The sequence below is a fragment of the Candidatus Blochmanniella camponoti genome, from assembly GCF_023585825.1.
GTDB classification, from domain to species: domain Bacteria; phylum Pseudomonadota; class Gammaproteobacteria; order Enterobacterales; family Enterobacteriaceae; genus Blochmanniella; species Blochmanniella camponoti.
In genome coordinates, this window is sequence record NZ_CP097751.1 from 346,028 (window position 1) to 576,713 (window position 230,686).

Annotated in this window: 172 protein-coding genes, 8 tRNA genes, 1 other RNA gene and 3 pseudogenes (2 of these 184 cut by a window edge); 122 read left to right on the forward strand and 62 right to left on the reverse strand. The window is 29.8% G+C overall.

The features are described from left to right. Nucleotides 1-461, forward strand: partial view of a lipid IV(A) 3-deoxy-D-manno-octulosonic acid transferase gene (gene waaA / locus M9394_RS01460; RefSeq protein WP_250250206.1) — the final stretch only. Its footprint begins 823 nt before the window's first position; 461 of the gene's 1,284 nt are visible here — the last part of the coding sequence; the start codon falls outside the window, past its left edge; the stop codon is at nt 459-461. 690 nt (nt 462-1,151) lie between these two features. Beyond that, nucleotides 1,152-1,667, forward strand: coding sequence for a pantetheine-phosphate adenylyltransferase (gene coaD, locus M9394_RS01465; protein WP_250247166.1), 516 nt, complete (start codon nt 1,152-1,154; stop codon nt 1,665-1,667). Nucleotides 1,668-1,877: 210 nt separating this feature from the next. Here coaD and rpmG read toward each other — a convergent pair whose 3' ends face one another. Together rpmG and rpmB are read right to left on the reverse strand one after the other, a co-directional pair. Beyond that, a complete protein-coding gene (rpmG, locus tag M9394_RS01470; protein WP_250247165.1) occupies nt 1,878-2,042 on the reverse strand; it encodes a 50S ribosomal protein L33 in 165 nt (54 codons plus the stop codon). Between the two features lie 20 nt (nt 2,043-2,062). Continuing rightward, nucleotides 2,063-2,296: a 50S ribosomal protein L28 gene (gene rpmB, locus M9394_RS01475; RefSeq protein WP_250247164.1), complete on the reverse strand. Its 234-nt coding sequence runs from the start codon at nt 2,294-2,296 to the stop codon at nt 2,063-2,065. 480 nt (nt 2,297-2,776) lie between these two features. Here rpmB and coaBC point away from each other — a divergent pair, with 480 nt between their 5' ends. The 8 genes and pseudogenes from coaBC to yihA all read left to right on the forward strand — a co-directional run bounded on the left by coaBC (nt 2,777) and on the right by yihA (nt 11,596). Then, nucleotides 2,777-3,985: a bifunctional phosphopantothenoylcysteine decarboxylase/phosphopantothenate--cysteine ligase CoaBC gene (coaBC, locus tag M9394_RS01480; RefSeq protein ID WP_250250208.1), complete on the forward strand. Its 1,209-nt coding sequence runs from the start codon at nt 2,777-2,779 to the stop codon at nt 3,983-3,985. Further along, on the forward strand, nt 3,969-4,421 hold the full coding sequence (gene dut / locus M9394_RS01485; protein WP_250247596.1) for a dUTP diphosphatase: 453 nt from the start codon (nt 3,969-3,971) through the stop codon (nt 4,419-4,421). The genes coaBC and dut overlap by 17 nt, the downstream gene beginning before the upstream one ends. Before the next feature lie 715 nt (nt 4,422-5,136). After that, nucleotides 5,137-6,018: a YicC/YloC family endoribonuclease gene (locus M9394_RS01490; protein ID WP_250247162.1), complete on the forward strand. Its 882-nt coding sequence runs from the start codon at nt 5,137-5,139 to the stop codon at nt 6,016-6,018. 995 nt (nt 6,019-7,013) lie between these two features. Then, complete coding sequence (locus M9394_RS01495) at nt 7,014-7,454, forward strand: MarR family winged helix-turn-helix transcriptional regulator (protein ID WP_250247161.1); 441 nt, start codon at nt 7,014-7,016, stop codon at nt 7,452-7,454. A gap of 301 nt (nt 7,455-7,755) precedes the next feature. Further along, nucleotides 7,756-8,397, forward strand: coding sequence for a guanylate kinase (gene gmk / locus M9394_RS01500; RefSeq protein ID WP_250250210.1), 642 nt, complete (start codon nt 7,756-7,758; stop codon nt 8,395-8,397). A gap of 83 nt (nt 8,398-8,480) precedes the next feature. Then, nucleotides 8,481-8,669, forward strand: a pseudogene (rpoZ, locus tag M9394_RS01505) (DNA-directed RNA polymerase subunit omega); the annotation flags it as partial. Nucleotides 8,670-9,380: 711 nt separating this feature from the next. Further along, entirely contained in the window at nt 9,381-10,805 is a 1,425-nt protein-coding gene (glnA, locus tag M9394_RS01510; RefSeq protein WP_250247157.1) for a type I glutamate--ammonia ligase, read from the forward strand. Nucleotides 10,806-10,996: 191 nt separating this feature from the next. Beyond that, complete coding sequence (gene yihA / locus M9394_RS01515; protein ID WP_250250212.1) at nt 10,997-11,596, forward strand: ribosome biogenesis GTP-binding protein YihA/YsxC; 600 nt, start codon at nt 10,997-10,999, stop codon at nt 11,594-11,596. Nucleotides 11,597-11,739: 143 nt separating this feature from the next. On the opposite strand, the gene polA is transcribed toward yihA, so the two are convergent. The 10 genes from polA to ftsY all read right to left on the reverse strand — a co-directional run bounded on the left by polA (nt 11,740) and on the right by ftsY (nt 28,592). Next, the gene (polA, locus tag M9394_RS01520) at nt 11,740-14,550 is read right to left on the reverse strand and encodes a DNA polymerase I (RefSeq protein WP_250250214.1); all 2,811 of its coding nucleotides are present in this window, start codon (nt 14,548-14,550) and stop codon (nt 11,740-11,742) included. 196 nt (nt 14,551-14,746) lie between these two features. Continuing rightward, nucleotides 14,747-15,376 (reverse strand): thiol:disulfide interchange protein DsbA, encoded by a 630-nt coding sequence (gene dsbA / locus M9394_RS01525; RefSeq protein WP_250247594.1) that lies wholly within the window; start codon nt 15,374-15,376, stop codon nt 14,747-14,749. A 625-nt stretch (nt 15,377-16,001) separates the two neighbouring features. Further along, nucleotides 16,002-17,465, reverse strand: a complete 1,464-nt coding sequence (gene ubiD / locus M9394_RS01530) for a 4-hydroxy-3-polyprenylbenzoate decarboxylase (RefSeq protein WP_250247153.1) — start codon at nt 17,463-17,465, stop codon at nt 16,002-16,004. Nucleotides 17,466-17,674: 209 nt separating this feature from the next. Beyond that, nucleotides 17,675-19,315, reverse strand: coding sequence for a ubiquinone biosynthesis regulatory protein kinase UbiB (ubiB, locus tag M9394_RS01535; protein WP_250247152.1), 1,641 nt, complete (start codon nt 19,313-19,315; stop codon nt 17,675-17,677). 588 nt (nt 19,316-19,903) lie between these two features. Next, the gene (gene ubiE, locus M9394_RS01540) at nt 19,904-20,668 is read right to left on the reverse strand and encodes a bifunctional demethylmenaquinone methyltransferase/2-methoxy-6-polyprenyl-1,4-benzoquinol methylase UbiE (RefSeq protein ID WP_420022157.1); all 765 of its coding nucleotides are present in this window, start codon (nt 20,666-20,668) and stop codon (nt 19,904-19,906) included. A 101-nt stretch (nt 20,669-20,769) separates the two neighbouring features. Continuing rightward, nucleotides 20,770-22,311 (reverse strand): DNA recombination protein RmuC, encoded by a 1,542-nt coding sequence (rmuC, locus tag M9394_RS01545; protein ID WP_250250216.1) that lies wholly within the window; start codon nt 22,309-22,311, stop codon nt 20,770-20,772. 269 nt (nt 22,312-22,580) lie between these two features. Then, nucleotides 22,581-23,375, reverse strand: coding sequence for a uridine phosphorylase (gene udp / locus M9394_RS01550; RefSeq protein WP_250247150.1), 795 nt, complete (start codon nt 23,373-23,375; stop codon nt 22,581-22,583). 235 nt (nt 23,376-23,610) lie between these two features. Then, nucleotides 23,611-25,905 (reverse strand): 5-methyltetrahydropteroyltriglutamate--homocysteine S-methyltransferase, encoded by a 2,295-nt coding sequence (gene metE, locus M9394_RS01555; RefSeq protein WP_250250218.1) that lies wholly within the window; start codon nt 25,903-25,905, stop codon nt 23,611-23,613. 305 nt (nt 25,906-26,210) lie between these two features. Further along, entirely contained in the window at nt 26,211-27,059 is an 849-nt protein-coding gene (gene rpoH, locus M9394_RS01560; protein WP_250250220.1) for an RNA polymerase sigma factor RpoH, read from the reverse strand. Nucleotides 27,060-27,665: 606 nt separating this feature from the next. Next, the gene (gene ftsY, locus M9394_RS01565; RefSeq protein WP_250250222.1) at nt 27,666-28,592 is read right to left on the reverse strand and encodes a signal recognition particle-docking protein FtsY; all 927 of its coding nucleotides are present in this window, start codon (nt 28,590-28,592) and stop codon (nt 27,666-27,668) included. Between the two features lie 398 nt (nt 28,593-28,990). On the opposite strand from ftsY, the gene rsmD reads away from it, so the two are divergent. Further along, nucleotides 28,991-29,578 carry a 16S rRNA (guanine(966)-N(2))-methyltransferase RsmD gene (gene rsmD, locus M9394_RS01570; protein ID WP_250247144.1) on the forward strand — a complete coding sequence of 196 codons (588 nt, stop codon included), beginning with the start codon at nt 28,991-28,993 and terminating at the stop codon, nt 29,576-29,578. Between the two features lie 91 nt (nt 29,579-29,669). Here the strand turns inward: rsmD and pgi are convergent, their stop codons facing one another. The 3 genes from pgi to M9394_RS01585 form a co-directional block, all read right to left on the reverse strand. Further along, nucleotides 29,670-31,325: a glucose-6-phosphate isomerase gene (gene pgi / locus M9394_RS01575; RefSeq protein ID WP_250248091.1), complete on the reverse strand. Its 1,656-nt coding sequence runs from the start codon at nt 31,323-31,325 to the stop codon at nt 29,670-29,672. A 490-nt stretch (nt 31,326-31,815) separates the two neighbouring features. Then, entirely contained in the window at nt 31,816-32,700 is an 885-nt protein-coding gene (locus M9394_RS01580; RefSeq protein WP_250250223.1) for a homoserine O-succinyltransferase, read from the reverse strand. Nucleotides 32,701-33,032: 332 nt separating this feature from the next. Further along, nucleotides 33,033-33,106 (reverse strand) — tRNA-Ile (locus M9394_RS01585). 609 nt (nt 33,107-33,715) lie between these two features. Between M9394_RS01585 and mnmG the strand changes: the two genes are divergently transcribed. From mnmG to glmU, 10 genes are all read left to right on the forward strand, one after another. Next, nucleotides 33,716-35,614 carry a tRNA uridine-5-carboxymethylaminomethyl(34) synthesis enzyme MnmG gene (gene mnmG, locus M9394_RS01590; protein ID WP_250250225.1) on the forward strand — a complete coding sequence of 633 codons (1,899 nt, stop codon included), beginning with the start codon at nt 33,716-33,718 and terminating at the stop codon, nt 35,612-35,614. Between the two features lie 715 nt (nt 35,615-36,329). After that, nucleotides 36,330-37,142 carry a F0F1 ATP synthase subunit A gene (gene atpB / locus M9394_RS01595; RefSeq protein ID WP_250247136.1) on the forward strand — a complete coding sequence of 271 codons (813 nt, stop codon included), beginning with the start codon at nt 36,330-36,332 and terminating at the stop codon, nt 37,140-37,142. 39 nt (nt 37,143-37,181) lie between these two features. Further along, nucleotides 37,182-37,418, forward strand: coding sequence for a F0F1 ATP synthase subunit C (atpE, locus tag M9394_RS01600; RefSeq protein WP_250247134.1), 237 nt, complete (start codon nt 37,182-37,184; stop codon nt 37,416-37,418). A gap of 59 nt (nt 37,419-37,477) precedes the next feature. Next, a complete protein-coding gene (gene atpF, locus M9394_RS01605) occupies nt 37,478-37,960 on the forward strand; it encodes a F0F1 ATP synthase subunit B (RefSeq protein WP_250247132.1) in 483 nt (160 codons plus the stop codon). Next, nucleotides 37,961-38,506, forward strand: a complete 546-nt coding sequence (locus M9394_RS01610) for a F0F1 ATP synthase subunit delta (RefSeq protein WP_250247130.1) — start codon at nt 37,961-37,963, stop codon at nt 38,504-38,506. It begins immediately after the preceding gene. A gap of 35 nt (nt 38,507-38,541) precedes the next feature. Next, nucleotides 38,542-40,083, forward strand: coding sequence for a F0F1 ATP synthase subunit alpha (gene atpA, locus M9394_RS01615; protein WP_250250227.1), 1,542 nt, complete (start codon nt 38,542-38,544; stop codon nt 40,081-40,083). A gap of 32 nt (nt 40,084-40,115) precedes the next feature. Next, nucleotides 40,116-40,982: a F0F1 ATP synthase subunit gamma gene (gene atpG, locus M9394_RS01620; protein ID WP_250247126.1), complete on the forward strand. Its 867-nt coding sequence runs from the start codon at nt 40,116-40,118 to the stop codon at nt 40,980-40,982. Nucleotides 40,983-41,014: 32 nt separating this feature from the next. After that, on the forward strand, nt 41,015-42,406 hold the full coding sequence (gene atpD, locus M9394_RS01625; protein ID WP_250250229.1) for a F0F1 ATP synthase subunit beta: 1,392 nt from the start codon (nt 41,015-41,017) through the stop codon (nt 42,404-42,406). A gap of 38 nt (nt 42,407-42,444) precedes the next feature. Continuing rightward, nucleotides 42,445-42,879, forward strand: coding sequence for a F0F1 ATP synthase subunit epsilon (locus M9394_RS01630; RefSeq protein WP_250247124.1), 435 nt, complete (start codon nt 42,445-42,447; stop codon nt 42,877-42,879). Nucleotides 42,880-43,004: 125 nt separating this feature from the next. Further along, nucleotides 43,005-44,393: a bifunctional UDP-N-acetylglucosamine diphosphorylase/glucosamine-1-phosphate N-acetyltransferase GlmU gene (glmU, locus tag M9394_RS01635; RefSeq protein ID WP_250250231.1), complete on the forward strand. Its 1,389-nt coding sequence runs from the start codon at nt 43,005-43,007 to the stop codon at nt 44,391-44,393. A gap of 242 nt (nt 44,394-44,635) precedes the next feature. Here glmU and mnmE read toward each other — a convergent pair whose 3' ends face one another. The 4 genes from mnmE to rpmH form a co-directional block, all read right to left on the reverse strand. Beyond that, the gene (mnmE, locus tag M9394_RS01640) at nt 44,636-46,048 is read right to left on the reverse strand and encodes a tRNA uridine-5-carboxymethylaminomethyl(34) synthesis GTPase MnmE (RefSeq protein WP_250250233.1); all 1,413 of its coding nucleotides are present in this window, start codon (nt 46,046-46,048) and stop codon (nt 44,636-44,638) included. Between the two features lie 73 nt (nt 46,049-46,121). Continuing rightward, nucleotides 46,122-48,050 carry a membrane protein insertase YidC gene (gene yidC, locus M9394_RS01645; RefSeq protein WP_250250234.1) on the reverse strand — a complete coding sequence of 643 codons (1,929 nt, stop codon included), beginning with the start codon at nt 48,048-48,050 and terminating at the stop codon, nt 46,122-46,124. Next, the gene (rnpA, locus tag M9394_RS01650) at nt 48,029-48,376 is read right to left on the reverse strand and encodes a ribonuclease P protein component (RefSeq protein ID WP_250247119.1); all 348 of its coding nucleotides are present in this window, start codon (nt 48,374-48,376) and stop codon (nt 48,029-48,031) included. The genes yidC and rnpA overlap by 22 nt, the downstream gene beginning before the upstream one ends. Before the next feature lie 20 nt (nt 48,377-48,396). Then, the gene (rpmH, locus tag M9394_RS01655) at nt 48,397-48,549 is read right to left on the reverse strand and encodes a 50S ribosomal protein L34 (protein WP_250247118.1); all 153 of its coding nucleotides are present in this window, start codon (nt 48,547-48,549) and stop codon (nt 48,397-48,399) included. A gap of 340 nt (nt 48,550-48,889) precedes the next feature. Between rpmH and dnaN the strand changes: the two genes are divergently transcribed. From dnaN to M9394_RS01670, 3 genes are all read left to right on the forward strand, one after another. After that, nucleotides 48,890-49,993 (forward strand): DNA polymerase III subunit beta, encoded by a 1,104-nt coding sequence (dnaN, locus tag M9394_RS01660; RefSeq protein WP_250248093.1) that lies wholly within the window; start codon nt 48,890-48,892, stop codon nt 49,991-49,993. 309 nt (nt 49,994-50,302) lie between these two features. Then, nucleotides 50,303-52,717 carry a DNA topoisomerase (ATP-hydrolyzing) subunit B gene (gyrB, locus tag M9394_RS01665; protein WP_250248094.1) on the forward strand — a complete coding sequence of 805 codons (2,415 nt, stop codon included), beginning with the start codon at nt 50,303-50,305 and terminating at the stop codon, nt 52,715-52,717. Nucleotides 52,718-52,928: 211 nt separating this feature from the next. Beyond that, the gene (locus M9394_RS01670) at nt 52,929-53,339 is read left to right on the forward strand and encodes an Hsp20 family protein (protein WP_011282573.1); all 411 of its coding nucleotides are present in this window, start codon (nt 52,929-52,931) and stop codon (nt 53,337-53,339) included. A gap of 151 nt (nt 53,340-53,490) precedes the next feature. Here M9394_RS01670 and M9394_RS01675 read toward each other — a convergent pair whose 3' ends face one another. Further along, nucleotides 53,491-54,498, reverse strand: coding sequence for an AI-2E family transporter (locus tag M9394_RS01675; protein ID WP_250247112.1), 1,008 nt, complete (start codon nt 54,496-54,498; stop codon nt 53,491-53,493). Nucleotides 54,499-54,942: 444 nt separating this feature from the next. Between M9394_RS01675 and glyQ the strand changes: the two genes are divergently transcribed. Both glyQ and glyS read left to right on the forward strand, forming a co-directional pair. Further along, the gene (gene glyQ / locus M9394_RS01680; protein WP_250249763.1) at nt 54,943-55,857 is read left to right on the forward strand and encodes a glycine--tRNA ligase subunit alpha; all 915 of its coding nucleotides are present in this window, start codon (nt 54,943-54,945) and stop codon (nt 55,855-55,857) included. Between the two features lie 23 nt (nt 55,858-55,880). Next, a complete protein-coding gene (gene glyS, locus M9394_RS01685) occupies nt 55,881-57,968 on the forward strand; it encodes a glycine--tRNA ligase subunit beta (protein WP_250249765.1) in 2,088 nt (695 codons plus the stop codon). 184 nt (nt 57,969-58,152) lie between these two features. On the opposite strand, the gene M9394_RS01690 is transcribed toward glyS, so the two are convergent. Beyond that, nucleotides 58,153-58,770, reverse strand: a complete 618-nt coding sequence (locus M9394_RS01690) for a Fe-Mn family superoxide dismutase (RefSeq protein ID WP_250247106.1) — start codon at nt 58,768-58,770, stop codon at nt 58,153-58,155. A 339-nt stretch (nt 58,771-59,109) separates the two neighbouring features. On the opposite strand from M9394_RS01690, the gene M9394_RS01695 reads away from it, so the two are divergent. Together M9394_RS01695 and M9394_RS01700 are read left to right on the forward strand one after the other, a co-directional pair. Beyond that, nucleotides 59,110-59,183, forward strand: a tRNA-Pro gene (locus M9394_RS01695). Between the two features lie 187 nt (nt 59,184-59,370). After that, nucleotides 59,371-61,443 carry a M3 family metallopeptidase gene (locus M9394_RS01700; protein WP_250249767.1) on the forward strand — a complete coding sequence of 691 codons (2,073 nt, stop codon included), beginning with the start codon at nt 59,371-59,373 and terminating at the stop codon, nt 61,441-61,443. A gap of 435 nt (nt 61,444-61,878) precedes the next feature. Here M9394_RS01700 and M9394_RS01705 read toward each other — a convergent pair whose 3' ends face one another. After that, nucleotides 61,879-63,501 (reverse strand): inorganic phosphate transporter, encoded by a 1,623-nt coding sequence (locus M9394_RS01705; RefSeq protein WP_250247102.1) that lies wholly within the window; start codon nt 63,499-63,501, stop codon nt 61,879-61,881. Nucleotides 63,502-63,853: 352 nt separating this feature from the next. Between M9394_RS01705 and ubiA the strand changes: the two genes are divergently transcribed. Next, the gene (gene ubiA / locus M9394_RS01710) at nt 63,854-64,726 is read left to right on the forward strand and encodes a 4-hydroxybenzoate octaprenyltransferase (protein ID WP_250247101.1); all 873 of its coding nucleotides are present in this window, start codon (nt 63,854-63,856) and stop codon (nt 64,724-64,726) included. A 280-nt stretch (nt 64,727-65,006) separates the two neighbouring features. Here the strand turns inward: ubiA and zur are convergent, their stop codons facing one another. Beyond that, nucleotides 65,007-65,480: a zinc uptake transcriptional repressor Zur gene (zur, locus tag M9394_RS01715; protein WP_250247100.1), complete on the reverse strand. Its 474-nt coding sequence runs from the start codon at nt 65,478-65,480 to the stop codon at nt 65,007-65,009. A 545-nt stretch (nt 65,481-66,025) separates the two neighbouring features. Here zur and dnaB point away from each other — a divergent pair. The 4 genes from dnaB to gltP all read left to right on the forward strand — a co-directional run bounded on the left by dnaB (nt 66,026) and on the right by gltP (nt 72,453). After that, nucleotides 66,026-67,399 (forward strand): replicative DNA helicase, encoded by a 1,374-nt coding sequence (dnaB, locus tag M9394_RS01720; protein ID WP_250247099.1) that lies wholly within the window; start codon nt 66,026-66,028, stop codon nt 67,397-67,399. Between the two features lie 453 nt (nt 67,400-67,852). After that, on the forward strand, nt 67,853-68,329 hold the full coding sequence (gene ssb / locus M9394_RS01725) for a single-stranded DNA-binding protein (RefSeq protein WP_250249769.1): 477 nt from the start codon (nt 67,853-67,855) through the stop codon (nt 68,327-68,329). Nucleotides 68,330-68,825: 496 nt separating this feature from the next. After that, nucleotides 68,826-70,469 carry a Na+/H+ antiporter gene (locus tag M9394_RS01730; protein WP_250249771.1) on the forward strand — a complete coding sequence of 548 codons (1,644 nt, stop codon included), beginning with the start codon at nt 68,826-68,828 and terminating at the stop codon, nt 70,467-70,469. A gap of 691 nt (nt 70,470-71,160) precedes the next feature. Then, entirely contained in the window at nt 71,161-72,453 is a 1,293-nt protein-coding gene (gene gltP / locus M9394_RS01735; protein WP_420022159.1) for a glutamate/aspartate:proton symporter GltP, read from the forward strand. A 236-nt stretch (nt 72,454-72,689) separates the two neighbouring features. On the opposite strand, the gene M9394_RS01740 is transcribed toward gltP, so the two are convergent. From M9394_RS01740 to M9394_RS01760, 5 genes and pseudogenes are all read right to left on the reverse strand, one after another. Further along, nucleotides 72,690-73,091 (reverse strand): Rid family detoxifying hydrolase, encoded by a 402-nt coding sequence (locus M9394_RS01740; protein WP_250249772.1) that lies wholly within the window; start codon nt 73,089-73,091, stop codon nt 72,690-72,692. Between the two features lie 85 nt (nt 73,092-73,176). Next, a complete protein-coding gene (gene argF / locus M9394_RS01745; protein WP_250249774.1) occupies nt 73,177-74,202 on the reverse strand; it encodes an ornithine carbamoyltransferase in 1,026 nt (341 codons plus the stop codon). A 268-nt stretch (nt 74,203-74,470) separates the two neighbouring features. Then, a pseudogene (locus tag M9394_RS01750) lies at nt 74,471-77,326 on the reverse strand (valine--tRNA ligase). Nucleotides 77,327-77,337: 11 nt separating this feature from the next. Further along, a complete protein-coding gene (locus tag M9394_RS01755; protein ID WP_250249776.1) occupies nt 77,338-77,790 on the reverse strand; it encodes a DNA polymerase III subunit chi in 453 nt (150 codons plus the stop codon). Between the two features lie 121 nt (nt 77,791-77,911). Beyond that, complete coding sequence (locus M9394_RS01760) at nt 77,912-79,414, reverse strand: leucyl aminopeptidase (protein ID WP_250249778.1); 1,503 nt, start codon at nt 79,412-79,414, stop codon at nt 77,912-77,914. Between the two features lie 248 nt (nt 79,415-79,662). On the opposite strand from M9394_RS01760, the gene M9394_RS01765 reads away from it, so the two are divergent. Continuing rightward, nucleotides 79,663-80,784 (forward strand): LptF/LptG family permease, encoded by a 1,122-nt coding sequence (locus M9394_RS01765; protein ID WP_250249780.1) that lies wholly within the window; start codon nt 79,663-79,665, stop codon nt 80,782-80,784. A 5-nt stretch (nt 80,785-80,789) separates the two neighbouring features. Continuing rightward, the gene (lptG, locus tag M9394_RS01770; protein WP_250249783.1) at nt 80,790-81,863 is read left to right on the forward strand and encodes an LPS export ABC transporter permease LptG; all 1,074 of its coding nucleotides are present in this window, start codon (nt 80,790-80,792) and stop codon (nt 81,861-81,863) included. 31 nt (nt 81,864-81,894) lie between these two features. On the opposite strand, the gene M9394_RS01775 is transcribed toward lptG, so the two are convergent. Continuing rightward, a complete protein-coding gene (locus M9394_RS01775; RefSeq protein WP_250248098.1) occupies nt 81,895-82,809 on the reverse strand; it encodes a LysR family transcriptional regulator in 915 nt (304 codons plus the stop codon). Between the two features lie 454 nt (nt 82,810-83,263). Between M9394_RS01775 and M9394_RS01780 the strand changes: the two genes are divergently transcribed. The 4 genes from M9394_RS01780 to M9394_RS01795 all read left to right on the forward strand — a co-directional run bounded on the left by M9394_RS01780 (nt 83,264) and on the right by M9394_RS01795 (nt 85,429). Continuing rightward, nucleotides 83,264-83,346: transfer RNA gene (locus M9394_RS01780), tRNA-Leu, on the forward strand. 331 nt (nt 83,347-83,677) lie between these two features. Beyond that, complete coding sequence (locus tag M9394_RS01785; RefSeq protein ID WP_250247088.1) at nt 83,678-83,815, forward strand: hypothetical protein; 138 nt, start codon at nt 83,678-83,680, stop codon at nt 83,813-83,815. Between the two features lie 17 nt (nt 83,816-83,832). Further along, a complete protein-coding gene (locus tag M9394_RS01790; RefSeq protein ID WP_420022156.1) occupies nt 83,833-84,477 on the forward strand; it encodes a metal ABC transporter ATP-binding protein in 645 nt (214 codons plus the stop codon). Nucleotides 84,478-84,568: 91 nt separating this feature from the next. Beyond that, complete coding sequence (locus M9394_RS01795; RefSeq protein WP_250248100.1) at nt 84,569-85,429, forward strand: metal ABC transporter permease; 861 nt, start codon at nt 84,569-84,571, stop codon at nt 85,427-85,429. 683 nt (nt 85,430-86,112) lie between these two features. Here the strand turns inward: M9394_RS01795 and lptB are convergent. Genes lptB through lptC form a run of 3 tightly spaced genes read right to left on the reverse strand, consistent with a single transcriptional unit; the run spans nt 86,113 to nt 87,989 of the window. Then, complete coding sequence (gene lptB, locus M9394_RS01800; RefSeq protein WP_250247085.1) at nt 86,113-86,838, reverse strand: LPS export ABC transporter ATP-binding protein; 726 nt, start codon at nt 86,836-86,838, stop codon at nt 86,113-86,115. Between the two features lie 46 nt (nt 86,839-86,884). After that, entirely contained in the window at nt 86,885-87,394 is a 510-nt protein-coding gene (gene lptA, locus M9394_RS01805) for a lipopolysaccharide transport periplasmic protein LptA (RefSeq protein ID WP_250249787.1), read from the reverse strand. Further along, nucleotides 87,372-87,989 carry an LPS export ABC transporter periplasmic protein LptC gene (gene lptC / locus M9394_RS01810; protein ID WP_320411727.1) on the reverse strand — a complete coding sequence of 206 codons (618 nt, stop codon included), beginning with the start codon at nt 87,987-87,989 and terminating at the stop codon, nt 87,372-87,374. Before lptC ends, lptA begins: the two co-directional genes overlap by 23 nt. Nucleotides 87,990-90,618: 2,629 nt before the next feature. On the opposite strand from lptC, the gene M9394_RS01815 reads away from it, so the two are divergent. Both M9394_RS01815 and murA read left to right on the forward strand, forming a co-directional pair. Continuing rightward, complete coding sequence (locus tag M9394_RS01815) at nt 90,619-90,876, forward strand: BolA family protein (protein ID WP_250247080.1); 258 nt, start codon at nt 90,619-90,621, stop codon at nt 90,874-90,876. Nucleotides 90,877-90,924: 48 nt separating this feature from the next. Next, on the forward strand, nt 90,925-92,190 hold the full coding sequence (gene murA, locus M9394_RS01820; protein WP_420022146.1) for a UDP-N-acetylglucosamine 1-carboxyvinyltransferase: 1,266 nt from the start codon (nt 90,925-90,927) through the stop codon (nt 92,188-92,190). A gap of 293 nt (nt 92,191-92,483) precedes the next feature. Here the strand turns inward: murA and M9394_RS01825 are convergent, their stop codons facing one another. Further along, entirely contained in the window at nt 92,484-93,857 is a 1,374-nt protein-coding gene (locus tag M9394_RS01825) for a Do family serine endopeptidase (RefSeq protein ID WP_250247077.1), read from the reverse strand. 221 nt (nt 93,858-94,078) lie between these two features. Then, nucleotides 94,079-94,477 (reverse strand): Z-ring associated ZapG family protein, encoded by a 399-nt coding sequence (locus M9394_RS01830; RefSeq protein ID WP_250247075.1) that lies wholly within the window; start codon nt 94,475-94,477, stop codon nt 94,079-94,081. Nucleotides 94,478-95,005: 528 nt separating this feature from the next. On the opposite strand from M9394_RS01830, the gene rplM reads away from it, so the two are divergent. Then, nucleotides 95,006-95,434 (forward strand): 50S ribosomal protein L13, encoded by a 429-nt coding sequence (rplM, locus tag M9394_RS01835; RefSeq protein ID WP_250249791.1) that lies wholly within the window; start codon nt 95,006-95,008, stop codon nt 95,432-95,434. A gap of 27 nt (nt 95,435-95,461) precedes the next feature. Further along, on the forward strand, nt 95,462-95,860 hold the full coding sequence (gene rpsI, locus M9394_RS01840) for a 30S ribosomal protein S9 (protein WP_250247071.1): 399 nt from the start codon (nt 95,462-95,464) through the stop codon (nt 95,858-95,860). Nucleotides 95,861-97,350: 1,490 nt separating this feature from the next. Here the strand turns inward: rpsI and dolP are convergent. Next, on the reverse strand, nt 97,351-97,941 hold the full coding sequence (dolP, locus tag M9394_RS01845) for a division/outer membrane stress-associated lipid-binding lipoprotein (protein ID WP_250247069.1): 591 nt from the start codon (nt 97,939-97,941) through the stop codon (nt 97,351-97,353). Between the two features lie 581 nt (nt 97,942-98,522). Here dolP and rsmI point away from each other — a divergent pair. The 3 genes from rsmI to M9394_RS01860 all read left to right on the forward strand — a co-directional run bounded on the left by rsmI (nt 98,523) and on the right by M9394_RS01860 (nt 100,974). After that, entirely contained in the window at nt 98,523-99,419 is an 897-nt protein-coding gene (rsmI, locus tag M9394_RS01850; RefSeq protein WP_250250243.1) for a 16S rRNA (cytidine(1402)-2'-O)-methyltransferase, read from the forward strand. A 23-nt stretch (nt 99,420-99,442) separates the two neighbouring features. Next, an RNA gene (rnpB, locus tag M9394_RS01855) (RNase P RNA component class A) lies at nt 99,443-99,847 on the forward strand. 560 nt (nt 99,848-100,407) lie between these two features. Further along, on the forward strand, nt 100,408-100,974 hold the full coding sequence (locus M9394_RS01860; protein ID WP_250247068.1) for a DedA family protein: 567 nt from the start codon (nt 100,408-100,410) through the stop codon (nt 100,972-100,974). A 168-nt stretch (nt 100,975-101,142) separates the two neighbouring features. Here M9394_RS01860 and M9394_RS01865 read toward each other — a convergent pair. From M9394_RS01865 to rpsU, 4 genes are all read right to left on the reverse strand, one after another. After that, a tRNA-Ile gene (locus M9394_RS01865) sits at nt 101,143-101,217 on the reverse strand. A gap of 328 nt (nt 101,218-101,545) precedes the next feature. After that, nucleotides 101,546-103,381 (reverse strand): RNA polymerase sigma factor RpoD, encoded by a 1,836-nt coding sequence (rpoD, locus tag M9394_RS01870; RefSeq protein WP_250247067.1) that lies wholly within the window; start codon nt 103,379-103,381, stop codon nt 101,546-101,548. A 173-nt stretch (nt 103,382-103,554) separates the two neighbouring features. Next, nucleotides 103,555-105,300 carry a DNA primase gene (dnaG, locus tag M9394_RS01875; protein ID WP_250250245.1) on the reverse strand — a complete coding sequence of 582 codons (1,746 nt, stop codon included), beginning with the start codon at nt 105,298-105,300 and terminating at the stop codon, nt 103,555-103,557. A 160-nt stretch (nt 105,301-105,460) separates the two neighbouring features. Beyond that, entirely contained in the window at nt 105,461-105,676 is a 216-nt protein-coding gene (gene rpsU, locus M9394_RS01880; RefSeq protein WP_011282611.1) for a 30S ribosomal protein S21, read from the reverse strand. 163 nt (nt 105,677-105,839) lie between these two features. Between rpsU and tsaD the strand changes: the two genes are divergently transcribed. Continuing rightward, the gene (tsaD, locus tag M9394_RS01885) at nt 105,840-106,865 is read left to right on the forward strand and encodes a tRNA (adenosine(37)-N6)-threonylcarbamoyltransferase complex transferase subunit TsaD (RefSeq protein WP_250247066.1); all 1,026 of its coding nucleotides are present in this window, start codon (nt 105,840-105,842) and stop codon (nt 106,863-106,865) included. 25 nt (nt 106,866-106,890) lie between these two features. On the opposite strand, the gene plsY is transcribed toward tsaD, so the two are convergent. Further along, on the reverse strand, nt 106,891-107,478 hold the full coding sequence (gene plsY, locus M9394_RS01890) for a glycerol-3-phosphate 1-O-acyltransferase PlsY (RefSeq protein WP_250249793.1): 588 nt from the start codon (nt 107,476-107,478) through the stop codon (nt 106,891-106,893). A 120-nt stretch (nt 107,479-107,598) separates the two neighbouring features. On the opposite strand from plsY, the gene M9394_RS01895 reads away from it, so the two are divergent. Beyond that, nucleotides 107,599-107,982 (forward strand): dihydroneopterin aldolase, encoded by a 384-nt coding sequence (locus M9394_RS01895; RefSeq protein ID WP_250249795.1) that lies wholly within the window; start codon nt 107,599-107,601, stop codon nt 107,980-107,982. Between the two features lie 99 nt (nt 107,983-108,081). Further along, entirely contained in the window at nt 108,082-108,966 is an 885-nt protein-coding gene (uppP, locus tag M9394_RS01900; protein ID WP_250249796.1) for an undecaprenyl-diphosphatase UppP, read from the forward strand. Between the two features lie 269 nt (nt 108,967-109,235). On the opposite strand, the gene M9394_RS01905 is transcribed toward uppP, so the two are convergent. Further along, nucleotides 109,236-110,462: a tRNA CCA-pyrophosphorylase gene (locus M9394_RS01905; protein WP_250247058.1), complete on the reverse strand. Its 1,227-nt coding sequence runs from the start codon at nt 110,460-110,462 to the stop codon at nt 109,236-109,238. Between the two features lie 448 nt (nt 110,463-110,910). On the opposite strand from M9394_RS01905, the gene hldE reads away from it, so the two are divergent. The 3 genes from hldE to M9394_RS01920 all read left to right on the forward strand — a co-directional run bounded on the left by hldE (nt 110,911) and on the right by M9394_RS01920 (nt 114,940). Then, nucleotides 110,911-112,347, forward strand: a complete 1,437-nt coding sequence (gene hldE / locus M9394_RS01910; RefSeq protein ID WP_250247057.1) for a bifunctional D-glycero-beta-D-manno-heptose-7-phosphate kinase/D-glycero-beta-D-manno-heptose 1-phosphate adenylyltransferase HldE — start codon at nt 110,911-110,913, stop codon at nt 112,345-112,347. A gap of 857 nt (nt 112,348-113,204) precedes the next feature. Continuing rightward, nucleotides 113,205-113,852: a 3,4-dihydroxy-2-butanone-4-phosphate synthase gene (gene ribB, locus M9394_RS01915; RefSeq protein WP_250250247.1), complete on the forward strand. Its 648-nt coding sequence runs from the start codon at nt 113,205-113,207 to the stop codon at nt 113,850-113,852. Between the two features lie 329 nt (nt 113,853-114,181). Continuing rightward, a complete protein-coding gene (locus M9394_RS01920; RefSeq protein WP_250247055.1) occupies nt 114,182-114,940 on the forward strand; it encodes a 1-acylglycerol-3-phosphate O-acyltransferase in 759 nt (252 codons plus the stop codon). A 161-nt stretch (nt 114,941-115,101) separates the two neighbouring features. Here the strand turns inward: M9394_RS01920 and metC are convergent, their stop codons facing one another. From metC to cutA, 3 genes are all read right to left on the reverse strand, one after another. Beyond that, on the reverse strand, nt 115,102-116,289 hold the full coding sequence (metC, locus tag M9394_RS01925; RefSeq protein WP_250247054.1) for a cystathionine beta-lyase: 1,188 nt from the start codon (nt 116,287-116,289) through the stop codon (nt 115,102-115,104). A gap of 1,577 nt (nt 116,290-117,866) precedes the next feature. Then, nucleotides 117,867-117,939: transfer RNA gene (locus M9394_RS01930), tRNA-Phe, on the reverse strand. Between the two features lie 364 nt (nt 117,940-118,303). Further along, complete coding sequence (gene cutA / locus M9394_RS01935) at nt 118,304-118,588, reverse strand: divalent-cation tolerance protein CutA (protein ID WP_250247053.1); 285 nt, start codon at nt 118,586-118,588, stop codon at nt 118,304-118,306. A 452-nt stretch (nt 118,589-119,040) separates the two neighbouring features. Here cutA and M9394_RS01940 point away from each other — a divergent pair, with 452 nt between their 5' ends. From M9394_RS01940 to efp, 3 genes are all read left to right on the forward strand, one after another. After that, nucleotides 119,041-119,334, forward strand: a complete 294-nt coding sequence (locus M9394_RS01940; RefSeq protein WP_011282622.1) for a co-chaperone GroES — start codon at nt 119,041-119,043, stop codon at nt 119,332-119,334. A gap of 49 nt (nt 119,335-119,383) precedes the next feature. Further along, entirely contained in the window at nt 119,384-121,021 is a 1,638-nt protein-coding gene (gene groL / locus M9394_RS01945; RefSeq protein ID WP_250247051.1) for a chaperonin GroEL, read from the forward strand. Nucleotides 121,022-121,149: 128 nt separating this feature from the next. Next, the gene (gene efp, locus M9394_RS01950) at nt 121,150-121,716 is read left to right on the forward strand and encodes an elongation factor P (protein WP_250249797.1); all 567 of its coding nucleotides are present in this window, start codon (nt 121,150-121,152) and stop codon (nt 121,714-121,716) included. A gap of 14 nt (nt 121,717-121,730) precedes the next feature. Here efp and mscM read toward each other — a convergent pair whose 3' ends face one another. After that, complete coding sequence (gene mscM / locus M9394_RS01955) at nt 121,731-125,117, reverse strand: miniconductance mechanosensitive channel MscM (RefSeq protein ID WP_250249799.1); 3,387 nt, start codon at nt 125,115-125,117, stop codon at nt 121,731-121,733. 58 nt (nt 125,118-125,175) lie between these two features. Beyond that, complete coding sequence (gene asd / locus M9394_RS01960) at nt 125,176-126,054, reverse strand: archaetidylserine decarboxylase (protein ID WP_250249801.1); 879 nt, start codon at nt 126,052-126,054, stop codon at nt 125,176-125,178. 714 nt (nt 126,055-126,768) lie between these two features. Between asd and orn the strand changes: the two genes are divergently transcribed. The 18 genes and pseudogenes from orn to tamB all read left to right on the forward strand — a co-directional run bounded on the left by orn (nt 126,769) and on the right by tamB (nt 146,042). Further along, entirely contained in the window at nt 126,769-127,308 is a 540-nt protein-coding gene (gene orn / locus M9394_RS01965) for an oligoribonuclease (protein WP_250247043.1), read from the forward strand. 155 nt (nt 127,309-127,463) lie between these two features. Further along, nucleotides 127,464-127,539: transfer RNA gene (locus tag M9394_RS01970), tRNA-Gly, on the forward strand. 580 nt (nt 127,540-128,119) lie between these two features. Beyond that, on the forward strand, nt 128,120-128,608 hold the full coding sequence (gene tsaE, locus M9394_RS01975) for a tRNA (adenosine(37)-N6)-threonylcarbamoyltransferase complex ATPase subunit type 1 TsaE (RefSeq protein WP_250247041.1): 489 nt from the start codon (nt 128,120-128,122) through the stop codon (nt 128,606-128,608). After that, the gene (locus M9394_RS01980; RefSeq protein WP_250249803.1) at nt 128,605-129,873 is read left to right on the forward strand and encodes an N-acetylmuramoyl-L-alanine amidase; all 1,269 of its coding nucleotides are present in this window, start codon (nt 128,605-128,607) and stop codon (nt 129,871-129,873) included. The genes tsaE and M9394_RS01980 overlap by 4 nt, the downstream gene beginning before the upstream one ends. Before the next feature lie 258 nt (nt 129,874-130,131). Then, complete coding sequence (miaA, locus tag M9394_RS01985; RefSeq protein WP_250249805.1) at nt 130,132-131,046, forward strand: tRNA (adenosine(37)-N6)-dimethylallyltransferase MiaA; 915 nt, start codon at nt 130,132-130,134, stop codon at nt 131,044-131,046. Between the two features lie 93 nt (nt 131,047-131,139). After that, a pseudogene (gene hfq / locus M9394_RS01990) lies at nt 131,140-131,379 on the forward strand (RNA chaperone Hfq); the annotation flags it as partial. A gap of 157 nt (nt 131,380-131,536) precedes the next feature. Then, nucleotides 131,537-132,823 carry a ribosome rescue GTPase HflX gene (gene hflX, locus M9394_RS01995; protein WP_250247036.1) on the forward strand — a complete coding sequence of 429 codons (1,287 nt, stop codon included), beginning with the start codon at nt 131,537-131,539 and terminating at the stop codon, nt 132,821-132,823. 55 nt (nt 132,824-132,878) lie between these two features. Further along, nucleotides 132,879-134,174: an FtsH protease activity modulator HflK gene (gene hflK, locus M9394_RS02000; protein ID WP_250249807.1), complete on the forward strand. Its 1,296-nt coding sequence runs from the start codon at nt 132,879-132,881 to the stop codon at nt 134,172-134,174. Next, nucleotides 134,175-135,203 carry a protease modulator HflC gene (gene hflC / locus M9394_RS02005; protein WP_250249808.1) on the forward strand — a complete coding sequence of 343 codons (1,029 nt, stop codon included), beginning with the start codon at nt 134,175-134,177 and terminating at the stop codon, nt 135,201-135,203. It begins immediately after the preceding gene. Between the two features lie 152 nt (nt 135,204-135,355). Then, entirely contained in the window at nt 135,356-136,654 is a 1,299-nt protein-coding gene (locus M9394_RS02010; RefSeq protein WP_250249810.1) for an adenylosuccinate synthase, read from the forward strand. A 231-nt stretch (nt 136,655-136,885) separates the two neighbouring features. Further along, nucleotides 136,886-137,629, forward strand: coding sequence for a 23S rRNA (guanosine(2251)-2'-O)-methyltransferase RlmB (gene rlmB, locus M9394_RS02015; protein ID WP_250247032.1), 744 nt, complete (start codon nt 136,886-136,888; stop codon nt 137,627-137,629). Between the two features lie 173 nt (nt 137,630-137,802). Further along, nucleotides 137,803-138,156, forward strand: a complete 354-nt coding sequence (gene rpsF / locus M9394_RS02020; protein ID WP_250247031.1) for a 30S ribosomal protein S6 — start codon at nt 137,803-137,805, stop codon at nt 138,154-138,156. A 236-nt stretch (nt 138,157-138,392) separates the two neighbouring features. Beyond that, the gene (rpsR, locus tag M9394_RS02025) at nt 138,393-138,620 is read left to right on the forward strand and encodes a 30S ribosomal protein S18 (protein WP_250249812.1); all 228 of its coding nucleotides are present in this window, start codon (nt 138,393-138,395) and stop codon (nt 138,618-138,620) included. Nucleotides 138,621-138,674: 54 nt separating this feature from the next. Beyond that, a complete protein-coding gene (gene rplI / locus M9394_RS02030; protein ID WP_250249814.1) occupies nt 138,675-139,145 on the forward strand; it encodes a 50S ribosomal protein L9 in 471 nt (156 codons plus the stop codon). 285 nt (nt 139,146-139,430) lie between these two features. Beyond that, a complete protein-coding gene (cysQ, locus tag M9394_RS02035; protein WP_250247582.1) occupies nt 139,431-140,186 on the forward strand; it encodes a 3'(2'),5'-bisphosphate nucleotidase CysQ in 756 nt (251 codons plus the stop codon). A gap of 254 nt (nt 140,187-140,440) precedes the next feature. Then, on the forward strand, nt 140,441-140,638 hold the full coding sequence (locus tag M9394_RS02040) for a hypothetical protein (RefSeq protein ID WP_250249815.1): 198 nt from the start codon (nt 140,441-140,443) through the stop codon (nt 140,636-140,638). 74 nt (nt 140,639-140,712) lie between these two features. After that, a complete protein-coding gene (locus M9394_RS02045; protein ID WP_250249817.1) occupies nt 140,713-142,206 on the forward strand; it encodes an autotransporter assembly complex protein TamA in 1,494 nt (497 codons plus the stop codon). Then, nucleotides 142,203-146,042, forward strand: coding sequence for an autotransporter assembly complex protein TamB (gene tamB, locus M9394_RS02050; RefSeq protein ID WP_250249819.1), 3,840 nt, complete (start codon nt 142,203-142,205; stop codon nt 146,040-146,042). Before M9394_RS02045 ends, tamB begins: the two co-directional genes overlap by 4 nt. A gap of 71 nt (nt 146,043-146,113) precedes the next feature. On the opposite strand, the gene ppa is transcribed toward tamB, so the two are convergent. Both ppa and ispB read right to left on the reverse strand, forming a co-directional pair. Beyond that, complete coding sequence (gene ppa / locus M9394_RS02055) at nt 146,114-146,647, reverse strand: inorganic diphosphatase (protein ID WP_250249821.1); 534 nt, start codon at nt 146,645-146,647, stop codon at nt 146,114-146,116. A 227-nt stretch (nt 146,648-146,874) separates the two neighbouring features. Then, entirely contained in the window at nt 146,875-147,846 is a 972-nt protein-coding gene (ispB, locus tag M9394_RS02060) for an octaprenyl diphosphate synthase (RefSeq protein WP_250249823.1), read from the reverse strand. A gap of 195 nt (nt 147,847-148,041) precedes the next feature. Here ispB and rplU point away from each other — a divergent pair, with 195 nt between their 5' ends. From rplU to dnaJ, 24 genes are all read left to right on the forward strand, one after another. Continuing rightward, complete coding sequence (gene rplU, locus M9394_RS02065) at nt 148,042-148,368, forward strand: 50S ribosomal protein L21 (RefSeq protein WP_250247017.1); 327 nt, start codon at nt 148,042-148,044, stop codon at nt 148,366-148,368. A 16-nt stretch (nt 148,369-148,384) separates the two neighbouring features. Further along, entirely contained in the window at nt 148,385-148,645 is a 261-nt protein-coding gene (gene rpmA, locus M9394_RS02070) for a 50S ribosomal protein L27 (RefSeq protein WP_250241859.1), read from the forward strand. Nucleotides 148,646-148,997: 352 nt separating this feature from the next. After that, on the forward strand, nt 148,998-150,053 hold the full coding sequence (gene obgE / locus M9394_RS02075; protein WP_250249825.1) for a GTPase ObgE: 1,056 nt from the start codon (nt 148,998-149,000) through the stop codon (nt 150,051-150,053). A gap of 302 nt (nt 150,054-150,355) precedes the next feature. Beyond that, nucleotides 150,356-150,832 carry a transcription elongation factor GreA gene (gene greA, locus M9394_RS02080; RefSeq protein WP_250247013.1) on the forward strand — a complete coding sequence of 159 codons (477 nt, stop codon included), beginning with the start codon at nt 150,356-150,358 and terminating at the stop codon, nt 150,830-150,832. Nucleotides 150,833-151,212: 380 nt separating this feature from the next. Further along, a complete protein-coding gene (rlmE, locus tag M9394_RS02085) occupies nt 151,213-151,839 on the forward strand; it encodes a 23S rRNA (uridine(2552)-2'-O)-methyltransferase RlmE (RefSeq protein WP_250247012.1) in 627 nt (208 codons plus the stop codon). A gap of 61 nt (nt 151,840-151,900) precedes the next feature. Further along, the gene (ftsH, locus tag M9394_RS02090) at nt 151,901-153,838 is read left to right on the forward strand and encodes an ATP-dependent zinc metalloprotease FtsH (protein WP_284150750.1); all 1,938 of its coding nucleotides are present in this window, start codon (nt 151,901-151,903) and stop codon (nt 153,836-153,838) included. Between the two features lie 122 nt (nt 153,839-153,960). Further along, on the forward strand, nt 153,961-154,800 hold the full coding sequence (folP, locus tag M9394_RS02095; protein ID WP_250247011.1) for a dihydropteroate synthase: 840 nt from the start codon (nt 153,961-153,963) through the stop codon (nt 154,798-154,800). A 14-nt stretch (nt 154,801-154,814) separates the two neighbouring features. Continuing rightward, a complete protein-coding gene (gene glmM / locus M9394_RS02100; RefSeq protein ID WP_250249827.1) occupies nt 154,815-156,173 on the forward strand; it encodes a phosphoglucosamine mutase in 1,359 nt (452 codons plus the stop codon). A gap of 147 nt (nt 156,174-156,320) precedes the next feature. Next, on the forward strand, nt 156,321-156,605 hold the full coding sequence (secG, locus tag M9394_RS02105) for a preprotein translocase subunit SecG (RefSeq protein ID WP_250247009.1): 285 nt from the start codon (nt 156,321-156,323) through the stop codon (nt 156,603-156,605). A 160-nt stretch (nt 156,606-156,765) separates the two neighbouring features. After that, nucleotides 156,766-156,851 (forward strand) — tRNA-Leu (locus M9394_RS02110). A 71-nt stretch (nt 156,852-156,922) separates the two neighbouring features. After that, nucleotides 156,923-156,996 (forward strand) — tRNA-Met (locus M9394_RS02115). A gap of 506 nt (nt 156,997-157,502) precedes the next feature. Further along, nucleotides 157,503-159,020 (forward strand): transcription termination factor NusA, encoded by a 1,518-nt coding sequence (gene nusA / locus M9394_RS02120; protein WP_250247008.1) that lies wholly within the window; start codon nt 157,503-157,505, stop codon nt 159,018-159,020. A gap of 30 nt (nt 159,021-159,050) precedes the next feature. After that, nucleotides 159,051-161,723 (forward strand): translation initiation factor IF-2, encoded by a 2,673-nt coding sequence (infB, locus tag M9394_RS02125; protein ID WP_250249829.1) that lies wholly within the window; start codon nt 159,051-159,053, stop codon nt 161,721-161,723. A gap of 99 nt (nt 161,724-161,822) precedes the next feature. Then, the gene (gene rbfA, locus M9394_RS02130) at nt 161,823-162,182 is read left to right on the forward strand and encodes a 30S ribosome-binding factor RbfA (RefSeq protein WP_250249831.1); all 360 of its coding nucleotides are present in this window, start codon (nt 161,823-161,825) and stop codon (nt 162,180-162,182) included. 37 nt (nt 162,183-162,219) lie between these two features. Beyond that, a complete protein-coding gene (gene truB, locus M9394_RS02135; protein WP_250247004.1) occupies nt 162,220-163,002 on the forward strand; it encodes a tRNA pseudouridine(55) synthase TruB in 783 nt (260 codons plus the stop codon). A 333-nt stretch (nt 163,003-163,335) separates the two neighbouring features. Continuing rightward, nucleotides 163,336-163,605 carry a 30S ribosomal protein S15 gene (rpsO, locus tag M9394_RS02140; RefSeq protein ID WP_250247003.1) on the forward strand — a complete coding sequence of 90 codons (270 nt, stop codon included), beginning with the start codon at nt 163,336-163,338 and terminating at the stop codon, nt 163,603-163,605. Between the two features lie 177 nt (nt 163,606-163,782). Beyond that, on the forward strand, nt 163,783-165,882 hold the full coding sequence (gene pnp, locus M9394_RS02145) for a polyribonucleotide nucleotidyltransferase (protein ID WP_250249833.1): 2,100 nt from the start codon (nt 163,783-163,785) through the stop codon (nt 165,880-165,882). Between the two features lie 583 nt (nt 165,883-166,465). Further along, nucleotides 166,466-168,175, forward strand: a complete 1,710-nt coding sequence (locus M9394_RS02150) for a DEAD/DEAH box helicase (protein WP_250249835.1) — start codon at nt 166,466-166,468, stop codon at nt 168,173-168,175. Between the two features lie 159 nt (nt 168,176-168,334). Beyond that, nucleotides 168,335-168,757 (forward strand): DNA polymerase III subunit psi, encoded by a 423-nt coding sequence (locus M9394_RS02155; protein WP_250247000.1) that lies wholly within the window; start codon nt 168,335-168,337, stop codon nt 168,755-168,757. A 971-nt stretch (nt 168,758-169,728) separates the two neighbouring features. Then, on the forward strand, nt 169,729-172,176 hold the full coding sequence (gene thrA, locus M9394_RS02160) for a bifunctional aspartate kinase/homoserine dehydrogenase I (protein ID WP_250249836.1): 2,448 nt from the start codon (nt 169,729-169,731) through the stop codon (nt 172,174-172,176). A 23-nt stretch (nt 172,177-172,199) separates the two neighbouring features. Continuing rightward, a complete protein-coding gene (gene thrB, locus M9394_RS02165; RefSeq protein WP_250246998.1) occupies nt 172,200-173,138 on the forward strand; it encodes a homoserine kinase in 939 nt (312 codons plus the stop codon). Beyond that, nucleotides 173,138-174,439 carry a threonine synthase gene (gene thrC, locus M9394_RS02170; protein ID WP_250249838.1) on the forward strand — a complete coding sequence of 434 codons (1,302 nt, stop codon included), beginning with the start codon at nt 173,138-173,140 and terminating at the stop codon, nt 174,437-174,439. The genes thrB and thrC overlap by 1 nt, the downstream gene beginning before the upstream one ends. 411 nt (nt 174,440-174,850) lie before the next feature. Then, on the forward strand, nt 174,851-176,764 hold the full coding sequence (gene dnaK, locus M9394_RS02175; RefSeq protein WP_250246996.1) for a molecular chaperone DnaK: 1,914 nt from the start codon (nt 174,851-174,853) through the stop codon (nt 176,762-176,764). 122 nt (nt 176,765-176,886) lie between these two features. Beyond that, nucleotides 176,887-178,014, forward strand: a complete 1,128-nt coding sequence (gene dnaJ / locus M9394_RS02180) for a molecular chaperone DnaJ (protein ID WP_250246995.1) — start codon at nt 176,887-176,889, stop codon at nt 178,012-178,014. A gap of 74 nt (nt 178,015-178,088) precedes the next feature. Here dnaJ and rpsT read toward each other — a convergent pair whose 3' ends face one another. After that, a complete protein-coding gene (gene rpsT, locus M9394_RS02185) occupies nt 178,089-178,355 on the reverse strand; it encodes a 30S ribosomal protein S20 (protein ID WP_250246994.1) in 267 nt (88 codons plus the stop codon). A gap of 253 nt (nt 178,356-178,608) precedes the next feature. Between rpsT and ribF the strand changes: the two genes are divergently transcribed. The 8 genes from ribF to folA all read left to right on the forward strand — a co-directional run bounded on the left by ribF (nt 178,609) and on the right by folA (nt 190,288). After that, the gene (gene ribF, locus M9394_RS02190; RefSeq protein ID WP_250249840.1) at nt 178,609-179,583 is read left to right on the forward strand and encodes a bifunctional riboflavin kinase/FAD synthetase; all 975 of its coding nucleotides are present in this window, start codon (nt 178,609-178,611) and stop codon (nt 179,581-179,583) included. Next, nucleotides 179,580-182,408: an isoleucine--tRNA ligase gene (gene ileS / locus M9394_RS02195; RefSeq protein ID WP_250249842.1), complete on the forward strand. Its 2,829-nt coding sequence runs from the start codon at nt 179,580-179,582 to the stop codon at nt 182,406-182,408. The genes ribF and ileS overlap by 4 nt, the downstream gene beginning before the upstream one ends. Further along, nucleotides 182,408-182,905 (forward strand): signal peptidase II, encoded by a 498-nt coding sequence (gene lspA / locus M9394_RS02200; RefSeq protein WP_250246991.1) that lies wholly within the window; start codon nt 182,408-182,410, stop codon nt 182,903-182,905. Before ileS ends, lspA begins: the two co-directional genes overlap by 1 nt. A 152-nt stretch (nt 182,906-183,057) precedes the next feature. After that, a complete protein-coding gene (gene ispH / locus M9394_RS02205; protein ID WP_250250249.1) occupies nt 183,058-183,993 on the forward strand; it encodes a 4-hydroxy-3-methylbut-2-enyl diphosphate reductase in 936 nt (311 codons plus the stop codon). A 202-nt stretch (nt 183,994-184,195) separates the two neighbouring features. Beyond that, on the forward strand, nt 184,196-185,044 hold the full coding sequence (gene dapB / locus M9394_RS02210) for a 4-hydroxy-tetrahydrodipicolinate reductase (RefSeq protein ID WP_250249844.1): 849 nt from the start codon (nt 184,196-184,198) through the stop codon (nt 185,042-185,044). Nucleotides 185,045-185,298: 254 nt separating this feature from the next. Beyond that, nucleotides 185,299-186,438 (forward strand): glutamine-hydrolyzing carbamoyl-phosphate synthase small subunit, encoded by a 1,140-nt coding sequence (gene carA / locus M9394_RS02215; RefSeq protein WP_250249846.1) that lies wholly within the window; start codon nt 185,299-185,301, stop codon nt 186,436-186,438. 18 nt (nt 186,439-186,456) lie between these two features. Continuing rightward, the gene (carB, locus tag M9394_RS02220) at nt 186,457-189,684 is read left to right on the forward strand and encodes a carbamoyl-phosphate synthase large subunit (RefSeq protein WP_250248122.1); all 3,228 of its coding nucleotides are present in this window, start codon (nt 186,457-186,459) and stop codon (nt 189,682-189,684) included. A 109-nt stretch (nt 189,685-189,793) separates the two neighbouring features. Further along, the gene (gene folA, locus M9394_RS02225) at nt 189,794-190,288 is read left to right on the forward strand and encodes a type 3 dihydrofolate reductase (RefSeq protein WP_250246987.1); all 495 of its coding nucleotides are present in this window, start codon (nt 189,794-189,796) and stop codon (nt 190,286-190,288) included. A 178-nt stretch (nt 190,289-190,466) separates the two neighbouring features. Here folA and M9394_RS02230 read toward each other — a convergent pair whose 3' ends face one another. The 9 genes from M9394_RS02230 to leuA all read right to left on the reverse strand — a co-directional run bounded on the left by M9394_RS02230 (nt 190,467) and on the right by leuA (nt 202,480). Further along, nucleotides 190,467-191,291 carry a symmetrical bis(5'-nucleosyl)-tetraphosphatase gene (locus M9394_RS02230; RefSeq protein ID WP_250249848.1) on the reverse strand — a complete coding sequence of 275 codons (825 nt, stop codon included), beginning with the start codon at nt 191,289-191,291 and terminating at the stop codon, nt 190,467-190,469. 398 nt (nt 191,292-191,689) lie between these two features. Beyond that, nucleotides 191,690-192,493, reverse strand: coding sequence for a 16S rRNA (adenine(1518)-N(6)/adenine(1519)-N(6))-dimethyltransferase RsmA (gene rsmA / locus M9394_RS02235; RefSeq protein WP_250246985.1), 804 nt, complete (start codon nt 192,491-192,493; stop codon nt 191,690-191,692). Then, nucleotides 192,490-193,497: a 4-hydroxythreonine-4-phosphate dehydrogenase PdxA gene (gene pdxA, locus M9394_RS02240; protein WP_250246984.1), complete on the reverse strand. Its 1,008-nt coding sequence runs from the start codon at nt 193,495-193,497 to the stop codon at nt 192,490-192,492. Before pdxA ends, rsmA begins: the two co-directional genes overlap by 4 nt. Before the next feature lies 1 nt (nt 193,498). Continuing rightward, nucleotides 193,499-194,776: a peptidylprolyl isomerase gene (locus M9394_RS02245; protein WP_250249850.1), complete on the reverse strand. Its 1,278-nt coding sequence runs from the start codon at nt 194,774-194,776 to the stop codon at nt 193,499-193,501. 50 nt (nt 194,777-194,826) lie between these two features. Beyond that, on the reverse strand, nt 194,827-197,031 hold the full coding sequence (gene lptD / locus M9394_RS02250; RefSeq protein WP_250249852.1) for an LPS assembly protein LptD: 2,205 nt from the start codon (nt 197,029-197,031) through the stop codon (nt 194,827-194,829). A gap of 739 nt (nt 197,032-197,770) precedes the next feature. Then, nucleotides 197,771-198,379, reverse strand: coding sequence for a 3-isopropylmalate dehydratase small subunit (gene leuD / locus M9394_RS02255; RefSeq protein ID WP_250246981.1), 609 nt, complete (start codon nt 198,377-198,379; stop codon nt 197,771-197,773). A 24-nt stretch (nt 198,380-198,403) separates the two neighbouring features. Next, nucleotides 198,404-199,804: a 3-isopropylmalate dehydratase large subunit gene (leuC, locus tag M9394_RS02260; RefSeq protein WP_250246980.1), complete on the reverse strand. Its 1,401-nt coding sequence runs from the start codon at nt 199,802-199,804 to the stop codon at nt 198,404-198,406. A gap of 1 nt (nt 199,805) precedes the next feature. Then, nucleotides 199,806-200,906: a 3-isopropylmalate dehydrogenase gene (gene leuB / locus M9394_RS02265; protein WP_250246979.1), complete on the reverse strand. Its 1,101-nt coding sequence runs from the start codon at nt 200,904-200,906 to the stop codon at nt 199,806-199,808. A 20-nt stretch (nt 200,907-200,926) separates the two neighbouring features. Continuing rightward, nucleotides 200,927-202,480 (reverse strand): 2-isopropylmalate synthase, encoded by a 1,554-nt coding sequence (gene leuA, locus M9394_RS02270; protein WP_250249854.1) that lies wholly within the window; start codon nt 202,478-202,480, stop codon nt 200,927-200,929. Nucleotides 202,481-202,924: 444 nt separating this feature from the next. On the opposite strand from leuA, the gene rsmH reads away from it, so the two are divergent. From rsmH to secA, 15 genes are all read left to right on the forward strand, one after another. Then, nucleotides 202,925-203,881, forward strand: coding sequence for a 16S rRNA (cytosine(1402)-N(4))-methyltransferase RsmH (rsmH, locus tag M9394_RS02275; protein ID WP_250248125.1), 957 nt, complete (start codon nt 202,925-202,927; stop codon nt 203,879-203,881). A gap of 2 nt (nt 203,882-203,883) precedes the next feature. After that, complete coding sequence (gene ftsL / locus M9394_RS02280) at nt 203,884-204,198, forward strand: cell division protein FtsL (RefSeq protein WP_250246977.1); 315 nt, start codon at nt 203,884-203,886, stop codon at nt 204,196-204,198. An 87-nt stretch (nt 204,199-204,285) separates the two neighbouring features. Further along, nucleotides 204,286-205,980: a peptidoglycan glycosyltransferase FtsI gene (gene ftsI / locus M9394_RS02285; RefSeq protein ID WP_250249856.1), complete on the forward strand. Its 1,695-nt coding sequence runs from the start codon at nt 204,286-204,288 to the stop codon at nt 205,978-205,980. Between the two features lie 35 nt (nt 205,981-206,015). After that, entirely contained in the window at nt 206,016-207,527 is a 1,512-nt protein-coding gene (gene murE / locus M9394_RS02290; RefSeq protein ID WP_250249858.1) for a UDP-N-acetylmuramoyl-L-alanyl-D-glutamate--2,6-diaminopimelate ligase, read from the forward strand. Beyond that, nucleotides 207,524-208,897 carry a UDP-N-acetylmuramoyl-tripeptide--D-alanyl-D-alanine ligase gene (gene murF, locus M9394_RS02295; RefSeq protein ID WP_250249860.1) on the forward strand — a complete coding sequence of 458 codons (1,374 nt, stop codon included), beginning with the start codon at nt 207,524-207,526 and terminating at the stop codon, nt 208,895-208,897. The genes murE and murF overlap by 4 nt, the downstream gene beginning before the upstream one ends. After that, nucleotides 208,882-209,970: a phospho-N-acetylmuramoyl-pentapeptide-transferase gene (gene mraY, locus M9394_RS02300; protein WP_250249862.1), complete on the forward strand. Its 1,089-nt coding sequence runs from the start codon at nt 208,882-208,884 to the stop codon at nt 209,968-209,970. The genes murF and mraY overlap by 16 nt, the downstream gene beginning before the upstream one ends. 4 nt (nt 209,971-209,974) lie before the next feature. Next, a complete protein-coding gene (gene murD / locus M9394_RS02305) occupies nt 209,975-211,297 on the forward strand; it encodes a UDP-N-acetylmuramoyl-L-alanine--D-glutamate ligase (protein WP_250249864.1) in 1,323 nt (440 codons plus the stop codon). Then, nucleotides 211,297-212,493, forward strand: coding sequence for a cell division protein FtsW (gene ftsW, locus M9394_RS02310; protein WP_250249865.1), 1,197 nt, complete (start codon nt 211,297-211,299; stop codon nt 212,491-212,493). The genes murD and ftsW overlap by 1 nt, the downstream gene beginning before the upstream one ends. After that, nucleotides 212,490-213,557 (forward strand): undecaprenyldiphospho-muramoylpentapeptide beta-N-acetylglucosaminyltransferase, encoded by a 1,068-nt coding sequence (gene murG / locus M9394_RS02315; RefSeq protein ID WP_250249866.1) that lies wholly within the window; start codon nt 212,490-212,492, stop codon nt 213,555-213,557. The genes ftsW and murG overlap by 4 nt, the downstream gene beginning before the upstream one ends. Nucleotides 213,558-213,616: 59 nt before the next feature. Beyond that, nucleotides 213,617-215,059: a UDP-N-acetylmuramate--L-alanine ligase gene (murC, locus tag M9394_RS02320; protein ID WP_250249868.1), complete on the forward strand. Its 1,443-nt coding sequence runs from the start codon at nt 213,617-213,619 to the stop codon at nt 215,057-215,059. 153 nt (nt 215,060-215,212) lie between these two features. Beyond that, the gene (locus tag M9394_RS02325) at nt 215,213-215,995 is read left to right on the forward strand and encodes a cell division protein FtsQ/DivIB (protein ID WP_250249870.1); all 783 of its coding nucleotides are present in this window, start codon (nt 215,213-215,215) and stop codon (nt 215,993-215,995) included. Nucleotides 215,996-216,029: 34 nt separating this feature from the next. Continuing rightward, nucleotides 216,030-217,286, forward strand: coding sequence for a cell division protein FtsA (gene ftsA / locus M9394_RS02330; protein ID WP_250249871.1), 1,257 nt, complete (start codon nt 216,030-216,032; stop codon nt 217,284-217,286). Between the two features lie 75 nt (nt 217,287-217,361). Continuing rightward, nucleotides 217,362-218,528, forward strand: coding sequence for a cell division protein FtsZ (gene ftsZ / locus M9394_RS02335; protein ID WP_250246966.1), 1,167 nt, complete (start codon nt 217,362-217,364; stop codon nt 218,526-218,528). Nucleotides 218,529-218,629: 101 nt separating this feature from the next. Continuing rightward, nucleotides 218,630-219,523 carry a UDP-3-O-acyl-N-acetylglucosamine deacetylase gene (gene lpxC, locus M9394_RS02340; RefSeq protein ID WP_250241997.1) on the forward strand — a complete coding sequence of 298 codons (894 nt, stop codon included), beginning with the start codon at nt 218,630-218,632 and terminating at the stop codon, nt 219,521-219,523. Between the two features lie 810 nt (nt 219,524-220,333). Then, nucleotides 220,334-223,066, forward strand: a complete 2,733-nt coding sequence (gene secA, locus M9394_RS02345) for a preprotein translocase subunit SecA (protein WP_250249872.1) — start codon at nt 220,334-220,336, stop codon at nt 223,064-223,066. A 284-nt stretch (nt 223,067-223,350) separates the two neighbouring features. Here secA and coaE read toward each other — a convergent pair whose 3' ends face one another. Continuing rightward, complete coding sequence (gene coaE, locus M9394_RS02350; protein WP_250249874.1) at nt 223,351-223,959, reverse strand: dephospho-CoA kinase; 609 nt, start codon at nt 223,957-223,959, stop codon at nt 223,351-223,353. Between the two features lie 544 nt (nt 223,960-224,503). Between coaE and dksA the strand changes: the two genes are divergently transcribed. Next, nucleotides 224,504-224,968, forward strand: coding sequence for an RNA polymerase-binding protein DksA (gene dksA / locus M9394_RS02355; RefSeq protein WP_250246962.1), 465 nt, complete (start codon nt 224,504-224,506; stop codon nt 224,966-224,968). Nucleotides 224,969-225,216: 248 nt separating this feature from the next. After that, nucleotides 225,217-225,711 (forward strand): 2-amino-4-hydroxy-6-hydroxymethyldihydropteridine diphosphokinase, encoded by a 495-nt coding sequence (folK, locus tag M9394_RS02360; RefSeq protein WP_250246961.1) that lies wholly within the window; start codon nt 225,217-225,219, stop codon nt 225,709-225,711. Between the two features lie 1,772 nt (nt 225,712-227,483). On the opposite strand, the gene lpdA is transcribed toward folK, so the two are convergent. The 3 genes from lpdA to aceE form a co-directional block, all read right to left on the reverse strand. Then, nucleotides 227,484-228,902 (reverse strand): dihydrolipoyl dehydrogenase, encoded by a 1,419-nt coding sequence (lpdA, locus tag M9394_RS02365; protein ID WP_250247578.1) that lies wholly within the window; start codon nt 228,900-228,902, stop codon nt 227,484-227,486. A 208-nt stretch (nt 228,903-229,110) separates the two neighbouring features. Further along, nucleotides 229,111-230,382 carry a dihydrolipoyllysine-residue acetyltransferase gene (gene aceF, locus M9394_RS02370; RefSeq protein WP_250246960.1) on the reverse strand — a complete coding sequence of 424 codons (1,272 nt, stop codon included), beginning with the start codon at nt 230,380-230,382 and terminating at the stop codon, nt 229,111-229,113. An 11-nt stretch (nt 230,383-230,393) separates the two neighbouring features. Beyond that, nucleotides 230,394-230,686, reverse strand: partial view of a pyruvate dehydrogenase (acetyl-transferring), homodimeric type gene (gene aceE, locus M9394_RS02375; RefSeq protein ID WP_250246959.1) — the 3' portion only. The gene runs 2,374 nt beyond the window's last position; the window shows 293 of its 2,667 coding nt (coding positions 2,375-2,667); its start codon lies beyond the right edge, outside the window — the gene reads right to left on this strand; its stop codon occupies nt 230,394-230,396.

Below are 230,686 nucleotides of genomic sequence, written 5' to 3' on the forward strand. Positions count from 1 at the left end.
AACGTTTTGTTAATGTTAAAAACATTACTGAACAAGCTGGATTTTCTTATATCATGAGAAGTAACGGGGTTGCTCCATCTAAAGAAACGCAAGTAATTATTAATGATACTATAGGAGAATTAATGTTACTATATGGTGTTTCAGATATAGCATTTGTTGGGGGTAGTTTAGTAAAACATGGAGGACATAATCCGTTAGAGCCAGCTGCACATTCTATTCCATTGATTATGGGGCCGTATACTTTTAATTTTAATGATATTTGCGTTAAATTATGTAAGTCAAATGGATTAATTACAGTAACTGATACGGAATCCTTAGTAAAGGCTATTGCTATGTTGCTGGTAAATCAACAATGTCGTGTAAACTATGGCCATAGAGCCATCAAAGTGCTGCGGCATAATCAAGGAGCGCTAAAGCAATTATTGGGTTTGTTAGATAATTATTTATTAGTTCAAAAATAACTTGTCATACGACGTTTTGTAATAGTTATGAATTAATATAATAGTTATTATTAAGTATTAATAACATTTACAAATTATTTTTTATCAAATTAACTATAACCTAAAATTAGACTAAAACTGCAATATCTAAAAGTATATTATTATAACATGTTGCATGAGGCGTGGCTGTTATCAACGAATGATTTTAATGAAAATATAATTTTTTTTCATATAATCAAAACGATGTTTATCGTGATTTTTATGAATTTATATATAAACAAATATTTAATATTAAGGTTATTTATATTTTTAGGGAGAGATGTATAATTAATATAGAAGATAGCCGAAATGCTTAAAAATTTTTATTTTGATATTGCAGATATAGGTGTTACTGGAAATGATTATTTAACTTACTCAGTATTATTGCAACAAATAATCGTCGTATTTTTTATTAAAATAAACATTTTATTAAATGTTAACAAAAAATATTTTTATGTATGAAAATATAAGTATGAAACAATTTAATTTATAAAAACGTTTTGATAATTTATTTATGTTCGCATCAAGCTTTCTAATACAGTTATTTAATAAGTTGGGCATTCTATATTTTCACTGAAAAATATAAATAAAATGTAGTTTAACATATTTGAAATATATATATGTTATAGTCTTTTTATTTTCACAAAAAACATAAATTTTATTAAATATATTATGACAATTCAGGCTATGTATCCAGGGACTTTTGATCCATTAACTTATGGGCATTTAGATATAATTATTAGAGCACATAAAATTTTTGATAAAATATTTTTAGCGGTAGCTGAAAATTCGCAAAAACATCCTTTGTTTAGTCTTGAAGAACGTGTAATATTTGCAAAGCAAGCAACTGCAACGTTAGATCATGTAACAGTGTTTGGGTTTAATGACCTCACTATAAACGTGATGAAAAAAAAACAAGTGAATATTTTAATTCGTGGCCTCAGAACTAGATCAGACTTTGAATATGAAATACAACTTGCAAAAATTAATAATTACTTCTCGCATGAAGTAGAGACTATATTTATGATATCTACAGATATATGGGCATGTCTTTCTTCTAAATTAGTGAAAGAAATTGCTCAATATGGGGGGAGAATAGATCGTTTTATACCTAATTTTATCGCTGAGAAGGTTATTGAAAAACTGCGCAATACTGAGAAAAAACGCAAAAACATTTCGTTTCTCTAAAAAAGCAAAAACGCGAAAATAGAAAGTGCTATACATGTAGACTTAATATTTTTATGTTGACACTATATAAAAATATATGAACACAAACTGCTAATGTAGACTTGGCAGCATAGTGTTTTAAATATTTAAAATAAATAAACCACACAGCTCAATGCATATTGAGCTGTGTGGTTTTGTAGTATACTGTTGAATTTGCAGTTTTTTATTTAACTAATTCTTACTTTCTATATATATTACATGTTTTCGTGCAAAAGGATCAAATTTTTTTAATGTCATTTTTTCAGAGCTAGTACGTTTGTTTTTTGTAGTGCTATAGAAATGTCCATTCTTAGAAGAAGAAAATAAACGGATTGTTTCTCGTTTTTCTTTAGCCATTACATTATTCCCGATGAGTATTATTTATTTTTTTTAGGATATATTTTAGTGAAAAAATATTCAATTCCAAACTTATCAATTAATTTTATTCCCTTAGTAGATAATCGTAACGCAACGAAACGTTTCTTACTTGCCACCCAAAAACGATGAGAATGAATATTAGGTGCAAACCAACGCTTCGTTGCGTTCATTGCGTGAGAGCGTTTGTTTCCGTTCATAGGACGTTTCCCGGTAACTTGACACACTCGTGCCATATGTTCTGTTCTCCTCTAATTTTTGTTTGAATAATTATTTATAACTAAAACAATAAAAAACAATTTTTTATTTATTCCGATTTTTAATCTACAGATTTGACATTATTTAAAGCACCTAATATAAGATTCCAAACATATTATAATCGTTGTTTGTTGCTTTATTTTTCACTATTAAGTGCAAGAAAAGTAAACAATTTCAAACATTCGCATAGCATTAAATATGTCTAAATATAGTAGATTTAAGTCATGAAATTTTTGTTTTTATTATTATTTATATATGTCCCATACATTTGTACTCTATACTTAATGGGCCATTATATATATTATATGAGATTTTCATGCTGCGCACAATGTAATTGCAGATTTTCTGAAATTCAATGATATTGAAGATGATTTAATTTTATTTATACTAACAAAAACTGTTAGTTTTTGTTAGTATAAATAAAATTAAATCATCTTCAATATCATGTGAAATATAATATGACGGGATTAATTAATAAACATATCATATTAGGAGTAAGCGGTGGTATCGCAGCATATAAAACTATAGATCTTGTACGATTTTTAAAAGAACAAGGTTCAGAAGTGAGAGTGATCATGACAAAATCTGCAAAAAAATTCGTTACCCCTTTAAGTTTGCAAACAATATCATGTCATCCAGTTTTGGACAATTTCCTTACCCCTCAAATAGAAACCACAATGCCTCACATAAAGTTAGCTAAATGGGCTGATTTAGTTTTACTTGCTCCGGCTACAGCAAATTTATTAGCTAGATTATCTGTGGGATTAGCTAATGATTTATTATGTAGTTTATGTTTAGCTACAACGGCTCCTATTGCTGTAGCTCCATCCATGAATCAACAAATGTATAAAGCTATTGCAACGCAAACAAATTTAGATATTCTACGAAAAAGAGGGGTTTTAATATGGGGCCCAGATTATGGATGTCAAGCTTGTAATGATATTGGTTATGGACGCATGACGGATCCCAAGGTACTTGCTGAATACGTAAAACATTACTTTTCTCATGATAGCTCTTTAAGTCACCTTAATATCATGATTACTGCTGGTCCAACTCACGAAGCCTTAGATCCCGTTCGTTTTTTTACTAATTATAGTTCAGGAAAAATGGGATTTGCTATCGCTCAAGCCGCTGCAGATAAAGGAGCAAAAGTTACATTAATTGCAGGTCCAGTAAATTTACGTACTCCTATTCGAGTGCAACGTATTAATGTTATTTCCGCGTTAGACATGCAAGAAGCAGTTATGCGAGACATTAGTAATCAACAAATCTTTATCGGTTGCGCAGCAGTGTCAGATTATCGTATTTGTCATGTTTCTCTTGAAAAGATTAAAAAGAATAAAAATACTTTAAAAATAATTATGATTAAAAACCCCGATATTGTAGCAGAAGTAGGGTCGTTAATTGAAAACCGTCCTTATGTCGTTGGATTTGCCGCTGAAACCAATAATATAAAAAAATATGCTCAAGACAAACGCATTAGTAAACATTTAGATTTAATTTGTGCTAATAATATTTCTCGTATGAACCAAGGATTCAATAGTGATAATAATGCTTTATATCTATTTTGGAATAAAGGAAGTGTTATATTGCCTTTAAGAAAAAAAAAATTGTTAGCACAACAACTTATTAATGAAATTATTAATCGTTATAATGAAAATAATTAATGTTAAAATTATTGATAATCGGATTTATAAGCATTTTTATTTGCCAAAATACGCTACGTTAGGATCTGCTGGATTAGATTTATCAGCTTGTTTGGATAAACCTTTGACCATTTATCCTGGGAAAACTCATTTAATTTCTACCGGTATTGCGATACATATTTCCGATACAAAGATAGCAGGTATTATTTTGCCTCGATCAGGTTTGGGACACAAATATGGCATTGTTTTGGGAAATTTAGTGGGGCTAATTGATTCAGATTACCAAGGAGAACTGATAGTGTCTTTATGGAATCGTGGTCCAAAAAAGTACATTGTATACCCTGGGAAACGAATAGCACAATTAGTTTTTATGCCAATAATTCAAGTTAGGTTTTCTGTAGTTAAATCATTTATACCTACTGAACGTGGGTCGCATGGTTTTGGGCATTCGATGTAAAATATTGTTAATTACACACAATAATATTTGTATATTTTCAAAATATCAATGCGTATAATTTTATTATATATATCTTATTAAAGTAATAAGATTAAATTAAATATATTAATGTTTGTATATATATTAATAATATTAATCGCTATATGGTAACGACCATTGGTTTTATATATTTTATTGATATAAATTTCAAGTGATTATTTATTTTTAAAATAATTTTTTAATATTTTATTATATTTAATTATTAAAAAAAGGAGTCATATAAGATATGTATGAGGAATATAAATCTACTATAAATTCATAAATTATTTTATATAAAAAATTATTTTAAAATAAATACAATAAAAATTATTTAACATTTATATATGCCATATACAAAACTTTTTTTATATACTTTAAACATATTATGTTTAGTATATTTTATTATGTTATTTCACTAAATAATAACAAATTAGTTGTTTTATAGATAAAATTAAGCGTGTTATTGTAGTAATTGTATTTTTTAATATAAAAAATAATTTTGATAAATTATTTATAGTACATACTACTATTTATTTAAAAAATAAAATTGTATGGACATTAAAAAAGTCTAAAATTTTTTTAAAAATTATATTGATGTATATAAATACAATTTTAATTAAAGAATGCATGATAGAATAGAATTATTGCAACTTTAAAGTTTATTTTTGTACATATTTACAAAATTTAGGTGATTGTTATGATTCATAGCATGACCGCTTTCTCAAGGCATGAAGTAAAATATACATGGGGTAATGTTACCTGGGAAATTTGTTCTTTAAATCAACGTTATTTAGATATTCATATCAATTTACCTAAATATCTTTGTAATTTGTCATGGGTAATTCGTAAAAATATTAAAGATTCTATTATTAGAGGGAGGATAGAATGCACTTTACATATCAAAACAAATAACAATTGCGACAATAATACAGAGTCACTTACTGTTAATAAACAATTGGTGCATGATCTTGTGTTATACGCAAAATGGGTAAAAACATTAACTAATGAAGGTGAAATTAATCCGATAGATATTTTATCTTGGCCAGGAGTAATAACGCATAAACAAAATAATTTAAATAATATGAACAATGTTCATTCCGAATTATTAATATGTTTTAAAGAAACATTACGTAATTTAATACAAGATAGAGAAAGAGAAGGTATTTTTTTAAAAAATAACATTATAGAACGATTACATCTAATGTACGCTGAAGTGAACAAAATTCATCAACATATCCCTAATGTATTAGAGCACAAACGCAAAACACTCTTGGAACAAATGAAAGATGTTTGCATTTATTCTAACCCAATACGATTGGAACAAGAATTATTAATAGTAGCTCAAAAAATTGATATTTCAGAAGAAGTAGATCGTCTAATTATTCACATCAAAGAGATGCATCGTATTCTCGATGGAAACGGAGCTGTTGGTAGGAAATTAGATTTTGTAATACAAGAACTACATAGAGAAGCTAACACATTAACTTCTAAATCTATAAATTCTTATATTACTCAATTAGCAATCTCCTTAAAAATACTTATTGAACAGATACGCGAGCAAACTCAAAACATTGAGTAACATAATCAAAGTACCTACCTATAGAATCTTTTTATATTTAAAATCTGTGTTTGTCATATAACCTGCTCATTTTTATAATTCTTAATTATATTGTGATCTTACCAAATAATGTTTCAGTTTAATCAACTAATCTAATTAAGCATAATATTGAACACTGCAATTTAATGTACTTCAACTTTAATTGCAGAGACATATGCATATATAAATAATTAACTATTATATACATGCATATATATGCAGTAGATTCATTTATTAAAAAATAGGTTTTAATATTATTATTTTTAATAAAAAATTTTTTAATATAATTTTTTGTACTCAAATCCGTTTTATTTGAGTGCTATATAAATTTATATAGTTAATATTTTACTATAAATTAACTGATATATATCCTTTAATATTATTATTTTTTATAAATACATGTGAATTTAAACGAGAATATATGATTCAATAAAAAATATTATTTTTATATAAATAAATAATTTTTATTTTTATTTTTATAAAAATATAAAATATTATTTTATATTTTATTATAAAATTGTTGTATTTCTTGTTTAGATCTGTTTACTTGCAGATATATAGAATTTTCAGATTAAAAATAAATCATAAAATATAAAAAAATTATTTTTTAACAAATCTATAAGAAGTTTTATTTTTCCGATAGTCATATTTCAAATTTAAAAAAACTCCGATAAAATATAAATAGTAAAACTACATAAATTAAATATTAGAATATATATTCTGAATTAATAATGTCTGCTATTTTTTAATAAAACCAAAATATTAATTTAGTAAAATTACAATAAATTAGGAGGTATACGCTGCAATAGTTAATTAAAAAGATAATTGATTATCAGATATGAACAATTGTCTGAAAAATTATTATTCTCAATAAACAATACTTCAAAAATAATAATTTATTTTTTAGACAATTATTAACTGACACTGCCAAATACAGTCCTATTATCGTTATTGATTCAATATAGAGACAAATAATTATGAATAGATTAACAGATATTTCAAACATGGTAGAATCCTTATCTCGTATTTATCATCGTTTACGTAAAGAAATAAATGGTCAATTAATTAACGAAGGTCTTTCAATGTCTAAAATGAAAATCTTACATCTTATTACGACCGGAAAAACCAGCGCAACAGACATTAAAAATTATATGGGGTTTTCATCAAGAACTGTCGTAACAGTTCTTGATGCATTAGAAAAAGATGAAATGTTACGTCGACAACAAAGTCTGACAGATCGTAGAGTAAAATACGTTTATATTACAGAAAAAGGACGCAATAAATTACGTGTTGCTGAAGATACACATAACATCATTTTAGATCGCATATTTTCCCTTTTGTCTGATGTACAACTTAAAAGCTTTAGAGAAGTATGCAATTTACTTGAAATACAACAAAAAAATAATATGGTAAGATAACAATACGACATACACGCATACTACATTATAGATTTTCATTTACATAAATAAGGTCCTCGGTGAAACTAATAATTTTAGTAATTTGGTAGTAACAATGTACACTTTAGTGTAATCAAATTACAAAATGTTTTATTGAGGATCTTCTATTAAAACAATCTTAATATATCTATGCAAATAATAATGTTTAACATGAATTAGAACCAAATATATAGTTATTCGCAACATATGTACTATGTACGAATGCAACTTATTTTTATAAATCTTAGTTATTTGTGCAATCAAATATGTATATAATCATTTTATGATGAAAAATTCAGGAATATTGTGTATTATATCCGCTCCTAGTGGGACAGGAAAATCTACGTTAATTCAAACTGTAATGCAATATGATCGTTTTGTTTATCAAACTAAACTATCTATTTCTTATACCACACGTATTAAAAGACCCGGAGAAATACACGGAAAAGATTATTATTTTATTTCAAAAAAAGCATTTAAACATATGATCGATAAAAATATGTTTTTTGAATATGCTATGATTTTTAATCATTATTATGGTACCGCAAAAAGTAATATTGAAATGATGTTAAATGCTGGTATACATATTGTACTGAATATTGACTGGAAAGGAGCACAACAAATTCGTAGTAAAATATCAAAAAACATCTATACTATTTTTATTTTACCTCCATCAAAGAAAGAATTAGCACATCGATTGTATCTGAGAGGAGAAGACACAGAAAAAGTGATCGCCGCACGCATGGACCAAGCAATGGATGAAATTAGCCATTTTAAAGAATATGATTATGTTATCATAAATGATAATTTAACCATTGCTGTGACACATTTACAGTCAATTATGTTATCTGAGCAATTGCGAATAGCGCATCAAAAAATACGCTACGCAACATTAATCGATCATTTGTTATTACCAGATATATAAATAATAAATTAATATAAATACATAAATATATATGTGTGTTTGCAATCAATATAAATTTAAACTAATAACACGGTAAATGGAAAATGGCACGTATAACTGTACAGGATGCTGTAGAAAAAGTTGGTAATATATTTGACTTAATATTAGTTGCCGCGCGACGTGCGCGGCAAATGCAAATTGGCGGAAAAGAAACGTTGATTACAAGAAATAATAATGATAAATATACCGTACTTGCTCTCAGAGAAATCGAAGAAGACTTAATTACTAAAAAATAAATACCAAAACTATATATGCAATCAAAAAAATTTATATTACTTGAGCCATGAAATTGATGTTCGGGAGAAACAGTCTCTTTAGCATAATAGAAATTAAAAAATTTATTAAAATTGAAGATTGTTGCATTGTTCTAATGTAAATTTGTAGTATTAATATAATGTGTATAATTTCTTATCTATAGAGTAACAGCCTACCACAAATAGTATATTGTATAAGTCCTAAAACTGTTTTTAATGTTACTAACAACATTTACAATGTAGTTCATTGTAAATGAAATACATCAACAAAATAACAACTCGTATAAAATTATTAATTTTTTAAATTCATATAAAAATATGTATGTACGATTACACTTCATGGTATTCATGATATATACAATACAAAGATATAGCACGATTAACTTTCTGATATTTTTTCTATGTTAAATTAAAAGTAATTAAAAAATGATTAGTAGTGGTTATACATACAAGTATTTTTTGTTTTTATTACATTAGATTATTTATTAAAATAATAGTAATATAAGATATGAGTGTTATATTTAAAAAATTGAATTTTAATAAAGAACCAACAGATCTGATTTAGTGCAAATATGTTGATTAAATAAAGTTTTGAAAAATATTGATCACAAAAGCCTTATAGGTAGTATTTGTAGTGCATTATTTAGTGATATTATCATTATATGATATATAATAGCTGAGAGAATAAATATGACAAATATTGAAAAAATTTTTTCTATTATAAACGAAAATCAAATAAAATTTGTTGATTTACGTTTTACTGATACAAAAGGAAAAGAACAACACATTACTATCCCTAAAACACAGGTTAATGATCATTTATTTAATCATGGAAAAATTTTTGATGGATCTTCCATCAAAGGATGGAAAGATGTTAGCAAATCAGACATGATATTAATGCCTGATCTTACTAGCTTTGTGATAGATCCATTTTATGAAGACGCTACAATAATTATTCGTTGCGATATCATTGATCCTAGTACTATGAAAAATTATGATAGGGATCCACGGTCTATAGCTAAACGAGCAGAAATGTTTTTGTATAATTCTGGCATTGCCGATATTGTTATGTTTGGTCCTGAACCAGAATTTTTTTTATTTGACAGTATTCATTTTGCAACAACAATATCAGGATCTTATGTAATCGTTGATGATCGAGAATCATCATGGAACAGTGGTAAAATTTATAGAGACGGAAATAAAGGTCATCGTCCTAGAATAAAGAGTGGATATGCCCCAGTGCCCCCAATAGATTCTTCTCAGGACTTGCGATCTACCATGTCTTTAATAATGGAAAAAATGGGACTGATCGTAGAGGCTCATCATCATGAAGTTGCAACATCGGGTCAAAATGAAATAGCAACTCGATTTAATACTCTTACTAAAAAAGCTGATGAAATACAAATATATAAATATGTAGTACACAATGTCGCTCATAATTCCGGGAAAACTGCAACTTTTATGCCTAAACCCATTATAAATGATAATGGGTCGGGCATGCATTGCCATATATCCTTACATAAAAAAGATACTAATTTATTTTCAGGTCTTCAATATGGCAACCTTTCTGATATCGCTTTATTTTATATTGGAGGTATTTTGCGTCACGCTAAAGCACTAAATGCTATAACCAATCCAACTACCAATTCGTATAAACGTTTAGTTCCAAATTATGAAGCTCCAGTAATGTTGACTTATTCTGCTTGTAATCGTTCTAGTGCGATTCGCATTCCATCATCTTTAGAAAAATCACAAAACGCCGCAGCATGTCGCGTTGAAATTCGTTTTCCTGATCCTTCTGCTAATCCTTATCTAGCGTTTTCTGCATTGCTTATGGCTGGATTAGATGGCATTATCAATAAAATTCATCCTGGAGATCCTGTTGATAAAAACTTATATACTATTTCTGAAAGAGAAACGTCATCCATACCGCATATGGCTAAATCTCTTGACGAAGCATTAAAATCTTTATATGAGGATCATAAATTTTTAACCCGAGGCAACGTCTTTACTCAGGAGTATATTAATACATATATTTTATTGTGTCAAGAAGACAGTAGACTAGTATCTACTACGCCACATCCTGTAGAATTTGATTTATATTATAGTGTTTAAAAATAATTTTTTGTAAAAAATATAAAAATACGTACATAACAATATTATTGTTAATTATAATAATTCAAACAACTTTTTGGGAATAAAAAACAATTTGTGTTTATTTATATAAAAACTAGTTGTTGTGGGATTTAATATTTAAATAAATAAATTATCTAATTTTAGAAACTTATTTTCACATTTACCATGTTATGATATATGATTATCATGTTACTTATTTTTTAGTAAGCGTACCTTCCGTTTACTGTTTACCTAATGAAAAAATAGGTATGGAAGTAGCTTTTGTTGGTTATTCTAATAGTGGAAAATCTAGCGCTATTAACGCGTTAACTTATCAAAAAAAATTAACTAAAGTAAGTAAAACACCAGGGTGTACACAACTTATTAATTTATTTGAGGTCAGTCCGAGTATTCGTCTGATTGATTTTCCTGGCTATGGTTATGCTAAGAAGACAAAAAAAAGCAAAAACTACTGGCATGACGTGATATGTAAGTACTTAAAAAAAAGAGAAAATTTAAAAGGATTGATATTAATAATGGATATTAGGCATCCAATAAAAGATTTAGATCAAAAAATAATTGAAAGTGCACTTTCCGTAGATGTTCCTATTTATACTTTGTTAAGCAAATCAGATAAAATTTCTAAAAATATTTTGCAAGTTACATCTAAAAAAATAATACACGATATGCAGATGATGTTTGAAAAACATATACAAGTCGAACCTTTTTCTGTTGTCAAAAAATATGGAATACAATCATTAAAAAGAGTCCTTAATAATTGGTTAAGATAATATATTTGTACGATTCATCATATCCTCTCTGTATATGTATCTCAAAACACATTATGATTTTATATAAATACATTATTCTAATCAATTGTTATTAATAATGTATTTATTATATTCAATATATTAACCTAACATAGATTGATATATTAGTGTGCTTGCTCCCAATTCTTTCCAATACCAATATCTACTTTTAGTGGTACGTCCATAATAAAACATTCTTCCATTAATTTTTTAATTTTTTTTACAACAGGGTCTACAATATCATTGCGTACTTCGAATACTAATTCGTCATGTACCTGCATAATGATACGCGCTGGAATTTCATCTTTTTGCAACCAATTATCAATAGATATCATTGCTTTCTTAATAATGTCAGCAGCGCTCCCTTGCATAGGAGCATTAATTGCTGCTCTTTCAGCGCCTTTTTTTTGAAGAATATTAGCAGAATAAATATCTGGTAAATATAACTTTCGTCCGTCTAGTGTAGATACATAACCATATTTATTAGCATGCTCTCGAATATGTTGCATATATTTCATGACACCAGGATAACGATTAAAATAACGATCTACATATTTTTGAGCTTCCTTACATGTTACTGACAATTGACGCGCTAATCCAAATGCGCTCATTCCATAAATTAATCCAAAATTAATAGTTTTAGCCCGTTGTCTTTGTTCATCGGTAACCGAGTGTAGTGCGGTAACAAAGATTTCAGAAGCTGTTGCAGTATGAATATCTTTTTCAGAAAGAAAATCATTGATTAATTCGATATCTTGAGAAAGATGCGCCATAATTCTTAGTTCTATTTGGGAATAATCAGCGGCTACAATTAAAAAATTTTTTGGAGCAATAAAAGCCTGACGTATCTTTCTTCCATCGTAATTTCTATTTGGAATATTTTGCAAATTAGGACTAGTAGAAGAAAGACGCCCTGTAGAAGTTCTAGTTTGATTATATGAGGTATGCACCCTATTTGATTTTTTATTAATCATAGCGATTAATTTGTTGATATAAGTAGATTGTAATTTAGATAAAGCACGATATTGCAAAATGATTTTTGGTATTGAATATTTTTTTGATAATTTTTTCAATACTTCTTCATTAGTTGAAGGAGCCCCTTTAGGTGTTTTTTTTAAAATTGGCAATTTTTGCTGATTATATAATATTTCTTGTAATTGTTTAGTTGAAGCAAGATTGAAAGGAGTGCCTACTAATTGATACGCTTCTAACTCTAATGCATGAAGCCGATAATCTAATTCTACCGCATGTGTATTAAGTAGTTTTTTATCAATTAATACACCATAACTTTCAATGCGCGATAAGATAGATATTAGAGGCATTTCTACTTCTTCAAATATTTTTTTTAATTTATTATTTGCCTCTATCTTTGGCCATAAAGTATGATGCAAATTAAACAGGGATTTAATAAATTCAGCAGCATGTAAAGATTGTAATTGTATATTTTGTAGATCTGAAATTATATTATTTTCATTATAATTATAATAATTTCTTTTAAAATTTGTAACAGCATTAAATGTATCTTTATCTAAAAAATTTTTAATATCATGATAATTAGCAGTACCATACAGTATATATAATTCCAATATCACATCAAATGCCATGCCAGCTAAGTTTATATTATAACGCTTTAAGATAGAATGACTAAATTTTAGATGTTGGCCTACTTTTTTTATTTTTTCATTTTCTAAAGTTGGTTGTAAAATTGATAATATCTCTTCAAGATATAAAAAATTCTGATGATTATTAAGTGAATCAGTTTTTATAGGAATATACGCGCTTTCTTTAGTGTCTATAGACAAACATATACTTATGATATTGGCCGTAGAAGCATTAAATACATCTGTATGTATACAGAATATAAAAAATTTGGATTCATCAATTTTTTCAATCCAATGACAAAGCATTTCAATATTATGTATTATTTTGATAATTTTTTTTTCTCTGGAATAATCTGATAATAAATTATTTTTTTGAAACAAAAGCGTATTATTTAAACGTCGGTGTGATGGTACATATTTCAAATGGTGATATTTATCCAGCCATCTTCCTGATTGTAAATCTATTAACCAATTTTTAAATTCATACTGTGTAAATAATAATTGCAAAATATTAATATTTATCTGTTGTATTAACAGTTGATAATCGGATATATTTAAAGATACATCTGTTTTGATCGTTGTTAGTTTATAAGAAAGAAATGCTACTTCTTTGTTGACTTGTAATGTGTTTTGTATTGCTTTAGCGCCGCGCAAACCTAAATTTAATAGACTAATTTTATCTAAATGATCATATAATACTCTTAAATTACCTATTTTATTTAATAATATCTGAGCAGTTTTTTTTCCTATTCCAGGCACTCCAGGAATGTTATCAGAACGATCTCCTATTAATGCTAAATAATCAGCTATTAGAGTTGGCGGTACTCCAAACTGTTTTTCTACTTCTTTAGGAGTAAAAATAATGTTCGACATAGTATTAATAAGAGTTATTTGAGATGATACTATTTGAGCCATGTCCTTATCTCCCGTACTAATTAACACAGAATTTCCTGATCGCGCACAAGATATAGCTAATGTGCCTATCACATCATCTGCTTCTACATTAGGCACCTTAAGAATTGGTAACCCCATGGCTTGTATTATTTTACATAATGGATCAATTTGAGTATATAAATTCTTAGGGGTTTTTATGCGATTAGCTTTATATTTTTCAAATAAATTGTTACGAAAGTTTTTTCCCATTGCATCAAAAACAACCACCATGTGAGTAGGTTGATATCGTATCAATAGACTTTTAATCATATTGATTACTCCATATATTACCCACACTGGTTTTCCGTCGCTAGTGATCAATGCTGGAAACGCATGATACGCACGGTGTATATAACAAGATCCATCCACTAAAATTATCGGATTATTTATAATTGTAATCATAATGACATGTATATATGACTTAATCTTACAGAAAAGACAAGAGAATATTAGACTATTGCTTACTAAAAAATATTAACTATAAGGCTATTATAAACAACAAAATAATAAAATCAATGAAGTCATTTCGTAAAATAATTTCAATAAAAAATAGAATACTTGTATATGTCAGTATGATGATATAATGAATATGCAAAAATTACGTTTTATCTATAAGTAAATTTAGCAACTCACAAAATTGCTTTATATAAGCGTTAACTGATGATATATCTAACTTCTCGTTTTTTATCATATATTTCCCATTGATAAATATTGATGGTACTCCTCTCAAACGAAAATTTATTGCTGCTTGTTCCTGATCTAAAATTAAAGATTTCACTAATACGCTATCCCAAGCAATATCAAATTCTTCTGCATTGACACCAGATTTAATGAATATTTCACGAATATCTTCCACAGTGTGAATAGATTGTTGTTTTTGTATCGCTGTAAATAATATAGGGCTGATTCTATTTTCTATTCTTAATGCTATTGCTACAGCCCAAGCATGTGTCAATTGTTTTCCTAAATTACCTAGAAAATTCACATGATATTTATAAAAATTTACATTTTTAGGCAATGTTTGTTCTATATTATTAGAAATATGATAAATTTCTTCGAATTGATAGCAATGTGGACAGTAAAAAGAAAAAAATTCCAATAATTGAGGTGCATTGTGAATCGGTTTATTTAGTCGAATGTATTGCCTGCCTTCTGTAATTGAAGATGAAATACTTTTACATGAAAATATCAAATGAATTACTATCCAAATAAGATGCAATTTTTTCATACCCCCTCCTAATAAGTACATAAATATTTCATATAAAAATATAAATATTGTACTATTATTTAGAATACTATTCTAAATTAGTTAATATTAAAATTAATTTAATTATTGATGTGTATTTTATTTATAATATATTACATTGTGTAATATGTATTTGAGCTTGTGTGATTGTTATAAGTTAATAGAGTGTATGATTGTTGTATCAAGTAGATATAGATAATAATCAAATAAAAAATATTTTTATCTGTTTAAGTATAATTGTTAGTCATAAAATATTTTTATAGGTAGCATATAGTATTATTAAATACTGCTTATTTTGTATAAAAATTTACATTAAAACTATTTAATGTATATATAAAATGTAGATATTTTCATGATTATAATATATCACTACAGACGTGTTTCTAACGTTATACTTAGAACGTTTATGTCATGATTATATGTTGTTATTAACAGAGATCTTATATAAATTTATTTTTTAATATAGAAATAATGTATGTGATGATTTATTTATAATAAATTGCAGTATATCTCTTTGTTTTTATTATAAAAAATCCATCATATTACTTGTGTTTAATTTTGCGCATCTTACTTAATTGTATTATTTTTTATTGTAATAATATTATGTCTATATGTCTAATTTGTCCCAAATACTATCAATATAATGTCGTACCGTGTCGCGCATTTTAATTGGAATACCCCATTCTCTTTCAGTTTCCCCGGGCCATTTATTTGTTGCATCCATACCTATTTTGGAGCCTAAACCAGAAATAGGACTAGAGAAATCAAGATAATCAATTGGGGTGTTTTTTACTATTATGGTATCTCGATCAGGGTCCATACGTGTAGTTATCGCCCATACTACATCATTCCAATCCCGAGCATTAATATCATCGTCACATACGATAATAAATTTAGTATACATAAATTGTTTTAAAAAAGACCATATCCCAAAAATTATACGTTTAGCGTGTCCAATATATTGTTTTTTTATAGTTACAATAGCTAATCTATATGAGCAACCTTCAGGAGGTAAATAAAAATCTGTAATTTCTGGGAATTGCTTTTGTATGATAGGAATGAACATTTCATTCATTGCCATTCCAAGAATCGCAGGCTCATCTAGTGGACGACCAGTATACGTGGAATGATAAATTGGATTATTCCGTTGGGTAATATGGGTAATAGTGCATACTGGAAATTTAGCAGTAGTATTGTAATATCCTGTATGGTCTCCAAAGGGGCCTTCTATTGCTGTTTCATCTCGTTCTAAATATCCTTCCAATACAATTTCAGAATTAGCTGGAACATCTAAGTCGCATGAAATACATTTAATTACTTCAGTTCTACAACCTCTTAGTAAACCAGAAAAAGCATATTCTGATAGTGTATCAGGAATAGGAACTACTGCTCCTATTAAAGTAGCTGGATCAGCGCCTAACGCTACAGTAATTGGAAATCTTCTCTCTGAAGTATTTTTATGCCATTCTTGAAAATCTAATGCACCGCCACGATGAGATAACCATCTCATAATGATTTTGTTTTTAGATAGTACTTGTTGACGATAAATTCCAAGATTTTGTCGTTTACTTTTTAGACCACGCGTTATCGTGATACCCCAAGTAATTATAGGAGATACGTCTTGAGGCCAGCAACGCATTATTGGCATATGTGTGATATCTACATCTTGATTACACCAAACATTTTCTTGGCACGGAGCTGTACTGACACGTTTAATCGGCATATGTAGAATATGACGAAAATGAGGTATTTTAGAAAAAAAATCATGTACTCCTGTCGGTAATTCAGGTTCTCTTAAAAATGCAAGTAACTTTCCAACATCACGCAAAGACAAAATGTTTTCTTTTCCCATGCCTAAAGCTATTCTATTAGGGGTACCAAATAAATTACAAAGAACCGGTATTGTATATCCTGTAGGATTTTCAAAAAAAAGCGCTGGACCTCCAGATTTAATAGTGCGGTCAGCAATTTCTGTTATTTCCAAATCAGGATTAATAGGAAATTTAATTCTTTTTAAGTCTCCCCTATGTTCTAAGATTTTTATAAAATCACGTAAATCTTTATATTTCATAGGCTGTTAATAATCATTAAATGTTGTTATGATTCATAATAATATTACAAAATATCGTATAATTGTCATTAAGTATAGTTTTAAAGTTATGATTGAATTAATCAACATTATTATATTTCAGAATTCATTTAATATAGGATGTTTCGTTGAATTGTTCAAATAAACTTGTATTAGAAAATAAAATTCAATTGGACAGTAATAGCATATTCTTATTGTATGATACGTTTCCAACCTATTGTCCAAATAAAGATTCCAATTACAAATAAAAAAATAGAAAAAATTTTTAAATATTTATCCTGTATGTATAAGAAAATACTGCTGGTAACTAATGTTGCACCAACACCGAATAAAAATAACGCTTGACCGTGATTAGTTCGCTGAGTTCTTAACTCTCTTATTAATATTTCTATTTTTTTTTGTAACATACAAGAACGTTTAAATTCATTAGATAATAAAGTAGGTAATTCTGGTATTTTATCTATCCAATAGGGTATCTTGTCTTTTAAAGTACATATTGTTGTTGAAAATTTTAATTGATCCCGCATCCATCCTTCTAAAAAAGGTTGAGCAGATTTCCAAAGATTTAGATTTGGATATAATTGTCTAACTATTCCTTCGACGTACAATAAAGTTTTTTGTAGTAAAATTAATTGGGGTTGTATTTCCATATTAAAATATCGTGCAGTATTAAATAAATGTAACAATATTTTACTGAAAGGAATTTTTTCTAACGGTTGTTCAAAAATTGGTTCAAATACTGTTCTCATAGCGCATTCAAAATCTTCAATGTTAGTATCAAAGGGTATCCAACCTGAATCAAGATGCAATTCAGCTATTTTACGATAATCATGATTGAAAAATGCTATGAAATTTGCTGCTAAATAGTATTTATCTTTTTTATTTAAAGATCCGACAATACCGCAATCAACACTAATATATTTTGGATTTCCTGGGTGTTTATAACTAATAAAAATGTTACCAGGATGCATATCTCCGTGAAAAAAACTATCTCGAAATACTTGAGTAAAAAATATTTCTATTCCGCGTTCTGCTAATAATTTCATATTAGTTTTTTGTTTTTTGAGCGCAACTAAATCATATACCGGTATACCATAGATACGCTCCATAACCATAACGTTTTCGCTACAAAAATCTACATATACTTTAGGTATGTATAATATTTGACTTTTTTTAAAATTTCTTCTCAATTGAATAGTATTCGCTGTTTCTTTTAGCAAATTAAGCTCATTAAAAAGAGTTTTTTCATATTCTGAAACAACTTCTGAAAACTTAAATTTCCGTCCTTCTGGTAAAAATTTACAAATCCATTTGGCTAATCTATACATTAAACATATATCTATTTTAATAATAGGTAAAAGACCGGGTCGAATAATTTTAATTACTATATCTTTATTGTTTTTTTTTAATCTGGCAGAATGTACCTGCGAAATAGATGCAGATGCCAATGGTATTTCTTGAAAATCTTTAAACCATGTTTCCAATGAATTCCCAATAGCTCGTTCTATACACATTTTAGCAACAATTCCATCGAAAGGTGCCACACGATCTTGTAGTATTGATAATTGATCTGCAACAGAATCTGGAAAGATATCGCGTCGAGTGGAAAGCATTTGCCCAAATTTAATCCATATTGGACCTAACTCCTGTAATGCTAAACGAAATCGTTCTCCTAAAGTTAGTTGAGAATGCTTATTTAAAACGTGTAAAATAAATCTACTACCTATTCTTAATGGAAAAATTAGTCGATGAGTAGGAACAAAATCACTTAGTCCGTAATTTAAGATTGTTTTAATTATAGAATACAATCGACATAACTCATCAACCAGCATCAGATTTCCTATAATTTGTTTAAAATGATTAAGCAATTATTCAGTTTTATATTTAAATAATCCATCTTTATAAAGATTACTTTTAGTTCATTAGACTTATACCGTGTTCTTACATATCAAGTGTAGTTATATGTAAACATTTTTAATTAAAATGCACTTTTTCTAATAAAAATCTATAAGTATTAAATGAAATTTCATCCGTTTGATAAAATATAAGTTTGACTGTAAGTATAATAAATACTAATAATATTAAAACTAGATACGAGCTTACACTATTTAATTAAATTTTAAGTTAATTAAACATCCTCTCTAATCTTAATATGAATATATTCATCTACTGTATTAGAGGTTGTTCATTCACATGATAATACAGTATTACTGTATATTCTATTTTCATCTAATTTATTTTTTTACAAATATAAAAATAAATAATTGTTTCTTACTAAGATATAAAATAGTTGGATATCATAGTTTTGTGCGCTCGAAATAAAATACCTTTACAGAATTTGATAAATATTCACGTTCTTGACAATCTTAACAAGACAATGACACTGTCGATGTTAATAATTCACTGAATATCAATATTTTTTAACATTTATAAGCGCAATGCAATACAGCAATCCCAAAAGTCATATTGAAATATTCAACATTGTTGAATCCTGTTCGTATTATCATGTTTTTTAAAGTTTCTTGATCTGGATGCATACGAATAGATTCTACAAGATAACGATAACTATTAATATCTTGAGTTATACATTCACCTATTTTAGGTAAAATATAAAATGAATATAAATCATATATTTTATGCAATACTTTAAAAGTAGGCACCCCGAAATCCAAAATTAATAATTTTCCTCTAGGTTTTAATACTCTATGTATTGAAAATAATGCTTGTTCTTTATTTGTAAAATTGCGTAATCCAAAAGAAACAGCAACGCAATCAAAAGTATTTTCAGAAAAAGGTAAAGCTTCAGCGTCAGCTTGTATATATATTACATTATTTAATATACCTAAATTGCGTAATTTTTTTTGTCCTATATGTAGCATGGAATCATTGATATCTGCTAGTACTACAATCCCTGTATTACCTACTAACCGGGAAAATTGAATACTTAAATCTCCAGTACCTCCGGCTAAATCCAGTACAGTACATCCGGCGTATACTTCGCTGCGATAAATCATAAATCGTTTCCACATTCTATGTATCCCAAATGACATTAAATCATTCATTAAATCATACTGTGATGCTACAGTATGGAATATATTAGACACTAATGATGTTTTCTTATCTTTGTAAACATTTTGAAAACCAAAGTGAGTCATTTCTTTTTCAGATTTATTTTTCATATTCATCATTATCGAAACATTTATCATTAAATTTCTACTTATCAAAAAACTAATTTTCCTAAAAAAGCACTATGATTGTATCAAGTCACATACTTTAATGTACCAAATCAAGAATTTGATAAAGATTTATGACATATATTTTCAGTGATATTATCTTCAAAATTAGATACATCGGAAGAATTGTTTTTTGTATCACATAAAAATATAGAATGCGGTGGAATCACATTAGTAACAATTGGTTGTTTTATTTGCACTCCAAGTGCTCGAAAACTTTCCGCTTGACTTATAATATTACCTTTTCCTTCAGAAAATTTATTCTTTGCTGCACTATAAACAACTTCTGCCTTATTCAGATAAAGGCCAATTTTATTCAAGTCATCCATAAACAGCCGTAGTTTGTCATACAATCTTCCTGCTTTATCAGCAATTTTTTTAGCATGGCAATTTTGATATTCATAACGCCATAAGTTATTAATAGTGCGCAAAGCTATTAACAGTGTTGTAGGGCTAATTAACATAATATTACACCGCATAGCATCTGTTAATAATGATGCTTCTTTTTTGATAGCTAACATAAAAGCTGATTCAATAGGGACAAACATTAAAATATAATCTAATGTGTTTAATCCAAATAATTTTTGATAATCTTTTTTGCTTAATGATTTTATATGAGCACGCAATGAATGTACGTGGTCAATGACAGCTAACCGTTGATCTTCTTCGCTATCGCTATTGAAATAACGTTCATAAGCCACCAGAGATACTTTAGAATCAATTATTACATCTTTACCATGGGGTAAATGTATAATTACATCAGGTTGCAATCTATTTCCATCAGTTTGTTTTATGCTGACTTGTACATGAAATTCATGACCTTCACGCATACCAGAAGCTTCTAATGCACGAGTTAAAATTATTTCTCCCCAGCTACCTTGTGTTTTATTGTTTCCTTTTAGTGCTTGTGTTAGATTAATAGTTTCTTGAGTGATTTTTGCATTCAATTGATGTAAATTACGAATTTCATATGTCAGGGTATGTCTGGATTGTTCTTCTTTTGAGAAATTGTTTTGGATTTGACTTCTAAATCCTTCTAACTGTTCTTTTAATGGATATAACGTTCTCTCAAGAGTTATTCGATTTTGTTGATCTATCTTATTTCCGTTTTGTTCAAAAATGCGATTTGCCAAATTTTCAAATTGCATAGTTAATCGGTTTTCACTATTGATGAACAACTTATGTTTTTCTTCTGTTGCTAATTTATATTCTTCTAAACGAATATTTAATTCTTGTATTTTTAATTCTTGAGAATGATTTAAATTTAATTGCACATGTAATTCATTATTTAGTTTTTCACATTTTTGATGATAATGATTTAATAATTTTAAACGCTCTTCAGCAGTGGATAATTTACCATGTAGTTCATAGATCACTTGTGATTTTTTTTGCAATTTCTGTTCAATATTATAACGTAAGGCAGACTCATTTTTTAAATTTTGTGTAGTTACACATAAAGCATTCTCATGAGATGCATAAGCATTATTATATTTTTTAATATATCGTTTTCTTATAATCTTAAAAAATATTCCAGATATTAAGAAACCTGCAAATATGCTAATTATGTTATACAAATAAAATAAGGTAATTGGCATATATTCTCTGCCATACAATATCTTCATAAATAATCTTTATAATAATTACTTATTATTAATCATTATATACAATGTATCAATAGTTTAGGAATACAAATAGACGTAGACTTTGTATCATGTTGTGGATAACATGTTACTTAGACAATACAACATACTAAATTCCATTCTAGATTTTTTATTTAAAAAAAATAATATGTTATTTTAAAATTTTTTGTCAGTGACTGAATATATTAAAATGAATAGAAATATTTAAAGAATAATAATCAATATTATTCCGCATAAGGGTATAAAGTATTGCTTTTATTCAGAAGAATAAAAGCGCCTTCTATTGCAACTTTTATTGCCATATATTCAGTATGATGTATTAAAGTAACGTTTGGAATTTCTTTTTGTGTGCGATTTACAACAACACCTGTAACAACTCCTGCTCGTAATCCTTGAGTTAAACACATAGTTAGTAGTGTTGCAGATTCCATTTCATAACTCATAACTCCCAGTTTTTTCCATTCTTCCATGGAGCCACGCAATTTTTGAATAACTCGCCCAGAATATGTATCCTGTCTTTCTTGTCCAGGATAAAATGTATCTGAAGATACGGTTACACCAAAATGTGATTTAATGCCAATGTTCTTAGCTGCTTGAATTAAAGCCATAGTACATGACAAATCTGCTACCGCTGGAAATTCTAATGGAGCAAAGTGTTGACTTGCTCCATCACAGCGAACAGCAGCAGTGACAATCAACACATCGCCTGTTTTTATATATTTTTGGATAGCTCCTGCGGTGCCTACACGTAAGAATGTACGTATGCCTAATTGAGATAATTCTTCTACCACAATAGAAGTAGATGGACCGCCTATACCGGTAGAACAAACAATTATTGTCTCTTCATTGATTTTTGCGGACCAAGTTGTAAATTCTCGATTACTAAAAATGTATTCTGCCCCATCCATCAGAGAAGCTATTTTTTTAACTCTATTAGGATCTCCTGGAAGAATAGCTAAAGTTGCTCCTTGAAGGTCCCCGATCTTTAAACCTAAATGAAATGCATGAGTTATAGTCATAATAAAACTATCACATGTTTTTAAAAGTTATTGAGAATGTTTAAAATTAGTGGGAAACTTTTCTAAAGTCTTTATTATATGAATATAAATAAAAAATATCAATTTTAACTGATTCAATGATCGTTCCTTAAATAGATAATTTCATAATCAACCCATGATATCACCAATAAATCTGGTAATTCTATCTTGATATTGATTGTATAGCAATCAATTAATAAAAATTATTAGCCGTAATTTACGATGAATAAAATTGTTTACGCAATAATTTAGCTGCAGATACCATATTATTCAATGAATGTTTAATTTCAGGCCATGATCTTGTTTTTAATCCACAATCAGGATTAATCCATAAACGTTGTTTTGGGATATATTTTAACAATTGATTAATTCTGCTGATAAGATCATTTTGGGTTGGTTCATTTGGAGAATGAATATCGTATATTCCTGGGCCAATTTCATTTAAATCCTTTATTACATGTCGTATAGATTCTAATATTTTTTCATCTGACCTAGCTGCTTCTATACTGATAACATCCGCATCTAATGCTAGAATAGCATAAATGATATCACTAAATTCAGAATAACACATATGAGTATGAATCTGAGTATCATCTTTCACTGATGATACAGTGATCCTAAAGACATTAATTGCCCATTCTAAATATTGTTTTTGATCAGAACATTTTAAAGGCAATCCTTCTCGCAAAGCTGGCTCATCAATTTGTATGATTCCAATGCCAGATTTTTCCAAGTCTATTACTTCATCACGTATCGACAATGCTAATTGCAATGCTATTGTTTTTCGTTGTATATCCTCGCGTGGGAACGACCAAGACATTATGGTGACAGGTCCAGTTAATATACCTTTTATCGGTTTATTAGTTAATGACTGAGCATAACTTATCCATTCTATAGTAATGGGTTTTGAACGACTAATATCCCCGATAATTACTGGAGGTTTTACACAACGTGAACCATAACTTTGTACCCACCCATTTTGGGTAAATATAAATCCATTTAAATTCTCTCCAAAATATTCTACCATGTCATTTCTTTCTGGTTCTCCATGCACTAAAATATCTAAATCTAATTTTTCTTGTTCCATAATAACTTTTTTAATGTAACTCTTAATACCAAGATGATAATCTTCTTTGTTGATTTGGTTATTTTTGAAGCGCGAACGAAGTTTACGAATTTCTTCAGTTTGAGGAAATGAACCGATAGTAGTTGTTGGAAATAATGGTAAATTCAGTTTCTTATGCTGTAATGTAACTCTTTTTGTGTACGGAGAAGATCTAGAATAGGCAATTTCATTGATATGTTCGAGACGTTTCTTAACTTGTATATTATGAATTGTACTAGAATACGATCGTAAGTTATTAGAAACATAATATTCACTAAGTGTATCTTCATATGTCGCGCCACTTGTATTTTTAGCATTCAACGCAGCGCATAACATTTTTATTTCGTAACATTTTTGCAGCGCAAAAGCAAACCATTCTTTAATGTGTTTATCTAATTTTATCTCCGTATTTAGATCAATAGGACTGTGTAATAAGGAACAAGAAGAACCTATCCATAGTCTGCGCTCGTCTACTAAAGGGTATAGTTTTTTAAACCAATCATGTAAATTAGTTTTCCATACATTACGTCCGTTAACTACTCCTGCCGATAATATCCAATGTTTTGGTAGTCGTGCATGCAGCAAAGGTATATTATCAGGATTGGAAACCAGATCCACATGTAGACCATCTATTTTTAATTGCGTAATAATATCCAATTGATGATATATGCTGTCGAAGTAAGTAGTTAATAGTAATTTAACTTTTCCATGAAGTTGTTCATACGCGCTTAAATATGCATTTAGCCATTGCAATGGTAGCTCCAAAACTAGTATAGGCTCATCAATTTGTATCCAATCAATATTTTTTGATAATAAAATATCTAATATTTCTTGATATACCGATAATAAATTAGGTAATAATGACAAACGATCAAATTTTTTTCCTTTTACTTTTCCTAACCAAAGATAACTAATTGGACCAAGTAGTATTGGTTTTACTGTATATTTTAGAGACAAAGCTTCATCTATTTCGTCAAATAATTGAGTCCAATTTAGCTTAAATTCCTGAGTGGGAACAAATTCGGGTACTATATAGTGATAATTTGTATTAAACCATTTTTTCATTTCCGAAGGTGGTATCAGTTTTTTGTTTAAAGAATACCCTCGGCTTATTCTAAACAATGTATTTAAATTAATATTTTCTTGACCAATACGATGCCTATCTGGAATATTATTGAGCATCAAGCTAGTAGTTAAAACATGATCATACCACGCGAAATCACCTACTGTGGTCCAGTCGATACCGGAATCTTTCTGTTGTTTCCAATGACGTATGCGCAATGTACGACCTATTTCTAATAATTTATCTTCTTTGATTTTTCCATCCCAATAATATTCTAGGGCATACTTTAGTTCTCTATGTAATCCAATACGAGGAAATCCTAATATATGACCGACAATTGTCATAATTTACTCCATGAGCTATTTTCATTATATGAAGTACTAATAAAAATTTATAGTAAAAACATTTAAAAAAAGTGTTATGGCGCCAACAGGCAATCTGGTTATTGCAAAATAACTTTACACTAATGCTATAACTATATAACTTTTTTCAAAATTAAAAATGTGTAACATCAAAAAATCATTAATAAACGTGAATTATATCAAATTGATATACTACAATCAAACAATTAAAAATTAATAAGTATATATGCATTTTAACAATTTTTATATTATTCGGTTCCACCAATGAAATTCAAAAAAATTTTTAATTAATTTTGTATAATTAGTTTCATTTTTTTCATGGCATTTTTTTCTAATTGACGTACTCGTTCAGCAGACACACCGTATTGATTAGCTAATTCTTGTAATGTACTTTTATTATCTACATTTAACCATCGGGCACGAATAATATGTTGACTGCGTTTATCTAAAGTCTTTATAGCTGCATTTAATTTATCACTAACTTGATCAATCCATTCCTCTTCTTCATTAGAGGAAACAATTTTGTCTTGTAAATATAAAATAGGTGCTATTGATATTCCTCGATTATCTTCATCTGCAGATTGTTCAAAAGTCATATCTTGCGCTGACATTCGGGATTCCATTTCGCGCACGTCTTTGCTAGTCACATTTAACGCTTTTGCGACTATTTCTATTTCTCCTGCATTAAACCAACCTAAACGTTGTTTAGTTTTACGTAGATTAAAAAATAATTTACGCTGTGCTTTAGTAGTGGCTATTTTTACAATACGCCAATTTTTTAAAACATATTCATGAATTTCGGATTTAATCCAGTGTACAGCAAATGATACTAAACGAACATCTAATTCTGGATTAAATCGACGAACAGCTTTCATTAAACCAATATTACCTTCTTGTATTAAATCGGCCTGAGGTAATCCATAACCAGAATAATTACGAGAAACATGAACAACAAATCTTAGATGTGATACAATGAGTTTTTTTGCAGCATCTAAATCACCATTATAATATAAGCGTTTAGCTAACGTTTTTTCTTCTTCTGCTGTTAACATAGTATAAGCATTGGCTACTCTTATATAAGCTTCTAAATTCCCTTGAGGAATTAAAGTTACATTTTTTTGTATATATTTAGGCATGTATTCTCCTAAAATAACCATGTATACGCAGATAATTATGGGTGCATCATGCGTCTGTATGTAATTGCATCAGAACCATTATAAAAAATTTTGTATCAACAATAAAATGATATATGACACTTAAATAGTGTATATTATATACATAATCATCATTGATTTTATTGCTAATTCTAATTATATATAATATATCATAAATTACCTATTATAACTAATCATTATCCTTAATAACATCAAACACCTCATAGATAATTTTAGTACAATCTGAATTTCAAATGAACATTGATGATGCGTGGATCATGGATAGAATATACAGATACCGACAAATGCGGTCGATTTGTTTGTTGTTATCAATCTGTGCTATTTTTAAATTTTATTTTTTAATTAATATTCTGGGTTTTATGACTTTTTTACTTCAATAAATTATAAATGCTATTTTAATTATTCAAACTTAGTCTCTTTTAATTAAAACTCTCTGAAGGCATCATAAATATGAATAACATTATTTTCAATAATTATTTATAAAAATATTTTTGTTGCTATTCAGATTAATATCTTATTTTTAAAAGACACCCATATAAATTATAAGTAGTGTTTTTGTTATTAAGTTTACTCTTTTAAAATAGCTTCAACAAAATTGTGTGATTTAAATGATTGTAAATCATCAATATTTTGCCCTATCCCAATATATCGTATTGGTATTGAAAAATGATCAGCAATAGATAAAAGAGTTCCTCCTTTAGCACTACCGTCTAATTTGGTCATAATTATTCCTGTAACTTTAATAGCTTCATTGAACATGCGTACTTGATTTATAGAATTTTGTCCGATATTGGCATCAAGAACTAACATGGTTTCATGAGGTGCCGCTGCATCAATTTTTGTTATTACTCTAATAATTTTTTTTAGTTCTTCCATAGCATATATTTTATTTTGTAATCTACCTGCGGTATCTATAATAAGTAAATCAACAGATTTTATTTTAGCTATTTTAACAGCATCAAAAACTATTGAAGCAGCATCAGAAGTGGTATTTTTTGTGATGACTGCGATGCAACCACTACGTTTTCCCAAAATTTCTAACTGATCTGCAGCTGCGGCTCTACAGGTATCCCCTGCTGCTAGCATTACAGTTTTATTCTTTAATCGGTAATAATGTGCTAATTTTCCAATAGTAGTAGTTTTTCCAACACCATTAACCCCTACCATTAATATAATAAATGGTTTTTTTTCTTGTAAAAGTAATGGTTTGTCGATAAGTGTGACTATTTTTAACATTTCGTTACGTAATGCATCGTGAAAAGATTGTTCATTACAATCAGTATTAAAACTAATATAATTTCTCAAGTTATTAATGATTTTTTGGGTAGTATGTATGTTTACATCTGCGATTAATAATTGATTCTTAATTTTATCTAATATAACAGTATCAATTCTTTTATTGCGAATTAACTCTATTATGTTATCACCTAATTTTTTTCGAGTATTCAACAAACTCTGTTTCAGTCTATTAAATAAATTATATGCACGATTCATATAGATTTACCTCATAATTATCATTAACATATACGATGTTATTTTTTATTTATTTTGATGTTCTTTATTACGTACTTTGTTAATCAATTTTAATTGATATTGCTTATTTTGTATTTTTTTTTAAAAATACAAAATGTTTACATGTAATACACTACACATAATTGCATGGCGCAAATACAACTAATGAAGAGTATAACAAAAAATAAATGGAGTGTAGATATACGAAACATTAGAAACTATAACCGTCACAGTTCTATAGTTTATGTATAAGTAATTAGGTTTATATAGCATAAAAACAAATTGATAATTCATGGCCCATAATAAAAAAATCTTTTCATTTCAAAAAATAAAGATATCCTGTGAATTATTATTTTAAGATATAAAAATATAATAGATGTATGAAAAATAAATTACATTTAAGTGTATCCAGAAAAATTAAGATTATTGGCGGTAAATGGAAGGGAAGAAACATACCAATTACTCGGAATTCTAAGATACGTCCAACTACTAATCGCATGCGTGAAATATTATTTAGTTGGCTTAATCCTATTATTTCTAGAGCGATATGTTTAGATTGTTTTGCTGGAAGCGGTGCATTAGGTCTAGAATCATTATCTAGAGGAGCTAACAAAGTAACTTTTTTAGATAATAATCATATTTGTATTACCGCATTGATGAAAATCATGCAGTTTTTTTCAGCATATAACAGTGAGGTAATATATACTGATTGTCGTTCTTGGTTACAACAATCGACTACGACTTATAATGTCGTCTTTCTTGATCCTCCTTTTCAAGATAATATTATACCTGAAGTTATTTTTTTATTAGAAAAGTATAATCTATTGGAAAAAGAATCTTGGATTTATATAGAAACTTCAAAAAAAAGAAATATTTTTAATACTAATATAATTCCGAATTATTGGGTTTTATATCACAAAAAAATTACTCGAAATGTCATGTATTATCTCTTTTTAAGAAGATCATAGAATGTTTAAATATAATAAAAACACTACTTAAAACATATTATTTCACACGTCTACCACGATTGGATATGGTTTTTTGCATCAAAGAATCGAATCAATCACACCAAGATTTATAACAATGTATTAAACCATAAGTTGAACTGTCATGATTTTTAGAAATCATATTTCCATATTTTAATTCTGGTAAAATACTGTCAGCCAATTGTTTTCCTAATTCCACTCCCCATTGATCAAAAGTATAAATATTAAAAATAATGCCTTGCGTAAATATTTTATGTTCATATAAAGCAATCAAAGCTCCTAAAGTATAAGGAGTAATTTTTTTAACTAAAATAGAATTACTAGGATTATTTCCTTTACATAACTGAAAAGGAACTATACATTGTTCATGTTTGTCATTTTTTTTATATTTTACATATTTTTGCATTGATGTTGAATGTGTATTTCCAAAAGCCAACGCTTTAGTTTGAGCAAAAAAATTTGATATTAATTTTTCATGATGATCAGATATAGGGTTATGACTAATTGCTGGTGCGATAAAATCACATGGGACCATTTTAGTACCTTGATGAAGCAATTGATAAAATGAATGTTGTCCATTAGTCCCAGGTTCTCCCCATATAATAGGGCCAGTCTGATATATAACAGGGCATCCATTGCGATCTACACATTTTCCATTAGATTCCATATTTACTTGTTGTAAATATGCTGTAAAACGGTGCATATATTGATCATAAGGAAAAATGGCTTCAGTTTCTACTTGAAAGAAATTATTGTACCAAATGCTAATAAGCGCTAGAATGACCGGTAGATTTTCATGTAACGGTGTGTTATAAAAATGCATATCCATATCATGAGCTCCAGTCAGCAACAGTTCAAAATTTTTTACTCCCACCGATAGCATTATCGGTAAACCAATTGATGACCACAATGAATAACGCCCTCCTACCCAATCCCAAAATTTAAACATATTTTCTGATGGATCAATACCAAATTTACGCACTTCTATGGTATTTGTGGATAAAGCTATAAAATGCTTCGATATATGTTGTGCATTAGAAGTAGCTTTACAAAACCAGTTACGTGCACTAAGCGCATTAGTCATAGTCTCTTGCGTAGTAAAGGTTTTTGATGCTATCACAAATAGTGTATTTTCTGGATTTAAATTTTTTAACGTTTCAAAAATATGCGTACCGTCTATATTAGAAACAAAATGCATATTTAAATGATTTCGATATGGTTTTAATGCTTCAGTTACCATATAAGGCCCAAGATTGGAACCTCCAATGCCTATGTTAACAATATCTGTAATTATTTTATCCGTGTAACCTATCCAATTACCTTGAATAACTCGATTACAAAATTGTTTCATTTTATTTAGTACTGCATTTATTTGTGGCATTACGTTGAATCCATCTACTAAAATTGGCGTATTTTTTATATTTCTTAAAGCTATGTGCAATACAGCACGATCTTCACTACAATTAATTTTTTCGCCATGAAACATATCTGAAATAGCTTCTATCAGATCACATTCAATAGCCAAAGATATTAGTTTTATAATAGTTTCGTTCGTGATTAAGTTTTTTGAATAATCCACTAAAATTTCATTATTAAACGTTTTAGAGAAATGAGCAAACCTACATTTATCTTGATTGAACAAATCGTTAATTGATGTGCTCTTCATATCGTCAAAATGTTGTTTGAGGTGTTGCCAAGCTTGTGTACGACTAGGATTTATATTTTTCATAATTCATTTTCTTATATTCTATCACAAAAGTAAGTGAATAAGAATTAAATCTAAAACAAATTATTCAACGTGCCATAACTCGTTCAGGTTACTACATAGATGTAATAGATGATTTATATATATAATTAGCGTACCTCACGTGTATAAATATGACGAAAATTTATACAGACAACTAAACATACGAAATTAACCATTTATTTTTATATCAGCATTATATACATCTGCACATATTTATGTAAATTAAAAAATTCTTGATTATATGTAAATATACTTTTATACACCAATCAACATCATCGATCTCCGCTAGACATCAAAAAATACATAATCTTTTATATGCGCAATGACAATAAGCACAAAACTGTAATTTTAAAGAAATTATATAATTTTAAAATATTTATATTGCATAAATTAATTTTACAAAATAAACATAATAGTTTATTACTTATTTCACTCAATCTGCTCAGAAAGAATTTAAATGTTTTATGACATTTTATTGTACATAATGATTCAGCCAATTGGCAAACAACAAATACGCATGACTTCTCCAGCTGATCTTAGGAACTAAACTAGGATTGTCTTGAGGAAAATAATGATCTGGCAGCATCGGACTTAATCCTAATTTTAAATCTCTATAATACTCCTGAGATAAAGTCATCACGTCATATTCTGGATGTCCAGTTATAAATATTAAACGCTTGTCTTGACTAATAAGCAAATATGCACCTGCCTCATCAGATTCTGCTAAAATTTCTAAATCTGTGTTCCGATAAATTACATCTTTAGGAAAATCCGAATAACGAGAGTGAGGCGCTAAAAATTTTTCATCAAATCCTTTTGTTAAAAGTGTATGTGAATTTATAGTATTATGCTGGTAAATTCCTACTAATTTATGTTTCCGGGTAAATTTAGGAAGATTATATAGCACTTTTAAAGCTGCCTGTACCGCCCAACAAATAAATAATATCGAATTAATACGCTCTTTTGCCCATAAAAATAATTGCTCAATTTGAGGCCAAAAGGTTATATTTTCAAAATTAATTAATCCCAAAGGAGCACCAGTTACAATCAAACCATCAAAGTTTTTATATTGGATATCTGGAAAACTACAATAAAAGTTGTTTAAATGCTCAATAGGTGTGTTTTTAGAAACATGACCATCTATACGCAATAATTGAATATCAATTTGTAAAGGAGAATTTGATAATAAACGTAGTAATTGATTTTCCGTTTCAATTTTTTTTGGCATTAAATTAAGAATCAATACTTTTAAAGAACCTTTTTCTTTAAAAGTATTGTGTGATTTTTGCATAACAAAAACATCTTCATTCTGTAAAATTTGTATCGCAGGCAATTTATTTAATATCCGAACTGGCATAGTGTCGTGACCTTAATATGTATACGTATGTTCTAAATTTATTGAGTTTCAAACTGTTTATTTTACCTATATACATATCACAAATTCCCATTTCATCATAAATATGGAATCATATTTATAAAATTAATTTTTTTTCAACACGTATTTAGTAAAATACAAAAAATAAAAAATCATTACCTAAGTATCACGGATAATTTGTAATCCATATATTTACAAGTTAATGCGTAAGTTTATAGATGATTCATTGAACATACGCAGATACAAACATAAATAGAATACAAATTCTATCAAACGTTTCTCATTATCTACCAATTACATACATCAATTTATGATAGGCCTGAGTGGAATTGAACCACCGTCCTCACCCTTATCAGGGGTGCGCTCTAACCGCCTGAGCTACAAGCCTGTAATATAAAATATTATCAATTCTCATAATTTTTAACTACAACGTATGATTGTATATTAATTTCGATTATAAAACTACTTGTTTATTTAAAACAGAACGATATTAAACGCACATATATTTACTATTTAAATAAAATGAACCCATTTTCTATAATAAAATAACTAAAAAATATTAATTCAATTTTTTCTATAGATTTAGTTTTTAAAAAATTAATAAATAATAATAACCTATTTTCAAGTTTTTATTTCTAAATCCTACATGTTACTATAACGATCCTTAATAAGACAATCCTAATTACATACAATAATCAATATTACTTCAAATTATCTTCAATAAGCAGATAATTTAATCTATTCTTTTCATTGAATTTTTCAACTTTTTTAAATATAATTGTTAAAATGTTCGGTCAACGGAAATAATATATAATATACACACAGCAAAATAAGTAGGAGTTGTTGGCGGGAGTTCTTGTCTTGGATGTGGCTGCCGATTATGGGTGGCTTGTGCTGGGTGGTTGTGGTGTGGAATTAAATTGAAAATAAAAAGTAACTTTTTATTTTTCGGGATCGTTCTTGATAGGTTGTTGTTGGTACGTGATGAGGTTGATGTATGTTCTATCCCACTCATTTTGATGTTATTGTTGTTGGAGGAGGTCATGCTGGGACAGAAGCAGCTTTGGCTTCTGCTAGGATGCAATGTAATACGCTTTTGATTACTCATAATATTGATACTCTTGGACAAATGTCTTGTAATCCGGCTGTTGGCGGCATAGGGAAAGGACATTTAGTGAAAGAAATTGATGCGATGGGTGGATCGATGGCTTATGCTATTGATCAATCGGGAATTCAATTTAGAGTACTCAATAGTAGCAAAGGCGCTGCTGTTAGAGCAACACGTGCTCAGGCAGATAAAATATTATATCGCCAAGCAATACGTAATATTCTTGAATATCAAAAATTTTTGTTGGTTATTCAGGCGTCAGTAGAAGATTTAATAGTTAGTAGGAACAGAATTGTTGGAGTAATTACTCCAAAATTAGGAATGAAATTTAGTGGTACGTCTGTTGTGTTGACAACCGGAACTTTTCTCAATGGAAAAATTCATATTGGGATGAATAATTTTAGAGGAGGTCGATCTGGAGATTCGGAGTCGTCGTCATTGTTATCAGAGCGATTGAAGGAATTATCTTTGCAAGTTAGTCGGTTAAAAACGGGTACTTCTCCCCGTGTGCATACCAAAGGGATAAACTTTGATTCTTTACGTGCACAATATAGTGACGATCCTATTCCTGTGTTTTCATTTATAGGATCTACAAAACTACATCCTACTCAGGTGCCTTGTTATATTACCCATACTAATAATAAAACACATGAAATAATTAGATCAAATTTACATCAGAGTCCTATGTATACAGGTGTAATAAAAGGAATAGCACCTCGGTATTGCCCCTCTATAGAAGACAAAATAACTCGTTTTTCAGATCGTAATGCTCATCAAATTTTTTTAGAGCCTGAAGGTTTGACAACACCTGAAGTATATCTTAATGGCATTTCTACTAGCTTACCTTTTTGTGTACAGATGAAAATGATTAAATCAATCCAGGGATTAGAGAATGCTGATATAGTTAGGCCGGGTTATGCTATTGAATACGATTTTTTTGATCCTCGTGATTTAAAGTTAACATTAGAGAGTAAAATTATTTCTGGATTGTTTTTTTCTGGTCAAATTAATGGTACTACTGGTTATGAAGAAGCAGCTGCTCAAGGATTATTGGCCGGAATTAATGCAGCTAGATTTTCCCAAAATAAAGAAGGATGGTATCCTAGAAGAGATCAGGCATATTTAGGGGTGCTTGTAGATGATCTCTGTACTCATGGAACAGAAGAACCTTATCGTATGTTTACTTCTCGCGCTGAATACCGTCTGTCTTTACGTGAGGATAATGCTGATTTAAGATTGACTGAAATCGCGCGACAGTTAGGTTTGATAGATGAGTCACGGTGGAAAGATTTTTGTTGTAAAAAAGAAAATATTGAAAAAGAACGTCAGAGATTACGTAATACTTATGTTTTCCCGTATAGCTCAGATGTTGCACAGTTAAACAATTTTCTTAAAACACCTTTGATACATGAAGCAAATGGTGAAGATTTGTTGAGAAGGCCAGAAATTAATTACACAAAGTTATCTCAACTCAGTACTTTTGGTCCATCTGTATTGGATCGTCAAGTATTCGAGCAGATTGAAATCCAAATAAAATATGAAGGTTATATTCGTCATCAACAAGAAGAAATAAAGAGACATATTTACAATGAAAATACATTGTTACCGACTGATATAGATTTCAATATTGTTTCTGGATTATCTAAGGAGGTCATCGACAAACTCAATAATTATAAACCTTATTCTATTGGTCAGGCTTCTCGCATTTCTGGTATAACTCCTGCGGCTATTTCTAATTTATTGGTTTGGTTAAAAAAACAAGGTTTGTTAGGATATAATACATGCTAATCTGTTGAATAATGGATTTTGCTATTAATCAAGGTTATTACTTGTTTCTTATATGGGGTGTTTGTGATCGTTACTACATGGAGAGAATTGGGCGTGTAGAGTGTGGTATATTTATGTTTTTCCAATAATAGTTTTATAGAGATAATAATAGTAATTATACTACTTTAATGGTTTGTTATGTGTAGTGTTTGTTGTAATATTATACGGTTATTTATACGTATCTACATTTTACGCTTTGAATTTTTTCAAAAACAGGATTACTCTGAGTTTTTAGTTGTATACAAGTGTATTATTCCATAATATTTAATAAATATATGTGTTGTATTAATAGTTATTAATTACAAAATAAATTATTTTTCCTACACTAAACTATAGTTCGGTCGTGTGTTTGTTTCTGTAAGTGGTAATATATTATGTAAAATTTACTAATTAATTCATAGTGCCATTTTTAATTTTCTTTTATTACATTTGTATGTGATTGCGTAAAAGAGAGAGTGTTTTTATTATTTTTATTGACACTAATTTTTTAAAAAGTTGATGCAGGCACTGTTATTCTTCTCGAATACAACATCATTGTAAATTACACATAATAATGATTTAGTCTTATTAGACATGTTAGCGACAAGTTGTATATTACGGCTGTAATGTGTACTACACAAGAACATCGTAAAATATTTATAATATATTGCAGCCAATATTTTTTGAAAGGTGGATTATGTCAGGAATCAAAGGCACTTCCCAAGAATATATTGGACATCATTTATATCATCTGCAATTTGATTTAAGTACTTTTTCGTTAGTGAGCTCGGAGAATACTTCTTCATTCTGGGTATTAAATGTAGATTCGATGTTTTTTTCAATATTATTGGCTATTTTATTTTTATTAATTTTCGGTCGTTTGGCTACAGTGGCAACTTATGCAGTTCCCACAAAACTGCAAGTGTTTATTGAGTTAGTAATATTGTTTATTGATAGTAACGTAAAAGATATGTTCCATGGTAAAAATAAACTAATTGCGCCGTTATCTATGACGGTTTTTGTTTGGATTTTTTTAATGAATGCCATGGATTTATTTCCCATAGACTTATTTCCTGCTACGGCTAAATATATGTTAGGGTTGCCTGCTTTGCGTGTTGTGCCGTCTGCCGATGTGAACGTCACTTCTTCGTTAGCTTTAAATGTATTTGTACTTGTTATGTATTACAATATTTACGTTAATGGTGTTCGTGGTTTTATTAAAGGACTGGCGTATCATCCATTTAATCATCCAACGTGCATTCCTATTAATTTTATTATTGAAGTTGTTAGTTTATTATCTAAACCAGTATCACTTAGTCTTAGATTATTTGGCAACATGTATTCTGGTGAGTTGATTTTTATTTTGATATCTGGTTTATTACCATGGTGGGGGCAATGGGTTTTAAATTTACCATGGGCTATTTTTCATATCTTAATTGTTACATTACAAGCTTTTATTTTTATGGTTTTAACAGTGATTTATTTATCTACAGCTCATGATCCCTGTTGAAATGAATAATGTAATACAGAAGATTGCAGAGGGTTTATTATGGAACATTTAAATTTTGATATATATATTGCTGCAGCAATAATGATGGGATTAGCAGCAATTGGAGCAGCTATTGGTATTGGAATTTTAGGTAGTAAATTTTTAGAGGGGGCTGCACGTCAACCAGATCTTATTCCGATTCTTCGCACTCAGTTTTTTATTGTTATGGGATTAGTTGATGCAATACCAATGATTACTGTGGGTCTTGGTTTGTATGTGATGTTTTCTGCGGTTTAATAATGAAAATTAATTGAATGTATTTATTATATTGATTATTAGATATCAGGATTTGCGCTGTGAATCTTAATGCAACAATATTAGGTCAAACTATTTCATTTATTTTGTTTGTTTGGTTTTGTATGAAGTATGTGTGGCATCCATTTATATCTATTATTGAAAAACGTCAAAAAGAAATTTCTGATAATTTAGTTTCTGCTACTCATGCTAAAACAGAATCTGAGCGTGCCAATGCTGAAGCTTTGCTTTGTTTGAGACAGGCTCGGGTCAAAGCTCAAGAAATTATAAAACAAGCAAATAAGTGTAAAATGCAAATAATTAATGAAGCTAAACATGAAGCTGAAGAGGAGCAAAGTAGAATTTTATCTCAAGCGCGAGAACAGATTATTTATGAAAGAAAACGTGTTACTGACGAATTAAGAAAGCAAAGTAGCAAACTTGTAATTGAGGGTGCAGAGAAAATTATAGAACATTCTATAAATGAAGTAATTGATATAGATCTTTTAAATAATATTATTAATACGTTGTCATATGAGGATTAGATGTCTAGTATGCTTGTGGTTGCACGTACGTATGCTCAAGCTATATTTGATATAGCTGTAGAACAGAAAAATATAAACAAGTGGAAATCAGTTCTTGATTTATTTTCTAAGATTAGTCTAAATAGACTAGTACAATCTTTATTCTTTAGACGTTTAGAATCAAAAAGATTGTCAGATATATTTATTGCTATTTGTGAAGATTATCAGAAGAAAAAAATTGATATCTTCAGTAAAAATATAATCTATATTATGGCGGAAAATAATCGTTTATTATTATTACCAATTGTGTTTAAAGAGTTTACTTGTTTATATTCTATACATGTTCATACTGTAGAAATAGAAATTATCTCTGCTCGGCCTTTGAAGTATAATCAGCTGAAAAAAATTACTGATATGATGGCTAAACGTTTATCTAAAACAGTGAATCCAGTACACAAAGTAGATAAAGATATACTGGCTGGTGTAATTATTCGTATTGGAGATACTGTGATTGATGGAAGTATACGTGGACGTATTTTTCGCTTAAATCACATACTACAATCTTAATATTTTAACAGTAGTTAAAAGGTATAAACAAGATTATGCAATTAAATTCAAATGAAATTAGTAAATTAATTAAGCGACGTATTGCTCAATTTGATATAACGTGTGAGATTCGCAATGAAGGTACTATTACTGCCGTAGGGGATGGAGTAATCCATATACATGGATTAACTAATGTCATGCAAGGTGAAATGATTGCTTTGCCATCAGATCAGTTTGCTGTAGCATTGAATTTAGAACGTGATTCTGTCGGCGCTGTAGTTATGGGTTCATATTTAAATTTGTCTGAAGGCATGGTGGCAAAATGTACAGGAAATATATTAAGAGTTCCCGTTGGAACAGCGTTGTTGGGAAGAGTGGTAAATGCATTAGGGGTTCCTGTGGATAATAAAGGAGTCGTACAATGTTCCTGTTATTTTCCGGTAGAAGCCATTGCTCCTAGTGTAATTGATCGCAAATCGATAGATGAACCTATTCAAACAGGGTATAAGTCTGTCGACTCTATGATACCCATTGGACGTGGTCAACGTGAATTAATTATAGGAGATCGTCAAACTGGAAAATCTGCATTAGCAATTGACGCTATTATTAATCAACGTTATAGCGGGGTTAAATGTATTTATGTTGCTATTGGTCAGAAGGCAACAACTGTAGCTAATGTTGTAAAAAAACTAGAAGAACATCGTGCATTGTCCAATACTATTGTGGTTATTGCATCTGCTTCTGAATCAGCTGTATTACAATATTTAGCTCCTTATTCTGGATGTGCTATGGGAGAATATTTTAGAGATCTCGGGGAAGATGCATTAATTGTATACGATGATCTTTCTAAACAAGCTATCGCTTATCGTCAAATTTCTTTATTACTACGACGTCCTCCTGGGCGTGAAGCATATCCAGGGGATATATTTTATTTACATTCTCGTTTGTTAGAACGAGCTTCTAGAGTTAGCTCGGACTATGTGGAGCGGTGTACTCAGGGAAAGGTGATAGGAAGAACTGGTTCATTAACTGCAATACCTATTGTTGAAACTCAAGCTGGAGATGTTTCTTCGTTTATTCCAACTAATGTTATTTCTATTACTGACGGTCAGATTTTTTTAGAATCTCATTTATTTAATTCAGGAATTCGTCCCGCAGTAAATCCAGGTATTTCGGTATCGCGAGTTGGAGGATCTGCTCAAACTAATATCATGAAGGTATTATCTGGAGGAATTCGTACTGCTTTAGCTCAATATCGTGAATTAGCTGCTTTTTCTCAATTTGCTTCTGAACTAGATGAGGTTACTCAAAAGCAATTGCAGCATGGTCAAAAGGTAACTGAATTGTTAAAACAGAAACAATATGCACCTATGTCTGTTTCGTGCCAATCCATCATTTTGTTTGCAGCGGTGCATGGTTATTTAGAAGATGTTGAGGTTTCGAAAATAAGTGATTTTGAGTCTGCATTAATATTGTATATGACTTATACGGAAAAGGAGCTGATTAAAATAATTGATTACGATGGTGTATATAATATTAATATTGAAAATAAATTTAAAAGTATTCTTGAGACGTTTAAATCAAATCAATCTTGGTAAACTCAAGTGCGTGATCTTTGTGGAATAGCAATATGTCTGGTTTAAAAGAAATACGCGGGAAAATAGATAGCATTCGCAATATACAAAAAATTGCCAAGGCTATGGAAATGATTTCTGCTGCTAAGATTTATCAAACTCAGAGGCGTATGTTAATAAGTAAACCGTATGCGGAAACTATTCGTAAAGTAATTGATCATATTTCGTCAGGGACATTAGAATATAAACATTCTTATTTTGTAGAACGAAAAATTCAATCTGTTGGTTATTGGGTAGTCTCAACAGATAGAGGATTAACAGGAGGATTGAATATTAACTTGCTTAAAACATTATTGTGTGATTTTAACAAATGGAGTAACGAGGGAAAAACGATTAGATTAGCTATTATTGGGTCGAAGGGCGCTTCTTTTTTACGTTCCATAAAACAAACAAAGATAGTCAGTTGTGTTTGTGGAATTGGAGATGCTCCTAAAATGTCAGCGCTAATTGGGTCTGTGAGAGTAATGTTGCAGTTGTATGATAATAATCAGATAGATAGGCTATATTTAGCGTATAATAAATTTGTTAATACCTTAACTCAGAGTCCTCAGATTTTACAGATTCTTCCAATTATTTCCGCAAAAAACTCTATGTTACAAACTAAATATTGGGATTATTTATATGAACCTGATTCTAAAATTTTGTTAAACAGTTTATTACAAAGATATATTGAATCCCAAGTTTACCAAGGAGTAGTAGAAAATTTAGCTAGTGAACAATCTGCTCGAATGATGGCGATGAAGACAGCTTCGGATAATGGAGAAGTTATTATTAATGATTTAAAGTTATTTTATAATAAAGCTAGACAAACTAAAATTACGGAAGAACTTACAGAAATTGTTTCAGGAGCTTCTGTAATATAAACTTAAAAGATATAGCTAGAGGTGTAATTAATATGAGTTCTGGAAAAATTGTCCAGGTTATTGGAGCGGTGGTTGATGTTGCGTTCAATCAAGATGTAGTACCGACTGTATACCATGCGCTTGAAGTGCATATTGATGATGATTTTAATAAAAAGTTAATATTAGAAGTAGCACAACAATTAGGTGGAGGTATAGTACGTTGCATTGCAATGGGTAATACAGATGGATTACGTCGTGGATTAGTAGTAATTAATTTAAAACACTCTATTGAAGTTCCGGTAGGAAAAGAAACTTTAGGTCGTGTAATGAATGTATTAGGTGAACCAATTGATATGAAAGGACCAATTAAAGAAAAAGAAAAGTGGTCTATTCATAGATCTGCGCCACTTTATTCCGAATTATCTACTGACCAAGATCTTTTGGTTACTGGTATTAAAGTAATTGATTTAATGTGCCCGTTTTCTAAAGGAGGAAAAATAGGTCTTTTTGGAGGAGCAGGAGTTGGAAAGACCGTAAATATGATGGAACTTATTCGTAATATTGCCGTAGAACATTCTGGTTACTCGGTATTTGTTGGTGTTGGGGAGCGCACTCGTGAAGGTAATGATTTTTATAACGAAATGGTAAACTCTGATGTTATTAATAAAGTTGCTTTAGTATATGGTCAAATGAATGAACCGCCTGGCAATAGATTACGTGTGGCTTTAACTGGTCTTACTATGGCGGAAAAATTTAGAGATGAAGGACATGATGTATTGTTATTTATTGATAATATATATCGTTATACTCTTGCTGGGACTGAAGTTTCTGCATTATTAGGGCGCATTCCATCGGCAGTAGGATACCAATCTACATTATCAGAAGAAATGGGTATTTTACAAGAACGTATTACTTCTACAAGTTTAGGATCAATTACTTCTGTACAAGCAGTGTATGTTCCTGCAGACGACCTTACAGATCCATCTCCTGCTACTACTTTTTCTCATTTAGATGCAACTATAGTTTTAAGTCGTCAAATTGCTGCTCTTGGTATCTATCCTTCGGTAGATCCATTAGATTCTAATAGTCAACAATTAAATCCACTGATTGTAGGGCAAGAACATTACAATGTAGCTCGTGATGTGAAGTCTATCCTTCAACGTTATCAAGAGCTTAAAGATATTATTGCGATTTTAGGTATGGATGAATTATCAGAAGAAGATAAATTAATAGTATTACGTTCGAGAAAAATTCAACGGTTTTTATCGCAACCCTTTTTTGTTGCTGAAGTATTTACTGGATTCTCTGGTGTATATGTTTCTTTAAGAGATACTATTCAAGGATTTAAAGAAATTATAGAAGGAAAATATGATCATATTCCAGAACAAGCATTTTATATGGTAGGCACTATCGAAGAGGTTATAAAAAAAAATAAAACTCTTTAAATTTTTTTATTTTATTGATACAAGGTTTAGATATCAGAATGTCTGAATGTACTTATTACTTAACTGTTGTTTCTGTTGAAAGAGAAATATTCTCTGGCGTAGTTCGTAAAATTCAAGTAACAGGTATTGAAGGTGAAATGGGTATTTTTCCAGGTCATACTCCGTTACTTACGTCTATTAAGCCAGGAGTATTGCGCATAGTCAAATCATATGATAATGAGGAATATGTATATATATCTGGAGGTATACTTGAGGTTCAGAGAACTATAGTGACGATATTGGCGGATACAGCCATCCGAGCGGAAGAATTAGATGAAAAAAAAGCCAGAGAAGCTAAATATGAAGCTGAAAAACATATTAAAAATTATCGCCATAGTTCTGATATAGATTATATTAAAATAACTTCAGATATATCTAAAGCTATTGCAAAACTTAGATTAATGGAATTAACTAAAAAAAATAAGCATATGTAACTAGTAATAATATCTCCATTTATTGTATAAATAATTTTTCTGTTTATGTGTATGTAGTTATATATTTAATGTAATAAGAATAGTTTATAACCAAAAATAAGAATCACAAAAAATATATAAAGATTATGTCGTATATTAATTTCAGCGCGATTATCCTTGCTGCTGGTAGAGGTAATAGAATGTTGTCTGATACACCAAAGGTATTGCACCAAATTGGTGGTAAGTTTATGTTACAACATTTGATTGATTCTGTAATACAGGTAGGTGTTAGCTCCATATATGTAGTATATGGATACAAAGGAGAAATGATAATAAAAAAAATTAATACGGATCAATATAAAATTCCTGTACATTGGATATTGCAACATGATCTTATTGGGACTGGAGATGCTGTTCGGAGAGTGTTACCTGTCATCAGTGATGACGAAGAGGTTCTTGTTTTATATGGCGATGTTCCTTTTGTTTCTTATCAAACATTGCAACAATTGCATGCCATTAAATCCCAATGTGATATAAGTATGTTAACTGCTACACTATCTAATCCACAAGGATATGGGCGTATTGTTCGGAACCAGGAAGGAAATGTTGTTAGTATCATAGAACATGATGATATAATCAATGATGATCAAAAAAACATTAAAGAAGTCAGTACTGGTATTTTTATTGCTGTTGCTGATCATTTAAAAAGTTGGTTAAGTACATTAACAACTCATAAGTCAAAAAATGAATTTTATTTAACAGATATAATTCAGATAGCTCATCAATCAGGTTACATTATACATACCATGTGTCCTGATGATACATTTGAAATCATGGGAGTAAATAGTAAATCAGATTTCGTTTATTTAGACAAACAATATCAACAAAGAAAAGTACGATGTTTGTTATCATCAGGGTTGATGATTATTGATCCAAATAGGTTTGATTTAAGAGGAACATTAGTACATGGGAAGGATGTGTACATTGATATAAATGTGATCATTGAGGGGCATGTTTCTTTGGGGAATAGAGTTAAAATAGGAGCAAGTTGTATATTGAAGGATACGATAGTTGCAGATGATGTAGAGATATACCCATTTTCAATAATTGAAAATACAACAATAAGTTTCCAAAGCAAAGTTGGGCCATTTGTTCGGTTGAGACCAGGAACTGAATTAAAAGAGAAAAGTCATGTGGGAAATTTTGTAGAAATAAAAAATACTCGATTGGGCGAGAAATCCAAGGTTAAACACCTTAGCTACTTAGGTGATGCAGAAATTGGTAATCAAGTAAATATCGGAGCTGGCACTATTATTTGCAATTATGATGGCATCAATAAACATCAAACTATTATTGGTGATGATGTTTTTATTGGAGCCGATAGTCAGTTGGTAGCTCCAATTACTATTGGAAAAAATGCAACTATTGGAGCTGGAACCACAGTAACTCGAGATGTGCCGGATAATGAAACTATTATTAGTAGAATACGACAATTTTCTATTTTAAATTGGAAGCGATTAAAAAATAAAAAATAATTTTATTTTTTATTTAAGAATTATTCGCCAATCAAACGTTATATGAACACAGTTCATTAAGAAAGTATTTATATATCATTGTCAAAGTGTATAGGTTGGTTATGTCACGCATAACCAACCTCCTAGTGTTTGTTTATTAACACATAACCTATATATATATGCAATCATAGCAAAAAACGATTTCATTTTCGAAATTTATATTTATAAAATATTATGAAAATTACTTGTGAGTTTATAAGTCATCATTTTCCAATACAAAATGTAGAGAATATTCTTGTTAATAAATCATCAGGAGTAAATTTGCCAAAAATTTTGCTTAATTCCTTATGTGCTAATCCAAGATCTTCAGCAAAAAGTTCATTGATCGACATAGCAGATAATAATTGTGTTTGAGCAGATAAAAGGTATTTAGAGGATTTTTCAAGTGCATCTAAGTGACGTCTACGTGCAATGAAATTTCCTTGATTTTCAGCAAGATTGTAAGAGCAATCTTTCTGTATTTGAAATTTGATATTATTACTTAAATATTCTTTTAATAAGTCTGTTCCATCATACAATAAAGCTGATAACGTGATAATTGTATAATTATTTATTATACTGATTCCGATTTGATTTTTGGTTAAATCAGATTTATTATGTATAATTGTGATAGGGGTTTTTTTATTTTTACAAAACAGCACTTTTTCTACGTGTTCTAATGTGATGTCATATTCCTGATCTGTTTCGTCGTTAGGATCAATTACCCATAATATATGATCTGCGTTATTTAATTCTTCCCATGTACGTTTCATCCCAATTTGTTCTATTTCATTATCGCTTTTTTTTTGTAGCCCAGCAGTATCAGTGATATGGAATGCTATTCCATTTAATTGGATATATTCATGCAATGTATCTCGGGTGGTTCCAGATATCGTACTTATAATTGCTCTATCAATGCCAACTAATGCATTAAATAAACTAGATTTTCCAGCATTTGGTTTTCCGGCAATTACTATTTTTATCCCTTCACGGAGTAAAACGCCGTGATAGGTTGATTTATACATGTTTTGTACATCGTTTATAATGTTCCTCAATTTTTTTTTTATATCTTCATACGGTATGATACTAATTTCGTCTTCTGAAAAGTCAATAGATGATTCTGCGTACATGCGTAGGTTAGCGAGTTGTTCTGATATTATATGTATTTTACGAGAGAAAATTCCTTGTAAAGAATTTGATGCTGATTTCGCAGCCTGATATGAAGTAGCATCGATAATATCAGCTATTGCTTCTGCTTGGATAAGATCTATTTTGTTATTTAAGAATGCTCGTTTGGTAAATTCTCCTGGGTGTGCTATTCGAATATCAGAGGATGTTTTTAAAATACGTTCTAATAATATATCTAGGATTATTTGCCCCCCATGTCCATGGATTTCTAGTATATTTTCTCCGGTAAAAGAATTTGGTTCAGGAAAAAACAAGGCTATTACTTGTTCTAATATGGATCCATCCGTGTCTAAAAAAGGCAAATATTCTGCCTTTCTGGGATTTGGCATCTTTCCTAACAATTTAGGAGCAATTGCAGGAACTGATTTTCCAGATATTCGTATAACTCCAATACCTCCACGGCCTGGAGGTGTGGAAATAGCAACCACTGTATCTATTGTATAGCTCATAATTTTTATTATACTTTAAAATAAATTACAATATGAAGACATACTTGAGTTATAAATTTTTTGAATGTTTTTATTAGTTATTTTTATTGTATAATCCTCGTTTTTCTAGTTCTCGATAAATCATGTATTGTTGAATAATGGTGATTATATTGCTTGCTATATAGTATAATACTAAACCAGCTGGGAACCATAAAAAAAATATAGTAAAAATGATTAACATAATAGTCATCATTTTTTTCTGTATCGCATCAGTAATTGTAGTAGGCGACATTTTTTGTATAAAAAACATAGTAATTCCCATTAATATCGGTAATATGTAATAAGGATCCTGAGCAGATAAATCATGAATCCATAAAGCAAATTCAGCGTGCCTTAATTCTACAGAACCTGATAACATATAATATAAAGCTAAGAATATTGGCATTTGGATTAATAAAGGTAAGCATCCCCCCAATGGATTCACTTTTTCTAACTTATATAATTCTATAGTTTTTTGATGGTATTGATATTTATCGTTTTTATATTCTTCTTGTATTATAGATAATTTAGGTTGTAGCATACGTATTTTTGCCATAGAAGTATATTGTGCTTTAGTTAAAGGATACATAGTTAGACGTATAATTAATGTTATAATAATAATAGATATGCCCCAATTTTCTATGTAACTATAAATAAAGTTCAATAATTTAAACAATGGTTGAGAAATAAACCACAACCATCCGTAGTCAACTAATAGGTCTAAATTGGGAGCTATTTCTTTCATTTTTTCTTGAATTTTTGGGCCTATCCATAATATAGATTGGAATTTACCTGTTTCTCCTATCGGGAGATATATTGAATCAGATTGAAAACCTATAGAAGCACTGTTATTATCATGGTAGGTAGTATAAAATGTATTATTTCCTTGAGTAAGGGGTATCCAAGCTGTCGCAAAATATTTTTGTGACATTGCTATCCAACCTTTAGAGGTATTAATGTGTAAATTCATATTTTTTATATCTTTAAAGCTGTATTTTTGATATTTTTTTTTATCAGCAGAGTATGCTGGTCCTCGATAAGAGTATAAAGGAAAATGATCTCCGTTATCGCTGTTATTATGTGATTTGGGATAATGTTCGGATTGTACTATATTACCAAACAACTTAATTTTTAATGGATAAGTGCTCATATTATTTACGGTATAGAATACATATATGGAGTAGTCATTTCTGTTAAAAATATAATTCTTAGTATATGTAATCCCATCAGAAGCGTAATGTGTTAAAGTTAATTGTAATTTATTTTCATTTTTTGGTATGATGTATACACTTTTATCAGTTGCGGTAGTGTATAAAAATTTTTTATTATTATTATTATTATATGATTTACCTAGTATGTTTTCGTGTATTAGTCCACTGTTTGTTTGATATATAAATGCTTGTGACGTACTTAACAGATGAAAAGGTTCTTTAGAATGTAAATTCTTTAAATAATTCACGAGATATGCTTCTTCAATATCTCCTCCATAAGTATTTATTTTGAGTAACAACACATCTGTTTTTACAGTAATCACATGACTTGCATGATGTACATATTTTGTTTCATCATTATTTTCAGAACGAATTAATGGATATGTATTTTCATGTATATTTATTTTTTGAATATTAGTGCTTTGATGATATTCTGTTTGCCATATTTGCCATAGTATAAACGACATAATTAAAAAAGCTATCACAAAGAAATTACGTTGCGAATCCATGTTGATTATGTCCTGAATATGTGAATGTGAATAATATTTAAAATCTTTATTGTTATTTAAAGTTAAAGGATGGCATTGCAATATACGAATACATGTCATCCAGATACCTCGTAATACTCCGAATTTACGTATTGATTCCACCCCATATTGAGAACATGTTTTTTGAAAACGACAATGATGACCCAATATAGGGCTAACACTGATTTGGTATCCATATATCAGCCATATTATGCTTTTTTCTATTAACACAAATGGTGATACCATAATTTTTCGAGCTCTTGTATCAATGTTTTATTTTTGCAATGAATGATCTCTTTTGAGCGAATAGTTAGAACAAAGTCTTTAGCTAATAAGTTATGTTGATATGTACGAAAAGTTTCACGAATATGTCTCTTTATTCTATTGCGTTCATGAGCGTACTTAACGTATTTTTTTGAGATAGCTAGCCCAATACGAGGATATCCTAATCGATTGGATCGACTGAATAAAGTGATTCCAGTTGTTTTAACGCGTTCTGGTTTTTGAAATACAAAAATAAACTCATTTAAATTTAACAAGCGTGCCCGTTTAGGTAAAAATTTTCTATTCATTTGGTTGCACTAATAAAATTTTAGTGAATATTTAAAACAGATACAACCAATCGAACGCGCCCTTTAGATCTACGCCTTGATAATATTTTACGGCCTTGTCTTTTTGACATCCTTACTCTAAACCCGTGCGTTCTATTGCGTTTTAATATGGAAGGCTGAAAGGTGCGTTTCATATTTACATTCTTGTGTATTTATTTGATAATAAGAATAAAATTTTCTAATTGTTATTGTCTAATTATTATACGCTAACAATCAATATTCATACTATAGGATATAGTATATAAAGTCAAAATATTTAAAGTTTGTTTTATCATGTTTTATAATAATTATTTTTAAGAGTAGTACTAATGGAGGTAATTACTTGCATGAATGTGTTATTCAGTTTTTAATGCGTCAATGTATTTATGTTTCGATTTTACATATTATACTGTTGCGATATGTGTTTGAGATTTTTAAAGTGATATCACATCGTCATGTGATTATTTGAAATGTTGTGTTTTAATAAGTTGAGTTATGAATTTTGTAATAGATAGAAAATTATTATATCAACCTTTGCAAAAAGTCGTGGGCATTCTGAGCGGACGCCCAAGAATGCCCATATTAACTCATTTGTTATTAGAAGTGAATGATAATTGCTTATGTATTACTGCTACAGACTTAGAAATAGAGATAACAGTTCGCGTTATATTACAAGATAAATATCCCATTGGATCTGTGACAGTACCAGGGCGTAAATTTTTTGAAATTTGTCGTAGTTTATCTGAATCATCAAAAATTTCTATAGTATCAAAAGACAAAAAAATGATTATTTGTTCTGGATATAGTAAATTTTATTTATCTACGTTTTCTTCGTTAGATTTTCCTAAATTAGAAAAATGGGATAATAATCTAAAATTAGTTGTATCACAGGCTACTTTTAAAAAAATGATTGAATTAACTCAATTTTCTATGGGCCATCAAGATGTACGTTATTGCCTAAATGGTATTTTTCTTGAAACTAAAGAACATGTTCTGCGTATTGTTGCGACAGATGGGCATCGGTTAGCAAGTTGTGAAATAACTATGGATTTATTGTTACCCAATCAATCATTGATTATACCTCGTAAAGGAGTTATCGAAATCTTACGTTTGTTAAATGTTAAAGAAAAATTAGTTAATATTCAAACAAATAATAATAATCTCCGTATGGAGACAGAGAGTTATACTTTTACTTCTAAATTGATTGATGCTGTGTTTCCAAATTGTCATAATGTTTTCGTAAAGCGTTCAAAAAACGTTTTGGAAGTAGAATGCGATATTCTGAAGCAGGCTTTAAAACGTGCAGCTATTCTTGCAAATGAAAAACTTCGTATCGTTCGATTTACATTAATTACTAATCAATTAAAAATAACCGCGCATAATTTTGAATATGAAGCATCGGAAGAAATTTTAGACGTTTTATATTCAGGACAGAGTATGAAAATATCTTTTAATGTAGACTATTTGATCGATGTTCTTCAGGTAATGCATACTCAGTTTTTACGATTTTATTTGACAAATGAAATATCCAGCGTGCAAATTGAGGGCACCGAGAAATGTTATGGAGCAACATATATCGTCATGCCAATTCGGATATAATAATGATTTACAGATTGTAACCTAACATGTATTTTAATGCTATTAAATGTGATTAAATTGATAGCACGCAGTAACAATAATACTAGACATATAAATTATCTACGTGATTAGATATTTAAAAATTAAAAAAATGTAAATCAATGTACTTTTCTTATGAAGATAAATTTTTGCGTCATGAGAAATAATTATGTATACATGTATGCGTGTATGTTTGGCAAATGTAATAGTTCAATTTCAGTTATCTTTGGTTATATGTATTTTTGAAAAAATTGGTTCATATTATATGTGTATTTATACAGGAATAAGATCATGTTGAGTGCTTATGATTCTTCAAGTATTAAGATCTTAAAAGGGTTGGATGCAGTACGAAAACGTCCTGGGATGTATATTGGAGATACTGACGATGGAACAGGATTGCACCACATGGTATTTGAAGTAGTGGATAATGCTATTGATGAAGCTATTTCGGGGTATTGTAAAAAAATAGTAGTAATAATTCATCAGGATAATTCAGTATCGGTTCAGGATGATGGACGCGGTATTCCCACGGGTATACATGAAGAAGAAGGAGTATCTGCTGCTGAAGTTATTATGACTATATTGCATGCTGGAGGTAAATTTGACAATAGTAATTACAAAGTATCAGGAGGCTTACATGGTGTTGGAGTGTCAGTAGTAAACGCATTGTCGGAGAGATTAGAGTTAGTAATAAAAAGAGATTTTAAAACCTACAAACAGGTTTATTGTGAAGGAAAACCGTTATCACCTTTAGAAATTATAGGCGACAGCGAAGATAGTGGCACCATAGTGCGGTTTTGGCCAAGTTTTAAAACGTTTACGGGTAAGACTGAGTTTCAATATGACATTTTAGCTAGACGTTTTCGAGAGTTATCATTTTTAAATTCTGGAATCGTAATTATTTTGCGTGATTATCGCAATAATAAAGAAGAAAATTTTCATTGTGCAGGTGGAGTGAAAGCTTTTGTAAAGTATTTAAGTATCAATAAAACACCAATACATCCTAATATATTTTATTGCTTAGGTAATAAGGGGGAAATTAATATAGAGGTTGCATTACAATGGAACGATAATTTTCAAGAAAAGATATATTCTTTTACTAACAATATCCCTCAACGGGATGGAGGGACTCATTTAGCAGGATTAAGAGCTGCTATTACAAGAACAATGCATTTTTATATGGATAAAGAAGGGTATAATAGAAAAGTTAAGGTTGTAACCATAGGAGATGATGCTAGAGAAGGACTTGTTGCTATATTATCTATTAAAATACCGGATCCAAAATTTTCTTCTCAAACTAAAGATAAATTGGTGTCATCAGAAGTGAAAACTGCCGTTGAGTCATTAGTTTATGAAAAATTAATAGAATTTTTTTTAGAAAACCCAATAGATTCTAAGAATATAATAAATAAGGTTATAGGGGCTGCTCGTGCTCGAGAAGCAGCGAGAAAAATTAGAGATTTGACACGTCGTAAGGGTTTGTCAGAGTTTTCAACACTTCCAGGTAAATTAGCTGATTGTCAAGAAAAAAATCCAGTTTATTCTGAATTATATTTGGTAGAAGGAGATTCTGCTGGTGGTTCTGCAAAACAAGGTAGAAATCGTAAAAATCAAGCAATATTACCACTTAAAGGGAAAATCTTGAATGTAGAAAAAGCACGTTTCGATAAAATGTTGACTTCTCAGGAAGTCATGACATTAATTACTGCTCTTGGATGTGGAATTGGTCCAAATGAATATAATCCAGATAAATTGAGATACCACAATATTATAGTTATGACGGATGCAGATGTCGACGGAGCACATATTCGGACTTTGTTATTGACTTTTTTTTATCGCCAGATGCCAGAAATTATTGAAAGAGGACATATATTTATCGCACAACCTCCTTTATATAAAGTTCAAAAAGGACGCCAAGAACGATATCTTAAGGATGAAGAGGAAATGAGTAAATATCAAATATCAATAGCAGTAGGAAGTTCTCGTTTTTACATTAATCCTGATACACCTCCTTTGACAGGAAAAATATTGGAACAATTAGTTTTTGAATATTATTTAATACAAAAAATCATTGTTCGTATGGAACATCAATTTCCCAAGATATTATTGAATAGATTAATTTATCATTCAGTTTTATCTGAGGAACAATGCTATTGTTATGAAAGTGTTAAAATATGGATGAGATCTTTAGTTGATTCTTTGAGTAGTTTTGAAGAATATGGCAGTAGTTATGATTTTATTATTTTAAAACATCATGAGAATGAATATTTTGAACCGATATTACGTATACGAACATACGGTATCAACATAGATTATGTATTAAGTATAGATTTTATTAAAAGTCATGAATATAAAAAATTAGTATCTTTTGGAATGCAAATGAATAAATTGTTTCTTTCAAACGCATATATAGAATATGGGATATATCGTAAACAGGTGCATTCTTTTGATCAAGCAATGGAATGGCTTATGCAAGAATCTAGAAAAGGATTAGTAATACAACGTTATAAAGGACTAGGTGAGATGAATCCAGATCAATTATGGGAAACAACTATGAATCCAAAAAACAGATGTATGTTGCGTGTCACAATAAAAGATGCGATAGAAGCTGATCATTTATTTACCACGCTCATGGGTGATTTAGTTGAACCAAGACGTGCATTTATTGAAAAGAATGCGTTAAAAGCAACAAATGTAGATTACTAAATTATAAAGATAATTTTTTATATGAATTTTATGTAGCAAAATGGTTCTGTGAGTCAATAGATTGTTATTATGCAATTATGTATTGATATTATAGGCACAAATAGTACTATAATACAGGTGAGTGATATTAGAGTAAAAGATACAGTAATTAAACCTTATTTACTTTTGTATTCATAAAAATTAGCAAACACTTGATTTAGGAGTATTATGTATGCACAATTTCGATTTTTCCCCGTTGTATGGCTCTGTCATTGGATTTGATAGATTAGTGAATTTTTTGGAGATTGGACAAAATAATGGAAATTATCCGCCTTATAATGTTGAGTTAGTTAGCGAACACAAATATTGTATTTCTATTGTAGTAGCCGGTTTTACAAATAGTGAGCTGGATATTACAATGCATGATAATATGTTAGTAGTAAAAGGAATACATATTGATTCTCATCAAAATTCTAAAAATTATTTGTATCAAGGTATTACTGAGCATAATTTTGAAAGAAAATTTCAACTATCCGAACATATTCAAATAACAGGTGCAAATTTGGAATATGGAATTCTTTATATACATTTAGAAAGAATTTTGCCAGATACATTAAAACCAAGGCGTATAGAAATTAAATAGGATGAATTTGTTGTTATATTTATTTGTTAATGTGTGTGATTGTCAAGCCGGGCTTTATTAATTATATATACGAAGCTCGGTTTGTTTTTGTAGTTTTTCGATGTTTAATTAGGCATTAGTTATTTATGTGTATAAGTTTTATACCAAAATATTAGATTAATTTTTTCGAACGTAGTTCATTTTTTAGATAAGCATAAAAAATTGGGGCTGCTATTAAGCCTTCTAATCCAAATATTGACTCTAGTAAAAGCATTGAAAGTATCAATTCCCAAGGGTTAGCATTGATTTTATTTCCAATAATTTCGGCATTCAGAAAATATTCTAACTTATGAATTAATATTAAATAAATGAGCATCATTACTCCGATACTTAATGAGATGGATAAAGCCGCAATAGTAATCATAATATTGGAAATAAGATTACCAATAATTGGTAACATACCAAAAATAAAAGTAATGACAGTTAAGGTTTTTCCTAATGGTAAAGACTGCCCAATTAATGGTAGTAAAACAAAAATTATAATAGATGTTAACAATGTATTCACTGAAGAAATTTTAATTTGAGCAAAAACAATGTTACGAAACGCCCTAGAAAGATTGTATATACGTTCTGATAATTGAGTAATAAAAAATGTATCATGAGTGTGTTGTTTTGTAGATTTAGAGCAAGATACTAAAACACCAACTACTACTCCTACTAGTAAAGTAATAAATCCGTGTAGGAAAGTATGTCCCATATTTCGAATAAGAATTAAATTTGACTCAATCCAAGTAAATATTTGATCTTTTAGTTCTTCGGTAGTATTTGGTAAAAAAGAAGGTAAAAAATCAGGAAGTCTTTTTTTAAAATCAGAAAAAATTCTATTAATTTCAGTAGAAATAGTAATATTATTAATATCTTCTGTGAAAAAATTAGTACAATTAATAATTCCTATAGTTATAACAACAGATATACTTATAATAATGAATGCTACTGCAACCCCTCGGGCACGATTTATTCCAATAAATCGTTCAAAGTAAGACGCAAAAGATACTATAATTTCATAAGTTAAAAATCCAGAAAAAAAACAAGGAAATAAACCTAATGGTATCACGATCATTATAAAAATAAATATTATTAGATAAGAAATTATTATGATTGGTGTTTGTTTGGAAATCATTTTTATATCCTAGTGCATGTAGATTTCTGCAATATGCAATTCCTTATCAATATTAAGGACAAAACCATGGTGTTCATTACATATGTATGTAGATTGTTTATTTCGTTTATATAGCATAGTTATAAAACCGATGTAGAATCAATGTGTTTTAAATAATTTATTTTAAAAATATTTCATAATTATATATATGTGTAGAAAAAAAATAATACCTAATACTGATAGATATAAAAATATAAGTATTGGTATTTTATGATGCTCTATGCATGTATAATACATACTGATTTTTTAATTCAAAATATTTTTAGTGACATGAAGCAATCATTTTCTGTAAATATAGATTTAGTTTTCATTATATTATTAATGTCATTAATAATATAATGAATAATTGTTATTATTGCAAATAGATGTGGAACCACAATGATTTTTTAAAATAGACAAAATAAAATGTACGATAACAATGATACAAAAACTTTTCAAGGACTAATACGGACATTAGAAAGTTATTGGGCAGGTTGCGGTTGTATTATAGCTCAACCGTTAGATATAGAAGTTGGAGCAGCTACTTCACATCCTATGACTTTTTTTAATGCTATTGGCCCAGAACCTGTTGCCGTCTCTTATGTTCAGGTATCTCGCCGACCGATGGATAGTCGATATGGTCACAATCCAAATAGATTGCAACAATATTATCAGTTTCAAGTAATTATAAAACCTTCTCCAAAAAATATGCTGCAATTATATTTAGATTCTTTAAAAAAAATTGGATTAAATCACATAAAAAATGATATTTTTTTTGTTGAAGATAATTGGGAAAACCCTACTCTTGGAGCATGGGGATTAGGTTGGGAAGTTTGGTTGAATGGCATGGAGATAACACAACTGACTTATTTTCAGCAAATAGGTGGATTAGAATGTAGACCTGTTACTGGAGAAATAACTTATGGTTTAGAACGCTTATCTTTATTCTTACAAGGAGTAAATCATATTTATGATTTGGTTTGGAGTTATAGTTCATTAGGACCTGTTACGTATGGAGATTTATTCCATCAAAATGAATTGGAACAATCAATTTATAACTGTGAACATACGGATATTGAATTTTTATTTACAATTTTTAGTCAATATGAAAATGAGATAAAATATTTAATTACTATGACACAACCATTACTTATGCCAGCGTATGAACGAGTTTTAAAAGCAATACATATTTTTAATTTATTAAATGCTAGGAAAGTAATTTCCATTACAGAAAGAAAAAATTATATTTTACGTATTCGCAAATTATCAAAAATGATAGCAGAAGCTTACTATGCATCTCGTAGAAAATTAGGATTTCCTATGTGTATGAGGAAATTATAATATAATGCAAGGATAATTTTATAATGAAAGTACGTACTTTTTTAGTAGAGATTGGTACTGAATCGTTACCATCTAAAATTTTAAAAAAATTAGGAAAAGACTTTTTTTATCAAATTATTAGTGGATTTGAAGAAAATAATTTTGTTTACGATAAGGTTAATTGGTTTGCATCTTCATGTCGTTTAGCAGTTAAGGCTAATTTAATAATAAAAAGCAATTTTAATACTAATATTGAATGCGTTGATCAATCAAATACTGGTGACACATATGATAAATATATTAACAATACAGATACTCAAATCAATCATATAGTTAATAATATAAAGATCAGAAGTGGTGTGGGCGCTAATAATTTTCAAAGAAAATTGGAATGCGATAAAAATATAGCAATACGTAAAAATTTAAAATATTTATTGTGTAAAATTATTAGTTCCGCTTTAGAAAAATTAAACAATTATGAAATGATGCGTTGGAGCGATATAGATATTCCATTTGTTCGCCCTGTTCGTACTGTGACTATATTGTTAGATACATATCTTATTCCAGGTTATTTTTTTGGTATAAAAACAGATCGGGTATTGTATGGTAATAGATGTATGGAAGACGATAAAATTATTCTTGAACATGCAGATCATTATCCAGATGTTTTGATTAAAAACGGTTGGGTAATAGCAGATTACGATACACGTAAAAATATTATATGTGCAGAGATAGAAAAAGAATCTAGAAAACTTGGGGGAGTTGTAAATGTTCAGGATGAAAAAAATTTGTTAGAAGAGGTTACTTCGTTAGTAGAATGGCCTGTAATTCTTTCTGGTCAGTTTAATAATAAATTTTTGGTATTACCACGTGAAGTAATACTTCATATTATGAGATACGATCAAAAGTATTTTCCAGTATATAATGTTATCGATGGAGTTTTGTTACCGTATTTTATTTTCGTATCGAATACGATTTCAGATAACTATAAGAAAATTATTGATGGACATGAAAATGTGATAATTCCACGTTTAATGGATGCAGAGTTTTTTTTAATGCAAGATAATAAATGTCGTTTAGAAGATTATATACCTAAATTAAATTCTGTGCTATTCCATAGCAGGCTTGGTACTTTGCGTGATAAAAGTTGGCGTATAGAAGAATTATCTGGATGGATTGCTGAGAAAATAGGTATAAATATAGAACAAACGAGACGCGCCGGGTATTTGTGTAAGTGTGATTTAATGAGCAATATGGTATGTGAGTTTCCTTCAACTCAAGGAACTATCGGTATGCATTATGCTCTCCGTGATGGTGAGTCAGAAGAAATAGCATTAGCACAAAAGGAACATTATCAACCACGATTTTCTAAGGATAAACTTCCTACTACTCATATTTCTTGTGCTGTATCTATTGCAGATAAAATGGATACTATATCAGGTATATTTGGTGTTAAAGAGTTACCGAAAGGTAATAGAGATCCGTTTGCTTTAAAAAGATCTGCAATTGGAATTTTACGTATTCTTATGTATAAAAAATTACCAATAAATTTATTTGACCTAATACAAAAGTCAGTAAAATTATATGGTTCGCAATTAATTAATGCGGCAGTTATTAATGATATTCATAATTTTATGTATAATCGTTTGCTTTCGTGGTATTCCTCAAGAGGTTATAAACTAGATGTTATTAAAGCAGTTTTAAGTGTTAAATCTGATAGCGTAGTAGACATCGATGCCCGAATACAAGCAGTTACTGATTTTTCTGGATTACAAAAAGAGGAAAATATTAAATTAAATTTAATTTATAAACGCATATCTAATATACTCTTAAAAAAGAAAATATCTTGTAATGAGGATGTGCAATATTTTTTATTAAAAATGCCAGAAGAAATATGTTTAGCCATGGAGGTGATTTCGATAGAAAAGAGACTACAGGTATTGTGCATGCACCATCGTTATTATGATGCACTAACTGTTGTTATAACAATAACAAGCGCAGTAAACGCATTTTTTGATAATGTTATAATTATGGATGAAAATGAAAATATAAGAATTAATCGATTAACTTTGCTAAATAAGGTTAAAAATTTATTTTTAAAGGTAGCAGATATTTCTTTATTGAAGATTTAAACGTACATCTGTACATTCTGGACTATACTTCAGTAGTTCGTAGAGAACGATCCCGAACTACTGAAGTAGTCATGATCAATGATCATCTATCTCACTCAATACACTGATTGAGGTCTAGAAAGTGGTCAGATGTTTTAATATTCATGTAAAACTTATAACCACATTAGTTGATTAACAATCATTTTTATACTTGATGAAATTGTGTGTATACTTCATCCCAGTTGACTACATTCCAAAATGATCTAATATAATCTAAACGTCGATTTTGATATTTTAAATAATAAGCATGTTCCCACACATCCAATCCAAGAATTGGATATCCATTTGTTCCGGAGATATCTGCCCCCATTAATGGGTTATCTTGATTGGCAGTAGATACTATAGATAAAATATCATTTTGTTTTATGAGCCATACCCAACCAGATCCAAAACGACTGATAGCAGTTTTTTCAAAATGATCTTTAAAAGAAGAGATACTTGAAAAGTTATATTCTATTGCATCTTTTAATGATCCTTGAAGTATAGTATTTTTTTTAAGATACTTCCAAAAAAGGCTATGATTGATATGTCCTCCAGCATTGTTACGTAATATAGTTTTTTTGTGATTAGGTAAATGATTTAATTTTTTTATTAATTCTATGACAGGTAGATTGGAAAATTCAGGTAAATCAATTAGCGCTGCATTAGCGTTATCAATATATGCTTGATGGTGTTTTGTGTGATGAATCTTCATAGTTTTTTCGTCAAGAAATGGCTCTAAAGCATCATATGGATAAGGTAAAGAAGGTAATATAAAACTCATAATAAAAATTTCTCCATAATTACGTAAATATTAAAGAGTAGTAACTCTAAGAACAGTTCAAATTATACATTTATTAATAAATAATGTACACAAGTAGATTATTTATTAATAAATGTATAAAAATAATAGCATTATTGAAATGATATTTTTGTATATATCAATTTTTAATGAAACTTGATATTATAAATAATATAATTCGAATATACATTTAGGGATTATTTTATTTGATAAGATTGAATTGGTAATTTTTAGATTTTATTATTATTAATTGTATTAATAAGAGCAAAAATATTTGTATTTAAATCGCAATTATAATTATATATAACTATACTTATAGTGCGGTGAGTAGCGCAGTTTGGTAGCGCAATACGTTCGGGACGTATAGGTCGAAGGTTCAAATCCTTCCTCACCGATATAAAAGTAATAATATATTTTCATTTAATTTTTTATGTGAAATGATACTGTAATCAAGATCATTTAATAGATCAATAAGTGTAATATCATCAGATATACGTGTGTCCTGTTTACGTATATAAATTTGATACAACGGAAGATTTCAAAATTGGCTACATAATAGTTACTAATTTTAGGTTTTATTGTATGGATAATAATCCGTTATTAAATTATTCTATATTTCCTCCATTTTCTTCTATTAAGATAAATCATGTAAAAGAAGCTGTACAAAAGGTTTTGACTAATTGTTATAATACGGTAGATCAGATTGTATCCGAAAAACGTGTAACTTGGGATACGTTATATTATCCGTTGATGATTGCGGAAAATGAATTGCAACGCATTTGGTCTCCGATAACACATTTAAATTCTGTACAGCATAATTTAGAATTACGTAAGATTTATGAAGAAAGTCTACCATTTATTTCTGAATATAGAAACTGGATTAATCAACATGATGGATTGTATAAATCTTATCAATCATTACAACATGGAGATCTTTATCAAAAGTTGAGCGTAATACAGAAAAAAGTATTAAACAATATTTTACATAATTTTAAGTTATCGGGGATTTATTTATCTCCACAGAAAAAAAAAATATATGCATATATAACTTCTAGATTGGCCCGATTAAGTTCAAATTATGCTAATAATGTATTTGATGCAACGTTAGGTTGGAACAAGTTAATTACTGAAAAAAAATTACTATCTGGGATACCAGATCATATATTGGAGATTGCTCGTTTAGCAGCACAAGTTCGTGGAGAAAAAGGATGGTTATTTACACTGCAATACCCTAGTTATTCTTCAGTTCTTTTGTATTGCGATACCCAAGAACTCAGAGAAGAGTTATATTGGGCTTTTAATACCCGTGCTTCTGATCAAGGACCTAATAGTGGGAAATGGGATAATACTTTAGTAATGGATGAAATTCTTGCATTACGCTATGAGTTAGCAAAAATTTTAGGATTTAGCACTTATCTTGAAAAATCTTTGTCAAAAAGAATGGTACAGACTCCAAAACAAGTATTTAATTTTCTTATGAATTTATCTATCCAGATACGTTCTTGTGAATATAAGGAATTTTTAGAAATACAAAATTTTGCTAAAAAAAAATATTCTTGTATATCTTTAAATCCATGGGATATTGCATATTATAGAGAGAAACAGAAACAATATTTTTTTTCTATTAAAAATGAAGAACTATGTTGTTATTTTCCTGAAAAAACAGTACTTCATGGAATGTTTTCAGTAGTGAATCGTATTTACGGAATTACTATTAAAGAGCATTCTAATGTAGAAACATGGCATTCTGATGTACGATTTTTTGATATTTTTGATGAAAAAGATAAATGGATGGGAGGGTTTTATTTAGATATATATCTTAGAGATGATAAACGTGAGGGTGCTTGGATGGATGAGTTAGTAGGCAAGATGTATCGAAATAATACTATTAGCCAAAAACCTATCGCATACTTAACTTGTAACTTTAATCGTTCAGAGAATCAAAAATCATCATGTTTGTTAACGCATCATGATGTGATGACTTTATTCCATGAATTTGGCCATGTACTACATCATATCATGACACGCATTGATATTCCGGAAATATCTGGAGTTAATGGAGTACCTTGGGATGCAGTAGAATTACCTAGTCAACTTATGGAAAAATTTTGTTGGGACCATGATGTATTACAATTAATTTCTATGCATTATCGCACAAAAGAACCGCTACCTGATTATATAATAAATAATTTGTTAAAAACAAAAACATATCAATCATCATCTTATCTTTTACGTCAAGTGATATATGGGTTATTTGATTTACGAATACATCATGAATATATTCCAGGAAAAAAAAATAGTGCATTAAAAATATTTAACGAAGTAATAAAACAGGTATCAACGCATCATCTCTCAATGGATTGGGATCGTTTCCCTAACTCTTTTCTACATGCTTTTTCTGATGATTATTCTGCGGGGTATTATAGTTATTTATGGGCAGATATGTTAGCATCTAACGTTTGGTGTCGTTTTCAAGAATTAGGTATTCTTAATTCGAAAATAGGGAAATCATTTCTTAATGACATCCTTGCGTTGGGGGGTACTATCGATTTGGAAAAATGTCTTGTAAAATTTTGTACACAAACTATGACAGTAGAACCTATGCTAAGGTATTATGGGATCGCTGCTTCTTCTGACCATTCCATGTCAATATAATATGCATAAATTATTAAAAATATTATTTTTATATGTGAATCGTTCTTACATTAAGCATGATAGATTGATGCTTGTTAATGCTTATTATAGATAAAGAATGTGAGGTTCTTATTTTTTGAAATAAAATGTGTGTTTTTTGAATTATTTATTAAAAGAATTATCGATATACTGATGATGAAGATTTTTTTATATTAGTTTTCGTGCCAGATATTTCGATAGTCATGTGTAAAGAAATTTGGATAATCGTGTTATCTATAAATAAAAGTGTTCATTAATAAATCGGAATGGCAATAAGTATTATTTATTTTTAATACTTACAAAATTCTTAATTTTAAAAATATCATTTGAAATAAAGAATGTTCTTTTTTTTAATAAAAAAGATAGAACAATATGAAAAGTTTGTTTATTTAATTTTTTATTTATATTTTATTTGTTTTATATTTGAATATATTTATGTAATAATCGCAATGTAGCCCAATAAAAACTCCCGCTTAGTACGATAGAAACAGGCACAGTTAATGACCAAGTTATTAATATATTTTTTATTGTTTTCCCCTGCACCCCCCATCCACGAATTAGCATGCTTCCCGTAATGGATGAAGATAACACATGAGTCGTGGAAACAGGCATACCAGCATAACTTGCTGTACCTATGGAAATAGCTGTAGTTAATTGGGCTGATAAACCTTGTGCATAAGTCATCTCTTTTTTTCCTATTTTTTCACCAATAGTAGTAGCAACTCGTTTCCATCCAATGATCGTTCCTAGAGATAATGACAATGCAACAGCTAAAATAATCCAAGTGGGTGCGTATTCAATTGTGTGCAGCAAATGTTCTTTTAAATGTTTAAGAAAATTTTTATTTTTATATGAGGTTTCTGGAAGCACTATGATTTGATCTAAAATATCTACTATATATATGAGTAATTGTCTCATTTGGGAGCGTTGATCTATATTTAATTGCGCATAACTATCTAAATTTTCAAGTAATAATAAAGCGTTATTAATAATAGTAAGAGTTAGTGATAAATCATTAAAAATTTTTCTTAGTTGTATCTCTGTTTCTGAAGTAGACAGACATTTATTAAAATATGTTACGTTATTGTTATTTACAAAAATTTGCGTAGAGTCTTTAATGGAAGGAACAATAACTTTTAGTTGATTTAATGCTAATGATATAGGCATAGATGTTATTTCTGATGGCATGATAGTTTTAAAATTGTTATAGTGTTGAGTATAATATTCATAAAAATTATTAACGGCATTTCGAGTACGAGAGATTTCATGACTGCTAGCATGCATATTCAGCATAAAGTTTGCCGGAGCTACTCCTATTAATAGTAACATAATAAGTCCAATTCCTTTTTGCCCATCGTTTGCTCCATGAGAAAAACTAACTCCAGCTGCAGATAAAATTAATATAGTACGCGTCCATAATGATGGTTGGGGTCTTCCATATTTTTGTGTTTGTTGAGTTGGAGTAATATGAATGTTTTTATGTTTTTTGTTGTTATTCCAATATCTACATAATATTAACATCATTATTCTAGCTAGTGTCAAACCTATTATTGGTGATATTATTAGTGATAAAAAAATATTAATTAATTTTGGAATGTTCAATCCTTGCATCATTGGACAATGCGTAATGATTGCGTGAACTAATCCGATCCCAATTAATGTTCCAATTAAAGTATGAGAACTAGAAGTAGGTAACCTGAAATACCACGTTCCAAGATTCCATAGTATTGCTGCAAATAATGTGGAAAAAATCATAGCTAAAATATGGTTAGCATTGGTATTCATAAAAAAATGTGTAGGAAGTAAATGGATAATTGTATATGCAACACTTAAGCCGCTCAATGTTACGCCTAAAAAATTAAATATTCCCGACATTAACACTGCGCTATGAGAACGTAACGCACAGGTATAAATTACAGTGACTACAGAATTAGCAGTATCATGAAACCCATTAATGGCTTCATAAACAAATACGAGAATCAATGCCAGAATCAACATAGTGCTGATGTGTATTTCTAAGTTAAAGAGAAAATGTGACATAAGAAATACGCCATTATTAAAATGATAAAATTCGTATTATCTAAGAGAATCTATGTAGAGAAAAAGAAAATTATATTTTTTTATGATGATCATATGTATACATGATATATTTTGCTATTGTATGATCATGTGTTTTATAAAAATATTTCATGTTTGCTTCCTATTGTATACGACACAATATTTATTGGTTTAACAAATTGGCAATGGATACGATTACAGTAATACGTAGTTATTTCATGAAATACAAGCGAAATAAATATCCGCAATGCCATTCTATATACTATGATAATGATATCAATCATTGATAATATTATTGGTAAAAATTACAATGATTATATTATTTACTAATTTTATGTCAAACAGGCTTTTGTTTATTAAAAAGTGCTATAATCTAGCACAGTTAATGCGTATTAATCAACCTATTGGGTTTTTTCTATTACTATGGCCTACTTTATGGGGGCTGTGGTTATCACACAAAGGTATCCCTGACAAAGTTGTTTTGATAGTGTTTGTTGTTGGAGCATTTTGTATGCGTTCTGCAGGTTGTATAATCAATGATTATGTTGATTATGATATCGATAGTCATGTTCAACGTACTAAAACGCGTCCTTTATCATCTGGAATGATCACGAAAAAAGAGGCGTTAGTGGTGTTAGCGATACTTCTTTTTATTGCATTCATATTGGTTTTAAGTTTGAATTTTATTACTATCTTTTTATCTGCAGTAGCTCTGATATTATCTTGGATCTATCCGTATCTTAAAAGATATACTTATTTTCCCCAAGTAATGTTAGGAATATTGTTTAGTTGGCCTATTTTAATGGCGTTTACTGCAATTAATAATCCCATAAATAGTACTGCTTGCTTATTATTTCTAATGAATACTGTATGGACAATAGTATATGATACGCAATATGCTATGATAGATCGAGAAGATGATATATATGTTGGAATAAAGTCATCTGCTGTATTATTTGGTGATATGGATAAATTTTTAATAGGAATATTGCAGTTATGTATTGTATTTATATTAGGAATTATTGGATGGAAGGAGCGATTTACTGTAGAATTTTATTTTTTTTCATTATTTGGTGTCATCATATTGTTTATGTGGCAACAAATATTAATTAACAAAAGAAAACGAATAAGATATTTTCAAGCTTTTTTGAGTAATAATTATGTAGGTATGTTAGTGTTCATAGGTATTGCTTCAAGTTTCTATTAATTTAAATATAATCAACTTCACTCTACACAATAAGAGTATACGAGATAAACGTATTTAAATGAATACGATTGCTGTGTATAAGAAAATACTCATAAAAAGTTTGTGGTTAATTTTTATGCAGTTTTATAGATGCTGAACATTAATAATTTTAGTTTAAGTTAGTACTAATGCACAGGTGTAGTTGTAACATCAATTTTTAGTTAAATTGATGTGTGTTATTGCGTTAATTAATGACGTATATAATAATATTATATTAATATTATTACACATATTAAAATAATTAGGGTTTAAAATGTGGTCGTAATTTCAGGTTAATACATTTCGGACATAGTCCGTGTGCTTCAATAATGTTATTAAACATAGTAAATCCTGTAATTTTAGCCATATTTTGTAAAATTTCTTCGATTCCTTTTGTCGTTTGTTCGGTAACTTGTTTGCAACTCTTACAAATAAAGAAAGCAAAATTATGTGATAATTCAAAAAAATAGCGGCATAACATAAAACTATTGGTAGATTCAATACGATGAATAAATCCTTGTGCTAACAGAAAGTTTAAAGCACGATAAATAGTGGAAGGTTTTGCATGCGGTAATGAAGATTGTCGTAGTAAATGCAGTAAATCATAAGCGCTTATAGCTCCGTTATACTGGGACATCAATCGTAATACTGCCAAGCGTTGCGGTGTCAAACGCACACATCGTTGTTCGCATAGTTTTTTAATTTGAGTTAATATTTTTTGGATATTAGTATTCATACTGTTCCTTAATTATTAATGATATGTTGATATTGCTATCAGTATAGGAGGTATAAATAAAAAATTATTAGGTATGTACTGAAAAAGATGATGCTAAAAAGTAATTATATAGTATATAAAAAAATTATGGATTTATAAATTAATTACATCTTTTACATTTATAAGTATACAGTTTACAGTAAATGAATATGAATGATATTACAGGACAATTACATATAAGCGATGTTATTTTTTGTCTATAATAGATGTTTATGTGTTGTATGTTTTTAATTCATTAATAAACTGTAAGTATTTTCAAATTACGTTAATAAAAATGCTGAGATTATTTAATACAACAGCGTATTTTTTAATTTTACTTATAATATTTTCAATAACTAATGTATGTATGCATGATGTCTGCACATATGGTTTTATGACTTATATTAGTGTAATTGTTTTGGGTGTTTTATATGGTATTGTAATAGTGGAAATATGATTTTTCGTGTTTAAAATTTAGATATTTCTTGTTAAGGAAAATAGAAGTTTATGCGGGGAAAATATTAAAAATGCATGTTTCTCATGATCAGCAAGTAAATAATATGAAAATACCACCGTATTCATTAGAAGCTGAACAATCAGTATTGGGTGGTTTAATGTTAGATAATACTCAATGGGAATATATATCAGTACAAGTAAATTCTGATGATTTTTTTAATTATGCTCATCGAGTTATTTTTAATGAAATGAAACGTTTACTGGAAACAAATAAACCTATTGACCTAATAACACTGTCAGAATCTTTAGAGATTCAAGGAAAATTGGAATTAGTAGGAGGATTTGCGTATTTAGCAGAATTGTCAAAGAATGTTCCCAGTGCTTCTAACGTAGTTGCATATGCAGATATAGTACGCGAACGCTCGGTAATACGCGCAATGATTTCTATAGCAAATAAAATTGCTGACGCTGGATATAATCCTCAAGGTCGAAGCAGTGATGAGCTATTAGATTTGGCTGAATCTCTCATTTTTCAAATTTCACATAGTAAAAGCAATCATAATCTTAACCCAAAAGGAATAGACTATATTTTAGAAAAAACCGTCGCTCATATTGAGCAGGTATGTAATAGACCGAAATACGGTGTTACTGGTGTTTCTAGTGGATATAAGGATCTGGATAAAAAAACTGATGGTTTACAAAAATCTGATCTTATAATTATTGCCGCGCGCCCTTCTATGGGAAAAACTGCTTTTGCTATGAATTTATGTGAACATGCCGCAATGACTGAAAAAAAACCAGTATTGATATTTAGTTTAGAAATGCCTGGTGATCAAATTATGATACGTATGTTAGCTTCATTATCTCGAGTTGATCAAGTACGTATTCGCACGGGACGCCTGAATAATGAAGATCGAGAAAGAATTACTAGTGCTATGGAACTTCTTTTGGAAAAACGTAATATATATATTGACGATTCTTCATGTTTAACACCTTCTGAAGTGCGTGGACGGGCTCGTAGGTTGTTCCGTGAACATGATGGTTTGAGTTTAATTATGATTGATTATTTACAATTAATGAGAGTACCGTCTTTATCTAATAATCGCACATTAGAAATTTCAGAAATTTCTCGATCGTTAAAAGCTTTAGCTAAGGAATTGAAAGTACCAGTCATAGCGATTTCTCAGTTAAACAGAGGTTTAGAACAACGTACTGACAAGCATCCCGTTAACTCAGATTTGCGTGAATCCGGAGCAATTGAACAAGATGCTGATCTTATTTTATTTATTTATCGTGATGAAGTGTATCATGAAAACAGTGAAATGAAAGGAATTGCTGAAATTATCCTAGGGAAACAACGGAACGGTCCCATTGGTACCATACGATTGATGTTTAATGGGCAATGTTCTCGATTTGATAACTATATTGAATCTGATCAATATTAATATTCTATGAGTGATGTGGATTGGTTATAGATATTATTATGTGAAATAATTGATGTATTTATTCTATGACAAAGTTTTGGTGTCTGTTTTATAAAAAATGACATATAATGTATGTATATTATTTTATTATGTTTTATGCTGCAATAAGTATAAAAAATGGAGTGAATGATTATTTGAAATTTACTACTATATATTTAGTGTAAATGAAATTTACATTTATTCATAAAATACATTAAATAATTTAAAAATTATTTTTACTAAAATAGTGTGGTGTTAAGCGAAGAATACTGATTTTTAATATAATGCATTTTATTGTATGGGTTTTTATAAGAATGTTATTAACAATATTGATTGTATTTAAGTATATTAACTACACGGGTTTATTAAACGGCAATAGAATGGTTACGTTAATAAAATATTAAAAAACCATATGATGTAATTAATGGAGGAGTTGTGGCTAATAGGGGAATTAATAAAGTTATTTTAATAGGGTATCTCGGTCAGGAGCCAGAGGTTCGTTATATGTCTAGTGGTAGTATGGTTACTAATATTTCAGTAGCTACTACTGAATCCTGGAAAGATAAACAAACTAATGAATTTAAAGAAAAAACTGAGTGGCATCGTGTGGTGTTATTTGGTAAATTAGCAGAAATTGCATCAGAATATCTGCATAAAGGTTCTCAAGTATATATTGAAGGATCGTTAAAAACTAGAAAATGGCAAAATCAAAATGGACAAGATCGATACATTACTGAAATTATTGTTAATATCGGAGGCACAATGCAAATGTTGGGTAGTCGTCATTCAGGAGAAAATGTATCGTTAGATAATCAGAATGTAATGAATAGCGGCGATAAAACTATATCGAATGATGATGTATCGAATGACCCGGCCGATGTTAATTTTGATGATGAGGATATTCCTTTTTAGACGGTTTGGATGTATTAAAAATTAATGAGTCATTTTTTGTATTATTGTATAGGCGTGTATAGGTTGGATTTTCAATAATTATTTTTTTATGTCCAACACCTATCAATACAACATGCACAGTATACAAAAATTTGATATTGTTTTGTGTTTTTAAACATAAAATCATATAAAAATATGCGTTTATGTCCTTGCTGATTGTTCAATCCATGTAATCATATTAAAGCATGTTAATGTTCCTAAGTCTATTCTAACATGCATACTTAAATAACAAATCATAAAATTTATATTGTTAGAGTAAATATAAAAATATTTCATTTTTTATAAGTAGTGTATAATTAAAAGTCGCATATCTTTATATATATATATAAAGATTTTATCACTTGTTTAATACTTTGTAGCATGCCATGCATATACACAATATGAAGTAAATATAACAATTCAATACTATATTTGTAGAAAAAATATTTATTTTTTGGATACGATTGAGATTTAAAGTATGGAGATTTTTTTTACGATTCTTATTCTTACTTTAGCTGTCTCTGTTTCAGGAGTTATAACACGAATTTTGCCGTTTCAAATGCCATTGCCTCTAATGCAAATTGTATTAGGAGCTTTATTAGCCTGGCCTAGATTTGGATTACATGTAGATTTTAATCCTGAGCTATTTTTATTGCTTTTTATCCCCCCGTTATTATTTTCTGATGGTTGGAAAACTCCAATGCGTGAGTTTTTACGTCATGGAGGGGAAATTGTTATATTAGCATTGGTGTTGGTGATTATTACTGTGGTTGGCATTGGATATTTAATTCATTGGATGATACCAGACATGCCTCTTGTAGCAGCATTAGCATTGGCAGCGGTTTTATCCCCAACTGACGCAGTAGCGCTTTCAGGTATCGTAGGGGAGGGACGTATTTCTAAAAAGCTTATGGACATCCTTCAAGGAGAGGCTTTGATGAATGATGCGTCAGGATTAGTATCTCTTAAATTTGCTATTTCAGTAGCTATGGGCACTATGGTCTTCAGTGTGAGCGGAGCTTCTATAGAATTTATCAAAGTATCTATGGGGGGTTTATTAACAGGGATAGCTGTTACTTGGGGATATAGTAAATCATTAAGGTTTATCACTCATTGGAGCGGTGGTGATCCTGCTACTCAAACAATACTTCTTTTATTGTTGCCTTTTGCGGCATATTTAGTTGCTGAGCATGTTGGAGTATCTGGGATATTATCGTCAGTTGCTTCGGGCATGACTATTGGCCAATCAGGAATAATCCGCAATGCCCCGTTAGCTATGCGTTTGAGGGGGAATAGTGTTTGGACGATGTTAGAGTTTGTATTTAACGGTATGGTGTTTATTATGCTGGGATTGCAATTACCAGATATTTTATCGACCTCTATTTCACAAGCGGCAATGGACCCAACTACTAAAACATGGATGTTATTTGTATATGTAATTCTTATTTATTTCGCGTTAATGATACTTAGATTTGGATGGTTGTGGTTAATGAAAAATATAAGTTTATATTGTATGACTAAACGTCCAATGGTATTTAGTGAATATAGTATACGAGAAATTTTAATTGCTTCTTTTGCTGGAGTACGTGGTGCTATTACATTAGCAGGAGTACTTTCAATACCACTTTTTTTGAGAGATGGATCAGCTTTTCCGTTTCGTTACCAATTAGTTTTTATTGCTACTGGTGTTATTTTATTCTCTTTATTATGTGGTGTAATTGTTCTTCCGTGGTTGTTGCAGGGAATTATAGTATCTGATAAATTATTACAACGCAAAGAAGAGCGTATGGCACGGGCTATAGCAGCAGAAGTAGCTATTGAAAGTTTATATAAACTGGAAGAACGGTTAATGCATAGCCAAGAAGAAAATATTGATAGTCAAATTATTAATGAGGTAAGCGCGCGTGTTATAGGCAATTTACGTCGTCGTATAGACGGAAATAATGATGTAAATTCTATGTTAACTGAAGAATTAGAGAGACGGATGAGGTTAAACGCATTACGTGCTGAACGAGGAGAATATTATCATTTACGCGCGCAACAAAAAATTAGTAATGAAACGTTAACTAAATTATTACGCGACTTGGATTTTTTAGAAGCTTTATTAGCCGAGAATGAATAATATTACCTGATTTAATAAGGGTGATTGCAATTTTTATAAATATTTCTATCATTAATGCTGAGAAATTTTAAGGGAATTAACAGGAGTTGATATAAAGATCGCGCATATTCTATTGGCTGGCATAGTTTTTGATATAGTAAAGCGCGATTACATATATTATATAAATACATCATTGTTGTTATGGCTGTTAGGTATTGAAGCAAGATATAACTTGTTAATAAAAATGAATTTTTTATGAATATTTAATTATGCAATAGTTGACTTAAATGATGGATAACCTTATCCTTTGAAAAGGTAATTTGAGAATTATTAAGGGTATATCCCTGTTTTGGAATGTATAAGTATTAATGTTAATATTCTTGTATCTGGTTGTAAGTTTATAAATAGTTAATATGTAATATTAAGTGTTACGTGTATATATTACTCAATGCACATAAAAAGATGTTGCGTTGAGTTTTATTTTTTCAAGTGATTATGTTTAATAAATAATTTATGGGTTATGCGACGTTTTTGATATGAAGGTTAAGAAATTTTCTATAAATTAATTTTATATTTTAGTTAGTAATTTCTTAGCATACGTTTGTGTTGTTTAATGGGGATTTTTTAGAAGAAAATTGTTTAAATCAGTTGATATAATTGATTCCGGATTGATGTGAAATAAAAAATAACTCATTTTAATTAAGGGGTAACTATGATGATTAGAAAGTTTAAAATTACCCTTGCTTGGAAAATTTTTTTTGCTTTAAACTTGGGTATTGTTTTAGGAATTGTATTGCATAATCAAACAGAATTAAAAGATTGGATAATCGTGACATTTCTTTCTCCAGCCGGAGAAATTTTTATTCGTATGATAAAAATGATCGTGGTTCCCATTGTAATGGCCACATTGGTGGTTGGAATCGCCGGTATTGGGGATGCAAGAAAATTGGGAAGTATTGGTTTGAAGACTATTATTTATTTTGAAATTATTACAACACTTGCTATAGTACTTGGTGTAGCTTTTGCGAATTTGTTGCATCCTGGTTATGGAATTGACATGTCTCTTCTTTCGAAAACGGACATCTCAATGTACGAGCAAACTACATCTGAAATACAGTCAAACTTAGTAAATACTATGTTATCGTTGATTCCTTCGAATATTATTAATTCTATGGCTAAAGGAGATATGTTACCAGTTATTTTTTTCTCGGTAATTTTTGGGCTTGGATTAGCTACATTGCCAGAAAAAACTAAAACTCCATTATTGGACATTTTTAATTCTGTAGCGGATACTATGTTCGAAGTAACACATATAGTGATGCGTTATGCTCCTATTGGGGTGTTTGCTTTAATTTCAGTTACAGTTGCGACTTTTGGATTTAGTTCTTTGTTGCCTCTTACTAAACTTGTATTGTTAGTCTATGGTGCTATTGTTTTTTTTGCATTAGTAGTATTAGGTATAGTGGCACGTATATGCAATCTTAGAATTTGGAAATTAATTTGTATTTTAAAAGAAGAACTGATTTTATCTTTTTCTACTGCTAGTTCAGAGACTGTATTACCACGTATCATAGAAAAAATGGAAGCTTATGGAGCTCCTTCAACTATTACTGGATTTGTAGTGCCTACTGGTTATTCTTTTAATTTAGATGGATCAACTTTATACCAAAGTATTGCTGCTATTTTCATTGCGCAATTGTATGGTATTGAATTATCTTTAAGTCAAGAAATTATTTTAGTATTAACTTTAATGATTACTTCTAAAGGTATCGCTGGCGTTCCAGGAGTTTCCTTTGTAGTGTTGTTAGCTACATTAGGTAGTGTAGGTATTCCATTGGAGGGGTTAGCGTTTATAGCAGGAGTGGACAGGGTTTTAGACATGGGTCGTACAGCGTTAAATGTTATAGGCAATGCTTTAGCGGTGTTAGTAATTGCAAAGTGGGAGAATCAGTATGATACAGAACAAGCTCTGATCTATGAATCAGAGATGTTATCTAATAAATAATAATAATATGTTCATTATTCGTAATTATTGCAAGAATAAGATTATATAATGTTTGATATTATTGGATCTTTTTTGAAAGAGAAAATGTTATGCAATGACGATGAAAATTTTAGTCATATTAAGACTATGTTATTGTATTCCATAAATAACCGTGTGAGCATATCTATAATGGGGATTATTTGAAATAATTTATTCGTTTGTTGTTTATTAGTGTTTTTTCACGATTATTATTAAATTTATAAAATACGTGTAGCGATAGCCTCGATTTCTATCTTAGCGTTTTTTGGTAATCTAGACACCTCTACACAGGAACGGGTTGGTAAAATTATATCTTCATGAAAAGAAGATGAATGAAAGAATTTCATATAGCTGCCATTTATAGTAGGTATATCTTTGATATCAATAATGAATAATGTAGTTTTAATAATATTATTGATTTGTAGACCAGCTGTTTCTATGATATTTTTGATATTTTCTAATGATTGATACGTTTGATCGTAAATGTTGTCAGGGATAATATTTGTATCCGGGTGCATTCCTATTTGCCCGGATACAAATATTATGTTTCCTATATCTATCGCCTGTACATAAGGTCCAAGAGGCATGGGAGATTTTTTTGTATTGATAACGTGAAGCATAGAATTTATCCTAATGAATTGCGTTAAAAATAAGGTATTAATTTTTTAGTATTTATATAAAAATATGATAAAGCCTATTCTATTACTATTGATTAAAATTAGTGGAATCAGGAAGTAATGTTGCCAAAATAAGAGCTTTGACAGTATGCAAACGGTTTTCGGCTTGATCAAACACCACACTATACGGAGATTCGAATATGTCATTTGTTACTTCTAGCCCATTTTTTAAATTATATTGTCGTGCTATTTTTTTACCAATAGTGGTTTCATTGTTGTGTAATGCCGGTAAACAATGTAAAAATTTTACATTTGGATTATTGGTGTTTTGGATCATGCGATGATTTACTTGATACGGAGATAATAAAGAAATACGTTCTTTCCATACTTTTTCATTTTCTCCCATAGATACCCATACATCAGTATATAGAAAATCTACGTCCTTTATTCCGATAAGGATATCTTCAGTAAGTGTGATATTTCCATTATTACGTTGTGCAATATTTTGGCAATTTATAAATAGTTCTTGTGTTGGCCAAAATATTTTAGGTGATACTAATCTTAAATCGAATCCCATTATTGCTGCAGCTTCTAATAAAGAATTACTGATGTTGTTTTTTGCATCTCCTATATAGGCTAACTTCATTTGATGAAACATTTTATGTGGTAGTTGTTCTTTCATAGTCATAAGATCGGCAAGCAATTGTGTTGGGTGAAATTTCACAGTAAGTCCATTCCATACTGGTACTCCAGAATATTGTGCAAATGTAGTAACTGTATCTTGACTGTAACCACGATATTGAATCCCATGATACATCCTTCCTAATATTTTAGCAGTATCTTTAATAGATTCTTTATGTCCAATTTGACTAATATTTGGAGTCAAGCAGGTTACACACGCGCCTTGATCAAATGCTGCTACTTCAAAGGCACATCTTGTTCTAGTTGAATGGTTTTCAAAAATGAGTACAATATTTTTTCCATTTAATTTTTTAATTTCAGTATGTGTATTTTTTTGGTATTTTAAATAACTGGATAATTGTAATAGATAATAAATTTCGTTTATAGTGAAATCTATTAATCGTAAAAAAGACCGTTTATATAATTGATTCATATGACATTTACCCTATCTGTTGATGTTTATATAGATAACGTGGTTATTTATATTTCAATGAAAAATGTTATTTAAAAAAATTTCATTATATGAAATTTAAATTTTTAAATGTGTGGAAATTAATTTTGATGAAACATAGAGTGACAATTATTTAACAATTAATTAAAAATAAAGGAATGAATTTATTATTAAATTTTTTAATACTTAATATACGAATAAAAACTTTATTCTCCAAGTTATTTTATTTAAATATTGTTATATAAACTGATTACAGTTCCTTCATGATAGCACATTGATCAATCAATTTATTTTTGCATTCGTTCATAATAATTTAATAGCGCTTGTTTGTTTTTGATGACAGATTTTGGGCCGTGTTTCATAAAATTATTGTCATCTAGTAGTTTTCGTATTGTTTTAATTTTATGATTTATTAATTCTGATTCTTTTTTAATCTATTTATTTCGCTTTCTTTGTTAAACGTGTCTGGTATACGTATTAATAGTTCTGATGAATCTAAGGGCATTATCACTGATTTTGGATAGATTGTGCCTTTTGATATGAAATGGATATTTTTTAATTGAGCAATATGACATAAAATATTGGAATTTTCTGTAATGCGTTTTTTAACTTCTAATGAAGTATCCCTAAATACTATCTGTAGGGGTATATTGTACGATATATTCATGTTTACACGAGTGGTACGTATTGCTATAATTACGTTTTTAATCCATTCAATATCTATTATGGATTTCATGTCAATTACAGATCCATCATATTTTGGAAATGGTTGTAACATGATAGTTGTTCCGTTATTCTCAGTAATTGTTTTAACTTCTTGCCAAATTTTTTCTGTAATAAAAGGAATAATTGGGTGCGCTAATCGCAGTAATGATTCTAGTAATGTGATTAATGTGTAACGTGTACCTCTTAGTTCTACTGCATTCCCCCCATGATAAAGTATTGGTTTCGTTAGTTCTACATACCAATCACAAAACTGATGCCAAATAAATTCATGTAAAATATTGGCTATTTCGTCAAACCGATAAATTTCTAATTTTTTATGAAAAATTTGTACTGTTTGATGAAATTTTGTAATGATCCAACGATCTGCCAAGGAAAATGATTTTTCATTGGAAGATATACCACAATCTTGATTTTTGGTATGCATGAGAACAAAGCGACTAGCATGCCATAATTTATTGCAAAAATTACGATAACCTGTTAGTCGTTGCATATCCCAATGTATATCGCGTCCAGATGATGCTAATGCTACCAATGTAAATCGTAAAGCATCAGTTCCGTGGGGTTTAATGCCATTAGGAAATTGTTTTTTAGTATATTTTATAATATGCTTAGATAATTTTGGTTGTAACATGTTTTTTGTGCGTTTTTTTAATAAATTTTCTATTGAAATACCATCTATTATGTCTATTGGATCAATAATATTCCCCTTAGATTTAGACATTTTTTGACCTAATTCGTCGCGTATAAGCCCAGTAATATATACAGTTTTAAAAGGAATTTGTGCTGATCCGTTTTCATTTTTAATGAAATGCATAGTTAACATAATCATTCGTGCGATCCAAAAAAATATGATGTCAAATCCACTGATTATAATATTAGTAGGATGAAAGACGTTTAATAAATTAGTATTTTTAGGCCAACCTAAAGCAGCAAACGTCCAAAGACTCGAAGAAAACCATGTATCTAATACATCTTTTTCTCTATGTAATATTACGTCATTATTTAGTTTATTTTTTATTCTGATATCTTGTTCGCAGTATCCTACGTATATTGTGTTGTTATCATCATACCAAGCAGGGATTTTGTGTCCCCACCAGATTTGACGAGAGATGCACCAATCTTGAGGGTTGTTCATCCAACTGAAATACATATTTTTATATTGTTTCGGAACAAAATTAATTATATTTAAATTTACTGCGTTTATCGCATGTTGTGTTAAGTTTTTAACGCGTATATACCACTGATCAGTTAACATGGGTTCAATTATAGTGCCAGTACGGTCACTATATGGAATTGTTAAGTCGTGGGGTTCTATATTATGTAACAATTTAAGCGCATTGCATTCGGAAATTATTTTTTTTCGTGCATTATCACTGTCAAGATTGTGGAATATTTGGGGAATATTGCAGTATAATTGATCGGTAAGTTGTCCATAACTGTTGAATACTTCTAGTTTTTTAAGAATTTTACCATCAAGTGAAAAAATGTTTATCATAGGCAATCCATGTCTTTTTCCTATAATATAATCATTAAAATCATGGGCAGGAGTTATCTTAAGACAACCAGTTCCTTTAAACATATCTACATTTTTATCAGAAATAATAGGAATACGTCTATTAGTTATGGGTGCGATAACGTATTGTCCGATTAAATTTTTGTATCGCGCATCTTCTGGATGTACTGCAACGGCAGTATCTCCTAATATAGTTTCTGGTCGTGTTGTTGCTACAATTAAGTGATTAGAATTTGCACTGATAGTAGAATTATCTAATTTATAGTATATATACCATATAGAACCTTTTGTTTTTTTATTTATAACTTCTAGATCAGAAATTGCGGTTTGTAATTTACAATCCCAGTTTACTAATCTTTTTCCTCTATAAATTAAATTATTTTGATATAAACGAATAAAAGCTTCTGTTACTGCATAAGACATTTCTGTGTCCATGGTGAAACGCTGTCGTTTCCAATCTACTGAATTTCCTAATCGTTTCATTTGGTAAGTAATAAACTGTTCAGATTGATTTTTCCATGCCCAAATATTTTTTATTAATTCATCTCGTGTGTAATCGTGTCTAGTTTTACCTGTATTATTATAAATTTTATGTTCCACTAGTATTTGCGCGGCAATTCCAGCATGATCTGTTCCTGTTTGCCATAAAGTATTCTTTCCTTGCATTCTTTGATAACGAATCAAAACATCCATAATAGTTTGTTGAAATGCATGCCCGAGATGTAATTGTCCTGTAATATTAGGCGGAGGCATCATAATGCAATAACTTTCCTGAGATGTATCTCCATGGGGACTAAAGTAGCCTCCATGTTCCCAAAATTCATAAATTGGTTCTTCTATATTTTTAGGATTATATATTTTTTCCACGATATAATTACTCATTCAGTTGGTGTATTAACAACACTTACCTGAAATCCATTTCTTTTGTAAGATCGGTATCTGTATCTTGCCCATTTTTTTAAAATGTCAGGTATGGGAACGAAATCTATTATTTCGTTAAAATTTAAAAAAAAGTTCATATTTTTTGGCATAAGGTTTATTAATAAATCTTTTTGTTGATTATCATAACAACATTGACTCCAGTATATGACTATTGGAGCATGATGGATGGTTTTTCCAAATAGATTATGTGGCAAAAATGAATTTTGATCAAATGTCCATAATATTTCGTCTATTTTTGTAGCTTGATGTTTATTTTCGCAAGTTACTAAGATGGTTTTTCCAGATCTCCATTGTGTGCTTATTAACTTACAAGCAAGCTGTTCTATGTAATTAGGTCTATTTTTTTGTTCAAATTCTTGAGATAGTAGGTAAAAAGTACTATGTTTCATATGTTATTAATTTTTATTATTTTTATAGTCAATGATAATTGATTATTTAAATAAAACATAAATTTATTTTGGTGTAATTCTGTTGCAAAATTAGTATTGATTAATAAAAATAATTTAAATTTTAATAGGATGATCTATTGATCAGATATTGTGACAAAAGCGCAACGGGTCGACCCGTTGCGCTTTTGTCACAATAATCAGATATCCATGCTGTTCCAGCAATATCTAAATGTGCCCAACGATATTTATAAGCAAACTGTTGAAGAAAACATCCGGCCGTAATAGCACCACCAGATCTACCCCCAACATTTGTCATATCCGCGCATGTAGATTTTAATTGTTTTTGGAACACTTCGTCTAATGGTAATTTCCAAACATAATCTTTGGATTGTTGTCCAGCTAGAATTAATTCGTCGGCTAAATTTTTGTTATTAGACATTAAACCGCTAAAATGATGTCCTAAAGCAATAACACAAGCTCCAGTTAATGTAGCTATATCTATTACAACATCCGGTTTATAACGTTCTGCGTATGTCAATGCATCGCATAGAACCAAACGACCTTCAGCATCGGTGTTTAATATCTCCACTGTTTTTCCAGATAAAGTAGTCAGGATATCACCCGGACGAAATGAAGTATGACTTATCATATTTTCACAAACAGCAAGTATTCCGATAATATTTAATGGTAAATTTAGTTCTATGGCTATACGCATAATTGCATATACTGCAGCAGCTCCACACATATCATATTTCATTTCATCCATTTTATTTGATTCTTTGATAGAAATTCCACCAGAATCAAAGGTTAAACCTTTTCCTATAAGTACAATGGGAGGAACATTAGACCCTTTAGGATTCCCTCTGTATTTAATTATAGGCATTGTAGGAGCGTAATTAGACCCTTTTCCTACCGCTAAATAAGCATTCATACCTAATTGTTTCATTTCTAAAGCATTGATTATATTTATTGTGACGTTATCACAATTAGATAATTTGTTTACTTGATTTACCAGGTAATCAGGAGTACAAAAATTAGGGGGCATATTTCCTAGGTCTTTAGCTATTTTTATTCCGTGAACGATAGATAATCCATCTCTAATAGATTTTTTACAATCTCCTAATTCATTTTCATTAGGTATATGTAATACTATTTCGTTTAGTGATTGATTTAGTGTGGTTATATTATTTTTAAATTTATTAAAAACATACAATTCTTCATTAACGATTTCCATTGTTTGTCTTATTTTCCAATAATTATCGTATCCTTTTATATTTAATTCACTCAAAAAAAGTAATATTCTAATTATAGGTATCTCTTTACATAAGATCGTTATTTTTCGAATTAATTTTCTATAACAATTTTCATCAAAATCAGATTGTTTACCGCACCCAACTAATAAAATTTGTCTATTATGTAAATGAGGAACATCGTATAATAAGAGCGTTTGAGTGACTTTTCCGTGCAACGCGCCACGACGCAACAATGAACTGATATATCCTTTGCTTATGTCATCAATTTTTTTTGTTGAAGGAAATAAATTTAATTCTTCAAATATACCAGTAATGATGCAACTATTAGGATATAATTCTAAATGTCCGCTAGTAACGCTAAATTTTATCATAAAATTTCCTGTATATAAATATTTCAAATGACATACTCAAAAAAAATAAATCAGTTACAATATTCACAATATTTATATTTTATATAAAACATTGAAATATATCACGATGAGATTGTATTGGGTTGATAACGTAATGGATAATTTTCTTACATTATAAAAAACTGAATATGTATCTTTTTTTAAGATTACAATCTGTTACTACTACGATACTTATTTTTTATTTAAAAACAAGTTTTTTAGGTAAAATAATGATATTTACCAAATATATATTGAAAGAAATATTTAGAAATCAGTTAATCATTTTAACATTATTATTTTTAGTGTGTTTTTGTCAAAAATTGATCAAAATGTTGAGTTTGGTGATAGATAGTGATATTTCAATATATTTGATTTTTCTATGTCTTGTATTAAATATGCCAGAATCAGGAAAATTACTTATTCCTTTTAGCGTGTTTTTGAGCGTGTTGGTAACGTTTTATCGATTACATACTCATAATGAAATTATAGCTATGTATTCTTGTGCCGTAGATAAATACATTTTTATAAGAAGTACATTTTTTTTTAGTGGGATCGTTGCTACATTCACTATGATTAATGTATCGTGGTTATCTCCTTATTGCTCAAGTTACCAAAGTAGATTATTGTATAAAATTAAGGAAAACATTAATTTAGTTGTTTTGTCAGAAAAAAAATTTCAACCATTAGCTACCAAATATTTAATTTTATTTTCGGATAGAATTCAGGGAAATAAATTAAAAAACGTGTTTTTATCAAAAACAAATCCAGATAAAGATAACAGTATGTTTATAATTATTACTTCAGATCAAGGCAGTGTTTATAGAAATTCTGATGGTTCTCGATTAATTATTTTAGAAAAAGGCACATATTATGAAATTTATAATAAATGCGAGTTGCGCAAGGACGTGCTTATTACTAATTTTTCTCAGTATCAAATGCTAATCAATAATACTATTAAGACATTGTATGAAGAAAATGAGCCCGTTGATCATATGTTTATACATCAATTATGGTGTTCTAATAAATCAGAGATGCGTACAGAGTTACATTGGCGTTTAACTTTATTAGTATCTATTTTTCTGATGCCAATGATCACAACGTTATTAATCACTGTTGTTTCATATAATTATTTAATAAATTTGTTGATAACAGTTTTTTTATATATAATTTTTTTTATTTTTCATACGTTACTACGTTCCTGTGTTTTTTTAGATACCATAAATCCTATAGTATGGATGTGGGTTATAAATAGCATTTATCTATCGATAGTTTTATTGCTTAATTCATGGGATACTTCTTATATCAAAAAATTAGTTTTAACAATGTGTTATCGTCATAACATAAAAACATAGTGTATATGTACAGCATTTTGAATTATTACATTATAAAAACGGTAATATCAAATACAACAACGGTCTTTTTAGTGTTACTATCTTTATCTAGCGTAATTAAACTGATTGATGAACTGCGGAAGATAGGAGAAGGAAACCATTCTGTTTTTGATGTTATGATTTACATGATTTTAAGTTTGCCAAAAGATTTTGAATTATTTTTTCCCATAGCTACTTTATTAGGTGGGCTTTTGGGTTTATGCATACTTGAAGTACATAATGAATTTATAGCAATGCAGGTTTCTGGGTTTAGCAGGTTACAGATCATTTTATCAGTCATACAAGCTTCTATTCCTGTATTATTATGCAGTATCATTTCTAATGAATGGATAGTGCCTAATAGCGAAAAAATAATGTGCATGCATCGTAATCAATCACAACATGATGCTTCTTTACTTTCTATAAAGATTAAAAATCTGTGGTTCATAGATAATAATGATTTTGTTTGTGTTGAAAATGTAATAGCCTATAATGAATTGTTAGGAGTAAAACTATATAATTTTAATGAAGAAAGAAAGCTAAAAAAGATATATTATATCGAACGGGCAGTGTTTGTTAATAAAGTATGGCATTTGATTAATGTAAATGAATTGGATATTTCTCAAGAAATATCCGTTTCTAATAAAAACGTACCGCATTCTGAATGGAACACTAAATTAACTCCATATAGATTATCCATGATGATTACTCATCCAAATTTTTTATCTATCTCTAAATTATATCATTGCGCTAAATATTTTAATAGGATTGGTCAAAATTCTAAATATTATCAAGTGATTTTTTGGAAAAAAATATTATCCCCTATTTCTGGATCCGTTATGACGCTAATGGCATTAGCGTTTACTTTTGGACCATTATATAAAAAAAAGATAAGCATTAGATTATTCGTAGGAAGTATAGCGGGGTTTTTATTTTATATTTTAAATCAAATATTTGGAATATTAAGTGCTACACACAGTGTTTCTCCAATAATTGGATCAATATCGCCCAGTATAATATTTTTAGTAATTAGCGTTATTATTATGCGGATATATTCATAATGTTGTGAATATAAAAATTTTTAATAAATTTTTATTTTATACTAGTTAAAAATATTTTTTTAGTAAATTCTCGCAGCCATTTATGAGCGGAAGAGTGGTTGTGTTTAGAATGCCATGCTTGAATGATGCTTTTTTTTCCTAAGTTAAAATCAGTATTAAAGTGTGTTATTGGTATATTTAATTTTTGTATCATTGTTAATATAAATTCTGGTATTATCGCTAGTGCATCTGAATGAATTATAGCGTTTACAGTAGTGATATATTCTGGAGTAATACCAATGAAATTACGCTCTGACCAAAAATATTTGCTATGTTCATCGGAATTGGTTAAATGCTCATTTTTAGTTTTAATGAATTGATATTTTAATAAATTGTCCATATTTTTAGTTTGAGATAAAATAGGATGACGATTCCGAGATACTATACAACATTTGGATACGTAGATAGTTCGAATAGTTATTTCTGGGTTAAGTGCGCGTATTTCTCCTATATATAAATCTATGGTATGGTTTCTTAAGAAATTATCATCGTAGTCTGAATCATTTACTAAATGAATAAATGCGTTGGGAGCTGTATCTTTCATTTCTTGAAATAAGATGGTATTAAGGATAAAGAGAATAGCGTTGTTCGATGCAATAGTAAATGATATAGTAGTAATTTTAGGTTCAAATACTATGTTACTGTTGAATATTGATTCAACACGGTTTACTAATTCTTTAATATTTTCTTTTAGAGAGATTGCTTTAGGCGTCGGGATTAATTTAGTTCCACTGCGAACTAAAATTTGATCGTTAAATAGGATGCGTATTTTGTTGAGGGATTTACTAATAGCTGGAGCAGTAACATTTAATTTTTTTGCCGCTAAGTTTACGCTATACTCTTCGAGTAGTGCATTGAGAATCATTAGTAAATTGAAATCAAAATTATTCATATAATAAATTTTCATGTAATATTTATTTTACCCTGTATTATAATGTATAAATATACAAGAGTAAAATATATTAAATGTATTCAAGCATAATAGTATACTCAAGCACAGATATAATCGAGCACACAATATGATTGTGTTTTTGTAAGCATAAGCAAAGCAGTGTAAGCGACGGGCATGGTTGATATAAGTAAAAATTATTACTATTACTACAATGTAGCATATTAAATGTGTATTTAGCAATTGTTTATGTTGTCAATAATGGTGTCGTTATAGACGGTTTTGTGAATTTTTTAATATTTTTAAAATGATACTTTATTAAAAAATTATATTATATTTACAAATTTAATGTTTAAATTGAATGCTTGTGAAGAAATTGATTTTGTATATTGAATTCTCTTGCAAAATTTGATAAATTTTAGTGGCTGCATGGTTCTACATCAGATGGATTTGTTAGATATGTTCGTGTTTTGCCGAAGTGGCGAAATAGGTAGACGCAATTGACTCAAAATCAATCACCTTAATGGCGTGCCGGTTCGAGCCCGGCCTTCGGCAGTGTTGTATTGTTGTATCAGGTAATTATAAAAAATAATTTTAGATGAACAAGTATTGAATTTTATTTTTTATTTTGAAATTATTAGTAATAATGTCGCGTTGTGACAAAAAATTTCATATATTTATAAAGTAAGTTTTTATGTTAATTATAATCTACTAATTTTAGTAATAATGTAAGTATTAGCATGAAAAATCTAGCATGTTTATATGAATTCATTAAAGCTAAAGGGATTGTATGTTAATTTGTCTTTTTGTAGTGATAAAAATGGTCGGTGTGTTGTTTCATGAATGTTATGTTATAACATAACTAAATTATTAAGGAAATTTATCGTTGTCATATCACTCTAAACAACGTTTGTCTATTGGTATGAAATTGTTTCTTGCTTCAGGTTTGGTTCGTATGCTCATAGTACTGGTTGTATTGTTATGTTCGTGGGCTGCCATTCTTTGGTCTTCTTTGTTGCCATGAATAATGCATGTACAACTATGATGACATTATATAACTTAATAGCGGGTTACTGTGGTCGCAATGTTGGCCCATCCGTAAGCGGTCGAATTAAGTATGGTAGCATGATTGCTATCATAGGACCTAACGGAATAGGAAAATCTACTTTATTAAAAACATTAGCTGGTTTGTTGCCTCCAGTTTCCGGTCGTTTAGAATTTGGAAAAAAAGGTAGACCTCGTATGGGTTATTTACCTCAGAACAGCACTATAGATCCCCATTTTCCATTAACCGTATTCGACGTAGTATCTATGGGTTGTTGGCCAAGAATAAATTTATTAAAAAGACTGAATCAAAATCAAAGAGCAGTAATTTGGCGTTCTTTATGTCAGGTAAAATTATTAGATGTATTAAATCAATATATAGAAACTTTATCAGGAGGGCAAGTACAACGTATGTTATTTGCTAGAATATTGGCTCAGCAAGCATCATTAATTTTACTTGATGAACCATTTCAAGGAATTGATATAAATACTTGTAAAATAATGATACGTGCTGTAAATTTATTATGTAGACGTGGGTGTACTGTGATTGCTGCACTACATAATAATGAATTCGTAACTGAATATTTTCCTAATACATTGTTGTTAACTTGTTCTCGTAGTATTTGGAATCCATCCATATAAATGTATAAAATTAAATTTTATAGTATTGTGAAGTGATTATATACATCCCATGTATATATAAATATTTATTTTGGAGAAAGAAAAAGTTTTTATGATGATTCATATGTTATTTGATCCTTTTATTAACTGTGGATATATGCGAAGAGCTATAGTTGCTTGTTGTGTATTATCTATCAGCATAACACCAATAGGTAATTTTTTAATGTTGAGGCGTATGAGTTTAGTGGGAGATGTGTTATCTCATTCTATATTACCGGGCGTAGCGATAGGATATTTTTTTTCAGGAATGTCATTTATGATAATGAGTATAGGGGGATTTATTTCCGGTTTAATGGTCGCGATATTATCTACTTGGATTAGCGAAAAAACATTGTTGCAACAAGATGCTAGTTTTGCTGGACTCTATCTTGGGTCTTTGGCATTTGGAGTTGTATTAATGTCGTTACATGGTCCTAATGTAGATTTGTTGGATTTGTTATTTGGATCTATTTTATCTGTAAATTTATTAAATTTAGAATGTATTGGGATCATTAGTACTATAACTTTACTTACTATCGCATTATTTTATAGAGCTTTAATTATTGAAACATTTGATCCAGATTTTTTAAGAGACAATAATATTGAAGCATCGAGATGTATTCAAATATTTTTTTTATCAATAGTTATGTTAAATTTAGTAGCAAGTTTTCAAGTGACTGGTACTTTAATGTCTGTTGGTTTAATGATGTTACCTGGGTTATCAGCTCGGTGTTGGGTTAAAAGTTTAATACATATGCTGTTGTTATCGGTATTTATTGCTTTTTTTTGCTCGTGGATAGGGTTGATTGGATCATTTTATATGTTTTTGCCTGCAGGCCCGACTATAGTGTTATGTGGTAGTATAATTTTTTTAATTTCGGTGTTGTTTGGTAGAAATAAAGGTATTTTATTTTCTGTATATAACAGAAAATAAAATTTTTTCTGTTTATTTAATTAAATTCTTTCTTATACCTAATGAGGAATTGGGTGTGCTTTAAAGATATAATTTTAGATATAAATGATCGGGTTATATATATAATAATACCTGTAGAATATATATTAACATTAATCTATGCCATGTTATGTATAGATATCAATATGTCTTGATTGCCATTTAAATAGGTATTTGGAAGGTCTAAAGAAATTTAAATATTGATTTAAGAAGATTCAGGGCAATAATAACAATAATTAGTTTTGAGTGAAATTAGAATATTATCGGCTATATTTATAAACAAGATAAATATTCTAGTTAAATCGGTATTAATTTATTAAAAACATAAATACATTTCATATTTAAAACATTATCAATTTGTAATTGATTTGACTGATTACTACAAATTAGTATAATATTCCCGTTTAAAAGTTGCTTTTGAGTTCTAATCATCTAGTTGATAATACCCATATTTTTATTATATGACATATAAAGTATCTGTTATTAGTAATTTCATATTCACTTTGATGCAGAATGTTAGATTTGATTATTTATAGATTAATTTATATGCTATATATAATATATAAAAATTATTTTTTCAATTTTTCGGAATGGTTTTTGAGTTTTAAATTGTTAAAATTGTTTGGTCGATTATATTATATATAAATATGATTTTATATCATGTATTATAGCTTAAATATATCTCCTAAGTATACTTGTTGTACGTGTTTATTATTTAATATCTCATTAGGAGATCCATGAGCAATTGATTGTCCTTGATTAACTATATATGCTCGCTCACATATACGCAATGTTTCTCTTACATTATGATCGGTTATTAGTACTCCAAGTTTTCGGGATTTAAGTTGTTGAATAATTTTTTGTATATCTGTTATTGAAATTGGATCTACTCCAGAAAACGGCTCGTCAAGTAATATAAATTTAGGATTAGCAGCCAATGCTCGTGCAATTTCTACACGTTTTCGTTCTCCTCCAGACAACGTCTGTCCAATATTATTTTTTAAATGACTGATATGAAAATTATTCATTAATTCTATAATAAGTTTATTACGTTTTTTTGTATTAAGATTACGTCGAGTTTGCAATATAGCCATTAAATTATCAAATACAGTTAATCGACGAAAAATCGAGCTTTCTTGAGGCAAATAGCCTATTCCTAATCGAGCTCTACGATAAATTGGCAACATGCTAATATCTTTTTCACCAATTGAAATACTACCGGAATTGTGTTGAACAATTCCCAATATCATATAAAATGTTGTAGTTTTTCCCGATCCATTTGGGCCCAATAATCCAACAATTTCTCCAGAAGTTATGTATAAGCTTATATTGTTAACTACATACCGTCCCTTATAAATTTTGGATAGATTTTTTATAGTCAGTGTTGTCATGAAATTAAACTATAACTAATGATATAGTATATGTTAAATCTATTTTTTAGGTGGATTTTTTTGATAAAATTGTTATAACTTTATTTCCTTGGTTGGAAATGGCTTTTATTTGTTTATTTTTTATTGAGTAAATGATCTTATCACTTTTTATAGAATTTCCTGCTTGTTTTATATAAACATTACCAATCAGAGTAATAGTATCATCGCTGGTATTGTAATGTATTATTGATGATTGAGCAAATATCATATTACCCATTTTTTGTATTTGATTTAAAGTAACAGGATTTCCGTGCGCTTCTATCATGGACAGATGATGTGTATCTTCTGTATGAGAGATTAATATCTTATCTGCATAAAGATCAATGTTTTTATATTTAAGTATAACTCGATCTGTAAAAATTATTGTATTAGTCAACATATTAATTGATTGATATTCAGAATATACTTGAAGTATTTGTGATTTTTTATGCGCTAAAGTATGAGAGTATGTAAATGTTAAAAGTATATTGATATAAGTAAGCATTATTTTGTATTTACCACATGTGTTGGATTTCATAACAAGTTTGTGCGTTATCAAATAATTTTGCTGTTTGTGTATGTAAATTGGCATGCATTTTCATCCCAACAGAATAAAAATAATGACCATGTATAATTACTTTTTCGTTTGACATAATATCTTGAGTTATTAAGTTAATTGTCGCTTGGTTTGTAATAATGGATTGAAAGTATCCATCATGTACTAAATTATTGATATATACATATCCGTATAGGTGCAATGTTTCTTCGCAACTTAATTTGGCTTGATTTGCTATAATTTTCCATTTTGGGATATTTTTGTCGTCAAAAGCTATAATGCTAGGACATATGAACCAAGTAATTCTTTGATTTGAAAAATGTTGAATGCAGTGCGCTGTCAATTTAAATTTAAGTTGTCCTGTTTTACTATATACGTTAATTGTTACATCGTTTCCTTGATGAGTACATATATCATTTTGAGTTAATGGGTGTAATGATGTATTAAACATGATTAATGATTTTTTTATAATAAAAGATAGAAAAATTATTATCAATATTAATAAAATTGAAATAAAAGTGTATTTTTTATTTTTTTTCAGTGATTTTGAGACATAAAACATTATGGGGGATCTCATATTTAATGATTGTAATTTAATAATTTTTATTTTTAAACGACAAAAGATATTCTTGGAGAGATGGTTATGATTTAATATTATTGTAATGATTGTTAGTTTTAACTTTTTTTTGCGTGAAATATATATTAAAATAACCAGACATTTAAGATATATAATATATAAATATTTTTAGATTATCTTTGACAAGATAATGCATAAGAAAATTGTATTATGATATACATCATAATACGGTTGTTAATACTCCATATTAATATTGCTGGCATATAATATTATATAATTTTGTTTTCGTGATATACATATCTGAGGGACATTGTGTATTTTCAAGGCTTCATCTATAACAAGATCGTGCATGTTAAGTATCATTGCTAAGTTGCGTAAATAGTGTTCATTATATATGAATATATTTAATGTGAACAATTGCTAGTCAATTAATGAATTTTAATGTAAACAAATTACTGTCAATTTACATAAAATTATAATTATTTAATAAGCAATTAAATAAAAAACCGAATTTATTTTTAAATAGATTTATTAATGAAAATCATAATTCATATCATATATTATTTATACATAGAAAATAGATTCTCAATTTTTTGATACATACTTTTAATGAAGCATTATACATATAATATCATTTTCCATTAAAAAAATCAAAATATTTTTAATAGAAAATGATACAAAAAATAATTTGTATCATAAAAATAATTATTTTTATGTGAAAATATGAAGTAGCCAAGAGTATTTTACCACTAAAAACATACGATGTATAATCTTTATATAAGGTTAATTTATCATCATTTTTAATGATTATTTATGTTAAAGATTTGTTGTTATTTATTCATTAATGTGGTAGATACAGTATCAGTGATCACTTAATGAATTTTTGATATTTCAATAAAAATATTAAATAAATTATATATTATACCTTATCCCATTAAGTGGATGGGTATATTTTAATTTTTTGTTTTTATAGAAAAATATTATTTTTAAAATTAAATTATTGTTTATGATGATTGCATAGTTAAAATGTAGAGTATAAATTTTAAAAATAATAGATTATTAATAATAGATGAAATGATTGATAGTTGCATTATAAATAGAGATATAAGCGCTATGTGATTTGTTGAAAAATAAGTATTTATTTAGAGTGTATTTAAATAAAAATTATTATTATTATGATTTTTCAAAATTAAAAAAGAATTTGATCTTTAATAAAATTGAAAATTGAAAGGTATTTGAATTTTTTAAGAAAATTTTCATTTAAGGATATTTAATTATAGGCATAAAATTACATTTATGTTAGTAATTAGATTATCCAATGTTATTTGTTGATCGATAGTGATGATTAAAGAATTATTAAAATTTTTGTTTAATTATTATTATTTTCGATGATATTAATAATTAAAAATATGCATACCCTAAAATAATTAAAGATATTATCTATCATAGATAGATAATATGAGAAATTATTAATTATAGCTGTTGATTGATTGTATGTAGTGTATTGAAAAATATAAGCAAAGTGCTATTTATTCGAGGTTTATTGAATTGATTCATTACAACATTTAATGTTTATTAAGTATCAATATGTGAATATTATTTCATTTTCATTATTTAAAATTTATTAAGATATAGGCGACATCAGTTTAAATTAGCGACCAATAATATCAGTGTGAATTAAATAATAATTGATTGTACACTAAAGTAGTATGACTATCATAGTAAATGATATTAATCATAATTTTTATTATTTTTATTTTTGGTATTGAAATCATAAGAATACGTGTATTTGTATTGGGCAATTACAAATAGAACAGATCTCATATTTATTATAAATAAAAAATAATTTTTTAAGTTGTATAGATGCTGCTGATTATTAATGTCTTCTATTTAAGAGAAGTTGATACTTCCACACCGATATATTGTATAATAGATTATATAAATAATCAATTTTTTATTTTTATTGTAAATGAGTATAATTGTCCTGATTAAAAAGGATTATAATTGATTTTGATATATTTAAGTATATGTTTTCTTGAGATATGTTATTATGCTTTAATTAATAATTAAAATAAAACCTTTTCAGTATAGAACATTATAGCCAATAGATACAATAATATATATCTTAAAAAGAATAGTTATTTATAGTATTTATGCTAAAAAATAAAATTAGATCTTATTTATTTTTTATATTTAGATAAATATTTTAGCAGCAAATACTGATATTGAAGGAATGAGATATATAATCATTTTTATTTATAGCTGAAAGGAGATTGTTGTATGTTTCTATTTTTTAGAAATATACAGTTTTTCATATTTATGCATATATAGTCAATTATATAAAAATATTCTGTTTAATAACGGAAATTATTGATATTTTTTGGTTATTTTGTGAATATTTTATATTGTAATTTATTTCTCAGAAAAAGTGAGAACAGCAATTAATTAATTAATTAATTTATATTAGTTATTTTAGTTTAAATAATTTATTGTTTAAGTACAATATGAAATATAAATGATCGATGTTGTGCAATAAAAATAACAGTAGAATAATAATTCTATGGCATAAAAATATAAGAACATAATTCTGCGTTTCGCTGTTATTATAATTATTCAAATGGTGAAAATTATGAACGTGGATGAGATTAAAAGTATTTTATTAAAAGATTTGATATTAGATAAAGCATATGTCTCTTTGTGTGAGAATAATTATCAAATTATTGCTATAAGTCATATTTTTCATGATGGCATGACTGAATTAGAACGACATAAAATTATATATGCTCCTCTTATGAAGTATATATTAAATAATGAAATTCATTCAATATCTATTCAAGCATTTAATCCTAAGGAATGGAATAAAAAGTGTGGATTGTGCGGTGTATGAAGTAGTTTTTAATTAATATGAATTAATTATAATGATTAATATTAGGTCATGACAGTGGATAGATTTTATATTCATGGTCCTACTCCTTTAAGTGGTGAAGTGAGTATATCAGGTGCTAAAAATTCTGCATTACCAATTTTGTTTGCTACGTTATTAACGGAAGAACCGGTAGAAATTTTTAATGTGCCTAAATTAAAAGATATTGATGTTACCATAAAATTGTTAACACAACTTGGAGCAAAAGTGGATCATTGCGATGTAGTTTTTGTAGATACTAGCAGTGTCAACACGTGCTGTGCATCTTATGATCTAGTTAAATCCATGCGTGCTTCCATTTGGGCATTAGGACCATTAGTAGCACGGTTTGGAGAAGGTAAAATTTGGCTACCTGGAGGATGTTCAATTGGGAAAAGATCAGTAGATTTACATGTTAACGGTTTAGAGCAGTTGGGGGCAACAATTATCTTAGAAGAAGAGTATGTTACAGCTTCTGTGAATGGACGATTGCATGGTGCTCATATTATTATGGATAAAATTAGTGTTGGAGCTACGGTTACTATCATGAGTGCTGCTGCATTAGCAGAGGGAGTTACTATAATTGATAACGCTGCTCGCGAACCAGAGATTGTTGATACTGCTAATTTTCTTATTATGTTAGGGACTAACATTAATGGAGCTGGAAGTAATAGAATTACTATCGAAGGGGCTCAAAAATTAGGAGGGGGAAAGTATTCAATTATGCCAGATCGCATTGAAACTGGTACCTTTTTAGTTGCTGCCGCTGTTTCACGTACAAATGTAGTATGTTTGGGGTCTCGTCCGGATACGTTACGTTTTGTGATAAAAAAATTACGTGAATCTGGAGCTGATATTAATATGGGTAAAGATTGGATCGGTTTGAACATGCATGGGAAAAGACCTAAAGCTGTTACTGTATGTACTAATCCATATCCAGGGTTTCCTACTGATATGCAAGCACAGTTTACTTTATTAAATATAGTCTCCAAAGGAACGGGAAAAATTATAGAAACTATATTTGAAAATAGGTTTATGCACGTACCAGAACTTGTTCGTATGGGAGCTCGTATTAAAATATTAAACAATATGATTGTTTGTCATGGTGTTGACTCATTAACTGGCACTCAAGTCATGGCAACGGACTTGCGGGCTTCTGCAAGTCTAGTATTAGCTGGTTGTATTGCTGAAGGATTGACAATAGTGGATTGTGTATATCATATTGATCGAGGATATGATCATATTGAGAAAAAGTTAAAAAATATGGGAGCTCATATAAAACGAGTTACTAATAAATAACCTTGTTATCATGTATGTAATAATTTTTAATTGCGATGATTTCCAGTGATATTCTCAGAAGATATATTTCTTAGTTAATTAATTATACCAAATAATCATAATTTATTTTGATATGTATTAAAAATACGATTTATGATAATTTTTAAAATACTAACTAGAATTATTCATATATTTATGATATTTAATTTTTAATGTGTTGAAATATTAATTTTTCATTGAAATGATTTCATGAAGTATAAGTTTATTATTATTATTATTTTTTAGCTGTGTCGTGGTTTAAAATAGGGTAAAAATTAACGAAGTAGTAAGAATATATTTGTATCTCCACGCATAATATTAAGCGCTATAACTGATGGTTTTTCGTTTAAAATTTTACGTAATTGAGATAAATTGTGTACTTTCGTACGATTTAGTCCGACAATTATGTCGCCTTTTTGTAGACCAATAGAGTAAGCTGGAGAATCTTTTACTACGTCTTCAACCTGCACTCCTTTTGTTCCATCTTTTAAATATCCATTACTGAGAGAAGCTCCTTGTAATGCTGGAGTTAACATTTCCTCGCTGGTACTCACAGAGGTGCTATCATCTAATAGAACTGACACTGTTTGTATTTTTCCATCTCGTAATAATCCTAGTTTTATAATTTTACCTGGAGTAGTAGTACCTATTTTCACCCTTAATTCTGCAAAATTTTTTATTGGTTTTCCTTCTATGGATACAATAATATCCCCCGCTTTAATATTTGCTTTAGCGGCTGCAGTACCCGGTAGTACCTCGCTAACAAATGCACCGCGTTGCGCATCAATATTAAGTGCTTTAGCAATATCAGCGGTCAATTCTGTGCCTTTTATTCCTAATTGACCTCGTTTTACTTCTCCAAATTCAATTAATTGTTGGCTTAAATTTTTCACAATGTTGCTAGGAATAGCAAAACCAATACCAATATTTCCTCCTCCAGGCGCTAAAATAGCAGTATTAATTCCAATTAATTCTCCATGTAAGTTTACTAGAGCCCCTCCAGAATTTCCTCTATTTATGGAGGCATCAGTTTGTATAAAATTTTCTAATCCTTCAAGGTTTAAACCACTTCTTCCTAATGCTGATATAATACCAGAAGTTGCTGTTTGACCTAATCCAAAAGGATTGCCAATCGCAACAGCAAAATCACCAACTTTTAAAATATCAGAATCAGCCATTTTTATTTCAGAGAGATTTTTAAATTTTAATAATTGAAGTAATGCTAAGTCAGTTTGTTCATCATGTCCTACCAGTTTAGCGTTAAATTCGCGACCATCATTAAGTTGTATTTTAATTTTATCTGCACCATTGACAACATGGTTATTGGTAATAATGTAGCCTTTGTTAGCGTTAATAATCACTCCTGATCCTAGTCCTTCGAATGGTCTAGATCCAAAATTTCCTCCAGGGATATCTGGTCCAAAAAAATATTTAAATTCTTTAGGCAGTGTAAGTCTTCTCGCAGGTTGAATACCTTCAACATGCACGCTTACTACTGCTGGCAGTACTGTATCTAACATGGGCGCTAAACTCGGTAAGAGTCCCGACATTTCTGTAGAAAATGTTGTATGATTTATAGAAGATTCAGCATATGAAATTCCCAATGTGAATAATATACTTAATATTTTTAGGAAATGTGTTATCTTCATAGGTAATTAATTTAATTAGTTACATTATAATCAAGAATAATATTGTTTTTAAAAATGTTCATAGAGTCTTAATGACTAAAATTCGAATTTATATTGTATTTTTGATAACTTTTAATGTCCACAATAGATTTAGGCAGATGAATTGCCTATATTGCAGATTATTATACTATGCATAGTATAATAAGACGCTGAATAATTTATATAAACTAAAAAAGTTTCTATTATTTATTATCATGATTTTTTATTGTATTTTCCGTATTACTGGAGTAATCTAACGGCGCTTCTATTGGTAATTGTTCGTTTTGTATGGTTGTTTTTTTTGTATTAAATGTGTGTATGTTATCTTGCATATCTGTATTTGGTAAAAAAAAATTAGCGCTTCTTTTGACGTTATGATATAGGTGACGGTAATCATCTTCTATTTTGTTTAATAATTTTATAGTGTAAATAAAGTGATTACTTAATTCTTTTTGGTATTCATTTAGTTTAATTTTTTTGTTTTGTAATTCGTTATATAAAGTTTTTTGATCATGTAGTAAATAGCGTGCTTTATAATACATTATAAATGCTCCTATAATAATTCCAATTATTAAGCTTGCGAATATACATATCCATATCATGATAATACTCCTAAATTTATTTTATTTATGTGTTTATTTTTTGTATGTTGACTGATTGATATATAATTTTTTGCATATGTTTATATGTTATCGTATAATAGTTTAAGTGATCAGTATCCAATCACCGATTAGTTAAGATGCGCGTTATTCAGTACAATTTTATTCTACTTAATTTTCTTTATCAATAAGTATTTGTATAGAATGCTATGAAGTAAGTAAATAGATAGAGGTTTTAGTAATATTTTTAAAATAAATATTTGGTTAATTTTAAAAATGAAATAATGCTAAACCGTCTTTTAGTTATATCAATTATTTGTTTTGATTGATATCTATATATTATAGAATAAGAATATTGTATGAAGTAAATACTAACGTATACTTATTTTAGATTCGAAGATGTTAGAGAAATTTGATTTGAATAGCGGTACGCGCGCCTTACATCAATCAGATATCTTATTTTATATTTATTAATTACTTTATATTTAGTCAATATGATTAAATTTTTATATTGAGTTGGGTTTTATCTTTATGAAAACTTTTATGGCAAAATCACATGTAATTAGGAGAACATGGCATATTATTGATGCTAAGAATAAAATACTTGGTCGTTTATCTACCATGATTTCTAGATATTTAATTGGTAAGCATAAGATAGAATATACTCCTCATGTCGATATTGGAGATTATGTTATTGTTTTAAATGCAAAAGAGGTATCTGTAAGTGGCCATAAACGTGATGATAAAATATATTATCATCATACTGGATATATTGGAGGTATTAAGCAATTAAATTTTAAAAGGATGATAAATAGATATCCTGAAAAGGTGATTGAAATTGCAGTAAAGGGTATGTTACCTAAAGGCCCCTTAGGTAGGATAATGTACTCCAGACTTAGAGTGTATTCAGGAAATGTACATGCGCATGCTGCTCAAGAACCTCAATTTATAGATTGTTAATGAAGAAAAAGAGATGGAAAATAAAGTATGAATTTAAATCAATATTATGGCACTGGACGACGAAAAACTGCTTCTGCTCGAGTGTTTATTAAGTCTGGGATAAGTAATGGAAGAGTTATTATAAATAAACGTACATTAGATCAATATTTTCCTAGAAACAATACACAGTCAATTATTATTAGGCCTTTGAAAATTACTAATTTATTAGATAAATTAGATATATATATTACTGTAAAAGGAGGAGGTATATCTGGTCAGGCTGGCGCGATATGTCATGGCATGGCACGTGCATTATTGCGGTATGATGAGAAATTACGGGGTGTATTGCGATCAGTTGGGTTAGTTACTAGGGACTCTAGAGAAGTAGAAAGAAAAAAGGTGGGTTTACGTAAAGCACGAAGGCGTCCTCAGTTTTCTAAGCGTTAATATTTGCTTTATAACATATGTATTAGCTGGTATTAGCTCAACAATTATGTATAAAATTATTATCAAGAATAAAAAATTATAATAAGTATTAGATGTAATTAATTTACGGGTGTGATGTGGTTGATGATTAAAGTGGAGACATTATATTTTTATTGCGTTATATCAAAATTTGAGTGCATTGAACAAGTATTGGTTACAATTGGTAGATGCGTATTTCTTAGAGAAGATTAGTAGAAATCTATTTTTATTTTTTTATTCATTATTTTTAGGATTGTAGCTCAAATTTAAAGATAGGCATAATATTTACACTGATTTAACTAACTACTTTCATAATTAAACACGAAAAAAAGAATCTCGATCAAAAAAGTAGTTAGTTAAATCGCGGATACTATACTTTTTCGATGTTTATTTGAGAATAATTTAAAACGATTAGTAATAAGGATATGTTTATCACAGGATAATACATCCTTTATTATAATTGTTGTTTTATATGAAATTTTCATTATTTAGATATATTATATAATTTATAATGGTTTTTTAATAGGGGTTACATGGGTAATCATGTGATTTTACTTGATACAACAAGTAACTATTGTTTTGTTCATACAGACGAAATTATTTTTGATGCGACAATATACGATGTTTTTAGTGAAAATTAGAATTAGTTTAATTTAAATATAAGGAGAAGACACATTTTCATCATAAAAGATGTGATTTATATAATTTATAGAGAAGTCTCAACAATATCGCTTATATTTATTTAATTTGATGTATAGGGTGATATTATCAAAAATTTTTAATGGTATCTTTAATTTTTATTTAATTAATTAGACGAATTATATTCATTTAGTATGAATTTATGTATTTTGTTATCATTGATTATATGTAGTAACTGTATGTAATTATTGTATAAATTGGTATTTAGGAAGTGAGAGTTTATTCATAGTGTATCATTTTAACTATTATTAGTTTAATAAATTTAATAATTGTATTATTATTCCACAAGGACATTATTTTTTTAAATTAGATATTTTATTAGATTGTTAAAATATATTCTCAAGAATTGATTATGGGTGTAAATGAAATCACAATATAAAATTCAAAAGATTTGAAGTTTATTGATAAAAGTATAGTTATGTTGTATATTTGTAAGTGCATTTAAAATCAAGCAAACTTATAGATGTATAAGTTAAGTATATTTATTAATTTTTTGTGTAATATGTTCTTCAATTAAAGTCGTTTTATAATTTTATCTCTGAGTCTTAGCGAACAATAGCTATTATTAAATATAGTAGGGATTAAAATATTATTTTTGTATGTAGTATTGAATGGGAATAAAGTAAAAGGTGGCTAAACCTAATAATAATATTATGAGAGTAGATATTTACATATAATATTTGTAGGTGTTATCTACGTGTAGGCTCATGTAAAAAGTTTTAAGGATATGATAGTAGATAGTATAATGTACGATCTTATAATTACGCTAAATTTTAAGAAGTATAGGAAAAAGCGGTAAATACATTTTTTACTCCGGCTATTGCATGTGCTGTTTTTTCAGCGCATTTACTTTCTTCGTGAGTAACTTGTCCCAAAAGGAATACTTCTTTATTCTCTGTAATTATTTTAATATTGGAAGCATGTATATCGCTTTTTATGAAGAAGTTTAAGCGTATTTGAGTACTAATCCAAGTATCTGTAAGAATAGATTGTATGCATATTGGTTTATCTTGACGAATTGCGTTGTAAATATTCTTTGTTCCATTAATTTTCATTACTATTTTTATCGCTTCTTCAGCGAAAGACATAGAAGGAGTTTGTCCAGTCAATAACACATTACCTTGGTATACAGTGTTTTTTATTCTTGTTGATTGTTTAATATGTTTGTTTTTTTTAAGAGCATGAGCGATATGATTTTCTAAGATATTATCATCCAATTGCGTGCCTATAGTACGAGGATCGTTCCATGCTGTAGTTATAAATGCAGCAGTTCCAATAGTTAACATACCTGAACAACAAGCTTGCAACGCTAATATAGAAAATAAAATTAATAATATCTGCGATATATGACATGAAATATTCATGTGCACGCACTCATGTATTCGAAACCGAAAATATAATACTAATGTTAGTTTTTATCAGGTTTGTGAATAGATTTGTTTTAAATACACTGTTTTGAGATATAGAGCTAGTAATAGTAATTATGTCATAGACATAGTCTAATATAATCATTAAAGTATATGTAAAAGTTATAATATTTTTGAAAAATTCTTTTTAATGTTTAATCATATTTATAATTTGTTTTTAGAGTATACCATATTAATAGAGGATTTCGTTGAAAAATTGTGTTATTATTAAAAATAGTTGTCATTTAATGTTGTCAAATACATCAAAAATATATTTTGAAAGCTGCAAACTAGAAATATATTAGAATTTTTCAACAAAAATGAGATTAGTTCATTAAATTTAATACTATTTATCTGGTATATTTGTAGTGTAATTTAGTTACAACAGATAATGGGGTGAGTTATTTGTATTTTTATAAAAATTCCATATTAGAATGATAAATTAGTATGTTAAAGCTTTTAGTAAAGAATGTGGAGATATTTTTTGTTTATTTTATAAGTATGAGATCTATTGTAGTAGATGTTGATATGTGAAGAATATGCTGCCATCAATACCCAATTTTGTATCTGCATTGTATATAGTACCGACTCCTATTGGAAATTTACAAGACATTACGTGTCGAGCTTTATCAGTATTACGTCAAGTAGATTGTATTGCGGCAGAGGATACACGTCGTACTCGTATATTATTGGATTTTTTTTCTATTCATACATCTTTATATATATTACATCAATACAATGAATACAAAAGAATACCAATGTTAATCTCAAAGCTACAAGGAGGATTGAGTATTGCTTTGGTTTCTGATGCGGGTACTCCATTGATTAATGACCCAGGATATTGCTTAGTGAAATCTTGTCAGAAATTAAAAATTCGAGTTATTCCTTTGCCTGGACCATGTGCTGCTATTACTGCATTGTGTGGATCTGGTTTACCATCGGATCGTTTTTGTTTTGAAGGTTTTTTACCACATAAACATAAATTACGCGTAGATCGTTTACGAGATTTATCAGAAGAATCACGTACGTTAATTTTTTATGATGTAAAACATCGGATAATAGATACTTTGAAAGATATGGTTAGTGTTTTTGGGTTAGATCGTTATGTTGTGTTAGCTCGAGAATTAACTAAAATATGGGAATCTATTTATGGAGCTCCTGTTGGTCAATTATTATCTTGGGTACGAAAAGATCGTTCCCGGATTCAGGGAGAAATAGTTTTAGTTGTAGCAGGAAATTGTTTGAAAAAGAATGAATTGTCCCCAAAAATACTTCAGGTCATGCGATTATTAGCATCTGAATTACCTGTAAAAAGAGCTGCAATTTTAGCAGGATACATATATGGTGTGAAAAAGAATATTCTTTATAAGAAGTATCTAGATGAAAAATTAAATAAAATTAACGATGAGATGTCATTGATTGATGACATAGCATAGAAAAAATGGTTATAATACTTCGAGGAGTTAGCTAGACAATCGCTGCTTTTTTGTGTTTACAGCGATTATATAGTTTCTGTAATTACAAATGAAGGGGAGGAAAGTCCGGGCTCCATAGGGCAGAGTGCCAGGTAACACCTGGGGGATACAATCTACGACAAGTGCAACAGAAAGAAAACCGCCGATAATTATTTTTACAATGTGTTATAGAAAATAATATGGGTAAGGGTGAAAAGGCGTGGTAAGAGCACACCATCCGAATTGGTAACAGTTCGTGTTATGTAAACTCCACTCGGAGCAAGGCTAAATAGAAGTTCAACAGTATGGTCCGTACTGAACTTGGGTAAGCTGCTGAAACTAGTGTGTGAATGCTAGTTTAGATGAATGATTGTCCGAGACAGAACCCGGCTTATCGGCTGACTCCTTTTAAAATATTTTAAATATAATCAATCGTGTATGTTGTTGTTATTATGATTCATAATAATAGACATTTTTAATATTGTATATTTAAATAATGTTTCTGCAGAGAAGATTATCAAAAATTATATTTAGATGGTAATGTAAAATTACATGTAATAATTCATAAGTTGTTGATCTTAGTATATTTTATGAGAAATGGTTGTTGTTTTTTTTAGATAGATATGTTTTAAAACTAAATTTAATAAGAATATAATAATGTATTATGTATCATAATACATTATTATATAAAAAGATATAAATAAATATCAACATTATCTGTTGATATGCGCTATAAAAAATTATAGATTGGTTGTTTTATAACGATTTTTCCGAAAAAAATTAAGCATTATAGTAATTAATTAGAAATTATTCATTTTGAAATGGAATTAGAGTGTTCTTTTAGATTCTAATGAAATAGTATATTTAAACTGTTTAAGGAAAAGTCATTTAATTAGGGTAAATTTGTTTATATAAATTATATTTATTTGAAATAATTAGATATTTTGTGCGCTATGGAATTCAGTAGGTAATGAATATTTTAAAAGAATTACTAAACGTAGTTTTATGGCAAAACAATATTATGTTTTTTCCTAATGTGAGATTAGCATTAGCTATTTATTCGTTAGCATTTCTTATTCTTTTTTTGGAGAATGCTATTATTCCGGCTGTTTTTTTACCTGGAGATAGTTTGTTAGTGATATTAGGAGTATTGGTCGCAAAAGGTGTTTTAAACTTTACTATTACTTTAGGAATTTTAACAATAGCTGTAAGCTTAGGAAGTTGGATGAGTTATTTACAAGGTAAGTTTTTGGAGAATAACAAAATTTTAAAACGTTGGCTATCTCTGTTACCTAATAAATTTTATCAAAGAGCTAATTATATGATTCATAGGCATGGATTGTCCGCTCTTTTTATTGGTCGCTTTATAGCATTTGTGCGAACAGTTTTACCTATTATTGCAGGAATATCTGGATTAAGTTCCTTTCGTTTTCAATTATTCAATTGGATTAGTTCGTTTTTGTGGGTGTTTATATTTATTGTGTTAGGTTTTTTTTTAGAACGACTAGAATTTTTTCATATATATTATAATATGTAATAAAAAATTAATTATCATCAATAATAAGAGAAATGTAGATTTTATATTTTTGATAACAAGAATGCCCATGTGTATTATTGGGTACGTGTTTGTTTATTAATAATAAAACGTTAGATTTTTGACTGAAGAATAAATGATTCTTTTTAAAATACTTTAAAATATAAGGAATGGCCCCTGCTGGATTTGAACCAGCGACCAAGCGATTATGAGTCGCCTGCTCTAACCAATCTGAGCTAAGGGGCCTGGATGACTTTCATGATGACATAAAGAGCATTCACATTATATTGATAATCTCATCTCATGTACATAATAACTTGTTTCATTTATTAAATAAAATATTATGTATCAAAATACATAACATATATAATATAATATTTTTTATTAATTTTAATCTTTTTACATTATATGATTTTTATTTATTGATGTTTTTGATTATTATAATGTATATCATATTTTACAATAAAAAGAATTGTTATTTTTGATGTTATGTATTGAATAATGTATATATCAAACTATATATGGTATCATGATTATAAAGAAACGAGTAATCATGCTTTTAGATTATATTTACTTAATCATCTAAAAAGCTTCGCAATATTTCAGATCGACTAGGATGACGTAGTTTTCTTAAAGCTTTTGCCTCTATTTGACGAATACGTTCACGAGTTACATCAAATTGTTTACCCACTTCTTCTAGAGTATGATCAGTATTCATATCAATACCAAATCGCATACGCAATACTTTAGCTTCTCTTGGAGTCAATCCGGCAAGTATATCGTGAGTAGCAGTACGTAAATTATCTGAAGTTGCTGAATCTAAAGGTAAATCATGATTAGTATCTTCAATAAAATCCCCAAGATGAGAATCTTCATCATCTCCTACAGGAGTTTCCATAGAAATAGGTTCTTTAGCAATTTTTAACACTTTTCTAATTTTATCTTCTGACATAAGCATACGCTCTGCTAATTCTTCTGGTGTTGGTTCATGTCCTATTTCTTGTAGCATTTGTCGAGAAACTCGGTTAAGTTTATTAATAGTTTCTATCATATGAACTGGGATTCGGATAGTACGTGCTTGATCGGCTATCGATCTAGTAATTGCTTGACGAATCCACCAAGTAGCGTAAGTGGAAAATTTATAACCACGACGATACTCAAATTTATCTACGGCTTTCATTAAACCAATATTACCTTCTTGTATTAAATCTAAAAATTGTAATCCTCTATTTGTATATTTTTTGGCAATAGATATAACTAAACGAAGATTAGCTTCAACCATTTCTTTTTTAGCTCTTCGAGCTTTAGCTTCTCCAATAGACATACGACGATTAATATCTTTCACTTGTTCTATTGTTAGTCCTGTTTCTTTTTCAATTTGATGTAATTTTGATAAACTATTTTGTACATCTTCATCAACTTTATATAATTTTTCTGACCATGATGTGTGCATAGATAAAGCCGTATTAAACCATGTTTTATTGGTTTGGTTTCCTGAAAATAACGCTATGAAATTTTTTTTTGGCATTTTACTAATTTCGACACATAATTTCATAATTAATCGTTCTTGTTTACGTACTCGTTCCATCATAGAGCGCATATTGTTAACTAAATAATCAAATTGCTTTGGCACTAATCTAAATTGTTTAAATATTTCAGAGAGCTTCAAAATTTCTTTTGATGATTTAACGTGATTTCGTCCATTATATTTAATCGTTTTACGTGTTATTTCATACTGATCACGTAGTGCTGTAAATTTTATATAAGCTATTTCTGGATCAATGTTATTTTCATCATTATTTTCTTCTTCATCGTCATCAGATATTGATTCAGTCGTAACTTCAGCAGTTATGTGATTGATGTTTGTGTGTATTGATATATTTTCATGTATATCAGGATCTACAAAACCCGTAATTAAATCTGAAAGGCGTGTTTCACCAGTTTCTACGCGTTTGTATTGTTCTAAAAGATAAGTAATTGCTTCTGGATATTCAGAAACTGAACATTGTACTTGATTTATTCCGTCTTCAATTCTTTTAGCAATATCTATTTCACCTTCTCGTGTTAATAATTCTACAGTACCCATTTCTCGCATATACATTCGTACTGGATCAGTTGTCCTACCTAACTCTGAGTCAACGTTAGTCAATGCTTGCACAGCTGCTTCTGTTGCATCTTCTTCATCATTAGTAGAATTAGTGTGTTCGATTAATAAAAACTCGTCGGAATTAGGGGCTTCTTCCATGACTTGAATACCCATATCATTCATCATTTGGATTATATTTTCGATTTGTCCAGGATCCACGATGTCTTCTGGCAAATGATCATTAACTTCAGAAAAAGTTAAGTATCCTTGTTCTTTCCCGAGTGTGACGAGTAACTTAAGTTGTGATTGTGGGTTATGTTCCATAAAATACTCCCACGTTTCAAAATAATATTTATATTTAAAAGTTTAATAGTGGTGTAATGCCCCATCTATCGATGATATCTAGTAAATTGTTACAAAAATAATTTCATTCAGGAGGTATCTTCATGATTGTTTTCATTAGTGACATTAAATCCAAAGAGTTTGTAATTTTTATATTAATGTTTCGATAATGTTTGATTTAATAACCATAATTCTTGACGTTCTTGCGTTGTTAGACCAAATGTACGATCATGAGCAATAAGTAGCTCTTGGCGTTTTTCAAGAGTCAGATTATATAATCTGGTCAAAGCATCAATAAAAGTAATCTCTATCATATCATTTGTAATTAAATGATTCCAATATGCTAGTGATTCAAGTTTTGAAAAAAATTTATTTCCACGATAATGTTCTAATAATTGCGCAGAAGTTGATATTGGATATGTTTTGCATATTTGAATTAAATCAATAAACATTACAATATCATCCTGTTTCAATTGTTCCAATCCTTGTACACTTGGTACTAATTTAGAAAGTCGTGGATTTTGTATTAATAACCCTACCAATACACGCCCTATGTTGTTATTTATACAACATCTGTTTATTTTATTAGCATATGTAATAGGTTTTTTTGTGAGTAATTGACTTAATTTATTATCATCTAGAATCCCTATTTTGTTGCCTAATTGTTGCAGTAAACATAATTTCAGTGTTTGCCCTGGAATTTTTTTTAGTATAGGTAATATCAGACTACTTAATTTAACTCGACCTGATAATGTTTGTAAATTTGTTTTTTTTGATAATGTTTCAAATAAAAAATTTGATAAATCTTGTGTTTGAGTTAACTTTTTTAAAAAGTTGTCTTTTCCTATTTTACGTATTAATGTATCTGGATCTTCTCCATGAGGCAAAAATGCGAAATGTATTTGACGTTCATCAGTAAGATACGGTAGAGCGGTATTTAATGTACGCCAAGCAGCTTTTTTGCCAGCATAATCGCCATCATAACAACAAATGATTTGATCAGTAATACTATACAACAATCGAATATGATTATCAGTAGTAGAAGTTCCTAAAGCAGCAACTGCATAATTAATGCCAAATTGCGTTAACGTGATAACATCAATATAACCTTCTACTAAAAGTATGCAAGAGAGATTTTTGTGTTTCATACGCGCTTCGTATAAGCCGTATAAATGCTGACTTTTTTTGAAAATTTCGGTATCTGGTGAATTTAAATACTTGGGTATTTTTTTTTGAGTAATAACACGACCTCCGAACGCCACAATTCTTCCTGCTATATCTCGTATAGGAAACATCAATCGGTCACGAAAGCGATCATATTTATATTTTTTTGTATTATTACTAATTAACATGCCTGCTTGGTCAAGTAGTTTTTGATCGTATAATGTAAGACTAAATTTTTGTATTATATTATTCCATCTGGGCGGAGCAAATCCAATATTGAAATCATCAATGGTTTTGGTATTTAATCCGCGATTTTTCAAATATTTGTAAGCGTATAAATATTCTTTTTGGGTTAAAACACTTTTATAGTATGCGCATAATTTATTCATTAACTGATATAAGTTATTTTTTCGATAATTATTGTGCTCACAAACGTTTGGGTTTTTCTCTATTGAGATGCCGTGCATGATCGATAGTTCTTTGATAGCTTCAATAAATGTAAGTCGATCATAATGCATCAAAAAATCTATCACATTTCCATGTGATCCACAGCTGAAGCAATAATAGAACTGTTTTTCGATATTAACAGTAAATGATGGATGTTTTTCAGTATGAAATGGACAACAGGCTACAAAATTGTTTCCTTGTCTTTTCAAAGGAACGCGTTGATTAATTAAATCAACAATATTAGTACGTGATATCAATTCATTAATTACTGTATTTGAGATTCGGGTAATTGTCTCTCCTTAGCTCATGTTATTGAGAACAGATAACATAATTATTATCATCATGGATAATTAAATGTCATATATGTAACTAAATGCGCTTTGGTATTTTATAATTAGAAAAATAAGTTTTTATTGTTTAATTTCTGCACATGAAAAACCATAAGCTTATTTAATACAAGCGAATACGTCTTAAATTTTCTCGAGATAGTTTTTTTATATGACGTTTAATAGCCGATGCTTTGGCTCGTTTACGTTCTGTAGTTGGTTTTTCATAAAATTCTCTACGACGTACTTCAGATAAAATTCCTGATTTTTCACAAGATCTTTTAAAACGACGCAACGCTACATCAAATGATTCGTTTTCACGCACTTTAATTATTGGCATATATCTGTCTCTATTATTTAAATATTTTGATTGAGGATTATTGTTATTAATATTATATAAATAACTATATTTTTACTATTTTGTAATATAACATTAAATATTATGACGTGAAATATAAATAGTGTGAGTATTTTGTAATTGTCAATCGAATATGGAGTATTATATGCGTGTTTTAGGTATTGAAACTTCATGTGATGAAACAGGTGTAGCAATTTATGATCAACATAAAGGATTATTAGTTAATGAAATATACAGTCAAAATGATTTGCATGCTGATTATGGCGGGGTTGTTCCTGAATTAGCTGCGCGTGATCATGTACGAAAAATAGTTCCTTTAATTTTATGCACATTAGATCGAGCTCGTTTAAAGCCAAAAAATATCAATGGAATAGCATACACTGCTGGGCCTGGATTGATGGGTGCTTTATTGGTCGGAGCAACTGTTGCTAGAACACTTGCATATGCTTGGAAAATACCCGCTATTGATATTCATCATATGGAAGCGCATTTATTAGCACCAATGTTAGAAAAAAAAGTGCCTACTTTTCCATTTATAGCATTATTAGTATCTGGCGGACACACTCAACTTGTGTCTGCAAGCAATATAGGGGAATATAAAATATTAGGAGAATCTATTGATGATGCTGTTGGAGAAGTGTTTGATAAGATTGCTATATTATTAGGATTGAAATATCCTGGAGGAGCTTTATTATCAAAAATGGCTCAGCAGGGTATTTCGAAGCGTTATGTATTTCCTCGCCCTATGACTGATCGCCCCGGTTTGAATTTTAGTTTTTCTGGATTAAAAACTTTTACGGTAAATACTATTATGTCAAATTCTCATGATGCTCAAACTTATGCTGATATTGCACGTGCGTTTGAAGATGCAATTATTGAAACATTAGCAATCAAATGTCGCCGTGCCTTGAATCAAACTGGATTAAAATGTTTAGTGATATCCGGAGGTGTTAGTGCTAACCGTGCGTTAAGGTCGTATCTTTTGAAGATGATGTATACCTTACAAGGAAGCTTGTTTTACCCTAGATCGGAGTTTTGTACAGATAATGGTGCAATGGTGGCTTACGCTGGATTAATTAGACTAAAGGCTGGGTTATTTAGTGATTTACCAATTTTAGTAAGACCACGCTGGTCATTAGAAGATCTTCCACGAATAAAGAAATCATTATAATTTACGTATTAGTAATATTTTTATGTTAATTACGCCAAATACGGGTTTCTTTGTGATGCCATAATCGTTTAATATTAGCTCCATGCTTTATTACAACTAAAGAAGATATTATGATTGTTGGAAGTAAATATTGAGATTGAAAATACCAAGCATAACAAGGTATAATGAACGCAGTAACGATGGCTCCCAGTGAGGAATATCCAAAAGATAGCACAGTCAATGCCCAGGAACTGATCATGACTATGGAAAGATTAAGGTCTATGGTTGTAAGGACTCCAAATGCGGTAGCTACACCTTTTCCTCCATAAAATTTAAAAAATATGGGATACATGTGTCCCAGACAGGAAAAAACAGCCGTGGCTCCTAAAAAAATAGGTGAAATTTTTAAATGATATCCTAACCACATTGGAATTGCTCCTTTTAATATATCAAAACAAATTACACTAATTGCAATTTTAAGACCTGCGATGCGTAAAATATTAGTAGCACCGGGATTTTTAGAGCCAAAATTTCTTGGGTCTGGAAAACGTAATATTTTACATATTAAAATAGCGCTAGATACTGACCCTAAAAAATAAGCAAATATCGTTATTAGAATAGAAAAAAAAATCATAATAATTAATTCATTGAGATTAAATAACAATTATTACATATATTTTATATATATATGTGTGTATATTAAACAGTCAATATCATTTAAATAAATAATTTTTTATGTAATTGAATATAATATATGACGGATATCTTATTTATCGAGCGACTGACAGTCATGGCGTATATCGGTATAAATGATTGGGAAAAAAATTGTTTGCAAAAATTAATTTTTGATTTGCAATTATCATGTAATACTGAATTTTTTGCAGATCATCAAAGTATGGTGCCTTATATTGATTATACTCATGTAAATCAAGTCATACTTAGTTTAGTGAGCCAGAAACGTTTTTACTTAATAGAAGATGTTGCGAATTTAATAGCAAACACATTAATAAAAAAATTTTGTATTTACTGGGTTCGTGTAAAAGTGAATAAACCTGGTGCAATTCATAATGCTTTTAATGTTGGTATATGTGTTGAACGAAAGAATAAAATGCTTCTCAAGTATTTAAAAAAGAGTTAGTTTCTTGAGAAGTGTATGGATGTATTTGTAAAATAAGAAAAATTTTTAAATAAGTATAATTATTCCTACATATTATGAGTGAGTAACTTGGCAGTGCATATGTCAATGATTTATATTGCGTTAAATATTATAGTTTATGTTATTGATTTTGGATCATTAATATTAAATGTACGTAAATTAGCTGTTTCATTGATCTTGGGAATAGTAGAAGGTTTGACAGAATTTCTTCCTATTTCTTCAACCGGGCATATGATATTAGTAGAAAATGTTTTAAATTGCATGGATGATTCGGTCATAGCTTTTACTGTGATTATTCAATTAGGTGCTATTTTGTCTATAACAAAAATTTTTTGGAATCAATTATATGGTATGAGTATGATTTGTATAAAAAAAATGTTTTTTAAACAACATGATGATACCAATCATTTATGTATTAGGCATATATTTTTAGGAACGTTTCCTGGAATAATGTTAGGTATGATTTTTTATGAAAAAATTGGATTGATTTTTGAGTTAACATATATTATGTATGGATTGATAATTGGAGGAATTTTTTTATTAGTTGGAGAATTATGTGTATCCAAAGAACCACGTGTATCAGATATCAATAGTATAACTTATTTGCAAGCTTTTTTAATAGGGTGTTTTCAATGTTTAGCTTTTTGGCCGGGATTTTCTCGTGCTGGTGCTACTATCGGGGGCGGATTAGTAGTTGGGCTTAATCGGCGTATATCATCAGAGTTTTCATTTTTTTTAGCGGTGCCTATTATATTTGGTTCTGCGGTATTAACCTTATATCATAATAGATCTTGTATTGGTTTCATGGATGCTTTGTTATTGATAGTGGGTAGTGCCATAGCATTTTTTATAGCATTATTTACTGTAAGATATTTTTTGAAAATAGTTCAAAATGTTTCTTTAATTCCTTTTGCTATATATCGATTTTTATTAGCAGGGGGTATTTATTGGGGGTTAATGACATGATTTACATTAATGTGTTTGATCAAAATTTAAAATTATTAGATATTGGTATTGGTTAATGCGCTTTGTATTTGAGTATTAAATAGTAGAATTACTGTTATAAGGATAATGTATTGTTGTGATTCATATAAAAGCATTACTTTTTTGTATATAAATTTAATACCATTAAAAGTAGCCACTATATGTTTTTGTAGTTTGTTTTTAGTTGTGCGTGTTTGCTTTAAGTTATTTGATTGTTTATAGTGTTTTTGAAATTTTGTATATACATATTTTTATATTTGTTTATTTTTCCATGAATTTAAAGCATGTAAACGTCTGGCGTATAATTCCTTACTTATGTTTGATCCGGTGAATCCATCTTTAATAATGTCTGCAGTGGAAATTTTTTTAGTAACGGTAAAGGCTGTACGTAACAAATTTTCTTGGTTACGAGAATAATTGTTATAATTCTCCCATCTTATTGTATCGGATTGACCAACCAAAATAATTTGATCTATTCTTCTTGGGCGGCGCCAACAATCAAAAACATGAAATAAGGTCATTAGCATTTCAGGTTTCAATATTTTTACATTATATAAATAGTCGTGATATTCTAAAATAATTTTTGAAAAATTACGAATTTCATGTGGTATTTTGAATCTATTGCATAAATCGTGAATTAAAGTAATCCCTAATTTTCTATGATCATGATGTTTGATATCTTTGTTTTTTTTATTGAGAGGGATTCCTTTTCCTAAATCACGACATAGAACAGAAAAACGTACATTGATATCATCTGTTAAATAAGCAGCTTTGGAAAGTGTTGTCATGGTATAACAACCAGTGTTAATTTTTGTGCAATACTGGGTTGAAGTAGGTATATCAAATAATGCATCTAATTCAGGAAATAAAATTTTTAAGGCTCCGCAATGCCGTAAGACTGTAAAATATACTTGTGGATTATTTGTAATCAAAGCTTTTTTTGTTTCTGTCCATATACGTTCTGGAGATAGAGATAGTAATTCATGAATCATTTGTTTCATTAAAATTAGTGTTTCTGAAGCTATAGTAAAATTCATATGTGCGAATCGCGCAGCAAAGCGAGCGACTCTTAATACTCGTAGGGGGTCTTCATAAAATGTATGAGAAACATGCCGTAACAGTCGTAATTCTATATCTCGTTGTCCGTGATATGGATCTACAAGATTTCCGTGTGAGTCATAAGCCATAGCATTAATAGTTAAATCTCTACGATACAGATCTTCTTCAATAGTAATTGAAGGGGCTGTATGACAAGTAAACCCAGTATATCCTCGGCCAGATTTTCTTTCAGTACGTGCCAATGCATATTCTTCATGGCTTTCTGGGTGTAAGAATACCGGAAAATCTTTTCCGACTTGTTCATATCCTATATTTAACATTTCTTGAGGACTAGATCCTACTACTACCCAATCTTTTTCTTGAACTGGTAGTTTTAGTAATGTGTCTCGTACGGCGCCACCTACTAAATATGTTTCCATTGAGCAATTCTCAATCAAATGATTGTATATTAAAATGCTACTGATTAATTAAAAATAAAACTATTTTATATAGAATAAAATTTTAAAAATAAAATATAGTGATTTTTTTATTTTTATTAATTATATTAAATAAAAATTTTTAAACAATTATTTTGGTAGTAATAAATCAAGTCAATTAATTAAGATACATCAAGTTATATATAGTACAGATAATTTCACACATAGAGCATTAATATGGTCTGAACTCTAAGACAGAATATTATTCTTAATTTTTTGAAAATATAAATTAAGTTGTATTTTAAACAGCGTTATAAATGTACTAGGGTTGTTTGTATTATGATTTTGATTACTTACAAAATAATTTAATATGTTAATAATTTTAATTATTATTATAATAATATATAACTGATTATGTTTTTATTTGTTCAAGATGTTTATTGGGTAAATTATGACTGTTATTTTTCCAAATTTTTCTAAATCGAGTGTATTAATTGTAGGGGATGTTATGTTAGACCGATATTGGTATGGGTCTACCGATAAGATTTCCCCAGAAGCACCTGTTCCAATTGTTAAGATCGATAAAGTTATAGATCGACCAGGTGGAGCTGCCAATGTTGCAATGAATATTGCTTCTTTAGGTGCTCGATCGAGAGTATTAGGATTAACTGGAGTTGATGAAGCAGCTAAAATTCTAAAAAAGCAACTTAACGAATCAAATATAAAATGGAATTTTATCTCAGTTAGAACATGTCCTACTATAATTAAATTACGAGTAATGTCACGTAATCAACAAATTATTAGATTAGATTTTGAGCAATATTTTAATAATGTTGATACTACGAAATTACTTAAACAAGTTGAATTGTATTTACCAAAATATAAGGTATTAGTATTGTCTGATTATGCCAAGGGTTCTTTAAACTGCGTAGAAGAGATTATTAAATTGGCACGTTATATGAATGTACCGGTTATCGTAGACCCTAAAGGTATACAATTTTCTCGTTATAAAGGCGCTACTTTATTAACTCCTAATATATCAGAATTTGAATCGATAGTAGGATCTTGTCGTAATGAAAAAACTTTGATAAATCGAGCTCAAGAAATTATAATTGATTACGATTTATCGGCTTTATTGATTACACGCTCTGAAAGGGGTATGACTTTATGCACACGATATGCAGCCCCGTTATATTTTTCAACTCAGACAAAGGAAGTATACAATGTAACTGGTGCTGGGGATACAGTAGTTGGTGTGCTGTCAGCAGCATTGTCTTCTGGTAAAAGTTTGGAAAAAGCATGTTTTTTAGCTAATTTGGCCGCTAGCGCGGTAATAAAAAAATCTGGGACTTCTACTAGCAATGTAACTGAAATGAAAAATATCATGAATAGCCATCATATATGTACTACTTTGCCTGTCGGTATATTAGATGAGAAAACGTTAAAACAGATAATATCTGTAGTTCGTAATAGAGGCGAAAAAATAGTCATGACTAATGGTGTCTTCGATATATTGCATTCTGGCCATGTAAGTTATTTGACTAATGCTAAAAAACTTGGAGACAGATTAATTGTGGCCGTAAACAGTGATGGCTCAACGAGACGTTTAAAAGGTAAAACAAGACCTATAAATACTTTAAAACAACGTATGTTTATATTGGCTGCTCTAGCAGTCGTAGATTGGGTAGTGCCTTTTTATGAGGATACACCCTCAAGATTAGTTGCATACTTATCTCCAGATTTTTTGGTAAAAGGCGGTGATTATCATGTATGTGATATCGAGGGAAGCCAAGGAGTGCTGAATAGTGGAGGGACAGTGCGTGTATTAAATTTTCAAACTGGTTGTTCTAGCAGTAATATTATTAATGCTATTAAACGTAAAAATTAAAAAGAATGTAAGGTAATTTATTATGAATATGTATTTTTAGTATGATATTAAAATATAGTGAATATTTAAGGTAGAGGATGCGCGTACGAGTGTGACAATGCTCGTACATGGGTAAGCCGTAAATGTATTGATGTGATATAGAAGTCAATATAAGTATTCTATTTATGACAATGTAGTTAAAAGAGAATTGTTTTATCCATATTATTAATATGGCTGATGATTTTAATTTATGTTTATATTGGTTTGTAATATTTTATAATTTTTTATAATTGTTTCGTTTTTATTGTAGTTTGTAATAATATTATGTAGGTACATAAAATTATTTTGATTCTCCATAATTCGTATTTACACATCTAATATTATAATAATTTTGAGATATTTCTATGTAAATTATATGTAATATTTTAAATAATGTTTGGAATAAATGCATATGAATGACATCAAATTTTTTGATTTTTAAAATTAACATATCAATGTTATTAATTATTTTTAATATATGTAGTATATCTCATAATAAATAGTGTTTTTATATAAATTTTTGATTTATTAATACATATCAGGTGTGACATGTTTTGCATATATAGTGTCTATGTATACAGAGTAAAGATGGTTTAGTGCACACAAGACAAGCTATATTTAATTGTAAAAATATGAATTTGACAGCGGTTATCAGTATGATTTTATGAAGATGAATTGATAGTAATCTGAATACTAGTGGCAATAGTCTAAATGAGGGATGGAGATATAGATTTTAATCGAATATACGTATATTCGATTAATAAAATTGTACTTTTGTTTGTAGTTTGATCGCATTCTTATTGCAATAAATTATGGTATTTAGTGAGGATTTAGTTATCATGCAGCGGAGGAATGTTTTATCTGAATTTGGATCGCCTGTAGAGCGTGTCCAAAATGCGTTAAAAGCATTACGCAATGGACGGGGTATTTTGGTAATGGATGACGAAAATCGTGAGAATGAAGGTGATATGATATTTGCCGCGGAAAACATGACAGTTGAACAAATGGCATTAGCTATTCGTTATGGCAGTGGAATAGTGTGTTTATGCTTGACAGAGGATCGATGTAAACAATTAAATTTAACAATGATGGTGGAGAATAATAGTAATCGTTATAGAACTGCTTTTACTGTTACTATAGAAGCAGCAAAAGGTGTAACTACCGGGGTTTCGGCTGCAGATCGATTAACTACTATTAGAGCGTCTATAGAAGATAATGCAAAGCCTTCTGACTTAAATCGACCTGGGCATGTGTTTCCCTTACGCGCTCAAAATGGGGGAGTATTAGCTCGTTTTGGTCATACAGAAGCAGCTATTGATTTAACCTCATTAGCTGGATTAGGACCATTTGGGGTATTATGTGAAGTGACAAATGAAGATGGAAGTATGGCACGTATATTAGAAATAATTTCGTTTGCGCATAGACACAGAATGCCAGTTTTAACTATTTCAGATTTGATAACTTATCGTATTCATATGACTGAATGAAAATTATTGCCCATTAAGTAATAAAGTTTTAAGAATATTTTAAATATATTACATAAAGAAATTATTTAATTGATTACTATCAATAATCATTATGTTTCATGCTGTAGTTTTTGAATATATTTCAATAACATATTTACATGACAACATTTTATGTGAATAAAATTTAGTTATCTTAATCGGGACAGTGTTTTTGACTGAAATTATTATAATTTAATAATTGTTCTGACAATATTAACTATAAGAAATGATGTTGTCTGACTAAACATAAATACAATGATTACATAATTTTTATAATAACAAGTTCCTAGCGATATGTTCAAGGAGAAAATATGCTTGCCATTATACGTATTATTTTGGTCTTGGTATTGTCAATTAATATTTGTATATTTGGTATTATTTATTGTTTATTAAGACCGCGTCAGTCATACCACACTGCGCTTTTTGGTCGATTGTTTGGAAGTATGGCTCCTATCTTTGGTATTCAACTTAAAATACGAAATTTATCAAGTAATCAATTACCGAGACATTGTATATATATTGCGAATCATCAAAATAATTACGACATGATCACAGTATCTTGTGTTGTGAAGCCCCGTACAATAATAGTAGGTAAAAAAAATTTACTGTGGATTCCATTATTTGGGCAACTATATTGGTTATGTGGAAATATATTAATTAATCGTAATGAAAATACTCGGTCTCATAATATTTTAATACAAAAGGCTAAATCTGTTAAAACGCACGATATTTCTATTTGGGTTTTTCCTGAAGGCACACGTAGTGCCGGTAGGGGGTTGTTACCGTTTAAAATTGGTGCGTTTCATGCTGCAATTGCAGCTCAAATACCAATTGTACCTGTTTGTGTTTCTAATATTTCTAATAAAAAAATAAAATTAAATCGTTGGTCTAATGGTTTAGTGATTATTGAAGTTATGCCTCCTATAGAAACTCAAAAATACGAACCTAATAAAGTACGTGACATGACTAAATATTGTTACGAGGTTATGAAAGTGAAAATTGATTCATTAAATAAAGAAGTAATTGAATACGAAACACAGATATCTCGATCATTAAAAACACATGTATAAAATAATTTTTAACTGTATTGGAGTTGGATACGATTTTTAATTGTTTGTTAGTTTGCATGTGTAAAAATTACGGGTACGTGTACAAATATTATTGATTAAATATTTTTTTAATTAATGTATAAAGATAAAAACATTTTTGAATATCGAAGTTATTTATATCACTATACATTTATGCGGTTAAGAGCATCTGATAAATCATGAATCAAATCACTAGGGTGTTCTAATCCCACATGAATTCGTACTAATGTTCCTGTAAAATCTAATGTACCGGAGGGACGTATAGGGCGTAGTTCTTCTATTTGATTAACTAAAATCAAAGATTCAAATCCGCCCCAGGAATACGCAATTTTAAAGTATTTAAAATGATTAATAAAATTAGATAATTGTAAATCATTTAAACGTTTCTTTAGAATAAATGAAAATAATCCACTAGATCCACTAAAATCTCTTATAAAGTATTTATGTCCTTTGCATGCAGATAAAGCGGGATGATTGACTCGTTCTATTGCTGGGTGTTGAGCTAGCCAATGAGCAACATGTAGTCCATTCTCTTCATGTTGTTTTAATCTAACATATAAAGTTCGTAATCCACGTGATGCCATGTAAGCGGTATCAGCATCAACCATTTGCCCCATTAAATAAGATTGTTCTTGTAATTGATCCCAACAACGTGCATTAGAAACCGCAGTTCCTATCATTCCATCAGAATGGCCTATGATATATTTAGTACCTGATTGTAGAGAAACATCTACTCCGATATCTAATGCTTTAAAAAAGACTCCTGCTGACCAAGTATTGTCTAATAATATGATAATGTCTGATTTTTTTTTACGTACTGCTTGAACGATGCTAGGAACATTTTGTACCTCCATCGTTATTGACCCTGGTGATTCTAATATAACTAAGCGAGTATTATGTCGAATTAAATTAGAAATATTATTTCCAATTAATGGATCAAACCAGGTAGTGTCTATATTCATTCTTTTTAAAACATATCGACAGAATTTCTGAGTTGGTTCATATGCAGATCCTGTCATTAATATATGGTCTCCTGGTTGAACAAAAGAAAGGATCGTATGAGTAATTGCTGCTGTACCACATGGATATAGCACGCAACCAACACCATTTTCTAATTCAGTCATTGATTGGCGTAGGGAAAAATGGGTAATAGTTCCATATCGACCATAAAATAATTTATCAGTCGTACTATGATTGTTCACGGCTTGCTGTTTTTGCTGAATAGAATTGAATACTACTGAAGATGTTCGCTGGATGATAGGATTAATTGCGCCGTATGTATATTTCTGATCCCTTCCAGAAGTAATTAATGTAGTTTCAAATTTTCTCATGGTTATTGTATTGAATGGACTAATAATAAAAACTGAATGTATTTGATTATGTTATATAATAAACATTATATTTTTTGGTATTATTTTAGTATGTTCATATGGATTTTGTTGAATCAAAATTGAATATAATAATAACTTCATATTTCACTAATTCTAATGGATCTACATGGCGATGTCTAGTATTTAGTGCCTTACAGCATATGTTAATTTCAATTTTTAATTTTATAATAATGATAATCTATAGATAAGGGCCTATGCATGAAGATGTTTTAATACATGATGTGAATGGGTATTATTTTTTTGAAATTATTTAATTACCATACCTCTACTTGATATTAGAGGTATGGTAATTTTTTTAAAAGAAATTAAAAGGATTTAAAATGGTAAGTATGGAGTATAATTTTTTGTATTATAGAAAAGTTATTTTTTAAATAAAAATTATTTGTTTAACATCAGTGGTTATTCAATATTATATAATGCATTACATACAATGTCTAAATTTACTTAGATCGTCGTTACACCAATTTTATTTATTATAGTCCTTTAATGTACATTAAATTTAATGGGCATTGACTATGTTAGTTTTTGTAAGCAATGAAAATTGTTATGAGTATGTATCGGAATCGAATCATATATATAGCTACACGACATACAAGATTTAGTAAATCTAGACCAGTAAGTATTGGTTAACAACATAGATTACTATTTTTGCAATGAAGAAATTAATATGTTTGTTTGTTGTGATGATCAACGATTTGGCTGTATAGAAAAAAAAATGAAATGATCTCAATTGAATATTTTATAGAGAGCAAATGTTATTTATGAAAATAATATTTTTGAAAATAATCACAACAATTATTGTGATATATAAATAATATTAGTTTTCCTTAATGAAATTTAGGATATTAATGTTAATTTGTTACTTCATTGTTATTGAGTATAATTACAAATTATATTTTTAATGTGTTGTTTTTAACATTTACATGTTAGTTGTTAATTTTTTAATTATATAGTTATTAAGTAGAGATAATTTTTAGTAATCTTTAGTTAAAGTATGTGGTTATTCGAATGTATGATTGTAATTGCTTAGTATTCATATTTTGAGCAATTTTAATCAGTTAATACAAAACTATCTATTAAAATATTATTGGTTATTAGTCTTCTAATAACCCTAGTAACTTGGATTAATAAATGAGTTTGCATTGATTAAATGTAGTATTATATGCTAAGTTTGTAGAACAATTTAAAATTTATCTTTTTAGAATTTTAGATATTTTGTACTAGATGCGTTGTTTATTTTTAGTTTTATCATAAAGTAATAGTTTTTATTTGAGTAGCTTATGATTTTTATTAATTTTAATTTTTGTTTATTTACACAAACGATGATTTTCTACTAACACTTCATGATTGTTGAGTTTTTATTAATCTTGTTATTTTTGCTATAGAAGTATATTACAATGCTCAACAGAAGATGTCTGGAGTTGCTTTCAGTTTTATGGCAGATTGTATAGAAATGCAACAAAAATAATTATTAATTTATTTAAACGTCACATCAACTGGACAGGGTCTTTAAGATGTGCCCGGACTTGGAATTGAACCAAGGACACGAGGATCTTCAGTCCTCTGCTCTACCGACTGAGCTATCCGGGCTTATTAGTTGTGTTTATTATATGCATACAAAAGAAATCTAATTGTATTATCTTTATTCTTTTGAATTCGTCAATATATTTTATCTGTTGATGATTACATTTCTATCTAAAATTATTTTCTATTTAGAAATAATTTTAGATAAGATGCTTCATTGGAAGAAAGTTTTATATGTTCCTATTTGTATAGGAAGATTTGGAGAAATTTTAATATAAGATGGTATTTTCTTTTTTAATTTTTAAATATTACGATTGTAATAAAATTTAAAAATAAAGTTTATTTTATATAGTATATTCGGCGGTGATTATATTATTGGTGTTGCGTTATCAATGATTGCGCTGTGTTTTTTGTATTCATAGAATATTAGTTAGTGTTTTCGTAATACAGATTGCATCCATGATAAATAATTTGACTCCCCATCTATAATGGGGAGCACTAAAAATTCTGGAATTTTGTAGGGATGTAATTGTTGAATTGTGTTTAACACCGCTTCTTTTAAGGAACTTCGTGTCTTGATTAATAATTGTAATTCATCCTTTTCTTTCAAAGCGTTGTCCCAATAATAAAACGAGCGAACTTCATGTAATAAAGTTATGCATGCCGCTAATTTGTGATGCAATAAAGTTTTCGTTAAATTCAAAACAATGGACATATCGTTAGGTGTGGTACACAAAATTATTATCATTTTTCTCTGTAAACAATTTGGTTAGGTATTTTTTAGTTATATCTATATCGTTATGGTGAAATTTTCTAAACAACAGAAAAGAAACGGTTTACCTGATTATTTTAATTGTATATTCACTTTAATAAATGGCATAGTGTTTATATTATTGTTTGTTTATTATACTAGATAATGATTGTGTGTGAAGTATTAAGTAAATAAATATTAACTTTTCTTAATTAAAAGCAGATGTGCTTATGAAGGTACGAATATGGACACATATAAAAAATTTTCTTGCCCCCCCTTGAAGCAATCTTGAATGCCCCCATTTTAGGTATTGTCCTGAAGTGGTGAATATTAATAAAGTTTGCATATGATGTTTAATGTCATAATTTATTAATGTAGGATGCGAATAGTTAGATAACATAATTAGGGAGCATTAAATGAAAATTCGTCCATTGCATGATCGTGTAATTGTTAAACGTAAAGAGGTTGAATCGAAGTCTGCGGGAGGTATTGTGTTGACTGGATCTGCAGCAGGAAAATCTACTCGCGGAGAAGTATTGGCTGTTGGTCATGGCCGCGTTTTGGAAAACGGGGGGGTAAAAGCTTTAGATGTGCGTATTGGTGATACCGTAATTTTCAATGACGGGTATGGCGTAAAAGTGGAGAAAATTGATAATGAAGAAGTATTAATTATGTCAGAAAGCGATATCCTTGCTATCGTTGAGAAATAATTCGCGACTAACTTATTAATTGAACTTGGAAATCTTTAAGGAAAATGAAATGGCAGCTAAAGATGTGAAATTTGGTAATGATGCGCGTGTCAAAATGCTACGCGGAGTGAATGTGTTGGCTGACGCAGTGAAAGTTACTCTTGGTCCTAAAGGTAGAAATGTGGTATTAGATAAATCTTTTGGGGCTCCAGTTATAACTAAAGATGGGGTATCTGTGGCACGAGAAATTGAATTAGAAGACAAATTTGAAAATATGGGCGCTCAAATGGTGAAGGAGGTTGCTTCTAAAGCAAATGATTCTGCAGGTGATGGAACCACTACTGCAACTGTGTTAGCTCAATCTATAGTTAATGAAGGACTAAAAGCTGTAGCTGCTGGAATGAATCCCATGGATTTAAAACGTGGAATTGATAAGGCAGTAGTTGCAGCAGTAGAAGAATTGAAAAAACTGTCTGTGCCTTGTTCAGATCCTAAAGCTATTGCTCAAGTGGGTACTATTTCTGCAAATTCTGATGAAACTGTTGGTAAACTTATTGCGCAAGCAATGGATAAGGTGGGAAAAGAAGGAGTTATCACTGTAGAAGAAGGGTCGGGTTTACAGGATGAATTAGACGTAGTTGAAGGTATGCAATTTGACCGTGGTTATCTTTCTCCTTATTTTGTTAATAAACCTGAAAGCGGTACAGTGGAACTAGAACATCCTTTCATTTTATTAGCAGACAAAAAGATTTCTAATATTAGAGAAATGTTACCTATATTAGAATCTGTTGCAAAAGCAGGTAAGCCATTGCTTATTATTGCTGAAGATGTAGAAGGTGAAGCTTTAGCGACTTTGGTTGTAAATAATATGCGTGGTATAGTAAAAGTAACTGCTGTAAAGGCACCAGGTTTTGGTGATCGACGTAAAGCTATGTTACAAGATATAGCTGTATTGACTGCGGGAACTGTGATTTCTGAAGAAATTGGATTGGAATTGGAAAAAGCAACATTAGAAGATATGGGGCAAGCTAAACGTGTAGTTATTACTAAAGATGCTACTACTATTATTGACGGGATAGGTAATAAGTCTGCTATAAATAGTCGCGTAGCACAGATTAATCAACAACGTGATGAAGCTACTTCTGATTATGATCGTGAGAAGCTGCAAGAACGTGTTGCTAAATTAGCTGGTGGAGTTGCAGTAATTAAAGTTGGAGCAGCTACTGAAGTAGAAATGAAAGAAAAGAAAGCGCGTGTAGAGGATGCGCTACATGCAACTCGCGCTGCTGTTGAAGAAGGTGTAGTTGCGGGTGGTGGTGTTGCTTTAATTCGTGTAGCTAATGCTATTAGAAATCTATGTGGTGATAATGAAGATCAAAATGTTGGTATCAAGGTAGCTCGCCGTGCAATGGAAGCTCCTTTGCGTCAAATTATGGCGAATGCCGGAGAAGAACCATCAGTAATCGCTAATAATGTCAGATCAGGAGAAGGTAATACCGGTTATAATGCTGCTACTGAAAAATATGGTAATATGATCGAATTGGGGATTTTAGATCCTACTAAAGTAACTCGTTCTGCTTTGCAATATGCGGCATCTATTGCAGGTTTAATGATTACTACTGAATGTATGGTTACTGAATTACCTAAAGAAGATAAACCAGATTTAGGAAATGCAGGAGCTGGCGGTAACATGGGGGGCATGATGTAGTTGAGATCAATTTTACGATAATCACTGAAACAAACACCCCTGATCTAATTAGATCAGGGGTGTTTGTTTCAGTGATTATCGTAAAATGTTGATTAATTTTTTTACAGATTTCATTCATAATAATTTTTATGGTATTATACAGCATTAATGAATTTAGAACTGGACTTAAGATCATTCAAAATAGAGAACCGTGTGTTATCATTAGTCACGAGTCCATAAAACCTGGAAAAGGACAAGCTTTTAGTCGTGTAAGGCTTAGACAAATAATTTCTGGTAAAATCTTAGAGAAGACTTTCAAGTCTGGAGATTTTTTAGAATCAGCTAATATCACGGAGATCAGATTGGTTTATGTCTATCATGACAATGAATTTTGGTATTTCATGGATGAAAAAAATTTTGAAGAAATCGCAGTTGCTGCAAAAATAATAGGGACGAACATAAAATGGATTACAACTCAATTACATTACATAGTAACTCTATGGAACAAAGTACCAATTCTTGTAACTCCTCCTGATTGTATAGAATTAGAAATTATAAAAATTACTCCGATAAAAAAGAATAGCACTGGATCGTCTGGTGTTAAATTAGCTACCGTCAGCACTGGCGCTGTAGTTAAAGTCCCATTTTTTATTCAATTGGGAGAATTAATTAAAATTAATACTCGTTTAGGCACATATATGTCCCGAGCAAAGTAAAGCATTGATAATACTTATGTTATTGTGTAATAATTTGTGTTCGGGTAGTTAGAATCAAAATTATTAATAGACAGTTGATTATTATAAAGATAATTAGGTATGCATGGTAATTTTATTCCATTATTTTGATAATATTCTATAATTAACATATGCATTTGATGACATAGAGGCATACGCAGTTTTATATCTGATATATGTATTCGTATTTCAAACATAGGTAGTCCTTGTTGCAAATCTACTAAATATACTTCTGGAGGCGGGGTATTTAAGGAAAAAGAAGAATTTTTTGCTATTTGTAATAAAACTTTTACTATTTTTTTCATATCTGTTTGAAAAGGAGCAGGTACACGTAGTACTACTCGTGTTAATGTATCCGATAAAGACCAATTAATGAATTGTTTTGTAATAAATTCTTTATTTGGAATAATGATTTCTTTATGATTCCAATCAGTAATAATAGTTGCACGAGTGTTAATTCGAGTAATATTACCGGTAAGTTTGTTAATAGTTACAGTGTCACCAATACGAATTGGTTTTTCAAAAAGTATCATTAAACCAGATACAAGATTAGCAAATATTTCTTGCAATCCAAAACCTAATCCAACACCCAATGCTGCTATTAACCATTGTATTTTAGTCCATTCTATGCCTATCAAAGAACATCCTATTATTCCGCCAAGGAACATCAATATGTACTTAATTAATGTGGTAATAGCATATCCTGTACCTGGTGTGAGGTCTAAATGTTGTAAAACGGTAAGTTCTAAAAACGCTGGTAAGTTTTTCACTGTTTTTGTGGTAATAACAATTACTAGAATAGCAATAAGAAATGAATTTAATGTTATAGGTTGAATATTGTCTACCCCTTTTATAGTAGAAGTGACATCCCATAATGTAATATTTTCTAAAAAAGAAAATGAAGAATGTAATTCAGACCACAATAAAGTCATTAATAATAAGGCAATAATAGTAATAATAGATCGTATCAATTGTAATGATTGTGTGCTAATAGTATCTAAATCTAAAATCTTGCTATTTTTTTCATCATTAGATACCAATTTATTAGTTTGTAGTAGTTGAGAAGAATTAGATTCATTATGTGTTCTTAGAGTTAATTGTAGAATTCGTTTTTGTTTGGCGCGTTCGAAAGCAATACGACGTCGTTGGATCGATGTCCATCTACGAATTATATGGTATACGATTAATGATATAATCCAAATGAATAACGATGTTTCCAGTCGCGCTAATAGTTCTTGCGCGATAAATAAATAGCCTAATATACAAGAAATTGCTGCTATTACTGGTGCACATATTATTATATTCCATAAACCATGATTGATGATATTGTCAGAAGAATCGTGTTTGTTTAAATATAAAGGCAATCCAGAATGTTTTAGGTTATTGGTAATAAAAGTTAAATAAATACATAATAGAATAAAACATAAACGACCCAAAGTATTGGAAAACTCTCTATCGTTATAATTATTAAATATAGTTAGCATCATTATTAAAAAAACAATTGTTCCAACAGCCCAGGTATAATGATGCGAAAAAACTTTTTGAACTCTTTTTTTAGACCAACCAAAATGAACAATAAATAATCCTTTTGAAGACGAGAAATAAGCGCCTACTATGGATATCCATAATATGAAAGTTGTAACCTTAATTCCATCATTAATTGCAACAGAAACAGGATATAGCCAATCATGGTTCAAACTATACCCTACGAACGCCCATAATATCGGGATTGGTAAAGCTATCAACATTGAATACCATATATTATAAAAAGTGAGCAAGAAACTATCTTGATTTACTTTTCCTATTTTTTTACTAGATTGTTCTAAAAATGTTTGATAATGATAATGTATAGCACAATACAATCCAGTTGATATTATAATACACGATATTATTAGTATCAGTGTTTTGCGCATAGTACAGATCCTATTTAACAAAGATATTATTTGGTAATTAGACTCATCTGAAGTTAATAGTTTGTATAAATCTTGATAAACGTTTAAAGGATAAGATATAGTAATTGGATGAAAATCAGCAATCCAAAATAAATGGCGATGTGCAGTTTTTTGTACATCTTGTAGTGCTTCTTTAAGTTGTCTGTGAGCAATTTTTAATTTTGTTAATTCTAAAATTTGTGCATCAAAACTATTCAACAATGAAGTGATAAGGTTACGTTGTATGGTGAGTTGTGTCTCCAGAATATGTTTGTGGGGGGCTGTTAGTGGTGTGCCGTCGTCTTGTTTAATTTGTGATGATAGTGGTATTATTTTCTTCAATTGATTTTCATATTGTAGACGTTTAGTTCTTAGTTGCGCCATATCATGATCTAGTTGTCGAGATTTAGGTATTTCTGGCAACTTAGAGACTTGAGAACGCAGTGTTTCTTTAAGAACTGAAGATGCATCTAACCACTGTGCTTGTTCATTTAAGTTGTTGAAGGTCTGGCGTACTTGTAATATACATGACGCAACTTCTTGCTTGTTCGACTCGATACTGTTTATGCGATGTGTCTGTTGATTTAGAATAATTGAAAGATCACGATTGATTTGTAATTGTTTTTCGATGGATTTTGGCAATGTGTTATTATGTTCTGTTAATGTTTTTTTGATATAATCAATGGATTGGTTTTTTCCTTTTTGACATAAATAATTTAACTGGTGTCTTAGTGTGTGTGCTTCATTGTTTATATAATTGTATTTTTTTTTAAGCAATTCTATGCGTAGCCGGGATAATTCTTTACGATTGTTGATGCTTAGTTCAGCAAGCTTAAGCTCGGCCACTTTTAGCTGTCTAGCTGTTTGTTCTGATTGTAACACAGCAAATTTAGATTGTTCTATTAGAGTATTTGCATTTGTATATAATATTTGTCGTTGCTCTAAATTATTTAATATATTTTGAGCTGCAACTTGTTGTTGCGGTAGTAATATTAATAATTCATTGATAGAACGTACATGATTATGTTCTTGCTTTAATTGTTCTGACAAATCTGTTAATTGATTATCAATGCGAAATAATTTTTGTTTTAGTTCATTCTCAGAAAGATTTTTATCAATATCAATGATGGTATTGGATGTATTATTATACTCTTCATATAATTGAAGAGTTATGTATGAAAAGTCGTTTATGATTTTTTGGTATTCTTGAATTTTAATGTTAGAATGTTTTTGTTCAGAAATAAAATGCAACGCAGATTGTAGATTATCTATAATGGCTTTTTGATGAGCATTTATATGCTCTTTTTTCTGCGCATATTGTAAATATTTTTTTATTTCTTGTTCATTTAAGAAATTATAAGAAAATGTTACTAATGGAAGTAACCATGTTATTATGTATGTCAATAAAAAAAAATATTTAAAAAATATAGTTTTCTTTTGAATAGTAACCATATATACACAATATTATTGTGTGATTCTGAAAATATATAATGTAAATTACGTGTAATTATTATTTTTGACTATATCCTTGCGCTAAGGGCAAGCCAATACGAGCAATATCATACGGTTGTAGTAGATTGTTTAAAATAACTTTTTTATCACCGAACAAATTAATAACAGTAGATCCTAACTTGAATAAACCCATTTCATCTCCTTTTTGTAATATTATTGAATCATCGGTATTTGTATTATTTGATGAATAACGCCAATGTCTAACAATACCTTCGCGTGGCGGGGTAATGGTGCCTAGCCATGTAGTTTCAATACTCCCTACTATTATAGCACCAATTAAAATTTGAGCCATATAACCAAAATCTGTTTCAAATAAACAAATGATTCTTTCATTACGAGAAAATATATTAGGCATGTTTTTAGTAATTTTTGGATGTACTGAAAATAAATTACCCGGTATATATAGCACTTCACGGAGTGTGCCTGTGCAAGGCATGTAGATACGATGGCAGTTTTGTGGGGGTATATAAATAATAACGAAACTTCCATTAACAAAATACTTAATGATATTGTCATGACCTGCTAGTAACCCATCTAAATGATAAGGGGTATTTTTTACCTGAAAGATATTTTTTTGGCTTATTTTTCCTATTTGAGTGATGATCCCATCAGCTGGGATAATTAACGTAGATGGGTTGGCATCGATAGGTCGGGCATTTTTATGTAGCTTTCGAGTAAAAAATGCATTAAATGTTGTATAATCGGTTAAATTAGGTTTATCGGATTCTTTCATGTCTATTTTATAAATATGGATGAATAGCGCAATAGCATAACGTGTTATCCATCCACCTTTCCATGAGGCTCCAAGTCCTACCAAATAAGTAATCCAGTACTTTGGTAGTAAATATTGCAATAAAATCTGTATTTTTTCTAACATAATGTATACCTAATTTGGAGATTAATTTGTAATTATGAGATAATGATTAGATTATGTATTTCGCTGTTAGATTGCGTTGGAAATTCATATTTCTTCTAAAAATGAGTATAACATATAGTATGTTATTAATCGCATAAAAGTTGTAAAAGTTGTCTACAGTTTCACTGTAGAAATAAAGTGAATTGTATTGTCGATAAAAATCGATGAAGTCATATTGATTATTAATGACATAGTTTTTATTGATTTTTTTAAGGATGTATGTAGTTATACATTTTATAAATGTAGTTACGCGAAATCTTTATGATCATGAATTTATTTTAAATTTGAGATAAAAAGTAATTATTCACGTTTGTAGTATTATTTAAAATTTATAGCTGAAATTGTTTGTGGTTTGTTGGTAATCAATTTTATTTTTTCTGAAATATTGTAAAAATGAAATTTGTAAATAATAAATCTGTAATTTTATTTAAATAATGCGATGATTTATTTTTAATATTTGATGTGTGTTTACAGAATATGTTAATATCAATCTACACTTTTAAAAATGTAGATTGATATTTGTTAGCATCATATATAAACAGTATTAGATAAATTTCATAAATATTTAGTATAGATTAAGAATAATGTGAGTAATATGAATTAAATAAGTTTAGCACTGTAGTGATGTCATTTATTTGAAGCAGAGATTCAGTATATAAGTGTAAGCGGGGTTTTATGCGTGATGATAATTTGATATGGATTGATCTAGAGATGACTGGACTAAATCCAGAATGGGATCGTATTTTAGAAATAGCTACTTTAGTTACCGATAGTAAATTGAATATTTTATCGGAGGGTCCTGTTATATCAATACATCAATCTGAATCTCAACTGTTATTAATGGATGATTGGAACACACGCGTTCATAGTGCTACTGGATTAGTAAAAAAGGTGAGATGTAGTACATTGGATGAGATTAGTGCATCTAATTTGACAATAAAGTTTTTAAGAAATTGGGTCGGTTTTAAAAAATCACCGATATGTGGAAATAGTATAGCTCAGGATCGTCTATTTTTATTCCGATATATGCCAGAGTTAGAATCATATTTTAATCATCGTTATTTAGATGTGAGCACGATTAAAGAATTAATGATTCGTTGGAGACCAGATTTGATATCTGGATTACGGTTACAGAAAACCCATTGTGCATTGGATGACATTCGCGAATCTGTTTCAGAATTAATGTATTATCGCAAGCATTTTATCCAATTATAAGGCGCCATAAAATTAATAATATAGATATTATTTGAAAGCGTAAGAAAAATCAATTAATAAAATGGTTAGTTGGTGTAGTTTGTAACTGTTGCTAAATCTACGATGTAGATTCATTGAAATATAATTATTATATTTTTATTTTTTATTTAAAGTAAGCGGGAATAGCTCAGCTGGGAGAGCACAACCTTGCCAAGGTTGGGGTCGCGAGTTCAAATCTCGTTTCCCGCTCCATTTTAGTATTTGCTTTTATATCATTGATACTGTCATATATTTTAGTCCTAAATGAAGTTTAAAATAAGCGTATTATTAATACATTTTAAAGTGGTTAATTATATATAAATCAGGAATTATTTGTTGTTTAAAAATAAATTGAGCATCAATATTTATTGATACGGTAATGAGTTGGCAAATCAATGGATAGCGAATATGACAACATTATTTGCGGTCTTACGAGAAAAGATATAGTGTATGATTTTTTTCAATATATTTGATTAGACATTTATTTGCTTTACTCTTTATATCAAATTACAACATTGATATAAAGAGTAAACCTTTTCTGGTATAATCTATAGTAATTTAAATTAATTTTAAATGTGCTCAGATTATTATTTTTAATTTTAACTAAAAATTTTATTTAATGTAGAGTGATGTAATTAGTATTTTTTTATAATTTTGGATTTGTTATATAAGTTTTATATATATTGTTATGTGCCTACAAAAATTAATTGAATAATAAATGATTATGTTAAGATTTCTTATATTATTTTACTTATAAAAATACTTTGGTGTATAAGATCTTAAATTTATATTAATGATGAAGAAATATGTATTGGTGTTATCTGACGAATTAAAAACTCTGTCATTAGGTGCTACTTTGGCTTCTGTTTGTGTTCAAGGTTGTGTAATTTATTTAAATGGCTATGTAGGATCAGGAAAATCTGTTTTTTGTAAGGGATTTTTACATGCATTAGGACATAATGGACATATACATAGCCCTACTTACACTTTAATTGAATCTTATATTTTGACACATTGGCGTGTGTGTCATTTTGATTTTTATCGGTTAATTTCTTCAGAAGAACTGGAGTACATGGGAATTAGAGATTATTTTGATGGGCGTACTGTATGTTTAATAGAGTGGCCAAAACAAGGAATGGGAATTTTACCGAAAGAAGATATTGCAATCACTATAAATTATTATAATCGTAAAGAATCTAGGCAAGTTATTATAGAATCTTTTAGTAATTTAGGTCACAAAATGTTAGATGCTTTGTTAGCATGTTGGAAGCTAGACACATGAAGTTAAAATACGAAATAATTTTCGTAATGACAATATTTTCAAGATATTTATGTGTTGAACCAGTTATAGCATCAACTCTTAGTTCAATTTCTGTTACCAATAATGCAAATCAAGCTATAGTAACATTAGACAGCTCTGTTGTTCCCGTGTATATGATATTTTCCTTACATAACCCGGAAAGAATTGTAATAGATCTTTTAAAAATATCTAAAGTTCAAAAAAATATATTTCCAATAAATTTTAATGGTACTAATTTAGTTAAATGCATTCGAACAAATACATCTCTTAATCACCAGAGTATACGTATAGTATTAGATCTAACCTTTCCTTCAGATATAGGAACAGTAACACAAAAACAAATAAAAGAACATTATCGTATTATATTAACAATTTTGAAAAAAAAATTTACTATTCCTGAGGTAAATACTCGCAAAACATCACCCATTATACATCGTAAAGTTCATGTTAATCCCGGTCAAGTGATAAATAATCAAAAGAGAATAATAGATACGCAATTTAGAAAAAATCAGAATCACAATAAGATATTATCTCCTATTATTGTAGCTATCGATGCTGGACATGGAGGGCAGGACCCAGGAGCTACAGGTCACCATGGAATATATGAAAAAAATATCACAATTAACATAGCTAAAAAACTAAAAATATTATTGGATTTAGACCCGAGTTTTAAAGCTGTTATGATTCGGGATGGAGACTATTTTCTATCGGTCATGGAACGCTCTAATTTGGCTCGAAAAAGAGAAGCGAATGTATTGGTGTCTATTCATGCAGATTCTGCTTCAAACACTAATGTTAGAGGGGCGTCAGTTTGGGTGTTATCTAATCGTCGTGCTAAAAGTGAAATGATACATTGGCTACAACGCAGTGAGAAACACGCAGAGTTATTAGGAGGATTGGGAGATATACTGACCAGCTATCATAGTGATCCGTATTTTAATCATTTAGTTTTAGATTTGCAATTTGGTTATGCTCAACGAGCAGGGTATGATATTGCAGCACATGTTTTACATCAATTAAAAAATATTACTCCTTTACATAAGGATATACCTGAGTATTCTAGTTTTGGTATATTACGATCCCCTGATATTCCGTCTATTTTAGTAGAGACCGGATTTATTAGTAATGTAAAAGATGAATTTCTGTTGGTTAGTAGTGGATATCAAGAAAAAATAGCTAATGCTTTGTACAAAGGCTTACGTTCTTATTTCATAATGTCACAACAAAAATTATTGGATCATTCATAATCTTAAAAAAATGTATTTACTGTAAATTAATAAATGAAAAAGCAACAATTATTATATTAAATAAGTTATTATACATGCAGTTTTTCCAGAAATAATTATTAATGTTTTTTGCATATACTTATATATAAGAGTTAACATGCGTCTCTAAATAATTGAATTTTTTGATAAATTATAGAAATGATTTCAGGTAATAACATTTTTGATTTTATATAATTAAGGAAGAATTTTATTAAACATCGACCATTAGTTATATTTTTAATGGGTCCTACGGCTTCTGGAAAAACAAGTTTAGCTGTAGCTTTAAAAAAAAGAAAAGAAAAAGTAGATATTATCAGCGTTGATTCGGCTTCGATATATCGTGATATGGATATCGGTACAGCTAAACCTGTTGCTGAAGAATTAAAATTAGCCCCGCATAAATTGATAGATATTCGTGATCCAGTTGAATGTTATTCAGCGGCAGATTTTTATCATGATGCGAATAATGAAATGGAAAACATTATACAGTCTGAACATACACCTTTGTTGGTAGGTGGAACGATGTTATATTTTAAAACTCTGCTAGAGGGGTTGTTTTTTTTACCAGCACCTAACCAAAAAATTCGTGATGATCTGAAATATGAAGCAAAAAGAACGGGATGGATAAATATACACGGTTTATTAAAACATATTGATCCGATTTCGGCCAACAAAATTCATTTAAATGATCATAAGAGAATAATCCGAGCATTAGAAATTTTTTTTATTTCTGGAAAAACATGGACAGAATTAAAACTAATTAATAGTCAAAAACTGAAATATCGATTTCACCAATTTGCTATTGTTCCATCAAGTCGTGATTTATTACATAAACGAATTGAGAAACGTTTCCATAGAATGTTAGATATCGGATTTGAAGATGAAGTTATCAGATTATTTAATCGAGCTGATTTACATACAAAAGAAGTAAAATCGTCCATTTCTTGTGTAGGTTATCGTCAAATGTGGGAGTATTTATCTGGTGATATTAACTATAATCAGATGATAATTAAAGGAATTTGTGCTACTCGGCAACTTGCGAAACGACAATTAACCTGGTTACGTAGATGGCCGAATTTATGTTGGTTAAATAGTGATAATTTATCTGATGCAACTGATAGTATATTGAAGATATTAATTAAAAAATCCATTTAATATATAAAATTTAAAAAAAATTAAATTTGACAGTTATCTGCTTTATTTAGACCGTTTAGAATAATATAAAATTAATTTTTAAGGAAATTGAAAATGCACAAAGTTCAATCATTACAAGATCCATTTTTGAACGTATTACGTCGCGAGCGCATTCCGGTTTTTATTTATTTGGTAAACGGTATTAAATTACAAGGAGAAATTGAGTCTTTTGATAAATTTGTTATTTTGTTAAGAAATACAGTGAATCAAATGATTTATAAGCACGCTATATCTACTATTGTTCCTTCCCGTGTTGTTTCATATTATGTTGGTCGTGCTGGCAATCACACTACATTCTGATCGTTTGTTTTAGAGACTTTTTAATCTTTTAAAGTATGATTATGCATTAAACGTAGTATTATCGAATACTATTAAGTATGATATACTATACGCGTGATAACTTTATCATATGTGATTATATATGTATAACTTATTTATGGAGTAGCTTTTATTGTGTGATTCAGGTTATTCGGCTAATCAATCTATTTTAGTCCATACTTTTTTTGCTAAAAAAAAACAAAATGAAAATTTCAATTTACAGGAATTTTTATCTTTGGCATCTACGGCAGGCATGGAGGTATTGGATATTCTTACTAGTAATTGTAAGACTTGTCACGCTAAATATTTTATCGGGATCGGAAAAACATTAGAACTTGAACGAATGATTCGAAATCATTCTGTATCTATTGTGTTGTTTAATTGCATTTTATCTCCTCATCAAGAACGGAATCTTATGTGTTTATTGAAATGCAAGATAATTGATAGAAATCAACTGATTCTCAACATTTTTGCGCAACGTGCACGTACGTACGAAGGTAAATTGCAGGTGAAATTAGCTCAACTGAGGTATTTAAATTCTCGTTTAGTACATGAATGGAGTCATCTTGAGCGCCAAAAAGGAGGTATTGGTTTACGAGGGGGAGCAGGAGAGATGCAATTAGAAAGTGATCGCCGTTTATTACGTAAGGAGATGAACCAGATTTTATTGCGTCTAAAAAAAATAGAAAATCAACGGGAACAGGGCAGGCGACATCGTGTTAGAATTGGAGTACCTACTGTTTCTTTAGTAGGATATACAAATGCTGGAAAATCTACTTTATTTAACACAATGACCGCATCGCATGTGTATACATCATCGAAACTGTTTGCCACTCTTGATCCTACAAGTAGACGTATTGTATACAAAGGTGTACATGACGTTATATTAACAGACACGGTAGGTTTTATTCAAAATTTGCCACGCGGTTTAATATCTTCTTTTAAGGCGACTCTACAAGAAACAGTACAAGCAACTTTATTATTACACGTTGTAGACGTTGCTGATGAAAGATTTGAACAAAATATTAACACAGTACATTGTGTTTTAAGTAATTTGAGTGTTCATAATGTTCCAAGGATTTTGGTGATGAACAAGATAGATCAATTAAAAAAAATAGTGCCACGTATTGACCGAGATAATCATGGTTGTCCAATACGGGTCTGGATATCAGCTCAAAATAATTTAGGTCTTTCTTTATTGGTACAAGCTATTAATGAATTGCTATCAAATTATATGATTTCTTATGAATTACGAATGCCTATAAGTAACGGTTTATGCGAGAAGTTATATAAACTACAAGTTGTTAAACAATATTGGGTTGAAGATCATAATTATATTAGGTTAAAAATATATTTATCTTCTGTAAATTGGGGTCGTTTATTAAAAAATAATAAATTATTGATAGATTATATTGTTTAATATTTTTAAAATAAAGGAAATATATAGATCACTCATATAATGTGTGAGGAAAAATATGATTTGTAATCATCTTAATAACTATAAATATATTCATGATCCATGGGGACATCATGATAAGAATGATGTAGATCGTTCTTCTATCGAAGGTAAGAAGAAATCTGAATTTAATATATTAGATTCGGATAAATATTTGGATAAAATAACTGACAAATTCAATATATTTAGCAAGAAAAATAAAGATTCAGAAAAATTTCCTAAAAATAGAAATTTTTTTATAATGTTAATGTTAATTATTGTTGTTTTTGCGTGGATTATTAGTGGTTTGTACACGATTAAAGAAGCAGAACGAGGGGTAGTTTTAAGATTTGGAAAATATCATCATTTAGTACAACCAGGTTTAAATTGGAAACCTACTTTTTTTGATGTTGTAATTCCAGTAAATGTAGAATCAGTACGTGAATTAGCAGCTTCTGGTATGATGTTGACTTCAGATGAAAATGTAGTCCGAGTAGAGATGAATGTACAGTATCGTGTAACTGATCCAAAAAACTATTTATTTAACGTTATTGATGCTGACGATAGCTTGCGTCAAGCTACTGATAGTGCTTTGCGTGGAGTTATTGGGAAATATAATATGGATCGTATTTTAACAGAAGGACGCACGGTGGTACGTAGCGATACTCGAAGAGTGTTAGAGAAAACGATATATCCTTATAATATGGGTATTACTTTATTAGATGTAAACTTTCAAACAGCTCGCCCCCCAGAAGAGGTAAAAGCAGCATTTGATGATGCTATTGCCGCCCGAGAAAATGAACAACAATATATTCGTGAGGCTGAAGCTTATGCCAATGAAGTACAACCACGCGCCAATGGACACGCGCAACGTATTTTAGAGGAAGGTCGTGCGTATAAAGCACGCACTATCTTGGAAGCACAAGGTGAAGTACAAAGATTTACTAAAATTTTGCCAGAATATAAAGCAGCTCCTGAAATTACTCGTGAGCGATTATATATTAATTCTATGGAGCGTGTGCTAAGCAATACTAGAAAAATATTTGTAAATTCAAAAGATACACGGAATGTACTATTACTACCTTCAGGTCAATTAAAACAGATCAAAGATAACAATGATATTGTATATTCTGATAGTATTGATAATACTGATGACGCTTTGAATTTAAATCAAATATGTGCTACTAGTGATGCCAACATGAATAATGCGCAGTTAATATCAAAAAGTAACCATCTGTCTCGTCATACAAATGCTATACCTAAAGAAAAAGCATTAGACCAAAGACAGGCTAATATACAACGTGTTGATATTGCACGCAAAGGGAGAGAGTCGTAGATGATACGAAATTTTTTTTCATTTGTTATATGTGTAATAATAGTATTATTTTTCTCTTTATTTACAATAGAAGAGGGGCATAAGGGTATTATATTGCGTTTTGGTAAAGTATTACGCGATGCAGATAACAATTCATTAATTTATAATCCAGGATTGCATATAAAAATTCCATTTATTGAAACAATAAAAATTTTAGATTCACGTATTCAGACTATGGACAATCAAGCAGATCGCTTTGTTACTATGGAAAAAAAGGATTTGATTATTGACTCTTATGTAAAATGGCGTATTAGCGATTTGAGTCGATATTATTTAGCAACAGGAGGAGGGGATATTTGCCAAGCAGAAGTACTGATAAAACGAAAATTTTCCGACCGTTTACGTTCAGAATTAGGGAGATTGAATGTTCAAGGTATTGTGACAGATTCTCGAAATAAATTAATGACTGATGTACGTGCATCGTTAAATCATGGAACTTCAGGAGAGGAAGCGCCAGAATTTCATTTTAATAATAACATTAAACAGTTTAATTTTCATGCGAAAAATTATGATTCGTCAATGCAAGAACAATATCGTGTTTCTGATTTGGTTAATCCAAACAGTATGGCTGCGTTGGGCATTGAGATAGTGGATGTACGAATTAAGCAAATTAATTTGCCAACAGAAGTGTCTGATGCAATTTATCAACGTATGCGTGCAGAACGCGATGCTGTTGCTAGACGTCATAGATCACAGGGACGAGAAGAAGCGGAAAAATTACGTGCTACAGCAGATTATGAAGTAACACGTACTTTAGCTGAGGCTAAACGTCAGTCATTAATCATTCGGGGTGAAGCTGACGCAGAAACTGCTAAACTATATGCTACTACTTTTAATGAAGATCCTTCATTTTATGCTTTAGTACGTACCTTACGTGCATATGAAAATAGTTTTAAGAAAAACAATAATGATCTTATGGTGTTAAGCGCAGAAACTGATTTTTTTCGTTTTATGAAATCACCAAAAAGTACTACCGGGATTAACAATTAATTATGTAGTTAAAGAGTTCGTATATTCTTGGATAGTTATTATTCGTTATATTTGATATATAGAGTATATATTATATATGGTGTATGTCATAGAAACTATATATTTAATTTTATCACAAATAGTTAATTTGAATTAATAGGCGACTTTAAGAAATGGTTAGAAGTATTGTTGTGTTAGGAGCTCAATGGGGTGATGAAGGTAAAGGGAAAATAGTTGATTGGTTAACTTCCCGAGCTCAATATGTAGTACGTTATCAAGGAGGACACAATGCTGGACATACTATTATAGTAGACCAGAAAAAAATAACTTTACATTTAATTCCTTCTGGAATTTTGCATAATCATGTTACTACTGTTATTGCTAATGGTGTTGTGTTATCGCCAGTTTCTTTAATAAAAGAAATGAAAATGTTACTAAAATTAGGTGTATCAACGTGTAAACGCATATTTATTTCTGCATCTTGCCCACTGCTGCTACCTTATCATGTAGCAATGGATTTGGCTAGAGAAAACAATCACATCTCTAAAGCTATTGGTACCACGGGGTGTGGTATTGGGCCGTCATATGAGGATAAAGTTGCGCGACGTGCTTTACGAGTCAGCGATTTGTATAATCTAAAAATTTTTCAAAATAAGTTGAAAGATGTAGTCGATTATTATAATTTTCAATTAATTCATTATTATAAAACACAGCCTATCAATTATCAGATTGTTTTAGATGAAGTTATGTCGATATCTGACATACTGATAGATATGGTTGTCGATGTGCCTGAGTTATTAGATGATGCTGCAAAACGGGGTGATTCAGTGATATTTGAGGGAGCGCAGGGTAGTTTATTAGATATTGATCATGGAACATATCCTTATGTTACTTCCTCTCATACTATTGCTGGGAGTGTAAGTGTTGGCGCGGGAGTTGGTCTTAATTATATTGATTATGTTTTAGGTATTGTAAAAGCGTATTCTACTCGTGTTGGATTTGGTCCCTTTCCTACAGAATTGTCAAATGATACAGGTAATTGGTTATGTATGAATGGAAATGAATTTGGTTCTACTACCGGACGTCGTCGTCGTACTGGTTGGTTCGATGCGGTATCAGTACGATATTCTGTAAAAATTAATTCTTTTTTTTCGTGTTGTTTAACAAAACTTGATGTTTTGGATGGCTTAAAAGAGCTAAAAATTTGTATTGCATATCGCAAGAAAAATGGACAAGTAGTACACAATTTTCCATGTTCTTTGGAAGAACTGGAAAATTGTGTACCTATATACGAAACATTACCTGGGTGGATGATAAGTACCGTAGGTATCACGGAATTCCATCAGCTTCCTAAGGAGTCACAGCTTTATGTAAAACGTATAGAAGAACTTATTGGGGTTCCTATACATATTGTTTCTACCGGTTCAGATCGTTCTGCAATAATAATATTACGTAATCCATTTGATTCTTGATTAATATGAAGAAATTGATACACTTATTTTGAATAGAAGATTATTTGTGTGGTAAATAAATATTAAACTATATTTCTAATTATATTAGACATACGGTTACGATAAATAAAATATTTAAATAAATCATCTTAATTATTATTTAAATTGATGACTCTCATAATAATGGTATATGAAATACTTTAAAAATTTATTGTAATACTGTGTGTTGAAGTAATTATTTTAATAAATGAAATGAGTGAATTAGTATACGGCATACATGCAGTAAAATCAGTTTTAGATAATTATTCACATCGAATTTTGTCTGTATGTATTATGCAGAAATCTAAAGATTTGCGTTTGAAATTGTTAATTGATCAAATAAAACAACGCCGAATTAGCATTCGAGAATGTAGTCGTCGACAGTTAGATATTCAAACGCAAGGTGCGCTGCATCAAGGTATTATTGTTAAAATAGTTCCAAACGATTGTATGAAAGAAAATGATTTACCGAATTTTTTAATGCAATGTAAAACTACACCATTATTAGTGATATTAGATGGAGTGACTGATCCACATAATTTGGGTGCATGTTTGAGATCTGCAGATGCAGCTGGGGCACATATAGTTATTGCACCACGTAATCGTTCAGCATGTTTAAATGGAACGGTTAGAAAGGTGGCCAGTGGATCTGTAGATAATATACCTTTTATGCAAGTAACTAATTTAATTAGAACGTTACAATTACTTCAAAAATATAATATCTGGATTATTGGCACTGTAATGCAATCACAACGTCTAATTTTTAACAGCAAATTAATTAGGCCGTTAGCTTTTGTAATGGGTTCCGAGGGGAATGGTATTCGTTATCTGACTCAGAAAAAATGCGACGAACTAGTTACTATCCCAATGTTAGGAGCTGCGACATCGCTTAATGTATCAGTAGCTACAGGAATATGTTTGTTTGAAGCATTAAGACAGCGTTGGCAATATAAATAATGATGCTTGATATTATGTATGGTATGGTCTTTTTCATAGAAGATGAAGTTTGAGAACTTATATAAAAAATTATTTAATAAGGATAAACACGTAAAAATATATATCTATAATTTTTTAAGAATGTTGTTACTTTCAATAAAAGCGGAAGATTTATAATGAAAGGAAAATAATATATGCGTTATTATGAAATAGTTTTGATGGTACATCCTGATTTTAGCGAACAAATATCTAGTATAATCAATCGCTATACAACAATTGTTACTAATGCTCAAGGTAAAGTTCATCGCATAGAAAATTGGGGACGTCGCCAATTAGCATATCCAGTTAATAAGCTTTATAAAGCTTATTATGTTCTGTTAAACATAGAAGTATCTCAAGATACTGTTAAAGAACTAAATGATGATTTTCATTTTAATAAAAATATTATACGTAGCATGATTGTACGAACTAAATATGCGGTAGTTGAACCATCTCCTATGATGAAAAAAAGAGAAGAAAAGCAAGAGCATTATGCACCTAATACATAGTATAATGAAATACACATGGCCTCAAGTACGAAATAAATAAGTTGATAGTTTTATTGAAATAAATTTAGTATTGTGTTGGTCTAATGTATTTTTGTAAATTTTTTGTAATAAAAACAATAATTGCAAGTATAGAAATACATTGATTAGATTTTTAATTTGAAGGAAGATAACAATTTTAATTGTAAAAAAGTTGATAGCACTTATATGTATTTTTATAATGAAGTATGGAGTTAATTATGGCACGTTTTGTACGTCATCGCAAATTTTGTAGGTTTACAGCGGAAAAATGCGTTAATATTGATTATAAAGATCTTGTCACAATACAGCATTCTATTATAGAAAGTGGAAAGATCATTCCAAGTAGAATCACTGGAACACGAGCAAGATATCAACGGCAGTTAGCGCGTGCCATTAAGAGAGCACGTTATCTGTCTTTACTACCGTATACTGATCATCATCAGTAAAGTGTAATTCTTTGTGAATGAATATGATTTGTATATTTTATAATGGAAGTAACAATGAAGATTATTTTGCTGGATAATATTGATAAACTTGGAAATATGGGATCAGAAGTTATTGTGTGTTCAGGTTATGCCCGTAATTTTTTAATACCAAAATCTAAAGCAATGCCAGCTACAAAAAAAAATATTGAAATATTTAAAGCACAACAACTTGAATTACAATCTAAAGCTATAGAGGCGCAAACTCAGGCTGAATTTTGCGCAAAAACCATTAATAGATTAGGTAGTATTATTATTAAAGCTAAATCGGGTGTTGAAGGAAAATTGTTTGGTTCCATCGGTTCTCGTGATATAGCTACTGCAATTACAGAAGCTTCTGGTTTTAGTATTTCTAAATCTCAGATTAGATTACCTAATAATGATGTATTAAGAACTATTGGTACATATAGCATAAATATTCATATTTATAATGATATTTTTTCTAAAATAAACGTCATTATTATTGATGAAATACTTAAGAGTAAATAATTATAAGTAATACAATAATTTTTATCATTATTTATCGTAATAAAAAGTTTAATAAACTTTTTTATTTATTAAAACACAAGAATATATAAAGTATATATGTTTTGTTGAAAGAGATATAAACACGAATCTGCATATCTTTTATTTCAATTAATAATTATAATATATGATTGGTTAAAGCTAAGTATATATTTTATAAATCTCTTGTTACTATATTGTGTTTTCGAATTTATGCTATAGAGTGAGCAAAAATTTATTAAGGTATACATGATGATTTTTTGTTATAAAATGGTTGAAAAAATAAGTTGTATTGCTCGTAAAGCTGGAATAGAAATTATGAGGATTTATAATGGAGGTTTAAATTTAAACGCGTATAAAAAGTTGGATACATCTCCTGTAACTAATGCTGATTTATTCTCTCACAAGGTGATCGTGTACTATTTAAAAAATTTGACACCTGAAATCCCAATTTTATCTGAAGAAGATATTACTACATGGCAGAAATGTAGAGATAGAAGTTGTTTTTGGCTAATAGATCCTTTAGATGGAACGAAAGAGTTTTTATTACGCAATGGCGAATTTACTGTTAATATTGCTTTCGTTGAGTACGGTCAACCTATTATGGGAGTAGTGTATGTTCCTGTGTATAATGTGTTATATGCTGCAGATAATGGACGAGTATGGAAGATTAATGCTAGAGGAGAACGTATAAATATTGCAGTACGTATGTCTCGTTATCCAATTATAGTGATGAGTCGTAGTAATTTTTGTTGTGATCAATATAAGTTATACAATTTTTTAAACAGGTTGAAAAACTATAAAATTGTTAATATTGGATCTTCATTTAAATTTTGTTTAATAGCAGAAGGTAGTGCTCAATTTTATCCAAGATTTTCTTGTACTAAAATTTGGGATACGGCTGCTGGGCATGTAATAGCTAGAACAGCTGGCGCCGTTGTTAATGATTGGAATGGTAATCCCTTGCATTATAAAAATATCAATCAGTCTTTTTTAAATCCTGGTTTTCAAGTTTCATCGCATTGATTGATTATAAACATTGATAGTGATCATTTATATTGGTTAAATAAATGATCACTATCAATGTTTAGATTTTTTAATTTATTAATATGTTTTGTCAAATGGGTGTTATGTTTTAAAATTATAAAACATGTTTATATCACATTTAATAATGTAAATTATATACTATGTTTTTACTAGGGTTATATATAAATATGGTGTATTAATAGAATATGAAAATTACTTCATTTAAAGCTTGGATATAGTCAAGGATTCGATATATGTTTAAGGATCTTAAAAAGTATATGACAATACGATTGTATTTAATAATATATTTTTTTATGCCACTAATATGTAATAGTAGCATCAATTTAAAAGTAGAAGGATTAAATAGTGAATTAGATTATAATGTACGTCAAAAATTATTGCATATACATACTAATGTAAAGTATGTAGATTCAGATTTAAAAAAAAAATAGACAATGCAATTAGAACTGGACTACGCCCCCTAGGTTATTACGCCCCTACATTGATTTTTTTTCCACTTAAGTCTTTGAATAAAAACTCCGATCTATTAGTTATTAAAGTTGAACCTGGGGATCCAGTTGTAGTTACTGAAGTAAATGTCGTTATACGAGGAGATGGTATAAAGGATGTTGATTACCAGAAACTAATAAAAGATAGCAAATCTTTTATTGGGAAAAGATTGAATCACAACGATTATGAACAGTTTAAAAATAAACTATATGACTTAGCTTTATTTAAAGGATATTTTGATGCCAAGTTCCAAAATAGTCAACTTATTGTCATGCCTTCTCGTTGTCAGAGTGTTTGGAACATAGATTTTTATAGTGGTCAGCGTTATGTTTTTGAAAGAATTAAGTTTCATGGTAGTCAAATTAAGGAAGATTATTTAAAAAATATATCTAATATACGATCGGAAGAATATTACAGTGCTGCATCCGTTATGGAATTAAATCGCCGATTTTCTTACACTAATTGGTTTGAATCAGTATCGATTTCTTCAGATTATATGCGTTTTCAACAAAAAAAAAAAATAATGTTAGATATTTTTCTCTATCCTTGTGCAAAAAATAATTTTGCAACCGGATTTGGTTATACTATCGATACAGGCCCTAGAACTAAAATCATTTGGAAAAAACCGTGGATTAATGCACATGGACATAGTTTAGAAACTAATTTTAGTTTATCTAAGCCAGAACAATTTTTTGACTTAAGTTATAAAATTCCACTGTTTTCCAATCCATCAGAAAAATATTATTTATTACAGGGAGGGTTGATACATGAAGATACACATAATGGTCAGTCTAGTGTCACGACTATAAATATAGCTCGTTATTGGAATTATTCCCATAAATGGCAACGTTCAATTAATGTGCATTGGCACTTTAATAATCATTGTTCTAATAATTATACCATTAAAAATGTAATGTTAATTTATCCAGGGATAAATGTATCTCGTATTCGAAAACGTGGAGAAATAATACCGTATTGGGGAGATAGTCAGCGTTACTCAATCAATATATCTAATAATTGTTGGAAATCGGATGTTAATTTTATTGCTGTGCAAGTTCAAAATATTTGGGTTCGGACATTATTAAAAAAACATCGTATTTTGGCTCGTGGAAACTTAATTTGGATAGATACCAACAATGTTTCATCTGTTGATTTAATGTTGCGATTTTTTTCCAATGTAAATAATGGTATCCGTGGATATAAATATAAATCTTTATATCCTTATGGTAATGCTGCATCTTTTATAGGTATCGCTACTAAACTGATTACTACTACATTTGAATATCAGTATAATGTAATTAATAAATGGTGGGGAGCTATTTTTATAGACGCAGGAGAGATTACTAATGATATCAAATGGAATAGTTTTAAATCTGGTATAGGTATTGGAGTGCGCTGGCAATTACCAATAGGTCCTATAAAGTTGGATGTAGCAACACCATTGATTCATAAAGGCAAGATAAATCATCAGTTTTTATATTTATACGTCAGTTTAGGACCAGATTTATGATTTTTATAAAAAAAATCTGTGTTATTTTTTTATTATGGATATCAATAGTATGCGGATTTTTTGTGTTTTTATTCGGTACTAATATAGGAACATATTTAACTTTTACAGGTATTACGTATTGTATTCCTGGTTTGAAATTTGATTCTGTTTCTGGCAGTTGGGGTAATTTTAATATAACTCATGTGGTATATGAAACCTCGATAGGTGTAATTAATGTTGATAAATGTGATGTTTTTTTTAATCTAAAAGACATATGGAATAAAAAAATATATATTAATCATCTTTTTTTGGAAGATGTTTGTATAAAAATAAAAAAAAACGATGCGACGAATAAATCACATAAAAAATACGAAAGAATAAAAATAAACAATATTCTTTCTATCCCATTTGTCATAATATTAAAGAATATAGTATTGAATAATACTTGTATTTATTTAAATAATATTACGTTTGAAGTAACAAAATTAGATACTGAATTAACATTTCAAGATAATTTATTGACAGTTTCACCTGTAAATATTGAAGGGGCAGTTTTAAATATTCCTGATGCAAATGCATTAAATATAACAACCAATGCGATAGATATATATAAGTATAGTAATCAACGGAATATAAAGTGTTTATTAAAATTATTGTCTAGTAAATTTTTAATAAAATTACCTTCTTTTAATCTTCCTATAAATATAATTCTCAAGGATATAATAGGAGAGAATTTTTATATTTTTGATAATAATACTTCTTATATTATTAATTATTTTTATTTACAGACATATTTATATAATCAGACTGCAAATATTAAGTTGAATCTTAAATGTCCATATGGACAGCTTAATGCAATAGGTAGCATAATATTTAAAGAGTATTACCCAATAAATATAACCCTCAATTATACGAAATATCATTTTAATACTGGTAGTAATTCTACCAATATAAAGAAAAAGGACGTAAGTAAAATAAAATTAGTTATCGTAGGAGAATTATATAACGAAATACGCCTTTGTTGTGATTTTTTAGGTGTTATTTCTACAGTACATGTATTATTAAAAACTAAGATAATACAATTTGGCACGCCCATCACTATATCTATAGTTGGTAGAAAAATACCCCTTTCTTTTTTAGGAAAGAATGATTCTTTAATAGAAGAGCTTGATGTATCTGTTAATGGTGAAATAAAAAATTATTCCATTCAAATAACATCTCAATTAAGTAGCGCTCAATTTTCATCATTAGTACATATAGTTATGAGCGCTCAGGGAGATGTTAATAGTTGTTCTATTTCTAAATTAAAAGTGACTGCATTAGAAGAATGTCTTGATATACAAGGAATGGTTAATTGGGGGGGTGATACGATTAGTTGGGACAGCATATGTGTGTTAAACAAAATAAATATTTTTCAAAAGTGGTTAAAATATCCTATAAATTTGTCAGGTAACATCAATATGCAAGGACATGTATGTTCTGATGCTTGGGACATAACAATATCTGATTTAAATCTCAATGGGAGTATAGAAAATAATAGCATTTCATGCATAGGCGTATTATATAACAATTCGACTGGTACATGGAAAATACCCGCATTACTAATTAAATGGGGTCCTAATGTGTTAAAAATACAAGAAGACTTGAAAAGAGATGCTATTTTTAACATTGTGTTTGCGGCGCCAGATTGCAACGTGCTTATACCTGGATTAAATGGTAGCGTATATGGGAAATTTAAATTATATAGTCCCGCTAAATATTCTCCTAGATTGTTGTTAAATATTGATGCATGTTCCTTGTATTGGCACGATAAAAACCTTTTTTTTGACAAAATAATGATAAACGGAGATATTTGTTACGATACTGTCATACAAAGCAAAATTTTTTTTCAAGCAAATCAGATAAAGTGTGGAATTTTATCGTTACGTAAATTAATTATGCAAGGACAAGGTAATATTAAAGAACATTATTTAGATTTAGTTGCTTATGGAGATATGTTATCTGGTCAAGTAAAACTTTTTGGAAATTTAGATCTTTTTCATAAAACTTGGCATAGTAAGATTAACAAAACAAACCTTGTTACTTCAACAGGAACATGGAAATTAATGCAAGATATTGTCCTTACTTATCAATATTTAACTCGAAAAGTTATCCTTAATTCACATCACTGGGAAATTGTTGATTGCACAATCCCTATTTCTCATGTTTTAAAGGAGAACATATTGAATAAAGTGAATGATGTGTTTAAAAATTTTAATGTAGTTTCTTTAAAAATTTTATTACCAAGATTAATGAACATGCATACTGTTCGTATATATTGTACAGATTGTTATTGGATATTAGGAACCTTATTACCTAAGGGTATAATTTCATTTTCAGTAAAACAATTTAACATTAAATCTGTTATTGAAGAGCCTGAAAGTTTTCCGATTACAATAAATAACATAACTGCAAAAATCGTATTGACACAAACTACTTCGTATTGCAAGTGGTTCATGAACATTGGAGATGATGATCAAATCCATGGATTATTTAAAATAACTAAGTTAGATAATACATCTAAATTAGTAGGAAATATACATGTTAAAAATGCTTCGTTAGTATCTTTTTGTAATTCATTGATTTCGTTACAAGAACCTATAAATGGATTGTTAAATTTAAATATTGATTTTTATGGATATAAACGTCACCTAAAAATTTTTGGTACAGCTCAATTAAAAAATTTTAATGTTAATAAACCTGATACGCTATTTTTTGTGAAAAATGGTCAATTATTTATAAAATTCTTTGGAGATCATGCTGTATTAAATGGAACAATAGATACGGATTACGGATACAGATTGCATGTAAATGGAAATATTATGAACTTTGATTCTATTAGTAATATACGTGCATTTTTTAAAATACGAGGCAACCAAATTAATTTTTGTATGTCTCCAGAAATCAAAATGAAGATATCTCCTGATTTTAATTGCACAATTACTTCAGAAAAAATTCATATAGAAGGCAACATTGAAATCCCTTGGGCTCATATTGAAGTGAAGGAGTATTCAAAAAATATAACAAATATTTCTTCAGAGGAAATTTTGCTAGATGATAATTGTCAACTTATTTTAAATAATTCTAAAAATTTATTTATTTCTTTTTCTGCTAATATTAACGTGTGCCTTGGTAATGATGTTAATTTTAACGGATTGGGTTTTCGTACAAAATTAAGAGGTAATTTAGAAATTGAATACAATAAAAATCACTTGGCATTAACAGGCCATATTGATATACCTTCTGGTTGTTTTCAAGCATATGGACAAAATTTGATAATACGAAAAGGACAATTATTGTTTTCTGGAGCGATACACCAACCATATATCGATATTGAAGCAATTTGTGACCCTGCTAGTATTAAAGAAGGGAGTATAGTTGGTATACGGATTACTGGTACTTTTAGTCAACCAAAAATAGAAATTTTCTCTGATTCATTATCCCTTTCTCCGCAAGAGATAACATCTTATTTATTGGGCGGCAGTAAAAATGTAATTCCTTTGAATACAGATACGAACATAGTAACATCGCTGTTAATCGGAGCAACTGTTAGGAATAGCGAGAAGTTTATTAACAAAATAGGGAAGATATTTGGTGTTCAAGATTTAACATTAAATACTCAAGATATTGGTAGTGCACCGTTGGTTGCGTTAAGTGGATATATTGCTCCTGGTCTACAAATTAAATATGGAATTGGCATTTTTGATTTATTGACAACAATAACGGTACGTTATTGTTTATGTCCGCAACTATATTTAGAAGTTACGTCCGGCAGTAATCAACAAGCGGTTGATATATTGTATAAGCTTGATTTTTAGTTTCTTTATATTTACATACACTCAACATATTTTAAATATGTTGAGATTTAATATAAAATGAAAGTGTGATATTACATTTTTTTTTCAAAACGTTTAAAGGAGTTTAAAATTTCCGTTTTAGCAGCGTTAATATTGCTCCAGCCTTTTATTTTTACCCACTTTTTGGAATCTAATTCTTTGTAATTTTTAAAAAAATGACTAATTTGATTGCGTAATAAAATTGAAAAATCATTTATATCTTTTACTAGTGAGTATTGTTCTGATATTTTCTCATGGGGCACTGCAATTATTTTTGCATCTTCTCCAGATTCATCTATCATATTAAGCATGCCTATAGGGCGACAATGTATTACACAACCTGATCGTAAAGGGTATGGGGTAGGTACTAAGACATCTACTGGATCTCCGTCCAGCGATAAAGTATTATTAATATAGCCATAATTGCAAGGGTAAAACATAGGTGTTAATAAAAAACGATCAACGAATATTATTCCTGTTTTTTTATCAATTTCATATTTAATTGGGTCAGAATTAGCTGGAATTTCAATAATCACATATATATCTTCTGGAATATTTTTTCCCGCTGGTACTTGATTAAAATACATTTATATTTCCTATATATGCAAATAATAAATTTAAAAAACAATCATATGTTATATATGTTTTATTATCAATATGTTTGTTAACATAACATGATTGCGTTTATTATAATTAATAAAAATATTTACATACTTTTTTAAAAAAAGTATTTATATGTTTATAAGCATCATAATTTTATATTTTATATATAATTTTAAGTGTCAAATGTATTTGTGATTTTAAAGATGAAAATCTAATAAATTCTTTGAATCGTATAAGCTGCTAAACTTGCTAATGCTTGTCGATAAGGAGAAGGAGGTAAAATATCAAGACAAGAAATAGCTTTTTTGATTTCTGTTTCAGCGCATTGTCGAGTGTATTCTAATGATCCATGTTGATGCATTGTATCTAAAATTATATTTAACAAGTGACGATGGTTACCTTTTTTAATAGATTGAATTATAAGTGATGCTTGTTTTGAGGTGCTATGATGAATAGCGTGTAGCAAAGGAAGAGTGAGCTTTCCTTCATTTAAATCGTTTCCGACATTTTTCCCAAATATTGTTTCTGAGGCAGAATAATCTAATATATCATCAACTAGTTGAAAGGCTATTCCCATATATCGCCCATAATTACGCAATGCTTTTTCTTGACATGCATTGGCATCAGCTAAAATAGCAGATGATTGAGAAGCTACTTCAAATAAACGAGCGGTTTTACTATAAATAATTTTCATGTAACTATCGATAGTAATAGTGGGGTCATTACAATGTGTTAATTGCAATATTTCACCTGCTGCAATTATATTGACCGCATCTGCCATCAAAGATAATATTCGCAAGGATTCTAATTCAGTCATCATTTGAAAGGCTCGTGTATATATAAAATCCCCCACCAATACACTAGCAGCATTACCAAAAATTATATTAGTAGTTCTCCTACCGCGTCTCATGTGTGATTTATCCACTACGTCATCATGCAACAAAGTAGCAGTATGAATAAACTCTATTAATGTAGCAATGGTAACATGTTGTGTTTTTTTATAGCATAACGCCCTTGCGGTCAACAAGGTAATCATGGGTCTAATTCGTTTTCCTCCACTATCTACAATGTATTGAACAAGTTTGTTAATTAAAGTAATTTCAGATGCTAATCGCGTGCGAATTTCTGCATTCACATCTTCCATATCTTGTTCAGTTAGTTCGGAGATTTGATCAATATTCATTAATATTATTATAAATATAAAATGTTGATGTATTTATATATTACTTACGTACGTAATTTGGTTTTTGTTAAGTTAAACTACACTTGTGAGTATGCAGTAAAATTTTATTATTGTGTTGAGAAACATTTTTTTTTAATGTATAAGAATATGTATAGAAATAATATCAGATTATAAACAAGAGATGGATTATTATTTATGTATGCAGTTTTTCAAACTGGTAGTAAACAGTATCGTGTTGTTGAAGGCCAAGTGATTCATATAGAACGGATTGATATTGACGTTGGTAATCAAGTTGAATTTAATCAAATATTACTCATTGAGTCTAATGAATGTCTTCACATAGGGGGTCCTTTTATAAAAAAGGGGCAGATTATAGCGGAAATTATAGCTCAGAGTCTTAATAAGAAGATAAAGATTATTAAATTTAGACGTCGTAAACATTTTCGTAAATTTCAAGGACATCGTCAGTGTTTTACAACAATAAAAATAATAAGCATAAGCAATTGCAATCCAAATCATTAAGAAATAAGGAATAAAAATGGCACATAAAAAAGCTGGAGGCTCTACTCGTAATGGTCGAGATTCACATAGTAAGCGTTTAGGAGTTAAATGTTTTGGAGGTGAATGTGTATCGTCAGGCACTATTATTGTGCGCCAACGAGGTAATACATTTCATCCAGGAAAATACGTAGGTTGTGGGAGGGATTATACTCTTTTTGCTTTAAAATCTGGGAAAGTTTTATTTGAAAAAAGGGGAGCATTGCGCCGCAAGTTTATTAGTATCGTTTCTCAGAAATAGAAACGTAATTTGTTAATGTTACTTAATAATTAAAATTTTTAATTTTATGAATAAAAAATTAATCGCGCCTAGGTATTTTGGAGTTGTACAGTTATGAGCGATGATTGTATTAGTATTTTAAAAATGACATATGTGTTTTTTACAAGGTTCAAGAATCATTAAAAATGTTCATGTGTTTATACATGATTTGAAAGGTAAATAACTGTGCATATTGATAACGACAGAAGTAACAAAAATACTAAAAACGTTATTTAACAATATAGAATAAATTTTATCATTACAAATTTACACTAATTTATTAAATGATAAGATGTATATACTATCAATACAGACGATATCTTAGAGATATGTTATGAAATTTGTCGACATGACCAATATTACGGTTATTGCTGGTAACGGAGGGAATGGATGTATCAGTTTTCAAAAATCGGGAAGAAGAGCTTCTTTTTTGAAAAAACCTAATGGTAGTAATGGAGGAAATGGTGGGGATGTTTGGTTATTGGCAGATCCTAATATTAATACTTTAAATTATTTTCATTCTAATTGTGTTTTTAGAGCTGGGCATGGACAATGCGGGCGTAGTCGTGGTTGTACTGGTAAAAGAGGCAAAGATGTTATTGTGAAAGTCCCGTGGGGAACTAGAGTAAGCTATAAAAAAACAAATAAATTATTGGGAGACATGGGTATTCATCACAAGCGGTTGATGGTAGCTAAAGGAGGGCGCCATGGTTTGGGAAATGGACATTTTAAATCTTCTTTACATCGTAAGGCACTTAATACGCATGGGTCAACGGGAGAATTCCAACATTTGCTATTAGAATTACTTCTAATAGCAAATGTTGGAATATTTGGATTACCTAATTCTGGAAAGTCTAGTTTTATTCGTATAATATCGTCAGCGAAACCAAAAGTAGCAGATTATCCATTTACTACATTAGTACCGTATTTAGGTGTAGTACAAATTAATAACTATGACAGATTTGTTATTGCGGATATTCCTGGTATTATTAAAGGTGCTTCTCATGGTTTGGGATTAGGAATGCGATTTTTGAAGCATTTAGAACACTGTCAAATTTTACTGCATTTTATTGATATTGCGCCTGTGGATAATTCTGATCCATTAGAAAATATTATTACTATTCAGAATGAATTAAGTAATTATAATGAAAATTTAGTTAGAAAACCTTGTTGGTTAATATTCAATAAAATAGACTTATTGGAACGACAAGTGGCGGAAAAAAGGATTAACCATGTTATTAGTTCTTTACAATGGAAAGGGCGCTATTACCCTATATCTTCTATGCATAATACTAATGTATTATCGCTATGTAACAGTATTATGAAGTTTATTATTCATCATACTCAAAGTCAAGAATCAACTCTTATGTATGCACAAGACAATGAGTAGGAATCAAGATTAGCTAATTCTATTGTCATTTTAAAACAATACACATAATATACCGTTAAGTTTAAAAAAATTTTAATATGATGATATCATAATTCATGATGTTTTATAAACATAGCTATTTATAAAATAGTCTATATACATATTAAGAGAGATGTTTTTTTTGATAAAGTTTTTAAAAGCTAGGTAATAACAATTTTTGTTTTTTAAAAAGATAAAAATATATAATGTTTCATTAAATCATGCTTTTGTATGTAGTGTGATTGTTTATTGTTTAAATGTATGCAATATAATAAAGGTACAACATGAAGCGCATACCAATGACTTTACGTGGAGCTGAAAAGTTGAGAGAGGAACTGGATTATTTAAAAAATGTTCGTCGCCCAGAAATTATAAAAAATATTTCTGAAGCGCGGGAGTATGGCGACTTAAAAGAAAATGCTGAATATCATGCTGCTCGAGAACAACAAGGATTTTGTGAGGGTCGTATTCAAGAAATAGAATCTAAGCTTTTTAATGCACATATTATAGATATTGCCAAACTAACTACTGACGATAAAGTAGTTTTTGGTGCTACGGTTGGTGTTGAAAATTTGGATACAACATATAGACAAACGTATAGTATTGTAGGAGATGATGAGGCAAATCTTAAAGAACATATGATTTCTATCAATTCTCCTATTGCTAGAGGTTTGATTGGTCATAAAGAAGGAGATATTGTTCGAATTAATACTCCAAAAGGGAAAGTAAGATATAAAATACTCCAGGTTAAATATTGTTAAACATGTTTTTATTTTATTGTTTATTTTAAATTTTTTACAAGATGATGATTATGAAAGTAAAAAAAAATGAAATGTTACTTGTAGTCGCTATATTAATTACTGTTAATAACACAAATATATGATGCTATTAACATTATTACTAATAAGTTTATATTTTTACTTTCATTTGTTTTGAAATATTTATTATTTACAATTAGATATATTTTTTATGCACACTATTTGTAATAGTTGGAAAAATATATAAAAATTGGATATACACAAAAATTTATTTATTTTTATGGAATTTTTATTTTTTGTTTAAGTAAGATTGAAAGAAATACAAGTTATCGTCATTTTATCAATGTTGTTTATTCAAAAAAATATTTGAGAAGTAACCTGATATGGTACATAGCAAACGTTCTATGCGTTCTTCAGGATGGTTACAAAAACATTTCAAAGACCAGTATGTGAAAGCAGCACAAAGACAGAAACTGCGGTCACGGTCTTGGTTTAAGCTTGATGCAATAAATCGCATGGATGCATTGTTTTCTACTGGTATGACAGTAATAGATTTGGGATCAGCGCCTGGTGGGTGGGCGCTTTATGTAAAAAATAAAATAGGAAAGACAGGGTGTATTGTAGCGTGCGACATATTGTCTATGCGTAATATTTCTGGAGTGAATTTTTTAAAAGGAGATTGTTCTAATCCTAATATTTTCAAAATATTATGTAAATGGGTAGAACAAAAACAGGTTAATGTGGTTTTATCTGATATGTCTCCTAATACAACCGGTATATCAACAATCGATGTAAGTCGGTCTATACATCTTGGGAATTTAGCGTTAAATATATGTCGTAGCGTATTAATGCGTAGAGGCGCTTTTTTAGTGAAAGTTTTTCAGGGAAAGGGTTTGGATAAATACTTGTGTGATGTGCATTCCTTATTTAACATAGTAAGGATCCGCAAACCAGATGCCTCTAGGTCTCATTCTCGTGAGGTTTATATTGTAGCGAAAGAACGTAAGTAAGCATAATTTATTGTAGATATGTTAAAATTATTTAAATTTTGTTGTAATGCGAGGTAATCTTTTGAGTGACATGGCGAAAAATCTGGGTATCTGGTTAGTCATTGCAGTAGTCTTGATGTCTTTATTCCAGAATTTTGGGCCTAGCGACTCAAGCAGTCGCAAATTGGATTATTCCACTTTTATGTATGATTTAAACCAAGATCAAGTTAAAGAAGCTCGCATTAACGGTCGTGAAATTGTGGTTATTAAAAAGGATAGTAATCGTTATATTACTTATATTCCAGTAAATGATCCGAAATTACTTGACATTCTTTTAACTAAAAAAGTTAAGGTTGTTGGGGAGCCCCCAGAAGAACCTAGTTTAATTACATCTATTTTTATTTCTTGGTTTCCGATGTTATTATTGATTGGGGTTTGGGTTTTTTTTATGCGTCAAATGCAAGGAGGCGGCAAGGGAGCTATGTCTTTTGGTAAAAGTAAAGCACGTATGCTAACTGAAGATCAAATAAAAACTACTTTTGCAGATGTGGCAGGATGTGATGAAGCAAAAGAAGAAGTGAAAGAATTAGTAGATTATTTACGTGAACCCAGCAGATTTCAAAAACTAGGGGGAAAAATCCCAAAAGGAGTCTTAATGGTAGGACCTCCTGGAACTGGAAAAACACTTTTAGCCAAAGCTATTGCGGGAGAAGCAAAAGTTCCATTTTTTACTATTTCGGGTTCTGACTTTGTAGAGATGTTTGTCGGTGTCGGAGCATCTCGCGTTCGGGATATGTTTGAACAAGCTAAGAAAGCTGCCCCATGTATTATTTTCATTGATGAAATTGATGCGGTTGGTCGTCAGAGAGGTGCAGGTTTAGGAGGGGGACATGATGAACGTGAACAAACTCTAAATCAAATGTTAGTAGAAATGGATGGGTTTGAAGGAAAAGAAGGTATTATTGTCATAGCTGCTACTAATCGTCCAGATGTATTGGATCCAGCTTTATTAAGACCAGGACGATTTGACCGTCAAGTAGTTGTAGGATTACCGGATATTCGGGGGCGAGAACAAATATTAAAAGTACACATCAGGCATGTACCGTTGTCATCAGATGTAGATATATTAGTAATTGCTCGAGGTACACCAGGATTTTCAGGAGCGGATTTAGCTAATCTCGTGAATGAAGCGGCATTATTTGCTGCTCGTGATAGCAAACATATGGTATCGATGGTAGAGTTTGAAAAAGCTAAAGATAAGATTGTAATGGGTGCAGAGCGTCGTTCCATGGTGATGACAGAAGCTCAAAAAGAATCCACAGCTTATCATGAAGCTGGTCATGCTATAATTGGTAGATTAGTCCCTGAGCATGATCCGGTTCATAAAGTGACTATAATCCCTAGGGGACGCGCTTTAGGTGTAACGTTTTTTTTACCAGAAGGTGATGCAATTAGCACTAGTCGACAGAAATTAGAGAGTCAAATTTCTACATTATACGGGGGTAGGCTTGCTGAAGAAATAATTTATGGTCCTAATAAAGTATCCACTGGCGCTTCTAACGATATTAAAGTAGCTACTTCTATTGCTCGAAACATGGTAACTCAATGGGGATTCTCTGAAAAACTTGGTCCGTTATTATATGCAGAAGAAGAAGGAGAAATATTTCTTGGGCGTTCAGTGGCGAAAGCAAAGCATATGTCTGATGAAACTGCTCGTATTATTGATCAGGAAATTAAATTTCTGATTGAAAGAAATTATATACGTGCTCGTGAGCTTTTGATAAAAAATGTGGATATTCTTCATTCTATGAAAGATGCGTTAATAAAATACGAGACGATTAATGCATCTCAGATAAATGATTTGATGGATCGAAAATCAATTAAGCCCCCATCTGGATGGGAAAATAGCTTGTCTGATACTAACGATAGTAATAAGGAGGCTTGTGTTTCTTCTATAAAAGGGCCAAAATCGGTAGACAGCGAATCTTACAATGACAATCCTGATGCTGCATCACAATAATATGTAATAATTTTCATATAAAAAATTGACTCATTGTCAGTTTTAAATAGTATTTTACATTTTATATGAATTAGATCACCTAAATTAATTTTTAAATAATGCTTGGAGATGTCTTTAAATTTATGACATTGAGTACAAATAAACGTATTTTAGATTTTTCTGAAATTCAAATTATGGGGATTTTAAATGTTACTCCTGATTCCTTTTTTGATGGAGGTAATTATTGCACCCTTCCTAAAGCAATTGATCATGTATTTAATATGATTACTTATGGCGCTACTTGTATTGATGTTGGCGGAGAATCAACACGACCTGGATCCGACGCTGTCAGCGATGAAGAAGAAGCGGATCGGGTTATACCTGTAGTACGTGCTATAGCACAGCGTTTTGATACTTATATTTCAATAAATACATCATCAGCATTAATAATACGTGAGAGCGCAGCTATCGGTGCTCATATGATTAATGACATCCGCTCTCTTACTGCTACAGGAGCGCTGAAAGCTGCGTTATATTGTAAACTTCCGGTGTGTTTAGTACATATGCAAGGAGAACCCAATACAATGCAAAATTCTCCCATATATTCTAATGTTACACATGCAGTAAACGAGTATTTTACTAAACAAATCACTCGTTTTGAATCAGCGGGTATTAGCAGAAATAAATTATTACTTGATCCTGGTTTTGGTTTTGGGAAAAGTTTATCACATAATTATCAGCTATTAGCTAATTTGAAATATTTTCATCATTTTGGTTTGCCTTTGTTAGTAGGTATATCACGCAAGTCAATGCTTAGTCTTAGTTTTAATTCATATAATCCTAAACAAAGATTAATAGGTAGCATTGCTTGCGCAGTGATTGCAGCTACACAAGGCGTACAAATTATTCGCGTGCATGATGTTAAGGAAACAGCAGAAGCATTAAAAGTGGTGCGCATGATGTTGAAACAGCAAGCACAGTAAGGATAAAAATTAATATGAAGCGCCGCAAATACTTTGGTACTGATGGAATTAGAGGTAAAGTTGGGAGCATTCCTATTACTCCAGATTTTATTCTGAAGCTTGGTTGGGCTGCAGGAAAAGTATTAAGTCGTTTTAGTGGTGGTAGGTCTAATTACATTATTATTGGAAAAGATACTCGCATTTCTGGGTATATGTTAGAATCGGCATTAGAGTCGGGATTAGCTGCCGCTGGTTTGTCTGCTGCATTAACTGGTCCTATGCCTACTCCAGCGATTGCGTATTTAACTCGTACTTTTAGAGCCGAAGCTGGCATTGTAATTTCTGCTTCACATAATCCCTTTTATGATAATGGTATTAAGTTTTTTTCTATTAAGGGTACTAAATTAGACGATGAAGTAGAGCATTCTATAGAAATAGAATTAGATAAATGTTTAACGTGTGTTGACCCAAAAGAGTTAGGAAAAGCTAGTCGTATTGTTGATGCAGCTGGTCGTTATATAGAATTTTGCAAAGGAACTTTCCCTGCTCATCTCAGTTTAAGAAAATTAAAAATAATTGTAGATTGTGCTAATGGAGCTACTTATCATATAGCTCCAAGTGTATTTCGTGAATTGGGCGCTAATGTGGCCACTCTTGCGTGTCGTCCAAATGGAGTTAATATTAATAAAGAATGTGGTACTACAGATATTCGGCAATTACGTGCCCATGTATTAGCAAAAAAAGCAGATTTAGGTATTGCTTATGATGGGGATGGAGATAGGGTCATTATGGTCGATCATTTTGGAAACAAAGTAGATGGTGATCAAATGTTGTACATTATTGCTCGAGAAAAATTACATTGCAAGCAATTAACAGGTGGTATTGTAGGGACTCTTATGAGTAATATGGGACTTGTATTAGCATTAAAACAGTTAAATATTCCTTTTATACGTTCTAATGTCGGCGATCGATGTGTACTTGCAATGTTAAAAAAACAGGGTTGGAACATTGGAGGTGAAAATTCTGGGCATATTGTACTTTTAGATAAAACTACCACGGGAGATGGTATTATTGTTGCTCTTCAAATATTATCCGCAATGGTAAATAATTGCGTAAGTTTACATGAATTATGCAATGATGTGTCTTTATTGCCTCAAATTTTAGTTAATGTATATTGTTCTAGCATTAAAAGCCCTTTAGAATCTGATTTGGTTAGAAAAGAAACTAAAGCAGTAGAACAGGAGTTATCTGAACAAGGACGCGTGTTATTGCGTCAGTCTGGCACTGAACCATATATTCGTATTATGGTGGAGGGAAAATGTTATGGTAAAATATTATATTTAGCAAATAGGATTGCTTCTGTAATAAAATCGGAAATAAAATCAATAAAATAGTAATTTACTTCAAATATTATGCGTATATCGCATAATTATAATATAAGTGAGTTATATAGTATTTTTGTATAAAAAGAAATATTAGTAGTTGTAGAAATGATTTATTTTTTTTAGACATAAAATGTTTATATAAGGCGATATAATGTTATGTATCAATTTTTTTTGGTTATATTTTTAATTATAGCAATATCTCTAATCACATTGATTATGTTACAACAAAACAAAAGTAATGATTCAGGAGGAATGTTTAGTAGTCGTTCTTTAGGAGATATGTTAGGTTCAGGAGGTATCAATGATGGTATAACGTGTTTAATAGTAATTTTAGCTATATTATTTTTTTTATTTAGTTTGTTACTGGGAAATATAAATAGCAAACAAAATCAAAAGTATATTCAAAACAATATGCAAAATAGTCAATTGCAAGATCAATAAAATTATATAAATTTTAAGCGTAATTTTTTCAACAACAAATTAATTAAAGATATCTTTTTTATATGTAATAAAAAGACATAAAATATATGTAAAACTAGCAATGTATATATACATTAAAGTATTGCTACATTTGGTATCGTATTATCGATGATTGTTAATAACCGAGGTGGTGGAATTGGTAGACACGCTACTTTGAGGGGGTAGTTCTCTTATTTGAGATTACGGGTTCAAGTCCCGTCCTCGGTATTGTTTCGTAATATAAATAATTTGCTTTTTCGGAGTTATATGGTATACAATTCCTATTGTTTTAGTACAGGCGCGGGGTGGAGCAGTATGGCAGCTCGTCGGGCTCATAACCCGAAGGTCGTTGGTTCAAATCCGACCCCCGCAACCGTATCAAGTAGGTTGCTTTATTTATACTGTAGGAAATACAACGTGTTGTGTGTTATACTGAGTGAGCCTGACCGAGCCTGGTGTTGTAGTTTAAGAATAATGGAAAATATGTTGATATTAAAGGCTACATAAATAATATCGATTTATTAAATTAGTTATGGTTAAATGTTTAATTAATATTCAGAGAATATTAATAGATTTCTTTTCATGTTGATAACATACCTATCAAATAAGTAGATCACTGATTATTTTCTATGGAAATTTCTCAAGGTTTATTAATTTCATAATATCGAATAGAATTCTGTTATATGTTACAAGGTTGTCTGATATGAATAGGACGATTAAATTAATTTGTATCAATTATAATCATAGTTTTTGTAATTGAATCAATAAATTGTAATACGTCATATTTTCAATACGATGTAGGGTGAATTATTTCTTGAAGTTTAATTACACAATGATATGCACATAGCTATTAAGGAAATAGCATTTTGAGAAACTGGGATGAATAAAGAGATTTTGGCTGTTATAGAAGCAGTTTCTAATGAAAAAGCTGTACCTCAAGAAAAAATTTTTGAAGCATTAGAAACAGCATTGGCTGCTGCTACAAAAAAGAAATATGAACAAGATGTTGAAGTTCGTGTTGTAATTGATCGTAAATCAGGTCAGATTAATACATTTCGGAGGTGGGTTGTAGTGGAACAAGTAACTCAACCTACTAAAGAAATTACATTAGATGCAGCTCGATTTGAGAATCCAAAAGTTCAAATTTATGATTACGTTGAAGATATAATTGAATCTATTAGTTTCGATCGTATTACAACTCAAACTGCAAAACAAGTTATTGTTCAAAAGGTACGTGAAGCTGAACGTGCAATTATTATAGAACAGTTTTTAAATCGACAGGGTGATATTGTTACAGGTATAGTAAAGAAAATTAATAGAGATAGCATAAGTATAGATTTAGGAAATAATGCTGAAGGTATTATTAATAGAGAAGAAATGTTACCACGTGAAAATTTTAGATTGGGAGATAGAATTCGTGGTATTCTTTATTTGGTGCGACCGGATTTTAAAGGTCCTCAATTACTTATCAGTCGTACTAGGACGGAAATGTTGATTGAATTATTTCGTATCGAGGTACCTGAAATTGGAGAAGAATTAATCACAATTAAAGCTGCAGCGCGAGATCCTGGTTTACGGGCAAAAATTGCCGTTAAAACGAATGATAAGCGTATTGATCCAGTAGGAGCGTGTGTAGGAATGAGAGGAGCACGTGTTCAGGCTGTGTCTGGTGAGTTAGGAGGAGAACGAGTAGATGTTATATTATGGGATGATAATCCTGTTCAATTTGTTATCAATGCTATGTCTCCTGCTGATGTTGCTTCTATTGTGATAGATGAAGATAAGCATACAATGGATATTTCAGTAGAAGAATCTAATTTACCTCAAGCTATTGGAAGAAATGGACAAAACATTCGTCTAGTATCTCAATTAAGCGGATGGGAACTTAATATTATGACTGTAGATGAGTTGGAAAAGAAACGTCAAGTTGAAATATGTGCTATCAAAAATGTTTTTGTTCATTCCTTAAATATCAGTGAGCAATTTGCTAAAATTTTAATTGATTCAGGGTTTTCTTCTCTTGAGGAATTAGCTTATGTACCTATGACAGAATTATTATCAATAAAAGAATTTGATAGAAAAACAGTAGAAATAATTAGGGACCGTGCAAAAAGTGCTTTAAAGAATTTTTCTGTGACTCATAATGAAAAAGATATCAAGGAAGATAATTATACTGCGGCGGTTATTCATCCCATTACAGGATTATTGAGATTGCCTAATATTGAATATAAGTTAGCACTAACATTAGTTGAACGTGGTATTTCCACATTAGAAGAGTTAGCTGAACAAGATATTTCGGATCTTTCCGATATTGAAGGATTAACTAAAGAAAAAATTGGAGAATTAATTATGGAAGCCCGCAATATTTGTTGGTTTAATAATGATAACAAACATTAATATTATTATTAGTAATAATTAAGGAAAACCATGACAGATACCACCATACAATCGTTTGCTGCGGAAATGAAAATGTCAGTAGATCAATTAATACAATGGTTTTCATATATTGGCATTTTAAAAACAGAAATAGGTATTGTAACTCAAAGAGAAAAAGAAATTTTATTTAAGTATATGAATGACAATAAAAGCGACATATCTAATAAATTAATACTACAAAGAAAAACACGTAGTATTTTAAGTGTATCTAGTGTCGGCGGTAAAAATAAAAAAGTACAAATAGAGATACGGAAGAAACTTACATATGTACAATCTACCTTACAAGAGACAGAGTTTATTGATGTAAAAAACAAAATGGTTTTTGATGCTAATCGTGAAGCATCTAATCTAACTGTAAAGAATAGATTGGTTAATAAAAAAATAAGTAATGCTCTCAGTCCGTTATCATTAACACAAATTTCCAAAAAGAATCATCGTTATTCTGAATTAACAGAATACAAAGAGAAAGTCATAGAAAAAATCTCCCATAAATTTGAAGATAAGTCTTTACAAGTGTCAGATGAAACGCAGTTGCTTAAAAAAAAGACTAAAAACTGTTGGGACATTGAATTAAATAATACAAATACAATTCGTTCTAATTTAGGAGATAGTCCCAATAATAGTAAATTATATTGTATGCCTGAATTGCTAGAGAAGAATAATAATCAAAAATTAGAAAATGAAAGAAGAAATCGCTCTCGTGTGCGTACGCGATATCGAAATGGCGGAAAATTAACTAAACAACATAAAAGGAGTAATCATCATCGTTTATATGAAGCAACATCTGATGAATTTGGTATAGAAGAAGAGCTATATATTTCGAATCGTGTTAATAAAAATAAGCGCAAACAAAGCGCATTAGTACAAGTTTTTAATAAACCTGTTCAAACCATTACTCGTGATATTATTATTGGACAAACTATAAGTGTAGCTGAATTAGCCAATAAGATGTCAATAAAAAGTTCTCGTGTCATTAAAACGATGATGCAATTGGGTATAATAGCAACGATTAATCAAATTATCGATCAAGATACTGCTCAACTGGTGGCGGAAGAAATGGGCCATAATGTTGTTTTACGTCGTGAAAACGAACTAGAAGAGTTAATTATACATGATCGTGATATTGATATAACAAATTCTGGTGCTACTATCGAAAATAGAGCGCCAATAGTTACTATTATGGGTCATGTAGATCACGGAAAAACATCCCTTCTTGACAGAATTCGTTCAACTAAAATAGCCTCTTCTGAGGTAGGAGGTATTACTCAAAGTATAGGTGCATATCATGTGAGTACTAATAATGGTATGATTACTTTTCTTGATACTCCAGGACATGCAGCATTTACTGCTATGCGCGCTCGTGGGGTTCAGATAACGGATATCGTTGTGTTAGTAGTAGCCGCTGATGATGGAGTTATGCCTCAGACTATTGAAGCAATAGAGCATATTAAGGCTGCCAATGTTCCCGTGGTTGTAGCAATAAACAAAATTGATAAATCAGAAGCCAATCCTGAACGGATAAAAAACGATCTTAATAACCATGGTCTTATTCCAGAAGAATGGGGTGGCGATACACAATTTATACATGTTTCTGCTACTTCAGGAAATGGAATAGACAATTTGTTAGATGCTATTTTATTGCAATCAGATATGTTGGATTTGAAAGTTCTGCATCATGGCATGGCAAGGGCCATAGTCATTGAATCTTTTTTAGATAAAGGACGTGGTCCTGTAGTTGCTGTTCTGGTGCGCGAAGGTACACTAAAATGTGGTGATATAATTTTATGCGGAACAGAATATGGACGCATTCGCGCTATGCGTAATGAATTCGGGAATGAGATTACTTCAGCTGGGCCGTCAATCCCGGTTGAATTATTGGGTTTATCGGGATCACCTGCTTCTGGAGAGAGCGTAATTGTAGTTCGTAACGAAAAAAAAGCTCGGGAGGTAGCTTTGTATCGTCAAGAAAAGTCTCGTGAAATAAAATTGGCTCGCCAAAAAGAACCCAATATAGAAAATATATTTTCCAGTATCAAGAATACTAGTCTGGTTTCTGAATTAAATTTAGTTGTCAAATCTGACACACAAGGTTCTTCTGAAGCTATTCGTGAATCCTTAGAAAATTTATCAACTGGTGGTGATGTAACAATAAAAATTTTGTCTTCGTCTATTGGTGGTATTACTGAAACTGATGTTGCATTAGCAGCAGCTTCTAATGCGGTTATTTTAGGATTTAATGTTAGAGCAGATCCTACTGCTCGGCGTATAATTGAGTTGGATCAGTTAGATGTGCGCTATTATTCAGTAATTTATGATTTGATAGATGAAGTAAAACAAGCAGTGCATGGTATGTTAGTGCCACGATATAAACATGAAATTATTGGTTTAGCAAAAGTACGCGATGTATTTCGTTCTCCAAAATATGGAAACGTTGCTGGTTGCATAGTTGTTGAGGGCATGATAAAACGCCATAAAAAAATTAGAGTTATACGAGATAATATAGTAGTGTATGAAGGTGAGTTAGAGTCGCTTCGGCGTTTTAAAGATGATGTTGATGAAGTACGCAGTGGAATAGAATGCGGTATTGGTATAAAAAATTATAAGAATATTCATTCTGGAGATATGATTGAAGTGTTTGATATGGTAAAAATATCTCATGTATAACTGAGATTCAGTGTGTTCATTATTAGATTATTCAATTGGGTGTTTATTTGCACGTAATATATATATATATGTTTATTTTTTTTTACGGAAGGTAGACAGATGTACTTTCAACACAGTTATCGTACTCAGCGTATTGCTCAGGAAATACATAAAAAAATTTCTATTATTTTGCAACATAGGATCGATGATATTCGTATAGGTATACCTACTATTTCAGGAGTTCAAGTATCTAAAGATTTAAAAAATGCTAATATTTTTGTGACTTTTATTGATAAAGAAGGTCCGGAGGAAATAGATACTGCTGTTATGATATTACAACGTGCTTCACGGTTTATTCGTTTTTTATTAGCTAATACTATGTGTTTACGTGTAGCGCCTTTATTATTCTTTAAATATGATTCTTCACTAATTGAAGGAGCAAAAGTATATAGTTTAATTTCTGTTACAGAAAAATTATGATATACAAGTTAAATTAATTAATGCATTAAGGTTTCTAGTGAAGCGGTATAAGAATGTAGGAAATCGAGATATTAATGGCATTCTATTATTAGACAAGCCGAAAGGAATATCTTCTGGTTTATTCTTAAATAAGATTAAAAAATTATTTAATGCTAAAAAAATAGGACATACTGGCACTTTGGATCCGTTGGCCACCGGAATGCTGCCTGTTTGTTTTGGTAAAGCGACTAAGTTTGCTAAATACTTGCTACATTCTGATAAACGATATAAAGTTAGCGCTCAGTTGGGGGTAAGCACTGATACTTTCGATTCAGATGGGACGATTACTAGTGTGTCGCCTGTACAGTCAAATGATTATATATTAGAACAATGTTTGGAATCATTTAGAGGAATAAGAAATCAAATTCCTCCTATGTTTTCATCATTAAAATATCGTGGATTACCTTTATATAAATACGCCAGAAAAGGAATACATTTTCCTAGAAAACCCAGGTCGATTCATATATATGATCTGAGTCTTATTAAAAAAACAGAAAATATTATCGAATTAGATGTCCATTGTTCTACAGGCACTTATATTCGTAGTATGGTGAATGATATTGGAGAGTATTTAGGTTGCGGAGCACATGTCATAGAATTACGTCGTTTATCAGTAGGACAGTACATTTCTTCTTCTATGATAAATTTAGCAACTTTAGAAGCTATTTTCTATAATGATTCTTTTGATGATGTACAAGTGTTTTGTAAATTAGATGCATTCTTGACACCAATGAATATGATCATGCTTGAGTTTGCGAATGTATCTAATGAAAAATGTTGATGTTATCTGTATATGTTATTCTTGCATCAAGAATATAAAATGGACACATTTTGATAATTGATCAAGTCAAATTGTGTGAACGTATGAGTGTTGATTCATATGTGTTATTTGTGGCGTTTATAAGGGTTAGACAATTTTGATTGTATGTTTCTGATAGATACAGATAATGTATAAAATAAAGAAATATATTTTCTATTTTTATCTAATCTATTTTTTAATTAAATAGAGAATACAATCAAAAATTGAATATTGATTTCAATTTTATTTAGTTTAATTTTCAAATATAATTTACCTTCAAAATTAAATATAGTTTTTAAATAAAAGGTGTTGTCCATGTCTTGGAGTGCTAAAAAAAAAAGAGAAATAATTTTTACATTTGGTCGTAACGTTAAAGATACTGGTTCTACTGAGGTACAAGTTGCTCTGTTAACTGAACGTATTGATCATTTGAAACGTCATTTTTTAAAACACAAAAAAGATCATCATAGTCGCCGCGGATTACTTAAGATGGTCGCTCATCGGAGAAGATTATTGAAATATTTAAAAGAAAATAACATGTTACATTATACTAATTTAATACAAAATTTAGGATTACGTCATTAATATAATTTAGTTTGTGAAGAATATAAATATTTTGACTATATTTTTTATTTATTGAGGAGTTTTTAAAAATAAATTAGAAAATGAATTTTGTTAATTTTATACTTAAGGTCATGATGTTCTTATGATTATTTAGACATATTAAAAAATTATATATTAAATTATAAAAAGGATATTATTTTGTTAGATCCGATTATTCATAAATTCAAATACGGACAGCATACTGTAATTTTAGACATTGGAACAATAGCTCGTCAAGCAAATGCTGCAGTCATGGTGAGTATGAGTGATACTACAGTACTAGTCACAGTAGTTAGTTCTAATCAAGTAAAATTAGAACAAGATTTTTTTCCTCTTGTTGTAAATTATCAAGAACGCACTTATGCTGCTGGAAAATTTCCAGGAGGTTTTTTTCGTCGAGAAGGTCGACCAAGTGAAAACGAAACGTTAACGTCTCGCTTGATTGATCGCCCTATTCGGCCGTTATTCCCTAAAGGATTTATTAATGATGTACAAGTAGTTGCTACAGTAGTATCAGTAAATCCACAAGTAAATCCAGATATTGTAGCAATAATAGGAGTATCTGCTGCATTGAGTTTGTCTGATATTCCATTTTTTGGACCCATTGGAGCAGCTAGAGTTGGTTATATTAAAAATCAATATGTATTAAATCCAACAACGACAGAGCTATCTAATAGTACGTTAGATTTGGTGATTTCAGGGACTGAATTCAATATCTTGATGGTGGAATCAGAATCGTGTTTGCTAAGTGAAAAAGAAATTTTAGATGCTATTATATTTGGTCACGAACAACAACAAATAGTGATTCATAATATTAATAAATTAGTTAAAAAAGTTGGAAAAACTAAGTATTCTTGGAATGAAAAGGAAGTTAATATATCTTTAAAAACGTATTTATCTGAATTGTATGAGTCTCGTTTGCAAGATACATATTGTTTTTTTGATAAGAAGGAGCGTCATGCTCAAATTGATAGTATTAAGAAAGATATAGTGAAAACCGTTCTTAATAGCTACCAGCATGCTGCTGTAGATGAAAAAGAAATAATGTATCTTTTAAATCACTTAGAAGCACAATCAATTCGTTATCGTATTTTAACGAACAAATTACGTGTTGATGGACGTTCACAAGATACAATTCGGAAAATAGATATAAAAACAGGCATATTACCACGTACTCATGGATCGGCATTATTTACTAGAGGCGATACTCAAGCGTTGGTTGCTGTTACGCTTGGAACAGAACGTGATGCACAGAATATTGATGGATTAACTGGTATCCGTGCGGATAGATTTTTATTACACTATAATTTTCCACCATATTGTGTGGGTGAAATAGGTGTCATAGGAGCTCCAAAAAGAAGAGAAATAGGACATGGACGTTTAGCCAAACGAGGTATGTTAGCAGTTATGCCTAATGCTAATGAGTTTCCGTATACAATACGTGTGGTTTCAGAAATCACTGAATCTAATGGATCGTCCTCTATGGCATCTATTTGTGGTACATCGTTGGCGTTGATGGATGCTGGAGTGCCGATTAAAGCAGCAGTTGCTGGTGTTGCTATGGGTCTGATTAAGGAAGGAAATGATTTCGTGGTATTATCTGATATTGTTAGCGATGAAGATTATATTGGAGATATGGATTTTAAAGTATCTGGTAGTCGTCAAGGTATAACGGCATTGCAAATGGATATCAAAACGGATGGAATTACTTATGATATAATAAATATTGCGTTAAAAAAAGCAAAAAATGCTCGAATGCAAATATTAGATATTATGGAACAGATTATTAAGTCTCCTAAGCAGGAAATTTCTAAATTTGCTCCCAGGATATATAGCATTAAAGTTAATCCAGATAAAATTAAAGATGTTATAGGAAAGGGAGGGTCAGTTATTCGCTCATTAACTGAAGAAACTAATACTATTATTGATATTGAAGATAATGGTATTATAAAAATAGTTGCTTTAGATTATGATAAAGCAAAACAAGCTATTCGTAGAATTAACGATATCACTGCAAACGTTGAAATAGGAACCATTTATACCGGAAAAGTTAGTCACATTGTGGAATTTGGAGCATTCGTTACTATCCTTTCTGGAAAAGAAGGATTAGTTCATATTTCTCAGATTTCTGAAAGAAGAATAAATAAAGTAACTGATTATTTGAAATTAGGACAAGAAGTATTAGTAAAAGTGTTGGAAATAGATCGTCAGGGACGAATTCGTTTGAGTATGAAAGGAATACATCAAGTGAGCGCATAATTTTACTGTGATAAAATTTTATATGTTTATGTATGTGAGATAATTGTAGTTGCGTGGTTGATTACATAGAAAAGATTGGTGATGATCCATGTAGCTAGGTTGGGTGTGGAAATTTATAACAATAAAATCATATACAATATTAAGATATATATAAGGTAATAATACAATTATGTAAGATACTCTATATTATAATTTAGAAATAAAACAAATCAAACATTTGATGCTTAATGGAATAAATTATAATACAAGATAAATGTGGTACTAAGGAAATAAATCAATTGAATTAGTGATACACTATTACATAACTTATATAAGCATATATATGGTTAATATTTCATAGCATTTCAAGAATTAATGTTTTTCTTCTTTATGAAATGGAATTTATACTCGTATTCATGAAGTTATAATCAATATTGTTAATTTTATTTTAATTGTAGTTATTGCAAGAGCAGGATATGTATGACGAGAACGTTGTTATTGAAATAACTTTAATCCGTCTGTATGTGTGTTTTTTGTATTTTTTAAAAGGGTTTTAATATGTATTTTATACAGTTAATTGTTTATTAAAATGAGGTAATCACAGATGTCGAAAACTGCAGACTCTTTTATAGATTTAGGATTAAATCGTTATATTGTCAATGTTTTACATGATGTTGGGTATGAAAAACCTCTACCTATTCAAATACAATGCATTCCATATTTATTAGCTGGATATGATGTGTTAGGAATGGCGCATACAGGTAGCGGAAAAACTGCGGCATTTGTTTTACCATTGTTACATAATGTTGATATTAACAATTCTTGTTCTCAAGGTTTAATTGTAACGCCTACTCGAGAGTTAGCGATACAAATTGGGAAAGTGTGTTCTAATTTTGCAAGATATATGAAAAAAATAAATGTTGTTACTTTATATGGAGGGCAAAGTTATGGTATTCAATTAAGTGCTTTAAATAAGAGACCTCATATTATAGTAAGTACTCCCGGTAGACTAATAGATCATTTAAACCGTGGCACTGCTAATTTATCTCAATTAAAAACTTTAGTGATAGATGAAGCTGATGAAATGTTGCGTATGGGATTTATTGAAGATGTAGAGTGTATCATTAAAAATATTCCAGTTAAACGTCAAACAGCATTATTTTCTGCTACTTTACCTATGGGTATTCGTCGTATAGGTCATCGATTTATGAATAATCCAAAAGAAGTATTTATTCATTCTAATACTAGCATGTGTGCCAATATTATACAAAGTTATTGGTTAGTGCATTCAGGAATTGCTAAACATGACGCTTTAATGCGTTTTTTAGAAACAGAAGATTTTGATGCAGCTATTGTTTTTGTTCGTACTAAATGTGCAACGTTAGAGATTTCCGAAATATTAGAAAGGTTTGGTTATAATAGTGCAGCTTTGAATGGAGATATGAATCAAACAGCACGACACCAGACATTAGATCGATTAAGGCATGGCAAATTAGATATTCTTATAGCTACTGATGTTGCTGCGCGTGGATTAGATGTTCATCGTATTAGTTTAGTAATAAATTATGATATACCAATAAATTCTGATGCTTATATACATCGTATAGGTAGAACTGGTAGAGCAGGACGCATGGGAAAATCTTTATTATTTGTAGAGCATAAAGAATATCGTTTATTGCGTCATATCGAACGCAAAATAAACTTAAAAATTCCAGAGGTTCAGTATCCTACCTCTAAAACTTTATTTGATTGTCGATTATCGAGATTTACGAATAAAGTAGAATATCAATTAAGTATCGAGAATGATGATTTGGATATATATCGATCTCTATTGTCCCAAATAAAACCCAGACGAGACTTGACAACGGAAAATTTAGCAGCAGTTTTGCTGAAAATAGCGCAAGGAAATCGTCCATTGGTATTACCTCCAGATCCGATTATTAAAAATAAATCAGTTTCTAAAATGCGTATAAATAGTAATCGTCAAAATTATTTTCGTGTCGATAATAGAGTTATTAAAACTAGGTTGCAATCTAAAATTTCTGATAATATGGATGCTTATCACATATCAGTAGGGCGTAATGATGGAGTTAAAATACGTCATATTATTAGAGTACTTTCGAATAATATTGTTAATATTCGTTATCACGAAATAGGTAATATTAAATTATTTTCTTTTCATGCTATTATTGAGTTAGACAAAGGGTTATCTAGCAATAAAATATTAACGCAGTTGTCTCATGCACGTATTTTAAATAAACCAATAAATATGAAATTTTTAGGTAGTATGTCTTCATGTAATGAAGTACATTGACAACAAAACGTTTAATTGGAAATATATATGATTCAGATAAAATAACATCATGCTAAATTAATTGTTTTTAGTACATATGTTAAATGTATAAACATTATTGTCAGAATAAATTATTTATATATTTATTTAGTAAATAATGATTGTTAAATATGGATGGCTATGTTTACTAATAATAGAAATAAACCATGTACGTTTATTTTTCAGGAATTAGGTATTACGCTTTGGAAGTTACGATATCCTGTAGTTTTAGACAACATAAATCCGATTAAGTTGTGGCCATGTCTTCGTTTAATATTAATATCATCGGATTTTCCGATATCATTAGATGATCCTTTTGTTCAAGATGTTATACGTGCCATGCAGATTAACCCTAAAGAAGTATACGCGTTGACTACTAACCAAATTAAAATTTTAATTATTCCATCAGAATTTTCTTGTTATTGTTGGTGGATTGGTACTGAAGTATCAAATAATTTGAATAGTATATGTCTAACCACTCCGTCGTTGCCAATATTAAAATGTGATATTCGCGCAAAGCGTGATTTATGGCGACAAATTAGTGATATTAGATTGAATACTTAAATTATTTAATCAATATTTAATATTTTATCGGTAATAAAAAATGTATTAAAAATAATACAGTGATATTGTCTTGATTTTTTAATTTTTTAAAATTACATGTACACAATCTATCTTACAACATACTGATAATTTGACGTAATGTAAATAAAATTTATTAGATAAATAGAATTTATATCCTGATTCTATTGAATTATATTAATTTTCAAATTAACGATAATTATTAATTGCTAAAGTATTTATAATATGAATGCAAACTATATGCGTGGTTTTTATTAAAAACGTCGCAAATTATTTCCAATAAAAAAATTAATGTTAAATGTGGTTCAACAAACCAACACGATGTTTAAACGTGAATTATAAAATATATTATTTTCATTAATCTATTTAGTCCTACTTTAATTTTTGATTTTATCAATATCAAATATTTTTATATCGAAGAATGTAAGAATATCTTTTTTATAGAATATAAATATTTCATTGAGAATGAGTAATTTTATTTTTTATCGCTATTTTTCATTAAAATAAATTGGTGTATTTTATATGCAAATATAAGAATATTTAAGTATATAAATACAGTAATATTACTTAAACCGCCCTATTATAAATAGATGATCTATTTTTAATTAAATGCATGTGTATTGTGTGTATATATAAAAAAATTTGCGTATACGCAGGTAAATATACATTTTGATAATTTTTGTCAAAACAGATATTACTACATTAGTAAAACTTTAATATACTTAAACAATAATTGATTATTTTTAAAAAGTTTTTATTGTAGATAGTATTACATTAATTAATATAATGATATACTTCGATATAATGTGTGTTTGTTCTACTTTTAAACTATTTATAATAATTATTTATCTAATAAAACATAGTAGCAATATGGATAAATATTACGTGATCTTTGCTGTTTATTTTTATTAATGAAAATTCAGGATATTAGAGTCATATTTAGGAGATAAAACATGCGAGTATTGAAATTTGGTGGCACTGCACTTTCTAATGCAAATCAGTTTATCCATGTCGCCAATATTCTTGAAAAAAACGCTCAAGAAGAACAAATAGCAGCGGTGTTATCGGCACCTGCAATGGTTACTAATTATCTAGTATCAGTTATTGATCACACATTAAATGGTAATTCCGTATTCGAACATATTCACAATATAGAAACTATTTTTAATACTTTATTGGAAGATATAGCACAGATTCAACCAGGATTTAATCATGTAACTTTGCGTCTTGTCTTAGAACAAGAGTTTATTCATTTAAAAAATTTACTACATGGAATTTCATTGTTGAAATTTTGTCCAGATAATATAAATGCTAATATTATTTGTTTGGGGGAAAAGTTGTCCATTATTTTAATGGAAGGGCTTTTAAATGCGAGGAATCTCCAAATAATTGTTATTAATCCAGTGGATAATCTTATAGCACAAGGAAGAGAATATCTGACCTCTATGGTAAATATTGAAGAATCTGCGCGGCGTATTAAAAATATACCTATTTCTCATTTAGATATTATGTTAATGGCTGGATTTACTGCGGGAAATGAGCAGGGTGAATTAGTTGCTTTAGGTCGAAATGGTTCTGATTATTCAGCTGCGATTTTAGCGGCTTGTTTAGGTGCTAGTTGTTGTGAAATTTGGACAGATGTAGACGGTATTTATACGTGTGATCCACATCAAGTACCTAATGCAAAATTATTAAATTCATTATCTTATCAAGAGGCTATGGAGCTTTCTTATTTTGGAGCTAAAATTTTACATCCACGCACTATTGTGCCGATTGCTCAATTTCATATACCTTGTTTAATAAAAAATGTTTTCAAACCTAATGCTCCTGGCACATTAATTGGATCAATTAATAATGATGCGACTAATATAGTTAAAGGAATTACATATTTAAATGATATGATAATGTTAAACATTTCTGGACCAGGAATGAAAGGAATGATTGGCATGGCCGCTCGTGTGTTTTCTGCAATGTCTAAGGCCATATGTTCAGTAGTGTTAATCACTCAATCATCTTCTGAGTATAGCATAAGCTTTTGCGTGCCTTATCAAGAATTGTCAAAAGCTTGCACTGCATTAAATGAAGAATTTAATTTAGAATTAAAAAATGGACTTTTGGAGCCAATAGATGTGATACGAGATCTCGCAATTATTTCAGTTGTGGGCGATGGCATGCGCACTCAACTTGGTTTGTCTAACAAATTGTTCGAGGCATTAGCTCGCGCTAATATTAATATTATTGCAATTGCTCAAGGATCTTCAGAGCGTTCTATTTCGGTGGTGGTAAAAAACAATGTTACTGCTATTGGAATTAGAGTAGCTCATCAAATGTTATTTAGTACTGATCAATTAATAGAAGTATTTATTATTGGGTCTGGAGGCGTTGGTACTGCCTTAATAGAACAAATTCGACGTCAAAGACATTGGTTAAAAAATAAACATATCGATTTACGAGTATGTGGTATTATTAATTCTCGAATGATGTGTATCGATGTGAATGGGATTGATTTGAATAACTGGGAATCATCTCTAAAGAAAACTCATGAATCTTGTAATTTAAAAAAATTAATGGAAATTATACAAGAAAATCATTTATTAAATCCAGTTGTTGCTGATTGCACTAGTAGCATTGACGTAGTTAATTATTATGTGGATTTTTTGTTAAATGGTTGTCATGTGATTACACCAAACAAAAAAGCTAATACAGGATCTATGGAGCAATATAGAAAACTTAGGGATATTGTGATAAAATCACGAAGGAAATTTTTATATGATACTAATGTCGGAGCTGGATTGCCAGTTATAGAAAATTTACAAAATTTGTTAAATGCTGGAGATGAATTAATCAGTTTTTCAGGTATTTTATCTGGATCTTTATCATTTATTTTTGGAAAATTAGATGAAGGATTATCATTATCTGCTGCAACTTTATTGGCTCAGAAGAAAGGTTATACTGAACCAGATCCTAGAGATGATCTTTCTGGTATAGACGTAGCTAGAAAATTGTTAATTTTAGCACGAGAAGTTGGGTATGAATTAGAATTGAATGATATTCAAGTCGATCCAGTAATACCACATAATTTTATAAGTAAAAATGATACGGATAGTTTTTTTAAAAAATTGTCTTTACTAGATGACATTATTTCTGATAAAGCTCAAAGGGCGTATAAATTAGGACATGTATTGCGTTATGTTGGGAATATACAGGAAGGACAGTGTCGCGTGCAAATCGAATCTATAAATAATAATCATCCATTATTTAAAGTAAAAGATGGAGAGAATGCTCTTGCATTTTTTACTCGGTATTATCAACCATTACCATTGGTATTACGTGGTTATGGCGCAGGTAATGATGTTACAGCAGCCGGAGTATTTGCAGATTTATTACGTACTTTATCATAATAAAAATAAGGATGTGTGTGGATATGATCAGAGTTTATGCGCCAGCGTCTATTGCTAATATTGGAGTGGGGTTTGATACGTTAGGCATGGCAATTGCTCCAATAAATGGTAGCTTACTTGGAGATTGCATTAGCATTGAAAATGCTAATGCATTTAGTTTAAGAAGTACAGGATTTTTTCATAGTCAATTACCAATACAATTAGAAGAAAATATCGTATTCCAATGTTGGAGAAAGTTTTGTGACATTTTAGGACAAACATATTTTTTAAGTATTAAATTGGAAAAAAATATTCCTGTTTCTTCTGGTCTGGGTTCTAGCGCTTGTTCCATAGTAGCTGCATTGGTAGCAATGAATTATCATTGCGGATGTCCACTTAATACAAATCAATTGCTCATGCTAATGGGGGAAATGGAAGGTAAAATTTCTGGTTCAATTCATTTTGATAATGTGTCGCCTTGTTTTTTAGGAGGTATGCGTTTAATATTACAGAATTGCAATATTGTTGACCAGGTAATACCTGGCTTTGATGGTTGGTTGTGGGTTGTAGCGTATCCAGGCATTAAAATATCTACAGCAGCATCTCGATCAGTATTACCAAATAAATATGATCGTGAAGTTTGTATCAATCATAGTCAATATTTATCCGGATTTGTACATGCTTGCCATACTAAACAAGAATATTTAGCAATTAGATGTATGAAGGACATCATTGCAGAGCCTTATCGATCACGATTGTTTCCGATTGAATTATCTTGTATACGCCATAATATTATGAAAAGAGGTGCTATATCTTGTGGTATTTCAGGATCTGGTCCAACAGTTTTTGTATTATGTAATAATCACGATGTAATAGAGGATATTTCTGATTGGTTATCACGTTTTTATTTACAAAATAATTCAGGTTTTGTTCGAATTTGTTCTCTAGATAATCTTGGAGCGCGTATTATGGTGAATAATTAATGAAACTATATAATATTCAGCAACATAGTGAACAAGTCACGTTTACTCAAGCTCTCTTGCAAGGATTAGGAAAAAATCAGGGGTTATTTTTCCCAGCAGATCTTCCAAAATTCTCTATATTTGAAATAAATTCTCTCTTAGAAATGAGTTTTATAGAACGTAGTACGCATATTTTATCTACATATATTGGCTCTGAATTGTCAAAAAATAGTATATTAACTTGTGTTAAAAATGCTTTTAATTTTCCAGTTCCGTTGGTGTATATAAATAACAATGTTGCAGTTTTAGAGCTTTTTCATGGTCCAACTTTGGCTTTTAAAGATTTTGGAAGCCGATTAATGGCGCAAATGTTAAATCAGACTAACCATCGGTTTGATAAACCGATGGTTATTTTGACTGCTACTTCTGGAGATACAGGTGCTGCTGTAGCCCATGCTTTTTTTAATTTAAGTAATATACATGTTATAATTCTTTACCCTAGAGGTAAGATTAGCGCATTACAAGAAAAATTATTTTGTACTTTAGGAGGCAATATTTCTACAATATCAGTAAATGGAGATTTTGATTCATGCCAACGTTTAGTTAAGCAAGCTTTTGATGACAACGTACTGCGACAGAAATTAGATTTAAATTCTGCGAATTCCATTAACATTGGGCGATTATTAGCTCAAATTTGTTACTATTTTGAGGGGGTATCACAATTACCGCATCAAATGCGTAATAAATTAGTTATTGCGGTTCCTAGCGGTAATTTTGGAAATTTAACAGCAGGATTGTTAGCTCAATCTTGTGGATTACCAGTGAAGAAGTTTATTGCTGCTACTAATATTAATGATACTGTGCCTAGATTTTTAGAGTATGGTTATTGGGAACCTCGTCCTACTGTTTCAACGTTTTCTAATGCTATGGATGTAAGCTCTCCAAATAATTGGTCTAGAATAGAAGAATTGTTTCGTCGAGAAAATAAATCCATTAAAGAATTGGAATATGGTTGTGTTAATGATTCTCTCACCGAGAAAACAGTCCAAGAAATTGCAGATTTAGGATATCTTTCCGAACCTCATACCGCTGTAGCATATCGATCATTATGCGATAAATTACATTCTGATGAATTTGGTATATGTCTTGGTACTGCTCACCCTGTTAAATTTAAAGAGTTAGTAGAAGATTTTTTAAAAAAAAAGATACAAGTAATATTACCGGTTGTATTAAAAGAACGTATGAAATTACCTATTTTATCGTATGAAATATCTAAATGTTTTTCTTCGTTGCGTAACTTAATTTTAAGAATAACGTCTTAAAATATTATGTATATGCTACAAACATATATGTGTTATATTAAAATCTAGTATTTTTTACATTTTTGCGTTCATTAATGCATTTAATAAGATTACAAATAATTATATAGAATATATAAACATATTTATACATCTGTATCAATATTCATATTGATACAGATGTATAACAAGGTGATGTTTTCTGAAGAGTAGTGATGAATAAAATTAAATAATTATATGAATAATCTATTTGCTATGTATGGATATTTTGTAATTTTATTAGTGATTTTTACAAAATAATTAATTATCTTAAATTCATATAATGTTTTTTGAAAAGTTTTGAAAACAAATTTGTTTTAAGGTTGAAAAGTACAGTTTCGACCGCATATCAGGTGCATGGTGTGGTTAAATTGATTTTTCAGTGGAGATGTATAGATGGGAAAAATTATTGGCATAGATTTGGGGACAACCAATTCTTGTGTAGCAATTATTGAAGGGAATAAACCTCGTGTATTAGAAAATAGTGAAGGCGATCGTACAACTCCTTCTATTATTGCTTATACACAAGATGGAGAGATTTTAGTTGGTCAACCAGCTAAGCGGCAGTCTGTTACTAATCCTAAAAATACTTTATTTGCTATTAAGCGATTGATTGGTCGTCGGTTCCAAGATACAGAAGTGCAGCGTGATGTGAATATCATGCCGTATAAAATAATTTCTGCTGATAACGGAGATGCTTGGTTAGATGTTAAAGGTCAAAAGATGGCGCCTCCTCAGGTTTCCGCTGAAATTTTAAAAAAAATGAAGAAGACCGCAGAAGATTATCTTGGAGAACAAATTTCTGAAGCAGTTATTACGGTTCCGGCTTATTTTAATGATGCTCAACGTCAAGCTACTAAAGATTCTGGACGTATTGCTGGTTTAGAGGTTAAAAGAATTATAAATGAACCGACTGCTGCAGCATTAGCTTATGGTTTAGATAAAGAAACTAGAGGAAATCGCACAATTGCAGTATATGATTTAGGCGGGGGAACTTTTGATATTTCAATTATTGAAATTGATGATGTTGATGGAGAAAAAACTTTTGAAGTACTGTCTACTAATGGAGATACTCATTTAGGGGGAGAAGATTTTGATAGCCTTTTAATAAATTATTTAGCAGATGAATTTAAAAAAGATCAACGTATTAATTTATATAATGATCCATTAGCAATGCAACGACTAAAAGAAGCAGCGGAGAAAGCAAAAATAGAATTATCTGCTTCGCATCAAACTGATGTGAATTTACCGTATATTACAGCAGATAACACTGGACCAAAGCATATGAACATTAGAGTAACTCGTGCTAAATTAGAATCCTTAGTAGAAGATTTAGTTAATCGTACTATGGAGCCTCTGAAAGTAGCGCTCAAAGATGCTAACTTGTCTGTGTCCAATATAAATGATGTTATTTTAGTAGGCGGGCAGACCCGCATGCCTCTTGTTCAAAAAAAAGTATCTGAATTTTTTCAAAAAGAGCCACGCAGAGATGTCAATCCTGATGAAGCTGTTGCTATCGGAGCGGCAGTACAAGGAGGGGTATTGTCTGGAGATGTAAAAGATGTGTTGTTGTTGGATGTGACTCCATTATCTTTAGGGATTGAAACGATGGGGGGTGTTATGACTTCATTAATCGCTAAAAATACTACTATCCCTACTAAACATAGTCAAATTTTCTCTACCGCTGAAGATAATCAATCTGCTGTCACTATTCATGTCTTACAAGGAGAAAGAAAGAGAGCCAGTGATAATAAATCGTTGGGACAATTTAATTTAGATGGAATAGCAGCGGCGATGCGTGGTATACCTCAGATTGAAGTGACTTTTGATATTGATGCTGATGGTATTTTACATGTATCTGCTAAAGATAAAAATAGTGGACGTGAACAAAAAATTACTATTAAAGCTTCTTCTGGTTTAAATGAAGAGGAAATTAATAAAATGGTTCAAGAAGCAGAGGCTAATGCTGAATCAGATCGTAAATTTGAAGAGTTGGTGCAAATTCGAAATCAAGCTGATCATTTGTTACATAGTACCAAGAAACAATTAACGGAAGTTGGTGATAATATATCATTAGATGATAAATCTGCTATAGAAGATGCATTAAAAGAATTGGAATCAGTCATAAAAAATGAAGACAAAAATGAAATTGAATCCAAAATTCAGTCTGTAATTAAAGTTTCTGGAAAATTATTAGAAGCCAGTCAAAAACATCAAGAACAATCTAAGTCTCAGTCTTCTAATAGTACTCCTGATCCAAATGGAGAAGTAGTAGACGCGGAATTTGAAGAAATAAAGAACAAAAAATAATATTTTTTAAAAAATACATTTAGAGTAGGAGAAGAGTAATTATTAAAATTATAAATAAAAAATGTTGAATCTATAAATGTATTACTAAATTAATAAGTATGCAAAGGGACGTAAAGAAAACCATGGCTAAATCAGACTATTATGAGATTTTGGGCATTTCCAAAAATGCGGATGAGCGTGAAATCAAAAAGTCCTATAAACGCCTGGCAATGAAATTTCATCCAGATCGTAATCCAGGGAATACTACAGCTGAAACAAAATTTAAAGAAATTAAAGAAGCATATGAAGTGTTAAGTAATTCAGAAAAACGTGCAGCTTATGATCAGTATGGTCATGCAGCGTTTGAATCAGGAAGTATGGGGTCAACAGCAAATTCAGGAGGAGCGGATTTTAGCGATATTTTTGGTGATGTGTTCGGAGATATATTTGGAGGAAATAGAAGAAATCGTGCAGGTAGAGGATCGGATTTACGTTATAATATAGAGTTAAGTTTAGAGGATGCAGTTCGTGGGATTATTAAAGAAATATGCATACCAACTTTATCGACCTGTGAAAAATGTCGTGGAAGTGGCGCGAGATCAAATTCAGCTATAATTACTTGTATGACATGTCATGGTCAAGGGCAAGTTCAAATACGCCAAGGTTTTTTTTCTGTACAGCAATCTTGTCCCGCATGCCATGGACATGGTAAAATTATTAAAGAAGTTTGTAATAGGTGTCGTGGAAATGGACGAGTAGAACGATCTAAGACTCTCTCTGTTAAAATTCCAGCTGGTGTAAACACAGGAGATCGTATACGTTTATCGGGTGAAGGCGAATCTGGAAAAAACGGTGCACCTTCAGGAGATTTATACGTTCAAGTTCAAATTAGAAAACATCCAATTTTTGATAGAGAAGAAAAAAATCTTTATTGTGAAGTACCAATTAGTTTTTCTATGGCAGCCTTGGGAGGAGAAATTGAGGTACCAACCTTAGATGGGAGGGTAAAATTAAAAATTCCTCCTGAAACCCAAACTGGCAAACTATTTCGTATGAGAGGAAAAGGAGTAAAATCGGTTCGAAGCGGGGGTAATGGTGATTTGTTATGTAGAGTAGTAGTAGAAACTCCGGTGAAGTTAAATGATATACAAAAACGATTACTTCAAGATTTGTCAGATAGTTTTGAGGGACCTCATGGAAACCGAAACAGCCCTAGATCTAAAAGTTTTTTTGATGGTGTAAAAAAATTCTTCGATGATCTCACTCGTTAATTGCTTACAGTGATGTTGTCAAAATTATATGATTTTTTTAAATGTTGTTATATTTCTCTTTTACTTCAGTTCAGTCAAAACTCCATGGATTTGATACGTGCGTATGCTCTAGATTTACATCTAGCGGCTTTATTTTTATGAATTAAACCTTTACAAGCCTGATGATCTATTTTTTTCTGCATAAAAACGAATGCAGTTATTGCAGCTGACTTATCTTTACTTTCAATTGCTGTATATACCTTTTTTATAAAGGTACGCAACATAGATCTCCGGCTTGCATTACACTTGCGTTGCTGCTTTGATTTTATGAGAGATTTTCGAGCTGATTTAGTGTTAGCCAATATGGAGTACCCCTTAAAATATTAAAATTTTAATTACACGCATACCCTATTTTATATTTTTACATTATATATTACAATTAATATTTATTATTTTCAATACGATTGCCATCACGTTTGTAAATATTTTTATAAATCTATTTTAATAATTATATTATTTGTATGCTTTTTGAATTAATTTTATAAAATAAGTTAGTACTTTTTAAAAATATATGAATAAATATAAATATCTTTTAAGAATTGATTTGAATTTAACATGGAATTTGTTAGAGGGTTACATAATATAAAATCCCATCATAAAGGTTGCATACTTACTATCGGTAATTTTGATGGATTTCATCGTGGGCATCAGGCATTACTTGAAAAGTTACAAAAAAAACGAAATATTTTGAAATTACCTGTTGTAGTTATGATCTTCGAGCCACAACCTAAAGAATATCTATCTAATATAATAGCAATACGATTAACTAGATTGAGAGATAAAGTGAATTATTTATGTACAGCAGGAGTAGATGTTATTCTATGTATTACTTTTAACAAAAAATTTGCTGCTATTGAAGCATACAATTTTATTAAAAATATATTAATATCTAAATTAGACGTTCGGTTTGTTTATATCGGAGATGATTTTAGGTTTGGTGCTTTTAGAAAAGGGGATTTTATTTTATTGAAAAAAATAGGTAAAAATGAAGGTTTTAAAGTAATACGCATCGCCACTTATTTTGATGAAAACAATCGCAGAATAAGTAGTACTGCGATACGTGTCGCTTTAGTAGAAAATAGAATATTGGATGCTGAATTATTACTTGGACATTCTTATTGTATTTCTGGCCGTGTAGTGCACGGAGATGAATTAGGTCGTAGGATTGGGTTTCCTACGGCTAACGTATCGTTACAGGGAAAACGATTACCCATACATGGTGTATACGCAGTGGAAGTGTATGGTATTTCTAATCATCCATTGCAGGGTATAGCCAATGTGGGAATTCGCCCAACAGTTACTGGAAAAAATCAACAAAAATTAGAAGTACATTTGTTAAATGTATCTACAAATTTATATACTTATCACATTAAAGTAGTTTTTTTAGCTAAAATACGTGATGAACAATATTTCAGTTCCGTGAAAATATTACAACGACAAATTAAAAGCGATATAATAAAAGTACGTAGTTATTTTAATAAAATTAATAATATCAACAAAATTTATAAAAACGGAATAATTTATAAATGATTAACTATAAAAATACTTTGAATTTACCACACACATTATTTCCAATGCGTGCTAATTTACCTGTATGTGAGCCTACTATTTTAGAGCGTTGGTATAAAGATAATTTATACGAAGCAATTCGTCATAAAAAAAGTAAAAAAAAATTATTTGTATTACATGATGGCCCACCTTATGTAAATGGTAGTATTCATTTAGGTCATGCAGTAAATAAAGTACTTAAAGATATTATTCTGAAATATAAAACCTTAATGGGGTATAATGCTCCTTATATTCCCGGTTGGGATTGTCATGGGTTGCCTATTGAACTACAAGTGGAACGATTAATAGGGCAACTAGGAATTAATGTTGATCCAAATGAATTTCGAAGTATTTGTCGTAATTATGTTTTAGATCAAATAGAAATGCAAAAAAAGGATTTCGTAAGATTAGGTGTCTTAGGAGACTGGTCACGACCTTATTTGACAATGGATTTTAAGACTGAAGCAAATATTATTCGCACCTTAAGTAAAGTTATATCTAACGGTTATTTCTATAAAGGAACGAAACCTGTACATTGGTGTTTTCAATGTTGTTCTGTATTAGCTGAATCAGAAGTGGAATATAATAATCATTGTTCTCCGGCTATTGATGTTGCTTTTGTTGCAGTAGATAATATTCGTATTTCTAAAATATTCAATATTGATTTATGTCAACGTATTATTGAATTAGTAATTTGGACTACTACTCCTTGGACATTACCTGCCAATCAAGCTATTTCTGTGCATCCAGATTACAGTTATCAATTAATTGCGGTGAATAATAATAAATATATAATTATTGCAGCTAATTTAGTGAATGTTGTAATGCAACGCATACAATGTTTTTCTTGGAAAATTTTAGGTGAAACTTCAGGTAATTCCTTAGAATCGTTAAAATTTCGGCATCCGTTTATGTCGTTTGATGTCCCTGTTGTCTTGAGCGGTCATGTAACACTAGATTCTGGAACAGGAGTAGTACATATCGCTCCAAATCATGGCGTTGATGATTATATTGTAGCTCGAAAATATAATTTTAAAATTGTTAATATAATCAATGAAACAGGTCATTACGTGTCTAATGTGCACCCTATGTTAGATGGCGTACAAATATTTCAATCCAATGACATAATAATAAACTTATTAAATCAATCAGGTTCTTTATTACACGTAAATCATAACTATAAACATAATTATCCATATTGTTGGCGTCATGCAGTTCCAGTCATTTTCAAAGCTACTGCACAGTGGTTTTTAAGTATGGATAAATATAATTTAAGAAATAAATTGTTGCAAACAATACACCAAGTAGATTGGATTCCAAATAAAGGAGAATATAGTATTGAAAAAATGATTGTTAATAGACCTGATTGGTGTCTTTCAAGGCAACGTGTTTGGGGTGTACCAATACCTCTTTTCATTCATAAAAAAACTTCAATTTTACATCCGCGTACGATTGAATTAATGGAAGTAATTGCCCAACATGTAGAACAACACGGAATACAGGCGTGGTGGGATTTAAAAACTGAAGATATCATAAGCAATGAAGAAGCAGATCAATATGAAAAAGTGCTAGATACGCTGGATGTATGGTTTGACTCTGGTTCTACTCATTATTCAGTGATACCAGAAAGATCAGAATATCGAAAGCAGTCACCAGATTTATATTTAGAAGGTTCAGATCAATACCGAGGTTGGTTTATGTCGTCTTTAATTATATCAACTGCAATTACAAGTAAAGCACCTTATAGAGAAGTATTGACTCATGGATTTACTGTAGATTCTCAGGGGCGTAAGATGTCTAAATCTCTTGGTAATGTCATTAGCCCTCAGGAGATAATAAAAGATTTCGGAGCGGATATCTTGCGATTATGGATAGCTTCTTCTGATTATTCTAAAGAAATGGCAATTTCAAATGCTATTTTAAAGCATACAACTGATGTGTATCGACGTATTCGAAATACCGCTCGGTTTTGTTTAGCTAATATTAGTGATTTTGACCCAGAACAAGATTCTGTACATCCAGAAAATATGATTGAATTGGATTGTTGGGCAATAGATCGCGCTTTATCTGTACAGTTAGAAGTAATATCAGATTACAATAAATATAATTTTCATAACGTAATACAACGGATCATGCAGTTTTGTTCGGTAGAAATGGGTTCTTTTTATTTGGATGTTATTAAAGATCGACAATATACCACAAAAAAAAATAGCAAAGAACGCCGTAGCTGTCAGACTGCATTGTATCATATTATTGAATCTATGGTGCGTTGGATTGCTCCAGTTTTATCTTTTACTGCTGATGAAATTTGGAGGTATATTCCAGGAAATAGATCAAAATATGTATTTACTGAAGAATGGTATAATGGCTTATTTAGTATAAGTTCAAAACAAATTATGAATAGTCATGATTGGAATACTTTTTTAAATGTTAGAAGTGAAGTAAATAAAATAGTTGAACAAACTCGCCTTAATGGCATTATTGGTGGATCCTTAGATGCAAGTGTAGTTTTGTATGCTACTCCAGAACTGGCAAATACATTACGTATCTTAGGCAATGAACTTTCTTTTGGATTAATAACATCGTCCGCTATAGTTTCAGATTATTGCAATGGATTTAATGTCACTCAATATGCACAAGAGGGGATGCCCGGACTGAAAATCTTTTTAGAAAAAGCTAAGGGCAAGAAGTGTTTGCGTTGTTGGCATTATAGATTAGATATTGATCAATATAAAAATTATTCAAATATTTGTGCGCGTTGTGTTAACAACATAGTTGGACCAGGAGAAAAACGTAGGTTTTTTTAATGAATAAAAAATATAATTATAAAAATTTAAAATGGTTATGGTTATCTATATTAATAATGTTATTAGACATAGGAACAAAGTATTGGGTAAAGACTCATTTTTGGATTGGGGAGGTATTATCAGTATTACCTGGAATTAATTGTTATTATGTTTGTAATTCAGGATTAGCTTTTGGGTTATTTACCAATGCTAATTTGTATTATCGTTGGATATTTGTGTGGATAATAACATTAGTAATTGTAGTGTTTATCATAGCTTTATATACATTGATTGAACGTCCTAAATGTTATAGTATATCCTACTCTATGGTTATTGGAGGAGCCTTAGGGAATTTATTGGATCGAATATTATACGGAACAGTAGTTGATTTTATTGATGTTCACATTAAAAGTTGGCATTGGCCAACTTTTAATGTTGCAGATATAGCAATTTGTATAGGAATTACCATTGTAACGATAAGATACTATTATGATTTTATTAAAAATAATTTATATTAAAATTGTGATATTAATGATGATTGTTATCAATACAATATGCATTATTATGTTTATTAATCTAATTACAAAATTACTAAAAATTAATTGTCACATTTTATGTGAGCAATAAATGTAGCAATTTTTTATTATGAAAATACAAGAGGGTTTAAATAATTAAAGTTATATTAGCTAATCCGCGTGGGTTCTGTGCAGGGGTAAATCGAGCGATTAATATTGTAGAGAAAACGATACAGGTATATGGTACTCCAATTTATGTGCGCCATGAGTTAGTGCATAATGATTACGTGGTAACTCAATTATCTAAGAAAGGTGTTATTTTTATTGAGCAACTAGATGAAGTACCAAATGAATCGGTTCTCATTTTTTCTGCTCACGGAGTGTCAAAAAAGATGCGGGAGCAATCAAAAATTAAAAATTTAATAATAATTGATGCTACTTGTCCATTGGTAACTAAAGTACATAAGGAAGTCTCCCGAGCTAATCGTAATAACATGGAAGTAATTTTAATAGGCCATTCTGGTCATCCAGAAGTAGAAGGAACTATGGGGCAATATATTTCTATGAATTCTAGGCAAAAAATATATTTAGTTGAGTCGCAATCAGACGCTTGGTCCATTCAGGTTAATCACCCAAATCATTTATTTTTTGTAACACAAACAACTTTATCTATAGATGATACTGCAGAGATTATAGCAATTTTGAATAAAAGATTTCCTAGCATTATGGGCCCTAGAAAACATGATATTTGTTACGCAACATTTAACAGACAAAATGCTCTGAAAAATTTAGCTTCGAAGGCAGAGATGATATTTGTTGTAGGGTCAATAACATCGTCTAATTCTGTAAGATTAATGGAGCTAGCACGTCGTATTGGGAAAATTACATATTTAATTAGTCACGCTAATGATATTCAAAAAAATTGGTTGCGTGGGGTAAATAACATTGGTATTACTGCTGGGGCATCAGCCCCAGACATTTTAGTACTTCAGGTTATTGAAAAATTACGTGTATTAAGTACAGATCATTTTGTGGTTGAAGAAATGATTGGAGAGGAAGAGAATATATTTTTTGATACACCTAAAATTTAGCATATTTATAATAATGGATTTGTTGATTTTATTGTAACAGTAAAATTATGTATTAAATGTAAAAACTGACTATAAAAAATTACAACGATATGTAACATTATTTATTATATTTTATTGCACTTAGTATTGTATATAGGAACAAATCAGAATCATAAATTTTCTGTATGTAAAGAATAAACATTATTAATAAGGTTATAAAATTATGAGTGATGCACTTCTCCGTATTGCCGTTACGGGAGTAACTGGTCGCATGGGTAAAGAAATAGTAACGTGTGTTGTTGAAGGAGAAAAACAATTTAGTCAAGAAATTGTTTTAGGAGCTGCTATAACACGTTTAAATGCTAAAATTTGCGGAATGGATGTTGGAGTATTAATAAACAATGATACTTTAGGTATAGAAATTACTGATAATTTGGAATCAATTAAAGATAATTTTGATGTTTTGGTTGATTTTACTGCCCCTGATATATCTATAGAATATTTAAAATTTTGTGTTAATAACAATAAAAATATAGTTATTGGTACTACTGGATTTAATCAGATACATAAGAATCTTATTCTAAATGCGTCTCATAAAATAGGAATTGTTTTTTCCTCCAATTTTAGTATAGGTGTAGCGTTAATATCTAAATTATTGCATAAGATTACACAAATTATAGGTAGTACTTCAGATATCAGTATTATTGAAACTCATCATAACAGGAAACGTGACATACCGTCTGGCACTTCTTTAACAATGCAAAATATTATTGCAAATGCATTGCGATCTATTCATTCTAATAAAATTATGGACTCTAATCTTGATTCTACAACGTATTCATCAGCGTCTTCTTATAATGATATATTAATTCATTCGATACGTGCTGGAGATGTCGTTGGAGAACATACTGTTTTATTTGCAGGACCAGGAGAACGTTTAGAAATCACACATAAAGCATCGGACCGTTTAATATTTGCTCATGGAGCATTACGTGCTGCTTTTTGGATAGGGCGTGATAAAATAGGCTTATTTGATATAAGCGATATCTTAGAAATGGATACGTTATTATGATAGCTAGATGCAAGTAAATAATTATATGATCATATATCATATATATAATATGATGATATATGATTGATGTTATTAAAAGAATTCTAAGACTAATAATCAATAAAACATGTATAAATTTTATTTACACATGTTTTATTTTAATCTAAAATAATAGTATTATTAATTTAATATTTAACTTATCAATTTCCTCTAATAAATTAAATGTAAGTTATATACTTAATGATTTATTTATCTATTAAGATAGAGTTATTTTAATGAAATCAGCACTGTTAGTACTAGAAGATGGTAATAAATTTTATGGTTATGCAATAGGCGCAGAAGGAGAAACGGTAGGAGAAGTAGTGTTCAACACATCAATGACTGGATATCAAGAAATAATTACTGACCCTTCTTATGCTTATCAAATAGTCATATTAACTTGCCCTCATATTGGAAACGTAGGTACTAATGAATTTGATAATGAATCTTCTTGTATTCAGGTAAGAGGGCTGATTATTCGTGACTTATCAATGGTTGTTAGTAATTTTCGTTATACATTGAGTCTCTCAGATTATTTAGTGCAACAAAATATTGTTGGAATTGCTGGAGTAGATACTCGTAAGTTAACTCGTTTAATACGAGAAAAGGGAATACAACACGGCTGCATCATTGCTTGCGACATGCCTGATGCCACATTAGCATTGCGTAAGGCTCGCGAATTTCATGGATTGAATGGACTTAATCTTGTTCATGAAGTAAGTACTTCTCGACAGTATATCTGGAATCAAGGCACCTGGAATATTAAATCTGGAGTATTTTGCGCTCCATTACACCTACCTTATCGTGTTGTAGTATATGATTTTGGTGTTAAACGAAATATCATGCGTATATTAGTAGATTATGGTTGTTTATTAACTGTGGTTCCAGCGCATACTACAGCGCAAGAAATAATTGATATGCAACCAGATGGTGTCTTTCTAGCCAATGGGCCTGGAGATCCAAATGTATATGAATACGCAATTAATGCTATACAAACTTTTTTAAATACAACTACAATCCCGTTGTTTGGGATTTGTTTAGGACATCAGTTACTTGCGTTAGCCAGCGGAGCTAAAACGATAAAAATGAAATTTGGACACCATGGCTCTAATCATCCAGTTAAAGATATAGAAACAAACAAGGTTATAATTACTGCTCAAAATCATAATTTTGTAGTAGACAAACAAACTTTACCTGATACGTTAAAAATAACGCATATTTCATTATTTGATGGTACTCTCCAAGGTCTTCACCATATTAATAAACCTGCTTTTAGTTTTCAAGGGCATCCAGAGGCTAGTCCTGGTCCTCATGATGCTGCATCATCGTTATTTGGTCATTTCATTAAATTAATTAAAAATTACCGTAATAAATAATAAGTTTGAGAGTATAATATGCCAAAAAGAACCGATATACACAGCATCTTACTATTAGGAGCTGGACCAATAGTTATCGGTCAAGCCTGTGAATTTGATTACTCTGGCGCACAAGCTTGTAAAGCGTTACGTGAAGAGGGATATCGTATTATTTTAGTAAATTCTAATCCTGCTACAATTATGACGGATCCTGATATGGCTGATGTCACTTATATTGAAGCGATTCAATGGAAAATAATACATAAGATCATTGAAAAAGAACATCCGGATGCACTGCTCTCAACTATGGGTGGACAAACTGCTTTGAATTGTACTTTAGATTTAGAACGTCACGGAATTTTAAGAAAATTTAATATAATAACAATTGGAGCAACGATAGATTCTATTTGTAAGGCAGAAGATCGTCAAAAATTTCGAGAATCTATGAAAAAAATTAGCTTAGAAACAGCACGATCTGGTGTTGCACGCGATATAGATGAAGCTATGATGGTTTTAGAAAAAATCGGGCTACCCTGCATTATTCGTCCTTCTTTTACTTTAGGAGGAAGCGGAGGTGGCGTTGCTTGTACTCAAAAAGAATTTGAAAAACTTTGCAGATATGGATTAGATGCATATCCTCATCATGAACTTTTAATTGATGAATCTTTAATTGGTTGGAAGGAGTATGAAATGGAAGTAATACGTGATATTAAAGACAATTGTATAATTGTGTGTTCTATAGAAAACGTTGATCCCATGGGTATTCATACTGGTGATTCCATTACTGTGGCGCCAGCTCAAACTTTGACCGATAAGGAATATCAAATCATGAGAAATGCTTCAATGATGGTATTACGTGAAATTGGAGTAGAGACTGGAGGAGCTAATGTACAGTTTGCGGTCAATCCAAATAATGGAAGACTTATCGTTGTTGAAATGAATCCGAGAGTATCGCGATCATCAGCATTAGCTTCGAAAGCAACTGGATTTCCTATAGCAAAAATAGCTTCTAAGTTAGCAGTGGGATATACTCTGGATGAATTATCAAATGATATTACCAATGGTAATATTCCCGCATCTTTTGAACCATCAATCGATTATGTAGTAACTAAAATTCCGCGTTTTAATTTTGAAAAATTTCCAGAGCAACACAATAAACTGACAACTCAAATGAAATCAGTGGGTGAAGTGATGGCAATTGGTCGTAGTCAGCAAGAATCTTTACAGAAAGCAATACGCGGATTAGAAATAGGAGTAATGGGACTAGATTCTAAAATTGATTTAGATCACCCTAAAGCGTTTAGTATTATTGTATATGAATTAAAAAATGCTAGTAGTAATCGAATATGGTATATTGCCGATGCTTTTCGCTACGGTATATCTTTAGAACAAGTTTTTCATTTAACTAATATCGATCGTTGGTTTTTAGTTCAAATTCAAGAATTAGTACAATTAGAGAATGATGTAATATCGGAAGGTATATCATGTCTTGATAAGAATCGGTTATATTGTCTTAAAAAGAAAGGGTTTTCTGATGCAAGATTGGGGCAATTGACAGGAGTATCAGAAAATAAAATTCGTACATTAAGATTTATATATGATATACATCCTGTGTATAAACATGTAGATGCATGCGCGGCAGAATTTTCTACTAATACTTCTTATATGTATTCTACTTACGATGGTGAATGTGAATTTCAATTTAATCACACAAATAAAACTATAATGATATTAGGAGGGGGACCTAATCGTATTGGTCAGGGTATTGAATTTGATTATTGTTGTGTTCATGCAGCAATAACATTACGTGAAAGCGGATATCATGTAATTATGGTGAATTGCAATCCTGAAACTGTATCTACTGATTATGATATATCGGATATTCTTTATTTTGAACCAATTACATTAGAAGATATCTTAGAAATTATACGTATAAACAAACCAACAGGTGTGATTGTTCAATATGGAGGTCAAACTCCATTAAAATTGGTTAAAGAAATGGAAGCAGCTGGGATATCTATTATAGGCACGAGTCCGGATGCAATTGACCAAGCTGAAAATAGAGAACGATTTCAACGATCAATCAAATGTTTAGGTTTACAACAACCAGATAACGCTACTGTTATATCTATACAATCAGCTTTAAAAAAAGCTAAAAATATAGGGTATCCCATAGTAGTTAGGCCTTCTTATGTTTTGGGAGGTAGGGCTATGGAAATAGTATATAATGAAAAAGAATTATTATTCTATTTTAAAAATGCTATATCAGTATCTAATAATGCACCAGTTTTGTTAGATAGTTTTTTAGAAAATGCGATAGAAGTAGATGTAGATGCAATTTGTGATGGAAAACAGGTGTTTATCGGGGGAATTATGGAGCATATCGAATACGCAGGAATACATTCCGGGGACTCAGCGTGTTCTTTGCCAGCTCATACGTTAAGCAAAAATATTCAGGACAGAATACGTTATCAAGTAAAAGAACTAGCATTTAAATTTAATATAAAAGGTTTGGTAAATATACAATTTGCAATACAAAAAGATGAAATTTATATAATTGAGATTAATCCAAGAGCATCACGTACAGTTCCTTTTGTATCTAAAGCCACTGGCATGGCGTTAGCAAAAATTGGAACCCGAGTAATGATTGGGCAATCTTTGTTGGATCAAGGTATTTTAAAAGAAGTAATTCCTCCTTATTTTTCAGTGAAGGAGGTAGTATTGCCGTTTAACAAATTTATTAACATGAATCCAAGGTTAGGCCCAGAAATGAGATCTACAGGAGAAGTAATGGGTATTGGACGTACTTTTGAAGAAGCATTTGCTAAAGCAACATTAAGTAGTCAGTTTTATATGAGAAAACATGGCGATGTATTATTATCTTTATCTGATAAAGATACGGATAAAGCAGTGGATTTAGTTACTAAATTTATTAAAAATGGTTTTATGTTGGATGTTACAAGTGAAACAGCGAAAATACTAAAAAGTGTTGGTCTTGTTTCTCAAATGATTAGACCAGTGCATGTAACTCATGCATATATTCACAAAAAAATTAAGAATGGTGGATATAGTTATATTGTTGATACCACCTTAGCAGATAATATTAGTAATGATTATGCGGCATTATTGTGCCGAATCGCATTGCAACATAACGTCTATTATATTACTACAATAAATGGAAGTTTTGCTGCAGCTATGTCGTTATCTGTTGATACTACAGAACATGTGGTATCACTTCAAGATATGCATTCTAAAATAGTACATTAAAACTATAATTGGTATATATTGCAGAATTACATTTTGTATGTTTCTGTAATTACAGATTTTATTAAAAAGTATTTTGTAATTTGATATACATATTGAATATTGTGTCATAATGATTATTAGCTTAATTGCTGCGTTGACTACCAATCATATAATTGGGAAAAAAAATGTTATTCCTTGGTATTTACCTATGGATGTTAAATGGTTTAAATATCATACTTTATATAAGCCAATTATTATGGGACGCAAAACATTTGAGTCTATAGGCAAGAAACCATTATTAAATAGATTGAATATTGTTTTAAGTCGTAATTTATTAAATAATTATAATGGTGTTTTTGTAGTAGATAATATAGATGAAGCTTTATCTTTAATACAGGACGAACATGAAGTCATGGTAATTGGAGGAAGTGAAATATACAATGTTTTTTTACCTCGTGCGCAACGCTTATATTTAACATATATTCATAACATGGTTGAAATTGATGGCGACACTTTGTTTCCTGATTATAATATAAGAGAATGGAAATCTATTTTTAATAGTTTTTATAAATTTAGAGAGGACTGTTTTTGTTATTTGCATTTTTCTATTTTAGAACGTTGCTAATAAAAACTATTATGGTTAATAATGAAAATAATTTATTAATATGAAATCAATATTTCATATTAATAAATTATTTTTAAAGAGTGATAATTAAAATATGGTACTAATTTATTTTAATTTGTATAGAATATGTACAAATAATCATCAAATTTGATTATATGTTTTATTAAGTTAATGTAAGTTAAGTAGATGGGTGGTCACAAGGTATGGATACAATTTTTTTGTCTTCCCATCGCAATAAGGTCAGTGCCCCTCCCCAACAACAACCAGAATCTAATCCATACATACCAGATGGTATTTTTATTTCTCCTAATGATGCCCAATGACCAAAAATTATATTATACGCGGGATCAACTAATTTGTTTAAAGAAAACCACGGATATATATTTTTTGGGGCATCATTAGGAGCTCCTTTGTATTTTAAATCTAATTGACCATTTAAATAAATATAACGCATTCGTGTGAATACATTAATATTTTCTTGTATTTGTTGTAATTTACTATTATGTATCTGATGCATATCAGATACATTGTCATGCATGTCTTTTTTAAAAAGTAGAAAATAATGGTCGCTAACCAAAATTTCTTCTATTTCTTGGGCATATTCTTTAGTATTGTTAATATTCCAATTAGGATGAATTCCTGCATGGGTCATTAATATCTTTTTATTTTCATCTATATATAACATAGGTTGATGACGCAACCAATTAATTAATTCTTCTAAATCTGGAGCATTGAATATAGCATCAAAATAATCTTTACGTTTTCTATCATTTATTCCAAAATATGTTTTTAACAAATGTAACTCATGATTACCTAATACTATGGAAGCACTTGTTTTAAATGCATAGACTAAACGCAATACCTCTAATGAATTTGGTCCTCTGGCGATTAAATCTCCGGTAAAATGTAGAGTGTCAACATTAGGATTAAAGCATACATGATCTAGTATAGTTTGTAAGTGTCTGTAACATCCGTGGACATCTCCGATAAAATAAGTAGACATTTGGGTTATTATAGATTTTTTTACAATAAAAATTAATCAAATACATATATCATAATATTTTTAATATTTTGTATTAAGTATAAATTTTCCTTTTTAGAAAAGGACTATTTGTATAATAAAAATATATTTTATAAGATATGAAAATATGCTTACTTTTAGTAAGAAATTTTTTCCATTACAATAGAAACTGATTTGTTTTAAACATTTTGTTTGTGTTAAACAAAGAGTTTTTATACCATTGTGGTATTGATTTATAGTATTATTTAAACAAGCATATCATATTCAATAGTATATTGATAATTTAATAAAAAATAGATGTATAACATTTTTCAGTTGAAATACCATTATAACTGATGATATCAGTTATAGGTTATAATAACAACATCATATCAGTAAGTTTATTCGTTATTTAACATATTTGCTAATGTACAGTATTGATTAATAGTAATGTTTTCTGCTCGCAGTGCCGGATTTATTCCTTTTTGTGTTATTTCTGTTTCGTTAAAAAATGTAGATAAGCTGTTACGAAGAGTTTTTCGTCTTTGGCTAAAAGCTAATTTTGTCAGCGAAGATAGCTGACCAATATTAACTATTGGATAAGGAGTGTTTGTGTGGGGAAGTAGACGCATTACCATAGATTCTACTTTTGGGATAGGAAAGAAAGAAGTTGCTGGTATCTTTAACAACGGAACAACTTTACAATGATATTGTGTTATTATGCTTAGTCTGCCATATTCTTTTTTATTAGGATTTGCGTAAAGTCGTGTAGCTACTTCTTTCTGAAACATGAAATGCATATCGTAAATTACATTAGTGTATTGGAATAAATACACGATTAATTCTGTGGCTATATTATAGGGTAAATTTCCTATTAATCGTAGTTTTTGCCCAACTTTATGTGATAATTCAAAAAAATTTGTTGTCATTATATCTTGATGAAGAATATAAATTTTTTTGTTAAACATTTGAACTAATCGATTGACTAAGTTTGAATCACGTTCTATTAATATTAAAGAATCGAGATCTGTAGTATTTAGAATTTGTTTAGTTAGCGCGCCTAATCCGGGTCCAATTTCTAGTATTTTTTGATGTTTTTTAGGATTAATAGTTTTAACAATAGTATCAATAACATTTTGGTCTTTAAGGAATACTTGGCTCAATTTTTTTTTTATAAGATGATTTTTATAGTATATTTTTTTCATAAGGATGACTTAGTTAGCATTTTAATTGCAACTGTAATAGCCATAATCATACTATCGGGTAGTGCTGTTCCTTTTCCAGATAGTTCAAGAGCAGTGCCGTGATCTACAGAGGTTCTAATAAAAGGCAATCCTAAAGTAATATTTACTGATTGACCAAATCCAGAATATTTTAAAACAGGTAAACCTTGATCATGATACATAGCTAATATTACGTCTGCATGTTGAATATATTTTTTCTGAAATATTGTATCAGCTGACAAAGGACCTATTAGTTCACAATTAATGTTTTTCTTTAAAATATTTAAAGCAGGTATAATGATATTAATCTCTTCTTGTCCTATATAGCCGGATTCTCCAGAATGTGGGTTTAAACCACATATATAAATTTTAGGGTGTGAAACACCAAAGTATTTTTTTAATCCTTGTGCGAGAATGGAAATAGTATCGCAAAGAGATTTTTGAGTAATCATTTTTGGCACAGATAATATAGGGATATGGGTAGTAGCTAAAGCAACACGTAATTTTCTATTACTTAGCATCATTACAGTTGTTTCGCATTTGTTGATTTGAGATAAAAATTCAGTGTGCCCACTGAATGCTATGTTTCCTCTATTAAGAATAGCTTTATGTATAGGGCCGGTCACTAATGCTGAAAATTCCCCATTTAAACATCCCTGTGATGCTCTTGTTAAAGTATTAATAACATAATTATTGTTATTAACATTTAATTGACCAGGTATAGTTTTTTGTGGAAGTAACATTTTTAATATAGATAATTCTCCGGGCATACAAGGAGATGCTATTTTTTTAGAATGGTAAGAACGTAATTTTAGAGGCAGATTTATTTGCTGCGCTCTATCTAATAGCAAATTAGGATCTGCACACACAACCAACTCTACAGGCCATTTCTTTTGTGCGCTCATAATAACTATGTCAGGACCGATTCCAGACGGCTCTCCCGTAGTAATCACAATGCGTCGAAATTGTTTATTTTTTTTTATCATTTTAGTTAATGATCTTAATATATGATTCGGATCGTAATTCTTGAATCCAATTTTTCATAATTTCATCAAATTTGTTATTTAATAAATATAAATAAGCACGTTCATACATTATTTCATTATATTCTAATATAGATATATCTATTAACTGAATTAAACGCCATCCGTAAGAGGTGTATACTGGTATGCTAATTTCATTGCTTTTTAAAGAACTCAAAACTTTTCGGATTGATGGCTCGAAATCATCTAAATCCTTGCATATTGTATTTTCTTCGTAATGACTAAAACATATGTCTTTTGATTTTTCTTTCATCATCATTCCAAAAGCAGTATTACTTTTTTCCATGTGTTCTTTAGTTTGCAATAGTTGTTCCACTATGCTTACATTTTCACACGAATTTTTTATACCAAATATTTTTGCTGTAACTTTAGTTACAGGCAGCATAATTTGTTTATAACGTATATCTTGTACTTCTAGAATATGTATTCCATCGCAAGATGTAATTGGACCGATAACATCACCTTTTTTTATTGTTTGTAAATATTTATCAAAAATAATTGGTATGTCTTTCCATGAAATCCATTCTGTTTCGTGTACTTTAATTATTTGAATAATATTTTTATTAGAATATGTGCGTATGAGTTCTTTAATATCTTTGTTAAATTCTTTTTTTTTAATTAATAATCTTGCAAAATATTCTATTCTATCTATTTGGCATTGAGTAGGTTGTATTGGTAATGAAAATATAACGTGCTTTAATTTAAATTGTTTATTAATATCAATAATATTTGATTTTTTGGCAATTTTATTTATTTCATTTGTCAATATATGAGTACGATTGCGCATAACATGATCACATATTTGCTTTTTAAGCATATTTTGATATTGTTGGAAATAAAATTTTTCGTAATTTAAGCCAATATCATATAGGTATGAACGAAACTGATCGAATGTCATATCATATAAATTTAAAATACAGTTAATCATTTGATTAAGTTGATTGTGGTCAATGTTGATTTTTTGTTGATCAGAAATTTGGAAAATGAGGTTATCTATGATTAATTGGTCTAATATTTTTTGATAATATGAAATATCTTGTAATATATTGTCATTGCCATTAGAGATGTTATCTCGAATCATATAAATATTATTTCTGATATCACTATCTAATATAATATTATGATTCACTAATGCTACAATTTTATTTACCGTTTTAAATGCCCCAAGAACAATATTTGTTTTTAACGTAAATATTAGAATTAATATTTTCCAAAATTTCATATAATTAACAATATTATAAGCACGAATCCGACTTCATGTGATATGTAAGGTTACAGTGCATGTTGATATGGAAAAACGCCTATGTCCAACATCTTATATGGGTTTGCTTTAAAATCTGATGCGGAGTTATATATTTTAATATCTAATCGTATTTTATTATCATATGTATTACGGTTCAACTGTTTGTTCCAATCAATCATTTTTCGCTCACAAGATATATTAACCCCCCAACATGGTGTATAATACTGTATTCCTATTGTTTGATCAATGAGTTGATTAGTTTTTATGTTATGGTAATAAGAGCAACTTATTTTCCAATTATCAATTAAAGGATAACAAGCGAGTACTCCTAATTGAGCAATTGTGTTGTGGTATATTGATTCTTTAATATCTGGTAGTATTTTTTCAAGATATTGTTTGTTGGCATATCTATAATGTGTTTGTAAAACTTGATTGTCTTTACCTGTATATTCTAATATTATAGTCCCAAATGATAATGCATCATACTGCATATCATATTGCATTTCAGTGTTCATATGCCAGTGATCGTTAATGTTCCAATGACTTATTCCTGAAAATAATAGGATATTAGGAGTTTTTTGTGTGCATTTAGATATTTTTATATATTCGGAATTAAGTTGTCTTAAATTAAAAATTTGACCTATAGATGCATAAAATAATTCGTTTTTTTTCTTAAAGCATCGTATGGTTATATCTCCAGTAATTTGATTAACAGGTAAAATACGATCCAATCCACTATATGTAGTGTCACGAAATAAATTTTTATGATCTATATGAATCATATCAGTATCATAGATGCCAATGTTTTCTTGAAAACGATATGGTACATATAAATATTGTAATTTTGGTTCTAAGAAACGTTTATATTTTTTTGAAATATGCGTATTTTTTTTAAAAATCATCTTTCCGTTGATTTTTAATTGCGGGGTGATACGATTAACTATATTTTGTAAATGATAGCCCGGATATTGTGTTCTGTTATAATGATCTATATTTTTTTGTCGATAATGTGTTATTTTTAATTTGGCTTCAGTATTAAAATGTCCATAATAATTATTTATTGAGAAATCTAAAGTTGGTTCCGTGTGTATCCTGATTGTTTTTGGATAATGGTAATTTACAGGTATAAATTGGGTTATTTGACTAAATAACTTTAAATTCAATGGTTTATGCTTGATGTTATCATAATATGAATTTAATTCTAGCTGGAACGATTCGTTGTAATTATAATAGTCTTTAATTGTTGTAATATTAATATTCGTGACACCAAAATAAGATAAATTAGCGTTCCAATTTTTATCAGTATAATTGCACAGTATTTTTTTGTTCATACAATTATTATTAGAGTGTGTATATGTTGGTATATTGACGTTTTCGATATAATTATTGGAACCTGTAGTTGAGATATAATTAGAATTAAAATGCCATTTTTTATTCATAATACCATTATGTTTCCAATATAATTGCCAATATCTGTTATGGTAATTGCTGGAAAATTTTTTATTGCACATTTTATTATTTTCTACGAGATCTAAAATGAATAATCCAGTTCCTGGTTTAATTGAATAACGTATTTCTGTTTCTAATTTTGTTCCTAGGTTAGATGTATAACATGGAGAGATGCTGCCTGAGTAGTGTTTTGAGAAATTAATAGGGCAAGGTATTTTAAAGATTAATCCACTTTTGCTACTGTATTTAATATTAGGTATGTAGTATCCTAAGACATTATTTTGATGTAAAGATAGTGATAAATAAGGGCTATAGAATATTGGTATTTTTTTTATTTTAAGACAAGCATTCCACACATCTATCTTATGTTTATGATGATCATAAAGCATTTCTGATCCTGTTATGTTCCAATAATTTTTGTTTTCAATACAAGAAGTACACTTTCCTTGTTTAACAATAGTATAACGATTTTTCCCCCTCTGCATTATAGAATTTGCTGTTCCATGAATAGGAGGAGGTTCTGAGAAATGATATGTGGCTTCATGAATATCTATATTTTTATTATAAAAATTAATCCAAGCATGGGATCCAGTTAATATAATATAGTTGTTGTTATAGCTAACATGGCCACAAGCATACAGTGTATTGTATAATACCTCGTTTTTTTCGTTAAGTGATATTATTAATTTGTCGGACATGAAAACGTTATTATCTTGTTTCATATTGACATCCCCAGAAAACTGAATTTTATTAGGATAATAAATATCTAGTTCATCGGATGACACATAGATGGGTTGATCAATAGAAAAGAGATTGTTGATTACAGGAATTTGCAGACAATTAGATGCATGAGCCAAAAAATAAAATTGAGTACAAAATATTATAAAAATTGCATTAATGATAGTGTTTTTAAAAAAAAACTTAATAATCATTGATTAAACTATTTTGACACATGTTGCTCAAAAAAGAATGTGAACTTTTTATGCTTGAATAAATAAGTATATTATATAGTATATTTATTACTGTATTATCTTATTAATTAATTATCATGATTTTTTAAATATTTTTTATAAATTAATGAGTAGTGATTTTTTATGTTTTGTATCTATGTAGGTATTGGTTCATTTAGATGTGAAAAAATATACTAACATGTATTTCTTAGAGTAACATTAAATTCGAATTATTTGTAATTTTTACTGGTTTACATACGCCATTTTTTTAGTATTTAATATTAATTTCCAATAATAGACTTCATTTATTGAAATATTTACATGAATTATTTTTTAATTAAGTGATTTAAGAATAAAAGCAGATAATAATCAATGTTTATCATTTTAGGTTATGTTTATATTCTTGCATTTATATATAATATAAAGAGTACAGCAATATTTGATTCGTATTATTTTATAATATATTTTCTGGTAATTTTGATACAAATTTTTTAATTATTTTAATTCACAATATTATTGTGAAATTTTTCATACACATGTATGCCAATACGTTTATATTTTTTATTATTGCAATTTATTTTAAATATGATGGTTGGTTATTTTCATATTTTTTAATAGCAGCATCGTATTGTAAAGTTAAGCTAATATTGTCTATTTTATTAAGCATACAACGTCTATGGAAATCATTTATTTCAAAAAAATACTTTTTTTTGTTATGTACGTAAATCATTTGTTCATGTAAATTCACAGTAAAAGATATACCTTTTTTTTGTGTTGAAATTTCTTTAAATAAATCATTTATTTTTAATTCTGATAAAGTTATAAGCAACAAGCGATTATTAAAACTATTTTTATGAAAAATATCTGCAAAACTTGGAGCTATGATAACTTTGAATCCATAATCCATGAGTGCCCATACCGCATGTTCGCGAGATGATCCACATCCAAAATTTCTTCGGGTTAGCAAAATGGTAGCATGTTTATAATGCGGATCATTTAATACAAAATTTGGATTTAAGATTTGAGGTGTATTTTCAAGAAATCGCCAATTAAAAAACAAGTATAATCCAAAATCAGAGCGAGTAGTAGCTTGTAAAAATTGTTTAGGGATTATAGTGTCAGTATCGATATCAGAAATATCAAGCGGCAAAACTATACCAGTATGTTGAGTAAATTGAATCATATGTACGCATACGTCCTATATATATCATTTAAATTTTCGAATATCTACAAAGCGTCCAGCAATGGCGGCAGCTGCCGCCATTGCTGGACTGACTAAATGAGTGCGACTCCCACGCCCTTGACGACCTTCAAAGTTCCGGTTGCTAGTAGAAGCACATCGTTCACCTGCTTCGAGTCTATCATTATTCATAGCTAGACACATAGAACAACCAGGTAAACGCCACTCGAATCCTGCTTGTATGAAGATCTTATTTAATCCTTCTTTTTCTGCTTGATTTTTTACTAACTTAGATCCGGGTACTACAATTGCTTGTGTATTTTTGGAAATATGATGTCCTTTAATTGTTTGTGCTGCTACACGTAAATCTTCAATACGTGAGTTAGTGCATGACCCTATGAATACTTTATCAATAGAAACATCTGTTAAATAAGTATTGGATTGAAGTTTCATGTAAATTAAAGCACGTTCAGCAGAATTGCGTTCTATAGGATCTATAAAAGACTCTATAGATGGGATCGGTTGGTCAATAGAGATAACTTGACTAGGATTAGTTCCCCAGGTTACTTGTGGATTAACATTAGATACGTCAAAATCAAATTTTTTATCGAAGTGAGCATCGTGGTCGGAATATAAAGTTTTCCAATATAGTAACGCTTGTTTCCAATCCTTTCCGGTTGGAGAAAATTTACGATTTTTTAAATAATCGTAAGTAGTTCTATCTGGTGCTATTAAAGCAGAAGTTGCTCCCATTTCAATAGCCATATTACAAAGGGTCATGCGTTCTTCCATGCTTAAGAGAGTGATAATAGGTCCACAAAACTCTACTACATGCCCGGATCCTCCTCCATGCCCAATTTTTCCAATAATTGCTAAAATTATATCTTTGGCTGTAATTTGAGGAGCGATAATACCTGAAAGGTTAATTTGCATTGATTTATATCGAATTTGTTGTAAAGTTTGTGTTGCTAATACATGTTCTATCTCTGATGTTCCTATCCCAAAAGCTAAAGCACCGAAAGCTCCATGAGTAGCAGTATGAGAATCTCCGCATACGATAGTCATACCGGGTAATGTTATGCCTTGCTCTGGTGCTAAAACATGAACTATTCCTTGATAAGGATGATTTAAACCAAATAACGTAATTCCAAAATCTTTACAATTTTTTGTTAATCTATCTAATTGCTCTTTAGCCATACTTCCAGAATGATTAATATTTGTTGTTGTAGTGGGGACATTATGATCCATAGTGGCAAATGTTTTATTTGGTTGTCTAACTATACGTTTTTTTAGACGTAGTGCTTCAAAAGCCTGGGGTGATGTAACTTCATGCAATAAATGTCTATCAATATATAATATTGGAACATCGTCTTTATTTTCATAAACTATATGTGCATCGTATAACTTCTGGTATAAGGATTTTCCCATATTATTTTTCTCTTTCGTTTTTAATTAACGCAGCTATAATATCACCCATTTCGTTAGTGCTTATACTTTTTTCATGTTTTTTTGCTATATCAATAGTTCGATATCCTAACATTAATGCCTGAGCAACTGCTTTTTCAATTTCAATTGCAATATAATCTAATTTTAAACTATGTCTAAATAATAACGCAACAGAGAGAATATGTGCGATAGGATTAGCAATATTTTTTCCTGCAATATCCGGAGCTGACCCTCCAGAAGGTTCATACAAACCAAAATTATCTTCATTAATACTAGCAGAAGGTAGCATACCAATGGATCCGCTTATCATAGCACATTCATCAGATAGAATGTCTCCAAATAAATTTGGACATAGAATAATATCAAATTTAGAAGGATTGCTTATTAATTGCATGCTAGCATTGTCAATGTATAAGTGTTCTAATTCAACATCTGGATAATTTTTTGCAAGATGTGATACCACTTCTCTCCATAACATAGAAGTATGCAGCACGTTAGCTTTGTCTATAGAAGCTACACGTTTACGTCTTTTTTGAGCTAATTTAAAAGCAATATTGGCAATACGTTCTATTTCAAAGCGATGATAAACTGCAGTATCAAAAGCATATTCATTTAATCCTGTGCCCGAACGTCCTTGTGGTTTACCAAAATAAATACCTCCGGTTAACTCACGTACGAATATAATATCAATTCCATTTGGAATCATGTTTATATTTAAAGGAGATAATTCTTTTAATGCGCCAGAAAGATATATAGGTCTTAAATTAGCGAATAAATTAAAGTGTTTGCGTAAAGCTAATAAAGCTCCCTGTTCTGGTCTTGCTGATCCTTTTAAATGCGTCCACTGTGGTCCTCCTACTGCTCCAAATAATATAGCATCTGATTGTTCGCAATATTTTAAAGTACTATTTGGAAAAGGAGTGCCTTCGCTATTAATTGCATCTCCTCCTATTTTATGTTCTGTGGTGACAATATTGATTTGAAATTGTTTTTTTATTACATTTAAAATTTTATAAACTTGTCTTGTAGTTTCCGGTCCGATACCATCTCCTGGTAATACTGCAATATGATAATTATCATTCATAAGTATTTAGATTTTCCAAATTACTGGTTATTATTTTTTATATATTTGCGTTGAATTATCACTTGTTTCGCGCGCCAAATATTATTTAAAACATGAATCATGGCTTTTACTGAAGATTCTATTACATCTGTATCTAATCCAACTCCATGAAAATTGCGTCCTTTATACGATACAACAATATCGACTTGTCCTAACGCGTTACGACCATGTCCTTTTGCATTCAGTTGATATCTCTCTAAATTTATAGACAACTTAGAAATGTGAGTTAATGCTTCATAAATTGCATCTATTGGCCCATTACCGCTTGCCGAATGAGTGCATGTGTTGTTTCCGCAATATAATTTTACTGAAGCGTGAGCAATTCCAGAAGAGCTAGAATCTACATGAAAACATTTTAATCTGAAGAATTCTGATTGTTCTTGTTGATTATTAATGAATGCTAATGCTTCTAGATCATAATCAAATACTTGTCCTTTTTTATCTGCTAATTCTAAAAAAACATCATATAATTTATCCATGTCATAATCACTTTCTTGATAACCCATTGTTTTCATATGATGTTTTACTGCTGCTCTTCCAGATCGAGATGTAAGATTTAATTTAACATCTTTTAAGCCAATAGTTTCAGGGGTCATAATTTCATAATTTTTTCTATTTTTTAATATACCATCTTGATGAATACCTGCAGAATGAGAGAAAGCATTGGAGCCAACTATTGCTTTATTAGCTGGGATAGGGATATTACACAATTGACTAACTACTTGACTAGCTCTATAAATTTCTTGACAACGAACATTAGTATGTACCTTCAGTAAATTTTCTCGTACCTTGATGGCCATAATTATTTCTTCTAGGGCAGTATTTCCTGCTCGTTCACCAATACCATTTATAGTACCTTCAATTTGACGAGCTCCTGCCTGTATAGCTGAAATAGAATTACCAACTGCCATTCCTAAATCATCATGACAATGCACAGAAATAATAGCTTTATCAATATTGGGGACACGATTATATAAAGAAGTAATAATTTGTCCAAACTGATATGGGGTGGTGTAGCCCACTGTATCAGGAATATTAATTGTGCTTGCTCCGGATTGAATAGCAATTTCAACAATACGACATAAATTATCTATATTGGTGCGTCCAGCATCTTCGCAAGAAAACTCTATGTCATCAGTGTATTTTCTCGCATAACGTATCGCATGAACGGCCATGTCTATAATCTGATCAAAGTTTTTTTTCAATTTAGATTGAATATGTACGTTTGAAGTGGGTAAGAATATATGAATACGAAAATTTTTTGCAACTTTTAACGCTTCAGCTGCAATATCAATATCGTTATCAATACATCTAGCCAAGGCGCATACTAAACTATTTTTTATTTGTTGAGCTATTGTATGAACCGATTCAAAATCTCCTGGAGAAGATATCGGAAATCCAACTTCCATAATATCTACCCCTAATCGTTCTAAAGCAAAAGCAATTTGCAATTTTTCCTTTACGTTTAAACTCGCTTGTAGAGCCTGTTCACCGTCCCGTAAAGTTGTATCGAAAATAATGACTTGTTGACTCATGATCATCTACATCTCATGAATGTTAAGATGGATATGTATATAATATTTTAATTTAATGGCATACTAATTGTGAACCAATAATATCAGATTTTAAATAATAATTTATTACATTAAATTTATTTTAAGTCTATTAAATATCGTTTGTCAACTATTAATACTATTGGAAGTAAAATGTTAATATAATAGAGTTATAATATTTAAGATTTATTTTTTGTGTTATCATTATCGACGATGACAAAATTTTTTATGAATTTTTAGATTGTAAACGTGCAAATTCTATATTTTGAATATAAGATATGAAATATATTCCAATTGCAGTTCATATAAACACTGAGTAGTATGAAACATAGAAAATTGTATGTCTAATAGTTTTTTATTATTAAGTATTTTTGTTCATGAAATACACTATATGTGTGCACCTGTATTTTTTTTATTATTATATATATGTTCTATATTCACTACAGTCATAAAAGCGTATTGCTAAATGAAGCGATTCAATCATTGAATATTAAAGCAAAAGGAATATATATTGACGGAACGTTTGGTTCAGGAGGTCATTCTAAATTAATTTTATCTCAATTAAATAAACGAGGTCGTTTGTTAGCAATAGATAAAGATTTATTGGCTGTAAAAATTGGAAAGTGCATTGCTGAACAAGATGATAGATTTACTATAATACATAGTTCATTTTCCAAAATGATCAAACATGTTAAAAATATAGGATTAATTGGATCAGTGGATGGTATTTTACTAGATTTAGGGATCAGTACATTTCAGATAAATGATTGTAGTAGAGGATTTTCGTTCATGCAAGATGGTCTACTGGATATGCGGATGGATATTAGTAGTGGAATATCTGCTGCTGAATGGTTATCGAAGGCGTCTCAAGAAAATATTACTTGGGTTTTAAAAACTTTTGGAGAAGAACGATTCGCAAAAAATATCGCTAAAGTTATAGTATCTAAAAGACGATACACGCCTATTATACGCTCGATTGTTTTATCTAAATTAATCTGCGATGCTATTCCGCATCGCAATATGAATAAGCATCCTGCAACTAAAAGTTTTCTAGCAATCAGAATGTTCATTAATAACGAACTAGAAGAAATAATGCAAGTATTAAAAGATGCATTGGTCATATTGTCTCCACGAGGCAGATTGGTAGTAATTAGTTTTAATTCTCTAGAAGATCGATTGGTAAAATACTTCATTCGTGAACATAGTTGTATTTTATCTATTCCTCCCAAGCTTCCATTAACAAATAATCAAATATTTAGTAAATATCAAAATAAGTGTCAATTAAAAAATATAGGAAAATTAACACCTTCGAAACAAGAAATTAAAAGAAATATACGTGCTCGTAGTGCGATATTACGTTGCGCGGAAAAATTGGTTATCTAAATATGACGGAAAAGAAACAATATAACCTTGTTAACATTATTTATGATGATTTATACTTATATAGTAAGTGGCAATTGCTTTTATTATTGTTAGTATTAATATCAGCAATGTTGGTTGTTTTAGTAACTTATCAAACTAGATCTATGATTATAGATCGCGAAAAACTTGTGTTGGAAAAAAATAATTTGGATACTGAATGGAGAAGTTTAATTCTTGAAGAAAAAATATTATCTCACCATAATCGTATTGAACGTATCGCAATGGATAAATTACAAATGCATTACGCGGAACTAACTCAAGATAATATATTGTACTAATCTATAAAAATTTGTCTATGTGATAAATAACAAAACATTATTTAAAAATGGTTGTAGCTCATCATGTGATGATACAATTTATGTTATATGAAGTGTAGACCTTACAATTTTAAAATAATCTTAAATAGCAAACGTTTTAATTTATTGTATAGTTGTATTTTTTTTGTATTAATTATTTTGCTGTTAAGATTATCTTTTTTGCAAATTATTTATTCTGATCAGCTAATTAATGAAGGTAACATGCGTTCGTTACGCGTGCAAAGCACACTCTCTACTCGTGGTATTATTACTGATAGAATGGGTCAACTATTGGCAATTAGTATACCGGCTGATTCGGTTTGGATTGATCCTCAAGAAATTAGTAAGAATGGCGGTATTACTGCTGATATACGTCGTTGGACGGAATTATCTGAGGTATTATCCATATCATCAGATAAACTATCATCGCTCATTAATAATCATACTACAGATCATTTTTTGTATTTAGCACGACAGATTGATCCCGCTATTTCTAAATACATTAGTCAACTTAAATTACCAGGAGTATATTTGCAACAAGGATCAAAAAGATATTACCCTGCTGGGTGTGCAACTGCACATTTGGTAGGAGTAACAGATATAGATAGCCAAGGGATTGAAGGCATAGAAAAAAGTTTTGATGCTTGCTTGACTGGTCAACCCGAAACAAGAGCAATACGAAAAGATAGATTTGGTCGATCAATTGAAGAAATTACTTTGAATAACGGTCAAGCTTCTCAAAATATTATTCTCAGTATCGACGAACGTCTGCAACATTTAGCATACCGTGAATTAAATAATGCTGTACATATAAATAAAGCAGAATCCGGAAGTATAGTTTTGATAGATATCAATACCGGAGAAATTCTAGCTATGACAAACAGTCCGTCATATAATCCAAACAATTTTTTGTCCATTGTTAATAAGTCTGTTATGCGTAACCGTGCTATTACTGATGCATTTGAACCAGGTTCTACAGTGAAACCTATTGTAATTATGGCTGCATTAAAACATAAGATAATCACAAAAGACACTATTATGAATACATCACCTTATATAGTGAATGGGCATCAAATTAAGGATGTATTATATCGTAGAACATTGACTATTAGAGAGATATTACAAAAGTCTAGTAATGTTGGTGTTTCTAAATTAGCATTAGCTATGCCTGCAGCAGTTTTAGTCAACACATATTCAAATTTTGGAATGGGTAAATCAACAAATATAGGTTTAGTGGGAGAAAGTAACGGGATATATCCATATAATAGATGTTGGTCAGATATAGAACGCGCCACCTTTTCTTATGGATATGGTTTAATGATTACTCCGTTACAATTAGCTAAAGTTTATGCTACTATTGGTGGAATGGGAATATCTCGACCACTTTCTATTATACGAGTTGATTCTTCTTCGGTATTAGGAAATCAAGTTTTTCCAAGATCTTTAGTGCGAACTGTTTTAGACATGATGGAAAATGTGTCATTGCCAAGTGGTGGTTGTCAATCCGCAATTAAAGGATATAAGGTTGCTGTAAAAACCGGGACTGTTAAGATAGTTGGATCACATGGAAAATATATTAATAAGTATATTGCATGTACTGCTGGAGTAGCTCCAGCGAGTAATCCCAGATTTGCTTTAGCAGTAGTAATAAATGATCCTAAAAATGGTCATTATTATGGAAGTATGGTATCTGCACCAGTTTTTAGTGCAGTGATGGGTCATGCATTAAAAATCATGAACGTAATGCCAGATTTTTTGCAGTAATTTTATAAGCAATCAGGTCTCTTTGAGAAAATTATATGTGTGATTCACGTAATTTATATAAATTATTTATTCCATATGTTTTTAATAATCCTACTAGTCCTGCATTGACGGGGATGGAATTGGATAGTCGTAACATTGTATTGGGAAATTTATTTGTAGCAGTTAAAGGTTCTAAGACTGATGGGAGATCATATATTGACTATGCGATCAAAAAGGGAGCTTCGGCAGTTTTATTAGAATCTTGGAATGATATGACAATATCTAAAAAATATAGTTATCATTTAAAAAAAATACCTGTGGTCTATGTTAATCATTTGCCACGGTATTTGTCCGATATAGCAGGTAGTTTTTATAATCATCCGTCACGTTTTTTGGATTTAATTGGTGTTACTGGCACCAATGGGAAAACTACTATAACGCATTTGTTAGCTCGTTGGGCCCAATTATTAGGGGAAAAAAGTGCTGTGATGGGTACTTTAGGTAACGGAATGTTAAATAATATGTTTTTGTCTTATAATACAACATGCTCTTCCATTGATGCTCAAAAAATATTAGCTCAGTTTGTTAAAGATAAGATTACGTTTGTTGCTATGGAGGTGTCATCACATGGATTAAATCAATATCGTGTGGATGCTTTATATTTTAAAGCAGCTATATTTACTAATTTAAGCCATGATCACTTAGATTATCATGGTAACGTTATGCAATACTCTATGTCTAAATGGCGATTATTTGATGAATTATGTGTAGAAAAATATATAATTAATGCTGATGATCCCATTGGTTGTCGATGGTTATATTATTTGCCTCAAGCGATCGCAGTGACAATAACAAGCAATTTACCATGTTTTTGGAAAGGTAAATGGATACGTGTGGTTAAGGTCAATTATCATATTCATGGCACGGATATAATTTTTGATTCAAGTTGGGGGCATGGAGTAATTTATAGTCAATTATTAGGAGAATTCAACGTTAGCAATTTATTATTAGCCTTAGGTACGTTATTAGTATTAGGGTATCCTCTGTCATTATTGGTACATACTTCATCTCAATTACAAGCGGTAGCTGGTAGAATGGAAGTATTTCGTTCTCATGGATACCCGACGGTTATAGTAGATTATGCGCATACTCCGGATGCGTTAGAAAAAGTTCTAATTTCAATTAGACGATTTTATTATTATGGCCAACTGTGGTGTGTTTTTGGTTGCGGAGGCGATAGAGATCGAAGTAAACGTGCTTTAATGGGTTGTATTGTAAGCCGATATGCTGATCATATAATTATTACCAATGATAATCCGCGCACGGAAGAACCACAATCGATTATAAATGATATTGCTCGTGGCATAACACACCCAAAAAAAATCATCAAAATTATTGAAAATCGTTACTGTGCGATACAGACTGCTATTTTCAAGGCATCTTTAGAAGATGTAATATTAATTTCTGGAAAAGGTCATGAAAAATACCAAATTATCGGAAATAATCGCATATATCATTCTGATCAAGACATAGTAGAAAATTTTTTAAAGAACGATGTTATTTTATGATTCCATTTAGTTTGCATGAAATAGCGCCAGTTTTAAACGCTAAATATATTGGTATGGATTTGATTATTCATGCGATTACTATTAATTCAAATATTATTTATAAACAATGTATGTTTATAGCATTAATAGGTAAACGTTTTGATGGTCATGATTTTACAAGTCAAGCAATTGCTGCTGGCGCTCAAGCATTGCTAGTAAATCATCATGTATTATTAGATGTTCCTCAATTAATAGTTCCTGATACTCGTTGTGCTTTAATAATGTTAGCGCACTGGGTGCGCCAAAAAGTATCAGCAAAAGTTATTGCTATAACTGGATCAAGCGGTAAAACATCAGTAAAAGAAATGACCACGTCTATATTAAAAGAGTGTGGGCATACAATAGCAACACAAGGTAACTTTAATAATATGGTTGGAGTGCCGATTACTTTATTACGTTTAACAAAACAAAACAATTTTGCAATTATCGAATTAGGATCAAGTTGCCCTGGAGAACTTGCTCAACTAAGTAAGATAGTTGCTGCTAATGTAGCTTTAGTAAATAATGTTTACCCTGCACATTTATCAGGTTTCAAATCATTATCTAAAATAGGAAAAGAGAAAGGGAAAATTTTTTCTGAATTAGATTTAAATGGAACAGGTATTATAAATGCTGACAGTCATGCTTTGTCTGTATGGCGCAAACCATTGAAGGGAAAATCTATGTGGTTTTTTTCTTTACGTACTAGCGTAGGCATAGATTTTTTTGCAAGTAATATTATTGCTGAAAAAAATAGAACACGGTTTATTTTACATACTCCATATGGGACTGCTCCAGTGGTTTTATCAATGTTAGGTACACATAATGTGGCTAATGCTTTAGCTGCTAGCGCTCTTGCATTTTCTGTAGGAGCAAATTTATCAGAAGTAGTTTATGGATTAAAAAATATAAAAACGTTACCTGGTAGATTATTTCCAATTGTTTTAGGTGAAGGTAAATTATTATTAGATGATACTTATAATTCAAACGTTGGTTCTATGATATCTGCTATTCATGTACTAACTACAATGCCAGGTTATCGTATATTGGTGGTCAGTGATATGTTAGAATTAGGAAAACATAAATCAATTAAATATCATTGTTATATTGGAAAATTAATCGCAACGACAAATATCAATAAAATTCTTACCATAGGTAGCGTTAGTTGTTGCATTTCTAAAATATGTGGAAAAGGAAAACATTTTCGAAGTAAAAATAAATTAATTCTTTATATCAAGAAAATGTTATCTATCCATAATTCAATTAGTGTGTTAGTGAAAGGATCGCGCGGTTTTAAAATGGAGCAAATAATAGATGCTATTCGAGATGGATCAAAATGTTATTTTGGCTAACAGAGAATGTATTAGCACTATATTCATCCAGATTTAATATTGTTTATCATTTAAATTTCAGAGCTATTATTAGTTTTTTATCAGCATTGTTTATTTCTTTAGGGATCGGTCATTATGTAATTACATGGTTTCATAATTTGTGTTTTTTTCAAATAGTGCGTTATGATGGACCAAAATCACATACTCAAAAGCAAAGTACACCTACTATGGGTGGCATTGTAATGATTCTTTCGATCGCCATATCAGTAATGATGTGCGCTGATTTATCAAATATATATGTTTGGTATGTATCATTTATACTAATAACATACGGAATATTAGGTTTAATTGACGACCTGTTAAAAATTAAAAGGAAAAGTTCTGCGGGCTTGAGTGTGTTACATAAATATTTTTGGCAATCATTAATTGCTTTAACGTTAGTCATTATTATATTTATGTCAGATCGTAGTCCTACATCTACACAATTAATAGTGCCATTTTTTAAAAATTTTATGCCGCAATTGGGTATCTGGTATATTTTTCTAGCATATTTTGTTGTTGTTGGGACAAGTAATTCCGTGAATTTATCTGATGGCTTAGATGGGTTAGCGATTATGCCTATAATATTCATTGCAGCTGGATTAGCTGTAGTTGCGTGGATAAGCAATGATATTCACTTTGCTAGTCACCTAAATATTCCTTATATTTATTTTTCTGGAGAATTAATAATTATATGTTCTGCTATTATTGGAGCTGGTCTTGGGTTTTTATGGTTTAACACTTATCCGGCTCAGATATTTATGGGTGATGTAGGTTCCTTATCACTTGGAGGTACACTTGGGATAATTGCGGTATTGTTACGTCAAGAATGTTTATTATTAATTATGGGCGGTATGTTTGTAATAGAAACTTTATCTGTGATCTTACAAATAATTTATTTTAAATTATTTGGACAACGGATATTTAAAATGGCACCAATTCATCATCATTTTGAACTAAAAGGTTGTCCAGAACCTCGTATTATAGTGCGATTTTGGATCATATCTTTAATGTTAGTTGTTGTGGGATTAATTACTTTAAAGATACGGCAATAAAAATATGCGTAATTACCGAGGATCGCAAGTTGTAATTATTGGTTTGGGGATTACGGGTTTATCTTGTGTTAATTTTTTTTTAGATCGCGGTGTAATACCAAAAATAATAGATACTCGTATATATCCTCCGGGAATAAAAAAATTACCTAATATTGTACAGTGTTATTTGGGCGCATTTAATGATATATGGTTGTTGAGTGCTACGTTGATTGTAGTTAGTCCTGGAGTACGGTTAGATCATCCAGTTTTAATTGAAGCTTTAAAATTAGGAATAGAAATTATTGGTGATATTGAATTATTTGCTCGTGAAGCAACTGCACCGATAATAGCTATTACTGGATCTAATGGAAAAAGTACAGTAACCCAATTGGTTTCCAGAATGGCTAGGGGTGTTGGATGGTGTGTTGGTGTAGCAGGCAATATAGGTGTACCTGTACTTTCTTTACTAAATAAATCGTATCAACTATATATACTGGAGATTTCAAGTTTTCAGTTAGATACAACCTATAGTTTACGTGCGATAGCAGCTGTAATTTTAAATGTTAGTGAAGATCATATGGATCATTATCCTGGTGGATTAAAGCAATATTGGTTTTCTAAGCAAAGGATTTATAAAAATGCTAAAATTTGTGTGATGAACGCTTTAGATCCTTTAACGACACCTATATATAATGACTATGATTGTTGTATAAGTTTTGGTGAAAACGAAGGTTCTGCAGATTATTATCTGAAATATTATAAAGGACATACCTGGATAGTTGCATACAATGAATATGTGCTTAATTGTTCTAAAATGAGAATTAATAATCGTATTAACTATATAAATGCATTATCTGCTTTAGCATTATCGGATATCGTCAATATTCCTCGCTCTGTTTCTTTAAAAGTATTGTGTCGCTTTTCTGGTTTAACGCATCGTTGTCAATTGATTTATAAAAATCATGGAGTGAGTTGGATTAATGATTCCAAAGCTACTAATGTCAATGCTACCAAAGAAGCGATCAACAATTTAAAGTTATCCGGTAGGTTACATTTAATATTAGGGGGTGATGGTAAATTAGCTGATTTTTCTTCTTTAAAACATTTGATTAAACAACATGAGATACATCTTTATTGTTTTGGAAAAGATGGATTATTATTGACGACATTAGGATTTAGTGATGTTATTTTAACAAATACAATGATTCAAGCAATGCGTATTATTAATCGTCGTATAAAAGCGAAGGATATAGTTTTATTATCTCCGGCTTGTTCTAGTTTAGATCAATTTAAATCATTTGAAATGCGTGGACTGATATTTACTTGTTTTACGCGAGAATTTAGATAATGAGGATCTTTAAAACAAAAATTATTAATCATCCATTAAAATTGAGTAAAAAAAAATCATCAAACATTAATGTATTATATGATCGTATATTTTTTTGGTTACTGTTAGGATTAATTGGCATTGGGTTTGTTATTATTAGTTCAGGATCAATCCCTACTGGTATGCGATTAGCGAATGATCCATTTTATTTTATAAAACGTGTCATTATTTATTACAGTGTGACATTTTTATTATCTGTAATTATTTTAAAGATACCCATGATAGTTTGGCAGAATTATAGTGTTATCATGTTGCTATGTAGCTATATAATGTTGATAGCCGCATTGATCTTAAATAATTCTACTAATGGAGCATCGCGTTGGATAATGTGGGGTACCTTGTGTATTCAGCCTGCGGAATTATCAAAATTATCTTTTATTTGCTATCTTGCTAACTATTTAGAACGTAAATCAAAAGAAGTGCGCACCAAATTTTGGAGTATATGTAAACCTATAGTAATAATGATTATATTAGCTGTATTATTACTAGCGCAACCTGATTTTGGTAGCATTATTATTCTTTTTATTACTACTCTGTCTATATTATTTCTTTTTGGAGCTAAGTTATGTCAGTTAATATTGATTTTTGTATTCAATATATTTTTGATTATACCTTTAATTGTGATTAAACCTTATCGCATACAACGTATACTTACTTTTTGGGATCCATGGAAAGATCCATTTGGCAATGGTTATCAATTAACTCAATCATTGATAGCTTTTGGTCGTGGAAAATGTTTTGGAGAGGGACTAGGAAATTCTGTGCTGAAATTAGAATATTTACCTGAAGCGCATACTGATTTTATTTTTTCTATTCTTGCGGAAGAATTAGGATATTTTGGAGCGATTTTAGTGTTATTTATGTTATTTGTAATTGTGCTTCGCGCCATGATTATTGGTCATCGCGCTTTGAATATTAATCACAGATTTTCTGGTATTTTAGCCTGTTCTATTAGCATGTGGTTTGGATTGCAAATTTTTATTAATGTGGGCACTGTTAGCGGAATATTACCCACAAAAGGATTAACATTGCCATTTATTAGTTATGGGGGATCTAGCTTTTTGATTACAGTAATGGCAAGCATGCAGTTGTTAAGAATAGATTTTGAGACACGTTTATCTAAAAATCAAGCTTTTTTGAAGTGCACGAAAACATGAATCAAAAAAAGAAAATTATGATTGTAGCGGGTGGAAGTGGGGGACATGTGTTTCCAGGGTTGTCGGTGGCTCATTATTTAATTAATCATGGGTATCAAGTTGTTTGGTTAGGCACTGCAGATCGCATTGAATCGAAGTTAGTTCCTCAATACGGAATTGATATTAAATTTATTCATATTAACAGGTGGAATGGTGAAAAATTACATATTAAGTGTATTATGCCATTGTTTATTTGTTTAGCAATATATCAAGCACGAAAAATTATAAAATATTGGAAACCTGATATAATATTAGGTATGGGTGGATATGTTTCCGGACCTGGTGGATTAGCAGCATGGACATGCGGTATTCCATTAATAATACACGAACAAAATAGAATTATCGGTTTAACTAATCGGTATTTATCAATTTTTTCTAAAAAAGTATTGCAAGGATTTCCTGGTACTTTTCCTAATGCTAAAATGGTAGGAAATCCAATACGACGCGCAATATTAGCTGTGCCAAATCCATCTAGAAGATGGAAAGGTCGTGTTGGTCCTATTCGCGTTTTAGTGATTGGAGGCAGCCAAGGTGCGCATATATTAAACAAAACTATCCCAAATATGGCTGAGAAATTATCTAATAAATTGATCATATGGCATCAAGTTGGAGAACAAGATTTCAAAAAAGTAATATGGGCTTATCAAAAAATAAAACAAAGCTATCATAGAATTGTAAAATTTATTGATGATATAGCCCAAGCATATGCTTGGGCAGATATATTGATATCTCGTGCTGGAGCATTAACAGTAAGCGAAGTATCTGTTGTAGGGTTACCAGCAATATTCGTACCTTTTATACATCATAAAGATCGTCAGCAATATTGGAATGCTGTGCCGTTAGTGCAAGCAGGAGCAGCAAAAATTATTGAACAACAAAATTTTACAAGTGATGTTGTTAGTGCAATATTAGAATCTTGGGATCGAAAAACATTATGTAGTATGGCTCAACGTGCTAGAAGTATAGCTGTACCTAATGCAACTCAACAAGTTTCTCAAGTAATAATTGAATACTTAAAAAAATAAATATATTAATAAATTCCATCTTTATAAATAGAAAAATATTTAAAGTATATTGAATAGATATGTCAAATATACTATTATCTAACCCGATCAATGCTATACCAATGATGAATCGTGTTAGGCAAATACATTTTGTTGGTATAGGCGGAACTGGAATGTGTGGAATTGCAGAAATATTGGCACATGAAGGTTATTGTATTACTGGGTCTGATATTATATATAATAGCACGATACGGCACTTATTTGAATTAGGAGTGAAAGTCTTTATTGGGCATAAATATAGTAATATAAACAATGCTAATGTTGTTGTTGTATCCAGCGCTATTCATCCAAATAATCCTGAAATTTTAGCTGCTAAACAAGCTCGTATTCCCGTTATTAAGCGTGCGGAAATGTTATCCGAACTAATGAGATTTAGATACGGAATAGCTATTTCTGGAACGCATGGGAAAACTACTACTACTACAATGATAGCTAATATTTATACTGCAGCAGGATTAGATCCAACGTTTATAAATGGAGGCATAGTCAAATCAGCAGGTGTGTATGCTCGACTTGGATATAGTCGTTATTTAATCGTAGAAGCAGATGAAAGTGATAATTCATTTTTGTATTTGCATCCTATGGTGGAGGTGATTACCAATATTGATACTGACCATATACATGAGTATCAAGGAAATTTTGAATATCTTAAAAAAGCATTTATTGATTTTTTACACAATCTACCATTTTATGGGTATGCTATAGTGTGTATTGATGATCCAGTAATTTGTGAGATTTTACCAAAAATTAACAGGAAGATAATCACTTATGGTTTTAATGAAAATGCTAATTTGCATATTTTTAATTACCATCAACATATAGAAAAAAGTAGTTTTACCATATTGCGTCCAAATCAAACAAAACTACAGGTTACTTTAAATGCCCCTGGTTGTCATAATGCACTGAATGCTACAGCTGCTATTGCAGTAGCAACTGAAGAAGGAATCAGTGATAAAATTATTCTCAAAACTATGTTGGATTTTCAAGGAACACATCGCCGTTTTGAAAATTTAGGTCATTATTCTTTAAATAAAATAAATGGTCAACCAGGAGAAATTCTGTTGATAGATGATTATGGACATCATCCGGCTGAGTTACATGCTACTATTGCAACGATCCGGACCGGATGGCCTGATAGACGATTAATTATGGTATTTCAACCTCATCGATATACGCGTATAAAAGAATTATATTATGATTTTGTTGATGTACTTTCTAATGTAGATATTCTTTTGATATTACATGTTTATTCTGCCGGGGAATCACCTATTTTAGGAGCAGATAGTCAATCTTTATGTCATGCAATTCGTGAATTTGGTAAGATTAATCCAACATTTATATCAAATACGCAAATATTATCAGGAGCATTATCCCGATTCTTAAGAAATAACGATTTGCTCTTAATTCAAGGAGCTGGTACAATAGGAGAGGTTGTGCGTAGATTAATCGTTAAAAACGATTAATCATAAATAAATACATGATAATTATGATTCTTAATGGTACGAAATGATAAAATGTGAACATGAAAACACAATAATAAATTTTTATGAAAATAAGAATACGCAAAGAATGGGTTTACTAATACACCTCAATTAGGATTAAGCACGCATAACCGAGTGATAATTAAATATGTTTTAAAAAAAGGATATAAATTGCAGCATCAATTATTAGATTGGATACTAATAATTGTTACTACAATCAGTATTGTTTGGGGTGTTTATAAAATAAGAGAATGGATTCATAATGCTTGTTGTAGTCCTGTATCTTACATGATAGTAACTGGAGAACGGAATTATACTACTGACACTGATATCGATCAACTTATAGTAAAACTAGGAGTATTAGGTACGTTTATAACACAGGATGTTAACATTATTCAAAAACAAATTGAAAGTTTGCCATGGATTCAGCAAGTTAGTGTTAGGAAACAATGGCCAGACACATTAAAAATTCATATAATAGAATATATTCCTTTAACATACTGGAATGATTTTTACATAATTAGTACAAAAGGAATTATATTTAGAGTACCTAAAGAATATCGAGATAACGACCAAAAAGTAATGCCATCTTTGTATGGACCAGAGGGTAGCGAACGGGTTGTATTAGCTAATTATTATGCGTTTAATGAGATATTAAAATCTAGCAAATTTCACATAAAATCAGTACACATGGATACACGCTACTCATGGCAACTGATTTTACAAGATAATATCCATCTAAAATTAGGTAGAAATAATATAATCGAACGATTATATTATTTCATTAAAATTTATCCTATTCTTATTCAGAAAATTAACGACAATAATACGTGTATTGATTATATAGATTTACGTTATCGTTCAGGATTTGCTGTAAGATGGGGCTCAAACTTCGATCACTCCTGTACTTTGTGGTAAATAGAAGAAAAAATAAATAAAGGCAATCACAAATATGATCAAAGCTTCAGATAAAAAATTATTAGTAGGATTAGAAATTGGAACATCTAAAGTTGCTACGATGGTAGGTGAAATTTTGCCTGATGGAATAGTAAATGTTATTGGGTTGGGATATTGCCCGTCACGAGGTATGGACAAGGGAGGAGTAAACAATTTAGAATCAGTAATAAAATGTGTACAATACTCTATTAATCAAGCAGAGCTCATGGCAGGTTGTCAAATTTCATCTGTTTACCTTTCTTTATCTGGAAAACATATTAGTTGTAAAAATGAAATAGGCATGGTACCTATTTCAGAAGAAGAAGTGACACAATCAGATGTGGATAATGTAGTACACATAGCTAAATCAGTTAGAGTACGTGATGAACATCGAATATTACATGTGATTCCACAGGATTATGCTATTGATTATCAAGAGGGTATTAAAAATCCAGTTGGGTTATCTGGAGTTAGAATGCAAGCCAAAGTCCATTTAATTACTTGCCATAATGATATGGCTAAAAATATCGTCAAGGCAGTGGAGCGATGTGGATTACAAGTAGATCAATTGATATTTTCTGGATTAGCTTCAAGCCATGCTGTGTTAACAGAAGATGAACGTGAATTGGGTGTCTGTGTGGTAGATCTTGGTGGTGGTACAATGGATATAGCAATATATACTGCTGGAGCTTTACGTCACACCAAAGTTATTCCATATGCTGGAAATGTAGTCACTAGTGATATTGCCTATGCTTTTGGAACACCATTATCGGATGCAGAAATAATTAAAGTTCGTTATGGTTGTGCTTTAGAATCATTAATTAGTAAAGGAGAAAATATTGAAGTTCCAAGCGTTGGAGGCAGACCACCTCGTATTTTGCAACGTCATATGTTGGCAGAAATAATTGAGCCTCGATATATTGAATTAATGATGTTGGTTAATAAAGAAATATTACAGTTACAATCACAACTTCGTCAACTTAATATTAAACATCATCTTGCAGCAGGGATTGTGTTAACAGGAGGTGCATCTCTTATAGATGGATTATCAGCTTGTGCGCAAAAAGTGTTTCATACACAAGTTCGTATCGCATCTTCTATAAATACAAACGGGATAACAGATGATATAAAAAGGCCTCATTATTCTACTGTTATTGGATTATTACATTATGGGAAAGAATCTCATTTGAATAATGAGGTAGATATAGAAAGAGGCATAACAATTAAAAGTTGGATAAGAAAAGTAAACAATTGGTTAAAAAAAGAATTTTAATTGTTATGAGTACAAAATATGCTGAATCCGTTAAAATTAATTTTTCAAAATAACTGAAGTAGTATGGAGAAAACTATGTTTGAACCAATGGAATTAACTAGTGATGCAGTAATTAAAGTTGTTGGTATTGGCGGAGGCGGTAGTAATGCAGTGGAACATATGTTACGTGAGCGTATCGAAGGTGTAGATTTTTTTGCTGTTAATACTGATGCCCAAGCTTTAAGAAAAATGACAGTAGGTCAAACTATTCAAATTGGTAGTTCTATTACTAAAGGATTAGGAGCGGGTGCTAATCCAGAAATTGGCCGTAATTCTGCAGAAGAAGATCGTGATGTATTGAGGGCTACTATAGAAGGCGCAGATATGGTATTTATTGCTGCAGGTATGGGCGGAGGCACTGGAACAGGTGCTGCCCCGATAATAGCAGAGGTGGCCAAGGATTTAGGTATTTTGACTGTAGCTGTAGTTACTAAACCTTTTAATTTTGAAGGGAAAAAACGTATGACATTTGCTGAACAAGGAATTTCTGAATTGTCTAAATATGTAGATTCATTAATAACAATTCCAAATGATAAGTTATTAAAAGTTTTAGGGCGTGGCGTATCATTATTAGATGCTTTTAGCGCTGCTAATGACGTGTTAAAAGGCGCCGTTCAAGGTATTGCGGAATTAATTACTCGACCGGGTTTAATGAATGTAGATTTTGCGGACGTACGCACAGTAATGTCAGAAATGGGATATGCTATGATGGGAGCTGGAATAGGATGTGGTGATGATAGAGCAGAGGAAGCATCAGAGCTAGCTATCGCGAGCCCTTTATTAGAAGACATTGATTTATCTGGAGCTCGCGGTGTTTTAGTAAATATCACTTCTGGTTTAGATTTACGATTAGATGAATTTGAAACTGTAGGCAATACTATACGTTCTTTTGCTTCTGACAACGCTACAGTAGTAATCGGGACTGCTTTAGATCCAGACATAAACAATGAACTACGTGTTACTGTAGTAGCAACAGGAATTGGTATCGATAAACGTTCAGATGTTATCTTATCTAATACTAAAGAAGAAAAAAAGGTAGTACGAGATAATCATTATCATAATCATGCTCCCCAAAGAGCATCTACATTTTTTAAAGAATCAAGACATACATCATCTAATACAGTAGATCATCAAAGTACAACTCTTGATAAAGATGTAGATTATTTAGATATTCCTGCTTTTCTAAGAAAACAAGCAGACTAACTAGAAATAATAGTGTAAATGAGTAATTTTTATAAAAAATGCAATATATATAGTGATTTACTAATAAAGTAAAGAATACAATAATTGCATGAGATGATATAATGATAAAGCAACGAACATTGAAACGCGTTGTGCAAACTACTGGCGTAGGTTTACACACCGGTAAAAAAGTTACGTTAACTTTACGTCCTACTTCAGCAAATACTGGAATTATTTATCGTCGTACTGACTTACATCCTCCTGTAGATCTTCAAGTTAATGTTAAATCGGTAGGAAACACTGTATTATGTACATGTTTGATTAATGAATATGGTGTTCAGATTTTTACTGTTGAACATTTAAGTGCTGCTCAAGCAGGATTGGGTATTGATAATATTATTATAGAACTCAATGCTCCTGAAGTTCCAATAATGGATGGTAGCGCTAGTCCTTTTGTGTGTTTATTATTAGATGCTGGTATAGAAGAACTTAATAGTGCAAAAAAATTTCTTCGATTAAAACAAACAGTACGTGTTGAAGATGGAGAAAAATGGGCTGAATTAAGGCCGTTTAATGGTTTTACGCTTGATTTTACTATTGATTTCAATCATCCAGCTATCAATGTGGATACACAGCATTGTTTTTTTAATTTTTCTTCAGCATCTTTTGTTCATAATATTAGTCGAGCACGTACTTTTGGTTTTATGCGTGATATTAAAGATTTACAATCTCGTGGATTTGCTTTAGGAGGAAGTTTTAATTCTGCTATAATAATTGATGATTATCGTGTACTTAATGAAGATGGTTTACGTTTTGATGATGAATTTGTTCGTCATAAAATGCTTGATGCTATTGGGGATTTATTTATGTGTGGACATAATCTTATTGGTTCTTTTATTGCTTTTAAATCGGGACATACTCTAAATAATAAATTATTAAAAACTGTTTTGTCATGCCAAGAAGCATGGGAACTTGCTACTTTTTCTAACGCATCTGATTTACCTTTAGTATTTTAAGATTTAATTGCATTTTTGAATATAGAATATAATAATAATTATTCTAAATTTTAGTATACAAATTTACCTAGATTTGTTTATACAAATCATGTATTTCGATCGATGTTCCTTGTAAATAAATATACGCAACTGTATGTTTATTCACATATTTTATCTATAGTTTTTTAGATTAAAAATATTGAAGATTACTTAGATATATATACAATGAATACTGTAGTAAAGAATTTAGATTATAATGTGTTTTCAATTTTATTGAGTTTATTAATCATTTAATACATCATATGTTGTTACGATTACAATAAGTGATACATGCATATAACACTTATTATAAAAATCAGAAAACTAATATCTTTGATATTGTAATTTCCTTTATTTGTATTCATACCAATTTTTGGTATCGTCAGATTAAGATATTTTCTTGATGCCCATCATATATTTTATATATCTGTACGATACAATAACAATTGTGATAATTAATTAGTAATTGTTTTAAAATTTTTTAAATTTGTATAATATATTTTACTCTTAGAATGTTGGAGCTATTCTAATCAACAATTAATGATAATATCATGTTTATGATATGTTTAAGGAAAGATATGCACATGGATTTTACATAAATATGCACTTAAATATTTATCATGCATTTTATTACAATTTATTAACATCTATTTTGATAAATTGTAAATTAGTAGTATTTTACAATTTTTATTAAAATTTTCTTTGTAGTCGCAAGGATTATGCACGGAAAATATGTAATTGTTACATGTTATTCAAATAACGTGCTGCCATTGTAATGAGATATAAGTTGTCATGTTAACACCATTTAAATTATTTACTAAAATTTTTAAAAATAGAAATGATCGCGTGTTACTTCGTATGAAGAAAGTGGTGGATATGATAAATTATATAGAAAAAGATATACAAAAGTTAAATGATAGTCAACTTGCTTCTAAAACGAATGAATTTCGCGCATCTATTGAATCAGGTGTAAACCTCGAGAATTTATTACCACAAGCATTTGCTGTAGTACGAGAAGCTATTAAGAGAATATTTAATATACGTCTTTTTGATGTCCAATTATTAGGAGGAATAGTTCTTAACAATCGATGTATTGCAGAAATGAAAACCGGAGAAGGAAAAACTTTAACTGCTACTTTACCTGCTTATTTGAATGCATTAAGTGGTCAAGGTGTACATATCGTTACAGTTAATAATTATTTAGCACATAGAGATGCAATAAATAATAAACCGTTATTTGAATTTTTAGGATTGACTGTTGGAATTAATTTACCGGGACTATCAGCATCTATGAAACGTGCAGCGTATACAGCAGATATTACCTACGGTACAAACAATGAATATGGTTTCGATTATTTACGTGATAATATGGTTTTTGTCCCAGAAGAACGGGTACAACGAGGATTACATTATGCGTTAATAGATGAGGTAGATTCTATTTTGATTGACGAAGCTCGTACCCCGTTAGTTATTTCTGGACCATCAGATGATACTTCTTTATTGTATTTAAAAATCAACGAATTAGTTTTTAGCATAATTCAAAAAAATAAAAAAAATATAGATAATTTGCAAAAAGAAGAATATTTCGCAGTTGATGAAAAATCCAGACAAGTTATTCTTACTGAGAATGGATTAGTATTAATAGAACAATTATTAATTAAATCTGGAATCATGAACCAAGGGGAATCGTTGTATTCATCAGATAATATTATATTGATGCATCATGTTAATGCAGCATTTCGTGCTCACATTTTATTTGCGTGTGAAGTGGATTATCTTGTTAAAAATGGTGAAGTACTTATTATTGATGAACACACAGGACGAGTTATGCCTGGTCGTCGATGGTCAGATGGATTACACCAAGCAATAGAAGCTAAGGAACATGTAACTATTCAAAATGAAAATCAAACATTAGCTTCAATTACATTTCAAAATTATTTTCGTTTATATGAAAAATTATCTGGTATGACCGGTACCGCTAATACTGAAGCATTTGAATTTCAATCTATCTATAAATTAGATACTATTGTTATACCGACTAATCGGCCTATGATTCGTAATGATTTTCCAGATATAATTTATATGACAGAACATGAAAAAATTGAAGCTATCATTAATGATGTCAAAGATTGTGTTAAGAGAAAGCAGCCAGTATTAGTGGGAACTATATCAATCGACAAATCTGAGATTATTTCTCATGCTTTAAGTCAGATCGGAATTATACATAAAGTTTTGAATGCGAAATTTCATGCTGCAGAAGCAGATATTATAGCACAAGCAGGATATCCGGGTGCGGTAACTATTGCTACGAATATGGCTGGGCGTGGCACTGATATTATATTAGGAGGAAATTGGCGAGCAGAAATTACTGCGTTGCATAAAGCAAATACATGTAAAATTTTAAAAATTAAATCTGATTGGAAAAAACGTCATCATGCAGTATTAAAATCTGGAGGGTTACATGTCATTGGTACTGAACGGCATGAATCTCGCCGTATCGATAATCAATTGCGTGGACGATCTGGACGACAAGGAGATATAGGTTCGTCTAGATTTTATTTATCAATGGAAGATTCATTAATACGTATTTTTGCTTCTAACAGATTAGTGAACATGATGAAAAAATTAGGAATGAAATCAGGAGAATCCATTGAACATCCATGGATTACTAAAGCTATTGCTCATGCTCAAAAAAAAGTAGAAAATCGTAATTTTGATATCAGAAAACAATTATTAGAATATGATGATGTAGCTAATGATCAGCGTCGTGTTATTTATGAACAACGTGATAAATTATTAAATATATCAGATATCAGTGACGTTATTAAAAATATTCGTTGTGATGTTGTTGAAAAATTATTTAATATTTACGTTCCTCTAGAAATTATAGAGAGTAAAAGGGATGTAATAAAATTAGAAGAATGTTTGAAGAAAGATTTTTGTTTAGAGTTACCTCTTCTAAAATGGATAGAAGTAGAGCCCAGATTATATGAGGAAAAAGAAATATTACGTCAACGTATATTGGAAAATATGACACAGAAATATGAACATACTAGAAAAATAATTGGAATAGATATTATGCGTTCTTTTGAAAAAGAAATTATGTTGAGAACGTTTGATGTACTGTGGAAAGAGCACTTAGCTGCAATGGATTACTTGCGTCAAGGAATTCATTTGAGGGGATATGCACAAAAAGATCCGAAGCAGGAATACAAAAGAGAATCATTCTCTATGTTTACTAAAATGTTAGATCATTTAAAATATGAAGTAATAAGCGAAGTGAGTAAATTAGTAATAGAATTATTCAATAAAAAAGAATTTATTTTAAATTCAACTAATAAATATAATGATTTTCAATCCATAAATACGCAAGTAATGAATACTAAATTGTTATCAATAGATAATTTTTTAAGTCAACATACATTAACGAAGAATAAAATAGTGAGTCGTAATGATACTTGTCCTTGTGGATCTAATAAGAAATTTAAAGAATGTCATGGTAAAATTGTAAATCAACATCATTAATATATACAAAATGTTTTGATTTAACATTATTTTAGTCAGTTTGTAGCGAATTATAAGTTGATATTGTTTTTTAAATCATCATATTTAACTCGAATCTATAAGTAATAAATTTTTGTAAAATATAAATGTATGTATATGCATGATTATGATGTTTATAACCATAATATATGTGAACGTTGTTGTGTTATTTATGACAAACAATTTTGTATGTTGTTTGCTACAATATAAATATAGTAATAATCTTTAGTGTTATTTTATTTACTAAAAATAGTGTTTTTTAGTAATTATTTTTCTGCCTTAAGATAATCTCGATGGAGATCATAAATATATTGTGTCATTTCATCAATACTTTTGTTATTTTCAATAACGTTATCAGCATAGTCTAATCTATGCTGGCGGGATACTTGCGATAATAAAATATTTTCAGCATATTGTTTGTGTATTTTATCTCTACTGATAATTCTATTTAACTGAATATCAACGTGTACATCTATCATTAGTATGTGATCTGCATATTTTTGTAAATTATTTTCTATTAGCAATGGAACAACCCATAAAATATAAGATGATTGACTGGATAATATATTTATTGTTTTCTGCGTTTCTTGCCTAATAAGTGGATGTAACAATTGTTCAAGCCACTCTTTGTCTTTAGGATTGAAAAAAATAATTTTTTTTAACATGGATCTATTTAATGATCCATTAGAAAATAAAATGTGGGGTCCAAAATGTTTGGTTATCATACGTAAAGCAATGCTACCAGGTTGTGTGATGTTTTTAGAAATCACATCAGCATCTATTACAGATACTTTCTTGGATAAATTAGAAAATTTTTTAGCAACAACACTTTTTCCAGAACAAATACCACCGGTAAGCGCAACGATATAAGACATAATTTGATGTGTGTTATTAAATAAAAAAATGTTTTTATGAAATGTTTTCTCTAAAAATTATGAAATTAAATCAATGTTAAAAATATTTAGAACGATATTTAGCAAAATTATACAACGACACCTTATTTTATATAGTAATAAAATAGTTTTATTTTTAAATATCTAAATAACGCTGTTTATTTTTTCAATATTTTAAGCCTCAATAAAATTTATTGATGATTTTATTACGCAATTAAAAAATTTTCTATAATTAATGATAATTCTTTATTTGAATTATTTTAATAATGTAAAAGTTGTTTATAAACCTGTAAATAACATATATATCAATAATTATTACACATAAATAATTATATAACCAATTCGGGTTAATTTGTGAGCTTACATATATATCGCATTTAGATATAATATAATTATTATTTTTTTTCAATAATAATTATAATTCATCGTGTGTTTAACGATATTAGAGGAATTATATAAAAATAATGAAATTTAAAGAAAATATTGATATGAATTGCTTTTAATATATATAAACAGGAGCAAATATATGTCAACAAAATCACCGAGCAGTCGTAGACGTTCTTCTTTGAATGTATTAATAATTGCTGGAGTTACACCATATCAACGACAACCTAATGAAGAGTATATGAGTTCTAATCAACTTTTACATTTTAAACGTATCCTTAAAACATGGAAAAATCAACTCAAAAAAGATTTAGAATATTCTGCGTTATGTGCGCAAGATCAGGCATCTATCAATTTTCCAGATCCAGTAGATAGAGCGGTGCAAGAAGAAGAATTCAATATTAAATTACGTAATCGGGATAGAGAATACAAACTTGTTGAAAAAATTGAAAAAACCTTAAAAAAAATAGATACAAATGAATTTGGATTTTGTGCTTCATGTGATGTAGAAATCGGCATCCGAAGATTAGAGGCTCGTCCAACAGCTGATTTATGTATTGATTGTAAAACTTTAGAAGAAATTAAAGAAAAACAAATGACCGGATAGATTGTTAATAAAACTAAATTTATATGCGTGTTATAGGATATAATCCTATCAAATCGTTTTTAAATACTGTAGATGTATTTTTATTATGGCCATTGATTTAGTTTCTATTTTTTTTCTGATCTATTTTGTATTATAGATACTATTTATCTAAATGTTTATGTAATGTTTTAAATTTTAACATTATTTAAGATTTTTTCATGAAAACGAAAGGGTCGGTAATTTAATAATTGATTGGGATATATAATAAAATGGAACGAGTTTGGGTGAGCATTGGTAGTAATATGTTAAATCCAAAACAACAAGCGGATCGTGCTATCTGGTCTCTTTCTAAGCTTCCAATGACTAGACTTATAGATTTTTCTTCCTATTATCGTAGTCTGCCATTAGGAGATAAAAATCAGCCTGATTTTCTAAATGCAATAATAATTTTAGATACTAATTTATCTCCAAAAGCATTATTAAGCCATATGCAATATATCGAACGAAAACAAGGACGTATACGACGATCACGTGATTCTCTTATATGGCAGCCACGTACGTTAGATTTAGATATTTTACTATTTGGAAAATATTTTATATATAGTCCTGAATTGACAGTACCGCATCATGGTATACTTAATCGAGAGTTCGTGCTTTACCCATTGATGGAATTAGATAATAACTTAATTTTTCCTAATGGGAGAATTATAACAGATATCGTTAAAACTGTACCTAAAAATGGTTTAGATTTTTGGAAGGAATAATAAAAATTGAAAATATGTATTAACTATACATAGATTGCTGTATGTGTTGTTTTTGTTTTAAAAATAAATTAGACGATATATATTTAAATAAAGATTTAATGGTATTGAAGCATTGATATATGTGTATTGTTCGTTTAATGTGGTAGATATATTGATGTAATTGTTAACAATTTAATTGTATAACACATTTTTATTATTGTTTTTGTACTGTAATTTGTAAAAATTACGTAGCTTTAGAAAAATTTTGTTGTTATTGTTTAGAATAATTAATGAAAATTTTATAGTTAATACATATAATAAAATTTTTTTGATATCACGTGTAGTATACTTAATTTGCTATATTGTATATAACAAGTGTACTTTTGTATATACACAAGTGTTGTATTTAGAAAACGTATTAAAATGTTTTATTTTTTAATTAGAATATATTTAACAAAAATTTTATGATTACAAAAAAATATTTGATATTTAGTTGTCATATATTCAAGTATATAAATATTGTAAATATTATGATACATGAATTTATTAATAATAATAATAAAAATGTATACTTATCGATATCATTTGGTATATAGATAATTTATGATTTTTCAAAATTAATTAATGTTTATTATCCTAATAAGTGTGGTGTTTTCATTATTTCTTGATGAATGCAAATATCTGTTGATATGATAGTCTATCAATAGTTGCAGTGAAATATATTGGGCATTAGTAATTAGTTAAAAAAAGGTGTTTATCTTCATATATTTTTTTTAATATTATTAATTAAAAAATTAAAATTTATTTAATTGTATTAATTACATAATATTACTATCGAATTTGAAAGTTATTCTGATTATATTCGGTAATTTAAATGTTTGTTATATTTTTAATTTGATAATTTTTCTATTTTAAGTGCTAATAAAGAAAAATTTAATTTTAAACATTTATAAAAATCTATTTTAATTATACCCTGAATACAGTATCATCATATGACGCGTGGTAGTCAAAGTATCATTATTTAATTTATATAAATTTAGTAATTTTATATAAGTTTTTCTGTTAAAAAGATCTTATTAAGCAAGAGCAAAAAATGTCATCAATGTCTTTTTTGAGTTGTAATAAAAGAATAAGAAATATGAAGATAAGAATTATCGATTAGTTCATACAGCACCTACAATATTTTCTCTGCAGAACTACAGATAAAATATTGTATTTATATAATTATAAGACCATGTACTTTCTACATCCCAAATGAATACAAATAGATATTATCTATTTGTATTCATTTGGGATGTAGAATATGTTTAAAATATATTGATTAGATATGTATATTTCATCGTAAATATTTAAAATCGTATACGTTACTTTTTCTGTCAGTATCTTAATACTGTTTATTGTTCATCAAAAAATAGAGTTTTATTAATTTAAATCCCATATATATTTTCATTATGTTTAATTAGATCATAAAAATATTATTTTAACTTTATATATCAACACTTGACGATATTCTTTAAATTATGAATACTTTTCTTGTTTGTTAATTGTGTTTGTATTAATAATAGTAAAAAATTTTATGATCATGTATATGTTTTGTAGATAAATACTTGTATTCCGAGCGTATACATATATAGTTATAAGTAATATATTTATTTATTAATTGTATGTTTTTAATAGAAATTGACTTCATTATATATCTTATAAGTTGCGATAAACTATACAATAATAAAGTATTCTTTGTAAAATAATTTATTTATTTAAAATTTTAAAGAGTTATGTGAAATTTATTATATTTATTTTTTTATATTAGGCAAATCAGTAATTGATCCATTATGAATAGATGCTGCTAATGCTATTGATTCATATAAAGTTGGATGAGCATGAATAGTTAGAGTAATATCTTCTACATCGCATCCCATTTCAATGGCTAATGCGATTTCTCCTAATATTTCACTAGCATTCGTGCCTAATATTGATCCCCCAATAATTCTGTTCGTTTTTTTATTAAAAATTAATTTGGTCATACCTTCTTTACAATCTTCAGTAATCGCTCGACCTGAAGCCATCCATGGGAAAAGTGCAACTTCATAATCTATATTTTTTTCTTGAGCATCTTTTTCAGTATATCCAACCCACGCTATTTCTGGGTCAGTATATATAATGGATGGAATGATTATTGGATCAAAACAACGCCTTTTACCAGAAATAACTTCTGCAGCTACATGGCCTTCATGAATACTTTTATGCGCTAGCATTGGATATCCAATAATATCTCCAATAGCAAAAATGTGTTGCACATTAGTACGCATCTGTTTATCTACAGGAATGAAACCATATTTATTTACATTTACGCCCGCACGTTCGATATTCAACATGTTACCATTTGGAGCGCGCCCAATTGCTACTAATAATGCATCATAACGTTGAGTATTTTTTAATAAAGTTTGTTTATTTTCCATAGTTACATAAATACCATCTTTCTTTGCTTCTACTATGTTAACTTTAGTGTTTAAAATTAAATTAATATTTTTACTAATTATTTTAGTAAAAATATTAGTAATATCTTCATCTAAGATTGGCATAATTCGATTACACATTTCTACTATATCTATTTCTGATCCAAAAGCATGATATATTGTTGCCATTTCTAACCCTATAGCTCCTGAACCTATAATTAGTAAACGTTCGGGTATTGATTGTAAAGATAGAGCATCAGTTGAATTCCAAATTCGCTGATCATTAGGAATACATGGTAACGACACAGTATGTGATCCTGCTGCTATAATAGCGTAATTGAATGCTATTTCTAAGGTCATTTCATTGTTTTCAACTTGAATAGTATGACTATCAATAAATTTACCAACTCCATCAATTACTTTAACGTTCCGCGTTTTTGCCATAGCACTTAAACTATTTGACAATTGATCAATAATTTTATCTTTCCAAGAGCGCGTCTTATCAAGATCAATATGTGTTTCTCCTGACAAGATACCATATTTATTGAATTTCTTTTTTGTTTCAATTAATTTGGCAATATATAACAATGTTTTAGAAGGAATACAACCAACGTTAAGACACACTCCACCTAAATCAGGATAACGTTCTACTATTGTAGTATCCATACCTAAATCAGCGCAACGAAAAGCCGCAGAATAACCTCCTGGTCCTGCGCCTAAAACAAGAATTTGGGTTTTTATTTTTATATGCATAATACGGTGCCCTCAGTTTTCGATTAAAACTATTGATTATTGTATCTAATTTGATAGAAATATGTATTTTTATAGTATAGAATTTATTATGGTATGGATATTATCATATCATACCTCAATTTAAACGAGATTATCTTTAACCATAAAGGCACGGAAAGACACTTTTTAAAAAAGTGAAATCTTTAAATCTATTTTTATATGATTAGTCAATTTACATAGATAATAGTCTTGTATCAGCAATTATTTTATTAATAAGTGTCATAAATCGAGCACCATCAGCTCCATCAATAACACGATGATCATATGATAATGACAAAGGCAGCATTAAACGCGGAGTAAATTTTTTTCCGGTCCACACTGGTTTTATAAAAGATTTAGACATGCCTAAAATAGCTACTTCTGGAACATTAACAATTGGAGTAAAAGCTGTACCTCCTATACCCCCCAAATTGGATATAGTAAAACTTCCTCCTTGCATATTAGTAGGAGTCAATTGATTCCCAGTACGAGCTTTCTTTGAAAGCTCTTCCAACTCTTGTGATAATAAAATAATACCTTTCATATTTACATCATGGAGAACGGGCACCAATAAACCTTTAGGAGTGTCCACTGCTATGCCAATATTAATATATTTTTTTAAAATTAGTGTTTCACCGTCTTGAGATAAAGAACTATTGAATCGTGGCAACTCTTCTAATGCTTTTGCAACTGCTTTCATAACAAAAACTAAAAGCGTAATTTTGCAATTTATTTTTTTCTTTTCAATGTCAATGTTTTGTTGTTTTCTAAAACTCTCTAAATCGGTAATATCAGCTTCATCAAATTGCGTTACATGCGGAAGCATAATCCAATTTCTTTGTAAATTTGCACCAGAAGTTTTTTGTATTTTGCTTAGCATTACGGTTGTAATATCGCCAAATTTACTGAAGTCTATTTTCGGCCAAGATAATATGGGTAGTAATTGATTAGATTGAATAGATGACATACGGTTTGTATAATACATTGAGATATCGTTTATATGATTTTGAATATCTTCTTTTAAGATACGTCCCTTACGACCGCTACCTTTTACTTTTGACAAATCTATTCCGAATGTACGAGCCATATGACGCACTAATGGTGTAGCATGTATCGCAACATCATGATGTACATCATTGCATATCACTTCTTTTCTTTTGTCATTGTTTGTTACAACATCAGGAGAAGGAACAACATTTTTTTTATCATTAATAGTAAAAGTATTAGTATTATTTTGCACATCAAGTAGTAAAATCGAAGATCCTGTACGCACTTTATCTCCAACATGGGCATAAATTTTAGTAACAATACCAGAGCAGGAAGATGGTATTTCCATAGATGATTTATCACCTTCAATTACAATAAGTGGCTGATTAGCATTAATATTATCTCCTATTTTTACCATTACTTCTGTAACTTCTAATTCATCCTCTCCAATATTTGGTATATTAATTTCAATTGTCATCGTGTTACCTCTTATATTAGGCGTGGATTAATTTTGTCAGGGTCAATATCAAATATTTTGATAGCGTTTAGAACAACATCAGCGCGAATATGGCCTTTTTTTACTAATTGGGCTAATGCGGCAGTAACCACATAACCTGTATTTACTTCAAAATGATGTCGTAAATTTTTTCGACTATCGGAACGACCAAATCCATCTGTGCCTAATACAAAAAAATGATGACCTGGAATAAAACATCTAATTTGTTCTGCAAACAATTTCATATAATCAGTGGCAGCTATAGTGGGAAAATCATTCAATATGG

What these genes read in the sequence shown, in the direction of transcription:
- coaD (WP_250247166.1), top strand. Translation starts at nt 1,152, where the DNA reads ATGACAATTCAGGCTATGTATCCAGGGACTTTTGATCCATTAACTTAT.
- rpmG (WP_250247165.1), bottom strand. Translation starts at nt 2,042, where the DNA reads ATGGCTAAAGAAAAACGAGAAACAATCCGTTTATTTTCTTCTTCTAAG.
- rpmB (WP_250247164.1), bottom strand. Translation starts at nt 2,296, where the DNA reads ATGGCACGAGTGTGTCAAGTTACCGGGAAACGTCCTATGAACGGAAAC.
- coaBC (WP_250250208.1), top strand. Translation starts at nt 2,777, where the DNA reads ATGACGGGATTAATTAATAAACATATCATATTAGGAGTAAGCGGTGGT.
- M9394_RS01490 (WP_250247162.1), top strand. Translation starts at nt 5,137, where the DNA reads ATGATTCATAGCATGACCGCTTTCTCAAGGCATGAAGTAAAATATACA.
- M9394_RS01495 (WP_250247161.1), top strand. Translation starts at nt 7,014, where the DNA reads ATGAATAGATTAACAGATATTTCAAACATGGTAGAATCCTTATCTCGT.
- gmk (WP_250250210.1), top strand. Translation starts at nt 7,756, where the DNA reads ATGATGAAAAATTCAGGAATATTGTGTATTATATCCGCTCCTAGTGGG.
- glnA (WP_250247157.1), top strand. Translation starts at nt 9,381, where the DNA reads ATGACAAATATTGAAAAAATTTTTTCTATTATAAACGAAAATCAAATA.
- yihA (WP_250250212.1), top strand. Translation starts at nt 10,997, where the DNA reads ATGATATATGATTATCATGTTACTTATTTTTTAGTAAGCGTACCTTCC.
- polA (WP_250250214.1), bottom strand. Translation starts at nt 14,550, where the DNA reads ATGATTACAATTATAAATAATCCGATAATTTTAGTGGATGGATCTTGT.
- dsbA (WP_250247594.1), bottom strand. Translation starts at nt 15,376, where the DNA reads ATGAAAAAATTGCATCTTATTTGGATAGTAATTCATTTGATATTTTCA.
- ubiD (WP_250247153.1), bottom strand. Translation starts at nt 17,465, where the DNA reads ATGAAATATAAAGATTTACGTGATTTTATAAAAATCTTAGAACATAGG.
- ubiB (WP_250247152.1), bottom strand. Translation starts at nt 19,315, where the DNA reads ATGCTGGTTGATGAGTTATGTCGATTGTATTCTATAATTAAAACAATC.
- ubiE (WP_420022157.1), bottom strand. Translation starts at nt 20,668, where the DNA reads ATGAATATGAAAAATAAATCTGAAAAAGAAATGACTCACTTTGGTTTT.
- rmuC (WP_250250216.1), bottom strand. Translation starts at nt 22,311, where the DNA reads ATGCCAATTACCTTATTTTATTTGTATAACATAATTAGCATATTTGCA.
- udp (WP_250247150.1), bottom strand. Translation starts at nt 23,375, where the DNA reads ATGACTATAACTCATGCATTTCATTTAGGTTTAAAGATCGGGGACCTT.
- metE (WP_250250218.1), bottom strand. Translation starts at nt 25,905, where the DNA reads ATGACAATTGTCGGTCATATATTAGGATTTCCTCGTATTGGATTACAT.
- rpoH (WP_250250220.1), bottom strand. Translation starts at nt 27,059, where the DNA reads ATGCCTAAATATATACAAAAAAATGTAACTTTAATTCCTCAAGGGAAT.
- ftsY (WP_250250222.1), bottom strand. Translation starts at nt 28,592, where the DNA reads ATGAATCGTGCATATAATTTATTTAATAGACTGAAACAGAGTTTGTTG.
- rsmD (WP_250247144.1), top strand. Translation starts at nt 28,991, where the DNA reads ATGAAAAATAAATTACATTTAAGTGTATCCAGAAAAATTAAGATTATT.
- pgi (WP_250248091.1), bottom strand. Translation starts at nt 31,325, where the DNA reads ATGAAAAATATAAATCCTAGTCGTACACAAGCTTGGCAACACCTCAAA.
- M9394_RS01580 (WP_250250223.1), bottom strand. Translation starts at nt 32,700, where the DNA reads ATGCCAGTTCGGATATTAAATAAATTGCCTGCGATACAAATTTTACAG.
- mnmG (WP_250250225.1), top strand. Translation starts at nt 33,716, where the DNA reads ATGTTCTATCCCACTCATTTTGATGTTATTGTTGTTGGAGGAGGTCAT.
- atpB (WP_250247136.1), top strand. Translation starts at nt 36,330, where the DNA reads ATGTCAGGAATCAAAGGCACTTCCCAAGAATATATTGGACATCATTTA.
- atpE (WP_250247134.1), top strand. Translation starts at nt 37,182, where the DNA reads ATGGAACATTTAAATTTTGATATATATATTGCTGCAGCAATAATGATG.
- M9394_RS01610 (WP_250247130.1), top strand. Translation starts at nt 37,961, where the DNA reads ATGTCTAGTATGCTTGTGGTTGCACGTACGTATGCTCAAGCTATATTT.
- atpA (WP_250250227.1), top strand. Translation starts at nt 38,542, where the DNA reads ATGCAATTAAATTCAAATGAAATTAGTAAATTAATTAAGCGACGTATT.
- atpG (WP_250247126.1), top strand. Translation starts at nt 40,116, where the DNA reads ATGTCTGGTTTAAAAGAAATACGCGGGAAAATAGATAGCATTCGCAAT.
- atpD (WP_250250229.1), top strand. Translation starts at nt 41,015, where the DNA reads ATGAGTTCTGGAAAAATTGTCCAGGTTATTGGAGCGGTGGTTGATGTT.
- M9394_RS01630 (WP_250247124.1), top strand. Translation starts at nt 42,445, where the DNA reads ATGTCTGAATGTACTTATTACTTAACTGTTGTTTCTGTTGAAAGAGAA.
- glmU (WP_250250231.1), top strand. Translation starts at nt 43,005, where the DNA reads ATGTCGTATATTAATTTCAGCGCGATTATCCTTGCTGCTGGTAGAGGT.
- mnmE (WP_250250233.1), bottom strand. Translation starts at nt 46,048, where the DNA reads ATGAGCTATACAATAGATACAGTGGTTGCTATTTCCACACCTCCAGGC.
- yidC (WP_250250234.1), bottom strand. Translation starts at nt 48,050, where the DNA reads ATGGTATCACCATTTGTGTTAATAGAAAAAAGCATAATATGGCTGATA.
- rnpA (WP_250247119.1), bottom strand. Translation starts at nt 48,376, where the DNA reads ATGAATAGAAAATTTTTACCTAAACGGGCACGCTTGTTAAATTTAAAT.
- rpmH (WP_250247118.1), bottom strand. Translation starts at nt 48,549, where the DNA reads ATGAAACGCACCTTTCAGCCTTCCATATTAAAACGCAATAGAACGCAC.
- dnaN (WP_250248093.1), top strand. Translation starts at nt 48,890, where the DNA reads ATGAATTTTGTAATAGATAGAAAATTATTATATCAACCTTTGCAAAAA.
- gyrB (WP_250248094.1), top strand. Translation starts at nt 50,303, where the DNA reads ATGTTGAGTGCTTATGATTCTTCAAGTATTAAGATCTTAAAAGGGTTG.
- M9394_RS01670 (WP_011282573.1), top strand. Translation starts at nt 52,929, where the DNA reads ATGCACAATTTCGATTTTTCCCCGTTGTATGGCTCTGTCATTGGATTT.
- M9394_RS01675 (WP_250247112.1), bottom strand. Translation starts at nt 54,498, where the DNA reads ATGATTTCCAAACAAACACCAATCATAATAATTTCTTATCTAATAATA.
- glyQ (WP_250249763.1), top strand. Translation starts at nt 54,943, where the DNA reads ATGTACGATAACAATGATACAAAAACTTTTCAAGGACTAATACGGACA.
- glyS (WP_250249765.1), top strand. Translation starts at nt 55,881, where the DNA reads ATGAAAGTACGTACTTTTTTAGTAGAGATTGGTACTGAATCGTTACCA.
- M9394_RS01690 (WP_250247106.1), bottom strand. Translation starts at nt 58,770, where the DNA reads ATGAGTTTTATATTACCTTCTTTACCTTATCCATATGATGCTTTAGAG.
- M9394_RS01700 (WP_250249767.1), top strand. Translation starts at nt 59,371, where the DNA reads ATGGATAATAATCCGTTATTAAATTATTCTATATTTCCTCCATTTTCT.
- M9394_RS01705 (WP_250247102.1), bottom strand. Translation starts at nt 63,501, where the DNA reads ATGTCACATTTTCTCTTTAACTTAGAAATACACATCAGCACTATGTTG.
- ubiA (WP_250247101.1), top strand. Translation starts at nt 63,854, where the DNA reads ATGTCAAACAGGCTTTTGTTTATTAAAAAGTGCTATAATCTAGCACAG.
- zur (WP_250247100.1), bottom strand. Translation starts at nt 65,480, where the DNA reads ATGAATACTAATATCCAAAAAATATTAACTCAAATTAAAAAACTATGC.
- dnaB (WP_250247099.1), top strand. Translation starts at nt 66,026, where the DNA reads ATGCATGTTTCTCATGATCAGCAAGTAAATAATATGAAAATACCACCG.
- M9394_RS01730 (WP_250249771.1), top strand. Translation starts at nt 68,826, where the DNA reads ATGGAGATTTTTTTTACGATTCTTATTCTTACTTTAGCTGTCTCTGTT.
- gltP (WP_420022159.1), top strand. Translation starts at nt 71,161, where the DNA reads ATGATGATTAGAAAGTTTAAAATTACCCTTGCTTGGAAAATTTTTTTT.
- M9394_RS01740 (WP_250249772.1), bottom strand. Translation starts at nt 73,091, where the DNA reads ATGCTTCACGTTATCAATACAAAAAAATCTCCCATGCCTCTTGGACCT.
- argF (WP_250249774.1), bottom strand. Translation starts at nt 74,202, where the DNA reads ATGAATCAATTATATAAACGGTCTTTTTTACGATTAATAGATTTCACT.
- M9394_RS01755 (WP_250249776.1), bottom strand. Translation starts at nt 77,790, where the DNA reads ATGAAACATAGTACTTTTTACCTACTATCTCAAGAATTTGAACAAAAA.
- M9394_RS01760 (WP_250249778.1), bottom strand. Translation starts at nt 79,414, where the DNA reads ATGATAAAATTTAGCGTTACTAGCGGACATTTAGAATTATATCCTAAT.
- M9394_RS01765 (WP_250249780.1), top strand. Translation starts at nt 79,663, where the DNA reads ATGATATTTACCAAATATATATTGAAAGAAATATTTAGAAATCAGTTA.
- lptG (WP_250249783.1), top strand. Translation starts at nt 80,790, where the DNA reads ATGTACAGCATTTTGAATTATTACATTATAAAAACGGTAATATCAAAT.
- M9394_RS01775 (WP_250248098.1), bottom strand. Translation starts at nt 82,809, where the DNA reads ATGAAAATTTATTATATGAATAATTTTGATTTCAATTTACTAATGATT.
- M9394_RS01790 (WP_420022156.1), top strand. Translation starts at nt 83,833, where the DNA reads ATGATGACATTATATAACTTAATAGCGGGTTACTGTGGTCGCAATGTT.
- M9394_RS01795 (WP_250248100.1), top strand. Translation starts at nt 84,569, where the DNA reads ATGATGATTCATATGTTATTTGATCCTTTTATTAACTGTGGATATATG.
- lptB (WP_250247085.1), bottom strand. Translation starts at nt 86,838, where the DNA reads ATGACAACACTGACTATAAAAAATCTATCCAAAATTTATAAGGGACGG.
- lptA (WP_250249787.1), bottom strand. Translation starts at nt 87,394, where the DNA reads ATGAAATCCAACACATGTGGTAAATACAAAATAATGCTTACTTATATC.
- lptC (WP_320411727.1), bottom strand. Translation starts at nt 87,989, where the DNA reads ATGAGATCCCCCATAATGTTTTATGTCTCAAAATCACTGAAAAAAAAT.
- M9394_RS01815 (WP_250247080.1), top strand. Translation starts at nt 90,619, where the DNA reads ATGAACGTGGATGAGATTAAAAGTATTTTATTAAAAGATTTGATATTA.
- murA (WP_420022146.1), top strand. Translation starts at nt 90,925, where the DNA reads ATGACAGTGGATAGATTTTATATTCATGGTCCTACTCCTTTAAGTGGT.
- M9394_RS01825 (WP_250247077.1), bottom strand. Translation starts at nt 93,857, where the DNA reads ATGAAGATAACACATTTCCTAAAAATATTAAGTATATTATTCACATTG.
- M9394_RS01830 (WP_250247075.1), bottom strand. Translation starts at nt 94,477, where the DNA reads ATGATATGGATATGTATATTCGCAAGCTTAATAATTGGAATTATTATA.
- rplM (WP_250249791.1), top strand. Translation starts at nt 95,006, where the DNA reads ATGAAAACTTTTATGGCAAAATCACATGTAATTAGGAGAACATGGCAT.
- rpsI (WP_250247071.1), top strand. Translation starts at nt 95,462, where the DNA reads ATGAATTTAAATCAATATTATGGCACTGGACGACGAAAAACTGCTTCT.
- dolP (WP_250247069.1), bottom strand. Translation starts at nt 97,941, where the DNA reads ATGAATATTTCATGTCATATATCGCAGATATTATTAATTTTATTTTCT.
- rsmI (WP_250250243.1), top strand. Translation starts at nt 98,523, where the DNA reads ATGCTGCCATCAATACCCAATTTTGTATCTGCATTGTATATAGTACCG.
- M9394_RS01860 (WP_250247068.1), top strand. Translation starts at nt 100,408, where the DNA reads ATGAATATTTTAAAAGAATTACTAAACGTAGTTTTATGGCAAAACAAT.
- rpoD (WP_250247067.1), bottom strand. Translation starts at nt 103,381, where the DNA reads ATGGAACATAACCCACAATCACAACTTAAGTTACTCGTCACACTCGGG.
- rpsU (WP_011282611.1), bottom strand. Translation starts at nt 105,676, where the DNA reads ATGCCAATAATTAAAGTGCGTGAAAACGAATCATTTGATGTAGCGTTG.
- tsaD (WP_250247066.1), top strand. Translation starts at nt 105,840, where the DNA reads ATGCGTGTTTTAGGTATTGAAACTTCATGTGATGAAACAGGTGTAGCA.
- plsY (WP_250249793.1), bottom strand. Translation starts at nt 107,478, where the DNA reads ATGATTTTTTTTTCTATTCTAATAACGATATTTGCTTATTTTTTAGGG.
- M9394_RS01895 (WP_250249795.1), top strand. Translation starts at nt 107,599, where the DNA reads ATGACGGATATCTTATTTATCGAGCGACTGACAGTCATGGCGTATATC.
- uppP (WP_250249796.1), top strand. Translation starts at nt 108,082, where the DNA reads ATGTCAATGATTTATATTGCGTTAAATATTATAGTTTATGTTATTGAT.
- M9394_RS01905 (WP_250247058.1), bottom strand. Translation starts at nt 110,462, where the DNA reads ATGGAAACATATTTAGTAGGTGGCGCCGTACGAGACACATTACTAAAA.
- hldE (WP_250247057.1), top strand. Translation starts at nt 110,911, where the DNA reads ATGACTGTTATTTTTCCAAATTTTTCTAAATCGAGTGTATTAATTGTA.
- ribB (WP_250250247.1), top strand. Translation starts at nt 113,205, where the DNA reads ATGCAGCGGAGGAATGTTTTATCTGAATTTGGATCGCCTGTAGAGCGT.
- M9394_RS01920 (WP_250247055.1), top strand. Translation starts at nt 114,182, where the DNA reads ATGCTTGCCATTATACGTATTATTTTGGTCTTGGTATTGTCAATTAAT.
- metC (WP_250247054.1), bottom strand. Translation starts at nt 116,289, where the DNA reads ATGAGAAAATTTGAAACTACATTAATTACTTCTGGAAGGGATCAGAAA.
- cutA (WP_250247053.1), bottom strand. Translation starts at nt 118,588, where the DNA reads ATGTCCATTGTTTTGAATTTAACGAAAACTTTATTGCATCACAAATTA.
- M9394_RS01940 (WP_011282622.1), top strand. Translation starts at nt 119,041, where the DNA reads ATGAAAATTCGTCCATTGCATGATCGTGTAATTGTTAAACGTAAAGAG.
- groL (WP_250247051.1), top strand. Translation starts at nt 119,384, where the DNA reads ATGGCAGCTAAAGATGTGAAATTTGGTAATGATGCGCGTGTCAAAATG.
- efp (WP_250249797.1), top strand. Translation starts at nt 121,150, where the DNA reads ATGGTATTATACAGCATTAATGAATTTAGAACTGGACTTAAGATCATT.
- mscM (WP_250249799.1), bottom strand. Translation starts at nt 125,117, where the DNA reads ATGGTTACTATTCAAAAGAAAACTATATTTTTTAAATATTTTTTTTTA.
- asd (WP_250249801.1), bottom strand. Translation starts at nt 126,054, where the DNA reads ATGTTAGAAAAAATACAGATTTTATTGCAATATTTACTACCAAAGTAC.
- orn (WP_250247043.1), top strand. Translation starts at nt 126,769, where the DNA reads ATGCGTGATGATAATTTGATATGGATTGATCTAGAGATGACTGGACTA.
- tsaE (WP_250247041.1), top strand. Translation starts at nt 128,120, where the DNA reads ATGATGAAGAAATATGTATTGGTGTTATCTGACGAATTAAAAACTCTG.
- M9394_RS01980 (WP_250249803.1), top strand. Translation starts at nt 128,605, where the DNA reads ATGAAGTTAAAATACGAAATAATTTTCGTAATGACAATATTTTCAAGA.
- miaA (WP_250249805.1), top strand. Translation starts at nt 130,132, where the DNA reads ATGGGTCCTACGGCTTCTGGAAAAACAAGTTTAGCTGTAGCTTTAAAA.
- hflK (WP_250249807.1), top strand. Translation starts at nt 132,879, where the DNA reads ATGATTTGTAATCATCTTAATAACTATAAATATATTCATGATCCATGG.
- hflC (WP_250249808.1), top strand. Translation starts at nt 134,175, where the DNA reads ATGATACGAAATTTTTTTTCATTTGTTATATGTGTAATAATAGTATTA.
- M9394_RS02010 (WP_250249810.1), top strand. Translation starts at nt 135,356, where the DNA reads ATGGTTAGAAGTATTGTTGTGTTAGGAGCTCAATGGGGTGATGAAGGT.
- rlmB (WP_250247032.1), top strand. Translation starts at nt 136,886, where the DNA reads ATGAGTGAATTAGTATACGGCATACATGCAGTAAAATCAGTTTTAGAT.
- rpsF (WP_250247031.1), top strand. Translation starts at nt 137,803, where the DNA reads ATGCGTTATTATGAAATAGTTTTGATGGTACATCCTGATTTTAGCGAA.
- rpsR (WP_250249812.1), top strand. Translation starts at nt 138,393, where the DNA reads ATGGCACGTTTTGTACGTCATCGCAAATTTTGTAGGTTTACAGCGGAA.
- rplI (WP_250249814.1), top strand. Translation starts at nt 138,675, where the DNA reads ATGAAGATTATTTTGCTGGATAATATTGATAAACTTGGAAATATGGGA.
- cysQ (WP_250247582.1), top strand. Translation starts at nt 139,431, where the DNA reads ATGGTTGAAAAAATAAGTTGTATTGCTCGTAAAGCTGGAATAGAAATT.
- M9394_RS02040 (WP_250249815.1), top strand. Translation starts at nt 140,441, where the DNA reads ATGTTTAAGGATCTTAAAAAGTATATGACAATACGATTGTATTTAATA.
- tamB (WP_250249819.1), top strand. Translation starts at nt 142,203, where the DNA reads ATGATTTTTATAAAAAAAATCTGTGTTATTTTTTTATTATGGATATCA.
- ppa (WP_250249821.1), bottom strand. Translation starts at nt 146,647, where the DNA reads ATGTATTTTAATCAAGTACCAGCGGGAAAAAATATTCCAGAAGATATA.
- ispB (WP_250249823.1), bottom strand. Translation starts at nt 147,846, where the DNA reads ATGAATATTGATCAAATCTCCGAACTAACTGAACAAGATATGGAAGAT.
- rplU (WP_250247017.1), top strand. Translation starts at nt 148,042, where the DNA reads ATGTATGCAGTTTTTCAAACTGGTAGTAAACAGTATCGTGTTGTTGAA.
- rpmA (WP_250241859.1), top strand. Translation starts at nt 148,385, where the DNA reads ATGGCACATAAAAAAGCTGGAGGCTCTACTCGTAATGGTCGAGATTCA.
- obgE (WP_250249825.1), top strand. Translation starts at nt 148,998, where the DNA reads ATGAAATTTGTCGACATGACCAATATTACGGTTATTGCTGGTAACGGA.
- greA (WP_250247013.1), top strand. Translation starts at nt 150,356, where the DNA reads ATGAAGCGCATACCAATGACTTTACGTGGAGCTGAAAAGTTGAGAGAG.
- rlmE (WP_250247012.1), top strand. Translation starts at nt 151,213, where the DNA reads ATGGTACATAGCAAACGTTCTATGCGTTCTTCAGGATGGTTACAAAAA.
- folP (WP_250247011.1), top strand. Translation starts at nt 153,961, where the DNA reads ATGACATTGAGTACAAATAAACGTATTTTAGATTTTTCTGAAATTCAA.
- glmM (WP_250249827.1), top strand. Translation starts at nt 154,815, where the DNA reads ATGAAGCGCCGCAAATACTTTGGTACTGATGGAATTAGAGGTAAAGTT.
- secG (WP_250247009.1), top strand. Translation starts at nt 156,321, where the DNA reads ATGTATCAATTTTTTTTGGTTATATTTTTAATTATAGCAATATCTCTA.
- nusA (WP_250247008.1), top strand. Translation starts at nt 157,503, where the DNA reads ATGAATAAAGAGATTTTGGCTGTTATAGAAGCAGTTTCTAATGAAAAA.
- infB (WP_250249829.1), top strand. Translation starts at nt 159,051, where the DNA reads ATGACAGATACCACCATACAATCGTTTGCTGCGGAAATGAAAATGTCA.
- rbfA (WP_250249831.1), top strand. Translation starts at nt 161,823, where the DNA reads ATGTACTTTCAACACAGTTATCGTACTCAGCGTATTGCTCAGGAAATA.
- rpsO (WP_250247003.1), top strand. Translation starts at nt 163,336, where the DNA reads ATGTCTTGGAGTGCTAAAAAAAAAAGAGAAATAATTTTTACATTTGGT.
- M9394_RS02150 (WP_250249835.1), top strand. Translation starts at nt 166,466, where the DNA reads ATGTCGAAAACTGCAGACTCTTTTATAGATTTAGGATTAAATCGTTAT.
- M9394_RS02155 (WP_250247000.1), top strand. Translation starts at nt 168,335, where the DNA reads ATGTTTACTAATAATAGAAATAAACCATGTACGTTTATTTTTCAGGAA.
- thrA (WP_250249836.1), top strand. Translation starts at nt 169,729, where the DNA reads ATGCGAGTATTGAAATTTGGTGGCACTGCACTTTCTAATGCAAATCAG.
- thrB (WP_250246998.1), top strand. Translation starts at nt 172,200, where the DNA reads ATGATCAGAGTTTATGCGCCAGCGTCTATTGCTAATATTGGAGTGGGG.
- thrC (WP_250249838.1), top strand. Translation starts at nt 173,138, where the DNA reads ATGAAACTATATAATATTCAGCAACATAGTGAACAAGTCACGTTTACT.
- dnaK (WP_250246996.1), top strand. Translation starts at nt 174,851, where the DNA reads ATGGGAAAAATTATTGGCATAGATTTGGGGACAACCAATTCTTGTGTA.
- dnaJ (WP_250246995.1), top strand. Translation starts at nt 176,887, where the DNA reads ATGGCTAAATCAGACTATTATGAGATTTTGGGCATTTCCAAAAATGCG.
- ribF (WP_250249840.1), top strand. Translation starts at nt 178,609, where the DNA reads ATGGAATTTGTTAGAGGGTTACATAATATAAAATCCCATCATAAAGGT.
- ileS (WP_250249842.1), top strand. Translation starts at nt 179,580, where the DNA reads ATGATTAACTATAAAAATACTTTGAATTTACCACACACATTATTTCCA.
- lspA (WP_250246991.1), top strand. Translation starts at nt 182,408, where the DNA reads ATGAATAAAAAATATAATTATAAAAATTTAAAATGGTTATGGTTATCT.
- dapB (WP_250249844.1), top strand. Translation starts at nt 184,196, where the DNA reads ATGAGTGATGCACTTCTCCGTATTGCCGTTACGGGAGTAACTGGTCGC.
- carA (WP_250249846.1), top strand. Translation starts at nt 185,299, where the DNA reads ATGAAATCAGCACTGTTAGTACTAGAAGATGGTAATAAATTTTATGGT.
- carB (WP_250248122.1), top strand. Translation starts at nt 186,457, where the DNA reads ATGCCAAAAAGAACCGATATACACAGCATCTTACTATTAGGAGCTGGA.
- folA (WP_250246987.1), top strand. Translation starts at nt 189,794, where the DNA reads ATGATTATTAGCTTAATTGCTGCGTTGACTACCAATCATATAATTGGG.
- M9394_RS02230 (WP_250249848.1), bottom strand. Translation starts at nt 191,291, where the DNA reads ATGTCTACTTATTTTATCGGAGATGTCCACGGATGTTACAGACACTTA.
- rsmA (WP_250246985.1), bottom strand. Translation starts at nt 192,493, where the DNA reads ATGAAAAAAATATACTATAAAAATCATCTTATAAAAAAAAAATTGAGC.
- pdxA (WP_250246984.1), bottom strand. Translation starts at nt 193,497, where the DNA reads ATGATAAAAAAAAATAAACAATTTCGACGCATTGTGATTACTACGGGA.
- M9394_RS02245 (WP_250249850.1), bottom strand. Translation starts at nt 194,776, where the DNA reads ATGAAATTTTGGAAAATATTAATTCTAATATTTACGTTAAAAACAAAT.
- leuD (WP_250246981.1), bottom strand. Translation starts at nt 198,379, where the DNA reads ATGATTCAATTTACTCAACATACTGGTATAGTTTTGCCGCTTGATATT.
- leuC (WP_250246980.1), bottom strand. Translation starts at nt 199,804, where the DNA reads ATGGGAAAATCCTTATACCAGAAGTTATACGATGCACATATAGTTTAT.
- leuB (WP_250246979.1), bottom strand. Translation starts at nt 200,906, where the DNA reads ATGAATGATAATTATCATATTGCAGTATTACCAGGAGATGGTATCGGA.
- leuA (WP_250249854.1), bottom strand. Translation starts at nt 202,480, where the DNA reads ATGAGTCAACAAGTCATTATTTTCGATACAACTTTACGGGACGGTGAA.
- rsmH (WP_250248125.1), top strand. Translation starts at nt 202,925, where the DNA reads ATGTTCTATATTCACTACAGTCATAAAAGCGTATTGCTAAATGAAGCG.
- ftsL (WP_250246977.1), top strand. Translation starts at nt 203,884, where the DNA reads ATGACGGAAAAGAAACAATATAACCTTGTTAACATTATTTATGATGAT.
- ftsI (WP_250249856.1), top strand. Translation starts at nt 204,286, where the DNA reads ATGAAGTGTAGACCTTACAATTTTAAAATAATCTTAAATAGCAAACGT.
- murE (WP_250249858.1), top strand. Translation starts at nt 206,016, where the DNA reads ATGTGTGATTCACGTAATTTATATAAATTATTTATTCCATATGTTTTT.
- murF (WP_250249860.1), top strand. Translation starts at nt 207,524, where the DNA reads ATGATTCCATTTAGTTTGCATGAAATAGCGCCAGTTTTAAACGCTAAA.
- mraY (WP_250249862.1), top strand. Translation starts at nt 208,882, where the DNA reads ATGTTATTTTGGCTAACAGAGAATGTATTAGCACTATATTCATCCAGA.
- murD (WP_250249864.1), top strand. Translation starts at nt 209,975, where the DNA reads ATGCGTAATTACCGAGGATCGCAAGTTGTAATTATTGGTTTGGGGATT.
- ftsW (WP_250249865.1), top strand. Translation starts at nt 211,297, where the DNA reads ATGAGGATCTTTAAAACAAAAATTATTAATCATCCATTAAAATTGAGT.
- murG (WP_250249866.1), top strand. Translation starts at nt 212,490, where the DNA reads ATGAATCAAAAAAAGAAAATTATGATTGTAGCGGGTGGAAGTGGGGGA.
- murC (WP_250249868.1), top strand. Translation starts at nt 213,617, where the DNA reads ATGTCAAATATACTATTATCTAACCCGATCAATGCTATACCAATGATG.
- ftsA (WP_250249871.1), top strand. Translation starts at nt 216,030, where the DNA reads ATGATCAAAGCTTCAGATAAAAAATTATTAGTAGGATTAGAAATTGGA.
- ftsZ (WP_250246966.1), top strand. Translation starts at nt 217,362, where the DNA reads ATGTTTGAACCAATGGAATTAACTAGTGATGCAGTAATTAAAGTTGTT.
- lpxC (WP_250241997.1), top strand. Translation starts at nt 218,630, where the DNA reads ATGATAAAGCAACGAACATTGAAACGCGTTGTGCAAACTACTGGCGTA.
- secA (WP_250249872.1), top strand. Translation starts at nt 220,334, where the DNA reads ATGTTAACACCATTTAAATTATTTACTAAAATTTTTAAAAATAGAAAT.
- coaE (WP_250249874.1), bottom strand. Translation starts at nt 223,959, where the DNA reads ATGTCTTATATCGTTGCGCTTACCGGTGGTATTTGTTCTGGAAAAAGT.
- dksA (WP_250246962.1), top strand. Translation starts at nt 224,504, where the DNA reads ATGTCAACAAAATCACCGAGCAGTCGTAGACGTTCTTCTTTGAATGTA.
- folK (WP_250246961.1), top strand. Translation starts at nt 225,217, where the DNA reads ATGGAACGAGTTTGGGTGAGCATTGGTAGTAATATGTTAAATCCAAAA.
- aceF (WP_250246960.1), bottom strand. Translation starts at nt 230,382, where the DNA reads ATGACAATTGAAATTAATATACCAAATATTGGAGAGGATGAATTAGAA.